Source organism: Alteromonas sp. (assembly GCF_984505615.1).
The window spans coordinates 145,545-376,230 of the sequence record NZ_CFHOXV010000001.1; the positions used below are offsets into that span (position 1 = coordinate 145,545).

Genomic DNA, 230,686 nt, shown 5'->3' on the forward strand with positions numbered 1-230,686 from the left:
GCTGCCTGGGTTTCCAGCTCAGCAAAATCCAGTGTGGGCCGGCCGTCTACGTCAACGGTACCGATATCGACACGCTCCATGCCGTTAATTTTCGGCGCAGCCAGCAACGGCGGATAATTGGGCGTTTGCACCATCACTTTATCACCGGGCTTACAATACGCTTTAATGGCAATGTTAAATGCCGGCACGACGCCCGGCGTCCATACCAGCCAGTCAGGATCAATAACCCAGTCGTGTTTGTCTTCAAGCCAGCGCTGAACAGCCTCAATAGCCGGCTTGTACTGTGCCGGCAATACATAACCCATGATGCCGTGATCAACACTGGAAGAGAGAGCATCCAGAATGGCGGGGGCGCAACGGAATTCCATATCGGCAACCCATGCCGGAATGATGTCCTGACCGGCGTATTTCTGCCATTTAAAAGAATAGGTATCCTGACGGGAAGGCGTATCGTCGAAATTGAAAGGCACGTGAGATTTTCCTGTGTTGCAGTGCTAAAAGAGAGTGCGAGAAGGCCCCTGCGGGCCATATCTTTGTGCCTGTAACACTACAACGATTAACGGTCAGCTTCAATCCACCAGTTGCTTAACTTTCTGCACCAGGTTTTCTGTTGTGAACGGTTTGGCAAGAAACTGGGTGGCTCCGCCTTTTTTCGCTGCGATTACCGTGTCACGTGTGGCATCAGCCGTCAGTAAGATGAAGGGGGTTTTCAATCCTGCTTCACGGCACGCTTTCAGCAACGTTAAACCGTCGTATTGGGGCATGTTCTGATCACTGATGATCAAAGACAAATTATCCTGCGGCTGGTTGACTAAAAAGTCATGCGCCATTTCACTCCGGCTGAAAGCAAACACATTAGCACCCAGCTCTTCTTCCAGTGCATAGGTCACAATGTCTAACGTTATTGTATCATCATCTATCACCGCGATGGTGTATTCAGCCACACTTTACTCCTTAACAGCATGCTACAGCAGCTCTGAACTATTTCTCTTTCCGGACATTCCGGCGTTCAATGTACACATATACATTGCCGGCTCCGGCGCAACATGAAGAATAAGTCTTATTCACCGGGATTGAAACAATACTTCAGGCGAAAAAAAAGCGTCCATCAGGACGCTTTTTCAAAAATACTCAGTACTTATTTCGCACGACCGGCACGTTTACGGTCGTTTTCAGTCAGCAGCTTCTTACGAATACGGATGCTTACCGGCGTAACTTCTACCAGTTCATCGTCATCGATAAATTCCAGCGCCTGTTCAAGAGACATCTTCACAGGTGGAACCAAAGTTTGCGCTTCATCAGTACCTGATGCACGCACGTTTGTCAGTTGCTTACCTTTCAGGGCGTTTACTGTCAGGTCATTGTCACGGCTGTGAATACCGATGATCATACCTTCGTAAACTTCAACACCGTGTCCGATGAACAGACGACCACGTTCCTGCAGGTTAAACAGGGCGTTAGTCAGTGCTTTACCCATTGCATTGGCAATCAGTACACCGTTCTTACGCTTACCGATAGTACCGCCTTTGTGCGGACCGTAATGGTCGAATGTATGGTACAGCAGACCAGAACCAGAAGTCAGGGTCATGAACTCAGTCTGGAAACCAATCAGACCACGGCTTGGAATGATGAAGTCCATACGAATACGGCCTTTACCATCCGGGTTCATGTCGCGCATTTCTGCTTTACGCAGACCCAGCTGCTCCATGATAGAACCCTGGTGCTCGTCTTCACAGTCGATAGTCAGCGTTTCGAACGGTTCCTGCAGCTCGCCGTCAACTTCTTTCAGGATTACTTCCGGGCGTGATACCGCCAGCTCGTAACCTTCACGACGCATGTTTTCAATCAGGATACCTAAGTGCAGTTCACCACGGCCTGATACGCGGAATTTATCCGGGTCAGTCGTTTCTTCAACGCGCAGTGCCACGTTGTGTACCAGCTCGTCCTGCAAACGCTCAAGGATGTTACGTGAAGTCACGTACTTACCTTCTTTACCGGCAAACGGAGATGTGTTCACCTGGAACGTCATAGTTACTGTCGGCTCATCAACACTCAGAGGCGGTAACGCTTCCACTGTATTAACGTCACACACAGTGTCAGAAATTTTCAGTTCGCCCAGACCGGTAATCGCGATGATGTCACCTGCGCTTGCAGAGTCGACTTCATGACGCTCAAGACCTAAGTAACCCAGTACCTGACCCACTTTACCGTTGCGCTTCTTACCATCAGCACCAACAACAGTAACCTGCTGGTTCATCTTCACGCTACCGCGCTTAACCCGACCAACACCGATTACGCCAACATATGAGTTGTAGTCCAGCTGAGAGATCTGCATCTGGAATGCACCGGCAGGGTCTGCATTTGGCGCTTCAACCTGATCCACGATTAACTGGAACAGTGGCGTCATGTCTTCGCCTTTGGTGTCTGCATCCATTGATGCCCAGCCGTTCAGTGCTGATGCATAGATAACCTGGAAGTCTAACTGCTCGTCAGTCGCACCTAAGTTATCGAACAGGTCAAAAACCTGATCCATTACCCAGTCAGGACGTGCGCCCGGCTTGTCAATTTTATTGATTACTACGATTGGCTTCAGACCCTGAGCAAACGCTTTTTGCGTTACGAAACGGGTTTGCGGCATAGGACCTTCCTGCGCATCAACCAGCAGCAGTACACAGTCAGCCATCGACATTACACGCTCTACCTCACCACCGAAGTCGGCGTGTCCCGGGGTATCTACGATGTTGATGCGGTAGTCATTCCAGTTAATGGCGGTGTTTTTCGCCAGAATGGTAATACCACGCTCTTTCTCGATGTCGTTAGAGTCCATTACCCGTTCCTGGGCTTCGCCACGGCTTTCCAGCGTTCCGGATTGCTGTAACAGTTTGTCAACCAGAGTCGTTTTACCATGGTCAACGTGCGCGATAATCGCGATATTGCGTAATTTATTAATATCAGTGGTCATTGGGTCAAAGCCTTGGAAATCAGCGTTGCAGATGTAAGAAAAACATCAGGCAGATTTGATTGCTAAAACGGAATAGTAAAATGTGCGCGGATTGTACAGAAATTCCTTTCGCTTTGCGCATCTTTTTTTATTTTTCTTTGTGACACTTTTCTGGATTGTGTGCGGATCTAATTTATTCCAATGTTTTATCAATGATCCTACTAGTATCCGGGTTTGCTTTGTTCTAGTCTAAGCATCAGTTCTTATCTTCATATACTGCAATTTCTGCATTGTCACAGCCTTTATTCTTCTGCTCCGGTTCGAATCATGCCGGTACGGATAAATCACGGCTTAATAATGTTCAGCAGTCCGATAGAACCCGATGAATCATAAAACATCCTTACGCACCAAAACAGAGCTACATTGCACCATTTCAGTGCATTTGCGTTTAGGGATTTTTGTGCTACTGCCTGCTAAGCCGCGTTTTACCGTCTTCTTGTAAGTGGCATGAAAATAGCTTTAATGATTCTCAATTATTTTGGAGTGAAATTGTTCATTCCACGTTTATTCTAATAAATCCGGAGGACACGATGTCAATAGAAAAGGCATTAGAGCTGATCAAAGAAAGCGAAGCTAAATTTGTAGACTTACGCTTTACCGACACAAAAGGTAAGGAGCAACACGTATCGATCCCTGCAGGTCTGGTCGATGACGAGTTCTTCGAAGAAGGTAAGATGTTTGATGGTTCTTCAATTTCTGGTTGGAAACACATCAACGAATCAGACATGATCCTGATGCCAGACGCAGCATCTTGCGTTGTTGACCCGTTCGCAGAAGAGACTCAGGTAAACATCCGTTGTGATATCGTTGAGCCGTCTACCCTGGAAGGCTACGACCGTGACCCACGCTCTGTTGCACGTCGTGCAGAGGAGTTCCTGAAGTCTACTGGTATCGGTGACACTGCGTTCTTCGGTCCAGAGCCAGAATTCTTCCTGTTTGACGATGTGAAATTCCACACTGACATGGCGGGTTCTTTCTTCAAGATCGATTCTTCTGAAGCAAAATGGAACTCCGGTGCAGAATTCGAAGGCGGTAACCTTGCTCACCGTCCTGGTGTAAAAGGCGGTTACTTCCCGGTTCCACCAGTAGACTCAGCACACGACATCCGTGGCGCAATGTGTCTGGTTATGGAAGAAATGGGTCTGGTAGTTGAAGCTCACCACCACGAAGTAGCAACTGCTGGTCAGAACGAAATCGCTTGTGCTTTCAACACGCTGGTTAAGAAAGCTGACGAAGTTCAAATCTATAAGTATGTCGTACACAACGTTGCAAACGCATACGGTCAGTCTGCGACATTCATGCCTAAGCCTCTGGTTGGTGACAACGGTTCTGGTATGCACGTTCACCAGTCTATCGCTAAAGATGGCAAAAACATCTTCGCAGGCGACAAGTACGCTGGTATGTCTGAAGAAGCGCTGTACTATATCGGCGGTATCATCAAGCACGCCCGTGCAATCAACGCATTCACTAACGCTTCTACTAACTCGTACAAGCGTCTGGTACCAGGCTTTGAAGCACCGGTTATGCTGGCTTACTCTGCACGTAACCGTTCTGCGTCAATCCGTATTCCTTACGTAACAAGCGATAAAGCGCGTCGTATCGAAGTACGTTTCCCTGACCCGACTGGTAACCCTTACCTGGGCTTCACTGCTATGTTAATGGCAGGTATCGACGGTATCATCAACAAGATTCACCCTGGTGACTCTATGGATAAAGATCTGTACGACTTACCACCAGAAGAAGCAGCAGAAATCCCAACTGTTGCCAGCTCACTGGAAATGGCTCTGGAAGCGCTGGACAACGACCGTGACTTCCTGAAAGCTGGTGGCGTTATGACTGACGACATGATCGATGCATACATCGGTCTGAAGTCTGAAGAAGTGACTAAGCTGAACATGTCTACTCACCCTGTTGAGTTCGACATGTACTACAGCGTATAAGCCATTAGCTGATTTGATTTGAAAAAGCCCGCATCTGCGGGCTTTTTTTCGTCCCGGCTTTTGCTAGACTGAGAATTCTTTCGTTGTGAAAATGGTGTCCGATGATACTTCGCATTTTGCTTGTCACCGCTTTATTCGTGCCTTCAGTACAGTCACAAACAATTTATAAAGTCGTGAAAGAAGACGGTACCGTTCTGTATACAGACGTGCCACAGGACGGCGCAGAGACCCTTGAGTTCGAAGCCAATACCAGTAACGTTGCAGACAGCCCCGACATCAAAGCCTCGCAACAGACACAATCCCGCGACAAACAGCCCAACTATAAAGTATCCATTTCCTCTCCGGAACCGGAAGCCACAATCCGTAATAACAACGGTCAGTTTTCTATAACGGCCGCTACCACCCCGGCCTTCCGTGGCCGCTACCGTCTTACATTCGACGGCCAGCCAACCCGCATCAACAGTAGCGGTAAGTTCAACCTCACCGGCATTAACCGCGGCGCCCATACTTATCATATAGACATAATTGATAATAAGGGCAAGACTCTTGCATCATCTCCTCAGCAAACACTTTATTTGCATCAGGCATCAGTGTTTATCAATAACAATTAGCGTTCTTTGGTGGCGCAGCCAGCGCACCATGCGGGTTCATCAGAAAATTTTATTTTGGTGCAATCAACACCGTTTGAACGCGTTAAACTATAATGCACCATAAAAGTGCAAATGAGGAATGCTCGGCATGCAAGCCACCGAGTTTGAAACAAACCATTTATTGAACAACCTGAACACAGCGTTGGTAATGGTCAACGAACGGTTGCAAATCGTTTATGCCAATCACGCAGGGGAAGCGTTGTTCGAGACTGGGGTGAAGCAGCTCTCCGGACACAAGCTATCGGACTTTTTTGCACCGAACGCCATCAATGATGCCCGTTTGCGGGCGGCAATTCGTCGTGGCGAAGACTTTACCGAAAACGATTTGCGTCTGTGCTTCAAAGACGGGCGTTGTGTATTGTCTGATCTCACGGTCACTAACCTGAATACCGATGACGGCCCAAAACTGATGTTTGAGGTGCGCCGTATCGATCAGCAACGCCGCATCTCCAGAGAAAATCAGCAAAATGCCCAGCATGATGCCGCCAGAGAACTAATCCGCGGCCTCGCCCATGAAATTAAAAATCCCTTGGGGGGAATTCGCGGTGCAGCCCAGTTGCTGGAAAAAGAGCTGACAAATCCCGACCATAATGAATTCACGCAGATGATCATCGAGCAATCAGACCGGCTGCGAAACCTGGTTGACCGTTTGCTCGGGCCCAACGCGCTGCCAAGGCTTGAGTGGAGTAATCTCCATCAGGCGCTTGAGAAAGTGCGCAGCCTGATGAGGGTCGACTCAGATAACCCAATCACTATCATCCGCGATTACGACCCGAGTATTCCGGATCTGAAAGTAGACCAGGACATGATTCAGCAATCGGTGCTGAACATCTTAAGAAACAGTGTTCAAGCGCTCACAGAAGCGAAAACACCGTCACCGCAAATACGGCTTGTTACCCGTATAGACAGACAAATGACCATTTTGGGTAAGCGGCACTCTCTGGTGGCCAAAATCCAGATCATTGATAACGGACCGGGTATTCCCGCCGCAATCAGAGATACCCTTTTCTATCCCATGGTTAGCAGCAAGCAAAACGGAAGCGGGCTGGGCCTGTCTATTGCACAAACATTAATAAATCACCACGGCGGAAAAATTGAGGTAGACAGCCATCCGGGCCACACCGAATTTACGCTATATCTCCCTGTCCCCAGAAAGGAGTCGGATAATGAATAATGAATCCGTATGGATTGTAGATGACGACAGCTCAATCCGCTGGGTTCTGCAAAAGGCATTACAGGCAGCCAATATCGGGTGTTTGAGTTTTGAGAATCCTGAAGATCTTTTACTGCAATTACAAAGTGGTCAGCGCCCTGAGGTTATCGTTTCAGATATCCGTATGCCTCAGATGGACGGCATGACACTGCTGGGGGAAGTACATAATACTGACCCGCTCATTCCGGTCATCATCATGACCGCGCATTCTGATTTAGACAGTGCTGTAAATGCCTACCAGAGTGGTGCGTTTGAATACCTGCCAAAACCCTTTGATATCGACGAAGCCGTTACGCTCGTGCAGCGGGCGCTGGCCCATGCAAGGGAACAGAGCCGGCAAAATCAGGTACCTCAGGATGAAGCGGTTACTGAAATTATCGGTGAAGCGCCGGCCATGCAGGAAGTTTTCCGTGCCATCGGCCGGTTGTCCCGCTCCTCCATCAGCGTGCTGATTAATGGTCAGTCCGGTACAGGTAAAGAGCTGGTTGCTCATGCCCTGCACCGTCACAGCCCCCGGGCGGCCAATCCGTTCATTGCACTGAATATGGCAGCCATTCCGGCAGACCTGGTGGAATCAGAACTTTTCGGTCACGAAAAAGGCGCCTTTACCGGCGCACAAACTGCCCGTCAGGGCCGTTTTGAGCAGGCAAACGGCGGTACCCTTTTCCTTGATGAAATTGGTGATATGCCGCTGGACGTTCAGACCCGTTTGTTACGGGTACTGGCTGACGGACAATTTTATCGCGTCGGCGGACATCAGTCGGTGACTGTTGATGTACGGATCATCGCTGCAACCCACCAGAATCTGGAAAAACGAGTGGCAGAAGGTAAGTTTCGTGAGGATTTATTTCACCGCCTGAACGTTATCCGTATCCACATTCCGTCGCTGGCAGAGCGCCGTGAAGATATTCCTCTGCTGGCAAGACACTTCCTGCGCCGTGCTGCGAAGGAACTGGATGTAGAAACCAAGTCGCTGAGTAAAGATGCAGAGAAGCTGATGACCCGCCTGCCCTGGCCGGGTAACGTACGTCAGCTGGAGAACGTGTGCCGCTGGCTTACCGTTATGGCAAGCGGACAGGAAGTTTTACCCGGCGATCTGCCGCCGGAAATCCACTCAGAGGGCACTATCGAGAAAAGCGGCGGTACCGCTACCGGCGACTGGCCTGAATTACTGGCAAGATGGACTGACAGTCAGCTTCGTGAAGGACACTACAATATCCTGAATGACGCCATGCTCACGTTTGAGAAAATCATGCTGGAACGTGCACTCAGTTACACTCATGGCCACAAACAGGATGCCGCCAAGCGTCTTGGCTGGGGTCGGAACACGCTGACCCGCAAGCTTAAAGAGCTGGATGTGAACGGCTGAATAACGCCAGACGCAAGTCTCCGCGGTTTTCTCAAATAAAAAAGCCCGGTGCAGAAGTTCTGCACCGGGCTTTTTACATGAATAAATTCACTGTTCAGGCGACTACGCCGTGAAGGAAATTACGGATTCTTCGTCAGCAGGCTCGTCATGGCCTGATTAAAATGCCGCACCCATTTCATGCTGAACTGCCCTTTGGCAGCCCGGTTCAGTTCAATGACCGCCTGCTTTTTAGACATCCGCGAGTCCTGATTATGTGCCCGTGAGTGGGTCATGGCATCGTAGGTATCGAGAATGGCCAGCAGTTTAGCACCGTCACAAATATCATCTTCTTTCAGGCCCAGCGGATAGCCACTGCCATCTACCCTTTCATGGTGCTGCATCACAATTTTTCGGGCGTGATCCCACTGATCGAGATGCTCCAGTAATCGGGAGCTTTTGTACACGTGAGAACGCATGAGATTAAACTCGGCGTCAGTGTACGGGTCTGTTTTGTTAAGCAGGTGCAACGGCATGAACGCCATACCAAAATCGTGCACGTAACAGGCAACAGACAACTGATCGTCATCGATGGGACTGCCTGCTTCATGATTGATGTATAACGCCAGCTTTGCAATCCGGTCGCCACGCCCGGCCCAGTAATTAGAACGGTGTTCGATGGTTTGCATAAGGTCACGGAAAAACAGCATATCGGCCCGTTTTTCGGCACTCAAACCTTTCAGTATTCCGGTATTCGCTACCGTCTGCGGGGGTTTTGCAGGTGGCTTTTCGCCTTCCGCTACAGCCTTATCCTCTGTACCGGCATATTCACCGGTATCAATGTCCAGATCCGGATTTAGCAGCAATACCGCATCAGCCAGCAGTTTGTCATGATCAGCATGGTTGTCCGGCGTGATCCGCGTGATCGCCAGCACCAGCTGTTCATGAAGATTGCCGTCGTATTCAGCACAACCGGCATTCATCACATCCTGAACAAAGCTTTTCACCCTGTCCATGGTCAGCAACACCAGGTCACTCATGGTACTGGTGTAGTTAATCTGCCCTTTACGCAGAAAATCCAGCAAATCTTCAACGTGCTGAAGCAAAGGGATCATCGGACTGAAATTAACCAGCCCCAGGTCACCTTTGATGGTGTGGATAGAACGGAACAGGCTGCGTTGCAGTTCATTATCTTCCGGACGCAATTCCAGCTCTATGAGGGTTTGTTCGCTGGATTCATAAAGTTCGTTGATTTCCTCCATCAGGTCACTGAGGATATCTTCTTCAAGTTCTTCCGGTGTAAACGTCTGCATTTTATCTGGTTACCGCATTAAGCATGTATTTAAGTTATATCATCTGATCGGCAGTTTCGCTAATCGGCAATAGTGTTCTTTTGGCTAAATTTTCAGACTGATCGGATAACTGAACTGCTCTCAATCCCGTATACTTCGCGGCAAAACATAAAACAGGAACAGTAGTGTTAGCAATTCTTCGCGTAATCGCGCTCTTTTTCGCATTCATTCTGATAAACATCGTTGTTTTAGTGGTTTGCGTGCTTCGCCCTTTTCACAAGAATAATGTTCATTTCGCCGGCAACGCTTATGCGCAGATGTCCCGGATTATGGGGCTTAAAATCATTGTCCGGAAAAGTGATGCGGTGAAGGAAGACACCCCGTACGTGTTAATCGCCAATCACCAGAGCAGTTACGACATCATCACCATTTGTAAGGCGGCTCTGCCCGGCGTGGTGACTATCGGTAAGAAGAGCCTGAAGTGGATCCCCGTATTCGGACAGATTTACTGGTTATCGGGCAACATTATGATTGACCGGAAGAACAGCGGTAAAGCGCGGGATACGTTAAAAATCGCTGGTAAGAAAATCCGCGAAAAAGGGACATCCGTGTGGGTATTTCCGGAAGGCACACGAAGCTACGGCAGAGGTTTACTGCCCTTTAAATCCGGCGCATTCTGGCTGGCTCAGGCTGTTAAAGTACCGGTTGTCATGGTTACTGCCAGCGATTTACACGAAAAAGTAAAGTGGAACCGCTGGAACAACGGTGTGGTGCTTATCGATATTGATGCGCCGGTAGAGCTTACCCGCGAGCATTCCCCGAAAGGCTGGACGGAACATTTCCATAAAGCCATGGAAGAGAAGTTCGCCCGTCTTAACGAAGAAGTGGCACAAATTGAATCTGCAAAGAGATAGCATCCTGCCGTTCAGTTAATTACACTAGGGCAAGTTGACGTTTTTGAGAGATAACATGAATCAGTTTGATGAACGGGAAGAATGGTACGCGTTTAACCAGGAAACCATAGAGGCACTGCTGGAAGACGGCAGTCAGGCGGATGCGGTGTACACCATTGAGCATCACCTTGCTTCCAATGATTTCGATAAACTGGAAAAAGCAGCCGTAGATGCGTTCAAAGCCGGTTTCGAAGTGTCTGATGCAGAGGAGTTGGTATTAGACGACGGCGGTACTATTTTCTGTTTTGACGCGATTGTTGAGCGTGAGCTGGAACAGGAAGCGCTGGACAAAGACACAGATGCGCTGCTGAAAATTGCTGATAAGTGCGATGTGCACTACGACGGCTGGGGCACTTATTTTATGCCCCGCGACGAAGAAGCAGACGAAGACGATGAGGATTACGACGACTGATACGTTGTCTGACTCATCAACAGAAGCCGGTGTATACTGCATGAAGTATCACCGGCTTTTTTGTTCAGCAACGATGTCGCGCTGATCAGTTACCACCTTCTGTCAATGAGATAGTATGGTGCAGCAACGCCCGGGTTCCCGGCAGTCCGTGGCCCGGCAACACGATTTTCGCCTCAGGGTATCTGGCTAATACCTTCTGCACTGACGGCCCCCACTCTTCCGGACTGGCATCACCGGTATAACCTAAACTATCCGTTTCTGCGCTGCGGATAAGACATCCGCCCACCAGAATGTTTGCTCCGGCCAGCCAGACCACACTGTTATCCGGCGCATGTCCAGGGCCCGGGTAGAACACTTCAACACCTTCTGCCAGAGCATAGGTTGTACCGGTAATTTCCTGTTTTGCCAGTGGCTTGCCCTGCTCCTCAAGAATAGCATTAGTCATTTTCGACGCATGTGTATCTATGCCTTTGCTGTTCAGCAAACCAATGCCCGCGGTACGGTCTTCATGGGAGTGACTGGAAAACGACGTTGTTACAGGCATACCACGTGCTGCGGCCCAGTTCAGTAGCTCCGCGGTATCCTGCTCCGTCCACGGCGTATCGATAATAATGCTGCCCTGTTCAGACAGAATAATCACGCCGTTGGACTCCACCAGCCCGAATCCGTCTACCTCCTTGTATGACAGATGCAGCCACACATCATCCGACAAAGGTAACAACTGCATTGCCTTTTGCTCCGGTATTTCTTCCCCGTGCAGGGCGAAAGCAGACAATCCCCACACCAGCAACGCCGTCAGTTTAACGAACCGCACCATGAATAATTCCGTAATCAATGAGTCTGATCATGTTTATATCCCGGCCAGTACATCCCGTCTACGGATAACCCGTTGCGATGCACAGATAAAGGGGCAAACTGTCAGCGGTTAAGACTGCTTTCAGCAACCGTTCAGTTTACGCAGGCGACACTAAGCCCGTAGTCAGCCAAAGACAAGAGGAATGATGATGCTGAAACAAACATTGAAACCGTTATTTGTTCTGATGGGCATTACCGCTCTGCAAGCGCCGGCACTGGCAGAAACAACGGAACGGACCACTGAAGCCAGAGAGTTTCAGTTCGGTGAAGCGTACACCCCGAAAGACGGCGACTTTATCAGAAACGACACACTGGCCAGCGTTACCAAAGCCACAAAAAGCAGTAAAAAGCGGGCAGCTGTGAATGCCGTTGTGAATACCGACTTCTGGATTTACGATGCATGGACTGAGCGCTTCAACGACGCCGATTATGACGGTTATGCCACGACGGTTTCTGTAAGCTTTGATGCTGATACTGTCTATGCCGAAGTACCAGTTTATGCCGTCCTTTACCTGGGTGATGCTGACAGTTTCTACCCGGTACACGAGTCATCCGTGTTTTACATTTACGGAGAAAGTACCAGCGATGAATTTGTGATAGAAACTGACCTTATCACCGGCTACCGTCCATTCGACTATGACATCATGATTGAGCTGTACGACGCGCAGACAAACGAACTGCTGGCTGTTGCCGATCATACAAGTGATGCAGACTTGTCTTATGTGCCCCTTGAAAGTCAGGACTACGACCGCGTCATTGTTGAACAGGAAACCGTGGTGGAAGTAAGGGAGCACGGCGGAGCCCTGTACTGGCCCTTCCTTGCCGGCCTTATGGGCATGGGGATATGGAGAAAGTTATCACACCGCACGCGCCGGTAGTATTTTACTCCCGGGGCTGTTCAAAGAGAACAGCCTCTGTTTTAACGCTTTTTTTGGCATACCTGTCCATTCAGTGCCACAATAAAGTATGACTCAGGACTAAGCGCCACCGGAATGGACAAACAAAAAAACCTGCTGACAAGAAGACGAGTGCTGAAGGGCTCTCTGGCAGGCTGGCTGACCGCCGGCATGGTGCCTTTTGCCATTGGCAAAGAGAAACCTCTGGTAAGAGTGCTTGGTACCCATGTGACCTTGCAGGAACCACTGAGACAGCAGGCGATGGAAGACCTGGGAGTCCGTCTGCAGTTCGCTCCCGGCGGCAGTGCAACGGTACTTCAGAAAGCCACCATGAATCCGCAGGGCTTTGATTTGTATGAGCAATGGTCAAACAGCATCAACGTGCTCTGGCGGGCCAATGCCATTCAACCCATCGATAAACGCCGTATTGGTAATTGGGACGAAATTAACGATCTGACAAAAACCGGCAAGGTCTCTCCCGAAGCGAAAATCGGTGCCGGTGATGCCCCCCACAAGATTATAAACGTTCAGGCCGACGGCTCGCTGGGAGAAAAGCACACGGATGAAATCAGCTTCCTCCCTTACGTGCACAATGTTGATTCCTTTGGCTATCTGGAAAACGCGTTACCGGCTGATATGAACAGTGCAGATGAGAGCTGGGGCTGGTTGCTGGATTCCAGATTCAGCGGAAAAGTGGGTATTGTGAATGATCCGACTATCGGGTTATTTGATTTAGCCCTCGCGGCAAAGGCGAAAGGCTTCATGGAGTTTGAAGACATCGGCGCCATGACGCGGGCAGAATTAGACAGCCTGTTCCTGTTACTGATTGAGCTTAAACAACTGCAGCATTTCAATGGCTTCTGGACCTCCGTACCGGAATCGGTGCAGTACATGCGTACGAAGCGGGTCACCATTGAAAGCATGTTCTCCCCTGCTGTGTCTGATTTGAATGGTCAGGATATTCCCGTCCGCTTTGCGTCTCCCCGTGAAGGTTACCGTGGCTGGCACGGCGTGATGTGCCTCTCTGCTGCCACCCAGGGCCGGGTAAAAGATGCTGCCTATGAATACATGAACTGGTGGTTGTCCGGCTGGCCCGGCGCGTTCATTGCCCGTCAGGGGTATTACATTTCAAACCCGCAACGTTCAAAGCCTTATTTAAGTGAAGCTGAATGGAACTACTGGTACAGAGGTTTACCAGCTTCAGAACCGCTCAGAGGGCCGGATGGAAAAGTGTCTGTCAATCGCGGACAGCAACGCTCCGGCGGCAGTTACGAAGATCGTTTCGGCCATGTCGCCGTTTGGAATACCGTTATGCCGACTTATGAATATAGTCTGCAGAAATGGTATGAATTCATTACTTCTTAGTGGTACGCATTCTTTATGTTTCATTCTATCCGTATTCAACTGCTCACTGTTCTGATCATCATGATCGGGCTGATTCTGGTGCAGGGTTTTCTCGGCCGTGCCAACGAGCAGGTATTAACCGAAGGCATGAACAATACCCGCCAGGCGGTGATCGATGTGGGCATCGTGGGTGAACTGGAAAGAGATGTGGTGGATCTTCAGCGCAACGTACTGATTTTCCGTGAAACCGCCAGCCCGTCTGCGGTAACCCGTTTTGAGCGCCTGATGATTTCCATCACTGACAAGCTGGAAGCCCTTGAGACCTCTTCCATCTCTTCAACCTATGAATACACAGAAGATGACATTCTGGAGCGCATGCGTACTCACCTGGTGTCTTATAAAGAGAACTTCCATGCGGTAGTGGATGACCGCCACCGCCGGGATCAACTCATCGACTCGGGCTCACTGGTTGTCGTCAGACAAATCGAGAGCTTGTTGCAAGAAGTGGCAGAAAAACGTGAGATGCCGGCGGCAAAAATTGACCAGCTAAAAATGCAGGTAACAGAAGCAGAGAATGCCGCATTGCGTTATCTGGTATCACCGGCGCAGCAAAATATAACCGAGTTTAATGCGTCACTGGCTCCGGTTTATTCCCTGCTGGAAAGTGAATCATCCGCTAACGAAGTAGCGATCCGTGAACATATTCAACGACTGGAAGAACGCTTTTTACGGCTGACCCAGATAACCCAAAGCAATATGTTTCTGGTTAATGTGGTCATGGCCGGCTCGGCCAACGAGTTTCTGTATCTCAGCCGTGAGCTTGCCGACCGGGTTAATGCCCGCACCAATCTGATTAACCGCAATGCGCAGAATGCCGCTATCGGGGCACGGCTCAACGGTGAAATATACTCTGTTATCGCTATCATTCTCGCCTTCGCCTTCGCTATTTTTACTGTGCGCCGGGTCCTCAGCCCTATCCGCTCCATTACTTCTGTGTTTAATCAGCTGGCAGACGGTAAGCAGGTAGATGTATTGCCCGATCTCGACCGTAAAGACGAAATCGGCAAACTGGCCAAAGCAGCCAGCGTATTTAAAGACAAAAATGAGCAGACCCGCTCTCTGCTGAAAAATGCCCAGCAACTGAACGTCCAGCAGGAAGCATTAAACAAAGAACTCGCCGAATCCAAGAAGAAAGCAGAACAGGCCACCGCCTCTAAGAGTATTTTCCTGGCTAACATGAGCCATGAGATCCGCACGCCGCTCAACGGCATCATCGGCCTGCTGGAACTGGCTCATCAACAACCCATGTCAGCCATGCTGAAGGACTATCTGGACAAAGCCTCTTACTCCAGCCAAATCCTTGTCAGTGTGATTAACGACATTCTTGATTTCTCGAAAATTGAAGCCGGCAAGCTGGAACTGGAAAACGTCAGCTTCTCACTGCACTCCATTCTGGATAATCTGCTGGCGGTGGTGAGTTTGCGGGCGCAGGAGAAGAATCTCAGCGTTCATCTGGAGGTCGATCCCAAACTGCCACCACGTATAGTGGGCGACCCTCTGCGGTTATCTCAAATTCTCATGAACATCTGTACCAACGCCGTGAAGTTCACCCAGCAGGGAGCGATTAATGTCACCATTAAAGGCATGGTGAACCAGCAGGGTGATAAAGTGGTTCTGCGCATAGAAGTCGAAGATACCGGTATTGGCATGACCCAGTCGCAGGTTGACCGCATCTTCCAGCCGTTTACGCAGGCTGACGGTTCGACCAACCGTAAATTCGGCGGCTCCGGACTGGGACTGACGATTGTGAAACAGCTTACCGAACTGATGGCCGGTAAACTGAAAGTCACATCAATGCCCAATCACGGTTCTACTTTCGTGATCACCTTACCCATGAAAATACAGTCCGGTCAGAAAGGTATTCTTGCTGATTTGCCCCAGTTGCCGCTGGGCAGCTGTTATTATTCCGACAAGCCGTTGCTGCCGGCAGCCTATATTGAATTGTTGAATCTTCGCTCTGCCCGTCAGCCCCTTGCCATGGTGAAAAATGACGTGGGCGTGCCGCCTGCCGTGCTGGTTGAAATTGCTACCTATGCAGAATTCAAATCCCTGCTACCGCAGTTATCGCTGATAGAGCGGCAAAGTATTCCTGTGGGCATTGTCATGGAAACCCAGACCGGGCAATTGCAGGAGAAAATTCTTAGTCAATGGAAAGGTCCGGTTCTGCTTCATCCGTTTACACCGGCACAGTACCGCCGGTTTGTGTTCCGCCTTGCCGGCATAGAAGATTTTGAACAGTCAACTGAGGTGCCGGATGAATCCACCATGCTGGAAGGTCACATTCTGCTGGTAGAAGACAACAATATAAACCAGGTGGTCACCGGAGAGATGTTGTCTTCACTTGGTCTCACCTTCGATATTGCCGAAGACGGTTTGCAGGCTGTAACTAAAATCAATAATGCGCCGGTATACGACCTGGTGCTTATGGACGTTCAGATGCCGGTAATGGACGGTTACGAAGCCACCCGCAAAATTCGCCAGAAAGGCTTAAGTGAACTGCCCATCATTGGCTTGTCGGCCAACGCCATGAAAGAAGATGCCCGGCAGGCGATGCGTCACGGCATGACGGATTATCTCACCAAGCCGCTAAAACGTGCAGCGCTGGCCTCCATGCTGAAACGTTTTTTACAGGCCGAGTCCGGCGGACAATCTGCACGCAATAACAGTCAGCATAAATAGCAATCAGCATTTTAGCAGGATCAAAAAAGGAGCGTTTCCGCTCCTTTTTTACTACTTTGGAAATGCGCTTATAACGCGCTGATTGTGGCGTGCTGTTCTTTCAGTTTTGCCAACGCCGTTTCAGCTTCTTCCAGCTTACTACGTTCTTTGGCAATTACCGCTTCCGGTGCACTGTTTACAAACTTCTCGTTTGCCAGCTTACCCTGAGCACGGGCAACGTCCTGCTCTGCTTTACCCATCGCCTTGGCGATACGGGCAAGCTCAGCGTCTTTATCAATCAGACCTGCCATTGGGATAAGAATTTCCATCTCTCCCACCAGCGCGGTGGCACTGGCCGGCGCCTGTTCACCCGCTTTTAACGTGGTAACAGATTCCAGCTTCGCCAGCTTATCGATGAACGGAGCGGCCAAATCAAGACGGGCCTGATCCTGCTCACTCACATTACGCAGAATAGCGTTTAGCGGCTTGTTAGGAGAAATGTCCATTTCACCACGGATATTACGGATACCGATGATGAAACGCTTCAGCCACTCGATATCGGCCAGTACCTTGTCGTTCTCACGTTCCGCTTTCACTTCAGGGAAAGACTGGATCATGATGCTGGTCTCGCCTTCTTTCACACCGGCGTCACTTAGCGGCGCGACACGCTGCCAGATGGTGTCGGTGATGAACGGCATGAGTGGGTGAAGCAGACGCAATAACTGCTCAAGTACGTTAATCAGCGTATGTCGGGTACCACGCTTCTCAGCATCGGTAGACGCCTCACTGTTCAGTACCGGCTTGGTCAGCTCCAGATACCAGTCACAGAACTGGTTCCAGGTAAACTCGTACACGGTTTGAGCAGCGATATCGAAGCGGTAATCAGCCAGCGCCGATTCAAACTCTTTCAGGGTTTTCTGGAATTGTGCCCAGATCCACTGATCCGCCAGACTCAGTACCAGTTCACCACCGTCACGACCGGTATCTTCGGTCTCGGTGTTCATCAGTACAAAGCGTGACGCGTTCCAGATCTTGTTACAGAAGTTACGGTAACCCTCAACGCGGCCCATATCGAAGTTGATATCACGGCTGGTTGACGCCATTGCGGCGAAGGTGAAGCGCAGCGCATCCGTACCGTAGGCATTGATGCCGTCAGGGAACTGTTTGCGGGTGTTCTTCTCAATCTTCTTCGCCAGCTGCGGCTGCATCATGCCAGAGGTACGCTTGGTTACCAGCGACTCCAGATCGATACCGTCAATCAGATCAATTGGGTCCAGCACGTTACCTTTCGACTTCGACATTTTGTCGCCGTTCTCATCACGGATAAGACCGGTAATGTAGATATCTTTGAACGGGATCTTGCCAGTGAATTTCTTCGTCATCATGATCATTCTGGCCACCCAGAAGAAAATGATGTCAAAACCGGTGACCAGCACTGACGATGGTACAAACGTATCCAGTTCCGGCGTTTCTTCCGGCCAGCCCATGGTCGCAAACGGCCACAGCGCAGAAGAGAACCAGGTATCCAGTACATCATTGTCCTGTTTCAGTTCAACGGCGTCTTCCAGCTTGTAGCGACTCCGCACTTCCGCTTCGTCACGGCCAACGAATACATTACCTTCATTGTCGTACCATGCCGGGATGCGGTGTCCCCACCACAGCTGACGGGAAATACACCAGTCCTGAATGTTGTTCATCCACTGGTAGTAAGTTTTATTCCAGTTCTCAGGGATAAAGCGGATTTCACCGCTTTCCACCGCTTCAACCGCAGGCTTTGCCAGCGATTCAACGGCAACGTACCACTGGTCAGTCAGATAGGGTTCAATAACTGCACCGGTACGGTCGCCGCGGGGCACTTTAAGTTTGTGATCAACCACTTTCACCAGCAGACCTTCGGCGTCCAGATCAGCAACAATTTGCTTACGGGCGTCAAAACGGTCAAGACCGCGATAAGCTTCAGGGGCCTCATCGTTAATCTTTGCGTCGTCGGTGAACAGGTTGATCATCGGCAGGCTATGACGCTTACCCATGTCGTAATCGTTGAAATCGTGTGCCGGGGTGATTTTCACGCAGCCGGTGCCGAATTCCGGATCCACATAATCATCGGCGATAATAGGGATCAGGCGACCGGTAATTGGCAGGCGTATTTCCTTGCCTATCATGGACTGATAACGCTCGTCATCAGGATGAACCGCAACAGCCGTATCGCCCAGCATGGTTTCAGGACGGGTAGTTGCCACGACCAGTTCACCGGAACCGTCAGCTAGCGGATAGCGCATGTGCCACATGTGGCCGGCTTCTTCTTCGTTCAGTACTTCAAGGTCAGAAACCGCTGTGTGCAGTACCGGATCCCAGTTAACCAGACGCTTACCGCGGTAAATCAAACCTTCTTCATGCAAGCGAACAAAAACTTCTGTTACCGCTTTGGACAAATTGTCGTCCATGGTGAACACTTCACGGTCCCAGTCGGTAGACGTGCCCAGACGGCGCATCTGCCTGGTGATAGTGCCACCGGACTCTTCTTTCCATTCCCAGATCTTGTCGATAAAGGCTTCACGGCCTAAATCGTGACGGGTCTTGCCTTCAGCATTCAGACGGCGCTCTACCACCATCTGGGTAGCGATACCCGCGTGGTCCGTACCCACCTGCCATAAAGTGTTGTCGCCCTTCATGCGGTGATAACGGGTTAACGCGTCCATGATAGTTTGCTGGAAGCCGTGGCCCATGTGCAAACTGCCTGTTACGTTTGGTGGCGGCAGTAAAATACAATACGGGTCACCGTGTCCGGATGGCTTGAAATAGCCTGCTGCTTCCCATTTTTCGTAGCATTGCTGCTCAATGGATTGCGGTTCGAAGGTTTTATCCATTACTTACTCTCAACTGTCAGCAGATTTAAACTGCAACTGGCAGCCAGCCTGCTGATATTGTTTATAGCGAACCCGTGCCGCCTGTTTGGCGTCATCCGCCACCGGCACGAAGTCATAAATCGTTTGATAAGAATGCGGGGAGCTTAACATTTCCCCGCTTAAATTGACGATGAGATTGCGGCGGGAAAGTTGATTTTCCTGCCAGCAGATTTCCACCGGCGTACCGGCGCCCGGCCCTTCCCCGCACAAATTGTGCGGCACAAAGCGGCCAGCCGGCAATTGCCAGAGCAGCTCATCCACTGCTTCAGCGGAAGATTTGTCTGCACACAATACAACGCACTTCTGTCGCTGAGAATATGCAGTGGCAATCAGATCGCAGGCGCGGGATTCACCCGCGTCCTTACCATCACTGAGTTGCCAGAAGGTTACCTGAGGCATTGCGCTCAGTCCTCTTGTTTAATGCCTGAGCGGTTCATCAGGAACTGCGACAACATCGGTACCGGACGACCGGTGGCACCTTTGTTCTTGCCGCTTCGCCACGCTGTACCGGCGATGTCCATGTGCGCCCAGTTGTATTTCTTGGTGAAGCGGGACAGGAAACACGCTGCAGTAATAGAACCGGCTGCGCGGCCACCTAAGTTGGTGAAATCGGCAAACGGGCTTTCCAGCTGATCCTGATACTCATCCCACACAGGTAAACGCCATGCACGGTCAGAACTCTGATCGCCGGCATTCATCAGTTCATGGGCCAGCGGATTATGTGTGCTCATCAGTCCGGTTGCATGGTTACCCAGTGCAACAATCACCGCGCCGGTTAAAGTTGCCACGTCGATAACCAGTTCAGGCTCAAAACGCTCAACGTAAGTTAATGCATCACATAACACCAGACGGCCTTCTGCATCGGTATTTAACACTTCAACAGTCTGGCCGGACATGGTGGTGAGAATATCACCCGGGCGATAGGATTTGCCGTCCGGCATGTTTTCACAGCCAGCCAGCACGCCGATAACATTAACCGGCAGGTTCAGTTCAGCAACGGTTTGCATGGTCCCCAGCACACCGGCGGCTCCGCCCATGTCGTACTTCATCTCATCCATGCCTTCGCCTGGCTTGATGGAAATGCCGCCTGAGTCGAAGGTAAGGCCTTTACCCACCAGCACGATAGGCGCCTGATCATCCGGACCGCCTTTGTGAGTAATGATACTCATCATGGATTCATTTTCAGAACCGCGACCTACAGCCAGGTAAGAATTCATGCCCAGCTCAGCCATCATGGCTTCATTTACCACTTCTGCACTGATGCTGTCGTAGTTTTCAGCCAGCGACTGTGCCTGTTCCCACAGGTAGGCAGGGTTACAAATGTTTGGCGGCATGTTCGCCACGTCTTTGGTAAGGCTGGCACCTTTAGAAATCGCCAGTCCATGCTCAATAGCACGCTCGCCCACGGTAAGTTCACGGCGTGTAGGTACGTTCAGAACAATTTTACGTAACGGACGACGGGGTTCGCCCTTTTTGGTTTTCAGTTGCAGGAAGGTGTACAGGGAATCCTGCGTCGCTTCTACCGCCTGGCGCACTTTCCAGTAGGTATCACGGCCTTTCACGTGCAGTTCAGTAAGGAAGCACACCGCCTCCATCGAGCCGGTTTCATTCAGGGTTTTAATGGTTTTCGCGATGATTTGCTTATACTGACGCTCGTCCAGTTCACGCTCTTTACCGCAACCGACCAGTAACACCCGCTCGCTTAATACATTGGGTACATGATGCAGAAGTAACATCTGACCGGCTTTCCCTTCCAGGTCGCCGCGACGTAGCAGATTACTGATGTAACCTTCACTGATTTCATCCAGCTGTTCAGCCACCGCAGTTAAGCGACGAGGCTCGAAGACACCAACCACGATACAGGCGCTGCGTTGTTTCTCCGGACTGCCACTTTTTACACTAAATTCCACGATAACACCTCGCTCTTTTTATCTTGTGATTTGCATGACGATAATTTCGCATAACGTTTTGCGCTGCTTTATGTTTTAATACGCAGCCATATAAGCGATAAGACTGTGTTTGACGCTTTCTGTCGTGTTTGCCGTACTGCTACAATAGTCTGTGACTTGTGTAACGAAAACGGAAAAATTTGCGTCGTTTTCATGCAATCGGGTTATTGATATACAGGCAAAACTTGTAAAAACAGTTAGTTTACTCAACATCGTGCGCTTTTTCACTATAAATCCAAATTTTCCAGAGGTGCCGGAATGCTGATATTCCGTTATCTGATAAAGGAAACGCTTAAGTCACAGATGGCCATCTTTTTTATCCTGATGGCCATTTTTGTCACTTTGCGTTTCGTGCGTGTACTCGGCGACGCATCAGACGGCGATATTCCCGCCGGGCTTGTGCTGGGTTTCCTTGGCCTGTACGCGCCCATACTCTCTTCTCTCGTTCTGCCCATCAGTGCTTATCTTGGCATTATGCTCGCTCATGGCCGGCTTTACGTCGACTCTGAAATGACCGTTATGCGGGCCTGCGGGATAAGCGAGTGGTACATCACCAGAGTGATGCTGTTGCTGTCTGTGTTCATAATGATTATTTGTGGTGTGATTACTCTTTATCTAGCCCCCAGTGCGGCAGAAAGTGAGTACCAGCTTCGCGAAAAAGCCAGAAGTGAAGCGGGCTTTTCAGCTATTATGCCAGGCCGGTTCCAGCAAACCGGTAACGAGAAAGCGGTTATTTTCGTGCACGACATCGACAGTCAGGACGATACCTTGAAACGGGTTTTCCTGTCTCAAACCCAGCAGGACGGTAACACCGACCGCGTGCGGGTGGTACAGGCGAAAACCGGACAAATTCAAAATAACCCGGACGGCACCCGTAACCTGGTATTGCGGGAAGGCGTGCAGTACGAAGGTACGCAAACGGAGAAGAAATACCGTAAGGTTGCCTTCGATGAATATCAAATTCAGATTGCCGATGAAAAGCAGGACGAGCCCCGCCGTAAAGTGAGTGTATTACCGACCATGGAACTGCTGAGCGACGACTCGATTGAAGCGCGGGCAGAGTTGCAATGGCGTATCGCCATTCCCCTTTCCATTCCGTTTCTGGTGTTGATTGCTGTGCCGTTAAGTTCGGTGGATCCCCGTCAGGGCCGGTTTGGCAAAATGTTTCCTGCGATCCTGCTGTATCTCGGTTACTTCCTGTTGCTGCTGGCCAGCCGCCGGGTGCTGGAAGATGGCAAAATCCCTATCCAGTTAGGTTTGTGGTGGGTGCACGGCATCATGCTGATAATCGGTATCACACTGATAGTCAGGGACCGGCGGACCGGCACTGAACTGCGCGCACGTATACTGGGGAGAAAATAGATGTTTCGTATTCTCGACCTGTATATTGCCCGCACCCTGCTTGGCACCATTACCGTAACCTTATCCGTGCTGATTGGTTTGTCTGCCCTCATTAAGTTTGTTGAGCAGTTAAGAAAACTGGGTGAAGGCAATTACGATATCGTGGTTGCCGGGCTGTATGTATTGCTCAGCCTGCCCCGGGATCTCGAACAGTTCTTTCCCATGGCGACCCTCCTTGGCGGTCTCATCGGCATGGGATTACTGGCCAGTAACAGTGAACTGGTGGTTATGCAGGCCTCCGGCCTGAGCCGCTGGAACATCATTAATTCAGCTATGAAATCGGCGCTGGTCATGATCCTGTTTGTCATGGCGGTCGGTGAATGGGTAACGCCATACAGCGAATCGAAAGCGAAGGAAATCCGCACCGAGGCCATTTCCGGGGGCAGCCTGTTCTCCTCAGATGCCCTGACATGGGCTAAAGACGGTGAGCATTTTGTCAGTATCGGCCAGGTGGTTACCCGCGAGTCGTTGCGGGATATCAGCATTTTCGATTTCAACAGCGACCTGACGCTGAACACCCTGACCTGGGCCAAAGAAGGCAATTACGATGGTGAAGTATGGTGGCTCGATGATGTGTCGGTTACCCGCTTTACCGACAAGCACATTGATATTACTGACCATGCCCGTCAGCAATGGAACTCTACACTGACGCCGGATAAGTTAGGCATCGTAGCAATTAAGCCCGAAGCACTGTCTATTCAGGGGCTGTATGATTATGTGCAGTACAGAAAAGGCAACGGACAGGACAGCACCCGCTACGAGCTGGCATTCTGGCGTAAAGTGTTCCAGCCGGTATCCATTGCAGTCATGCTGTTAATGGCCCTGTCGTTTATTTTTGGTCCGCTTCGCAGCGTCACCATGGGTGCCAGAGTGATCATGGGTGTGCTTACCGGTTTTGGCTTCTTCATCACCAATGAAGTGTTCGGCCCGTTAAGTCTGGTGTATTCATTACCCCCCGTTGTCGCCGCCCTGCTGCCCAGCCTGCTGTTTGCCGGCGTGGCCACCTTATTGCTGCGACGCTGATAAAAAAGCTTTCAGACTGCCGTCACGACCACATTACTACCAGCTTTTGTGGTCGTTGGCTTCTTTAGACAAGTGAACCACTTCAGTTTTAGCGACCCGGTCCTGTAGTGACTGCTTGTTTTTAAAATCCACCAGCACCAGCAAGGTACCCAGTCCGCCCAGTGACGTGATCAGGCGTAAAATCAACCTGCCCCAGGTAACCGGCTCATCAACCGTACTGAAAATACGTAAGCGCCATGCCCGCATACCAATAGTCTGACCGCCCTTCTTCCAGAACCACAGAAAGAAGCCCGTGATCCAAAGCCCTACCCATACCTGGATGAGTGTTTTATAAAGCAGAGATTGCTGAATCAAATCAGCGGGCTCTGCAAAGCCCTGCAAACTCAGCACATCGTTTTTCAGTAGCACAACCAGCGTGACTATCATCACCATGGCTGCACACATGCCTACCGCAACAGCTACCAGTGTGTCGTACACCATCGCCAGCAAACGGCGGAAGAATCCGGCACGGTTGGGTACCGTGCTTTCTTGCAATGTACCAGCCGGCTCAGTAACCGGCGCTTTCTTTTTTTGTTTTCCCACAAGCTCTTCACTTCGTTACGCAACGCACAGCTTTAATAGTAAAGCTCCGGCACAGCACTACAGGTTAAATTTGTTTAAAACAGCCACGCCAGAATAACCCGGAGTAAACAGGAGACAAACACTTCGGGTATGGAAATCGACAGATGTACGACCTGAATCAAGTACCTCGACAACGATTGCACATTCTTTAGCCAGACTGCCACACAAACCCTGATTTTCAGGAAAAAGTGCTTGTCTCTGCAACGCGTATCGCTATAATGCATCCCTCATCGACACCATGTCGAATGCCAGTGTGATGGAATTGGTAGACATAGGGGATTCAAAATCCCCCGCCTTCGGGTGTGGCGGTTCGAGTCCGCCCACTGGTACCATTCTCTTCCTTAGCGGAAGAAACAATAAACCGACTTTTTAGTCGGTTTTTTGTTTCTGATATTAAGCAGTTGTCCCCACACCCTTTTGATAAAAGTTCTTTTATTAAAAAACACTATCCGAATGTGGAGTAACTAAATGCAAAGTTTGATGCGAATCAGAGTTTTTCAATCTCTGCAAGCATCTGGCTGAACTCTGCCAGTTCAACTTCAAGATACTCACCACCATCACGCCATTCAACGCCGACCAGGACATTGTCTTCGGCCAGGTCTTCCAGCCAGAACTCCAGCCAGTCAGAAACGGAAATGGATTTAGGAATGTAATCTTCCCACTCATCGGTGCAATGTTCACGAGCCATTTCTGCGTCAGACCAGACAGGCATCACATCAGTGTTTTCGAAGTTAACCGAGTCGACAATCACCCACCCCTCTGTGGTTTTATCCTGTAGCGCCCATAACTCTTGGGTACTTTTAACTTTTGTCATGAAGTCGGCTGAATTTGAAGAAGTATTTGTCATAGAAAACGTTGGTTAGAGGATTAGACTCAATATGATAATTGGTGAACACGTGACTAGCCAGTGAATAACTCATGTTGTTCCGGCAATACGGGCCCCTTTATGTTCTTTTGGGTTGTGTGATAGCGGTTTAGATTTCTGTCTGAATGACGGGGTAAGTACTTTTAATTTCTGCGACGATCTTCCGCTCCTTAAGCTGCGTAGAAATGTCAGGGAAATTCAGGAGTACAGGGGAATGTTTACGATCTACGCTTATTCCTTAGCAGGGTTGCTGGTAATTGCAGCGACTGTTTTCGTGCAAAACATCGTGGCAGCCGTCGCCCACAGGAAGCAATCAAGTTATATTCCGGGCAAAGTGAGCGATGAGTTAAGTCACGATAGCTTTGTGTTCCGAAGCCATCGCACGTTTCACAACTCATTAGAGAATATTCATCAGTTTACTTTGCCGGCACTGATTTGTATTTTTCTCGGCGCGCCCACCACAATACTCGCCGTACTGATTTGGTTGTATGCTGCGGTGCGCATTATTCACATGTCGCTCTACTACGCAATAGCCACTGAGAAAAATCCCAGCCCCAGAAGCTACTTTTATATGACAGGCGTGCTACTCACTGTTGGCGTGTATGGTCTTGGCCTTTATGCGCTGTTCACGCCCTGAGTTTGGCTTACCGGCTTTTCCGAATGATGCAATCAGGCCGGTTTCCCCACCGGCCCGGGAATTGATGCACTTCAGGCCATGAAGTGCATCATTTTTCTCACCTGCTCAGGCTGCTACTGAGAAGGCAAAACATTGAAAGTCACTGAACTCGGGTGCGCCGCATCGTGATAGATGGTGTGCTGAGCACGGACGAAATCTTCTTCTGTCGCATGAAAGATATTATCCACGTAAGTTTGCGGATTCATATCAAGGAACGGGAAGATAGAGCTTTGGATCTGGATTTGTAATCTGTGGCCCCGTTTAAAGTCGTGCAACAAATCGTACAGATCAAAAGAGACCTGAGTCGGTTTGCCCGGTTCAAAGGGTTTGGGCTCAGAGAAGCTGTCACGGAAACGTCCGCGGATAATGCCCCAGCGCACCAATTCATGGCGGTCACCGGTTTCTTTGTCCACTTCATTGGTGTTTTCATCCACGCCCGGGAACACATCAATAATTTTCACCACAAAATCCGCTGCGGTTTTATCAGTGGATACCCACAGATTCACGTTTACTTCGCCGGCAACGGTCATATCACTTGTCATGGGTTCGGTTTCAAATTTAAGCACATCCGGACGGCGGGCGGTGAAACGCTGATCTTCAGCCATATACGGGCGATCCCATCCACGGCTGATTGCTGCAGAATGAGGCACCGGATTACGGGGATCGGATACATAGTCTGAAGCACCGCCATCTTTATCCGGCTTGTTCTCAAACAAACTGTCACCCTTTGTCAGATACAGTGTTTTTTCATTAGTATCAGCAGGTGGCCACTGACCGAAGAAACGCCAGCGGTTCGCACCAGTTTCAAACATGGTCGCAGTCTGCTCGTACTTATCTTCCGACTCTTCCTTCAGGTGCTGGTTAAAGAATGGCAACAGAACATTGTCACGGAACCACACGCTGGTTTCGAAGCCGAACTGCGCCTCGCCCATATTAGAGCCTTTATCACCGATCCACTGACCGTGATACCAGGGGCCCATGACAATTTGCACATTGTCACGTTTGTTCTCGTGCGACATAGTCTGATAAGTCGCCAGCGGACCATACAAGTCTTCGGTATCGTACCAGCCACCCACAACCAGCACGGCCGGCTTTACCTTATCGAGATGCTGCAGAACATTGCGGGCCTGCCAGTAGTCGTCATAGTTCGGGTGTTCAGTCAGTTCATTCCAGAACGGTCGCTCGCCGTGGAAATAGTTTTTGTTAACGTTAGCCAGCGGCCCGAGATCGCGGAAGAACTCATAACCGTCAGGCGTGGTGGCTTTGCGTCCTTCAAGACGGTAAGGATACGGCTCTTTACGGGGAGCATCGAAAGTATCAAAAAACAGGAATGCCATTGGTGTAGAAAACGCACCGTTGCGGTGAAAGTCATCAAAGAACCAGTCGGCAATAGGCGCCTGCGGAGAAATAGCTTTAAGGGCTTTGTGACTGTTAATACCGGAAACCGATGTGTAGTATCCGGGATAGGAAATGCCCCACTGCCCTACACGGCCATTGTTGTTGGGTACATTTTTTACCAGCCATTCGATAGTGTCGTAAGCATCTGTGGCATCATCAACAGCGTCTTTTCCGCGTTTGTATGCGTCCTGCGGGCGCATGTTTACAAACTCACCTTCGGACATTTGCTTGCCGCGAACATCCTGGAATACAAAAATGTAGCCTTCCTGTTCGAACTTCTCACTGGGGCCTAAACGGGTTTTAAAATCTGACGAGCCATAGGGCGCAACGCGATAGGGTGTACGCTGCATCAACATGGGCCAGCTTTTACTCTGATCGTAAGGTATATAGACCGAAGTAAACAGTTTTGTGCCATCCCGCATGGGGATGTTGTATTCATATTTAGCGTAGTGTGAACGGATATATTCCGCACGGGTATCTTTGTCAGGTGCTGCAGAAACAGCGGGAGTCATCACGCAACTGGCAATAACCAGCATGGCGTAGCGAAGGTATCGCATAAGCATCCTCTTTTTATATGTGCCGGTAACCGGCTCTGGGAGACAGACAACGGCATCTGTCGTGATATCACCTTATCACAGCGGGCAGGAGAAATTATTCCGCAGCGCTCTCGTTTAGCCCGGAGGTTCAGGCACTTATCGATTTGATGGAAGATGTGAGTCTTAGCGTACATTAGGCGCACATTTTATCAGCAACGTTGTTGTATCCCCCGGCGAGCTCCGGGAAATTAAGAAGGGTAAATTTCAAACAGAATGGTTGACGAAGCATGTCGTGAACGATAATAATTCTCAATACTATTTAACTAAATGAGTCTGAGTGATGCTCAAACAACTTGTTGCCAGACGATGCCCTTGTTGTTCGCATGAAGTGCTGTTCTCCCACCGGCTGCTCTTTCTGATCAGGGAGCCTGTAACCTGCCGTTATTGCACGAAAACACTCAGACCGGATATCCGGACCATGAGTTTTAATATGTTCTGGCTGAGCATGACAGTAGCGTGGATGGTCCTGAGGTACACTTCACTCACGGACATTTTCGCTTTCATGGTCGCGGTATGCAGTGCGAATCTTTTATTACCCGCATTCGATTTATTATTTCCTCTTGAGGAAAGCATCAACAGTCCGGAGTAGCGATCAGCTCATCCGGACGGTATTGATTCACTAAGCGTTAGCCCGATCCCTCAGGACATTCCCCACAGAATGTATAAGCCGAATAGCAGAAAGCCTGCTGTGACTACGGTATAAAATGTGTGGAAGGCCGCAGAAAAACCGGCCACAGGTACTTTCTGGGTGTAATCAGTGCCGATTTGCCAACCTGCCAGCAGAGAGTTCAGCATCACAACAACAAGAGTGATTGTTGAGTAGAGTTTAAATCCAGTTGACTGATGAAATGCAGTCCAGCTTTCGTAGTCAACATTCTCCATTGTGAAAACGCTCACCAGATAAAATATCGCATAAGCAAAAATCATCACGTTACTGATCCGCTGGAATATCCACTCTTTTACGCCATTTCGCTTCATGTCAGTTAATCCCAAACCCAAAATCCGAACAACACACTCAACAATATGCCTGATGCAATAGCCACCTGCGATATCAGCTTGCCACCTTCAAGTGTTTCAAAATAACCAAACTCCTGAATGAGATGTTTTATTCCACCCATCATGTAGTAGCCCAGCGCGGTGAGAAAACCCCAGGTAAAAAATTGCGCGATGAAGTTGCCGCTGATAAGTAACTGCACATTTTCAAAGCCTTCAGCACCTTGCAGAGAAAGAAACAATAACGGCAGAAACCAGGCCAGAGAGAACCAGATAATCACAGCACATATCCGGTGTAAAATGGAGGCCAGCCCCATTACCGGCAACTTGATGGTAGTTAAGTCCATATTACGTGGACGGGTGTCTTTCATTCAGAAACTCCTGTAATCATACTTCTGGTAAACACGACAATACCTGAACCTTCGTTCAGTAAACACACTCATTCTGCATTTTCATATCAGGGAATCAAATAGTGTGCGGAAATTACTTAGCCCTTCGGAAATAAAAAGTTTCCATGATTTAAGCGCTGGTAATTTACTGCCTCGCACGTGATAATAATAATTCTTATTTGCAATAAGATACTTCATTTTATAAACGCCGACAATGAACACCGGAGCTTTTCTTATGCCAGACGCCGTACTCAGATCTTCTTTCTGCCGCACACTATTCGGGGCGTTTATCACGTTAATCAGCCTGAATAGCTATGGAAACGGTGAACCGGCTGAAGCTGCAAAAGCAGGCAAGTGTGCAGCAACACCTCAATACGTGTTTGGCTGGCAATTCGTAGACGAACCTTGCAACTTCAAGCCACGTGGCGGCACATCAACAGGTAACAGCACGACGAAAGATCTTACCCCTTCCCCGCACTGGCTGAAACTGCAAACGGAAGATATTGATAAATTTGAGCGGGACCGGCAGGCCATACTGGCGATGTCGGGGTATTTTCGTGTGGGCTTCGATTTCATAGAAACCATGGGCTTCACTGAAAATTACACGCCTGCTGCCCCCTATCGTTCCTGGGGCACGGAAATGGTGATTGTTGTCGACAATGAACCTGAATTCATCAGCCTTCAGCACATTATGGTGATGTATTTTGTTGGTGAAGACGGCAAGATCAGTGAGCCAATGGTGATGAAACACTGGCGACAGGACTGGGAATACGAGAAGCCATCAGAGTTTGTATATACCGGCAATAATGTATGGCGAAAGCATAAGCTCAAGGGCCAGGATATTGAAGGCAGCTGGTCTCAGTCGGTTTACCAGGTAGACGACTCGCCACGATATGAGTCTCACGGTAAATGGCAGCACAAAGGAAACCGCTCAGAGTGGATAAGCGAGTTAACCTGGCGGCCACTTCCCCGGCGGGAAAGTAGTGTGAGACAGGATTACCAGATCCTTGAAGGGATAAATAAACACATTATTTTACCTGATGGCTGGGTACAGGAAGAAGAAAACTACAAGCTGGTATTAAATGATGCCGGCAAACCGGCCTCACCGGCTCCGTACCTTGCAAAAGAACTGGGGATTGCCCGTTACGAACGCATCAAAGACCACGACTTTACGCCCGGCGAAGCGTACTGGGAAGCAACATCATCATTCTGGAGAAACGTTCGTGAGGTGTGGTCCTCATTGATTGCTGACAATACGTCCATTGAAATCAACAAGCAGGCAGACGGGAAGTTCATGTTCATGCCATTCTTCGACTACGCCCAAAACGTCAGTGACAGCGCCCCTGTCGACCCTTCCACGGAACAGCAAAAAATAAGAAACATGCTGGCGCCGTTTACAGAGCCAGCACGTTAACGGGGTTATCAGCGAAGGCGACTACAGTTCCGCCTTCGCTTCCTTCACCAGTCTGCGAACATCTTCCAGCAACTGCTGAGCATCGTATACGATGCCGTCCTTGATGGTGTAACGCACCGCTTTTTTGCGTACAGGCTCGTTGTTCTCATCCAGTTGGAAATGGCCGGTGCCGTAAAGTAACTTGAAGTTTTCCAGCGGATTACCATCTACAACAACCATGTCGGCATTTTTACCTACGGCAAGACTGCCAATTTTATCGTCGAGACCTAAGGCTTCTGCGCCATTTAATGTGGCTGCCTGAATGACTTCCAGCGGATGGAAACCGGCTTCCTGTAGTAATTCCAGTTCACGGATGTAAGCAAAACCGTAGATTTTATAGATGTAACCGGCGTCGGAACCGGTAGTCACCCTGCCACCATGGTTTTTATAGTCATTAAGAAATGTCATCCAGCGGCGGTAGTTGTTGCGCCAGTTGATTTCATCCTGCGTGGTCCAGTTGAACCAGTAGCTGCCGTGTGCATACCGGCTGGGTTCAAAGAACTCCCACAGCACGGGTAAGGTGTAATCGTCATGCCATACGGCCTGACGCTCACGCATAAGATCCCGGCTGGCTTCATAAATTGTCAGTGTAGGGTCGATGGTGAAGTCCAGGTCGATAAGCTCGTCTCTTACCTGCTGCCACTTCTCACTGCCGGGAGCTGCCGCCTGAAGCCAGAGTTTTCCGGATTCAGAAAACCGGTGCTGCTCGTCGTTGTAATTATAATGTGAGGGGTAGTCCTGAATAACTTTATCTTCAAACAGCGCTTCCGGCAGTCCGTACCAGTGTTCCATAGAGGTTAAACCTAACCGGGCAGAATCCAGTGCATTGGTTCCCATCACGTTCAGCTGGGCATGATGCATCATGGTGCCTAAACCCTGCTTCTTAGCTTCGTCTAAGGCTGCCGCCATAATTTTGGGGCTGGCACCGAAAAACTTGATGCCCTTCGCACCTTTACGGGCGATGTCTTTCACCCAGATTCTTGCCTGCTTCTCTGTGGAAACCGGCTGATCGCCGCCCATACCAAAACCCACATAAGGCACAATTCGCGGAGCAACAATTTCATTTTTATCACTGCGCGCCTGATGCTCCAGCACCCAGTCTGCGCCGTTGAAGCTGCCGGGTTCGCGGATGGTGGTAATACCGTGAGCCAGCCACAACTTAAACACATACTCAGCGGGAATATTGTCGGCAGAACCGCCAATGTGGCCATGCATATCAATAAAACCCGGCAATACGTACTGGCCCTGAATGTCGATTTCCTTATCACCGCTTTTCAGCTCAGGACGGCTGTATTTAATCGGTACGCCCGGGTGGCCCACCGATACAATTTGTGTAATTTTGCCATTCTCAATCACAATATCCACAGGACCCTGAGGGGGTGCACCTTCGCCTGAGATAATGTTGCCGCCTCTCAGAATAAGACGGGATGCTTCCATACCTTCACCGGCCTTTCTGTCAGGCGCTTTACTGCCCGGTGTGGCGGCAGCCTGAAATGACAATGTGATACAAAGCGCCAGAATAAATTTTTTCATTGCCTTACCTTGAAGCTATTATAATCAAAGGCCTATCATCACTCATTGTCAAATACATGCGCAAGCGCATCTTGCCGGGATTCGAACACTCGCTCTCAACCGTGGGTATTATAAAAAGCACAATGCTTATTAATATATTGCTGATGAGAGGGTAACGATGCTGCGGTTCTTTTAACGGCTCCCTCAACCCATGCATATTTTTAATAAGTATGTCACCGGGAATGCGGTCTACCCGGCTGTCGTAGTGCATCGGAACAATTCCCTGTCCCAGCATGACCGCCAACCAACTGTGTGACGTAAAAAGTGCATCAGGGCGGGTAGCTATATTGCCGTTTCTGGCAAATTGCTCCATTTTTTCTGATAGTGAGTCCGGTACAGACATGTCCCGGACAAATCGCCAAAACGCAGTATCGTCCCTTAGAGTTGCTTTGTAATGCAATATGATGAAATCCCGGATATCCTCATATTCGTCAGTCATCATCTTATTGTATCGGGACCGCAATTCATCGTTGCTTCCACTTGCTGACCATAAACTAATAAGCAGTTGAATACCGGTCTGCACCAGATGAATACTGGTTGACTCCAGCGGCTCTATGAAGCCCCCCGCTAACCCTATCGCTATACAATTATTTTTCCAAAATGTCCTGCGGTGACCAGTACGGAAACGTAAAAAATTGGGCCCTGTAACCGGCTCCCCATGCAAATCACTTAACAGGGAAGTCAAAGCTTCCTGCTGCTCCTGAAACTGGCCAGAATACACGTAACCGTTCCCAAAACGGCTTTGCAACGGAATTTGCCAACGCCAACCTGCCTCTTTGGCATAAGCGCGTGTGTATGGCGGAGCATGTATATTCTCATAAGTTTGAATTGCAATAGCGCGGTCGCACGGGAGGTAGTGTGTCCAGTCATTGAATTCACTCTGCAAATGTTCATTGATGAGTAAACCGCGAAACCCGCTGCAATCGATAAACAAGTCGCCGGCTACGACCAGACCGTTTTCAAGTCTTACAGACGTTATATCACCACTTTTCGGCTCAACAGAAACATCAACAATCTTGCCTTCAATTCGCTGAACATCCCTTTGCTCTGCATACCGGCGCAACAATTTCCCATAGGCGCCGGAGTCGAAGTGCCAGGCATGCCGCATGGTAGACAAAATAGTATTCGCCCCCCCTTGAGCCTGTGAAAATCGTCCTGATTTTGCTGCCACTGTGCACAAATTATATTCGCAGATATTGCCGCAGAGCTCTTCCGGTAGTTCACCATTACGTACTAAGCTATTGAGCTTTAGCCATAATTGATGAAAAGGGAATTCGGGAGTATCTTTACCGAAAAAGCCGAAGGGATGAAAATAGGCATGTCCTTTCCGGTACCAGTCAATAAACTCAATACCCAATTTAAATGTACCTGCACACTCCTTTAGCATGTCATGCTCGTCTATACCGAGAAACGCATTGAACTCTGCCAGCAAAGGAATGGTAGCTTCGCCTACGCCGATGGTGCCTATTTGGTCTGATTCCAGCAAAGTGACTTGCGTTTCAGGTTGTGCTGTTCGCGCTAACGCCGCAGCGCACATCCATCCTGATGTTCCGCCACCGACAATAACAACCCTTTTCACCGTCGTCCTCCGGCCCGGGGGCGAAACCCACCAGAAGCAACCTCGTTGATTAGCTGCCGGTGAGCAGGCACTGCCGTCATTGCATTTCTGCTTTGCTGTTGGATACTATGGAATTCACGTCGGGCATCATCGTAAAACCGGAGCGCATCTGCGCGGGCTGATATATCTGTCTTAAACCCCATACCATACAAAATGTATTGCCAACTGTTTTCGTCGAAAATATCGTGACTTGCGTCAATATCCAGAAATGATGGCGGCCTGTGTCGCCATTGTGCTAACTTACCTTTCAAGTATTCTGAAGCAGAATCCGGTGCCCTGTTGTCCCGCCAGAAAGCTGTATCGTACCGCTCGCTTAAGTAATAATGTACCTTGATAAAATCTTTAACATGCTCAAATCGCTTGCACATGGCTTCGTTAAACTGCCTCGCCGACGCCTCGTAATCGCCGGACCAGGGAAATAAGTTGCACAGCATTAGCGCTGCAACTTCAGCAAAACTGATCCCGGTTGCTTCAAGTGGCTCTATAAAACCCACCGACAATCCAACACCAATACAGTTTTTATGCCACTGAGTTTGCCGGTAACCGGCCTCAAACTTCAACAGCCGGTGCGACAAATCTTTCGCTGCCGGACCTATATGGGCTTTGAGCGTTTTTACAGCGGTCTCTTCATCACAGTACTCAGATGCATATACATAACCAACACCACGACGATGATGTAAACCGATATCCCAGATCCAACCAGCCTCTTTGGCTGTGGTGTAGGTACATGAGGGGATGCCGGCTTGCGGGTTGTCATAAGGCACCTGCAACGCTACTGCGCGGTCGCAAAACAGTTCTTTTTTAAACGAAGTAAATGGCATGCCCAGGGTCTCGCCAATAAGACGTGCCCGAAACCCTGTGCAATCAATATATAAATCGGCAGTAAGTTCTCCATGCTCTCTTGCTGTTACAGAAGCAATGCTGCCATCTTCGGCTAAAGTAACGTTGTCAATAGTATCGACCAGCCTCCTTACGCCGGTGTCCGTAGCTTTGTTTCTCACCAAAGCTGCAAGTTTAGTTGCGTCGAAGTGATAGGCATAGTTTAACGGCGCATCGAACTGAGGATGGGTAATTAATTTTGGGGCCAGCTTCTCATCAATCACCGTACTTTGCACTGAACAAGCTTTGGCCCAGGGTACATCCCCGGCAACCCCAAGCAACCAGTACGGAAGTAAATCCATATCTGTGTGCTGTGAGGCTACCTGGAAAGGATGAAGGTAACTGTCATCAGGTTTGTCTGCAGGGTTGTACTTCCAATTATTAAATCGGATCCCTTGTTTAAACGTGGCATCAGCATGTTTAATCAAGTCGCTCTCGTCAATACCAATACGTTTCATGGTTTTGCGAATAATAGGAAACGTTCCCTCGCCAACGCCGAGGGTGCCAATTTCATCCGACTCGACAAGCGTGATTGACACACCACCGGGTGTATCTGCTGCCAACATACGTGCCATATAGGCCGCAGTAATCCAACCAGCAGTCCCCCCGCCGACGATCAACACACGCTTACTCATAGTGTTACCTCTGATATCAATTGCCTTTGTGCTGTCACTTGTGAAACCGGGTTAAAAATTAAAACCTAAATGCAAACTGATGCGGCGGTCAGCAATGAAAACTGCACGGTCTACAAACACACCGTCCATAATTTCCATCTCGGTTCGCTGCTCCTCATCTGTCAGGTTTTGTACATTCAGTTTCACATTCATCGCATCACTGATCCGGTACGATATGCTTGCATCTAACCGGCCTATAGCCGATGCATATACAGGAAGACCAATCTGAGTATCACTACCGGTAGCAGGATCCGCATAGACAAGAGTGGTACCTGAGTCATTAGTAGTGGTCAGGTATCGATCACGCCAGTTGTAAGCGAGTCTTGCACTGATATCATTTTTATCATACAGCAGGGTCGCTGAATATGACCACTCAGACAGCCCGATAACGGGAACACTAAGCGCGTCACCGTTGATATCAAGAGCAAACGCATCAGGTGCATCATTATCGATAAATGTCAGGTTACCATCGACACCAAATCCACTCATCCATCCCGGCAGATTATCAAAATAAGTCCGTCCGCCCAATTCGAAACCTTTGATAATCGTGTCTTCATCAGCGTTAAAGTTCGTACGACTCGAAACATCCCCATTGAGGAATTCGCCTTGACCATCACTGACAAGCACTGATTGGGGATAATTTGCTTCTGAGAAAAAGTCACTGGCCGGAGCCGCAAAATTATTAAAAGTGATATAATTTTCAATAGTTTTGTAGAACAAAGCCAGATGCATCGAAGTCCCTTTCTCGGGATACCACTCAAGTGAAATATCATGGTTGTATGCTATTTCAGGCTCTAAGAAAGGGTTACCTGACGTATTCGTATAACCTGAAAAAATACCCGGCACGGAGACGTCCTGATCAGGATATAATGCATTAAGCTCTTCATTGACCGGATTTTCAGTGACTTGCACAGTAGCGGTTCCCTGCGCACGGATGTCCGGGTAACGTGGAGGCGTGAGTGTTTTTGTCCATGCGTAACGTGCTACCAACTCTTCAGACAAATCAAATTTAATGTTGAAGGACGGTAGCCAGTAACTTTTTGAGAAATCTCCCATACGGTCTGTTTCATACCCTGCACTTTCGCGGGTTAATGGCGGCTGACTACCTTCGTTTGCTTCCTGCCAGGCCGCTACATTATCAAGCCCTCCCATTGCTTCGATGGAAGCTTCAGCATCTGCAAGACTTGCGTAGTAGCGGGCGCCGCCACTAAATACAAAATTGCCTTTGCTTTCGATATCATAGTTGACCCAGCGGAGACCAACGTTACCGCTAAAGTTCGACCATATACTATCACCAATATTTTCGAAGCCGACCATAGCGTAAAGTGATTGGGTTTTGTGCTTTGTCTCATAAAATGACGGCATCTGGTCAAAATTCGGGTTTGGCGTTTCGCCATACACATATGCACTTTGAGCAGGATCAGCACATTGATAATACAAGTCCGGACCACAAGCAGTATAGGTGTTGTACATCCTTTCAAAAGCGCTGGCATCGTTTAGTTCAGGAGTACCAACCCACACAGCGCCCGGTGCAGCTGTATCACCTTTGAAAAAGTCTGAAAATTCTTCCAGATAAAAATCACCTTCAGGAGCAGTATCAACAAAAGGTCTTGGCACACCATTCCATCCCCGACCGGTTGCAGACCACCAGGTGCCTACAAAGTTATCGCTTTCACTTCTGTCTGCAACACGGCCACCAACAGCGAGTTTCCTGAAAAAGTCATGTTCGAGGAAAAGACTCCCGTCAAGTTGAAATGCATGAGCCTCACCATCATTTGCACTGTTCAACCAGTTGACCCTTGATAAACCGGCATCGGCAGGATTAGTTGATAAGGCCTCACCAAATGTAGCCACAGGTATTGACCCTTTCAAATCCAGATAGGTTTCAGCGATTACCGGAAGCACTGTACTTCCAAGGCTATACTTTCCAGATCTTGATTCCGCATTAACATATTGGTAGCTACCGCTCAAATCCCAGTAGTCCGCCAGGTATTTGAAACCCACTGTGTGGTCAGCGGTTTTACTGTTAGACGGGCTGAAGCTTGAATTTGGCGAGACATTAAGGCCGGATGTCAGATTTGTACTGGATATTGTCCCCTGTTGGAAAACCCCGTTACTATCAAATTCTGCTCCCTCAAATACCCCTACTGAGGTCCCCGGCTCAAGTGAAAGTATTTGGCTATGGCGATCACTATCCCGTTCTGAGATAAAGCTGGTGTGGTAGAACTCAAGTGCATCCGTAGGCTTCCATTGTAAAGCTACATAATATCCGTTTCTCACCCTTTCAAACTGGTCTTGCGTATAACGAATACCTGCAGGTACGTAAACCCGCTGATCATTATATGAGGTTGCCAGATAGGGAGGTAAAATGACGTTACTGTCGTGGGATGCTATTTTAGAATAGGCAAGGTTAACCAGAACGCCGAATTCCCCCAGGTCGGTATCAATTCTGTTCGATACCATACCTGAAACCGCGGGCGTTACTTTTTCAGAGAAATCTCCGTAATCTGCTGTTATCGAAGCATCAGCCTTAAATCCTTCGAAATCAAATGGCATACGTGTTTGCAGATCTACTGTACCGGATACGCCACCTTCAATAAGATCTGCACGGCTGGCTTTATAAACTGTGACAGCTTTGAGGAGTTCAGGGCCCACATCAGCCCAATTTAGTCCGGAGCCACCGTTAGCAGAAAATACTTCACGGCCGTTTATTAACGTTTTAGTTTTATTCAGTCCGCGTACCTGCACACCGGAGCCTTCGAAAGCGTAACCATCCGGTGAGCCTTCGGCCCCGGCACGAATCCGGTTCATAGTTACACCCGGCGTACGTTCGAGAATTTCAAGCAAGGAGGTGCTGGGCACTTTGCCTGCCTCGTCTAACACTATCGAATCACCGATAGTATCGCCGGCGCGCTTCAGGTCAATCGCATCCTGTAAAGACTGACGCTGACCGGTAACAGAAATATATTCGACATCATCATCTGACGTATTATCGTCATTCTGTTTATTAGCCGGTAAATATTGCTGGACGGTTCTTTCAACCGGTTTGGCATCTTCGTCATCATTACTCTGGGCCATTACACTTGTTGTGCATGACATAACGGCTAACGATAGTAGCGACAATTTAAAAGAAGGTAATTTACGTTTCTTGTTTTCCTGTGCAATCACGGGGTGAAATTTTGTTTTTTTAAAGCTAGGCATTTGCAGCCCTCCGATTTGTTTGATGGCAGGCCCCAACCTGTCAACGTGTTCCATACTGAGTTTCAGACAAACATACTTGTATACAACTTAACTGGACACGAGCATTATCAACCCAAAAAGTTAACAAATAATTTATTTTTATTAACAATGAGGTTACTTTTGTTTGAAAATTTATCGGATTTAAAGCTTTTAAATTTGATGCAGCCGGAGTTTAACCTTTTGAAATTAAACTAGTCCGGAGGCAGGCGGTGAAAAAGTGAAAAGTTTATGTACGTAAAGTCCCTTCCCTGAAGGAGTGGACTAGACAAAATATTCAGGATGATCGACAGGCAATCGATCCAGCACATTGTATACCTCACGCAAATGCAAAGTCATAGCAGAGACTGCTTCTTGCCTGTTGCCAGAACGCAGTGCAGTTACAATTGCACGATGCTGTTGGATGACTCTCGCATATTGCCCGCTCATATGCAGACTAAGGTTTCGCAAACGGTCCATATGTGCCTTTTCCTGCTCTATCATATTGCTAACACGGTCAAATCCGGTGTTGCCCGATAGCAACTGATGAAAGTCATCATCAAGTGACTGGAACAGGAGGGCATCATCAATAGCTGCAGCATCCTCCTGCCGGGCGATAATTGATTCAGCCTCATTGAATAAACAGGATTCAGTATGTTCTGCAAGATAGCTAACCACAGATACCTCAAGCGCTTCACGGATAAAACGCGCCTCTAATATAGCTTCGCGGCTGAGGCGGGATACATACGTTCCTCTTTGCGGCCGAACCTCTACAAAGCCTAAATTAGCCAATTTGATCAAGGCTTCTCTAACAGGTGTGCGGCTGACGCCGAACTGATTAGCAAGCGCAGTTTCAGAGATAAGTTGACCCGGTTCCAGTTGCATACTGACTATTGCGTCACGTATGAAGCCGTAAACCTGACTTCCGGCAGGGCGACTATAATCAATTTGTTTAGCATATTCAGCCGCTTGCTCCAAAAAAAGAACAGATTTATTACTCAAAACCGTGTACCTCATACTTTACTGGTTTACCAGTATCAGTGTATCGGATGTAAACCAACCTTCACATTACTATATTTGTAAATGTAGCCTGCATTTATTATTTACCTGATTTACAGCGACAGCAGGTTCAACTGATTCCACACCGGTACCCGGCTCTCATGCTTAATTTCTCATACAGCTACTTAAGAAAAACTACTATTCAGATTTTGATTGTTTGGAAAAACTTACATGGATATTCTCCAATACAACATTATCATCGATTCGATAGATTGTGACTGTATGGCTACCCTTCTTAAGGTTTTCGACATTCCATTTCAAAGTATATTCGTTAGTAACCACAGCTGCGGCCCAGGCTTTTTCTTCTTCTGTGAGATATGCACCACCGCTAGGGTGTAGATCAAAACTCAGGGTTTCAGGCGGACGTTCATCTACGGACACACCGATTCGAATACCTCCCCGACCATAGGTATCAAGCGTCGGACTCAGTTTAATCTTAATAATTGCATTGCCGTCGTATGGCTGGCTCAAGTCATATGACAGGGTGACTTTGTCTTCGAATGTGGTAGCAGCATGCCCCTGAGGAAGTGCTAACACACCAGCTTCTGATTGTCCGAGATGGTCCACAGCCTGCCAACTGAGACTTTTATTACCTGTTGCTCTGACGAAATCTTTAGCTTCAATGATTTGCCCGTCATTCGGGTGGACCCTCTCCCGGAAGCTGACTTTGATGTCATTTTTCCCCTTATCTACTGCAATGACATCAGGCATAGTTTGCTGTGCGGGATCGCTCCAGGTTATATAATTCATATGAACCTGATTTATCATACCGTCCCATTTACCATTGTTTATTGAATGATATTTTTCAGTTAACACTTTATCTTTGGCAAAGTTCTTTTCTACTATATCTTTGAAATAGTTTGCCCGCGAATCATCTGCATCTGCCAGCTTCTTATTCCAGGCCGCTGCAAAATACATTTCATAAAGGTTGCTCAGTGAAGCAACGGGCCATTCAACTAACTGAAAGAATGCCGGATAATGTTCCTCATCAATTTTCTCTTTCACTTCGTCCATATCAGTTTCAAGCTGTTTCCACTTGATGTAGTGCTGATAGAACTCTCCGGGTTGCAAATCAGGTAATGTGGGCTCGCCTACTTCAAAAGTATCCTCGTTGAGCAATTCAGGCTTTCGCATAGCAGCGAGGGTACCGTAGCGTTCCAGCAGACTTGCAATATCTTTTGCCAGATCTGCACTAAAAGACTGTTCAGCAAATTGAATGGCATATTCCCGAAGATCTTGCGGACCCACTTTTTCCGGGTCCCAGGCCATTGTCAGAAAGAAGTCTGTCGGATATTCAATCGGCTTAAGGTCACCTACATTTACCACCCATAAATTTTTTGCTCCACGCTCGTAAGACAAATTCATTTGTTGCCATACTTTGCCAATTTGCACTGTATTCGTCCATTTGTAACTGCGCGGTCCACCAACGTAATCGAAATGGTAATAAACGCCGAACCCACCTTCACGATCAACATCTTTCACTGGCAACCGCCTAACCTGGCCCCAATTGTCATCCGCAAATAATAAAGTAACGTCATCAGGTACCGTCATACCGTTGTCATAATAATCCTGAACCTCTTTATAGAGCGCCCATACCTGTGGTGTTTTTTCAGCAGGTTCGCCTGTTACGTCTTCGATGATTTTTCGCTGATCGTCCACAACGGTTTCAAGTAGCTTAATTGCTGTACCTTCTGACATTGGCTCATCCCCGTCGCCACGCATGCCAACAGTGACAAGAGATTCATAAGGTTTTCCATCTCCCTTTGACATCATCCGCTCTATACCGCCTCGCCAGAATTGCTGTATGGCCTCGCGGTTAGTCTCATAATTCCACGCACCACCACCTAACGGGTTTTCAGACTTGCGATGCCACTCTGCATGTGCCCGTGTCATTGGCTCATGATGCGAGGTGCCCATAACTATTCCCATATCATCTGCCAGCGAGGTATTTTTGGGGTCATCAAGATGGAAAGCTTTTCCCCACATGGCAGGCCAGATGTAATTCCCTTTGAGACGTAAAATCAAATCAAAAACATGTTCGTACATGCCTGAATTCACACCACCAAACGTTTTTTGTGCCCAACCTTTCAATGCCGGATCTTCATCATTAATAAAAATGCCACGATAACGTACTTTTGGATAATCGCTCCTGGTCCCCGGCGTGAGAAAAACGTTTGCATGTTGTTTAACCGGTACATCAGCAAACCAGTGCCAGGGAGAAACGCCCATTCGTTCAGAAATATCAAAGGTACCGAAGATAGCTCCCCGCCTGTCTGATCCGACAACAACTAACGCCCGCCCGACCCCCGGGGCAGGATCGTCAACCACCGTTATCTGATATGCTTCCCATTTATTTCGGATGCCAGAGATATCAAGTTTTCCCTCTTTCACAAGAGAGTCGATTAAAGCATCTTCCCCCGGGACTCCGATGATAATCGCTGCTTTATTTATCGTTTGCGTTTCAGTGAGCTCAGACTTGCCCCCTCCAACCCTTGTTAAATCTTCCGAAAAAGCTTTCGCGACTCTCTTTATGGCAGGATTTGCCGCCGGGGAAATTAAAACTGGGAGGGGTTGATTATTTTTAATGAGCGGGATGCCCCCGTTATCCTTAAAACAAACGGAAGCAGGTTCATCACATGCAAAAATACCTGTTGAAAACAGTGCACACAAAAGTGAAACAGATTTAATTGTCGATCTCATATAAAACATACTCACGTCTGATTTTTGTATACGAAATGTAAACAAACCAAAACTAACTGACAATTACTAGTATACAAGTATGCATTACGTTTTTTTATTTTCTGATTTTCCCTCTCCTCGTCTTGAATAAAGGGCTTGAGAAATTTCGTAAACTGTTTACTTATTTTTTCTTTGGCTTTTAAACACCCAACTTCTCTGTATATCTTATTGAAGAATTCAGTTAGTCACATTTTATTAACAGAGAAGAATATGTTATCGCCTAAGTATTTGAAGTGCCTGGCGTTGTTGACAACAATGTTGTTGGCTTCTGCCACATCAGCTAATCAGCGCGAGAGAATAGACCTTACCAGCGACTGGCGCTTTTATCGCTATGCTGACAGTGAGATTCCTGATTCTCTAATATATGATAATCGTCCATCCACAGGGCAGTACAATGACAGTCAGGCCGCGGACACCAAACCTACTGATGCCGTAGTTACTGAAAGTGGCAACAATGTATTGAAGCCCTGGATTCTTCCTTCTGGAAACAACTTTTTGGGGGCTTCTGAAAAGCGTTATGAAAGGCCAGAGGGAAAACCGGGGAGTGATTTTCCGTTCGTTCAGAAAGGCTTTGACGACAGTAGCTGGCAAAAAGTTGATTTACCTCATGACTGGGCGATCGCTGGTCCGTTTTATAGCGGCGAGAATCCCAAGGTCGGGGGAGGCATGGGCCGCCTCCCTTCTCACGGCGTAGCATGGTACAGAAAGCAATTTTCTACCGGTGCAAATGACGCAGACAATAGAATTTACCTTCACATCGACGGTGCCATGTCTTATTCGATGGTATGGCTAAATGGTAATCTTGTGGGAGGCTGGCCGTATGGCTACAGTTCTTACCGTCTTGACCTGACACCTTACCTTGCGAAAAATGGCAAGAATCAATTAGCTATCAGAGTCGATAACCCACCTAAATCTTCCCGCTGGTATCCGGGTGGAGGAATTTATCGCAATGTCTGGTTAGAAAAAACTGCGCAAATACATGTCAGTCACTGGGGCACACAAATCATTACCCCGTCAGTTTCCGCAGATAGAGCCACCATATCCATTGCAACCACGCTGGTGAATCACTTCTCCGAAAGCAGTGAAGTCACGCTGAAACAAAGTATTCACGAACTTACCGGGCAAGATCTTCCGGGTGACAGCCCGGTAAAGGAGCTTCCTGAACAGAAAGTTAAACTATCTGCAGGACAACAGCATAAAACAACAGCTTCAACAATTCTTGACAAGCCAAAGCTCTGGGGCCCGGCTCCTCAGCAGACACCGAACCGGTACGCACTTGTCACATCCGTGATATACAAGGGAAAAGAAATAGACCAGTACATTACTCCATTCGGGATAAGAAAATTGACGTTTGATCCCGATGTCGGAGTGCTGGTAAACGACCAGCACATACCTCTGAAAGGCGTTAATCAGCATCATGATTTAGGCGCACTGGGAGCAGCATTTAATCTTCGCGCAGCTCGCAGGCAGTTGGAATTACTTCAGGATATGGGAGTAAATGCAATTCGCATGGCACACAACCCGCCAGCTCCGGAACTGCTTACGCTAACGGATAAAATGGGGATACTGGTATTAAATGAGTCTTTTGACAGTTGGTATAAAAAGAAGACGCCGTTAGATTTTCATCTGATTTTTGCTGACTGGCATGAACAGGATCTCAGGGCCCTTGTACGAAGAGACAAAAACCATCCATCGGTGATTATGTGGTACATAGGAAACGAGGTGGGTGAACAATACACCGGTCAATCAGGTGCCGATATTGCACTGACTCTGAAAGCTATCGTTAAAGATGAAGACCCTACCCGCCCGGTAACCTCTTCCATGAATTGGGCAAAAGCAGACTTCCCTTTCAGCGCAGCCATGGATTTGATTAGTCTGAATTACCAGGGGGAAGGCATTCGTCAGGCAGCGGAGTTTGAAGGTACAGAACGCATTCGCACCCCGCCATCTTATCCAGCCTTTCACGAGGCTCATCCTGATAAGGTTATTTTGTCCAGTGAAACTGCTTCGGCGTTCAGTTCCAGAGGAATCTATTTCTTTCCTGTGACAAAAAAGGAAAGTGCTCCTGTTCGGGACGGTCTTGGAGGTAATTCGAAAATTCATCAGGTCAGCAGTTATGAGTTGCACGCCGTCGACTTTGGCTCATCTGCAGATAAAGTATTCAGATATATGGAGACCTATCCCTTTGTCGCCGGACAGTTTGTATGGAATGGTTTTGATTATCTCGGTGAGCCAACACCGTATTACGCTGCCCGCAGTTCTTATTCGGGCATGATAGACCTGGCAGGATTTAAAAAAGATCGTTTCTACCTTTATCAAAGCGAGTGGAGACCGGATTATCCGATGGCTCATATTCTGCCTCACTGGAATTGGCCGGGACGGGAGGGGGAAATAACACCGGTACATATTTTCACTTCCGGAGATGAAGCTGAACTTTTCATAAATGGAAAATCACAGGGACGAAAAAAGAAAGGCGACCTTGAATATCGCCTGCGTTTTGATGATGTCCGCTATACACCCGGCACGGTAGAGGTCATTGCCTATAAGGATGGAAAACCCTGGGCAACAGACAAGGTTACCACTTCAGGTGCTCCTCATGGAATGAAGTTACAAGCAGACAGGAAAACAATTGATGCAGATGGCAAAGATCTCTCTTTTATCACCGTCGACATTGTGGATGAAAATGGCGTCTTTGTACCAGACGCTGTGAACGAAATATCTTTTACCTTAGACGGACCCGGCCGCATCATCGCCACGGATAATGGAGACTCCACTGATTTTACTTCATTCGCTTCACAAAAGAGACACGCTTTCAGCGGAAAACTACTTGTAATAGTGCAGAGTAACAGAGGTGAAGCAGGCGATATCACGCTGTCCGCAACTAGTCCGGAACTTGGCACCTCGACAATATTACTTAAGTCAATTTAATCATATGACAGATGTGCAGGCACCGGCCTGCATGTCCGTATCGAAACATTTCAGGAGTGTTCATGACCCGTTTAATTATCAGTATGTTTGTTCTTCTGTGCTGTCCGGTCCAGGCATTGACTGTGCACCGCCTTATTTCCGATAGTGCGGTACTACAACGTAATCACACTATTCCGGTAAAGGGAACTTCAGAAAGTGAAACGGTTTCAATCTGGCTAAACGACACACTCACCGGAAAAGCCAAGGTGACCAGCGGCCAGTGGGAAATAAACTTACCAGCCAGAGAAGCCGGAGGACCTTTCACACTGAAGATTAGAGGTGACAGCGAACTGACATTCTCCGATATATATTTCGGAGATGTATTTCTGGCTTCAGGGCAATCAAACATGGAGCTTACCATGGCCAGGGTTGAAGAAGCCTACCCTGAAGATGTCAGTCAGGCTGACTTCCCTCTCATCCGTGAATTTACAGTTCCGGATAAATATCGTTTTGATGCTGAAAACAAAAATTATGAAGCTGGCAAATGGCTCACTGCTACCCCGCAAAATATCAGACAACTTTCGGCTGTAGGTTATTACTTTGCCAACAAAATCCATAACTCTGAAAATGTGCCGGTAGGCATAATAAACGCTGCCTTAGGAGGCTCTCCCATCGAAGCCTGGATGGCCAGAGAAACGTTGGCACCTTATCCTGATGCAATAGCGGCAGGTGACTTTTTCGCAAAACAAGAAAATATTATCAGAACACAGGAACAAGAACGGGAAGCAGTTGATAACTGGTATAAGACGCTGAATGATAAGGACAAAGGCATGCAGGAAACGCCCTGGTATACACCTGAATTGGATGATAGTCAGTGGCAGTCAATTGCGATGCCGGAAGATCTAAAAGGTTATGATGAGGGATTTGCCGGGGTTTGGTGGTTAAGAAAACATGTTCATCTTGACAGCGTGCCCGACCAATCTTTTATTCTACGATTAGGTCGCATTGTTGATGCTGATGAAGCATGGGTAAACGGAGTAAAAGTTGGTAACACCACCTATCAGTATCCACCCCGACGCTACACTGTACCAGCATCGGCATTAAAAAAAGGGGACAATGTGATCACCGTCAGAGTAACCTCCAATGGTGGCGCAACAGGTTTTGTAACAGACAAACCATACTTTTTAGGCGCCTCTGAAGGTAGCAGCATTCCTCTGGACGGTGACTGGAAGTATAAAGTGTCATACCGCACAACTGAGACCCCGGCCACCACGTTTATTCGCTGGAAACCCATGGGTTTATTCAATGCGATGATAGCGCCGGCTGCAGGCTATCCGTTATCGGGAGTATTATGGTATCAGGGGGAGTCCAACGCTTCCCGTCCTTCCGGATACAGCGATAAATTAATAGCCATGATGGCTAACTGGCGTAGCCGCTGGGAGGCACCCGATCTGCCTTTCTTCATCATACAGTTGACAAATTTTATGGAACGGAAACCTGAGCCGGGCGAAAGTAGCTGGGCAGAACTTCGCGGTGAACAAGCCAAAGCAGCAGCCGACCCCGCGACCGCCCTTATTGTTACAATCGACATAGGTGAATGGAACGATATTCACCCTGTTAATAAGCGTGAAGTTGGCCACAGAGTGGCACTTGCCGCAGAAAACATGGTTTACCGGAAAAACGTGGATTTTAACGGACCAATAGTTAAATCAGTAAAATCTTCAGGTAAGCAAGTTGAGCTTACTTTCGACTCGCCACTGGACCATGAACGTTTTAACGATACCCCGGCCAGCTTTGCCATAGCCGGCGCAGATGGTAATTACAAATGGGCAAAGTCGACCCTTCAGGGTAATAAGGTAATTCTGTCCCATCCTGCAATCAGTAAACCTGAAAAAGTGCGTTATGCATGGGCCGATAATCCTGCTGTATCTGTTTATGATCTGAGCGGTTTGCCTGCAGCACCTTTCGAAATGAACGTGTCACCATAATACCTCTCAGAGACATTTCTGCGCGGGTACACCGCGCAAAAAAAACACATTGAAGTAAAAAAAAATAATACCTGTTGCATGTTGTAAAGTGAAAAGATTTACACTTCGTTAACATCATGGTCACGTAATTGGCGCTTTTACTACAGCGTGAAATCTCTATATAAACCAGATGCTGACGGGAAAAGGTTGGGCTATGTATTCATAGCCCGGGCACATCTCAACAGGACTAATGTAATGAACAAACAGCACACGTTCAGACAATCAATAGTAAATAAAGCTGTATCAGTAATACTTGGGACGGTAGTCATTTTACCGGCGACAGCACAAACGGAAGATCCGGTCGAAGTTATAGAAGTTACCGGTTTACGCTCCAGCCTGGCTGAAGCGGCTTCGATAAAAAGAAATTCTGTAGGGGTTGTAGACGCAATTTCAGCTGAAGACATTGGGAAATTCCCTGATACAAACCTTGCAGAATCCTTACAACGGATAACCGGTGTTTCCATCAGTCGTACAAACGGCGAAGGTAACGAAATCACCGTGAGGGGCTTTGGCGGTGGCAACAACATGATTACCCTGAATGGTCGTATGATGCCTGCAGCACAAACCTATGGCGGTGGTAGCGGAGCAGACGGTACGACCCGTGGAGGCAGTACCCGCGCTTTTGATTTTGCTAACCTGGCATCTGAAGGCATACGGGGCGTTGAGGTATATAAAACCAGCAAAGCAAATATCGCAACTGGTGGTATTGGCGCAACTGTGAATATCAAAACGGCACGCCCTCTTGATGCCCCCGGCTTTCGCTCCACCATAGGTGCAAAAGCAGTGCATGATACCACTAACCGTGCAGGTGATGATGTTACACCAGAGCTCTCCGGTTTAATCAGCTGGACTGATGATGACGCAAAATTTGGCGTGTCTTTAACGGGAAGTGTACAAGAACGTCATTCAGGATATGTTGGCGCAACAGTTAACGACTGGAACATCGGAACCTGGGGCGACCCTAACGATCCGGACACCCTGTTTAACAACAGCGGGGATATATATGAAAACGCACCTGAAGTGGGTCAGCTTTATGCCCGTCCCAACGATTTGCGCTATGCATTTTCGGATACAGAAAGAACGCGTACCAACGCACAGTTAACTCTGCAATATGCTGCCTCAGATAACCTTGTTGCGACCCTGGATTATCTTTATGCAGAGAATGATATACAGGAGCATCGTGGTGAAATAGGCAACTGGGTGCAAAACGGCTCCAACGTAACTGCTGTGGTATTTGATGACGGTCCCATTGCAACACCTATCTACATTGCAGAGTCTTATCCCGGCACCGTGGACGAAGGTTATGAACAACAATGGCGCGAACAAACTAATACACTCAATTCTGTAGGTATTAATCTTGAATATTTCGCCTCTGACAATCTTCTGCTGTCGCTTGATGCTCATAATTCCAAAATGGAAAGTTTGCCTACTGGTCCCAGTGACAATGCTGCATCAGGTGAGATTGCTGTTGGTATAGGTTCCCCTACTGTTACTTCCCGCGAGTGGTGGTTCGATACGGAACTGCCGACATACCGGAATGTTTACGATGATAGTGCAAGAGGAAACGGGAACGGTGTAGTTGACGCAGGAGATGTTGGTTCATCGATTTTACGCTTCAGACACGCTTCTCAGGAAACAGAAATAAGTCAATTAAAACTTGACGGTAAATGGATGTTTGACAGCGGGGAATTTGATTTTGGTGTTGAAACCAGAGCTATGGAAATGATTGCGCGGCAGACGGCCGGCGACAATATGACACTAGGCAACTGGGGCATAGCGAATCCGGGAGAATTTTCCGAAGGGCTGCTTCAACCTCTCGATGTAGCCGGTCTGTTTGATGACTTTGATACCGGGCAAAGTCAGGGTATGGGTTTTGTCGCTGATCCTGTAGCCTTAGCCCGTGAGGGGCTAGCGCTCTATCCTTCTGATGCTAATTATTTCGGTGTCAGCAATATTTTCTCAACCAACGATGTGGTTAAAGAAGATACTATGGCCGCATATTTTCAGGTTGCACTGAGCGGCGAACTGGGCAATATGCCAGTTAACTTTTTGGCCGGAGTCCGTTACGAAAAAACCGACGTCACTTCAACATCTCTGGTCACGCCACCCAGTTATCTGATTTGGGAAAATAACAACGACTTCAGTCTCTATACCGATCCTGATACAGATACAATTCCGCTGTCTGTGGACGCTGATTATGATCACGTGCTCCCCAGCTTTGACTTCGATGTTATGCTAACAGATGAGGTGAAAGCCAGATTCTCTTATAGCAAAACTATCGCCAGAGCCGGTTATGGTGATTTGCGGGTATCGCCCAGCGGTTTCGGTACATCAGGCTCGACACTTAACGGTACCAGACCCACGGCCAGTTCATCTAACCCTGCACTACTCCCTCTTGAGTCAGATAATTTTGATGTTTCAGCAGAGTGGTATTTTGAGGAAAACAGTTACGCTTCAATAGGCTTCTTCGAAAAACGTGTGGCTAACTTTATCGGGACAGGCCAGGAAGACCGCACATTTTTTGATATCCTCGACCAGACTAACGGACCGCGGGCACTGGCGGCTGCGGAAGCGCTCAGAGACCGCGGTTATGCAGTGGATGATACCTCACTTTTCGCCATGATGGTTCTGCTCGAACATCCCGAAGCATTCCCCAACGGCGCAGATGACTACACCGGTTCATCAGAACAGTTATTACAACTGGGGGAAACACCGGGATGGGATATCGTGCCTGAAGAAGGCGATCCTGAAATGGTGTTCAGAACCAGCCTGCCTCAAAATAACCGTGAAGCCAAACTTTACGGAGCAGAACTCGCTGTCCAACACTTCTTCGGAGAGTCCGGCTTCGGTTTCCAGGCGAACTATACCCTGGTTCGGGGCGACATCGGATTTGATAACAACGGAAGCCCGGATGTGTCACAGTTTGCTCTTGCCGGTCTGAGTGACACTGCTAACTTTGTTTTCATTTACGACAAAGACGGTCTGACAGCGCGGGTGGCTTATAACTGGCGCGATGAATATCTGAACCGCATAAACTATCTCGGCTCAAATAATCCCACTTACGTTGAAAGTTATGCGCAGATAGATGCTAACGTGAGTTACGCCATTAATGAACAACTCACAGTGTTTGTTGAAGGTATTAATATTACCGGAGAAAACCGTCGCGAGCATGGGCGTACTGAAAACCAGTTGTGGTATCTGGAAGATCTGGGAGCCCGCTATCAGCTAGGCGCCCGTTATAACTTCTGACAATAATAGCTAGCCGCGGCCGGAAGAGACGCCGGTTGCGGCTGTATATCTGAATAAATGGAAGTCCTGTGGCAAAACTACAATTACTCAATAACCTTAGCCATAAAGATCTTCGGGTTTTTACCCGTTACGGGGCGCAATATGGCGATAACGTTGGCTCCGTACTTACTTTTCCTGTCGAGTATGACGATCTGCACAAAGAATACCCTGTTTTACTGCGCAGACATCCCACACACGGTCTGCAATCAGTAGCATTACTCGGTTTTTCTGCACAGGAAAATCTTTTTCTGAATGAACTCTACCCTTCACCACCGTCAGCAGGCAGTTGGATGGCCCGCTATGTGCCGGCAATGATTGCAAAAGGCCCGTTTATGATTGGATATCAGCAACAGGATGGTCAATCTGAGCCGGTTATACATGTTGATATGGACCATCCCAGAATCTCACATGATGCTGGCGAAGGCACTGCTGTATTCTTACCCAAGGGTGGCCAGAGTGGTTATTTGCAAAAAATAGCTTCAACACTCCAGCGGCTGGATACAGGTCAAAAAGAAGCGGATTTATTCTACCGGGAAATGGAACACCTGAATCTACTTGTGCCCGTTAACTTTACTCTTACATTGAATTTAGGAGAGAAAATCTCCGTTGAGGGACATGAGACTATTTGCAGTGAAACCTTCGCCTCTTTACCTTCACATACACTGTCAGAACTGCACCGGAAAGGCTGGTTGAATTATATAATTTTTCTTCAGTCCTCGCTGGCAAATATGAATTGGCTCATTGAAATGAAAAATGCAATGGAGATTGTCAGGACGTGAACGAGCGACAGTGGCTTCCTGTCGAGGAGACAGCGCATTTAACCCCGACGTCAATCCCATCAGACCTGATTTTAAGACATAAACCACTGGTTATGCGTGGTTTAGTTCAGTCATGGCCCGCAGTGAAGGATTCCGGCAATGTGCCCCGTCTGATAAACAGAATCAAGCAGGCATATAATGGCAGGCCGGCAATGATATACCAGGCTCCGCCCGGCGTTTCCGGCCGGTTCGCCTACGGCCCTGATTTGACGCACTTAAACTACGAAAGTGTATACGGCAGCGTATCAACTATGCTTGATGAAATTACAGAAACGTTGAACGAGGCTAATCCACCTTCCCGCTATGTTGCTTCGAACCAGCTTCAAACCCACTTTCCCGGACTGTTATGTGAGCATTCACTAAGGTTTCCTCCGGCAATTACCCACCCGGAAGCTGCTCCGCCCTTAGCAAGTATCTGGATGGGGAATCATTCCATCGCCTGCGCCCATTTCGACGCGCTGGAAAATATTGCCTGTTGTGTAGCCGGAGAAAGGCGCTTTAATCTTTTCCCCCCTGAGCAGATTAAGCATCTTTATCCCGGTCCGCTTCATATTACCCCCGGGGGACAGCCTGTGACGCTGGTAGATATACACAACCCCGATTTACAAAAATTTCCTGAGTTTGCCCGCGCGCGGGAACATGGCTATGAAGTTACTCTCAAGCCCGGCGATGCTATCTATATCCCGTCCATGTGGTGGCATCAGGTAGAAGGTCTGCATGCTTTCAACATTATGATCAACCACTGGTGGAGTATGGCACCGGACTACCTTGCAGGAGGCATGAGCGCTCTGCTGCACAGTATACTGGCTATCAGAGATAAACCGGTTCATGAAAAGAAGGCCTGGAAAGCAATATTCGATTATTACATTTTCTCCGCCAGTGAAAGTAATGCGGACCATATTCCCGAAGAGGCAAGAGGTCCTCTCGCTACACTGGATGAGAATACAGCAAGGCAACTCAGAGCCATATTAATACGACAGTTAAATCAATAGGTTTCGCCAATGGATTCAAACACCCAATCAGAGAAAACCCGCGTTGTCATTGCCGGTGGTGGTACTGCAGGCTGGTTGACTGCCGCTGCACTTGCAAAAAAACTGGGGCCGTTAGTGGACATAACACTGGTTGAATCTTCTGATATTTCGACTATTGGGGTTGGTGAGGCGACTATCCCCCCTCTTCGCGTTTTCCACCAGTTGCTGGGAATTAATGAAGCTGAATTTATGCGGGCGACCTCCGCGACCTTTAAACTGGGCATTCAGTTCACTGATTTCGGCGATAAACAAACTGAGTATATTCACTCTTTCGGGCAAACCGGGCAATCAGGCTGGCTGGCTGAATTTTTCCATTTCTGGAGAGAGGCTCACGAAAGAGGCATACCCGGAGAATACGGAGAATACTGTCTGGAGCTGGAAGCGGCCAAAGCTAATAAATTCTTCACCTCAACGCAAAATTCTCCTCTCAACTACGCGTATCATCTTGATGCCGGAGCTTACGCTGCCTATTTAAAAAAATTAGCCGTTAACTCTGGCATCACTCATATTGTTGATAACATTGACGCGGTCAACCGTGCCCCATCTGGTGATATTTATGCGCTTTTACTCCGGCAGCAGGGGTTGTTAACGGGTGATCTCTTTATTGACTGTACAGGGTTTAAAGCGCTGCTGATTGGTGAAGCCCTTAACACCGGATATGAAGACTGGTCTCACTGGCTTTTCTGTAACCGGGCTCTGGCCGTACAAACTGAATTGGCCCCGCCATTAAAGCCCTATACAGTAGCTTCTGCTCATGAAGCAGGGTGGCGCTGGGAAATACCTTTACAACACAGAATGGGCAACGGATTCGTTTACAGCAGTCAATTCCTCACAGATCAACAGGCTGAATTGCAATTTCAGAAGACTCTGAATTCTGCCCCACTGCAAACAATTCGTCGCATAGAATTTAAAACTGGCAGACGTGACCATGCCTGGCAACACAATTGTGTTGCTATCGGGCTTTCTGCGGGGTTCGTTGAGCCCATGGAGTCCACCAGTATTCATTTAATAGTAACGGGTATAACGCGGCTTATGCAGCTGTTTCCTTACAGGGGAGATGCTACCCGCCTGCGTAATGAATATAACAACCAAACGCGGGCCGAAATAGAGAAGATACGTGATTTCATTATATTGCATTATCATGTAACTGAACGGGACGATTCTGAATTCTGGAAAATGTGTAAAAAAATGAACATTCCGGACAGTCTGGCTGAACGTATTGAATTATTTAAAGAACATGGTCATGCTTTTCAGAAAAACGGTGAGTTGTTTCGCGTTGATTCCTGGACTCAGGTAATGCTCGGACAAGGAATTTTGCCGGGCTCCTGGCATCCCGCAGCAAAAATGATGAGTAGCGGGCAACTTAGCGCAGCTATGGAAAAAGGCAAACAGGAAATTAAACAACGGGTAGCTCAGTTACCCGGGCACGAGGCATTTGTCAGTCAGTATTGTGCTTCAGTGAAGCATTAGAGCGCTTACATTCACAGTGACATTCGCAAATACAAAAAAAGCACCTAAGGTGCTTTTTTTACTATTACTTTGTAAGCCAGCTTTGGTTGGCCATTCCGGTCAAATAGTAACGGATAATCGACCCGTCCACGGACAGGCCAGTTATTTCGCCAGGATTCATCATCAGACGTTCCCCAAAGCGTCACCCTGTCAATATGCGCAGCATATTTCACAAACAATGAGAAAAGACCTTCATAGACATCAGCTAATCTCTTCTGCTCTGACTCTGGCAATCCGTTTCTGTAGGGGTCGTACAATGGATCAGCCACATACCGTTGATTTACGTCTGCACCATCAAAAGATTCCTCCGGGACGGGTAACACTGACACGTCCAGTTCTGTCAGAGAAACCTTAGTTCCCGCACTTATAAGAGTCCTGATGCTCTCTTCAACAGCGCTCAGCTCCGGATAAAATAATGAGTAGTGGCCCTGCATCCCCACTGCGGAAATATCGATTCCGGCATCGGTGAGCTGGTGTATCAGCCTGACTGCACCAGCCACTTTTTCGGGCTTATATAAATTAAAATCGTTATAGTACAACTGAGCATCAGGATCTGCTTCCCTGGCAAAACGAAAAGCCTGAATCAGGTAGTCATCGCCAATAATTCTTCTCCAGGGCGTATCACGTAAACTTCCATCGTCGTTTAACGCCTCATTCACCACATCCCATCCCAGTACTCTCCCTTTATAGCGACCTGCAATGGTATAAATGTGTTCTTTCATGCGCTCCAGTAAATGCTTTCTGCTGATCTCAGCGCCTTTTTCATCTTTAAAAACCCACTCTGGTGTTTGCTGATGCCAGATTAACGTATGGCCAATGACTGAAGCACCGCATCTGTCTGCCAGCTCGAACAGCTTATCTGCCAGGCTGAAATCGAATTCCCCGTCACGGGGCTGCAAGGACTGCCACTTCATAGCATTTTCTGCAGTGAAGGCATTGAATTCCTTACAAACCGGTGTATCTGTAGCGGGTAACGCTTTACTCAAAGTATCGTTACTGATGGCTGTGCCTGTGAGAAATTGATCATGGTAGGCTTCAGCCAGTTCTCGTGCACAAACTGACGGACTCGCGGTAATCACTCCGCATAACATTACCAATATGACTTTCGCTTTTTCCAAAATGTTGTCCGCCTTAATTGATGTTGATACTTGCCTGCGCGATGCGTGTTCCATCGACATAGCCCGGCTGACCATCACCGGCGAATATATTTAATTTTCCCTTATAAGCGACCCTGCTACCTTTATCGTTTATGTATGTCAGCTCTGAGGCTGGTACGGTTAATGATACGGATGCTTTGGTCTGATTTTCCAAAAATGTGCGGGTGAATCCTTTTAAGCTTATCCGTGGAGTACCTGCAGGCGCATCCGGCATCTGCACATACAACTGTGTCACCTGCTCTGCATCGTACGGTCCCATATTTTGCAGACTGACTGTAATTTCCAAATCACTTCCGGAATTCAAATTCGCAGGGGTTTTCAAGTCACTGTATCGGATCTCACTATAGCCCAGTCCATGCCCGAACGGGTATAAGACCTCGCCTTCGAAGTAGCGATAGGTCCGGTTAGCCATTGAATAATCATCAAACTCTGCAAATCCATCGAGATTTTTATAGAAAGTCACCGGTAATCTGCCTGACGGATTTACTTCGCCCCACAAAATTTTGGCAAGCGCTGTACCAGTTGCTTCACCCGGATAAAATGCCTGGATAATCGCATCAGCGTGTTCATCTTCCCAGTTTAAGGCCATCGCACTGCCACTAAAATTAACAACCACTACCGGCTTTCCGATTTTATGTATAGCTTTAATTAACGCCTGCTGCTCCGCCGGCAAATCAATCCGAGAGCGATCGCCATAGTTGAAGCCGTCCAGCTTAACCGGCATCTCTTCGCCTTCAATACGGGGAGATATACCTACCGCCATCACAATTACATCTGCCTGTTGAGCAACGCTTTCAGACTCAGCCAACAAATCGGTGGAAACGTTCACCCAGCGCATTTGCCAGTCGCGTAAATGACTATAAGCCGTATTCGCTATAGTGTTCACAGAAAATATATGCCGGATTTCCAGGTCGTAAGACACGCCCGCCTCCAGTTCAACACTTCCGTCTATACGGCGTCTTTCGATGGATATCTCACCGGCGCCGTCAAAGCGATATTCTCCGGATTTCTCCGGGATCAGAACTGCTTTCAACACCATGCCATAGTCTTCAGCTATTTTGTTGGTCACAGGAGAATGGGTTTTGCGAAACGAAAGAGAGTCTAATACTTCACTACTAACGGGCCCGCCGGACATGTCGACAGGGAAATGCGGACGGGAAAAGTCAGACATTTTACCCTGCGTAACTTCGAAATATTCAGCGTGAGCACCGGGTACTAATCGTCCATCTTTGTCGTTATGATATAAAACAGTGTTATCCAGAACCTGCCAGTGCCCGTATACGTCAGCAATTAATGCGCTGCCCGCTGAATAGGCCACATTATCCACGCCGGCATAATTTCTGATCCCCTCCAGAGCAGTCACCGGGTTTACCGGTAATCCGTTATAGTTCCCCACCAATACATCAGGATTGTCTGCATTAGGGCCAATAACTGCGACTTTAAGTCCCTTTTTCAGAGGCAGAATCCCGTTGTTTTTGAGCATTACCAGAGATTTCTCAGCAGCTTGTATGGCTTTTGAAAGATGAGACTCTGAACCAACAGATTCAGAAGATATTGATGCAAAGGGCACATCTTCATCGGGATCAAACATGCCGAGTTTAAAGCGGGTTTTAAATAGCCTGCTTACCGCCTGGTCTATTAACGACTCATCAATAAAACCTTTCTGTACCGCAAAGATGAGGTTAGCAAAACTGCTTAACCGGCCAGTGCCGCAATTCAAATCGGTTCCGCTGGATACTGCCCAGGCAGCTGCAGCTGCAGGAGATGCTGTGACGTTGTGTGCCTTAGGATCGTAAAAATCAGCTATAGCACCGCAGTCTGACATTACATGACCATCGAATCCGTATTTACCTCTCAGAATTTCTTTCAGAAGCATATCGGAACCACAAGCAGGCGCATCATTTACACGATTGTAAGCGCACATAACTGCTTCTACATTTGCTTCTGTAACAGCCTTTTCAAAAGCTGGCAGGTAAGTCTCGTAAAGGTCTTTATCTGAAACAACATAATTGTCAGAATGGCGGGAAATCTCAGGGCCGTTGTGAACAGCAAAGTGTTTAGCTGTTGCTGCAGTTTTTAAATACTTATCATCATTGCCTTGCAGACCGGTGATAAAAGAAACGCCAAGTTCTCCTGTAAGATAGGGATCTTCGCCGTAGGTCTCCTGACCTCTACCCCACCGCGGATCGCGAAAAATATTTATATTCGGGGACCAGTAAGTCAGACCGGTGTAACGGTAACTAAGTCCGTCCTGTTTAAATTCGTGGTGCTTCGCTCTACCTTCGTCAGAAATCACCGTAGCGACCTGATTCAAAAACGCCCTGTCCCACATCGCCGCCAACCCGATTGCCTGTGGAAACACTGTCGCTTCTCCGGCTCTGGCAACACCATGTAACGCTTCATTCCAATAGTCATACGCCGGTACTCCCAGCCGCGTGATGGCGGGGGCATCGTTGTACATCTGTGCAACTTTTTCCTCCAGCGTCATACTTTCTACCAGTGCATTAACCCGGCTATCAAGTGGAAGTGCCGTATTCAGATAATCCGGCTGATTGTGACCCGTTGACTCAGCACGCACAACTTGCTGAGAGTGAACTTTAGTGCAGGATGCCAATGTTAAGGCAAGGGGAATTATTGCCAGTGCAAATCGCTTTTTAAAAGAACTGACAGCAGGTTTGACGTCTTCCATGTAACTCATGATTATCTCACATTTGTAAACAATGAGAACACGATACCCCAACACTATTCGTGAACAAGCGGGCCACTTCAAAACGTAAATAAGATGTAAAAAAACGCCATCAGAACACAAATAAAATTGAGATGAAGTCCCGCTGAAGGATTTCTACCAGTTCCACAACGTGCCATCCTCCAAACGATTCACAGGCAGCATTGCCCGCTTATAGGGATATTTTTTCGCAAGCGATTCATCAATATCCACACCATGACCCGCTGACTCTCCGGGAGTGAAAAAACCCCTTTCAAATTTATAATCGAAAGAGAATACTGACTCCATCTCTCGCGTATATGGCATATGCTCCTGAATACCAAAATTTGGTACCCAGTAATCAAAATGCAGTGCCGCGCCCATACACACAGGCGACAAATCCGTTGCCCCATGAAACCCTGTTTTAACGTGATACAGACTCGCAAAGTCGGCTAATCTTCGCATTTGAGTAATGCCACCCGCATGCACCAGCGTCGAACGGATATAATCGATATATTGCTCTTGTATTAAAGAGCGGCAATCGTGAATGGAATTAAATACCTCTCCTACTGCCAGAGGTGTAGTCGTATGTTCACGAATTAAGCGAAAGCTCTCCTGATTTTCTGCAACAACTGCATCTTCCATCCAGAACAGATGGTACGGTTCCAGTTCCTTACCAAGCCGCGCCGCTTCAATAGGCGTTAAGCGGTGATGTACATCATGTAACAAGTGAATGTCGTCGCCATACTGGCTGCGGACGGCGTCGAAAAGTTTAGGCATAAAGTTCAGATACTTATGCGTACTCCATACACTTTCTGATGGAAGGTCAGCGTCTGCCGGTTCATATTTTCTGCCATCTTTGGCAACACCGTAAGTACTTGCCAGACCCGGGATCCCTGACTGCACCCGTACTGCCTGATACCCTGCGTCAATGGCTTTACCAACGGCATCCAGGGTCGACTCGATACATACGCCGTCAGCATGGGTATAAGTCATGATCCTGTCGCGACTACGCCCGCCCAATAATTGATAGAGAGGCAGGTTGGCTATTTTTGCCTTAATGTCCCATAACGCAATGTCGACGGCAGCAAGGGCAGTCATTCCCACGGGGCCACGCCGCCAGTAAGCGCCGCGATACAAAAACTGCCAGATATCTTCTATACGTTGCGGATCTTTTCCGATAAGAGTAGGAATAATATGATCTTCAAGATAGCTGACTACGGACAATTCTCTACCGTTAAGTGTTGCGTCTCCGACGCCATACACCCCCTCATCAGTCATCACTTTCAACGTTACAAAATTGCGGCCGGGCGAACACACAATGACCTTAGCGTCGATAATTTTCATCGACTGACTCCTTAAAAAAATAATATACAGTGAACATTATTGAGACCATGTCAGCCCTGACCCGGAGCATAGGGAAAAGATCTTGCTTTCAGTTCGGCAAGTGAGTGTTTTGGTGTAAACCACTTTGCCGGTATGGGACGCTCAGAAAATTGTTGAAAATACAGCACACATGCATCACGCCACCAAATTGCTTCTTTCTCCTGAATATCCAGCGCCATCTGTACCTGACGGAATTGCAGAGGGTCAATCTGTCCTTCTAAATCATCCCATTTAGCGGCCATTTCACTAACTTGTTCTGCGCCCTGAAAATAGCGGTAAACCAACTCATCCCACAATGGACGGCCGCTGGATTCAACCTCAAAATCCCAGGGCAAGTGGTGAAACCAGAGCAGATATTTTTCGGGTGTACTTTGGGGATTTGACCACAGCTCCTTTAAAGGAGAAAAATATTGTTCTGTGGCATTCACGCCTTCGGGTGTACGGTCAAACCCGATACCGTCTTTCGCCGCACGATGATAGTAAGTCGAATTCCAGTCATCCCGTCCGAGACTATCAACCCAGGGACCTGGTCCGTAATGGTGGCCAGCTCCCATGATGTGATGTAAGCCTAACGGTGTCATGACATCTACCACGGTTTGATGGCTGGTCATCATCATATTCGTGATAGCTGCCACTGCGCTCTTTTCATTGCTGAGTGTCATACGCACCCAATCTTCTGCGACCTCTGACGCTTTGCTTTCAGGATCCCAGGCCATGCGACCAAACACATACCAGTTCGACTGCAGTATGATATGCCCTGTCCAGTTGCGGTCAGTGCCGATATTCGACACGCCCGCCATGCCGCTAATCCGATGGTCAAACAGTTCACCATCGATAACTTTAGCAACCGTACTCCCTTCACCCTTTGCATATGTATCAGACTGCAGAACCTCCTCATACATTGGGCCCAGATAAACAAAATGTGTACTGAATCCCAAATATTCCATAGTAATTTGGAACTCCATCATCAGTGGTGTTTCTGGCATAGCACCGAATAAAGGACTAAAAGGTTCCCTCGGTTGAAAATCAATCGGGCCGTTTTTTACCTGAACCAGTACGTTTTCATCAAACTTTCCGTCAAGAGGTGTAAACTCTGAATACGCTTGTTTGGAACGCTCTTCGCCTTTCTCATTGGCGTAAACAAAAGCTCGCCACATAACATTTCCACCAAACGGAGCCAGTGCCTTCGCAAGCATATTCGCACCTTGTGCATGAGTACGACCAAAATCCCCCGGCCCGGGTTGTCCCTCAGAATTCGCCTTTACCAGGAATCCGCCGAAATCGGGTATATCTGCATAAATCTCTGCCACTTTATCCTTCCACCACTGCTGAACTTCGGGATCTATTGGATCTGATGTGGACAAATTACCAATGAGTTGCGGCGAACTGAATTTCACAGATAGATAAACCTTAATTCCATAAGGTCTGAACAGATCAGCCAGTACTTTCACCTTCTCAAGATAATGGGGAGTCAATATGAGAGGGTCCGCATTGACATTATTAAGTACTGTGCCGTTGATACCAACTGACGCGTTGGCTCTGGCATAATCAACATACCGCTGATACCGGTATTCAGGTAATTTGTGCCAATCCCAAATAGACTGCCCCGCATATCCACGCTCTACATGGCGATCAAGATCATCCCAATGATTAAGCACTCTTAAGGAAATTTTTGGGGCCGATATGATATTGAGTGCATGCAAAGGCTTGTGTAACTGTACCTCTTTCAGAAGTCTGAATACCCCGTAAAGCGCCCCGGCATCAGTGTTAGCCAGCACCACTATTTTTGTTTCATTGTTATCCGTAACTTGTTTAACAATGTAACCTTCCCCTTCTGCCCGGCCAATATTGACGGAATACCGCTCAGCGAGTTGAGTTGCATTTTCACCACTGGCCACGAGTAAAGTGGCCTCGTCCGCACCCACATGGCGGGAACGATTTATCATATTACCAAGAGCGAATTGTAGTTCTTCTCTGGCGACCTGCATGGTGTCTGAATCACCGTAGACATGGTAATTTCCTAGCAATTCAGTATAACTTTTTAACAGCTCAGATTGCTGTATAGCATCGTATTTGAGCCAGAGACGGTATCCATCTTCTCCGTGGAACAAATTTGAAGCAAATCCGCATTGTGACACTAGCAGGAAAAAAACGATCAGATACTTCATAACGTCCTTAAAATATTTTACGCGTAATATTAATCCGGCAACAATAAGGCATCCTGAGCAGCAGCATAACTAACCTTATTTCATGAAAACCAAGAGTTAACCTCATATAAATTCATTGTTAATAATAAGGTAACTACCTCATACTTTTTTTATGAAAAATGTTTATTGCCTTTGTGTTTTTTTGAGTTATCTCACTCACATTGCTTCAGAAGTCTGAATCTTTATCAAAAAAAAGCCAGCGACATGCGCTGGCAAAATGGGAACTTGCATTCAATGGTTTATCTGAAGAAACAGATTACCCCTCCATATTTTCGAGCTCTCTGCCCTTCGTCTCGTGTATGAAACGAATAACAAATATGACTGAAAGCAATGCGAAAAATGTATACAGCCCGTATGCGCCAGCGAGGCCGGTCCCTGCCAACAATACTGGAAAGGAAATAGTAATCATAAAGTTACACGTCCATTGCACAAGACCGCTGACAGCCAGGCCGGAACCTCGTATCTGATTCGGAAACATTTCACCCAGCATAACCCACATAACCGGTCCCCAGGACATATTAAAGAAGAAGACATACAGGTTCGCAGAAACCAGGGCTAATGTACCCCACTCTCCCAGTATGAGTTTGCCGCCGGCCCCCTGAGAGGCATTCATAAAAGCGACTACCAGCACACCGAGAGTCAGAGTCATGCCTATCGATCCCCACTTCAGCAAGGGTTTACGTCCAATTTTATCAATGACCAGGAGGGTCAACACACAAGCTGAAATACTGATAGCTCCGCTTAGAACGTTGATAAGTAACGCGTCAGACTCAGAAAAGCCAACGGCCTGCCATAGCACTGCTCCGTAGTAAAAAACTACGTTAATACCCACAAGTTGCTGGAATGCAGCCAGACCCAGACCCACCCACACAACCGGGCGCACTCTGCCGGCTGTTTTATCAAACAGATCCTTTAGTTGTGGACGATGGTCGTGAGAAAGTGATTTTTTTATTTCAATGAACTTTTCTTGTGCAGCATCTTCGCCAAGCAGCTTCCTGAGCACTTTTCGGGCGCGTTCTGGCTGATTACCCGAAACAAGAAACCTTGGACTCTCAGGAATAAACCATAGCATTACGAAAAACAAAGTAGCCGGAATCAGCTCTATCCAGAACATCCAACGCCATGCTTCAAAATTTAACCACAATTTATTTGTCGAGCCTGCCGCTTCGCCGGCAAGAATGTAGTTACTTAAAAATGCTGAGAACAAACCACTCAGAATAGCAATTTGCTGAATACTCGTCAGCATTCCCCGGTACCGGGCAGGAGAGACCTCCGAGATATAAGCTGGAGCCATTACCGAAGCAGCCCCGACAGCAAGGCCGCCTGCTACACGATAAATTACAAACTCAAAAGAGGATGTAGCAACACCTGAGCCCCAGGCACTCACAATGAACAATACCGAAGAGACAATCAGTAAAGTTCTGCGGCCATATTTGTCAGCAAAACGACCAGCAAAGAAAGCGCCGGCTGCGCATCCTAGTAACATGCTGGATACATTAAACCCGGTTCCGGCGCTTTGTGAGTTAAATGCCTTTTGCAGCCCGTCAACTGTGCCATTAATGACACCACTGTCAAATCCGAAGAGAAAACCACCGATGGTTGCAACAATACTAATAAACACAACAAAACTAATATTGTCTTCCGTGGCTTTATCCATACTTGCCGTCTGAGCAGTAGATTCCAACATCACTTCTGCCCTAAGTAAGGATCAATGGTTACGATAGAGCCGTCCGGATTATAGGTAAGCTCTGTCATTTTCACACTTCGCAGGTGAGTTTGACCATCTGATAATGAGCTATCGTGATAGAACAGGTACCACTTTCCTTTGAACTCAGCGATTGAATGATGATTGGTCCATCCTATAACTGGCTGCAGAATCACCCCCTGATAAGTAAACGGGCCATACGGATTGTCACCCGTCGCATAAACAATTTTATGCGTATCACCTGTAGAGTAAGAGAGATAATATTTACCCTTATATTTGTGCATCCAGGCTGCTTCAAAGAAACGGCGATCGTTATCTCCTTGCAAAATTGGGTTACCTTCTTTATCCAGCAACTCAATTTCTTTAGGCGTTTCTGCGTAGGACAGCATATCAGCGGCCATTTTCGCTATACGAGGTTTTACCGCTGGTGCATTATCTGCGGGATAGACATCTTCAGCATTATAGGAACCGCCTTCATAGCGTTGTAGTTGTCCTCCCCATATGCCTCCGAAGTACATGTAATAAGCCCCGTCATCGTCCTTAAATACGGCAGGGTCCATGCTGTAGCTTCCCTCAATGGGTTCAGCCTCTGGCACGAAGGGGCCTTCAGGTTTGTCACTTGTGGCAGCACCGATATGAAAAACATCGTTTTTGTCTTTCAGGGGAAAGTAGAGGTAATAAGTCCCGTCCTTATAAGCTGCATCCGGAGCCCACAACTGTCGGCCGGCCCAGGGAATATCCTTCACAGATAAAGCCACACCGTGATCTGTCACTTCACCGCCGACCTCATCCATACTGAGTATATGATAATCACGCATGTCAAAATGATCGCCATTGTCATTTTGGGGAATCCCTGATTCCACATCGTGTGACGGGTAAATGTACAGGCGTCCGTTGAAAACATGTGCAGAAGGATCTGCGGTATAAATATGTTCAACAAGAGGATCGCTTAATCCACTTTTTACTGAGTTTTTATCCCCGGAATGTTTTTGAACCGGAATATCTTTGTCTTCAACATCTTGTTGTTGTGGCTGACACGCTGTCAGAACGAGTGCAGACAGGATCGCTGAAAAGGTTAAAGAGAGTTTAGGTTGAAACGTCATATTACGCTCCCTGTTAGTGATGAAAAACGCATAGCCCGATAATGCAGGGAGAGTAAATTAACGGCAATATCAACGGCTGCGAAAACGATAAAAAGACAACGAGGTAATGAATAACATAAACTTCACAACACTATTTTTCCTATCACAGCCATCACCACTATAAATTATCTATTTGAACCAAATAGTTGCAAGAACAGAATTTTGTAAGAACGCATTCTCCAGAAGGTGATGTTACCTTAATGTTAAATTCACTTAATTTACCTTAGCGGGATTTCAAAATCTGGCGCTACAATGACATAAGCCCCTCAATGCAGATTCTGAAATAATTGCTTTTTCTTTTAGTTGTATTTAAAGAGATAATGACGTTCGCGATGTTCGTCTAAAGTTTAGACGTGTTACACGCCATCATTAAAGGAAAGGAAGAGGTGCAATAATGTCTGATACTGAGTCCCTGTTAGATTCCCTCAATACGCTTGTCTGTAAAGCGAACAAGGACGGATATTATACCTATTTGAATAACTACTGGGTCGTCAGTTTAGGCTGGAGCCTCGATGCACTGAAGAGTCAGCCCTTTTTATCTTACGTTCACCCTGAAGATCGGGATGTTACCAGCGCCACGTTGGCAGCACTTTTCAATAGTAAATGCACGGTTGAGGGTTTTCGGAACCGTTACAAAACTATCTCAGGGGAGTATGTCTGGCTTGAGTGGTTTGCAAAAACCGCCTCAGATACCGAAATAGTTGCATCGGCGACTATTATCACCGGGAAGGTGGCATTAGAAGAAGCAGACAGAAAACAAAAAGCATTGTTGCAACAAGCAGAATTGATTGCTTCCTTAGGACACTGGAGTGTTGACGTTGTAAATGAAAAGGTATTTTGGTCCGATGAGATATACCGCATTCACGGCGTGAGCAAAAGTGATTATGAACCAACGCTGCAATCTGCCATCGATTTTTACCATCCGGACGATATTTCTATTGTTCAGAATTACATTAATGGGGCAATCAAAAAAGGAGAAGGTTGGGAAGTAAAGTTAAGAATTGTCCGTCCGTCCGGTGAAGTACGACATGTGCATAGTAAGGGAATGGTAGAACATGACGCGACAGGAAGTATTAGTACTATTTTCGGTACATTTCAGGATGTAACTGAACGGGTTAAAAAATCTCTGGAGCTGGAAGCAGCAAAAAGTAAGGCCGAAGTTGCGAATATTGCCAAAAGTCGCTTTCTGGCCACAATGAGCCATGAGATTCGTACGCCTATGAATGGTATTCTGGGCACCCTTCAGTTACTTGATGACGAATTGACTAAGTCTTCTGACAGAAAACTCTTAAGCAATGCGCTTACTTCGTCTTACTACCTGCTTAAGATAGTTAATGACATCCTGGATTTCTCAAAAATTGAGGCAGAGATGTTATCCCTTGAAAAAATAGCATTTTCTATCAGACAACTGTTAAACGAGGTCGCCTCCAATTTTGTTCCCCGTGCAAAGGCAAAGAACATTGTATTCCGAAGCTCCCTGCAAAAGAATCTACACGATGTTTGGTTGGGAGACCCGGTAAGAGTAAAGCAAATTATCACGAACCTCATTTCTAACGCAGTAAAGTTCACAGATACCGGTAGCGTCACAGTTGCAATGTACTCTGAGCAAACCACGGCCTCGTCAGCGTTGACGATTCAGGTTATCGACACAGGTATTGGTATGGAACAAAAAGTAATAGACGGATTATTTGAGAGGTTTACACAAGCAGATACATCAACCACCCGCAAATATGGCGGTACCGGCTTGGGAATGGCCATAACAAAAAGCCTTGTAGAACTGATGAATGGCACACTGACGGTGACCAGTCAGAAGGATAAAGGGACTACCTTTTCCGTTACTTTACCTCTGGGAAAAGGCGAAAAGGCAGAGCCAATAAAAATATCAAACGCCAGAGCCCCTGATCTCACCGGTAAAAGAATTCTCGTTGCCGAAGATAATGATATTAATCAGGTCATCATTACATCAATGCTGGAGAAAACCAATGCCGAAGTCAGGGTAGCGGAGAATGGACATGAGGCCGTTGAATTAACTCAAATATTTAAACCTGATTTAATTTTGATGGACATACAGATGCCTGAATTAGACGGCCTTGAAGCCTGTAAACAGATTCGCCGCGATAACAGCACAATTCCCATACTCGCACTTACTGCTAACGTGATGCCAGAGGACATCAAAACATACCTTGACGGAGGTTTTAATGAGCATCTCGCTAAACCCGTTGAGGCCGGTAAGCTATACAGTAGACTGGACTTATATTTACGTAAGAAAAACCGCTGATTACCGGCTACGCTAATTTACTCACCATCACCGTCAACCGGCAAATCGTCAGCTCCGTGAGTCAACCTGATTTGTAAATGCCAAAGCCAGCGCCTCTGCCACGCGGATGCCGTCAATGCCTGCAGACCAGATCCCGCCTGCATAGCCTGCGCCCTCTCCTGCCGGGTACAAACCTTTCACGTTCACGCTCTGGCAATCCTTGCCGCGCTTAATACAAACCGGTGACGAGGTGCGGGTTTCCACACCGGTCAGTGTGCCGTCAGCTTTGGCAAAGCCTTTTATCTGGCGGTCGAATGCAGGAATGGCTTCGCGGATAGCGTCTGTTACATAGTCCGGCACCACTTTGCTTAAATCTGTCAATGTAACGCCCGGGGTATAGGACGGTGTGACGTCTCCCAGCTCTGCACTTGGCTTACCGGCAAGAAAATCGCCGATAAGCTGGCCCGGTGCATGGTAGTTTTCGCCACCGGCTTTAAAGGCCATTTCCTCCAGCCTGCGCTGTAATTCAATACCCGCCAGCGGGTGACCCGGATAATCTTCATCCGGTGTAATCCCTACCACAATAGCACTGTTCGCATTGCGTTCATGGCGGGAATACTGGCTCATGCCATTGGTGACCACACGACCAGGCTCAGAGGCCGCGGCAACCACGGTACCGCCGGGGCACATACAGAAACTGTACACCGTGCGGCCATTTTTACAATGATGCACCAGTTTGTAATCGGCAGCCCCCAGGATGGGGTTACCGGCGTTATCACCGAAACGGCATTTATCAATCATGCTCTGTTCGTGTTCAATGCGAAAACCGATAGAGAAAGGTTTTGCTTCAATGTATACGCCCTGTTCGTACAGGTTCTGAAAGGTGTCGCGGGCACTGTGACCTAACGCCAGAATCACTTGCTTACAGGCCAGATAGCCGCCGTCAGACAAATGCAGGCCTTTCACCGCATATTCACCCTCTTTTTCATCCATATCGAGTTTTTCTACCCGCGTGGAGAAACGGATTTCACCGCCAAGATCGATGATTTGCTGACGCATTTTCTCAACCATGCTCACCAGCTTGAATGTACCGATGTGGGGCTTACTCACATATAGAATTTCTTCCGGCGCACCGGCTTCCACAAATTCATGCAGCACTTTACGTCCGTAATGTTTGCGATCTTTTACCTGACTGTACAGCTTGCCGTCTGAGAATGTGCCGGCACCGCCTTCCCCGAACTGCACATTGGATTCGGGATTTAAGGGCTGTTTGCGCCAGAAACCGAAAGTGTCTTTGGTACGTTCCCGCACCGCCTTACCCCGCTCAAGCACAATGGGTTTAAAGCCCATCTGGGCGAGGATTAACGCGGCGAAAATACCGCATGGGCCGAGACCCACCACCACCGGGCGGTTATTCAGATTTTCCGGTGCCTGCGCAACAAACTTATACGACATATCCGGCGTGACTCTGACCTGCTGATCAGAGGCAAATTTTTCCAGCAGTTTTTCCTCATGGTTTACCGATACATCCACCGTGTAAATCAGCTGAATGTCTTTATTGTTGCGGGCGTCATAACCGCGCTTGAACACACTGGTTTCAAGCAAATCACCGGCAGTAATGCCAAGCTTACTGATGATGGCCTGCGGCAAAGCATCTTCGTTATGATCGAGGGGAAGTTTTATATCGGTTAAACGCAACATGAGGGATTTCCTGGTTCGCCGGACAGCCTGTCTGTCAGAGCCAGCATAGTGTAATGCAGATATTGACGATCCGGTAGACATTCACCGGCATTTGTCTTTTGATCCCTCTGCTTTACACTTATAATCCGCCCACATTTTCAGACATGCGGATAAACCATGACATTTGTAGTAACCGACAACTGCGTGAAGTGCAAATACACCGACTGCGTCGCCGTGTGTCCGGTGGATGCATTTTTTGAAGGTCCGAACTTTCTGGCTATCGATCCGGCTATTTGTATTGATTGTGCTTTATGTGTGCCGGAATGCCCTGCCGAAGCGATTATTCAGGATACCCATTTGACGGAAGAGCAAAAGCCCTGGCAGGAAATCAATGCGGAACTGAGTCAGCAATGGCCGAATATTACAGAGGTAATTGCGCCGCCGGAGGATGCCGACAGCTGGAACGGTGTACCGGACAAACTGCCGCTGCTGGAACGCTGAGCAGCGACAAACAGCCTTAGCATGCAGTATGCGCCGCCGCTGGCGCATACAAGCCGGTTCAGCCCTTGAATCCGGTAGCTACCAGATACACTTCCCGGGAACGCGGGCGGGACGCCGCAGGTTTTCTTACCACCACTTTTGAAAATGACGTTCGTACATCTTTCACGTATTCGTCGTAGCCTACGCCCTGAAACACTTTTGCACAGAAGCTGCCACCCGGTTGCAATACGTTTCTGGCCATATCCAGTGCCAGCTCAACCAGATACATAGACGCATACTGATCGGTGGTATTTACGCCACTCATGTTCGGCGCCATATCAGACACCACCACATCCACCCTGTCATCCCCGAGGGTATTCAGGATCTGGTCATAAACGGCTTCATCAGTGAAATCGCCCTGAATAAAATCCACGCCGATGATGCTGTCCATGGGCAGAATATCTGACGCAATCACCCGCCCGTTGTCACCAACGATGGGCGCCACAATTTGCGACCAGCCACCGGGTGCAGAACCCAGATCCATGACCACACTGCCGGGACGGAACAATTTGTCTTTTTCATTGATTTCGAGAAGCTTATAACTTGCCCGTGAACGGTAACCGTCAGCCTGCGCTTTTTTAACGTAGGGATCGTTAACGTGTTCTTCCATCCATTTTTTGCTGGTTTTTGAGCGGGCCATAGTCAGTTCTGCAGTAGCTAAAGGGAAAACGGCGTTCATTGTAATCACGCACGGCAGTTTTGCAAATGCAGCGCACCAACAAACTTCACAGCCTGCCTGACTTCCCTGCGGTTACAGGCTACAATGCGCAGCTTATTACCGCTTTTTGCAACACTGTTTCCGGAACTTACCTGCACATGAAATTAGACGACGTAAAAAAACTGCACCAGAAGAAATACCGTTCGCAGTTTGGCTTTTATCTTGTTGAAGGTGAGCATTTAATTCAGGAACTGCAACGCTCGCCATTGATAGCACAGACCGTCACGTTGTACGTAACAGAAAGCTGGCTCTCCCGTGGCATTGAGCTGGACACCCGTTTTGATGTGGTTACCGTTACCGACCGGCAAATGGCTTCACTCAGCGATACCAAAACGCCGCAGGGTGTGATTGCCAGAGTGCCGCTGGCAGCCCATGCTGTGGCACCTGAAAATAAAACAGCCTGTGAGCGAAGTATTTATTTACATGAAATTCAGGATCCCGGAAACCTGGGCACCATTTTACGTTCTCTGGCCTGGTTCGGAGGCTTCCGGTTACTGCTGAGCCCCAACAGCGTTGACCCGTTTAATTCTAAAGCAGTGCGTGCGAGTATGGGTGCGATTTTTCATCTGCCGGTAGAAACCGAGGTTACGCTGGATGAATGTCAGCAACGCTTTACCCGCTTTGCCTGCCTTGATCTTAACGGTAAAGCCATCAGCGACCCGCAGTTCAACGATTTTCCCTGCTATCTGTTTGGCAACGAAGCCCGTGGTATACCGGAAGACGCACTGGCCCGGGCCGGCGCTGAGGCCTTTACCATTCCCGGCAACGGTCAGATTGAATCACTGAATCTGGCCAGCGCGGTAGGCATGTGCGTGTATCAGTTGTCACTGAGCAACAGCTGATAACCACAGTGCATGCCTGAGTAATGATTTCTACTTCAGGGCGCCCAGATGCGTGGCCCAGTTCACCTTGTCATTATGTGAATGGGTAAAGCCGATTTTGCGTTCGAATTCCACACAGGCTTTGCTTCTGAAAGCCGTAATGTAGGTGCGCCGCCAGCTGGTTTCAGAGCTGTTCCCACCTGAGCCATGCAGGATGAGCTCATTGTGCACGGTAATGTCGCCCTTGTTCAGCGGCAATTCCACCAGTGTTTCCCCGTCCAGCAGCGCCACACCCAGAATGTGCGAACTTTCCCTGTCTTTACCGTGCACCGGTTTATGCACCCGCAACCCCTGCTGATGTGAACCCGGGATCACATACAAGCAGCCGTTTTCAGAATTTGCATCATCAACGGCCAGCGAGCAGGTCGCTGTAATGGTGTCCGGTGTACCGGTGGGCCAGTAACCGAGATCCTGATGCAGAGTAAATTTAGCATCGGGACGGGCGGGTCGTTTTGCCAGAAACTGATCGTAATCCAGTGTGGCATCATCGCCAATTAACTGCTTTGCAATGGAAGCGCTGAGCTTCTCGTAAATATTTCCCTGCAGAGCCGGTTTGTATTTTGTTGGCAGCATGGCATTCACCAGCGCGAAGTCTTCAAATTTGCGGTCATAGGGGCCGCTCATATCGCAGAAGTCACGTCCCATATCCGGCACGCTTCCGCTAATAAAGTGGTCAAATTCCTGTTCGATGTCATTCAGTTCTTCGCCGGTAAGTACATTGCGCAGCGTGATGTAACCGTGCTCCTGATAAAGCGCCTTTTGTTCCGGTGACACAATATAGTCGTCGCCCTGACGGCCATAGTCCGTTTGATTCATGGTGATTGTCCTGATGATTAACAGAAACACCAATTTACAAACATGCTACAAAATTAAATACAAGGATTTTACCTTTCGCATAGCAGTTTCTTGCAGTCACTTGTTCTTGCACTCAATTAGATTGCAAATGGGCCCGGTAAGCCGCGGGAGTCATGCCTTTGATGTCTTTAAACTGACTGATGAAATGAGATGTGTGCTGATAGCCGCAATTCAGGGCGATGGTCGTAACGGGAAGCGATGATCCCGCCAGCATCTTACAGGCTTCGTTAATTCTGATGAGTTTCACCATGGCAGAGAACGTGCGGCCGGTGGCGGACTTATAAAAGCGACTGAACGCGGTGGGTGTCATACCCGATAAGGCAGCCACTTCGCTTTGTGACAGTGCCGAAGCAAAATGGTTTTTGATGTGCTGATGCACTTTATTGAGAGTGTTTACCGACGCCTGACTCACCGTGTTGTACTGGAAAAAATCAGCTGTCACCAGGGTGCGTGCTTTCAGGCCACTCAGTGATGCCAGTAATGTTAGCAACCGGGTGTATCTGGCCAATCCGGATTCAGCTTCCAATCCGTTGAGTTGCGAAAATATCTCAGCCGGCACGCCGGTAAACTGCAAGCCGTATGCAGACTGACGAAGCATTCCGGCGATATCCTGAAACTCTGCCATATCCTCCATGCCTGCAGGCAGCAAACTGGTATCAAACTGAATGGTGAACCACTCGGCGGCGTCTGTTTGCGCGTTTTCAGCACTCTCACCGTGTTGAGCATGGCTGACTGTATTATTCTGCCAGCAATGGGGTAAATCAGGTCCGCACAACACTAAATCGTTCGGCTGATAATATTCCACGCTGTCACCCACGTAACGCAGACCGGCACTGTTGATGATCCAGGTTAATTCGTACTGGGGATGAAAATGCAGCTGGTGATCATCACGGAAATTGGTTGCACGCCGCCTCATCAGCTGAAATGAGCTGCCGGTGCTATAACTGACCAGTTCGAGTTGCGGCTGTTGCATAGCGTTGCAGTTACTCCGGATAAATCTCAATAACGCCGTTTTTACCAACGCCGATACAGCCTTTTCCGCGCTGGCAGGCAAGGCTCCAGATGTTGTTGCGACTGATGATCTCCCAGTTATCTGTCCCGGGCTTTAGCATAGCCACACCTTCAGGGTTGCTGATCCAGTAACTGTGATCTTCACCAGCGGGTAATAATGCCGAGCCGTACACAGCGCCATGTAAGAGTAACCCGGGCAATGCTGTCCATCGTTCCGCGTTGAGGTCGTAAATCATGGCTGTGGCAGATGACGCGGCGTCCATAAGGCTGCCACCGGCGGCGTAGACGTGTTGCCCGGTCAGTTGCAAAGAAAATATGCCGGATGCTTCCCCGCCTTTGAACGGACTCCCGATACTCCGCCAGTTGCCTTCTTTTAACAGCAAAATGCGGGGCGCTGCACTGTTACCGGTGCCAGCAACGATAAAACTACCTTGCCCGTTTATACATGTGCCGCTTGAGGCAAAGCCGCCCTCCCCTTTCTGTGCAGTAAACGGCATTGGTGTTCGCTGCCACGTCGTGCCACCGTCTGTGGTGTTTAGTATAAACAACCCTTTGTCATCAGAATCGCCGTACAGCCAGCCGTGTTGACTGCCGGCCATATAAAAACAGTCAAAAAATGCTTCAGGGGTAACGCCCTCAGCGACCTGCTGCCAGCGAGGTTCAGAAGTACCGGCAGGAAAAATGGCTGTTTCAGAGAGAAAAACGCCGGAGTCTGCACCTTCACCGGCACTCATCACCAGTAACCGGCCATCCGGTAATGACTGGTTGTCACGGAATTGCCGGTTATCCGTCCCGGCCGGCGGAGTAATTTTCTGCCAGTGAGCGCCGTTATCCTCTGACACGTAAATACCGCCCTGTGTACCCGTTGCCACAACGCGGCTGCCCTGCCAGCTTACGGCCTGAAAAGACACATTTTCGTCAAACTGATGCCTGACGACCTCTGCATCCACCCGCAATGAGCTTAAGCAAAGGAGTAAAGCGGTCAGCAGGGAGGGTTTCATTGTCAGACAATCCTTTTTTAAACGTTTTCTGAGAGTGTCATCTTCACACAAAACCTGTGAAACCAACAACTGCCTGATAACTTATGGCAATGGCTCCGGACTATGAATTAAATACATTGACCTGCGACTACCGGCGGGACGGTTTCACACGTACAATCAATCACTACCAGACAGATTAACCACACCGGTCAGATTAAACACATCAGATAGTCACCGGCATTCAACAGGAGTCCTATGAACCTGTCGCAGATTGAAGCTTTCTGTGCCATCGCCGAAACAGGCTCGGTATCGGAAGCTGCCCGTCAGCTGGAATGTAACCGCAGCAAACTGAGCATGGCCATTAAAGTGCTGGAAAGTGAGCTGGGTGTGGATTTATTTGTGCGTACTGGTAACAAGATTGAGCTGTCGGAAGTGGGTAAAGCCATTTATAAAGATTGCGAAAGTATGCTCATCACCGCCACCCGTATTCGCGGCACCTGCGCGCAGGTAACCGGTGAATTTGCTGCTGAAGTATGGATTGCGCCGGACGATTCATTGCCAGACCCTGTCTGGCAGGGCTTTATCCACTCGCTGAATAAACTGTTTCCGAATACGTCCTTCAACCTCGTGCTGGCGTCCAGCGGTGACCTTGCCAATCTGGTTGCTACCCAGCAGGTGGATTATGCTTTTGGCGTGGATTACGAGCGTTTCGATGATGCCAGAATCAGCTATAAGCCGCTGGGCAAAATTCGTATGATGTCGGTGTGCAGTGCTTCCCACCCTCTGACCCGCCTGAAACGGGTAACCGATGAAGATCTCCGCAATGCTATGCAGGCGGCGATGGTGTATCTGAATGAGCAGAATAACTCCAGTCTTGAACCCTTCTCCCGCCACTACATCGGGTTCTCCAGTTTTGAATTTATGCTGAATACCATTCTGACTGAAAGTGCCTGGGGTGTGCTGCCTGAACCACTCATCCGCCATCATTTACGTGAGCAGCGCCTGTCGGTTATCCGCCATACTTATGGCCTTACTCAGGAAGATTATTGCATGGTCAGCCTCAACGGCAGTGCTGAAAACCCGGCCATGGCCTGGCTTGCCGATAAGCTGAGTGACTACCTTTTTGACTTCTGATGTAAAAGCACGCGGCTGCTGTCAAAATTATTGACAGCAAGTTTAATCTTTATCTCATTGTTTTAAATAGACATTGTTAAGAGCCCCTCTGTCAGCACTCCGTCACACGACCAAATCGTCATTGTAAATTACCGCCACCGGGCGAAAATCAGCGCAGATTTTTCAGAGGTTAACTTTCCCATGTGTGCCCGTACCCGTAATAACGAAAAGCAAACACTGACACTTTCAGCCCTTTTTGCCGGCCTTTTTGCCGTTGCTGGCCTGATGGTCGGACTGTTTGTTGACTCAATGGTCATTGTTTTCGACGGTGTGTATTCACTGGTAAGCCTGCTGTTAACTTTATTGTCGCTGGCAGCTTCCCGTTTCATTATGCGCCCGTCCTGTGACCGCTTCACCTTTGGCCGTGCCATTTTTGAACCTGCCGTTATAGCTGTAAAAGGTGCAGTGATCCTGCTGGTTGTCGGTTATTCCCTTTACTCCGCCATTGTTTCACTGCTGACAGGGGGCCATGAAGTCGATGCGTCAGTCGCCACCGTATTCGGTGTGGTTAACGTGATTGGTTGTGCTTTTGTGTGGTGGTACGTGGCTGCGAAGAACAAACGTGTGTCATCCGGCCTGATTGAAGCTGAAGCCAGTCAGTGGCAGATGGACACATTATTGAGTGTAGCCGTGACAGCAGGATTTGTGATTGCCTGGTTGTTATCACTCAGTCCCCTTGCCTCTTTTGCGGTGTATGCGGACCCGGTGATGATGTTAGCGATATCAGCGTTCTTCATCAAAGTGCCTTTTACGATGCTGATGTCAGCAATGCGTGAGCTGTTCTTAATGGCGCCTGCAGAAGAGCTTCGTCAAACCATTGATGAAAGTGTGGCCGCTGCGGTTGAAGAATCAGACCAGGAAATTGAATTATCCGGTGTGGCCAAAGTCGGTCGCGAACTGTGGGTAGATGTCGATTTTTATCCTGATAACAGTGATGTTATCCGCGTGAAAGATATCGAGCAAACCCGTGAAACCATCCGCGAAAAGCTGTCTGACTTGCCTCTTAAACTGCAAATTACCGTGAATATCGCCGGCTAAGCTGCCGGCGGTTGTCTGACTGAGCCATGCCGGAGATGGCTCAATCCCGCCAGCTTGTTTACCTGCCAGCATTTTAACAAGCTGGCAGCGTTACATTTACAACTCCCGTTAATCTTTTCCTCCTGCGATAAAGTAACCCTCAAAATCCTCAGGTTATCTCACATCTGCTTGTCAGCCAGTACAGCAATGCGTAGGATTTGCGGCGCTTTTTTTAGTGGTAACCTACTCAACATGTTAAATTTTCAGCAATTTCGCGAACAATTTATCCGGCAAAAGCTTCCCGCTTTACTGCTGCTGGTGTTCTGCGCATTTCTGATTGAAAACAAACAGGTTTACCTCACCACCGTCACGACATCCCATGTGGATGCCTCTATGTGTACGCTGGGTTTTGAAGTCGATAATACAGATGAAGAGCAACCGGACCCGTCTGTGCCGGTCACAGAAGTTCTCACTGTTTCTGCCTGCGCTCCGGCGCTTGTCTCCGTCAGGCCCTCTCACTTCACCACCCCGTCCACCTACCGCTACAAGTTACCTCCGCCCCGGGCGCCGCCCTACGCGTAAACATTCCGGAATTGTGCCTGCGCACTGCTCCGGGGACACTTCAACAATATTTTTCTCACAGGCAAGTCCGGACAGATCCCATTTCTGACCGGATGGATTTCTGCGGCCTTTTCTTCGCCACACACTCTGAGTGTGTGTGACGGGGCCGCGTCGTGCCTGCGCATGCCCCTGCGCAGGCGCAATAACCATAAAAATAGTGATCTATGAAAACGAGAACAATCCTGACTTTAAGTGTAGTGACGGCGCTGCTTGGCGGCTGCGGTCACGATGAAACCGCTGGCCATGAACAAACTGTAGAGTTTGATGTCACCCATCCTCTGCGTCAGAACAACACAACAGTGAAGGAGTATGTCAGTCAAATCCGGGCCATTCAGCACATCGAAGTGCGTGCCATGGAAAAAGGCTATCTGCAAAACACCTTTGTGGATGAAGGGCAAACGGTAAAAGCCGGTCAGCCTATGTTCAAAATTATGCCGGCAGTCTATGAAGCAGAGCTTCACAAGGCACAGGCAGAGGCGGAAGCAGCCAGAGTGGAATACGAAAATACCCGTTCGCTGCAATCGCAGGATATTGTGTCTGATACAGAACTGGCAGTCGTCAAAGCCGGGTATGACAAAGCCCTAGCAGAGGTAGCGCTGGCACAAACCCACCTGGATTTTACCGACATCCGCGCGCCGTTCACCGGCAAAATGGACCACCTTGAAGCCCGTACCGGCAGCCTGCTGGATGAAGGTGAATTGCTCACCACCTTATCTGATCTCAGCACCATGTGGGTGTATTTCAATATGCCGGAATCTCAGTATCTGGATTATGTTCAGCGCGGTCAGGATATCACTGAAACCACTGTGCGGCTGAAGCTGGCTAACGGCTCGGTGTACGAACAACCCGGCCATATCGATACCATTGAAGCAGACTTTGACAACACCACAGGTACCATAGAAATGCGGGCTTCGTTCCCGAATCCCGATGGCCTGCTGCGTCACGGACAAACCGGTAACGTACTGATGGACGTTGACTATCCTGACAGTGTGCTGATCCCGCAAAAAGCCACTTTCGACATACTCGATCAAACCTATGTGTACGTCGTAGACGACAATAATACTCTGCACACCAGACACATTCAGATTGCCGCAGAACTTCCCCATGTATTCATTGTGGCAAGCGGACTGGAAGAGAGTGACACCGTGCTTATCGACGGATTACGCCGCGTAAGGGACGGTCAGCAAATCAAAGCAGACATGGTTTCTCCTGAAGAAGTCTTCGACAGCCTTGAGCTGGCAGCAGAGTAAAGGTCGCGATTATGTTTGGAGTTTTTATAAAGCGGCCTGTCATGGCCATTATGCTGTCGCTCATGATTGTGTTTCTGGGCGTATTGTCGATTTTTTCTTTACCTACATCCCAGTATCCGGATATTGCCCCGCCACGGGTACTGATCTCTCTGGCATACCCGGGTTCCAATGCTGATGTGCTGGTAAAGTCCTCTCTGGTTACTATTGAGCGCTCCATTAACGGTGTGCCGGGCATGAAGTACATTGTGTCTGACGCCACCAGCGCCGGTGAAGCCACGATTCAGGTGATTTTCGAGCTGGGTGTGGATCCTAATCAGGCACTGATGAACGTGAAGAACCGGCTTGATCAGATCAAAAACCGTCTGCCGCAACTCGTTCAGCTTGAAGGGGTGGTGGTAAACCGCGTGCAACCCAGCATGCTGATGTATATCAACGTGTTCAGCACGGATAAAGATGCGGATGAAAAGTTTCTGTATAACTATTCCAACATCAATATCATTCCTGAAATTCAGCGTGTGAACGGTATCGCCAGCGCTAAAATTCTTGGTAGCCGTCAGTACGCCATGCGTGTGTGGCTGAAACCTGACCGCATGCGGGCCTACAATATTTCCACTGAGGAAATTATGGAGGCCATGGACGAGCAGAGCCTGATAGGACGGCCGGGCCGTCTGGGACGCAGCTCAGGGTTAAGTGCCCAGTCCAAGGAATATGTACTGGTGTATGAAGGCCGGTATAACAAACCGGAAGAATACAAGAACATCATTATCCGTGCAGATTCCGACGGTAAATTGCTGAAACTGGGCGATGTGGCTGACGTGGAACTGGGCAGTGAATTCTTTGATATTTACTCCAACAAAGACGGCTATCCTTCAGCAGCCATTGTGCTTAAACAAAGTTACGGCAGCAGCGCCAGCGACGTGATTGAGCAGGTGAAAGCCAAGATGGAAGAGCTGCAGGATACCTTCCCGCCGGGCATGGAATACGAAATCAACTACGATGTATCCAAATTCCTTGATGCGTCTGTTGAGCAGGTACTGCATACGCTGGCCGAAGCATTTGTGCTGGTATCTCTGGTGGTGTTTATTTTCCTCGGTGACTGGCGCTCTACCCTCATTCCCATCATCGCCGTACCTGTATCGCTGATTGGTACCTTTTTCTGTATGCAGGCCTTCGACGTCAACATCAACCTTATCACCCTGTTTGCGATGGTTCTGGCTATCGGGATTGTGGTGGATAACGCCATTGTGGTGGTGGAAGCCGTGCATGCCAAGATGGAAGACGATGCAGCCATCACGCCCTACAACGCCACCCGGCAGGTTCTGGGCGAAATGGGCGGCGCAATTATTGCCATTACCTTGGTGATGGTGGCGGTGTTTATTCCGCTTATCTTCATGACCGGTCCGGTGGGCGTTTTCTACCGTCAGTTCTCCATTACCATGGCATCTGCCATTATCATTTCCTGTATTGTGGCGCTGTCACTGACGCCGGTATTGTGCGCCATGTTGCTGAAGAATCATCACGGTCAGCCACAGAAACGCACGCCTGTAAGTATGTTCATCAACAGCTTTAACCGCGTGTTTGATAAAGTTACCGGTCGCTACACGGGTCTGGTACGGGCTGTGGTTACCCGTCGCACGGTAACCGCCGTTTTACTGGTAGCCTTTGTTGCCGGTACCGTGGGAGTAAACGCTAACTTACCGGCAGGTTTTATTCCCGGTGAAGATCAGGGACAAATCTACGCTATTATCCAGACGCCCCCCGGCAGTACACTGGAAGCAACCAATAAAGTTGCCAGAGAATTGCAGGAAATGGCGCTGGAAATTGAAGGCGTGTCTTCGGTATCTTCGCTGGCAGGCTATGAAATCCTGACAGAAGGACGGGGTTCCAACGCCGGTACCTGTCTGATTAACCTCAAAGACTGGGCAGACCGTGAGCAGACTATTCCGGAAATCATTGAGGAACTGGAAGAGAAGGCCCACCACCTCGGTGCAGTCATTGAGTATTTCGAACCCCCTGTTGTGCCGGGTTACGGTGCCTCATCCGGCCTGTCGTTCCGTCTGCTGGATAAGACTAACACCACGGATTACCATGAATTCGATGACATCAACAAAGACTTCATGGCTGAACTGGGTAAGCGCAAAGAGCTCAAAGGACTGTTTACTTTCTATGCCGCGGATTATCCCCAGTACAAAATAGAAATCGACAACCAGGCCGCCATGCAAAAAGGCGTTTCCATTAAAGCGGCAATGGAAAACCTCGATATCCTGATCGGCAGTACTTATGAGCAGGGTTTCACCCGCTTCAATAACTTCTTCAAAGTGTACACTCAGGCAGCTCCTGAATACCGCCGTTATCCCAGCGATCTGCTGGATTACTATGTGCGGAATGAAGAAGGGGAAATGGTGCCCTACTCTGCGTTTATGAAATTAATCAAAACCGAAGGTCCTAACGAGATCACCCGCTACAACCTGTATACCTCATCGGCCATCCGTGCTGAACCGGCTGCCGGTTACACCTCTGCAGATGCCATTAAGGCTGTGGAAGAAGTGGCGGCGGAAACACTACCACGGGGCTACGACATTGGCTGGGAAGGTTTGTCATTTGATGAAGCCAGACGGGGCAATGAAGCGGTGGTGATTTTCGTGGTGGTACTGCTGTTCGTGTACATTGTACTGGCAGCGCAATACGAGAGTCTGTTGTTACCCTTTGCCGTTATTCTCGCCTTGCCAACCGGTATCTTCGGCTCGCTGGCCATGCTGAAAATGATGGGTCTGGCAAACGACGTTTATGCCCAGCTCGGTCTTGTCATGCTGGTAGGTCTGCTGGGTAAAAACGCCGTATTGATTGTGGAATACGCCGTGCAGAAAAAAGAACAGGGCTTATCTATTAAAGAAGCGGCAGTGGAAGCGGCAACCGCACGGTTCCGGCCAATTCTGATGACCTCCTTCGCCTTTGTTGCCGGCCTGATCCCGCTGGTTATCGCTACCGGTGCCGGTGCAGTGGGCAACCGTACAATCGGTTCATCTGCGCTGGGCGGCATGGTAACAGGTACGGTCTTCGGCGTGCTGGTGATCCCCGGCCTTTACTATTTATTCGCCAAACTGGGCGACGGCAAATCCCTCATCAAAAATGAAGACCAGCTGCCCTTCACCGAAACTTACCACTACAACGATAAGGAGAGTGACAATGACTAAATCACGCTGTTTTACCCTTAGTCTGAAACCGCTTGTTGTCGCGGTAAGTGCGGCTTTACTGCTGCAGGGTTGTGCCATACCCGACATCGAAACCCGCGACGCCAGTGTGGCAATGCCGGAACAATTCACACCTGAAACGACAGAGACGCCGGTGAATATAAACTGGGAAGACTGGTTTAATGACCCGGATCTCATTGCGCTGGTAGACACTGCGCTGGCAAATAATCAGGAAGTCGCCATGATGCTGCAGCGCATTAATATGGCGGCCAATGAGGTCTATGCCAGGGAAGGGGAATACCTGCCTCAGGTGTCTGCCGGTGCTGAAGCCGGCGTGGAAAAAGCCGGTGAATATACCCGTGACGGCGCGGTGGAAAAACAGCTGGCTATCCGCGAAGAGAGGGAATTTCCTGATCCGCTGGCAAATCTGCGTCTTGGCCTGAATGCTTCCTGGGAGCTGGATGTCTGGCATAAACTCCGTGACGCCTCTAAGGTGGCGTCACTGGAATATCTGGCCAGTATTGAAAGCCGCAAGTTCTTTGTCACTGAAATGGTGGCGGAAGTGGCCCGCACTTACTACGAGTTGCTGGCGCTGGATAACCATCTTGCGAATCTGGATGCCAATATCGATATTCAGCAACATGTGCTCAACACCCTTGAGCAACTTAAACACTATGGCCGCTCTTCGTCTTTACCACTCACCCGCTTTGCGGCTGAAGTGAATAAGAATAAGAGCGAGCGGTATCAGGTCAGACAGGAAATTGCTGCCACTGAGAACAAGCTTAATTTGCTGTTGGGACGGCCTCCCCAACCCATTGCGCGTAACGCTGAACGTCTGATGACAGCATCACTGACAAAGCCCTCTGCCGGCGTGCCGTCAGAACTGCTTGCCAACCGCAGCGATATTCGTGAGGCTGAGCTGACACTGCAGGCAGCGAAGCTGAATATCGACGTTGCCCGCGCCAACTTCTATCCTTCTTTCGCGCTGAAAGCCGGTGTGGGACTGGAGTCCTTTGATACGCGGTATCTTCTGGACACGCCGGAGTCTGTTGCCTGGTCACTGTCCGGCGATATTTTTGCGCCGCTGATCAACCGCCGTGCGATTGAAGCTGAGTATAAGAATGCCAGTGCTGAGCAAATTCAGGCTGCCTACGAATACGAGTACACCGTTGTCAGGGCAGTCTCTGAGGTTTCCACCCGCTTGTCTGCTCTGGATAACCTGAGCAACAGCTATGCAGCAAAACAAGCCCAGATCGAACAATTGGAAGCGTCGGTGAATATTGCCAACAAACTGTTCGCCTCTGCCCGTGGTGAATACCTGGAAGTGTTGCTGGCACGCCGGGAGTCACTGGAAGCGAAAAGTGAACTGATTGATACCCGCAAAGAGCAGTTCACTGCACTGGTGGAGCTGTATCAGTCGCTGGGCGGCGGCTGGCGCAGCTAAGGCTTAGCCAAACCTTGCCGGAAACAAAAAAGCGGACAATTTGTTATCCGCTTTTTTTCAGGCTGTATTTCCTCAGAATGCATAGTCCGGCAGAGGAATATCAATCATGCCTTTGCGGTACTGTTCTGTTGTTTCTTCACTGAGTTCATCACGGTTCGACTCTGCATAGCGGCGCAGCTTTCTGATTTCGCTGTGCTCTTCTACTTCCCGCAATGCATCGCGGTAGCGCGCCATTCCGCTGCGGCCGATAGCATTGGTCAGCCAGGCAAAAGTATCCGCCTGATTTTTCTGTGCTGTGGCATAGTTTCTCAGTAATATTTCCGCAGCTAAATCACACAGGGCCTCGCTGCGAAGCTCTTTTGATGACATTTCCTGTGCCGCCCGTTTCAGACTGGCAAGGTCGCCGGCCAGCATCATCTCTTTAAGACGACTGACTACATCTGCGTCGGCCTCTTTGCTGTAAAGATCTTCCGGCAACGTGTACATGCCAGCCACAAACTGCTCTCCCTCTGCACCCGGCAACTCGTCGAGAGCGGTGTCAGCATGGCGTTCCAGCTTGTCTATCTGTGTGTTTTCCACCACTTCAGACAACACGCCGTAGTAGCGGCCATTTTCAGATGCACCAATGGCACGTGCCAGCCATGCCAGGGAGTCCACATCACTGCGCACCGCATGGGGATATTTCTTCAGCAGAATAGCCGCAGCAATATCCAGTAATTCAGGATCGGCAATTTTGATACTGAATATACGTTTTGACGCCGTTTTTAACTGAACCATATCGCCGGAAAGCATCATGTCCGCCAGCTTCTGTTCCTCAGGGCCTAATTCCGCCATTGCACTGAAAGACAAGGCGCTGACCGATAATCCGATTGCCATTACGGCTGTTGTTATATATCTCATCATTACTCCATTTCGTTGAGATCACTTCACTTCAAAATCAGTACATACCGCCATTGACGCTGATCACCTGACGGGAAATATAGCGGGCTTCATCTGACATCAGAAAGCCGATGGTATTGGCCACATCATCCACATGACCGAAGGTGCCAAGGGGAATCATTTTCTTCGCTTCGTCTGCCACCGCCCCTTCAATCATACCGGTTTCAATGACGCCCGGTGCAACACAGTTTACTGTGATCTTTCTCTTACCCAGCTCAATAGCCAGCGCTTTAGTGGCACCGATAATGCCGGCTTTAGACGCGCTGTAATTCGTTTGCCCGCGGTTGCCCATCAGGCCGGAAACCGAGGACAGGGTGACAATACGTCCGCCCTGACGCAGTCTGATCATGGGCATGATCACCGGATGCAGCACATTGTAGAAACCATCCAGATTGGTGTGTACCACGCCATCCCACTCTTCGCCGGTCATGGCAGGAAAGGCAGTATCGCGGGTAACACCGGCATTACAGACCACACCGTAATAAGCACCGTTTTGTTCAATATCGGCTTCAATGGCGGTGCGTGTTCCGTCTCTGTCGGCAATATCAAATTGCAGGGCCACGGCACTGCCGCCGCCGGCAATTATATCCTCGACCACTTTGGCAGCAGCGTCTTTACCGCTGCGGTAATGTACCGCTACCGCAAAACCTTGCGCAGCCATTTTGTAGGCAGTGGCCTTTCCGATACCGCTGCTTGCTCCCGTGACGAGGATTCTTTTTTGTTCAGACATGAGATCCTTTTTCCTTCTTGTCAGGCTCACCGTTAAACAGGCTTATTGCCGCAATAAAATTAATCGTATTTCCAATCAGAATAATGCTGCCGAAGGCCTGAACCACCGGCATATCGCTGAATGCCAGCAAGCCGAAAGACAGGAGGCTGGTTACTGCAGACAACAAAATTGCTTGTTGGGTAGTGTCCGGTTTATCCGCCATTTCGCGGGCAAAGATGATGTAATCCATGCCGAGTCCCAGCACCAGAAACAGTGCCATGACATGAAACACATTGAGGGCCTGACCGCACAGAAGCACCAGCGCCACGGCAATCAGGCTTGCAGATGCAGGAATGAGCAGCAGACGGATGACCCCGGCGCTGCGGTACCAGAGCGCCAGCAGCAGTCCGACCAGACCGTAGGCAATGACCAGCAGAATGGCACCGGTTTCCCGCTGGGACTTTAGTGCCAGAGTGGCATTGCCCAGGGTATTCACATAGTCAATTTCAGGAATGGCAGCCGCCGCTTTTTCTATGGCAGCTAAATCGCTGTTTTTTCGGATAAGCGCAAAACTGATTATTTCTTTGTTGTCAGCGGCCCCGCTTCCTGCAGACCAGAGCGGCGGCAGGCCATCAACTCGTTCAGACAAACCGGTAAAATCCAGTACCTTGCCGGCACCCTCAACGTAAGCCGCTTTTACCGGTGCAACAGACTCTGCCGGTAGACCCAGCGCGCGGGCAAAGACATCAAGCACGCCGCCATCACTGTAGAGTTTTGCCTGCAATGCATAATCCGCTTTTTGTGCTTCAGGTGAAGGCAACCAGTCAGCGATGCTGCTCACTGAATCGCGGGGCACACCTTCTGAGCTCAGCAAACGGTCCAGTGCATCAAAAATCTGTTGTGGCTGTTGCCCGCGGATAAGCAGATAACGACCGGGCTCGTATACCTGAGTCAGCGCCGATACAGCCTGCTCCTGCTCAAGTAAGGCAGGAGAAACATGGAAAAAGCGTCTGGGATCGTCATTCACCTGCAGTCCGCCGGCGTACAGGTACAAGGCACTGACCGCCGCCATAGCGAGTCCGGCAATAGCCAGAGCGCGGGGTCGTCGTGCAGTGACACGCTGACAAGCACGAATCACAGCTTTCAGCAACGGCTGTCTGGCTTCGATGGGACGGCGCACCACTAACGGCCCCAGCAGCATGACGCTCAGCCAGGCCATGGCCAGCCCTGCACAGGAAAACAGAGCAATTTTCTTAAGAATGGTAAGTTCAGCCAGGCTCAGGGCACCATAACCCACCAGCGATGTAATCACACTCAGCACCATGGCGCGGTACAACACGGTATCATGACCGCTGGCACGGGCTTTCTCATTTGCTGGCTGCGCCGGTGACTGTGCTGCTGATAAGAAGTGATAGAAATAGTGCAGTGAATAATCCACCACAATACCAATCAGACTGGCACCGAAAACAATGGTCAGCACATGCACAGAACCGTATACCCATACGCTGGCGAGAATACCGGCCCCCACACCGGCGGCAATGGAGCCAAGGGCCAGGCTTAACGGTAATAACGAACGGAAAACCAGCAACATCAGCACCAGTACGCCGGCTATTGAGCCTGCAGCAATAAGCTGAATATCCGCTTTGGCTGACTGCGCTGAATCCACAGCAAAAAAGAACATCCCGGAATGCAGCACGGACACATCAAACTCTTCACTGACGGCCTGCTCTGCGGCTTTGCTTTGTTCGTAAACAGCATACTGCTGTGCCATACCGGCGGGAAAATCAGTGAAACTCACGCTGAATGACGTAACGGCTCCGGTGCGCTTTTCAGCCACCATGGACGGATCAAGACGTGCCGACATCCCGATAAGATAATCTGAAAACCAGCCGAGGGGATCCTGTTCAAAGGGAACCAGTCTGACGCCCTCTCCCAACTGATAAAGTTTTCGCTGCGCCGCTGCGGCCAGTTGTTCAGGGGTTTTGTCGTTGAGGGTTTCCCGTTGAGAATCACTGAGAAAATTAAACCTGAAGGGCGTAATAGCAGGCAAACATGCGGTCTGCATTTCATTATCAAGGGCAACGTGCAGGCCTGGCACGACATCCAAAGCCTTTTGTAGTGAACGGGCAGCTTGTTCGGTGCGCTTATCGTCGTCGCTCTGCACAACCACCATAAAGCGCTGGCTAATGTCAACAGTTAACGCGTCCAGCGCATGTTGCAGGGCGGGGTCACGTACTTTATCCGGATTTAAGTCGTTGAGATTCGTATCAATCTGCACTGCCTGCGGATTGATAACAACAAGCAGCACGCCGGCCAGTAGGGTAGCGATGAAGCACAGCCGGAGAAAAAACGACATCATCGTTGATCAGAATGCGTCGAAGCGGGCGGGTGAAAGCAGAACGCGACACCAGTTTGTTTTACCGGAATACAGTGTTTCGCATTGTTCCCAGGCTTTCCGCTTGCCCTCGAAACTGTATTCCTCAATCTGATCAATAAGCACCTGCGTATTCTGCCCGGTTGCGTCTGTGACTTTAATCGTTACGGCAGGTTGCGGGGCATCTCCGTCTCCGGTCGCGGATTTGGCGATATGGATAGCTTTCAGTCCTTTTCTCATCATTTCGCTTTCAGGGATGAGTAGCAATGTACCGTCCGGTTCCTGAGTGACCGCAAATTCATCAGTAAAATAGCCGGTGTCGCCTTTCAGCAAACGAACGAAAATGTTTGACATAATATATCGGGCGACGCCGCTGAGAGGCGTTAATGTGCCATCGTCTTCAGCGCGGAAATTGTTGGTGCTGTTCACGTACAATATGGCTTCACTGAAGGGCTCGCTGGTATGCCATACCAGTCCTAAATCGCAGGAATAATAAAAATCACCGGCAGATTTAAGCGGTACAGGCAGGCCCTGCATAGATTTTTGCTGGCTGAACTGGCCGGAAAAGTGACAGCCGGAAGGAAACATGGAAGAGAGTAACTGCTCTTCGGTGGCCTTGTCTTCAACTTCCCGGGAAGGATCTGCATCCGCCATAGCCGGCAACACTGTCACCAGTCCTGTCAGCCAGACAGTCAGCAAACTGATGAGCGCGGGGCGGCGGCTCATGGTTTATTTATCCATGCAGTGACGGCGTCAGTAAGAAATGCCGGAGACTCGTACTGGGTAATCTGCTCCGGCATGGCCACCGCAAACTGGGTGGTCTTGCCTTTAGTGAACACCTCACCGGTATCACGATCTTTGATGGCATAGCTGATTTTCAGGCGGTTTTCCCATTCAGTCAGCCAGGATTCCACCACGACTTTTTGCTCAAACAGCAAAGGCTTGATGTATTTAACCTGAATATCAACGATGGGGAAAAAGAACCCCTGCTCTTCCATCACACTGTACGGACAGCCTATTTCAGACAACAACGCACAGCGGGCCATTTCCATGTATTTAGGATAGTTACCGTGCCAAACTACGCGGTACGCATCCACATCGAAAAAAGGAATGTCGATATTCAGGCGATTTTTTTTCATCGGTTTACGCTTTCGCCGGTAACTCAGCAAGTACGTCAACGACGTCCTGTATGGTTCTCACCTGCTTGAACTGAGACGGAGAGATTTCTACGTTAATGGTCTTTTTCAGGTCAACCAGTAAATCTACGGCATCAATGCTGTCGATATCCAGGTCTTCGTAAAGACGGGCTTCAGGCACGATTTCCGCCGGTTCCAGCTCGAAAAGGTCGACTAAGGTGTCTCTGACCTGTGCCAGGATATTTTCTTTTTCCGCATTCATAACGCATTCCCTCTTTGATTTTCCAGCTGTTCCGGCGTGGCCGTTGTCTCTGTAGACAGCTGTTTGTTGTAATAGTTTTCCAAAAACTGAGTCAGATGTCTGTACTGCTTAGGTCGCGGTAACGTAGTGTCTATGCAGTCATCCAGTGCAAGTAATTCACCTGAACGCAGTGTAAATGCCGGGCCGCCTTCCGGGATATCATACCATTTATCGCCCTTTTTCAGCGCCCGGGGGTAGCACTCTATCATCACAGGCATGATGGAGGCATTAACGGCCACCGCCATATTGGCAGCTCCCCTTTTAAAGCGCAAAACGTTATCTTCTTTGGTCCGCGTGCCTTCAGGAAAAATCAGAATATTCTCCCCGGCTTCCAGTTTGGCCGCCGCCATAGGCAATACCTGTTCAGCATTGTTAGGAATAAATCCGGCCTGGCGCACCACCGCACCGGTAAAAAAGTTATCCCAAATGGCGCTTTTCACGAAACAACACATCTGCTTATTCACAGCAAGCAGCAGCACCACATCAATCAGTGACGGATGATTCGCTATAACAATGTGCCCGGGGCGGGCTTTGTGCATAGAATCCACATCGAACGAATACCGGATAAGGCCAAAAAATCGCATGATACGAATAAATGTCAGGCACCCTTTATGAATACACCAACGGATCATGCGTTGCTTTTTCGCCGGCGAAATAATAGTGACAGGACTCATCAGCCGGAAGAAAACACCGACCAGCAAAGCCCCTGCACCAAACAGCGAATAACTCACACCGGCGCTGAGGATTTGCCAGCTTTTGCGCAGTTTAGCTAACAGCATACCAGCGCTCCGGTGCGGCAACAGCCTTGCTGTTTCAGAGACAGATACCGGCTCAGACACAGAAACATTCGATTTCAACCAGCAGGTCTTTACGACAGATATCGGCCAGGGTGTACACCGCTTCAACGTCAGGGTAATGCCTGCTCAGCCAGTCACGGATAAAGGCGACATCCTTTTCGTGACGGACATAGACCTTAAAGGCTGACAACGGGCACTGCTCCGGATTCGCTGTATCAAGCAAATGACGGATATTTCCCATGGTCACAGTGAGCTGCTTTTCAATATCTCCCTCTCCCAGTGTCTGATGGCCAGTAATGCTGGCCGTTCCTGAGATAAATAAAAAGTGAGTGCCATTCAGTGTCAATGCAGTTGCACGGGCAAATGAGGGGCTGGAAATACCATACTGGCGGGGATATTCGTAGGCGTTGACCTGATGGTGGTTATTGTAGTGCCGTGGCTTAACGCGGCTGGCGAACACATAAAATACAGCACCCTCGTTATGATGCCCCAACGCTGATGCAGCGGGGAAAGCCTGAGGAGAAATACCGGCTTCTTCAAATGCTTTCAGACGACCGGTGCAAAACTTTTTATACACCTCATGGTCGCCGTCACCGGCATTTATCGCCGGCAGATAATTCCAGAAGCGGAACGGATGCGCGAACCCTTTCTCATTCAGCACACCCAGAATTGCCCCGTACGCGGTTTGCGTGTGTTGCTCAATATCGCCGCATTCATCTTTTGTCAGCCAGTGTGCAACGCAAATTACATCGTCCGTTTCAGACCAGTAACAACGTCCGGTCTGGCCACGGGTCACTTTGCCCTTCACCGTCCACATTTCATTGATTGCTTCAGAGCCCGCTTCTTCAAGCCCTGTTGCAATCAGGCCATTCCCGAAAGGTTCACACTGGTTGATAAGAGGCATTACCGCAAGAACATCCTCACGGGATTGCAGAGCTTTGGCGGGGGTGGAACAAAAATGCTGTTTTAACATGAGACAACTGGATGTGGTGTAATTTCAAACAGGAATGAGGCAGCCATTCACATGGCACAAATATCAGCAAACCGGCGGTAATACACAAGGCCCGGCCTGTCTGCGCGCCCTGCCGCTAATCACCGCTTCAGGTAATCATTCCGTGACACAAAATTAGTTTTTAATCTGGCGGTAGTTTAAACTAGCGAAAATTGAAAATAAAGCGAATGGACTCACCCTTTACCATGGCTGTTAACATTCGTGAACACCAGTAAATAACTCTTTCATGCCTGATACTTTTCCCCTTTTTACCCGTGAAGCAGAAGACACAATTGCTTATCTGACCCGGCCTGTCGATGCTGCGGCTCTCAATACCGGGCCGGTTACTGCCTCCCGCTTTCTTTCTCATGTGAAGCAGGTCGCAGAAGCTCTGACCTGTCAGGGTCATGCGATTAACCTGTGTGAGAACCGTTACCTGTTTCTGGTGGGACTGTGTGCCGCTGTTCTACGGGGCGCGACGACCTTGTTACCGCCGGATAAAAATATCGCCACCCAGGAGCAGATGAACGGGGACTACGGGGATTGTTTTATTATTCACGACGGGAGTGAAATCAGTGCCGCTATCCCTGCATTTAATATTCTGTCGGTGAAATGCCCGCAGGCAGACAGCAGCGATTTTTCTGTACCCGTCATTGCGGATGATTTTCTGGCCTGCATCAGTTTCACTTCCGGCTCTACCGGAAAATCAAAGCCTAATCTCAAATACTGGCGCACCTTGCACCGCAGCAGCCTGATCAACTACACCTTCATGCTCCCTGATTGTGAAGAGACCTTATATCAACTGGCCACCATGCCCGCCCAACATATGTGGGGTTTTGAAACTTCCGCGTTGCTGCCGTTATTCAGCAAAGTGTGCATGAGTGATGCAAAACCCCTGTTCCCGCAGGACATTCTGGACACCTTTGCAGCTCTGCCGGAACCCAAACAACTGGTTTCCACCCCTGTACATTTGCGGGCGCTGTGTGCCGGTATGACCTCTGAAGTTCGCGCCCACTCTGTGCTGTGCGCCACTTCCCCGCTTACCACAGAACTGGCCACCGAAGTGGAGCAGAAATTCAACGCGCCTTTAAGAGAAGTGTACGGTTGCAGTGAAGTGGGCTCGATGGCGGTACGACGTTCTGCCAAAGAGCAAGCCTGGTTGAAGTTTGAAGGCATTGATTTTGCGCAGAACGACGGTACCACCACGGTGCGCGCTGAACATTTGCCCTCAGATACCGTACTGCAAGATTTCATTGAATTTAAAGATGACAATCACTTTGTGTTGTCTGGCCGGGCAAGCGACTTGATAAAGATTGCCGGTAAACGGGGTTCACTGTTTACCATTAATCAAACGCTGCTGACGTTTAAGGGACTGGAAGATGGCATTGTGATTCATCCTGAATCAGCCGGGCCGGTTACCCGCCTTGTCGCCATTGTGTCGCTGAAGCCGGGGGTAGAAAAAGCCGAATTGGTGCGCTTTTTACAAGCGCGTTTAGACAGTGCGTTTGTGCCGCGACCTGTGTACGTGGTGGATGCCCTGCCCCGCGAACCTAACGGTAAGCTGCTGCGCAAAAACATTGATGCGCTACATGCGTCACTGAAAAAGAAAAGGTAATCAGCTTACCGGCAGTTGAATAAAAAAGGGCGTCCCGAAAAATTCGTGACGCCCTTTTTGTTTGTTATTTCACTGCTCAGCTGGCAATGTTTTGCGTTTAAACCCGCTTTATGATCAACGAGGTATTGATACCGCCAAAGGCGAGGTTATTGCTCATGAAGCAATCGGTTTTGATTTCGCGGCATTCCTGACGGATGTAATCCAGCGGTGCACATTCCGGATCAACATTATCCAGATTCAGTGTGGGTGCAAACCAGTTTTCTTTCATCATATTAACGGTCGCCCACACCTCAAATGAGCCGCACGCGCCTAGCGTATGGCCAGTATAGCTTTTCAGTGAACTAATGGGCTTGGCGCCGACAACCTGATAAGTCGCATTACTTTCGACAATATCACCGTGCTGCGTTGCCGTACCGTGTGCCGATACATAACCAATGTCGTCGGCGGTTACACAGGCAACTTTCATGGCTGAGGCCATGACACGTTGCACCGTTTCAGGGTTAGGTTTAACTAAATAAGCGCCGTCGGTATTGGTGGCGTAACCGGTGACTTCTGCCAGAATGTTGGCGCCACGGGCTTTAGCATGTTCGTAAGATTCAAGAATAAGCGTACACGCCCCCTCACCCAGTACCAGACCATCACGATCGCGATCGTATGGCCTGGGCGTGGCTTCCGGGGTATCATTTTTGGTGCTGGCCGCGAACAAGGTATCAAATACCGCTGCCTGGGAGGGACACAATTCCTCTGCGCCACCGGCAATCATTACGTCCTGCTGACCAAACTTAATGGCTTCATACGCATAGCCAATGGCCTGGCTACCCGCGGTACAGGCACTCGAAGTGGTGTACATGCGGCCCTGAGTACCAAAATACACACTGATATTCACAGCCGCGGTGTGGTTCATCATGCGCAGGTAGGTGCTGCTGTTGATGCGGGAAGTCGAAAAGTTCTCCAGCATAGGGGCAAATTCCAGTGCTGCCTCACTGCTGCCTGTGGCAGAACCGTAAGCCACACCCGTCGCAGAAGAGCGGATCACTGCATCATCAGTCAGGCCGGCATCAGCCAGCGCCCGCTCAGTCGCCAGCACACCCATTTGGGCAACACGGCCCATGCTACGCTTTTTCTTTTTGGTGTAGTGATCGGGCAAAGCAAAGTCGTGAATGGGAGCAGCCAGATAAGTGCCAAGACCGTCATACTTTTTCCAGTCTTCCATATAGCATACTGCTGACTTCATCGACTGAAGCGCAGATTTTACCTGCGACCATTCATCACCCAACGCAGACACTACACCGGCTCCGGTAATCACAACCCGTCTGTCATTATTGTTATTCAAACTACATCCTTTTCTTAAACAGGCCGGCGGAAAACCGACAAACTCGCCGTAGCCAAACACTGCACTTCACTGCCGTCTTGCGGCTCATTTTCAATGAAGCAATCGAACGTTGCAAGCCCGTCACCCACCAGCGCTTTTTCTTCACAGCGCACCGTGTACTTACCCGGCGCGAAGTAATCGCAATGGGTTTTAAATGAGCGCGTTCCGAGCAGAAACCCCAGGTGCGGCGTAACTTTCCCCAGCGCGAGCTGATGACCGGCAATGAGTGCGGCAGTCTGGCCCATGTATTCCAGACCAATCCAGGCAGGTACGCCCTTACCGGCTTCAAAAAACGGACTTTCGTCATCTACGTACGTGCGCGATGCCGATGAGGTTTCGGTGACATCCAGTACTTCGTTAATCAGTAACATGGGCGGACGGTGAGGAATTAACTCAAACAACCGGCTGTCGAAACGGGTTTCCTGCGACATTACTTCCCTTCCTCTGTGGTAACCGCTGTTAATAACGTGGTGTCGCCGGGCTGCCAGAAATCATAAAAATTAAACCATTGATACGGTGCGTTCAAGCAATGCTCTTCCAGTTTAGACGCAAACTGTTGCGCATAATGCTGTAAGTCCTGCTGGCGGGTCTTGCGGTTGATTTGCAATTTGTCACACAAAGGTGCCACATCAAACAACACCTTATTGTCTGACGCTTCACAGCGATAAGCAAACATCAGCTTAACCGGACACGCCAGCGCTTTTGCAAGCATGTAGGGACCGATGGGCAGTGGCGCATTTTCACCCAGAAACTGAACATCAACGGTGCGTTCCAGGCCACTCAGGGGAACACGGTCGCCGGCAATGAACACCCACTCGCCGGCATCAATTTTTTCCTTCAGCATCATGATGGTGGTGACATCAAACTCATCAGCCTGAAAGACATTAAGACGGGATTCGTTATTTTCGTCCTGCATCATTTTAACGAAGTTGCCGGCGTGCTTGTCGTAAACCAATATGTTGATGACCTTGCTGCGGTAACGGTGCATAAAGCCCCGGCAAAACTCCAGGTTACCGAAATGAGAACCGATTATAAGCTGCCCTCTGTCATCGTTGTGCAGGGCTTCGATATTCTCCGGCGAGCTGAGTACAAAGTCTTTTTCTGAGATTTCATCCAGCCAGCCCAGCATCTTATCCAGAATCACTTCAGCAAAGGTTTTGAAATGCAGCAGCACATGACGGTAACCCGTCTTACTTTGCCAGATCTCAGGCTTAAACCGGTAATGAGCGGTCAGGTATTGCAGCGATGCCTCACGCTGCTCCTTACGACACAGCACAAAATACAGCGCCACCGGATACATGATGATTGAAAACACTTTGCGGCCGCACAGCCGGTAAATAAAAAACACCAGTCGCATGGCTGCCATGGTGCCGGCTTCACGGGTTTGCGACCAGTGCGCCTGCTGTTCTGAAGTTTTATCTGACGTAGTCATCGCTTCCTCTTTACTTACCCAACAAGGCACGAACGCGGGTGACTACCAGTTTTGGCAAGCGAATAAGCATGCCAAACATCAACCGTACATGCAGCCGGATCAGCATGAGGTTATCTTTCAGATAATGAAAATGGGATACGGTGTTTTCGTGATAAATCACCTTAGTAGGAATGAAGTGCAAATCGATGCCTGCCCATACCGCTTTCACCAGCAATTCCGGGTCGAAATCCATGCGTGGGCCAAGGTAGTAATTATCGAAAACCCGCTCAATTTGTTTGATGGGATACACCCTGAAGCCGCACAGGCCGTCTTTAATTTGCAAAGACAGTGTTTCCAGCGCTACCCAGAAATCGGTAATTTTACGGCCGTATTTTCTGGCGAATGGCGCGGTTTTATCAAAATAAGGCTGACCGGAAATAAAGGAATCAGGGTGTGAGCGACTGTAATCCAGCAGTTTTTGCGCGTCATCGATGTTGTGCTGGCCATCGGCATCCAGTTGCAACACGTGGCTAAAGCCCAGGGCACTGGCGTGATAGCAGCCGGTGATCACCGAAGCACCTTTACCACGGTTCGTCTGGTGTCTGACAAGATGAAAATCCGGGTAAGGTTTAAGTAGTGCTTCCACCTTCGCCACGCTTTCTTCACCACTGCCATCATCTACCACAATGCAGGGTAAATTCAGTGATGCCAGCGCCGGCAGAAACTTTTCAAACAGCACTTCGTGTTTGTAATGAGGAACAATAATGCAATATTTCATGATGCGGAAAACTTAAAACTGCCCGTGGAGAATGAGTCCGTTTCGTTGGAGAAGTGAAACGACACACTGCCTTTAGCTGCATTGTGATTGAGCGTGAGCTGCATCTTTGCACCCGGCATGACCATGGTTTTGAATTTGATGTTGGTGAGTTGATGAAAACGGCTATCGCTGACAAACAACGCTTTTGCCAGCTTTCCCGCCCAGTCTATCTGCACCACACCGGGCAGCACTTTATGATCAGGAAAGTGACCGTCGAACCAGGCAAGATCTTCGCTTACCTTAAGCGTAATCTCAGCAGACGCTTCACCCATATTTACGGCCGTAATATCCGGCCCTTCCTGCGCGTTAAACAGTGCTTTCAACGCATGTATATCAGTCATCAACAATCTTATGCTTCTTTTTGTAGTGGCGCCGGAAAAGTAATTCAGCAACCACAAATACGGCAAAAATCAGGTAGGACAGTAAACCGTTGTAGAGTGTCCATACTGCTAAACTGCTAAACCAGGCTGTCCAGGCGGCCACCGCTGCATTGAGCAACAACAACAGCCCCCACGCCAGGCTCAGCGCCCTGAGATATCCTTTCGCCTGTGCCGGCGGATTGTGCCCACCAGCCCGGGCGAAGCGCTCTATCAGGGTGTGCTCATCAAGCAACGAAATCAGGAACAGCAGTCCCATTCCGGCGCTCATGATCACAGGGTAACATTTCAGCAGTATTTCACTGTTCAGAAATATAACCCCGGCGCAATATAACGCAATCACGGCAGTCATCAACCAGTCACTGGTTTTACGACTCCTTCCTGCAACCACCAGCCTGAAGATGGACACTAACAGTAACACCGCACCGAACCAGCGGGGGTCTATCGTGTCGATGTTAAGCCACACCACAAAGGGGTAAGCCACAGACACGAGTACAAAGAGCAGCGGAATTAAGTCCTTCGGGCCTCGCTGCCGCGGTGATGCACTCACGCCAGCACGCTTTGCCTGTAATTGCCCAGCACCGCCCGTTCTTCATCATCAATCTGCGTGGTCGCTTCGTCGCTCAGCATATCTTCAAAGTACGGGACAATTTTCTGCATAATGGCAATGTTCTTATCCAGTGCCATTTCCACATCAATATCCGGGTTTTTCAGTACGTCGTTGAGCTCGCCCAGACAAGGCACCAGGAATTGATCCATAAAGCTGCCTTTGGCGGGTAAAACCAAACGCTTCTGTGCTCTTTCAGCCAGCAACATCTGCATTTTCTTATTCAGCTTCTGGGTTTTCAGCAGGTTCGGGGTAATTTTACGCATGGTATCTAAGTCGCCGATGGCGTCGGTGAAAAACAGCAAGGCAAACACACCCCAGTAGTAGGTGTAATCCCAGACCAGCTTAATCGACATCATCTTACGATCGCCAAAACCGCCGTACTGATCTTTGTAAATTGACAGAGTGTTCTCAAAGAACGAGTCGTAAAACTTGTGGAACAAGGCCGCTTCAAAACGAATGTCCTGCCCTTTCCTGTCACGCTCGATAAGATGGGTAACAAAGGTATTATTCAGTGCGATGAAATCGCTGCCCGGTGAATAGAAAGGGTCAGCAAAGGCGCCGGCTTCACCTGTCATGGCCCAGCCAGAGTCTGAGAACATCTGCTTGCAGCCGTAGGAATAGCCTTGCATGACTTTAAAGTCGAGCAGTTCCGCCCCTTCAATGGCCTCTGCGCAGAGTGGATGTTCTTGTTGTAACCATGCCATGGTGTCTTCAAAGGAGCTGATTTTGCTGTCGGCCAGCGCTTTATCGTCCATGACGATACCAAAGCTGGTGGCGCCGGACGCAAGAGGAATAATCCACACCCAGTAACCCGGGCCCATCAGATGATTGGTGCTTAACCAGCGTTTACCCGGTTCGAGGACACGATTTTGCCAGGCTTCATTATCAGACCATTCATCGATAATGACCCGCTTATTGATCCGGAAAAAGACCGCGTTGCCTTGATGGCCAGTTTCAGTCTGCAAGTTCAGCTTATTACGTAGCAACGCCTGACGGCCCGCTGCGTCGACTAACCAGCGTCCCTGAACGGTGATCGTTTCGTCACCGCGACGGCAAACCACAGTGTGATTTTTATCGCCCAGTTCAATGTCTTCAGGTACTGCGCCATCAAGAAATACCACGCCTTTTTCTTTCAGCATGGTGTAGAGGTAGTTTTCCAGCGTGCCACGTTCAATTTGGTAAGCCGGAATGCCGAAAAGCTCGCTGACGCCCAGTTCATCATAATCGCTGTAGTCGTTTTGCACTTTGCCGAAGAACAGCCTGAGGCCGTACTTACGCAGATGCTTTTCCTTGAAATGGTCTTTCAGGCCAAGTACATCTGTAAAGTAGTGCGCACCAATTTCAACCGTAGACTCCCCCACTTTTGCCGTGGTGTCGTGTACCGGAAAGGTGTTTTTCTCAATTATGGTTATGGCGTAAGTGTCGTCGCGGTTAAGCAGTTGCAGCGCCAGGCTCATGCCTGCCAGCCCGCCACCGGCGATGATAATATCCGTATTTATCTGATCCATCATTTACCCTTCACAAGCTAAAGTGAGACTGGTTCCACTGCTTAGCGGAATCGTGATCTGCCCGTCAGGTTGATTCAACAGCTCAGCAACACACAATACCTTTGCCGCCGGGTTCTGCGCATACATTTCTGTGAGATACGTACTGCCGGCGTTGAGCTCCGGCCAGCTTGCATCTTCCTGCTGATTTACCGTTGCCGTAAGCACCTGGCCTTCCACGTTGGCATCGTGCGGATAAATCACCAGTGAAAACGCAAAGGTTTCCTGGTTTGGCAACACGGGCGTCAGAATATCTGCCACCGGCGCGTCATAGAAAGTGAGCAGCATGGGCACGTTTTCAGTTTCGCACTGAATCATGGCCTCAAGAATGGTTAACGACACCGACTCTTCATATCCGGCAACAGAATTGGCCGCGCTCATGGTGCCCGTACTGATGGTCCAGTAGCCGGCCGGCGCGTTGTGTACCGAGTTATGGAACTTAGTAGGCGATAACTCTTTATGTTCAGACGCCAGCGTTTTGCACATGTAGTCGGTCAGGTCGGTATCGCCCAGACCAGACACAAACACGCAAGTAAGGGTATCGGGCTCAACACCGGCATCTTGCGTCGCCTGCCATGAACTCTCAACCGCCAGCTTAACCGGCAACGGGGCCCGGCGTCTTTCATTGGCGGGAATAATACCGGGTTTCGGGCTTTTCAGCTTTGCTTCCGGTAAGTCTGCGCCACCGAGCAGCGCCTGAAGTGCAGACCAGTTTTCAAAGTAGCTGCCCCAGGCACCGGTGCCTGCAATTTTACATTTCAGTGCTCTTGTCTGCATATTACTCTGCCCTGCTAAACAAAAGTGTACAGTTATTACCACCGAAGCCGAATGAATTGGTCATCACGTGCTGACACACTTTCTCTTCGTCTGTGGCTTTAATGGAGAAATCCAGTGCTTCATCCAGCGTTTCCAGGTTCTTTGAACCCGGGATCACGTTGGTATGCAAGGTGTCCATGGCGATAATGGCTTCTGTAATACCGGCTGCCCCCAGGGTATGTCCCATCCAGGCTTTGGTCGATGAACAACGTACAGACGCAGGGAACAATTCGGAAATCAGCTTTCCTTCAATTAAATCGTTAGCCCGGCTGGATGTGCCGTGAAGGTTTATGTAATCCACCGACTCAGGAGACAATGCCGCTCGTTTCAATGCCTGTGTCATCGACAATCTGGCACCCAGTCCGTCTGGATGCGGGTGCGACATATGGTGTGCATCTGAGCTTTCGCCGTAACCGGCCAGTGTAATGCCTTTACCGTTGTCATTTTCACCCGCGCGCTGGAGTACGGCAAAACCGGATGCTTCACCCAGGTTAATCCCGTCCCGGTGCTGATCGAAGGGCTTACACGGGTTTGGCGACAGCAACTGCAGCGAATTAAAACCGTGCAGCACACTCAGACACAACGTATCCACGCCGCCTACCAGCACCGCATCAACAATACCGGTTTCCAGCCAGCGGGCGCCGGTGGCAAATACTTTAGCGGAAGATGAGCAGGCGGTGTTGATAGTGAGTGACGGGCCTTTAATGCCGGAAAGGTGTGCGGCAAACAAAGCAGGTGCATGAGGATTATGCACAAACGGCTGCCTGAAAGCTTCGGTTAACCCATTGTCGCTGTTGAGCTTGGTGTAGGCTTCTTCAGTACGGTCGATACTGGATGTACTCGAGCCCATGACTAAACCAATGCGGGCAGCGCCGTATTTGCTGATTAACGCTGAAACGGTATGGCGAATCGTGCCCTGTTCATATCCCAATGCAGCAAGGGCATTGTTCCGGCTTTGCCATTGACCGAGGTCATCCACCCCGTTAATTTGCTCAACAACGCCAATCCAGGTGTCCAGATCTGAACCTGGCAGGTTGTTCTTAATCAGGCCGCTTTTATGCTGTTTGAGCGAAGTCCGTAAGGCGCTGAGATTAATCCCGGCCGCCGAACAGGATTCGTAATCGATGATATCTATTTTCATGTCGTCAAAGATAACCCTCAAACCGCTTTATTTACCGCAAATCCGAGGGTAACCGCCCGATTTTATTTATTCTTTTCAACAAATGCGGTTAAGCTTCGTAAGGTCTCGAACGCTTCGCGTGTACCTTCGTCTTCAGCTTTAATTTGCACGCCGTATTCTTTTGATATCGCTAATGAAATTTCCAGCGCATCAATAGAATCGAGTCCCAGACCGTCACCGAATAATTGATCTTCCGGATCAATTTCTTCCGCTTCCATGTCTTCAAGGTTGAGTGCTTCAACCAAAAGCTGAGCCATTTTTAATTCGGATTCTGTTTGTGTAGCCATAGTTGATACTGTCCTTACTATGTACGCTTCTCTCTGAAAGGGCGCTAGTTTAAACTAATGTTACAATAAAAACTATTTCTGCAAACCGGCATGTTTTCCGATTTTACCCCTTCAAAACCGGCAAAATTCATCAGTGATCAGGAGGTACACCTCTGGCTCGTTGATGTTGCTGATACATATGAAAAAAATGTCATGTCTCAGTTGCAGTCGTATTTGTCTGAAGATGAAAAGCTGCGCATGGCAGGTTTTCGCAAGCCAGAAAGCCAGCACCGCTTTCTGACAGCACGCGGTGCGCTCAGGCTCATTCTGGCCGGATTACAGATGGCCAGCCTTCCGGCTGACATGCAATTCAGTGTCAACGACCACGGTAAACCATTTCTCACAGCAAACCCGGAAAATCTGCACTTTAACCTCTCCCATTCCGGTGACATGATTTTAATTGCTATGACCCGTGGACGTGAGTGCGGCGTCGACATTGAACGGATGGACAGCGCCCGCAATTTTAATGAGCTGGCGGATTTTTACTTTCACCCGTCTGAACGTGATGTAATCTCAGCGGCAAAGGGCGATGCAGACATCATGCATCGCTTCTATACACTCTGGTCTTTAAAGGAAGCTTTCATCAAAGCGGAGGGTAAAGGTATGGCCATTGCCGGAGACAGCTTTTACTTTTCCGGTATTGATTCTTTGCAGCCTGAGGTAGTGACAACTGCGGGTTCTCAGACCAGCGGCCGGCACTGGCTATTCAGTTGTGAGTTTTACAGGCAGGATTACAGCATGGCCCTTGCCGTTGAAAAAATAAATGAAAGGGATATCACGGTTAAACGGCAACGCCTGGTCTTTGATTAATCCGCCTGCCTGTGATTATCCCGTGCCACGGCGGTAAAATTGCGTTAACGTAGCGCCGGCGTAAAGAAAACACTGTTGATAAAGGAGTTCGCAGTGCAGCATGTTAAACAGGCTCTGAAAGCGGCCTTCAAAAAAGCCGACAAGCCTCTGTTGGACCGGTGTATCACGGAGCAGCGTTCACCCGGGTTGCCAGACATCCGTCGAATTCAGCATTTTCCTGCCCGGCGGGTCATCCGTGCATCCCGGGCCTTTAACCGCCTTCATCACTGGCAATACGATACCCTGCATCCCTGCTTTCCTCTCTTTTTGGGGTTGTCACTGCACATCGACGTACTTACCGCTAACGCGTCGCCTTTTCCGCTGATGGGGCTGGTGCATACAGAAAATACCATAAATCAACTTTTGCCGCTGAATGCAGAAGACATGGAGATTACTTGTCATTTCAGTGATGTACGTCTTCATCCGCGGGGCATTGCCATTGACGTGATGCTGACAGTGACCCAGCAGGATATTGTGCGTCAGCAAATTACCAGTACGTATCTATACAGGGGCGCTTCCGGCGTGCTGAAACAGACCCCGGAAAGTGACGGTGCATATGTCTCAGGGCCTGAAAAAACCTTTACAGCCACCTCTGTAATGAACTTTGACGCCGCTGCAGGACGCCGGTACGCCCGTATCAGCGGCGACTATAACCCTATTCATCTTTACCGCTGGTGTGCCAGGCTGTTTGGCTTTAAACACGCCATTGCCCATGGCACTCATGTGCTTGCACGATGCATCTCAACGCTGAGCGATGCAACAGCGACGGGGCAGCATGCTTTTTCTGTTACCAATGCGTTCAGGTATCCCGTGCTGTTGCCGTCTGAAATGCGGCTTAACAGCAACGGGGAAGAAAGTATCGAAGGCAGTGAAGTGTCTGAAGTGTCTTTCGAACTGCGGGACAAGCAGGCAGTTCGCAGGAAGCAGGTAGTGCTGTGCGGACGCATCGGCGCACCGTTACAACACATACCGGCTAACCCGCGAAATTAACTGGCCTGCGCCAGTTTTTTAAGTAGTAAGGTTTTGAGTTCGTCTGCCGGCAGGGCTTTGCTGTAATAATAGCCCTGATATTCCTGCCCGTTCAGTGAACGGATAAATTCCAGCTGTTCTTCGGTTTCAATACCTTCGGTAGTCACTTTCAGGTTCAGTATTTTTGCCAGCGCAATGACCGATTTCACGATAGCTGCATCCTGATCATTAAATACCGCTTCCGACATAAAGCTCTTATCAATCTTCAGGCGGTCGATAGGGAACCGGCGTAGCTGGGCCAGATTGGAATAACCTGTTCCGAAATCGTCGATGGATAACGACACCCCGGCATCCCGTAAGGCCGACATAACGCCCTGCGCGTATTTGGGATCCTTCACCAGCGTGCTCTCCGTCAGCTCAAGTTCAAGACGGTTCGCTGCCAGACCGGTTTCCTCTAAAATTAATTTTACTGATTCCACAAATCCTCTGTGACTCAGTTGCAGCGCTGAAATATTCACTGCAATAGGCAGCGCCACACCAAACTCCTTTTCCCAGTTTGCTGAAAACTGACACGCTTTTCTGAGTACCCACTCACCCAACGGCAAGATAAGATTCGAATCTTCAGCAAACGGGATCAGTTCATCCGGCGTAACCGTTCCCAGTACGTCATCCTGCCAGCGGACCAGTGCTTCCACACCGGTGACTTTGCCTGTGCTTACCTCCACTTTAGGCTGGTACGCCAGACTCAGGCCGTCGTTTAATAAAGCCAGTCTTAGACGTTCATCCATTTTGCTCCGGCGCTCTGTACCGCTGGTCATATTTTCCTGATAAAACACATAATTGTTTCTGCCAGACTTTTTCGCCGCATACATGGCAGCATCGGCGTAAATCATCAGTTCATGTTTCTGTGCAGCGTGATCAGGATACATGCTCACGCCCACGCTGCTGGATACGTGAACCAGCATGTCTTCAATCTGAAATGGTTGCTGCAGAGACTCAACAATGCGAAACGCCAGACTTTCCGCCACTTTACGGGACGGATTGCCCTGAATGAGCACCATAAACTCATCGCCGCCAACCCTGGCAACCAGATCCGTTTCCCTGACCGCTGCACGTAACCGGTCTGCCGATTGCCTGATCAATAAGTCACCCACATGATGGCCCAGCGAGTCATTCACATTCTTGAAATGGTCCAGGTCGACGAAAAACACGCTGAAGGAGTCACTGCCCTGTTGCAGTAATTCCTCGATTTTTTCTTCGAAGTGCAACCGGTTAGGGAGCGTAGTCAGCGAATCACGGTAGACCATGCTTTTCAGTTCACGGTTTGCATCACTCAGCGACGCCGCCAGTTGGGCGTTTTTCGATGTCAGGTGAGTATCGTAGATAGACAGCACCAGAGCACTCAGCATAATGCTCACCGATACCGAGGCCACTGACACAGCCAGCCTGCCGGGAGACAAGCCATCCACCGGCATCATATGCATGCCTTCAGGATAAATGGTTGCCGCCATACCGGTGTAGTGCATACCGGCAATCCCCACAGCCATCACCATACCGGCAGCTACCCGAAACCAGAAGGAAGGACGTTGATTAGCGACCGGGTTCAGGCTGAACACTAACCAGAGTGCAGCAGCAGACGCGCCTACAGCGATGAGCACCGAGCAGGCAAAAATTAGCGGGTCATAACTCAGTTCACCATGCATTTGCATGGCTTCCATTCCCACATAATGCATGATGCACACGCCGGCTCCCATCAGCAGAGCACCAGCCGCCAGCCGTCCGGCTGTCGGGCTACCATTACGAACCACCGCCAGCGCCAGGCCTGAAGTGAGAATGGCTGCCAGAAAAGATACCAGGGTAAGGGGAATGTCGTACATCACATGCGTGGACATATCCATTGCCAGCATGCCGATAAAATGCATCGACCAGATCCCGACGCCCATGGAAAACGCGCCACCGGTCAGCCATAAATGTGAGGCGATGCCTTTAGTCGCACGCAGGCGTCCCGCCATATCCAGCGCCGTCAGGGAAGCAATGAATGCGACACCAAGTGAGAGCGCAACAAGTCCGGGGTGATATTGTGCATCCATGTTCTTTCCTTTTTTTAACCGGCGGGTCAGTTGTCCGGTGGACACAACACCGGAAATTAGACTTAAGTCTAATAAGCTATGCGGGAAGGAAAAATGCCCGGTGATCAACATGGATATGTGGTTTCATACGTTTCCATCATACAAGCCTGCCCGGCCGGCCTGTGACGAGCGTCAGGCAAGGATCGCTGCAACCTTCTCTCTGAGTAAAGGCAGCACCCTGTTTTCAAACCAGGGATGCCTCGCCAGCCACCGGTTATTCCGGCCTGACGGATGGGGCAGCACCACAGCATCCGAACCTGATGAAGCTGTTTGTTCTACTGCATCAGTTAAGGTTTTGTACTCAGGAAAATAATATTGCTGTGAGTAGCGCCCGATATGGATCATGAGTTCAGGTGACAACTGATCGAGAACCGGTTTGTGCCAGGTGGCAGAACAGATTTTAGGCGGTGGTGCATCTGCACCATTCTTGTAGCCCGGAAAGCAAAATGCCATGGGCAGGTGAGTAAATAAAGACGAATAAAATGCTGACCGGTTCACCCCGAGCCAGAGGCGAAGTTTATCGCCACTGGCGTCATTCCAGGGTTGGTGGCTTTCGTGAGCTTTGATGCCGGGTGCCTGTCCGACAATCACAATTTTCGCTTCAGCATGCAGTTGCACTACCGGTCGGGGAGCATGGGGTAATAACCCTGAACACAGCGTGCAACGGTGTATGTCACTGAATAATTTGGCCGGTTCCGTTTCAGTCATAGATCCACACTGATTGCATAAACTTCAAACTCTGGCACTATGAACCTGCCTGAAAAACCATCAAATAATAAGGACATATCCATGACTTCGCTACTCAAGAAATACTTGTCAGCCGCCATCATAACATTCTCGTTGTTTCCTCTGGCAGCCAATGCAAAAGATTCACATCAGTATGCTGACATTCCGGCTCCGGAGTTTGAGTTTCTTTTTGAAGCCGTTGTAACACTTGATCCGCCCCTTGAAGTCGGTGAGACACGATACGGTAAACGCCGGATTATCGGCATTAATGGCGGTGAATTTCGCGGCCCCGAACTCAACGGAAAGGTGTTGGGAGGCGGCGCCGACTGGCAGACAGTGAGAAAGGACGGAACCGCAGATCTGGTGGCGGATTACAGCCTGCAAACCGACTCCGGCGAGATCATCTATGTGCATAATGAAGGGATCCGCACCGCTTCACCGGAAGTGCTGGCCAGACTGGCTAAAGGAGAAGACATGCCAGCAGCGTCTTACTATATGCGTACTGCCGCAAAGCTGGAAGTCGCTTCGGACAGTCCCTACGCCTGGCTGAATAAGTCAGTTATCGTGTCCACCGGTATGCGAAAAGCCAACAGCGTCGTCCTGCATTTCTACCGCGTTAAGTAACCACCATCCTCAAGCTGAGCGCAGAGAATCCCTCTGCGCCTCCTAATCAACCTTATTATTTTGCTGTGACTTTCCGTTTGCTGATTTTAAGCAGGTGGTCTGCGGTCCGGTCAATGGCCGCCTTCAACGGCTTTTTCTTCAGCTCAGTGAACGATGCCAGCACCCGGCAGGCGACCAATGCGAAGACGACAGCAAGAATGTAGCTGGTCCAGCTGGCTGCATCATGGAAAAACGGCACCAGAGATAACAGTAGAAATAGCGGAGTGTGGTACAGATAAATACTGAAGGAGAAACAAGCCAGCGCTTTCACAGCTTTGGTTGCCAGCTCACCAATCCTGATACGCAGATGGTATGCACTGTAAAAATTCACGACTGCCAGCAGAGCCAGAAAATAATCCCCCAGAAACTGCTTGGCAGGAATAAATTTAGGCGGCGAGCCGAGTACATAATGATTAAATTCATCCAGCACAGAATCAAAAGCAGTTACCTTTGTTGCAATAAATCCGAGTAAAGTTGCAGCAAACAGGAATAACGCCGTGCCCCGGCCCGGCGTGTATTTATCTTTGCACACATACAGCAATGCGCCCATTCCCCACAACGGCAGAAACAGCGCAATATACGGTCCCATGATCAAAACTACTGCGAAAATGAGTAACCAGCGGTAGCGGTTTGCATAAAGCACCACGGCAATAAATACGTAATACCAGACTTCATAACTTAGCGACCAGTACGGGAAGTTTCCGGCGGGGAACAGGAATCCCAGCCACGACTGGGAATAAAAAGTCAGAAAAATAGGATAGTACAACCAGGCTTTGTTGATGGTGTAGTCTACCGGTTCGCCCTGAACAGATGTATGAATAAGGCTGGCAATGATTCCCAGCAGCAGACCGGGCACAGCCACAGAGTAAATCCGCGCCATCCGGTTGGTGGCGAAGGAATACAGGTTTTTATCTTTCTCTTTCCCGCACCAGGTTATAACAAACCCGCTGAGCACGAAAAACAATACCACGCCATCTCTGCCCAGGCGGGCTTCTCCGAGAATATCCTGAAGCCATAATGGCCCGAAGTGACCGGCGTGAGACAGCAGTACCAGAAAGGTGGCAACTACCCTGACCATCTCAAGGTATACAGACAATCCTTTGTTCATTAGTTGTTCCTGAACATTGTTACTATTCTGAACGCAGAGTAAACCGTGACTTTACCATATACAACCTCTTGTCACTCCACCGTGCGCTTGAGCGGATCCCACCAGAATATTTTTAGCCACGCTGTGCACAGGGCTATCACTGACAGGCTGACAACAAAGGGTTCCCAGGCTTTAATGACCATAAAGATTGGTGCTGCGGTTAATGCTGTATGCCAGACAACACCCACCACCACATTAGCGGCATCTTTTTTAAACTGGTTGTTCGCAGTTATTGCGACGCCATCTTCCTGCAGTGCCCGCACGACCGGCTGCCACCAGCCCCAGGGACGGGTTTTCTGATAGAACGCCTTCAGCACTCCTATATCATCCGGTCGGGTGAGCAGGCTGACGCCAATGCACACCAGCAAGCAGAAACCGAATAAAAACGGGAACGCATACAACGGCTGGATATCGGTGAACATAAGAAAGACCGACAGAATAATTCCCGCCGTCATGCCGCAAAAGAAAGCCATGCCATTGAAACGCCACCAGTACCACTTCAGTACATTCGCTGCCGTATAACCACCGTATAACGCAGACACCAGCCACATCACCATGCTGTTCAGTGACGGTACAAACAACCCGAGTAACGAACCGCAGACGATGAAAAGAACAGACACCAGATAGCTGAGTTTCAACGCCTTTCTTTCCGGTATATCAGGATTGATGTAGCGTTTATAAATATCGTTGACCACGTAGGCCGGTGCGGCGTTTGATGTGGCAGCAAAGGTAGACATGAAAGTTGCCAGCAGCCCTGCAATAATGAGCCCCAGCAGACCGGACGGAATAAAATTGGCCAGGGTCAGCGGTAATATTTGCTCGAAATCTGCAGCGCTGTCCATTTGATTTAAAGCCGGCGTGAGATAAACCAGCGCCAGTACGGTGAGCCCGGTGACCATCATGTAGCGGGGAAATAACAGTACAATACTGACAAAACCGCTCATCTTAGCCGCCTCTGACGGTGTGCGCGCAGCAAGAATACGCTGCATATCAAAGTTAGGCGCCGGCCCGGCCAGACTTTGCAAAATGCCTTTGAAAAGCCCCAGCATAATGAAAAGCGAAAACAGTGAATAACCGTCACCGGCAATCCGTTCATTAGCCTCAGGCAACAACGTTTGCCAGTCCAAATCCAGTTGCCAGCCAAACGACAGTGATGTCCATCCCTCAGGCACCACCGCAGCCAGCATATCCGGAGAAACCTGCATCATTGCAATCACACCGATGGCAATGCAGGCCGCTGTCATGACTAAAAACTGTAACACCTCGGTGTAGACCACACTCACCATGCCACCGCGCACAACATAAAGCGCGGTAAACCCGGTGATCAAAGCGCCGTAAAGCACTTCGTTAAGCCTGACATCTGCACTTAACTGCCAGGGCAGGAAGGCCGCAGCGAATTTGCCGATACCGGTGAATCCGTAAGCGAGAAGCCCCAGCACACTGATCAACGCAAATACAACAACAATGATATGGCTCAGCGTGGCACCCCGCCCTTCGCCAAACCGGAACCGTATCCATTCTGCGCCCGTCATCACACCCGATCTGCGCAGCCAGATGGAAAGGAAAATCATAAGAAAAATTTGGTTAAAACTGGGCCAGAGCCATGGAATGAATACGCTTTTCAAACCATAGATAAAAAGCAGGTACACCATCCACATGGTGCCACTGATATCGAACATGCCTGAGGCATTGGACAGCCCGAGGAACGGCCAGGGGATTTTATTCTGGCCGAGAAAATAATCTGTTGTGTTTTTTTTGTTAAATCTGGCTATTCCCATTCCAAGCAGAATGACAACACAGAGATAGCCAGCAATGACGAGAACGTCAAAAGACGACAACTTCATAGCATGTTCCATTAAGGCCGGTGAGGCTCAGTCACCATTTTACCTTTTTGAAACCGGTTGTCGTCAATAAACAATGTATTAACGAATGTAACCCGTCAAACGGTGTGACGCTACTGCCCTGCCGTTACAGATGTAGCGGGCCAGTTGTCCGTTCTGAAAGGTACTGCGGGTAAGCCTTCCCCGTTCACCAGATTCACGACCGGATAATCAGCCCAGGCATAACGCACGGCAACAGGTTTCTTCACATTCGCATTAGTTAATATAATCGTCTCACCGTCCAGTTCCGCGTCAGCAAGAAAGAACCGCTTATCTTCACCGGCGATAATAAAGCCTGCAGGTGCGTTACCTTCTGTTGTTGTCAGGCCCTCAGCATTGCTGAAACGTAACGTCACTTTATCGCCTTCAATATCCATACCTGAAAAGTCCGGCCCTGACGTTACGATATCCTGATGGCCGTAAGCCTGCCGGGCCGCCTGACGCCATAACCTCTCGCCCACAGGCCGCTTGTTTTTAGGATGAATGTCGTCCGGATTACCCACATCAATAGACACAGCCATGCCGGTATCCGGCAGAGATAAGGTTTCCTTTTGTGCATCCCGCAGGTAAGCCCATGCACTGTCAGGCTGTAAAGCCTGTGGTTTCAAAAATGCTGAAAGCTGCACAAACAGGAATGGCAATGTGTCGTCATCCGCCTTTTTACGCCATGTCCTGATCAGTGTTTTAAATAAGTCTGCGTAGTATTCCTGACGATCGACATTGCTTTCGCCCTGATACCAGATAACGCCTTTTACCCGGTAAGGTAGCAAGGGGTTTATCATCGCGTTATACAAAAACCCGGGAGTGAAGGTGTAGTTTTCTACCTCAGGAACAGGTGGCTCAATGGTGTTAGTGCCCCGCCATTGTCCGGATATATCAACTTTCTCAGTGCCAACTTCCCGCCAGATTTGTGCCGGCCGGCCCACATAGGCTTTGTTATCCCAGTCGTTCGTCACCCGGATAGCGAACACGTTTTTCCCCTGCCGCAGCCACTTTTCAGGCAGGTGATGCAGCGAATCACCATTGCGCCAGTCTTCTTTCGCAATCACGTGACCGTTAATAAACACAAAAGCGTTCTGAACAATGTCACCCACATTAATCGTGACAGGCTTCGACAGTTCATCGTCTGTCAGCGTGAAGGTATGCCGCAACCAGGTAAATTCAGTAAACGGTGTACTGTTCGGCAGAGTGACTTCAGGCCATTGACTGTCATCGAAATCAAGCTCAGCCGCACCGGTAGCCAGTGCTAAGGCTTCGCTGTCAATACGACGCCACTTTTCGGTATTTCGCGTGTCGTTGTCGCGCAGCGTTTTTGCCCAGTCAGGGTTGCGTTTTACTGCTTCAGCCTGTTCCCGGTAGCCGGGCACAGTTTCAACCGTCGCCAAATCAATCCAGGCTTCTGCCGGCGTGCCGCCCCAGTTACTCTCAATAATGCCCACCATTACATCTTCTTCTGATGAGACTTTTTCAGCAAAAAACCAGGCCACGGCAGAGGATGCACCGGCGGTGCCGGCATTGGCGACCTGCCACTTGCTCTCAGGCAATGTGGTCTGCACTTCCGGCGACAGGGTATTTGGCACATCATAAAGGCGAATGCGTGCATTACCGGCTTCAGCCAGTGCTTTTTCATTACCTGTAACGTGGTCTTTTAAATCCCATTCCATGTTGGATTGCCCGGCGGCAATCCACACATCGCCGTACCACACATCATCGAATGTCAGGGTGTTATCACCCTTTACAGTAAGGGTATAGGGGCCGCCTTTAGATTGTGCCGGTAACGAAAGGGTCCAGTTCCCTGAAGCTGTTACCGTTGTGGTTTGTTCCACGTTATTTATCACAACACGGACAGTTTCGCCGGGCGCGCCTGTGCCCCACACATTGACCGGTTTGTTTCGCTGTAACACCATGTGATCAGTAAATAACGTCGCTATTTCTGCTGCGGATGCGTGCACTGATATGACAAGGGATAGTGTCATGCACAAAAGGCTTTTTTTCATTTTAATTTCCTGAGGTTAACCGGCGTGCACGCAGCAAGAAGAGTGCTATTTAACAGCCCGCGTGCTTTCCCGGATAATGATTTCAAACGGTAAAATGTATTCAGTAAGTTTCGGCTGTTCACCTTCAATTATGCGGAACAGCAATTCGGCAGCTTCTTCCCCCATCCTCACAGCAGGTTGCCTGATGGTGGTCAACGGAGGATCGCAGTAATTGGCCATATCCAGATCGTCAAATCCGGTGACAGAAATGTCATCCGGCACTTTCAGACCTTTCTCTTTCAAGCCTTTAAGTGCTCCGATTGCCATTTCATCGTTGGCACAGAAAAGCGCCGTAGGCCGCTCGTCCATATTGACGAAATGCTTCACTGCATTAAATCCGGACCAGAACGAAAAGTCGCCTTCAACCACCAGCTCTTCATCAAAGGCAATGCCGGCATTCTCCAGCGCCTGTTTGTAACCATCCTGCCTGGCCATGGAGTGAAGGTTGTCTTTCAGGCCGGAAATCATACCGATGCGGCGGTGGCCCTGACTGACCAGATACGTCACCATTTTGGCAGCGGCTTCTTCATTGTCGATGCGAACAGAATAGTAAGGAGTACCGGCACAGCCGGCCGCATTCACGGCTTTTACATCTTTAATAGGCAAAACAGCTTTGTCATTGTGAGGAGTCAGCTGAATTAATCCGTCCGCCTGACGGGTTTCCACCAGTTGAATAAATTCCTGCTCCCGGCTGGCACTGTCACGGGTATCACCGAGCAACACATTAAAACCATGTTTTGCAGCCGTATCTTCAACGCCACTGATTAACTGGGCGAAGAACAGGTTAGCAATGTTAGGTACCAGCACCACAATGGTGTTCGTGCGCTGTAAGCGAAATTTTTGAGAGGTGAGATTTGGCCGGTACTGCAATTTCTCTATCGCCTGATTCACACGGCGGAGACTTTGCTTTGAGACCATTTCAGGGTTACTGATAGCTCTTGAAACGGTGGCTATTGATAAGCCTGACTCTCTGGAAACATCACGGATAGTGGCCATAGTCGATACTTTCTACGCTGGAATGGTAAGGGAATTCAACAAACTCCCTTCACGCTTTTTTACTAATTCATGCAGTGTAAAACATCGGGGGTACTAATCGTACCCCCGCTTCACGACTTTCTGCTTAAGCTCAGAACTTCGCTCTTACGCCCACGATGTAGCGGGTTTCATAGTAGTTCTGGAAGGCGTACTGATCTTCCCATTGCAGGTAATAATCCTCGTACTCGCCAGTGATGTTCGAGCCCTGCGCATAGACAGAGAAGTTCTCATCAATGTCGTAGCTGGCAGAAATGTCCACATAAGATGTCGGCGCCTGATAAAGGTTCAGTGCTCCCCAACCACCCTGACCGGCTAAGCGTTCGCTACGGTAGTTGTAAGCAATACGTGCTTCAAAACGGTCGCCCTGATACCAGCCGATAACGTTAAACTGACGCTCAGAGTTGTCGTTAAACATATTCTCTTCGCCGTAAATGTCAGTACCGGAACCTTCACTGGGTGAATAAGTGAAGTTAGTATCCATACCGAAGCTGGCTAACAGAGACTCACCTTCGATGAAGTCACTGAACGCGATTTTCGCACCGATTTCAAAACCTTCCAGCGTACCACCGTCACCCTGAACCAGCGTAGTGATTGGTACGCTGCGACGCACGATACCGTCCGCATCCGGCATTTCCATGTCTACCGTCTGGTTCACAGTGAAGCTGTCAATTTCAACACGGAATAGTGCAGCAGATACCATACTGGCCTGACCGGGATACCATTCTAACGACACGTCGTAGTTAGTCGAGCGCCATGGATCAAGCTGCGGATTACCCGCGAGGCTACCGCCGGTCACAATGAACTGGCCTTGTGTCGGGCTGCCCTCTACTGAATCTAACGCATTACTTAACGTTAAACCTTCACCGTACTGATTCAGGTTAAGCGGCGTCATGTTTTCTGAATAGGCAAAACGTGCAATTACGTTGTCCGTGATGCTGTAAGACAGGTTCAGAGTTGGTAACACATCGGTATAGTCACGGCTTGAAACCACATCGCCGGTATCAATAGCAGTACCACTGTAAGGCAGGTTGTCACCGGCAATGTTCTGCTTCACGGTAAGGTCAGTTTCGATAACACGAATACCCACGTTACCAGTCAGTAAACCGTCCATACCTTCGAAGTTTGCCTGCAGGAAGTAGCTTAACTCAGCTACATCAGCGCTGAAGCTGGAACCGGGAACGATTTGTTTTACCGACTCACCGAAAACGCGGTTATGGAAGGCTTCAGGATCATCGTAATCTGCAGGATCAACCGCCCAGATTGCAGGAATACCGGAGACAGGGCCGAAGTCTGTGACCTGTACCACGTTGTTGTACTGATCAAGAGGAATGCTTTCCAGAGCGGCATAGGGCATGAATTCGCCGTTTACCATCTCGCCGTCTGAACACGCTGGCGCATCAGCATTCAGCAGTACGTCTGTCGCTTTCCACTGTGCCATACAGCCGGCCGTCTGTACCGGTGAAAACAGGTGATAGCGCTCGTAGTCTGCGCTGCGTTTACCATAGCGGATACCGCCTTCGATGCTGGTCACGTAACCGCTGTCGAACAGATATTTGCCTTTCATGCTAAAGGCGTTGATGTCGCCTTCTGAGTTTTCATTGTTCTCCGAGCTGAACGCGCCGATGTTGTAGCTGGACAAGTTGCCCATGTAATCAGCAATAGTCGCGCCGTCGCCCAGGCCGCCGGCCAGTGAACGGTCAAAGCCGCTCCACACAGGGTGCTCACCGGTAGTGTCATAAGTCAGATGCGGATTTTCGCTGTAGCCCATAGCATTGATAGCTTGCAGACAGCCGCCGTCATCGCCCACAACCACATCATCAGGTCCGCACTTGTCAGACGGAACCAGGTTAGTTGTACGACCCAGCGTGGTTGACCCGTTGGTCATATCGCCTTCGTTATAACCGTGACGGTGTTCCTGAGAGGCACGTCCGATAATTGCACGGAACTGACCACTGAACGCGCCGCCGTTATCGTAATCTAATTGCAGGTTAATGTTGGTAGAACTGTTGTTGTACACATCATTCTGAGTGAATGACTTCAGACGTGACGGGTACAGTTCAGCCGTTTGCCAGGAATACATTTCTCCGCCGTCAATCATTGCACCGGTGGCACGTTCCTGGGTTGGCGTAAACCAGCCGCGGGGGCCCCACTTGTTGGTTGCACTTAAACCGACTTTACGGTTGTATTCTTCCTGCTCGGTGTAGAACACATCTGCGGTGAAAACAAAACCTTCACCCAAATCAACCTGCATGGATGTGTTCAGGCCCAGACGCTCACGTTCAGTGCCCTGATTCCAGGCAGAAAAACCTTGTGAACCTAAGATAACGCGGCCATCACGGCCGTCCACGCCAACTTCCGCAGCACTGGTGCGGTCGGTCCAGCCGGCATCGCCCGGGTTGCCGGTATTGATACCATTATACGAGTTAGCCAGATTCACATTGGCGTAGGTACCGGAGATCATGAAACCCACATCGCCGTTCTGCCAGTTATACAATGCAGATAAATTAGGATCGTTCTTTTTAGTTTCATCGCCACGTTGCATTTCTGCTGCACCGCTGAAGGTAGAGCCTTCTTCAAAATCAAACGGACGATAAGTTTTTAAGTTAACAGTACCGGTGATACCGGCATTGCCCAGATTGGCTGTGGCATTTTTAAATACATCAGCACCACGGAACAGAGGTGACGGGATATCGCTGAAGTTAGGTTGAGTGGATACAACAGAGTTTGCGCCAAGATACTGTTCACCGTTCAGCTGAGTGACTACCTGAGGTAATCCCCGGATATTGAGTGAACCACCCTCACCCGCAGTACGGCGAATTTGCACACCGGAAATACGCTGCAAAGAGTCTGAAATTGTTACATCCGGCAGTTTACCGATATCGGTTGCAGCAATAGAGTCTACAACAGTGGCTGCCGTTCGTTTGTTGAAAATGGAAGCTTCCTGAGAGCCCCGGATACCGCTGACGTTAATCACTTCGATATCACTGTCGTCAGGTACTTCTGTCTCTTGTGCGTAGGCTGTTACAGGTTGGATGGCCGCTAGTACGCACAATGCCAACACCGAACGTTTTACGCCATGTTTTCCGGCAAATGTCTCTTTCATCTCTGGTCCCTAATTGCGAAAAAATTTTCTTAAAAAGGGTGCAATTTCGTGTCCTCCCGATACCACACCCGTAATGTAACCGTTTTCAGGCAGAGGCAATCTATTACATTAAAACTTACTTTTCAATAACAGCAATTTTACAGCGAAACCTAAATTGCAGGCAGTATATCCAAGGAATTAACATAATTTAAAAAGCTATATATTTCTTAAACTTAACCAGAATAACCCTTTACTAAAAGGCGGGTTCCCATGCTTTCAAAAGATAGATTAGGCCTGAAACACCTCGCGATGAATGGTTTTATTTTTCAGACGAAACCACGGAACACAATTCAATTTAAGAAACCGTTATCAGCAACAAAAACCACGCCGAACACTTATAAAAATCTATTATTCAATAAGTTAAAAGTAAATCTAACAACAATACACAGAAATTATTGAAACCGGTTACATAAATACGCTAAGGTACACCGCAAATTGTTAAATCAATTTACACAGCATCACAAAAATAAAACGTTCCGGACACCAGTTGGATTTTCAAGACCCATGATGAATCGAAGACAACTTCTTAAAACACTTACCGCTTTAGGGGGCATAGGCGCAACATCCCTGTTAAGCGGTAATGCCATCGCTGCCGCTCAACACTTCAGAGGCGATGCCACTGCGGCTTCACCGGCATTATTGAGCGTCAATGCATTAGAAACACTGCGCCGGATTTGCGCGCTGACTATTCCTCAAACCAGCACACCCGGTGCTGCTGAAGTCATGTGTCACCACTTTATCGATCATCAGTTAAGCGTGGTGTACGGCGAAGAGGAACAGCAGTCAGCTATCGCACTGCTTGCCAGCATTGATAAGAACGCCACATCTTTTGGCGCTAAACAGTTTTCCCTCTTGAACGAAGCGTCCCAATTGCGCTTGTTAACTGCCCTGGAGAAAGCAGAAGCCCCCTTTTCTGCCGATCAAAAGGGCACGTTCAAGTTCCTTAAAAGCCTGATCGTGTTTGGTTATTACACATCTCAGCCGGGCGCGACAAAAGAACTGACCTACCTGCCTGTACCCGGGGGTTTTAAAGGCTCAGTGCCTCTCGCCTCTGTGGGCAGCGCTTACAGCTCTAAAGCTTATTACTAGCCGGAAGTACGGAAATGAACAAAGAAATGTATATAGATGAATCTTCAGAAGTTTATGATGCCATCGTAATTGGTTCAGGCGTGACCGGAGGCTGGGCTGCGAAGGAGCTGACCGAAAAAGGCATGAAAACGCTTATGATAGAGCGTGGCCGTGTTGTTGAGCACCGTAAAGACTATATCTCAGAAGCCGTACCGCCCTGGGAATATGCCAACCGTACCAAGGTGGCAAAAGAACTTACTGATGAGCAATACAAAATTCAAAAGCAGTGTTACGCCTTCCATGACGGGACAAAACACTTCTTTGGTAATGATAAAGATTACCCTTACAGTACAGAAGAAGGGACTGATTTCAGCTGGATCAGAGCGAATCAGCTGGGGGGTAAATCGTTACTCTGGCACCGTCAGTCATACCGTATGAGTGCCTTCGACTTTGAAGCGAATAAGAAAGACGGCCACGGCAATGACTGGCCCATCCGCTACAAGGATTTAGCGCCCTGGTATGAGTATGTAGAAAGGTTCGTGGGGATCAGCGGGGCTGCGGCCAACCTGCCACAATTGCCGGACAGCGTATTTTTACCGCCGTTTGAAATGACAAAGCCAGAGCTGGATTTCACCGCAAAAATGGCGGAAGCGGAGCCGGATAAACCGGTCATCATCAGCCGCTGCGCCCATTTAACAAAGCCGCAGAAAATCCATTTGGAAATGGGCCGTGCACAGTGCATGGCAAGAAACGAATGTCAGAAAGGCTGCTCGCTGGGTGCTTACTTTTCAACACAAAGCGCTACCCTGCCCGCTGCAGCCAGAACAGGTAATCTGTACATTGCGCCAAACAGCGTGGTGGAAAGCCTAATCTATGATGAGAAAACCAATCGCGTGAAGGGTGTACGTGTTATCGACAACGATACCCTGAAACAGCGGGAATATTACGCCAAAGTGGTGTTCTTATGTGCTTCCACTCTGGGGACCACTCAGATCATGCTGAACAGCACATCGAAACAATTCCCCAACGGTATTGCTAACAGCTCCGGCGTACTTGGCCATTATCTGATGGACCACAATTACAATGCACTGGTGACCGCCAGCATTGACGGCTATGAGGAAGAATATTATTCCGGCCGAAGACCGGCATCGCTGTATATTCCTAACTTCCATTATGAACCCGGCCGCTACCATAAAGACTTCAAACGGGGTTATGCGTTAGCTGGCAGTGCATCACGGGCTGACTGGCAATCGATGGGCAGTATGGATGGCTTTGGGAAGTCCTTTAAGTCACTGTTACACAATCCCGGCGGCTGGGGAATTGGCCTGCAGGCGCAGGGAGAAATGCTTCCCCGTCACGATAATCAGGTGGCGCTGCACAGTACCAAAAAAGACAAATGGGGTATTCCTCAGTTAAATATCAACTGCAAGTGGTCAGATAACGAAAACGCCATGATGCAAAGTGCACTGGAAGTGGCCTCTTCGATGATGGAAAAAGCAAGCTTCAATAATATTGAACAGCGTATTCTGGGTCAGCCGCCGGGTCTGGCTATTCACGAAGTGGGAACAGCCAGAATGGGCCGGGATCCGAAAGATTCCATTTTAAACGGCTATAACCAGGCTCATGACGTACCGAATTTATTTGTGACAGACGGTGCCAGTTTCTGTTCTACTGGCGTGGGAAATCCCTCGTTAACCTTTATGGCAATTACTGCCAGAGCAGTTGATTACGCAGTAAAAGAATTCAAATCAGGACGACTATGATGACTAAAACAATGAAGCGACTCTCTCCTGTCGCACTGGCTATTGGCCTTGGCGCAACGGCATTGCTGGGTGGTTGCAGTGAACAACCCGCTCAGAACACGCAAACTGCATCTGAACCGGCTGCACAGGTTCCAGCCCCGGAGACAGAACAAACTTTTGTTGCTCCGCAAATCAGCGTGCAACTGTGGTCGGTGAAAGACGCATTGCAAGACGACTTCAAAGGGACGTTAGAAAAGCTTGCAGCTCTCGGCTTTGACGGTGTTGAATTCGCCGGCGACTTCGGTCCCTACGCAGACGATCCTGCCGGTTTGAAAGCGTATCTGTCTTCCATTGGTTTAACGGCCAGTGGCGCACACGTACAAACTCCGCAGTTAAAAGATGACCTGGAAGACACCGTTGAGTTTTATCAGGCGCTGGGTATTGATGCTCTGATCATTCCCTGGGATGACCGCGCATTTAACGGTGATGACGTTAAAGCATTCGCTGCGGAACTTACTGATTTATCTGAAGCGCTGGCACCTTATGGCATGCAGGTTGGTTTTCATAACCATGCTCAGGAATGGGCAGATTACGGCGATACCAGCTATTTTGACTATATTGCCAGTCATACGCCTGAGTCAGTCATTTTGCAGCAGGATGTGGGCTGGACCGTACACGCTGACAAAGATCCTATTGCATTCGTTCGTCGCTATCCCGGCAGAACATTAACCACTCACTTTAAATCTGATGTGCCGGAAGACAGTGACTTGCTGCCCATTATCGGCAAAGACGATATAAGCTGGTCTGCGATTTACCGTGCGACAGTTTTAGATGGTGGTGCTGAATGGATTGTCATTGAGCAGGAAGTCTATCCTGACGGACTTTCACCTATGGACGCTGTAGCCGCCTCTAAAGCCGGCTTCGACGCCATCATTGCAGAGTAATTAAACGCTGATGCTGTATTCTCTGCACCTGTGCATTGCTGTGCAGGTGCAGAGAGCCAGCATGATTTATTACTTAGTATCCATAATCAGGCCGGAACCGACGCGATGGCTTCCCTGACGGGGGTTTCGCCTTCAGTCAGCTCAATAATTTTACGGCTGATCCCCTCGTTTTCGATAATAGCCAGCAGCGTTTCAGCCACATCGTCTCTTGAAATATCACCATATTTAATGGCGAGCCCGGCATTTACCTTTCCGGTTCCCTCCTCAAGCGTAAGCGTGCCCGGACGAAGGATGACCCAGTCCAGTTTACTTTGCGCCAGATAAACATCTGCCAGGCGTTTTACCCGCATGTAGTTTTCAAAGGTTTCTGAAATATGTTTGCCCCGGCCGGCATCCGGGAATGCCGACACAAGAATGAAACGCTTCACACCGGCAGCCTGCGCGGCATCTACCGATTTTTCCAGTCCCTCACCGTCAACGGCATTCGTTAACTCCACACTGGCACCACCGGCACCAGCGGAGAACACCACGGTATCAGCGCCTTCCATTGCTGTGGCTAAGCTGTCGACGCTGGCATCTGTGATACTGAGAAGACAGGGTTTCCCTCCCAGCCCGGTCAGACTGTCGCTTTGTTCCGGCTTCCGGTGCATGGCCGTGACCTGATGGTCGTTGTCACTTAACCGCTTCACTAAACGCGAACCCACTTTACCTGCTGCACCGACAATAAATACGTTTGCCATATTTTACTCCTCTTTCAGATTGTCGCCCGGCGTAATGTCGCTCAGGCTTGCCCGTTTGGAAGAAGGGCAAAAAAATCATAAGTACAAGATTGGTACTCAGCGGAGTGAAGCAAGATCAACCGGTGCGGTGCAACGTAGATTTTCCGCGGCCCGTCGATATTCTGAATCAGGTTGGCGGGGATCAAGTACAAACTGGTACATACGTTATTTTGATCCTTTACCCGGAGCGGTTTATGCGTCGCACGCTGTTGATATGCTTGTTTTTGTGCATCCATTCATTGTCATATGCGGCTGAGTTGCCGTCTTATGACAAACGTCTTTCAACACTCTCCTACCCTTTTCCCGTGAACATTTTTTCTTTTGAGTCACAGGGGCAGAAATTAGAAATGGCTTACATGTATTTGCCACCAGATAAAGAAATGCCAGTGATTACATTGCTTCACGGCAAGAATTTCAACGGCGCATATTGGCAGCGAACCGCTGAATTCCTCCATCAGCAAGGCTACGGTGTGTTGATACCCGACCAGGTCGGGTTCGGCAAATCGTCCAAACCCGTTAACTATCAATACAGCTTTGCGGCACTGGCTGCCAACACCCGGGCGCTGATGAGCGCATTGGAAATAGACCACAGTATTATCACCGGCCATTCCATGGGCGGTATGCTTGCCTCCCGTTTTGCGTTGCTCTATCCGGATGAGACCAGTCAACTGGTGCTGATAAACCCTATCGGACTGGAAAACTATCTGCTGTATGAGCGTTACACAGATACCGGCAAGGTGATGGAAAACGAATTGAATAAAACGCCGGATATGATTGTCAGCTATCAGAAGAAACATTATTACGACGGAAAATGGAATGATGAATTCGCCAGTCACGCTGCATTTCTGCAAGGCTGGATCAACGGCCCGGACTGGCCGCAACTGGCGCAGGTAAGTGCACTCACTTACGATATGATTTTCACCCAGCCGGTGATTGAAGAGTTTGACCATTTCAGTATGCCGATTTCCATAATACTGGGTACACGGGACAGAACCGCGCCCGGCGCAGCCAATATTCGCCCCGGCGTTGAGCGGCAACTTGGCCGGTATGACAAACTTGGTGACGAGGTAAAAGCCCGCAATGGCAACATTAATGTCATCAGGTTGTCCGGGCTGGGTCATCTTCCGCACATTGAGGATTTTGACCGCTTCACCACCGCTTTTTCGGCCGCTCTTCATCAGAAACCGTCACCTTAAACAGGGGCTGAAATCGCCTTACAGCTATGCTTCACAAACCCTTACCAGCAAAGGCCTGAAACCGGTTTTTGTTGGTAAAATTGCCCCGTATACAACTGACGTCTTATTCCGTTCCCGTTAATTCGATGTAAAGTCATTGCTGTATTTTTTAGCAGCGGGCTTTCTTGTTCAATTGCTGCTTCCCCTCTTCTTTTTACCATCGCATTGGAATCTTTTTTGAAAAGCGATTTATCGGAGTGATCATGTTTTCTGAATCCAGAATTTTGTGTCCGCAATTAAAAAATAAAGTGATGAGTGCTGAACAGGCTGCTGCATTCATCAATGACGGTGACACAGTAGGTATGAGCGGTTTTACCGGCGCCGGTTACCCCAAAGCCCTGCCGGGTGCCCTGGCTAAACGTGCAGAAGCACAACGTCAGGCGGGCAATCATTTCCAAATCAATTTGTGGACCGGTGCCTCAACTGCGCCTGAGCTTGATGGTGCGCTGGCAGCCGTGGACGGAATTAACATGCGCCTGCCTTTCCAGTCCGACCCTGTTTGCCGCAAGCAAATCAATAATGGTCAGATGCATTACATCGATATTCACTTATCTGAAGTTTCCCAGTACGCCTGGTCAGGCTTTCTGGGCAAACTGGACATTGCGGTTATTGAAGTGACGGCTATTCATGAGGATGGCCGGTTAGTGCCTTCATCTTCAATTGGCAACAACAAAACCTGGATTGAACAGGCTGACAAGATCATTCTGGAAGTGAACAGCGGACAAAGCCTTAAACTGGAAGGCATGCATGATATTTATTACGGCACCGCCCTACCGCCAAACCGTAAGCCTATCATGTTAACTAAAGCCGATGACCGTATCGGCGATGCGTATTTTACTATTCCCCCGGAGAAGATCCTTGCCATAGTAGAAACCTCTGCCCCTGACAGGAACAGTCCATTTACGCCGCCGGACGCCTGCTCAAGACAGATTGCTGACCATATTCTCGATTTTTTCCGCTTTGAAATTCAGAAAGGCCGCTTGCCCAAAGAACTGCTGCCATTGCAATCAGGCGTGGGCAACATTCCCAATGCCGTGCTGGAAGGCCTGGATACAGGCGGCTATAAAAACCTGACAGCCTACACGGAAGTGATTCAGGACGGTATGCTTAAAATGCTGAAGTCCGGTACGTTATCAGTAGCCTCGGCCACAGCATTTTCACTCAGCCCCACAGCGCTGGACGAGCTGAATAAAAACATGGATTTCTACCGCGAGAAAATCATTCTCCGCCAGCAGGATATCAGTAATCACCCTGAGATCGCCCGCCGTCTGGGCGTCATTGCCATGAACGGCTTACTGGAAGCAGATATCTACGGGAATGTGAATTCCACTCATGTGATGGGCACCAGAATGATGAATGGTATTGGTGGCTCAGGCGACTTCGCCCGTAACGGTTACTTGTCTATTTTTGTCACCCCGTCCACCGCTAAAAACGGCGCAATATCCTCTATCGTGCCTATGGTGTCTCATGTGGATCACACCGAACACGATGTAAAAGTCATTGTTACCGAGCAGGGTCTGGCTGATTTACGGGGCCTGTCACCCCGTCAGCGTGCAAAAGTCATCATCGATAAATGTGCCCATCCGGACTATCGCGACAGACTGCACGACTATTTCGAAAGAGCCTGTGCCAGCGCCCGCGGTATGCATACCCCTCATATTCTCGGCGAAGCCCTGAGCTGGCATGAGAACTACGAACAGTTTGGTAAAATGTAGGTATACCTGAGTATAAAATGATCTACCCGTACGGCGCGTTTTTCAAACTTTAGTCTATTTCCTGAACGGTCTTTACCTGCCATTATTTCTTTAACAAATGTGTTCAGAGTTTAAATAATTTAAAGAATAAAGGGACAGGACATGCGCGCCGGAGGGTTTACACTAATAGAACTGGTTATCGTATTAACACTTATCGGGGTGTTAAGCGCTGTTGCTGCTCCGAGGTTTATCGATTACCAGAGCGATGTGGTGCTGGCGAGTACACGATCACTGGCCGGAACATTACGTTCTGCCAGTGATATGGTTTACGCAAAAGCGCTTATAGAACATAAAGAACATCTCTCCCGCTCCACAGTAACGGTTCAGGGCCAGACGATTGATATTCACTACGGTTATCCCACCGGAACCGAAGCCGGCATTCACCGGGCAGTCTCCATTGATACGGGAGACTGGAATATCCGTGCCAGCGTGTCTACCAATGCCATTATTTACTGGCATGGCACGTTCACGGGCGACGCCTGGGGAACCCAGTGCTTTATCCGGTTCAAAGAATCAGCATCTAAGGGCGCAGCACCTGTGATTGACCTGATCACCGGCGGATGTTGAGCCGGTCACACCGGCTTTTTATTTTTTCTGTGAAAACAACCAGGGTAACAGTTCGGGTTCTGCCAGAGCCGGATCCCAGCTGTTATGATTCACCCCCGGGTAGGTGGTGAATTTGACCGGATTGCCCTGTGCCTTCAGCCCTTCCACCATGCGAATGTTATATTCGGGGATCACCACCTGATCCACATCGCCATGGAATGCCCAGACAGGAAGATCAGAACGGATATTACCGGCAAGTTCAGCATTTGCACCGCCACAAATAATCACTGCGGCAGCGAAGGTGTCAGGCTTTCTGGCTAACAGCTCATAGCTGCCCATGCCTCCCATAGACAATCCCATCAAATACATGCGGGATGTATCCACGAAAGGCTGCTCTGACAACCAGTCAGTTATTGCCATGACGCCTTTAAGCGCGTCGGTGGCCGGCACGTCATTTTCGCCGGTATACGGATAGTCAAAACTGAAGGGTAACTGACTGCGGTCAGCGATGGCCGCGGCCCAGTAATCTTCTGCAGGCGCCTGAGGGAAAATAACGATGGCGGGAAAGTCGCTGCGGTGCTCTGCAAACAATTTACCGCCGTTGTTCAACTGTGCCTGATTGTCGGTGCCACGCTCACCGGCACCATGCAGAAAAAGCACTACCGGATAGGTTTTCTGCGGATCAAATTGTTCCGGCAACATCATCTGATAAGGTGTTTTTGTGCTTTCGCTATTAAACACATTGGGTTCATAATACTGTCGCCAGACTTCCCCGGCGGCGGACTCCTGTGTACTCACATTCTCTGCAGCAGGCGTCTGTGGCGCCTGAACAACAGGCCTATTGTGAGTGGTACACCCCGCCAGCAGAACACTCAATGCCACAGCACTGATTGAAAACTTAGCCAATCTTTCCATCATCTTTTACCCTGTTAGTGTCCAATGGACTGAATGTTCGACTGTACTTTATGGTCGATAGTGAATCCCAGCTTTTTCAGTCCCCGCTGAACATCTTTATCCTTCATAAAGGTGTTCCACAACAGAGCTGTACGGTAGTTCTCTATCATGCCGACAATGGGTCCCTGGTCGATAGCCAGATAGGTGTTTCTTACCTGAGTTTCCGGATTATCAGACACACTTAAATTAATACCGTCGAAAAAGCCCATCCGGCCAAACATGTGGCGGCCATGGTTACGGTAAAGGTTTTTCAGTACTTTCATCGACTCAGCCGGTGTATACGGCATAGAGGATAAGGCGGCCGTTGGCGCAATAGTGCCGTGATCCCGTTCAGCGCCCGGTGCGTGTGCCGTATAACCCACCGGCACCATATCACCGGCTGTCAGTCCCCAGAGATCTTCACCATAGCCCTGCCAGCCAAAGGGATTATCAATACAATACGCACGGTTTATCAGCGTATGTCGTTTGTTTTGCTCCCAGTAATTCGTGTAGCGATCCCGCAAGCCTCTCGGATCCAGCCCGATAAAGCTGTAATGAGCAAAGAACAAAGGACCGCCCATGTTCACTTTATTACCCAGCGGTAAGGTCATGCCATAATAGGTTGAGTAGTTTCTGAATTCTTTGACTTCCCAGCCACCCCAGCCTTCGTGGTAAGGTTCAGCGGAAATAGGGTTGGTCGGGGATGACGCAGCAAGAATGTAGACAATCAGCGCCTCATTGTAGCCTTTGATAGGGTGGTTCATTTTCCAGCCGTAATTTTTCGACCAGTGCCAGTACAGAATATCTTTGCCCTGTGTATACCATTCCCAGTCCATGTCTTCCCACAATGCAGTAATGCGGTTGCGTAAACGCTGCTCTTCTTTATCTTCGCCGTTGAAATACTGACGGGCAGTCAGCAGACCCTGCATCATAAATGCGGATTCAACAATATCGCCGCCATCATCGTATTTACTGAAGTTAAAAGCATTCAAATCATCTGCGGTATACCAGTGTGCCCACATGCCCTTGAAGCGCTCGAACTGTTCCAGATGGTCTGTCATTTTGTTCAGTCTCGCCACAGCTGCCTTGCGGGTTACCCAACCCCGTTCCGCAGCAGTGATGATTGCGGCAATACCAAACCCTGTACCGCCGGTTGTCACGATGTCACCGTCCTGGTCCATGAAGGGAATGCGTTCCCGCGCCATGCCACTGGAAGGTTCAGCATGGTCCCAGAAATAGCGGAAGGTATAACGCTGCACCATATCCAGCAGCTCATCATCGGTAAAATCGCGGGTGTTGGCCTCTCCTGACGCCAGTTCTGTTTCTGTATCGCCGTTTACTTCCATAAGCCGGTATTGCAAGGTCAGATTAGTGCCCAGATCACGGACAAAATCCATGGCAAATGCACTGTTCGTTTCCAGTCGCGTGTGCCAGTTCTTGCCATCCTGCGTTACCTGAACTCGATAGCGGGTACCTTCTTCATGCAATGATTCCCAGTTCAGTTCTACGTGACTGTCGTAACCGGTTATCTGCCATCCGGCAGCGAATACGGGCAGATTAAATAAAGTGATAATGGCGAAGATTGCGCCGGAAAAGCGTTTACTGTTCATGCTGTCTGGCCTCTGATTAAGGTCATGTTTTTTATTGATAAAGCCGGGGCAGTCATGCTGCCCCGTTTTGAATTAAACTATCTGATGTTTGCGTTGTTACATCAGAAGCGCCAGCCTGCTGACAGCTTCAACTGACGTTTTCCGCCGTTAGTTGCCGCAGTCATATTTGGCTGCTGGAAGTTACTTTCATCAGGATTCAGATAGAACGTGTTGTAGTTATTTTCGTTAAACAGGTTCTGTACATCAAAACGAATCCAGGCGACGGAGTTTTCACTGATGTAATCTGTCGGGAAGTCTTTACTCAGTGCCAGATCAAAGCGTGAATAGTCACTGGCCGGTGGCTCTGCCCGGCGGAAAGCACACTGGTCATTTTCATCACACAGGGTGTATTGATAAATAGTTTCAGAAGACCAGGTGTATTTGGCAGTGAGCGCCACATTCCAGGGTAAGTCGTAAGAACCGGTAAGCACAACCCGGTGATCAGGTACGCCAACAGACTTGTTCCAGCCGTAATCGCTGACTGACTCATAGTCAAAAGCATAGACTTCACTGTAAACACGGTTTTCTTCCGCATCAGTAAAGGTGTAAGCGATGTTCACGCCCCAACCGTCTTTATGAGAACGGTTCAGTTTAAAGTAGAGGTTATTCGCGCGGGTTTCGCCGTCGTTAGTTCCGATGATCAAACTGCCCCAGCCCGGAATACCGTATCCCCAAGGTGAGCCCCAGTTAGTGCCTGGTTGAAAAAATTCGCCGTCTGGCAAGCGGTTGCCCAGCAGCCAGTTAAAGCCATTTTTACTCACCGTTCTGGCAATACTGATTTCTGAGTTCCAGTCACCGAACACACTGCGTACACCTAAACTCATTTGATCAGAGTATGGCATCTTCAAGTCGTTAGGCAGCAAATGACGGCTGCCTCTTACTTCCGTGCTGCTGATTAAAGAATCCAGTCCTGCCTGCGTGAGATAAACCGGATCCCATGCCACACAATTTGACGATGAAGCATCACACTGATTAGCACTGTCTCCCTGAAAGAAGTATTCCGCCGTAGCAAACGAACCGGAGCTTTGTTCCAGTTGCATAAAATCGAACTGATTACGATCATAGGAACGGCCATAGCCCCCGAACAGCATATGGTTACGGTCTTCATCCATCACATAACTGAAACCGAGACGGGGCTGCCATGCGCCGGTGAAGTATTCTCTCTCGCTGCCGGTACTGATGTAATTTTCAATATCAAAATTGGCGTTCTGAATGTTCTCCCAACCCCGCAAGGCATCGACTAATTCATCCGGTGTCTGATAGTCTTTGTAGCTCGGGGTTTCTTCGTAATCCCAGCGGATCCCGATATTCAGCGTTAACCTGTCAGTAACCTCCCAGTCATCCTGAATATAAATGCCGAACTGACGGTTTTTCGCTTCTACAGCACCTCCCACGGAATCGTCTGCCGGGATCCCCCACTGCACGCGATAGGGCTGCACGATGTCGAAGTTGCCCTGACCATTGAATTCAACGTTGTAGTAATACTGCGGATTAATTGGCTGTTGCTGTATGGTGCGTAATTCGATGTCTTTGTATTTAAAGCCGGCTTTAATCACGTGATAACCGTGCCAGTCCAGATCAAGCCAGGTGAAATCGTTTTGGATCCCCCACCCTTTCTGACCTTTTTCCTGATAGTCCTGCCCGCCGCCAACATTGATGATCGACTGCTGCGCTGCGGTTACTAAACGCATGCCGGGCTCATCAGTGAAAGCACGGGGATTCCAGGCAGCATCTTCATACGTCAGCCGGAATTCGTTCTGCCAGGCATCGGCTGTGTAGGTGTATTTCATGTGATAACGGTGATCTTTTACCTCGCGGTCCACACCGTATTCATAGGCATTGGCGCCGCCAAATCCGGATACATCACTTTCATCCCGTAATTTCACGGATAATTCCAGCGCCTGGTCAGCATTGATCATCCAGTCAATTTTGCCGAAAAACAGATCTTCCTCAAAATCAGAAGCAAAACGGCCGATCTGAGATGCGTATTCATCAGGCAAAGTGACAAAGTTAACCCCTTCTCCACCAATCACATCCTGAGGCTGGGCAATGGTTTTCTTCTCGTAAGATGCTAAAAAGTGCAGCTGATCTCTGATAATGGGGCCGGCAAAGGTTGCACCGGCGTGACGGATGAGTGAGCGGGTTTTCCCCTGCGTTTCGTTTGGTTCAGCCTCACGGAGTCCTTCATCGGTGTAGTCGACAAAGAAATCACCTTCAAATTCGTTGGTACCCGAACGGGTGACGGCAGTAATGGCTGTACTGCCTACCTGGTCATACTCGGCTTTGTAGTTTTGCGTAATCACCTTGTATTCGCCAATGGCACTTTGCGGGAACGGATTTCCACGGCTGGAGTCCTGACCGGTGACACCGCCTTTAAGGACATAATCTTTCTGGCTCACACCATCAAGAAACACGTTAACACTGCGCTGATGCTGAGCCCCGCCCCGCAGACTCACGCTGCCGTCGGAAGAGGTATTTACCTGCACGCCCGGCGCCAGATCGGCAAAGGCCAGAAAGTTACGGTTGTTCTGTGGCAGGCGCATCATCATTTCAGGGGTGATATTGGTGCCGATTTCTCCTCCGGAGAATGCCTCAATACGGGTACCGGACACCGTAATGACTTCCATATTGTCATCTCCGCTGGCTGCCACATCAAAATTCAGTCGCGCTGTTTGCCCTACGCGAAGAGTGATTTCTTCAACATCACCGTCCACGATAACCTGATAAGTACCGGGTTTCAGACCAACAAATACATAGGAACCATCTTCACGGGTGGTGGTTTCACTGACATATCCCCGTTTGGTATCACGGGCCATGACCTTCTTGCCGGCCAATGATTCTGTGGTGCTCTCTACTTTCCCCCGCAGGGTGGCTCCTTCAATCTGTGCCAGTGCCGGATAACTGCTGATCCCCGCTGAAGCGATGGCAATAGTCAGGGCGCTGTGCTTCAGCCAGTGTGGTGTCTTATTCATTGTGTCTCTCCATAAAATAGTGGCCGGCTTCATATCCACGCTCCATCTGTTGTGACCTGTTGCCGGTAACGCTCACTGAGCGGAGGATCTCTGTCCTTTTTTTGCTCAGCCTGGTCATGTCACTGTCGATACGCTTTCCCTGATTGCACAACTACCACTCTATGGAAACCGATTTCATCAACAAACCAATAAAACGCCGGATAGATCCAATAAATACCAGGTAAAAAGAATACGATCCGGCGTCTGGGATCCAAATCTACATTAGCCTTTAGTCTAAAGTCAAATACAAAAAATTAACAAATAAGGTTCACTAAAATATCCTGAAAACTCGACTTAAACATTAAAATACATAAACTTAGAGAAGTATTACTTTTATAAAAATGTTAATACGGATGATGTATTAGAGAGGTTCAAAAAACCGGCAGGTTGGAAGGAGAAGACAGGCGGGCACTAAACATTGCCGGAGAGTGCGGGAATCTTATTATGGTGGGATAAATCTGAGAATTTAAAACAAACTATTGATTTTTATTAACTTAAAAAATAAAGAGACAAACAATGAAACCGATTTCCATCACTTTTATTGCCTTTACTGTCCGGAACTGCCAAACTCACTGAAAATTATTACGTGCTGAAATACACAAAAGCTCAGTATCAACCGGTTTTTCCTTATCCCGACAACTCGCAGAACAAAGAGGATCAGGCTCATGAATAAACGTTTGCCGGCCCTGTCGAAAAGTGGCCACAAAGAACTGGCAATGAGTGATATCGCCAGCAAGGCCGGCGTCTGTAAAGCAACTGTGTCACGGGCGTTAAACACACCTGAGCGTGTAAGTGAAGCCACCCGTAATAAGGTGCTCGCCGTCGTCTCGGAAATGGGTTACACGCCGAACAAACTGGCTGCCGGATTGCGTCAGGGTAAGTCCCGAAATATCGCTATTATGCTGCCGGATATTACTAATCCCTATTTTTCTCCGGTTATCCGCAGTATCGAGAACGTTGCTCACCGGCGGGGCTATTCAGTGATCCTGAACGATACACAGGACAACCCGGTACTGGAAAAAACCTTTGCGGGTATGGTGAAGACCCGTCAGGTGGACGGCATCATCACGAATTCCAGCCGTATCCCCTTCGACATAGACCCGTCATTGCCCGTTGAAGAACAACTTCCTCCGCTGGTAAACGCATCTGAATTTACTGAAATTGACGGGATCCCCAAGGTAGGCGTAGACAATTACCGTATCGGCGTAGAAGCCACGGAACACTTACTCCGGCTGGGTCACCGTCAGATCGGGATCATAGCCGGCCCTGATTCTATTAACAGTTCCCGTTTGAGAGAAACCGGCTTTCGTGATGCGATGAAGCAGGCCGGCATTCCGGTTGACGGGCGCCTGCTGTACCACGGTGATTTTTCCAGCCAGTCAGGAGTCGAAGGCGTACACCGTTTGATGCAGCAGCGTAACCGGCCTACCGCCATCTTCTGCTTCGGAGATCTCGCTGCCATCGGCGCAATGCATGCTTTAAGGGAACTGGAATATTGCATACCCGACGATGTTTCGATTATCAGTGTGGACGGTATTGCTTTAGGTGAATACTGCGCGCCGCCCCTTACGACCATTGCCCAGCCAATGGAAGCGATTGGCGAAAAGATTGCACATATTCTGCTGGATTTAATTGACGGTAACAGGCCGGCAGAACTGTTGAATATTCTGCCCCATAAGCTGATAGTGAGGAAAAGTACCGGTCCCGTACCGCAACCCTGAATTCATTGCTGTAAGCGCCCGGCCGGTTGTACAAAGCAACTTATACCTGCTGTTCTTTACCTGCCAGCCCAAGGCGGTTTGCAGTGAGAAACAGCATTGCAATTACCGCGGCACCGCCCGCAACAGCGGCACTGAAATAGAAACTGGCTACCGGAGAAATGGCCCAGATTTGTCCGCCGGCAGCAACGCCCGCAGCCTGTCCGCCACCGATACATACAGCACAATATAATGCCTGCGCTTTGCCCTCATGGGCAGAGTGCACGCATTGTTTGAACAGCAACACCGCCACCGTATGAACCGCACTGAAAGACACGCCGTGGAGTAACTGCAATAAAGTGAGCTCTGCAACATTGCCTGCCTGCGTCCCTGTTCCCAACCAGCGAAAGGCTGTCAGAAACAGGCTCACCAGCAAAATGAACCGCAAACTGAAGCGGCGCATAAACCAGGGCATAGCAGCAAACATCAGTAATTCAGACGCAACAGCGACAGTCCACAGATTGCCGGTAACGGCCGCACTGATACCTTCCTGCTTGAGGAACAGACTGTAATAGCCGTAATAGCTGCCATGACTGAAGTTCACCAGAAAGAACACCACCAGCAACAACCACAGCACCGGGTTTTGCCAGATCCCGCCAGGCCGTGCCTGATTGCCGTCCGTTTGTTCCTTTACCGGCTGGTCACGGTTGACCAACGTCATCAACCACAATGTGAACAGCAAGCCGGCGACAATGTAAGGCAACAATGCCACAGAATAAAGATTGATGATCTGTCCGGTCAGCCAGACAGCGCTTAAGAAACCGAAAGACCCCCACAGCCTGATTCTGCCGTAACGGTGAGGATCTTTTCCCAGGTGATTCAGCGTGATAATTTCGAACTGGGCATTCAGCCCCTGCCAGCAGAACGCACTGGCACATACTGCCAGAACCAGCGCCCAGTAATGTTCAAAAAAAGCAAATACACACAGAAAAATCAGCGCTGCCGCTAAATTTCCGGCACGGATAACACGCAGGCGGGAAGATGCGCGGTCACACACCTCGCCCCACACGTAGGGAGCAATGAGGGTTGTCACCATCTGCAGTGCGGTGAGCTGTCCGGTCTGCCAGGCGCTGTAACCCAGCGACTCCATAAACAGCATCCAGTAAGGCAGCATGGTGCCGAGTACCGCACAGACAAAAAAATAAACCCCGGACAGCCGCCAGTAAGGCACGGCCGGTTCGGGGTTTCTGCTGGTAAACATCCTTGTTCAGACTCAGTGCTACGGGGTAGTGTTACTGAGTTTAATAGCGTCTTCGTTGATAACCCGCACTTCACGCTGCGGGAACGGGATCTCAATATCGTGTTCGCGGAGGGTTTCAAATACCATCAGCAGCAAGTCGCCGCCCACACGGTTCTGACCGTCATCCACACCTTCCATCCAGAACTCTACGAACATGTTAACGCCGGAGTCACCAAAGCTGTCGATTTCACAATCCGGCCGGTATTCAATTTCCACGTCATCGCCGCTGATCACCTGAGGATGTTCACTCACGGCATCTTTAATGATTTCAACCATGGAGCGGATATCCGTTCTGTAAGCAACAGAGAAATCAATCCGGTAACGTTGTTTGGAATCTTTGTGTGTCCAGTTTACCAGTAAAGAGTTGATGAACTTCTCGTTAGGCACCAGGATATCTTTACCGTCGTAAGTCTCCAGCACCGCATAACGCATTTTAAATTCACGGACAAACCCTTTGCTGCCGTCGTCCAGTTCAACGTAGTCACCGACAGTTAAAGAACGGTCGAGCAGGATAATAATACCGGAGATAAAGTTGGACGCGATGGACTGCAAACCAAGACCAAGACCCACACCCACAGCACCACCGAATACGGCCAGCGCAGTCAGGTTAATCCCCATGATATTGAGCAGCAACAGGAAGATAACGCAGAACAGCGCCACTTCGAACAGCTTGGCAAACACTTCCTTAGTGGTGACATCCAGCTTCTTATGGTTGCGGATAATATCCTTGCCCATGGAGTTTGAAGCACGGCCAAGCCAGAACAGTAAAATACCGAAAATAAGCACACGGGCGATACCGTAGGCAGAAACATCAACGTTACCCACGCTGAAAGAAACCGTTTGCAGTGCGCCGATAACTTTAGGCAACACGTTAATCAGATGAAGGAAAACAATGGGGATCCCCACCCAGCGTAGAAACGTCGCTATCCCTTTATTGGAAACGAATTCACGTATGCAGGAATGAATGAATATCAGCACAGCGATAACTACTGCGATTTCCAGCAGCCATGCATCCAGCTGATATTGTTTGCCCAGTACCGAAGTCAGTTTCAGTAAGGTGATAGTAATAATAGGGAATAATGTGCCGCCGAGGCGATACACAAACATTTGCAGTGAGTGTGCGCCTTCTTTCGGCTCCTGCCGTGTCAGCACAAACAAACTGCGGATCTTCCTTGATACCAGCCATCCCACCAAATAAATCGCCAGCAACGCAGCAACCTGATACAGGAAACCGGGGCTTACCACCGCTTCCTGTAAGTGCTGAAACTGACTTTGTAACTCTGCAACAAAATTTTCCATCAAGTAACCTGTTTGAGGATTTTTAACGGGCTTGTTGTATCGTCATTTACCGGTGGGGTAAAGCTTTTCCTTATATTATTTCAATGTTCTGCAACCAGTGCACTGAGTTCTGATTTAAGGATATTCTTCCTGACCTTTCCGGCACCAGTACGGGGTAATGCGTCCAGCAACCGGACATGTTTGGGCAATTTATAGCGGGCCAGCCCTTTTTCCATTTCCCGTAATAAGCCTTCCTTATCAAAAGACTCATGACTCACCGAGGGCACCACAAACAAACATCCGGATTCTCCCCACTTTTCATCCGGTACGCCAATCAGCGCACATTCCAGTATTTGCGGGAACCGCAGTGCCACAGCCTCAACTTCAGCGGGATACACATTCTCGCCGCCGGAGATGAACATATCTTTGATGCGATCCACAATGCGGATATAGCCGTCCTCGTCGCTTACGCCAATATCACCGGTCTGAAACCAGCCGTCAGGTGTAAAACTGCGTTCATAAGCACGGTGGTTCTTCCAGACATCCACAAACAGGTTCGCCCCTTTGATCTGTATTTCACCGGCTTCACCAAATGCCACCGGCTGATTACCCGGTCCGGTCAGCCGCACATCAATACGGTGTGTAGGTAACCCGACGTAACCGGCTTTCTGATCGATTATACGCATATCAAAGCTCATCCCTAGCACGGTGCCGGCCTCACTCATGCCATAGCCGTCCACGATGGGAATGCCATCATTTAACCACGCTTTGATCTGTACTTCCGGATGCGGCGCACCGCCCGTCAGCAGCGCTTTCAGTCCTGTCATTTTTGACGCATCAAAATGTGCCAGTTGACGAAGGGCATTGGCCATTTGGGGTACACAGAAATAATGACTGACCGCCAAATCCGGATCACACAAGCGGTCAAAGGTGCGTGCCGGCTCGAATCCGTCAGAAATGATTAACCGCCCACCGAAGTATAGCGCCGGACGCACACAGGAAATCAGGCCGATGACATGGAACATGGGGGTCTCGCACAAAAAGGTACTGTGTTCGTCCACATGTCCCAGCAGCGCCATATTCTGCGTGGTTTCCATGATGGTTTCTTCGGTATGTACAATTCCTTTCGGTAACCCTGTTGTGCCTGACGTGTACAGGATAAGTGAAGGCGCTTCAGCGTTCTCGTTACCGGTAGCAGATGGCGTAAGTTCGCTGACCAAATCAGGCAATGTGGAGAGTGCCACATAGGGCAAACCGGTACGGTCAGCCTCTTTATCGCCACATACCAGCGAAGGCTCGCAATCATCCAGTAATTGCATTAATTCTTCCTGAGACAAACGCCAGTTCAGAGGAACAAATAATACCCCTGCCCGTCCGCAAGCCAGATGCAGCGCCACGGTTTCAGCAGAATTTCTCGCCAGACAAACCAGCCTGTCGCCCTTATACACACCTTGTTGTGACAACCAGGTCACCAGGCGGGAAACGAAACCGTCCCACGCCTCATATGTCCAGCGACGCTGCGAGGTAATGTCGTACACCGCTTCGTCTCCGGGACGCAGACGGGCCTGAAAAGAGAGAAAATCCATGCTGCTCACTCCGCTTACTTCTGCTGACTCTTATCGTATGCACCCAGACCTGGTTTATAGGTCTTATCATCAATAAACTGCTTGATACCTTCTTTGCGGCCATCGTTATCGAAGCTGTTTGCCGCTTCCTGAGCACGTACCAGATAGTCTTCCGCATTGTCGTAAGTCATTTCTTTCACGCGGCGGATGGCATCTTTGGTGGCTTTCAGGGCGACCGGATTCTTGCCTTTCAGCACATCACAAACCGCCTGAACACGGGCTTTCAGCTCACTCAGCGGTACCGCTTCGTTAACCAGTCCCCACTCTGCCGCAGTTTTACCGTCAATGTTCTCACCCATCATGGCGTGGTACATGGCTTTACGCAGTGGCAGCAAATCAGCCACGACCTTACTGGCACCGCCGCCCGGCAAAATACCCCAGTTAATTTCACTTAAACCGAATGTGGCTTCTTCGGCCGCAAAAGCGAGATCACATCCGAATAACGGACCGTACGCGCCGCCAAAACACCAGCCATTGATCATGGCAACCGTTGGCTTGTGGTACCAGCGCAGACGGCGCCACCAGCCGTAAGCTTCTGACTGCGCTCTGCGAGTTGCGCCCAGGCCTTTCGCTTCGTTTTCACGGAAATATTCTTTTAAGTCCATGCCTGCACTCCAGGAAGTGCCTTCCCCGGTCAGTACCAGCACGGCTACATCGTCGCTGTACTCCAGCTCATCCAGTACCCGCATCATTTGGCGGTTCAGCGCCGGATTCATGCAATTGCGTTTTTCCGGACGGTTCAGGGCAACCCACGCCACCCCGTTTTCGATTGTCACCGCTACGGTGTTTGCTTCCTGATTATCTGTACTCACAATCATTCCTTACTCAAAACGATAAAATTCAATGCTTTTAAAAAAATTTAAATGGGATAGTGGCCGGGTTCAGTTTCCACAGTGATCCAGCGCAGTTCTGTAAACTGATCGATACCGGCTTTGCCGCCAAAGCGTCCGTAACCGGAGGCACCCACACCGCCGAAGGGCATTTGCGCTTCGTCATGCACGGTAGGGCCATTCACGTGGCAAATACCGGACTGAATTTTTCCGGCGACTTTCATGCCCCGTGCTGCATCGCGGGTGAATACCGCCGCACTCAGTCCGTACTCAGAATCGTTGGCAACACGTACTGCATCCGCTTCGTCTTTTGCACGGATCATCGCCACTACCGGACCGAAGCTTTCTTCACTGTAAATCGCCATGTCAGCGGTAACTTTATCCAGCACCGTGGCCGGCATCAGTACCGATGTCGCTTTACCGCCGGTAAGGATCACAGCACCTTTGCTGACCGCGTCGTCAATCAGCCCGTTAACCTTTTCAACAGTTTTCTGATCAATTACCGCACCCAACGGAGTGTTGCCTTCACGGGGATCGCCGGTTTTCATGGTGGATACTTTCGCTGCCAGCTTGTCGGCAAAGGCATCAGCCACCGCATCCACCACAACCAGGCGCTCGGTAGACATACAGATCTGACCCTGATTCATGAACGCACCGAAGGAAGCCGCTTTTACCGCTTCGTCAAGATCAGCATCGTCCAGCACCAGCATGGGGGCTTTACCACCCAGCTCCAGCAAGCAGGGCTTCAGATGTTCTGCTGCCCGTTTTGCGATAATGCGGCCCACGGCGGTTGAACCGGTGAAGTTAATGCGTTTTACCTGTTTGGCATCAATCAGCGCGCCCACAACATCAGCGGCATCTTCCGGCGCATTGGTGACGATATTCACTGTATTTTCAGGGAATCCTGCTTCTGCCAGCGCTTCGATGATCAGCGAGTGAGTGCGCGGGCACACTTCCGATGCTTTTAAGATCACCGCATTGCCGCAGGCAAGTGCAGTTGAAATGGCGCGAACGCCCAGAATAATTGGCGCATTCCAGGGAGCAATTCCCAAAATTACACCTACCGGAACACGCTGAGCCATGGCAACACAACCCGGTTTGTCAGAAGGGATAACTTCACCGCTGATTTGTGTAGTCAGTGAGGCGGCTTCTCGCAGCATAGAAGTTGCTAACATCAGGTTAAACATGGCCCAGCCTGCAGTGGCGCCTGTTTCTTCCATCATGGCTTTGACGAAATCGTCTTTCTTACCTTCAAGTGCAATGGCAGCCTGAGACAGGATGGCACGGCGCTGGTTAGGGCCAAAACCAGACCAGATTTCAAAGCCTTGCTGCGCTTGTTCTGCAACAGCCTGCATTTGTGCACCTTTCATTGCCGGTGCCTCACTGGCAACTTCGCCGGTGAGCGGGTTTAAGCGGGTAAAGTTCATCATCACTCCGTTTTCCGGTGGATTAGTTATTTTGTGACGGCAGACAAAGAAGAATGCGTTGCTGTTCCCCGTCCGCCCTGTTTGTTGTTTAAGAAATATATCGCCAGTGTGGCTACCAGCGCGCCGGTGCCCATGGCAATGGCAACACCCTGCAGGCTGACACCATTTGTGAAAAGTAGTCCGGCAACCACCGGGCTCAACGCCGCACCACCGCGTCCGATGCCAATAACCACGCCCGTGCCGCTTGCCCGCACGTTTGCGGGGAAAGCCTGTGCCATCAGTCCGTAAAGCCCGACAACACCGGCATTAGTGAAAAACCCTGTTGCTGCGGAAACCAGCGCCAGCGTGCTTAAGTCGCTGTAGCCAATGCCGAATACCGACACCATCACGAAAGCCAGAATGAGTACCGGTATCATGGTGAGGCGCAAATTCAGCTTGCTGGTAAGCAGTCCCAGTAAGATGGCACCTACCGCACCGCCCAGGTTTGCCCACACCAGAACCTGACCGGCCTGTGCAGCACCAAAGCCCATGTCCACCACAATTTTCGGGATCCACTTGAGAATGAAATAGAACGTCATGATTTGTGCAAAGTACGCCACCATTAACAGCAGCGTGAGCTTGCGCATTTCAGGCGAAAACAGGGTGCTGTAACTGGATTTTTTGGCTGATATAGCCGGCGCGGGCAATGCATCCAGCAGAGGCTTTTTCATGCGCGCGAGCATGTGATTCACTTTGTCCAGCGTGTTTTCTTTCGGATGATTAACCATGTACAGCAGCGATTCCGGCAGCCAGAACGCCACCACCAGCATAAACAGGCCGGTAATGCTGCCGCCGAAAATAAATACGGCACGCCAGGTGTGAGTTTCCAGTAGCATAGAGGCAATACTGCCGCCAAGCACTGCGCCGATGGGATAGCCGGTGGCCATGATAATGACGCAAAGGTTACGGCTTTTCTTATTCGCAAATTCCGATACCATGGCGTTTGTAGAAGCCAGCATACCGCCAATTCCCAAACCGGTAATGAAGCGGATGATCAACAGTGTCATTACGCTATCGACAAATGCCGCACCAAACATGCCAGCGGTCATCAGCACCAGACAAAACTGTATCGTGGGTTTGCGGCCAAACTTATCGGCAATGCCGCCCAGAAAAATAGAACCGAAGGCCATACCCACCAGCTCCATGGCCAGCACCACACCCAGTTCGGCACGGTTAATCCCCCACTCTGCCGCAATTCCCGGCGAAGCAAAGCTGATAGCCAGAACATCAAAGCCATCCAGCGCATTTAGAGAGATACAAATGATAATTGCCACCCACTGCACAGGGCTCAGTTTGGAATCATCAAGAATTGCGGTTAAAGACATAGTGACCATCCTCTAAGTCACTTACGCAAAAAGAAAATAAGGCGTCACGCGTAAATGACTTGTGTAATCGTTAAACATGATATTAACAATTAAACACATTCTGAGAATGGCATAAAGTGACTAATTACTTTGCAAAAAGTGACACTCTATATTTTATGCAAAGAATATTAAGCTTCGCTGTCAGTCAGAAGCTGTTGTCTGAAGTCTCGGGGCGACTGTCCGGTCCAGTTCCGGAAGGCTCTGGTGAAAACGGCAGGGTCGGAATAACCAACTTTTTCTGCCACTTCATTGATACGTAATCCCTGCTGTCCAAGAAAAAATATGGCCTTATCCCTTCTTACCACATCTTTCAATTGCTGAAATGAGGTGCCTTCGTCTTTCAGTTTGCGCATCAGAGTACGGGTTGTCATGTGCAACTTGTCTGCACAATGTTCTATTGTGCCAGTGCCATTCGACATGGCTTTACTCAAAATAAGCTTGAGTTCTGTCGCCAGGCTGTAATCAGCTTTATATTGACGAAATAACTCGAGAGGACAGCGGGACATGAACGCCTTTAACGACGCTGCGTTTTGCTTTACCGGCCGCTCCAGATAGTGGACAGGGAAAACTAAAGCAAGTTCAGTATGGTTAAACCGGTGAACGCCGGGAAATAAATAATGATACTCGCCAATATGGTTAGGCGGCGGATAGGGAAAGCGGGTTTCCGTTAGAGGAAGAATGTCAGAAATCAGCCAGGACGCATAGCGGTGCCAGGCCAGCAAACAAATTTCAGCAAAAAGATGGTCCGGATCAAGGTGGATTTCCGTGGGCCTGATGACCAGCCGGACAACGTCTTTATCTTTGTGAAGGGTGATAAAATCATCATCTGTGAGCAGATTATAAAAGCGTGCCCCCAAGGCCAGCGCCTGCCCCAGCGACGACTTCTGAACCGTCAGCTGCCCCATCATGTAGTAGGAGCCGGACTTCAGCCGGTAGCCGGACAACCCCATACTTTCATCACCGAGGTCGTCCCAGATAAGCTTTTGAAAAAGCGCCAGCTTTTCAGCCGGCACCCGCTGATCCGGTTTATCAACCACAGATTCCGTTAAGCCGGTTAATTCAAGCAGGCGTGCACTGTCTACGCCGCGCTCTGCCGCAGCATGATAGAGCGCTGTGACGTAGTGATTCGATGCACTGCCATACTCAAAATGTCTTTTCACCGGCAAAACCTTCTCTGGTGGCCTTCAGCTTTAGTGACTTTCAGGTGTTTTACACACGTAACTGTCTGCATCACTCACGTCGCCTTCCCCTTTATAGGTGGTTACCGACGGATACGGACAAAGGGGACGGGGTTCCTCTGGCATGCTCTCACCCCAGGCAACAACGGAGTCAGGCTTGTCGCCTTTTTCAACCCAGTCTACCAGTGAAGTAAGCATATCGAACTGATCCAGCGCCTGTTCACCGCCACGACAATGACCCATTCCCGGAACAAAGTAAAACTGTGACCAGTGGCTGACCTGTTCATAGCCACCGTTTTGCGCCACCATGTCGTTGAAATAGCCTAAGGTATCTTTGGCCGAAAACCAGGGATCGCTGACACCATGGAAGAACATCAGTTTGTTTTCTTCAACAACGAAGGTCGACAAGTTGGTCAGCGTGGCATTGCCGGGCTCCAGGGGAAATCCGTCAGCGATGGCCAGTTCCCGGTCAATATCAAACGGCTCATCAATGCGGGCCCGCCCTAATGGACCAGGCTGAGCAGACAGTAACCCCGGAGCAGAACGTGCCGGTTTATCGTCGATGCCGGTATCAAAGAAAAATCCCGGATACACGTTATTACCGTTGCTGTCTACAGGACCGTTAAATGCTGTCACCAGACCTTCGGCTTCCTCTGTTGTTAAACAGGAATCACTGTGCTGTTGCCCGTCGCAAATCATTTTACCGGGGTCAAATCCACACTGCTCCACCGCAAAAATCAATCCATCTTCACGGCCGTCCAAACCATCACATTGCGCCAGCAGTGCCTGCTCAATGGCTTTTTGTTTCTTGTCACTGAAAGGAGGCTGATTGTTTCCACTCAGTGCACGTAATGTTTTCGCCACATACAAATCTGCAATTTCTGAGTAATTCGTTTGTCTGGCCGGTGCACCTGCAATAATACCATCAAATAAATCAGGGAAGCGTTGCGACATGGTCATAGCTTCACGCCCGCCTGTTGAACACCCGACAAAATAATTGGTCTGCGCCGGCTGCGAATACACTCCGGTGATCAACTGTGAAACCAGCTTTGCGGTTTTCGACACAGCACCGGAGTAAAAGTTAAGTAACGCCTGCTGATCTTCAAAAAATAAAGGATCGAACACTGTATCAGACTGGTGCCCGCTGTCTGTACTGGCGACGGCAAAGCCACGGAACAGCGCAGGCGTATCACCGGCAGCCAGCGCCCCTAAGGGTTCGCGGATCAGGCCGTTTAAGCCGCCACCGCCCTGAAACAGAAACCGGCCATTCCAGTCAAAAGGCAAGTTCAAACCAAAACCAATTGCGTAGTCTTTCCCCTTTACGCCCTTGCGTTTTTCAAACTCACCGGTGATCTGACAGTAAGGCACAAAAGCCTTTGCCTGCGCCGGTTGTAATTGTGATTCAAGTGCCGATACCGACGTCACCGCTTTAACTGACGTTAACGATACACCTTCCGGCAACACCAGCGACGCTTTCAAAGCAGCGCATGTTCCGGCGTTTAATTGTCCGGCAACGCCATTGTCCGCTATTGCTGCAGGCAAGTTGCAAAACAATGCGGCACCAGCCGCAAGGCTAACCATAAATTTCATTCGATCCCTCCGCAAAAAGCTGCGGCAGCACGCTATGACTGCCGCACACAGTTAAAATGTATAATTGACGTCGATACCAAAGGTACGGGGTGCACCATAGAATTCAGTATTGTTGCTGAGCTGCTGCCCGGACACATACTCTTCGTCTGTTAAGTTACGTCCCCATGCATTCACACGCCAGTTTCCTGTTTCGTAGGTTACCATGGCGGAAAGCAGTCCCCGGTCGGCCAGTAAATCAGTTTCCGGGTCGTAAATCAGATTCGTCCATTGTTCATCTATCCACGCGTAATTTAATCTGGGTGACAGTAATGCACCATCAGATAATTCAATGGCATATTCAATACCCACGGTAAAGCTCTTTTCCGGCGCATACAGGTTTGGACCTGCGCCGGCAGCCACCAGGAACGGCGTGTAATCAAAGCATGTTCCACTGCTGGCATCCTGTCCTGCGCTGCACTGAGGCAACGACGGAGAACCGGATTCACGGGTGTTAACAATTGGCTGAGTGGGCTCCATTTCTGAGTCAATGAAGGAGCCGGCGAAATCAATGGTGAGGTTATCAAGATAGATATCCAGCGCAAACTCCAGCCCGGCGATACTGGCATCAGCAATGTTGTACACATCTGAACGGCCGGTGGTCACATCAATATTCGTGTTCTGGAAGTTTTTGTAATCATTATTAAATACTGCCACCGAAGCACTCACCGTATCGTCAAACAGGCGTCCTTTCCAGCCACCTTCAATGGATATCACTGTTTCTTTGTCGAACACAGAGGTTTCTGAATTAATACCGCCGGGCTTGTACCCTCTGGCAATATAGCCATAGAAACTGTGATTTCTTGAAGGCGTATAGTTCACCGATACCTTGCCCAGAATATCATCATCTTCGTAGTTTCCGGAGATGGTGGCTACCTTCACCCCATCCGGAGCGATGATACCTCTGCCCACCACCACGCCACTTTGCGGGTCGGCTGAGCCTTCAAACCAGGCTTTACGTAGTCCGAATTCGGTTTGCCAGCGATCCGAGAAGCGGTAACTCACCTGCCCGAATACACCTTTTATAACTTTCTGATTCTGAATGTCGATTTCTACCGGGAACGGGCCGTTATCAATATCCACCAGCACTTCATTCTTCTGATAATAAGCACCGGCAACCCAGGTAAAATCCTTGCCGTCAGGTGAAATCAAGTTCAGCTCATGACTCACCTGATCTTCTTTTACAAACTGGCTGCGCGTACTCACATCCAGCTCTGTGGCATCGTAGTCATAAATATTATCAATCTCTTTTTCCTGCGTGCCGCTTAACCATTTCACAGACAGTCCGTTATCAAACCGGTGGGAGATATCCAGTAACAGGCTGTCAGCCGACTCCTCGTTTTGCGATGGTGTGTTGTAGGCTAAATCCCTGATTGAGCCCGTACGCCCCTCAGAATACGCTGTGCCTTCGATGGGGCGGTATGCAAAACCGCCGGCAGACTTATCTGAGGTTTCGTATTTTACGTATATGTCAGTGCTGTCGAGGGGTGACCAGGCCAGACCGAGTCGCGCGCTAGTTTCATCCAGACTGCCCGCATCGGTGTCGACGCTGCCTGTGCTGTTGTAAAAACTGTCGCGGTTTTTGTAGTTCACCGCAACCCGCGCGGCGAAGGTATCCGATACCGGCAGATTCACCGCTGCGCGGGCATTGCGCGATGCATAATTACCGATCCCCAGCATCACGTTGCCGTCGAAATCACCGCCGATTTCCGGTCTGCGGGAAGTCACCATAATGGCACCGCCCGTTGAATTTGAACCGGCAAACGTACCCTGCGGACCACGCAGCACCTGAATATTCGCCACATCATAGAAATTCAGCGTGCTCACGATAGGCGGTTGGAACAAACCGTCAATGTAGGTACCCACACCGTTAGTCACGTCGGGATCACCACTTGCCAGGCCAATACCGCGGATATTCACCGACTGGGTTAACCCGGCATCAGTGATGGTTAATCCGGGTGATGCAAAGGGCAGATCGTCCAGACGCGACACCGCTTTTTTCTCCAGTTGTTTTGCTGACAGCACGGTCATTGAGGTAGGAATATCCTGTACCCGTTTAATTCTGCGTTCGGATTTTACCGTGATGACTTCCACGTCATCGGCATCTGAAGCGGTATCTGTTTCCTGAGCGAATGAAATACTGGTAAAACCTGCCAGCCCCGCCACAACGGCAAGGTTGAGCAGATTACGGGTCGATTTTATTTTTGTAGTGTTCAGAAGGTACATGCTTTTAGTCCTTTTGCCTTATTTAAGATGGGATCTGTCAACAGGAAACAGACAACCGTCAAAAACCAAATAACAAGCAAATGTTATTTTTTTGTTTCACTCGCGTGAATGGCATATTACGACTAAAAACTTTGCCGATTACGACAAAGGGGGATTTTTGGCAAGTTTTTGAAATTGAATGTTGGAATTGATTTTATGATTCGCCGGATAAATAAAGGAACAGCGGCATCTGCCGCTGTTTTTCAATTTCATTTAATCTCTCGCTCTCGCCCCTTCTTTTGCCGTTGCGGGCGGCGTCATCAATACCGGATTGTCTGCATAGAACGTCATGTCCTCAGCATTCGGCCAGGGCACGGTTTGGGAAATGCTTTTCCCACTGCCCCACATCACCACGTCCGGCGAATCCGGAGTGAAAGGTGTCCATGTGTTGCCATCCGGCAAGGCTGGCGTACCGGTGCGTGCAAATGAAACGATGGCCTGTTGCATGGCATCACTGAGCGCACGGTCGAAGGCCGTATAAGTACGGGTTTCGCGGAAAATATTCAGGGCACTCAGCGTTCCCAGCCAGTAAGGCACATCAGCAGTGTGATACACACCGGCCGTCTTCGGGTCGTGATCGGCAAAGGTGATGCCTGCCGTATACGGATGCACTCGTGCAAACACATAAGGGAATACCGGCGATGTCAGATATTCTGTTTGGGCCTGTGACCAACGCCACATACTCAGCCCCAGCGTGCTGTCTCTGGCCATATCTTTACCGGCCCGGATTGCCTCTGCATCTGTGTTGATTGCAAAGCGGTTAAGCAGTTCATCCGCCTTGCCCGGATAAAGTTGATTCACCAGCGCGGTTAATTCAGCTTTCGATTTTACGCCGCCCAGCGGACTGAAACCTTCATCGCGGGTAAACCCGATCATAACCGGTATATCGCTGCCTGCTTTATCTGCAAATAACGTAGCAGGCTGAGCAGGCAGCACGTACCCGTCGACAACCGGCCCGGCCTTGAAGCTGCCGGAACATCCCAACTGACAATCCCGCTGTGCTTTTAATATCTGATCCGCAGAGGTGTGCCGCAGTGCATTGATATTTTCAGCCTTAAAATGCGACTGAATAGCTACACCTGTTTGCTCAGCATCCTGTCGGGATGTCATGGGAAACATAAACGCCGAACCGCTCATGCCCACCACTTTACTGATTAAACCTTTGCCAAGGGGGCTGACCTGTAAATACGAGACAGACGCTGAACCGGCAGACTGACCGGCAATAGTCACATTATCCGGATCGCCGCCGAACTGACGGATGTTCTGTTTTATCCAGTGTAGTGCAGCAAGCTGATCCATCAAACCGTAGTTGCCCGATGCGCCGTCAGGCGACTGTGCGGTTAACTCAGGATGCGCCATGAAACCTAAGATCCCCAGGCGATAGGCAATACTGATGGTGATCACGCCTTTTTCTGCCAGCGGTTCGCCGCCACATATGGCCATGGAGGGCGAACCGATGGTGAAGCCTCCGCCGTGGATCCATACCACCACAGGCAAACCGTCACCGGCCTTCGCCGCTTCAGGTGCCCAGATATTCATGTACAAACAATCTTCACTGGTGGCTTCGTGGCTGAAGTAGTGATTAATGTTGCTGTTACGCAACGGCTGAATGCACTGGGGGGCCATGCGGTCAGCATGAAACAATCCTTGCCAGTTGACCGGCTGCGGTGCTTTCCAGCGCAGTTCTCTCAGTGGTGCCTGCGCGTATGGCACACCAAACCAGGCCTGTACGCCTGATGGCAGCACTTTACCCTGCAGTTTTCCGCTTTGCGTTGCAACGATATCTGTGGCTTTGTGTACCACGGGTACCTCAGCCTCCACAGTCGTGGTTATCAATGCTGCACCGCTTACCATGACAACGGCCAGCGCCAGCCGCCCCACAAGGGAGAGAGTGCGCCTGGTGATCTTTATTAACGGGAGAATTGAAAACATACCCTACTGCCCCAGATGCTTATCGAAGAAGTCTGCAGCAATGGCATATCCTTCCTGAGATTCAGGAAAGTCAGGATTGGTCATAAAGCCATGGTACAGGCCATCATAAATAAGCAAATCGCTTTCCACACCGGCGGCCAGTAACTTACGGTGACTGTAGGCCGCGCCGCTCATCAGAAAATCCCGGGTACCTGTAAAAAACAGTACCGGCGGGAACTGTGCCAGTTTAGTTGCATCGTTCAGCGGGGCTGCGATGAATTGTGTGGTATCCACACCGTCAAAGTAAGACATGCCGCCTCGCGGCGCTGGCGCAGTAACCGGCTTCATATCCGCTTCGATATTGGTAATGCTCAGCTTACCGGTAAACACCGAATCGCCTGACGGCGTCATACCTAATCCGGCGCAATACACGCCCAATGCACCGGGAACAGCCCGTCCGGCGTCAATTAACATAGCTGTGGTTTGCGACACTAGCATGCCACCGGCAGAACATCCCACCATACCAATATTCTCAGGCGGCACTTCTTTGGACACCACATCCCAGACTTTCAGTAAGTCTTCACTGGCTGCAGGAAAACGGTGTTCCGGACCCTGCCGGTACAGAATAGATATCACCTTCACTTTCATTTGTGCCGCAACAGGAATACTGATCAGTAAACCGTTGGCTCTCACGCCGGTGCGAAAGCCCCCGCCCGGCCCGTTCAGAATAAGCCGGTTTGCATTCTTCTCAGACACGCCACCTTTCGGCGTAATAATAGCGGCAGAAATACCGTTAATCGTGGTTTCCTCAATGTCTACGGGAAACACCGACTTCATATGATCTACATAGGGTTGCAGATTGTTGTTGTACACTTTCCGGATTTCTTTGATATCGGTGATATCAGACGGCAGTGGCATGGGTGCACCCGGCCCTTCGGTTGCGCCGCTGCGTTTCAATACCGCCTGACTACCTTCACTCAAGGCATCAGGTAGCGGGACTGAAGCGTTATGAATAGTGATAGTGCCTGATGTATCTAATTGCGTTGTCATCTCTGCGGCTTTTGCAGGTACTACGGTAAACAGAGCAAGCAACACAGGTAAATGACGAATAACAGAAACTTTCATTTCGTTCTCCTTGTTATGAAAAAACACTACCGGAGAAGACACCGCTTCTGCCGGTAGTGGCACATCTGCGAGAACAACAATCCCAACCTCGCATAAAACAAAACCTGGAAAGCAAAAAGGCAGCGCTGATTAAACGCTGCCTTTTTCAGGGTCAGAAGGACATGGTGGCACCGACAAAGTAAGAACGGCCAACGATGTCGTAGCTTTCGTTATCAGTGATACCGGGTGTTCCGGCCACCACCAGCGGATCTTTATCGAACAGATTGCTGATACCGCCACGCAGATTGATGCTTTCGGTGAGACGATAGCGTCCTACCAAATCAAACTTGTTGTAGCTTGGTACACCCGGTACCGTACTGGCGGTATTCGTCAGCGTGCTGCGGTCATCCATGCTGTCGGTGAAGCGCCAGCGCAGGGTCAGGCTCATAGCATCTTTTTCGTAGCCGAAGCTGGTTTGCGCCCGCAGTTTAGGACGTGGTGTTGTCATAAACCCGATGGTTCCCGCTTCATCCACACCTGCATCGCCCGGCAATGTCACCACTTCATAAGAATTCACATAGGTGATAACCGAGTGCACAGAGAAGTCACCGGCACCGGTAGACAACTTATAGTTCACCTGGAAATCCATACCGTCGGTCGCCAGTTGACCAAGGTTGAAGTAAGGCGTTCTTACCAGTTCCAGATAGCCGTCCTGATCCCGCGACAACAACTGACAATAAGCATTGTCTGTTGAATAAGTGGGGTTGGAACCATCAAGGTTGTAGCATTTATTGATAGCGGTAAGCCCCGGAACTGCAGAAATCACATCTTCAATTTCGATGGAGTAATAGTCCGCCGACAGCACCAGTGTCTGATTTGAACCAAACTCTGTATTCCATACCGCACCCAGCGTGTAGGTATCAGCGGTTTCCGGTTGCAGTTCGATGTTGCCCGAACTCAACGTTGCCGTTGCTGTAGTGGGAAATAAATAGTTGTCTACGGTTTCAACCGGGATCCCCATGGCGACACACAGGCCACGAAGCTCGCCGCTAGTGTCTGCTGCGCGCGCAGCGGTGCGCACATCGCAAGGCTCACCACCAGACGGCGGATTACCAAACGTGACCTGGCTGCCGGTGGCGGCGCTGAACAGTTCGTTGATATTCGGCGCACGGATAGCACGCTGATAACCACCACGTACCATAATTTCATCCGTGGCATGCCACAGACCATCCAGCTTGTAGGCATTCACGGTACCTGAATACTCGTAGTCAGACATACGGTAGGCCGTACCGATTTCAAACGAGTCTGTAACCGGAATAATGAACTCCGCCGCCAGCTCGGTTACATCTGAAGAACCGGCAGATGGCTGTGCCGCAATTACTGCCTGTACATCCTGTTCAGCCAGCGCCTTATCAGGACTGAAATAATACTCATCGTTGCGGTAGTTCGCCGATGCCGAGAACATCACATCACCGGCAGGCAGTTCAAATAAGCTGCCCTGCACCACCACATCAAAGGCGGTACGCTGTAACTCTTCAGTGCTGTGAGTATCACCACTGATATACGACTGACAGGCGTCCGACATACTCAGCACATTTGCCAGACCAAAGGGGTTATACCCGCCGGCACAAATACTGTCTCCACCGTCAGCAGCATTGAACAAGGTTTGTACACGGGAGAGAAACACGGCATTGTTCTGAACCTGGTTGTGTCTGGAATTGTCCCAGGACACCCAGGCATCAAACGTCCAGTCGCGGAATCCGGTATCCCCTTCAAGGCCCACAATGTATTGTTGGGTCACGTAGTTTTCATCCCAGCTTTTTGCAGGTGTCATCACGTAACGGGCATTGTAAGAAAACGGTGCCGTCGGGTCGGCACGGGATGCCAGTAACGTGGATAAATCGTCAGGAATAAACGGGTTGGTGACCGGAATCGTTGGCGTACCGAACTGGGTCAGTGTGCCACCTGAGTTAGTGACTGCCGTATGGTCAGTAAACAACGCCTGTGCATAACCGGTAACGGCAGGAGAAAACTCGTAATCGAAGCGGGCAAACAGGTTTTTACGGTCGGTTTGCGGACGCAACATGCCCTGGATCTGTACCGGCATACGCACGTTGCCATTAACAATGCGGTAGTCGCTCTCATCGCTGCCCATATAATTCACGGCGCCGGTCTGACTGAACAGCGAACCGTCATCATTGAACCCCAGGTTATTGTTATTAGGCACAGAACCATAACCGTATCCGGCAAACATGGCATCCACCACGGCCTGGTCAGGCAGGTTGGTGGCAGAGGGGACAAAGGTACCTGTGCCGATATAAGAGGAAGGGATCCCCAACTGGAAAAAATCAAAGCGGTCTTTGCCGTACAGTGCATCCTGACGGGCAGAACTGACAGAGATAAACAGGCTGCTCTTCTCTGTGACTGCACCGGCAGTTACCGAGGCATTGTAACTGGCATAGTCATTTTCCATGGAGTTGCCGTACTGCACATCCACGTTCACGCCTTCAACACCCCGTTGCGTGACAAAATTCACAACACCTGAAACCGCGTCAGAACCGTATACCGCCGAAGCACCACCGGTAATCACTTCCACATCGCGTACAACAGAGGTAGGTAACACATTGGTATCTACCACACCGGAGGAGCTTGAAATTGGCAGACGGCGTCCATCCAGCAGAATAAGGTTACGGGTTGCGCCCAGACCACGTAAGTCCAGCAGCGCACGGCCGCCGGTACCCTGGCCACCTGACGAATCGCGGGTGAACTGGGGCATTTCGTTCATGGTGGCTTCTACATTCACCTGACCGGTATCTTCAATAAACTGCTCTCCCACCGTCATGATGGGGCTTGGCGCACTTTCATCCCGGCGGGCAATACGGGAGCCGGTTACAACAATTTGTTCTACATCGGCAGATTGTTCTGCCTCATTGTCCTGTGCAGTAGCAACAGCGGGGCACATGGCCAGCAATACGGCTGATGCCAGAAATTTGCGGTTAAACCGGGTGACAGGCTGTTTTGTGTTATTTGTTTTTTTCACGGGTCTTTCTCCTGTTAAGAGATTGAGTGTTAACAGTAATGCGTGTGCAACGACCTGTTGACGACGACGAAGTAATTATTCAGGTGCTGTTACAAATTTAAAATTACCAATACATAACCAAGGCATAACATTTTGTTAACCATGTAAAGAACTTTCAGTTAATTCAAAACGTTGAGATCAGTGAAATAGCTGTTCAAAGACAGTGACAAAGAAAAACAGAAAGGTCAGAATGAGGAAATAAATGCTTATAAATCAGAATCAAACAACACAACATCATTCTCAAACTTAGACTTATGGCTAACAGACCACGGTTCAGCCGCCCCCGGGCAATTAACCCATTGTTATAGTCATCACAACTTTAGATAATTTACAGAAGCCCGCAAAACGTAATTTAATAACAAAATCATAACAAGTTCAGTTTGTAACCAGCGTTACAGGATTGGTGAAACAATGACATCGAAGTTGGCATTAATGGGCGCGCACATCAGCCGCTCAAAAATGGGAAAATTGCAGGCGTATCTGGCGCAGCAAAATGGTCTCAGTATTGATTACGGTTTAATTGATGGCGAAATATTGCCTGATTTTAATCCTGAGGACTGCGTAAAACGTCTGATCGCTGAAGGCTACCACGGCATCAATGTGACCCACCCTTATAAGCAGTCAGTGTATCCGCTAGTGAAAAGCCCGCTGGCAGAGGGTCATGAAAAAATTGGCTCTTACAACACCCTGAGGTTCACAGAAGATGGCATCCTGGGGGCCAACACCGACTACAGCGGATTTAAGCAAGGCTATCTGTACCGCCGTGGCGACAAATCTCCGGGCAAAGTACTGGTTTGCGGTGCAGGCGGGGTGGGCAGAGCCATTATGTTTGCGCTGACAGAACTTGGGGCAGATCATCTTTATATCAGTGATATTAATACCACAGCCGCGCAGACCATGGCTGATTTGCTGGTTAAACACGGACATTCCGCCAGTGCGATAACGCCGGATGAAGTTAAGGTGTTGCAAAACAAGGTAGATGGTCTGGTGAACTGCACGGCGCTGGGCATGTACGGTAAGCCCGGTACACCGTTTGATTTAACCGCCCTGTCCTCTCCGGAATGGGCCTTTGATGCCGTGTATGTGCCATTGAAAACAGACTTCATCAAAGCGTGTGAAACCGCAGGCTTACAGTGTGTATCCGGTTTCGATTTATGGATTTTTCAGGGGATTGATGCGTACAACCTGTTCTTCGATGCCAGCATAGCCGCCACGCCTGCCCTCATTAACGAAGCATTGAGCTGGCTGGATTAGAGTAACACTCCCGGTCGCTGTCATGCCGGCCTCTGCGCCGGCTTTTTTATGAAGCGCTCATCCCCCTCTTCAAGCGTGCATCTTCCGTCTGTCCCGGTAAACCTGCCTTCTGACTGCTTTGTGTTCACAGGATGATTGCATGGCATGGTTGCCGCCTTTACACTCAATGACACTTTGCCTGAAAATTTACAAGGATTAACAATGACGGACTCTACCCGCAGACAATTTATGACCACCGCCGGCGCACTGGCTGCCGCCGCGGCCCTGCCCGCTTCTGCGCAGGCTGCATCATCAGACTGCTCACTGGATGCGCCTGTACTTCACATGGTGTATTTCTGGCTGGCAAATCCTGACTCAGCGGAAGATAAAGCGAAACTGATTAAAGGTCTGAAATCTCTTCAGGCAATTCCTCAGGTTCAGGCGCTGCACGTAGGTGTACCGGCCTCTACTCTGAAGCGGGATGTTATCGACAATAGTTTTCACGTGTCTGAATTGATGATGTTCAACTCTGTGGTAGATCAGGACGCGTATCAAACCCATCCTGTTCATCTGAAGTTCGTAGAAGAATGTGAGCACCTGTGGGAACGTGTTGTGGTGCGTGACTCCCTGTCAGCCTGATTTAAGCCGGTACGCAGCCGGCATAACTCACGCTGACGCTACCGCAGCATCCAGTGCCAGGCGGTAACCCGCAGCCCCGAAACCGGCAATCACTCCGGTAGCCACATCAGATAAATAAGTGTGGTGACGGAAAGGTTCTCTGGCGTGGATATTAGTGAGGTGCACTTCGGTGAAGGGCACTTCGCAGCTCAGCAACGCATCCCGCAGCGCAATACTGGTATGCCCTAACGCCCCGGGGTTTATAATAATACGCTGATATTGTTGTCTGCCAGCGTGAATAGTATCTATCAGCCTACCTTCACAATTCGACTGAAAATGTGACAGTGCCACGCCTTTCTCTTCCGCGTAAACGGTCAGCTCCGACACAATATCCTGTAATGTGGCATTGCCATATTTTTCCGGCTCCCGCATACCTAACATATTCAGGTTCGGGCCGTTAAGCAGCAATATTTTCATAAGTTTCTCCTGTAGAAGACGCCGGAACACGAGTGCTCCGGCAACAGAAAGGTCCGGTTTCGTCAGTTTGCGAAATCGCTGTCTTTGATCAGCAGTGTCAGCAACCCGGCCAGCACAACAGGAATAGTGAACACAATAAAGGTGGTAGAAAGTCCGGCACCGGATTGCAATAAGTAACCACCGGCGAAGGGCCCGATCACCGCACCGGCGCGCCCTGCCCCTACAGCCCAGCCCACACCGGTGGCCCGGATCTCAGTGGGATAGAGTCTGGCCGACGTTGGCCAGAAGCCGTTGAAGCCACCATTCAGTGTAACCCCGAGGATATAAGCAGTGAGCAGAATCATTGATACGCCCATAGAGACATTGCCGAATACCATCAGGGTGACGGCAGCCAGTACGAAGAATGTAAAAATCATTTTCTGTAAGCCGAACCGTACGGAAATCCAGCCAAGCAAAATGCTGCCGGTGAATGATCCCAGATTATAAGCCGCACCGGCAAAGATGCCCTGCTCCAGCGGCAAACCGGCATCCACGGCAATTTTAGGGATCCAGCTGATAATGAAATACAGTGTGAAGAAACCGAAGAATACGCCGCCCCACAGCAATAACGTGGGTCTGGCCCGCCCGTCAGTAAACAGCTTTTTCACCGATGTGCGTGCACTGTCTGCCGGCGCGGCCGGCAAAGTGGCAAGGGGAGCCGCCTTGAGTTTCACCAGAATACGGTTGATGTTATCAAGCGCATTGCCCGGCTGACGCTTGAGCAGGAACTCCGGCGACTCAGGCATGAAGAAATACACCACCGGCACCATCAGCAAAGTGACAACACCCGAAATTTCAAACATTACCCGCCAGCCAAATTCAGGGATCAACCAGGCTGAGGCGAATCCTGTTGCCACCGCACCGATGGGATATCCTGCCTGCAGAAAGGATACACAAAGATTCCGCCGTTCACGGGTGGCAAATTCACTGGTCATGGTAGCCATACTTGCCAGTATTGCGCCTACTCCAAGCCCGGTCACTACTCTGGCAGCCACCAACTGGGGCAAAGACTGTGACCAGCCGGAAAACAACATGCCGGCACCAATGGTGGTCACGGCAAACAGAATCATCTTGCGCCGGCCAATCACATCAGCATAAGGAGCAATGAATAAACTTCCGAGAGTCATACCGATGAGGGCGGCACTGAACACGGCACCAAGTACAGCGGGCTCAATGCTCCACTCCTGTGCCAGCACCGGTGCGGTGTAAGACATCAACACCACGTCCATGCCATCAATCATATTCAGGGTAAAACAAATCATGACAACAAGAATTTGAAGAGGCGCCATTTTGTTATTTTCGAGCACGCCGCGAAGATGCGTCACACTTTGCTCATAATCATTCGTAACTACAGACATAAGGACCGATTCCCAAATGTTTATTTTTGATTAATATTTCGTTAAACCGTGTTGTTATCCTAAGTATTCAGCTCAGAGTTACAATTACTCTGACGTCGGTACACTATAACTTTAAGTTAACAGGCTGGTGTGGATCTCCGCGAGCTTGCTCTGCGCCGTCTCAAAACAATTGCGTAAGTGGTTAGACATAGACACTTCATTATGGCGAACAAAGTATATGGATTGCCTGACATCACCCAAGGGCACAGATACCAGGCCGGGATACCGTCCCGGAATAGCGGTATATTCCAGCGCAACGGTTAATCCCAGACGCTGCTCAGCCATGGCACAGGCATCGTCCGCATAGCGCACCATCACCGCGGTCTGTGGCTCTTTGCCAATTTCTTCAAAGCCATCGCGGATTGCCTGACCTAACAGGGTTTCAGGGAAATAATTGACGATGGGATGGCCGGCGATATCTTCAAATGTAAGCTGTTCGCGGGATGCCAGCGGATGATCTTCCGGCAGCACCACCTGCAGACGCAGATGGGTGGAAGGGTCGGCCTGAACCAGCGGATGGCTGACTTCCCCGAGAGCGATAGCAAAGTCAATGCGCCGCTGACTTACATATTCAGCCATGGCCTCGTTGGGCAGGGTCTCCAGTTTAAGCATGACATCCGGCATGACTTTTTTAATTTCAGCAAACAGCCAGGGGGCGACCACATTGGACAGGCTGGGCGTGCAGCCTATGTGAAATTGCAGATTATCCCCGCGGATAATACGTCCGATGGTATCCTCCAGCCCTTCAATACGCTGGTAGATTGGTTCGACTTCACGAAACAGTTCCAGCCCTTCCGGTGTGGGGATCAATCGCCCTTTACTTCGCTCGAACAGGGCTATGCCCATCTTGTATTCCATGTACTTAAGCAACCGGCTGATACCGGGTTGAGACACATTCAATATTTCCGCAGCACCGCTGATTGTCTTGGCAATCATCACAGCTCTGAATACTTCTAACTGACGAAAATTCAAATTCACTTCGTCACTCCTTACAGGTTACTTAAGCGACACAGATTAACATGAAGTTATACGGTACGGACAAGCAGATCTTTTACAAGCGCGAAAACCATTTTTAACATGAATGCTGAAAAATTGTCTCTGTCTATGAAGTGCCGGATTATTTATGAAACACTCTATCGCCTCAGTATGCCTGTCAGGTAACCTGAAACAGAAAATTGAAGCTGCTGCCGCTGCCGGATTCCGCGGCATCGAAATTTTTGAAAACGATTTGCTGCTGTACGATGCTTCTCCGGCCGTTGTCCGGCGAATAGCAGAAGACAACAATATCGATATTATTGCGCTGCAGCCTTTCAGGGATTTTGAGTGCATGCCCCGCCAGAACATGAAGAAAAACTACGACCGGGCGGAAAGAAAATTCGATACCATGGCAGAGTTAAACACCGACACGTTGCTGATTTGCTCAAACGTGTCGCCGGCCTGTGTGGACAACCCTGCCCTGGCCGCAGAGCAGTTTAACCGCCTGGCTGACAGTGCCGCAGCCCGTGGCATCAGGTTAGGTTACGAAGCGCTGGCCTGGGGCCGTTACACCGCCGATTTCACCGCGGCCTGGGATATTGTGAAACAGGCTGATCACCCTAACCTGGGCATTATTCTCGACAGTTTTCATATTTTTGCGCGGGGTCGCGACCTGTCTGCCATCGCAGAAATCCCCGGCGATAAAATCACGCTTGTGCAAATTGCCGATGCGCCCTGGCTCAAACTGGATGTACTGCAATGGAGCCGGCACTTCCGTTGCTTCCCGGGACAAGGCCAGTTTCCGGTGGTGGAGTTTATGCAGGAAGTGGCGAAGACCGGCTACGACGGCTATGTTTCTCATGAAATTTTTAACGATGAATTCCGCTCTACGCCCACCCAGGACACGGCGCTCGACGGCAAGCGTTCTTTGCTCTGGCTGGAAAATGAAATGGCCGGACGGGCACCGGATATCGTAGCGCCGGAGATAGCCGAAAAGGCCATCGCGCCACCTCAGGCTTCAGTGACTGATGTGGAGTTCATTGAATTTGCCACTGCCGGCAGTGCGCGGGACACCTTTTTAGAGTTGATCAGCGCGCTGGGTTTCCAGCAAACCCACCAGCATAAAAGCAAGGATGTTGCCCTGTTCCGCTGCCAGAATGTGAACTTCATCCTGAATCAGGAGCCGGACAGCTTTGCCCAGAACCACTTTCTGGTTCACGGCACTTCTGTGTGCGCCGTGGGATACCGCACAGACAATGCGCAGAATATGGTGTCACGGGCCAGCTACTTTAAATACCCCCGTTTTGAAACCGAAGCACGGCCGCAGGAAATGCAGATCCCGGGCATCCGGGGCATGAACGGCGAGCTGGTGTACTTTGTGGAATCCCCCGACAAACACCGCCGTTTCTACGACGTTGATTTTATGCCGCTGGAAACCAGCGCCCCGCCCTGCCAGGCCCCTATGCGGGTTGACCATATCACCAGTGGTATTTCTGAGTCAGAATTTTTATCTACATCGCTGTTTTACCGCGTACTGTTTGGCCTGAATGTTGATCAACCACAGGATCTTATCGACCCCTACGGCCTGATTGTCAGCCGCACAGCGACCAGCCAGAATAAGAAGATCCGCCTGCCCTTTAATATGTCGCGCAGCGGTAACTCTTCAACAGAACAATTCCGCCGCAGACACGGCGGCTCCGGCGTGCAGCACATCGCTATTCATTGTGATGACATACTCAGTTACACAGAGCATGTGGATCAGAAGTACATTCTGGATATTCCGGAAAACTACTACGATGATCTTGAGGCACGTTTCGACTTAACGCCGGAACTGTCACAAAAAATGCGTCAGTACAATTTGCTGTATGACGAAAGTCCCACAGGTTATTTCCTGCATTGCTACACCATTGACGTTAACGGATTATTTTTTGAAATTGTCCAGCGTCATCAGTATGGCAACTATGGCGAAGCCAATGCCCATGTGCGTATTGCCGCCCAGACCCGTGCCAGAATGAAACAGGCCGCACCGGAATGAGTAACGCATAACAGCTGTAAAGGGGCTGCCATCAGGCGACCCCTTTTTCATTTAACATAGCCATATTTCCGCACCTGAACTTGCTGACGCAATTTGCTGTAACATAGCGTTTATGACTTTCAAACCGGAAACCAGCTCCCCATGAAAACTGCTTTTCTCTTTTTAATCTTTTGTTTGTTCAGCCGGATGATTTGCGCCGGCGAATTCAGCGCCGCGAATATAGAAACCACCACGCCTTATCGCGCACCGGTAATGATTCAGGGGCCGATGCCCATTGAAGCTGAATATTTTGCCAGTCTTCTCACCGGCGTCACCATTGAGAAATCAGGCACCACCACCTTCTATAAAGGTTTACTGAATAACTACCCTGTTGTGGTCGCACAAACCGGCAAAGGTCTTGAGAATACCGCTGCGGCCACAGCGGTAGGCATCACCCGGTATCATCCTGTAGCCATTATTAATCAGGGCACTTCAGGCGGTCACGATCCGGCTTTGCAGGTCGGGGATATTGTGCTCGGCAAACGTGCACTGAACGCAGGGAATTTTAAAACCCCTTTCAGGGAAAAGGGTGAAGGCTCAGCGCCATTAAGCTGGAAGCCTATGGACCTACTGGCCTCGTCAGGCAGTGCCGGTGAAGGGGAGTCAGCAAAGAAATCAGAGAGGATCCGCTATTATGTGGGTGACAGTAAACTGCTGGCATCCGCCCATGCAGTAAGCGGTCAATACAAACGGGGAAAAGTGACGGAAGGCACTATCGCCAGCGCAAATTTCTGGAATAACGAGTTAGACAGAATTGCCTGGCTCCATGAAAATTTCGGTACCAGTACAGAGGAAATGGAAACCGTCGCAGCGGCACAGATTGCTCACGCGTATGATGTACCGTTTCTGGGAGTGCGGGTGTTATCAAACAACCTGACTAACGGCGGACACTACGATCCGTCAACGGCTAAGGACTGTCAGCAGTTTGTCCGTGACCTCGTTACCCATTACATCGCATCATTAGAGGCGAAATAAGCAGACTGTTTCTGAGCCGCAGGTTGTTGCGGCTCTTTTCAGTAATGCCGGATTATTTAAAAATCGATATCACTGCGCGAGGGCAACGCATCAAACGCACCGTACTTTGATACCGCATGGGCGCCGCAGCGGGTAGCAAAACGCAGAGAAGACATAATGCTTTCAAAGTTGCCTGCCCAGGCCACAAAAGACGCTTTATCCTGCACTTCTTCTGCTAACGTGAATAAGAACCCGCCCACAAAGGCATCACCGGCTGCTGTGGTATCTACTGCACTGACAGGTGGCGTAGGATAAATACCGTTGGTGTCGTGACTGTAAAAAGCCACCGGATTTGCCCCATCCGTAACCAATACCAGCGACACACCGCTGTCCATCCAGCTCTGAATCTGCCCGTCGATATTCGACTCGCCATACAGTTCAATGAGTTCCTCTTTACTGGCTTTTATCACATCCACCTGTTTAGCCGTTTCATCAATAAAATACGGTGCCAGGGAAGGCTCAGCCCAGAATGCAGGACGTAAATTAATATCCAGACACAGAATGCTGCCTGCCGCTTTGAATCCGTCAATGGCAGACAAGGTAACCTGGCGTAAATCCGGCGTGCTCACTGAACCCGAGCAGAAACTGACAATGCGGGGTTTCTCAAATAATGCAGGTACCAGATCCGCTTCTGAGATATCAGTATGGGCTGCATTGTCGATATAAAAATCGAAAGATCTTTCACCGTCGGCATCAAGGCCGACAAAAGCCAGAGCGGTTTTTCCTTTTTCAGAATACGTGGTAAAAGCGGTATTCACCTCCAGGGCTTCCAGTGTACGGTGCAGGTAATGACCAAACTGATCTTTCCCCAGCTTACCGAACAGATAGCTTTCGCCACCCAGTTTGGCAACTGCAACAGCCACATTCGCAGGTGCGCCACCGGCAAATTTTCTGAAGCTTTCCGTTGCGTCTGTAATTCCGGGCTGTCCCTTGTCAGACAGCATGTCGATTAAGGCTTCTCCCATGCATAACACTTGCATTTGCATTCTCCTCACTGATTGTGCAACAGATAAACCGGCTTACTGAAAAAGCAAACCTGCGAGATTGATATCAAAGCGCAGCCCCAGCACCACGGCATCACTTAAGTCTTCCTGTCTGGCTTTGTCGCCAAACTGATCGGGATTAACGATGTAATGGATGTTGGGCTGAATGCGGATGTTGTCGTTCACATGAATGCCGTAACTCAGCTCCATCATCGCCTGCATACTGGCGGGACGGCCTGAACCTTCGTTAAGGTTGCGCAAAATAAACTGGTCTTCAATGGCGTCATGGCTGTAATGTTGCTCTGTATACACAAAGGCGACCGTATCTTTATCGCGGCCCGGGAATGTCCCCCGCTTCACAAAACCGGCCTTAAAATAAAAATCTTCAATCAATTCACCGGAGGTGCCGGTCAGCACAGCACCAAACAAGGTGACGCTGCGCTGCGAGTTCAGATCGGGTCTCAACACGGTTTGTTCAAATCTTGCAAATACACCGGAACGACCATTGCGGGTGGCGTAATCATTTCCGCTCAATGCGGCATAATCACCGTTCTCGTCTTTTGACGGGTCGGTATAATCAGCACCGTCATACCAGCCACCCACTTCATAGCGGCGCGGATAGTCATCATTGTCCCATGTAGTCTGATACCCCAGCGTGACAGGTACCACCACCCCGGTAGAATCTTCAACTCCCCAGTCCAGGCCATGATCGTCTGACGCCTGGTGAGGAGTATTTTCTTCGTAAACACCGGCATGGAAATAGGTTTTGTCGTTCAGCCAGAATTTAGCATGACCGCCCCAGCTGGACACCGGCCACCAGGTAAAGTTACTGGTACGAAACACGAATGTGGGATTGCCGCACGCAGAGTTGGTCTGAAAATACTGACACAGTTCGGAACCCAGAAAACTGATGTTGGCGACAGTGCGGCCGGCTTCAACCTGAAGTTGCCCGTCAAGAAAGTGTTTTTCTACGGTAAAACGGGCCAGACGGCTGTTCTGTCCGCCATAAATTTCCTGCACTGATGTACTGTTACCAATGTATTTTGGTGCTAGGTTTTGTCCGTGACGGTTTGTCACTGCCACATGGATTGTGGTGTCTTTCCAGTCAGATGCCTTCTCCATGTCGAAATCTGCCCCCACAAAAAGCTGTCCTGCATAGGCGCTGCCCCGCTGTTCGCCGCCATTCACATTCGCTGCCGCTTCGCCGGTATAGCTGGCCTGAAAATTAACGTACTCAGGCATTTCCTGTGCATTGACCTGCCCGGAGGCAAGAAGCAGAGCGATGGTTGCACCACAGGTTGAACCGGCCTGAGACACCTTTGTCATCAGCGGTTCACGGGAGGAAATTTCAGATATCAATGAAGGTAAAAAACGCATGCAGCATCCCCTGGCAAAGTGTGATTTCAATCCACAACACGATCACACCGTGTTAACAGTGACTTCAAGGAGACGCAATTTAATGCAGCCGAACTATTAAATCAACTATATTTATTTAATAATTATTGACGAATTGTTAAAGACTGTACTGCGCGAGTAAGGGCAAATTGGCGCTGCCAAAGGACTGCGCATCCGCCCCGACCGAGCCTCCGCGTAAGGTTAACGAAGATAATCCCCGGAAGTCAGCAGACTGTAACAGGTGCCCGCAGCGACTGAGCAATTCTGCTTTGATATTGTCCGGCAGAGCGCCTTCAATAATCACCGCATCAAGGTCAAGGAAGGCATGGGCACTCATGGCACTGTGCACAATGCCGGTAGCCACAGAGTCCAGCCATTCGCTGATCCCGGGCACATCTTCAGGCCATACTTGTTGCCTTCCATGCAGGAATGCCGTGTCCTGCCCCGCCTCTTTCAGGGTTTTCTCCAGCAAGTATATTGATGCCACATCAAGAAGCTGGCCGCCGGCAAGACTGCCCGGATAAGGCAGAGAGCCCACCGCACCGGCATTACCGTGACGACCGGTATGTAACTGCCGGTTCAGTACCATACCGCCACCGATGAAGGTGCCGACAAAGCAATACAGGTAATCATTGAGATCCCGGTGTTCGCCAAACCAGAGTTCGGCAGCACAGGCTGCGGTGTCATCGTTGCACAGATAAACTGGCAAATCGGTGATCTTTTGAATGGCAGCAGGAACATCAAAGTCCTGCCATTCTGACAATGCCTCTTCCGGCGCGCCGGCCTGCTCGCTCCAGCGCCAGATTTCAAATGGCATGGCAACACCCACCCCGCTCACACGCAGTTTTTCCCCGTCACTTAAAGTAGATAACATGGCCCGTATCCCCTTTTCTGCGAAGCGGATCATGGCGTCCACGGCCGGATAGTCCCACTGCTCCCGAAGTGACGAGCGTACTTTGCCGCAAAAATCGATAAGGGTGATCTGAATACTCCGGCGACCAATTTTGATACCGACCCCGAAAGCCCCGTCGGCCTTAAGGGAGAAGGGTACGGTGGGTTGTCCGCGCTTACCTCTTTGGGGTTCCCCCCGCAACAAAAGCCCGTCTTCTTCCAGTTTATTGATTATGACGGTGGCGGCCTGGGCTGACAGGCCTGTTTCATTGGCAATACGGGCTTTGGGCAATTCCTGATGCTGACGGATCAGCGTCAGAATGCGGCGTTCGTTCAGTGCCCGCAGACCTGACTGGCCTTTCAGCGGGGTGCTTTTTTGCCAGAATCCATGGGGTTCAACTTGCTGGCCGGAAGAATTTGCAGGCATATGGGACATCTTATTTTCATTAAATCAACAACGTATAGTAGTCCTTCCATTCCCTGCTGCCTAGTCCCCTGGCAAAATGCCTCCTGAAAGTCATTCCAAAGAAAGAAAAACAATTAAATAAATTATGTTGATTTATTGACACATAAAATTTTTGTTGTTTAAATCGCTTAACTAATTGTTTACATGCTGAGGAATGACCGTGCAAAAACGCGCGCCACTGGTTTCTAAAGAAACGCTTGTCCCATTCATTTTGCTCACCATCTGCTTTGCAGCCTGGGGCGTTGCCGCCAACATGACGGACCCGCTGGTAAAGGTATTCAGTAAAATATTTACCATGTCGTCATTACAGTCTGCACTGGTGCAGTTCGCCTATTACGGCGCTTACTTTTGTCTGGCAATTCCCGCAGCATTCATTAACAAACGATTTTCCTACAAAACAGGTGTGTTAACAGGCCTTGGCTGTGCTGCCACCGGTGCGTTCCTGTTCTACCCCGCCAGCCAGACCATGACTTACGGCTTCTTTCTGGCGGCTCTGTTTGTTCTTGCCGGCGGTCTGTCGATTCTGGAAACCTCTGCCAACCCTTATGTTATGGCCATGGGATGCGAAAAAAGCGCTACCCGCCGCTTAAACCTTGCCCAGGCGTTTAACCCAGTGGGTACAAACTTAGGGGTTTTCCTGGCAGCAACCCTTATTTTACCCAACCTGAATCAGGCTTCAGCGGAAGAGCGGGCGGCTATGTCGGTTGCAGAATTAAAATCGGTGATTGGCGCTGAGCTCGACGCCGTTATGTTGCCTTACGTAGGCATGGCCTGCGTACTGGTGCTGGTATGGATTGCCATTGCATGTATTAAAACGCCGGTGAACGAGTCCACAGAATCCCGCAGTGAAAATGTGCAGCTGGGCGCATCACTGAAACGTTTGCTGGGTAACCGTCACTATCGTTTAGGTGTGCTGGCTCAGTTCTTTAATGTCGGCGCGCAAACCTGTGTATGGACTTTCACAATCCAGTACGCCATGAAAGCCGTGGGCGGTAACGAAGTAGATGGCGGACAAATTCTGCAGTACAGCATGATTGTGTTTCTGATCTCCCGTTTTGTGATGACCTGGCTGATGCAGTTCCTTTATCCTGCCCGCCTGCTGATGATCATGTCACTAGTCGCCGCAGGCCTGTGTATCATCATGACTCAGTCACCGGATTTCATCGGCGTCATTTCACTGGTATCAATCTCTGCCTGTTTGTCTTTAATGTTCCCGACGATTTACGGTATCGCACTGGACGGACTGGGCGAAGACACCAAACTGGGCGCTGCTGGCCTGGTCATGGCTATCCTCGGCGGTGCAATTCTGCCGCTGTTCCAGGCTGCACTTATTGATTCATCCGGTATCGTTGTGTCATATATCGTTCCTGCTATCTGCTTCCTGCTGGTCGCCGGATACGGATTGTTCGATATCAAGTCACACCCTACACGGGTTGCCCACTCCGACGGTTCTGAAAAAGTTGCGTCAGACGATCAGTTAATGGCGAAGTAGCTGGTTCAGGTGATTAATAAAGGTATGTAGAAAGGCGACAGTTGTCGCCTTTTTTTGCGGGCAATTTTCGATAAATAATGCATGTGTGGACTCTTTTTCACATAATGTACTACACTGTAATACAGTATCTTCGGAGTTAACTTATGAGTATTACGAGTGTCCGTCTCAATGACGATATAGAGAAACCACTGGATTCTCTTGCGAAAAAGCTGGATCGAAGTAAGAGCTACCTTATCAATCAGGCGGTGAGAGAGTTCATTGCCAGGCAAGCTGTTGATGACGCCCGATGGGAAGAAACTCTGGAAGCAATAGAGTCAATCAACAGGGGGGAGCTGATTGACGATTCAGAAGTAAATGCATGGCTCAACAGCTGGGGGTCAGACAAACTGAAGAAAACGCCTTCAATATGAAACTTCAGTATACGCCGCAAGCGGTGGATGATTTGAAGCGTTTACACGACTTTGTTGTATTAAAAAGCCCGTTAGCTGCAAGAAAAATTGCAATTGAAATTCAGGACGCAGCGGAACGGCTAAAGCACTTTCCGGAAATAGGCTTACCGGTTCTGGCAAGCCCTACGCCAGAATGTTTCAGAGATCTCTATATTGGCAATTACACGATTCGCTACCAAATAAAATCGTCCGGACTCATCTACATTCTGCGGATCTGGCATAACAAAGAAACCGAAAAAGATGCATAAGTAAGAAAGCGGACTGATGTTCTTCTTGTCCGCATCCCAACTACTTATGGCTTCATGTGCCGGCATTACATCAACCGGTTAACCCCTGACAACAGCGCTTTAATCGCGGCCGTGATGATATTGCTGTCGCTGGCACAGCCGAAGGTGGAATCAGCCCCTTCCAATTTTACTTCGATGTAGCACACGGCTTTTACGCCTGCGCCCTCACCCACTGCGTGCTCGTGGTAGTCTGCCACTTCTACTTTTTTATTCAGGAAAGTGCTGAGGGCATTGGCCGCCGCTTCAACCGGACCGTTACCGGTGCCCTCTATAGTGTAAACTTCGTTATTCAGGGCAAATTGAATACTCACCGATTGCTCCCCGCTTGCCACCGACGTAATGGTGCTGCCGGTATAGGCGAAAGGCGTTGTGGCATCGAAATATTCCTGCTCAAAGACTTCTTTCATCCGTTTTGCCGACATTTCTTTACCGGTGCTGTCGTTTTCACGCTGCACGGTGCGGCTGAATTCGATTTGCAGTTTTCGCGGCAGTTGCAGATTCGCTTCCTGTTCCAGCAAGAAGGCCACGCCTCCTTTACCGGACTGGCTGTTTACGCGGACAACCGCTTCAAATCCGCGCCCCACATCTGCCGGATCGATGGGTAAATAAGGCACACGCCAGCGGCCGTCTTTATTCTGTACCGCCATCCCTTTTTTTATAGCGTCCTGATGTGAACCGGAAAAAGCGGTGTAAACCAGTTCGCCGGCATAAGGATGACGGGGATGCACAGGCAACTGATTACACTCTTCCACCAGCTTGCGAACCTGATCGATATCAGAGAAATCCAGTTCCGGTGACACGCCCTGGGAATACATGTTCATTGCCAGAGTCACAATATCCACATTGCCGGTGCGTTCGCCATTGCCGAACAGGCAGCCTTCGATACGGTCAGCTCCCGCCATTAATGCCAGTTCAGCTGCAGCCACAGCAGTCCCCCGATCGTTATGCGGGTGCACACTTAACACAATACAATCCCGCTGATTCAGGTTGCGGTGCATCCACTCAATCTGGTCGGCATAGGTATTCGGCGTATTCATTTCCACCGTCGCCGGTAAATTAATAATGATTTTGTTCTCAATGGTCGGCTGCCAGATATTCACCACCTCATCCACGACCTCTTTAACAAAGTCGATTTCGGTACTGGAAAACACCTCAGGAGAATACTGATAAGTCCAGTTCACTTCCGGTGCGCCGGCGGTGAGTTCCTTCACCCAGCGGGTACCGGTCAGAGCGATATCTTTCACCCCTGCTTTATCAGTGTTGTACACAATCTCACGAAAATCCGGCGCAAGGGGATTGTACATGTGCAAAATAGCATGGCGGGCGCCCCGTAAGCTTTCAACAGTACGCTCAATCAATTCATAGCGGGCCTGAGTCAGCACTTCTATGGTGACGTCATCTGGAATATGGTTGCCTTCAATCAGTAGCCTGACGAATTGAAAGTCGATATCTGATGCCGATGGAAAACCCACTTCGATTTGTTTAAAACCAATAGACACCAATTTTTTGAAGAAACGCAATTTGGTTTCAATCGACATCGGGTCGATAAGCGCCTGATTCCCATCGCGGAGGTCTGTACTCATCCAGACAGGTGCCTGTGTAATGGCTTTATTTGGCCACTGACGTTCAGGTAAAGATACGCCAATGAATCGCTGATATTTGGTGTGAGGATGAGTAAGCATGAAACGAAGACTCCGGGATGAATAACGGTTCACGTAGTGTACGCGATATCTGTTGGCAGAGGATTGCTATCACTTGCTTACTTCATACCACTAAAGCAATAATATAGCTCAAATTATAATTTCAATAACTTTTAATGCCAGGCAGGAGAGAGAAAGTGGAATTAGACAAGACTGACAGACAAATACTGGAAACGTTGCAAAAACACGGTCGTATCTCAAATCAGGAACTGGCTGAAGCCGTTAACCTTTCTCCTTCCCCCTGCCTGAGGCGGGTAAAGCAACTGGAAGACAGCGGCTTTATTGACGGCTATGTAGCGCTGGTTAATGCACGAAAATTGGGACTGACCCTGGTGTCGTTCATTCAGATCGTCATGGACAAGCACACCCCTGAGCGATTCGAGAAGTTCGATAATGCTATTGCCACCTTTCCTGAAGTACTCGAAAGCCATTTGATCACCGGTCAGTCTGCAGATTATCTGTTAAAAGTCATCGTAAAAGACATGGATGACTTCCAGCAGTTCCTGCTTAATAAACTCACCCGAGTTGAAGGTGTCAGCGGCGTGCATTCCTCTTTTGTGCTGAAATCCCCCAGGAAAAGTACAGCTGTGCCAGTGTAAGGGTGACTTTATCGTTTGAGCTGCCCTGGCGGTCAAAAGGCCGTTACCTATTCACTGATCCCGTAAACAAAAACGGCGCAGATTTCACACCTGCGCCGTTTTCAGTTATCGCCTTTTATCGCTTTAATTAAAAGCGGTAGCTCACGCTGAAGGTGGCGTTACGGGGTAAAATGTAACGGCCGTTAGGTGATGACGGGTTGCGCGGGTCGCCCTCTGTCAGCCCCTCTTCGTCGGTGAGGTTTTGCACGTTCAGTTGCAGCTCCAGATCTTCAGACAGGAACACGTTCCAGCCTAAATCAATTTGCTCATAACCTTCCAGCACAACGGTGTTACCGTTATCACCGAAGCGGTCATCAACAGCAAAGATAGTTGCGTAAACCGTGGATTCAACATCACCCAGCATGAAGTCGTAGCTTGGAGTCAAACGCACCTGCCAGCCCGGCTGACGTTGCGCTTCGTTACCCTGATTTGTCGGGCTCGCTGTGATTTCGGTTTCCTGCATCGTCGCATTAACTGTTACAGAGAAGCCGTTGTCAGCATAGTAAGCAACGTCTAATTCAACACCGTAAGCTTCGTTGGTCAGCACTTCTGCCGGCGCGCCGGGACGTGCAACAAAGGTATCCCCTTCAACTTCGTTGAAGAAACCTGTGGCATACAAGCTGAAGCTCTGGCTGGCCATTTTGTAACCCAGCTCATACTGAGTAACTTGCTGGATCAGATCTTCGCCTGATGTGTACGCGCCATAGTTATCACGAAAATCATCGAAGTAAGGCATTTTGAAGCCTTCACTTGCACGGAAGAATACGCCTTTGTTCTTTTCAAACTGCCAGTTTGCACCCGCAGTCCATGCGATATCACTTTTGCTGTAATCAACCGCTTTGCTGACAACGCCGGTCAGGCCTTCATCAACGGTGTACTGCACTTCGTGTTTTTCACTGCGCACACCCACATCAACGGTTAAGTCTTCTGTCAGTTTGTAATCTACTGCCGCGTAGAATGCATCGGATGAGCCGTCACCTGTTGCATTGATATCATAGTTCCAGCTACAGCTGTCGGCGTTGTCGTTACAATCGATACCGGTGAGCATTTCACCGCCATTACCCACTACGTAGTAAGACTGATTACCGATAGACCACCAGTCGTCAGAAGAGAATGAACTGGTGAAGTAACCGAAAGTAAATTTACCCTGGTCGAAAGCCTTACCAAACGTCAGATCGTTAGACAGACCTTCAATCTCTTTCAATACAACCCAGCTACCGAACATTTGTACATCAGTATCGCCTGCGTACTCTGTGCCGGTTACCACACCGGTTGCCGACTCACCGTTATCAGCAACAGTAGCCAGCTTCACTGCGCCACCTTCAGGCACCAGGCCGTACGTGTTTGCATCGCCTTTGGTGTAGCCGAATTTGTCAGCCAGGGTCCAGCCGTTGCCTAAATCCAGTTGCAGATTACCGCCGGTAACTGAGCCTTTCCAGCCACGACCTTTACCCAGGTCGACATTCATGACTTCGCCATCTGCGCCCACCTGAATTTGAGACTGACGGTTCAGCGTACCTAATTGTACGTAAGAGTTATCCACGCCCTGCGCATTCAAAGCACTTGGCAGATACCAGATACCGTGATCATCGGTCACGCGGGTAAACACTGAAAACTTACCGTTATCCAGTTCTTTTGTGATATTCAGGGTAAATTGCTTGCCGTCTTCAGTGTCGAAACCCGTGTCACGGATCCCCGGCGAGGTATACACATAGCCGCCCGCCATGAAATAAAGATCTTCAGCCAGTTCACCACTTACCAGGCCGTCTACACGCTTCAGGTTGTAATCTGAACCTGTGTATTTGATAAGACCTTCGGTTTCTTCTGAGCCTTCTTTCAGTAAGAAGTTAGATGTCAGGCCGGGCTGACCGTTTGACAACACCGAGTTAGGACCACCACGCAACGCATCCATAAACGAAATGGTTTCATCCATTCTAAAAAGCGAGGAGTTCTCAAGGAAACTCAATGTTGGCGGTGTAAAAACAGGCACACCTTGCAATTGAAGGGTAACGAATGGGGCATCACCACCTCCCGGAAATCCCCGGACGAAAATGTTCGCACCAGACTGACCGCCTGATGATTCCGCCCAAACACCCGGTACGGCTTTGAAAATATCAGCTGTACTCTTAGGGGCAAGTCGTTTGATATCTTCTTCAGACATATTGGTGATTGCAAAACTGGTGTCTACTTTACGGGTAGGGGTGCCGCCGGGGACACCTGTTACAACAATACGTTCTACTTCGCTGTTACCGGTGTTTGTGTTTTCTGTCTCTTGCTGGGCAAACGCGGCTGAGGTAAAGCCGAGTGCGCCAACAACTGCTAAAAACAAAGGAGATAGAGAGGTTTTCATGCTCAGTGTCCTGTTAATTATCGTTATACGTACAGGGCGAATTTCGACACCCTGCCATCTTTCGGGAACAAAATACGAAAAAATGCAATCGATTGCAAAGATAATTTTCAATAGTTGCGCATTTTTTTATCATTGCATTTACAAGAATCACATTTTGAGCGGTCTCCGGGGGTTTGCTGTGAGGTAGGCAATTTGCGTAAAAAAGGCTATAGTCCGGCCCATGTCCACCTGTTGTTAGTCGTGTTTTGAAATCTGAGCGTAACCTTACATTGTCTGATCTGGCCCGTATTGCAGGGGTTTCCACCTCCACCGCGTCGCGGGCACTGAACGATAACCCGGTGATTAAACAATCCACCCGGGAGCGCATTCAGGCGCTGGCAAAAGAGCATAATTTCAGCATCAACGCTGCCGCCAGCCGGTTACGCACCCAACGCACCAATGTGGTTGCCGTTATTCTCAACCTCATAGAACACACAGAACAAAGCATCAATGACCCTTTCCTGCTCAAGGTTGTGGGCGATCTGAATCAGGCTTTGAATGACAAAGGCTACGAGTTACTGTTGTCGAACTCATTCATGGCGACAGACGACTGGTATAACTACTTTATCAACAGCCGCCGGGCTGACGGCCTGATTGTGGTAGGCCAGGGGAAAAGCGAACAGAAAGCCATAGATGCCGCTAAAGCCGGTGCGCCGCTGGTAGTCTGGGGCGACCCCAACAGCCAGTCAGGCTATCCCATCATTGGCAGTAATAACCGCCTGGGCGGTAAGTTAGCCACGCAGCATCTTATTGAAAGTGGTCACAAGCGCCTCGTGTTTTTAGGCGATACCGGTCACGCAGAGATGGGCGAACGCTACGCGGGTTATGTTGAAGCTCACAACGAAGCCGGTCTGGAGCACGATACAGCACTTATCTTTCCCATCGATCTCACCAGTCAGGCTGCCTACAACAAAATCAATGAAACCATCTTACAGCATGGCCTTAATTTTGACGGCATTGTGGCGTGTAGTGACATGGTTGCCCTTGGTGCACTCAAAGCACTGAAAGAGCGCTATATCGCTATCCCGGGCGAAGTAGGCATTGTTGGTTTTGATGATATTGCCATGGCAGAACTGCTTCATCCGGCGCTGACGACCATCCGCCAGAACACCCGTGAAGCCGCCAGTGTGATGGTGACACAACTGCTAAATCAGCTTAACGGTAAGCCGGCTTTTTCAGAAGTTATCGATATTGAACTGATTGTTCGCAAGTCCGCATCATAAATTCTCTTTTAATTTAACCAGTTAGCGCTGTACACCTGCATCCCGGCTGACTGAACTTTGGTTTAATATTGCCCTCAGCGCAAATGCAAACGATTGCAAACAAAAAATTCACAAGCTAGACTATAATCGGTTTTATTAACGAGAATTAAACAAATGCCACGCCTGCTAACGATAACCGCCATTGCAGCAAGTTACTTTGTCTTCGCTATTCTGCTTAACAGCGTGGGTACTGTGATCTTGCAATCTATTAATACCTTCGGGATTTCCAAGCCTGAAGCTGCAACACTGGAAGGGTTTAAAGATTTAACCATCGCATTTGTTTCCTTCCTGGTGGCTTCGTTTATTCCCCGGATTGGTTACAAGCTGGCAATGATGGCCGGATTGCTGCTGGTGTCAGTGGCCTGCCTGCTGACCCCGGTCACCGGTGAGTTTATTGCTGTCAAACTGCTGTTTGCCAGTATCGGCGCAGCGTTTGCACTGGTAAAAGTGTCGGTTTACGCCCTGGTGGGTTTGCTCTCTCACGATACCCGCTCCCACTCTTCTCTGCTGAATACCATCGAAGGCATATTTATGATGGGCGTGCTAAGCGGATACTGGATTTTCAGTGCCTTTGTTGATCCGCTCAATCCCTCATCGGCAAGCTGGATGGAGGTGTACTACTGGCTGACAGGATTACTTGTGATCACATTTTTACTGGTGCTGTTTTCGCCCCTGCCGGCGCCGGATGCCGCTCATAAAGAGCAATCTGCTGCGGCGGCTTTTACCGGTATGATCAAACTTGCCTGGCAGCCCCTGGTGATCATTTTTGTATTTTCGATTTTCCTGTATGTATTGATTGAACAGGGGATCGGCAGCTGGTTACCCACCTTCAACAATGAAGTGCTGCACCTTCCGGTAGATATCAGCGTGCAGATCACCAGCTTATTCGCTTTGTCTATTGCACTGGGCCGCCTGTTAGCAGGCCAGGCACTGCGTTTCATCAACTGGTTTCCCTTTTTACTTGGCTGTGCGGTATTCATGGCAGTTCTGATTTTGATCACATTGCCGCTGGCTCAGGGTCATCAGAATGATGCGGTTTCATCACTGTTCGATGCGCCGGTTGCGGCTTTCATGCTTCCTCTCATCGGCTTACTGATGGCGCCCCTCTACCCCATTTTAAATTCAGTGATGCTGAGCGCGTTGGACACCCATAAACAAGCCGCCATGACCGGTCTTATTGTTGTCTTTTCTGCACTGGGCGGTACAACCGGCTCTCTGATCACCGGCTATCTGTTTGAACATGCCGGCGGTCAGCAGGCGTTCTATATGCTGCTTGTCCCTATAGCCGGCATCATTGCTTCAATTTTTCTGTTTCGTCAGATCTCATCAAGAGATCAGACGGCCATCGCTTCGTGTTAAAGGATACCTATGGAAGTTTCAGCGTATCTTGCAAAAAGCCACCAGCTTTTCTCAAGTCAATTATTTCATCAAGTGCAAATGGCAGGACTGTTTGCTGACAGCAAAACCTTTGCCGATGCAGTGCCCAAACAGCCTGTAGAGGCTGTGCTTGCGGCATTTGAAGCACAGCAACCCGCAGATGATGACGCGCTGCGTGCATTTGTAGATGCACATTTTGATTTACCGGAGCAGGCAAAAGAGCCGGATGTACAGTCGGATGATGTAAATACCTATATTGAAAAACTGTGGCCACAACTTACAAGACCCGGTGGCGGGGTGACGGAAGGCTCTTTGCTGCCCCTTCCCTGCCCGTACCTGGTCCCGGGAGGCCGCTTCCGTGAAATCTATTATTGGGACAGTTACTTTACTGCATTGGGACTGATGGAATCCGGCCATGTGGAACTGGTGCGTAATATGGTGAATAACTTTATCGCCTTGCAGCAAAACGTGGGATTAATCCCCAACGGCAGCCGCACCTATTACAACAGCCGCTCTCAACCGCCAGTGCTGGCTCTGATGGTCAGGCAGCTGGCAGGAGTAGCCGGTGACGATGCCGATTTGAATGCATTTTATTTGCAGGCATTGAAACGGGAACACGCTTTCTGGATGAACGGGTACGAGGACATCAGCGACGCTACCACTGCCATCCAGCGGGTGGTTCGCATGCCTGACGGCGAATTGCTGAACCGTTTCTGGGACGACAGTGCCACGCCCCGGCCGGAATCCTACCGTGAAGATGTTGAAGCGGCAGCCAATATGGACGATGAAGAAGCCTGCGCATTCTATCGTAATATCCGCGCAGCCTGTGAGTCGGGCTGGGATTTCAGTTCCCGCTGGCTGGCCGATCCACAGCACCTGCTCACCATCCAGACCACCGACATTGTGCCGGTAGATTTAAATTCTCTGATGGTCATCCTCGAACAGAGCATTGCCTCACTCAGCCGGCAGGTTAACGGCGGGCAATGTCAGGAAGCGCAGTTATGGGAAGAGGTTGCAGAGGCACGGGCAACGGCGGTCAACAAGTATTGCTGGCAGCCGGACGCCGGTGTATATGTTGATTTCAATCATAAACTCAGTGTGCAATCAACGGTACACGCTTTATCAACCGTTTTACCGTTGTTTGCCGGTATTGCGGACAAACATCAGGCGGCTGCAGTCGCCGGTGTGCTGGAGACGCGGTTTCTTAAAAATGGCGGACTGGTCACCTCTTTATGTGAAACCCGTCAGCAGTGGGATGCACCGAACGGCTGGGCGCCGCTTCAGTGGTTTGCGGTACAGGGATTACAGTCATATGAACATAATAAGTTAGCCGGTGAAGTGATGTCCCGCTGGTTAAATACGGTGGATACCTATTACAAAGCCAACCATACGCTGATGGAGAAATACAATGTGGAAGACATTGCCACCTCTGCCAGCGGCGGCGAATACGAAGTACAACATGGTTTCGGCTGGACCAATGGTGTAACGCAGGTTTTTGCCAAAGCGCTGCGCACCGGCACGCCTGCCAGCTCTGCTTTGTAAAAGCATTTGCATTACCCCGCATTGCCCGTTAAGGTTGCCACAACAATCAACGGGCAATGCTTCAGTGTTAACGTGATCCCTCATTAGTTAGCGTCTCTGAAGCCGGACCATGTGTCTGTCCCCCTGCTCCTGTCATACTTTTCACTATTACACCCTCACAGGGTGACTCCGGAGTTTTTATGAAAGTACAATCTGTTGCCGCTCTGGCTGCACTGGGATTTATGTTATCGGCCCCTGTTCATGCTGCATCATCATTGCAGGATTTAAAGAAGGTGCTTACGAAGCCGGAAACCACAGAATCCGCAACGGCCAGTGCATCTGAGTCAGTAGATTTATCAGGTTTAATCAGCTCAGTCAGCAGCAATTTAGGTGTAACTGAAGCGCAATCGGAAGGCGGACTGGCTTCTCTGTTTAATTATGTGAAAGGGAACCTTTCTGGTACGGATTACAGTGAACTTGCCGGCAACATTCCCGGCCTGGAAGGCTTATTATCCAGCGTACCGGAAACATCCGGTTCTTCATCTTCAAAGTCTGATGCCTTGTCCGGCTTGCTGAATAAGGCGTCTGAATACAGCAGTACGGCGAAATCTATCAACGATCTGAAGCAGCAGTTTGAAGCACTGGGCCTGACGCCGGAAATGATCAGCAGCTTTGTCTCTCAGGCCAGCAGCTATTTCAAGAGTGAAAATAACACCGAAACCCAGTCTATTTTCCAATCAGGACTGGATAATTTGCTCTCCGCCCTTTAGGGTAAAACCTCTCATTCATGCAGAGCAGACCGGCAACATCATGGTTGCGGTTCTGCCTGCCGGCTTCTCATTTAATAGTTAATCATGCATTCAAAGAACCGGATCTCTTCTTTCAGCCGTAAACCCCTGTGGCTTCGTCTCTCCGTTTACTTTCTGTTAATTTATCTCATTTACGCGCTGCTGGCGGGCGTTGTATTACCTGCGGTACTGAAGGCCACCGTGCCGGATAAACTCACTGACATGCTGGGGCGGGAAGTCACCGTTAAAGACATCTCAGTGAACCCGTTTTTATTGCGGGCTGAAGTCAGTGACTTCAGCATAAAAGAAGCTGAGCGCAACGAAAACTTCTTTGCCTTTCAGGCGCTGACCGTCGATCTGGGTTTCTGGCAAACGCTGACCAGCTTTACGCCCACTGTTGAAAATATTGCCTTGCATGCACCCTACGTGCAATTGCATCGCTTAACTGGCGGAGAAAATACACGGCTGAACGTCTCTGACATCATGGACACGCTGGCAAAGAATGCGCAACCGGAAGAGCCTGAAAGAGCCCCGGAGGAACAGGCTGGTATTCCACACATCAGGCTGAATCATTTTACACTGCAAAATGGCCACATTTTACTTAGCGACGCAGTCACCGGTGCCCGGCTGGATTACCCTGAGCTGGATATCACGCTTACCGGACTGGACACGCTGGCAACTATCACTGAACAGTCCGGCAAATCAGCAGACAGCCCCGAAGCAAAAAGCAGCGAAACCGGAAGCAGTGAAACTGACAACGCTTACGCCTTTCAGCTAAACACGGCAGGGGGCGGCAAAGTCAATCTTAAGGGTGACTTTCAGCTTTCACCGCTGGTGTTTAACAGTGATATCCGTTTGTCGGACATTGCACTGGCCCCCCTGTGGCCACTTTCGAACGACATAATAGATGTTGAACTGATAGACGGCCGTGTTGACCTGGCGCTGGCGTTTTCCTTATTTGAGGACAACGCGTCACTGAATGTGACCGTGAAAGACGGCAGCTTCGGATTACACTCTCTTACCCTTGCCCGTCAGGACGAGCCGAAGATTACCGTACCGGAACTTGCCGTTGACGGCATAGAGGCAAGCCTTGCGGATAAATCTATCAGCGTTGATAAGATTGCTGTAGCAGACATGCAGGTAAATGCCCTGTTCGACGATGATGGCCTGGATTTACAGCGCTATCTTTTACCAAATACGGCGCCTTCTACGGGTAGCACACCGCCGGCAACGTCAACGCAGGCATCCGGCTCCGCCGGCAGTAGCTCTGCCCACACGCCGGCCAGCGAGGAAGAATCAGGCTGGCATGTTGTATTAAATGCCTTTGAATTTACCGGCGGTGAAGTCGCACTGAACGAGAAAGCCATTGCTGACAATATGTTCTGGCGGATTTTCAATATAAACCTGACAACAGGTCCGGTTGATAGTCAATTTACCTCACCGGTTCATTACAACTTAGCGTTGTCCACCAGCGGCAACCCAGAGGGTTTTGCTACTGAAGCCACCGGCACGTTACGATCTGAAGGCGACATCGATGTGACGGCACAGCAGGTAAAAGGTGCACTGACGCTGGAAGATTTTCTTCTTTCGCCGCTGCAACAATATATCTCAACTTATGCGAATGTGGTAATGGAAAGCGGACGCCTCAGCACGCAGTCCAGTTTCACTGCTGACGCATCAGGCACAGCAGACGTAAACGCTTCTGTCAGTCTTGCTGACCTTGCCATTCTGGACAACCAAAAGAAAGCACCATTGCTTAAATGGCAGGCCCTTGATGTCGCCAATCTTGCGTTCAATACAACGGCGAATACATTGAGCATTGATAATGTGATGCTGCGTGAGCCGTTTGCAAAGCTGGTTATTGACGAAAACAAACACACCAATATCAGCGATATTATTGTGAGCCGCCCTCCGGCTACAGACGACTCCGGCGCTGCAGGCAATCAGGCTGTGCAGGAAGAATCTGCGCAGGTAGAGGGTACAGAAAACAAGGAAGGCGACACACCAGAGAAAACAGCAGATGAAAAATCACAGCTGGCTATAACGGTTGATCAGATCAGCATTGAGAACGGTAACGCCTACTTTGCCGATAACTCACTGACGCCCCGCTTTGCGTCAGGAATAGAATCGTTAAACGGTACTGTCAGCCAGCTGGATTCAGCATCAGGAAAAGCGGCTGCCGTAGATATAGCGGGCAAAATCGATAACTATGCGCCGGTATCCCTCAAAGGCAGCATAGACCCGTTCAGCGACGCCCTGAACCTTGATTTGATGTTCTCGGTAAGCGGTGCTGAGCTGACTTCAGTGAACCCGTATTCCGGCACCTACATGGGGTATTACATTGATAAAGGGCTGCTGTCGCTGGATGTACAATATAAGCTTCAGGGTGATGCGCTGGAAGGCGATAACCACGTGGTCATCGACCAGCTTACTCTTGGTCAGAAAAGTGATTCTGAGCAAGCCCTCAGCCTTCCTCTCGGGCTTGCTGTCGCGCTGTTACAGGACCGCAACGGTGTGATTGATTTAGGCCTGGAAGTCTCCGGTGATGTGGACAGCCCGGACTTCAGCTTTGGCTCGATTATCCTGAACGCCATTGGCAACCTCATCACCAAAGCCGTAACCGCTCCCTTCTCTTTCCTTGCCAACTTAGTGGGCAGTGACGATACCCTCAATGAGGTAACATTTGCTGCCGGTAGCAGCGACCTCGATGATGAAGCCACAGCCACGTTAACCACTCTGGCAAAAGCGCTGAAAAAGCGTCCCGGCCTGCGATTGAATATTGAAGGAACAGTGAATGCAGTAGCCGACGCTGGCGAACTGGCAGAAAAAGCTCTGCAAGAACGTTTAATGACGTTATCCGGTTCCGACGCACTACCGGCGAACCTGACTGCCAGCAGTTATCCCGTCGAAGGCCCGCTATCTGATGCACTCAAACAGGCGTTTACGGAGACATTGGGGATCACCGTGGAAGAAGAACGGGCTAAAATCATCGCTCAGCTTACGCCGTCAACGAACGAAAAAGGTGACTCTGAGCAAACGGAACAGGCACCTCCGGAAATAGACGAAACACGGGTTCAACGGGCATTGCATATTGCCATGTACAACTCTCTGCGTAGCAATATCGACATTCCCCCGGGCCAGCTGGCAGCACTGGCAGACAGGCGCGCAAAAGCAGTAAAACGTTACCTGATTAACGATGCCGCCATAGATGCCAACCGCCTGTTCCAGTTAAACAGCCGGCACCATCTGCAGGAAGATGTGAGTGGCGCAACGCTTACGCTGGAAGCGGATTAAAGGCGTCGCACTAATGCATGCCCGGGCCTCCCGTCGCTTTGTACACGCTAAGCTGGCTTAAGGTCACATTCAACTGAGATTGAATGTGACCAACCTTCGCATCTAACCATTGTTGTTGCGCCATCAGAACAGGCAATTCACTGCTCAGGCCGGCTTCTGCGTCTGTTTTTGTCAATGTAAGTCTTTGGGTTATGCGGGACAGCGCTTGCTGACTTTGCTCCAGTTGTCTTCCGGCGCTGTTAGCCTGCTCAATGGCACTGTCTACTTCTGTCCATGCCGATAACACTTGCTGTTGGTATTGCACAATGGTTTGCTGTTGCGTAATTGATTTGATCTCAACCTGACGATGAAGTTGGTTCCGGTTGAACAGCGGTAAGTAAAAGCCCGGGCCAATTTGCCAGTTTCGCGACGACCATTCGGATACCGCACTGCTGCTTAGTGCTTCGATGCCCACATTACCTGTTAACTGGAATTGTGGGTACAGCGCCGCTTCTGCAATACCAATTTCTGCGGTCGCCGCTCTTACTTTGGCTTCTGCGGCGCGAATGTCCGGGCGCTGGCTTAACACACTGGAAGGCACGTTGAGCGTAGAGAGCACATACTCATGAAACGCATCGTGTGGCCCTTCCAATAAAGGTGTCAAAGCACCTGGCTGAGCACCCACCAACAACGAAAGCTGATTGGCTAACACATGTACTTCACTGCGCTGACCGTCCAGCGTACCGTTTAATTGGTGAATTTGTGCTTCTAACGCTAAACGTTCTGATTCATCTCCTAACCCTGCAGCAATCCAGGCTTCCTGTATAGATAATTGAGTATGCAGGTTTGCCAGTTTTTGCTGCTGCAATGCCAGTACAGCTTGCTGCGCGCGGTATTGTACATACCGGCGCATTAATTCTGTCGTTAACGACAAACGTAAATCAGCCAGTTCACTTTCTGCTATTGTCTGCTGAGCATCTGCAGCATCAATCTGATTAGCTACTTTTCCCCACAGGTCAGGTTCCCAACTGGCATCAAAGCCCGTTGAGTAAACGGTAAAAGGTGATGCCAAAGCATCTATCAGGGCATCCTGTTGCTCACCAGAGGACGACAACTTTATAAACCGGGTCATACTGCCGTCTTCACTCAACCGCTGCCTTTTCACACTGCCTGAAAAGCCAGCCTCAGGCTCGCCACCGCTTCCGGCTACCTGCCGGTAAACTCGACTGCTGGCAAAATTCAGCGCAGCCACCTGTAAGCTCTGGTTATGCTTTTCTAACATGCTGTGAAGCGTCATCAGCGTCTTATCGTCTTTTAGCCAACGCGACACCGTGTGGTTTTGTGTTTGACCATCAATGCCGTGCAAAGACGGCCAGGTCAACGGTACTGCCACCTCAGGTTTTTCATATTCAGGACCCAATTTTGTGCATCCCGACATGGCCAGTGCAGTGATGAGCGTAAAAGAAATAAGCGAAACTTTCATATGATGGATGTCCTTATGAAGTCCTGTGTCTGAAAAGCCAGCTGGCTACCGGCAGAGTAATGGTGGCGATAATAATCAGCGGGATCATCTCCTGATAAACGTCAGCAAACGTTGCCCCTTCAAGATAAACACGCCTGACAATATTGACCGAAAAACGCAGTGGATTAACGTAGGTAATATCCTGCATTAATTCAGGCATGTTGGTCAGCGGCGTGGCAAAACCCGACAACAGCATGAGCGGCATGAGTAAAACAAAGGTATACAGCATGGCTTGCTGCATATTCAGAGAAACAGCAGAGATAGACAGACCGATCCCCACACTTGCCAGCGTAAATAAAAATAACCCTGTATAGAGCGTCGGTAACGCCCCCTGAAAGGGGATCTCAAACCAGTACCGGCTGATAAGCAGCACCAGCGAAGATTGAATAAGCCCTATACACACCGACGGCAGCGCTTTGCTGATTAAGATTTGCGAAGGCAGGCTGGGTGTCACAAGTAACTGATCAAATGTGCCCTGCTCACGCTCTCTGGCAACGGAAAGTGCTGTAAGCATCATTGTTTGAATCATGCTCAGCGCGGCAATCATTCCCGGTAAAATAAGCCAGCGCGTTTCCATATTCGGGTTAAACCAGGCGCGGGTTTTCACCTGCACAGGAAGCTGCCTCCCAAGATCCTTTTCCGCATTGTAAGACATGGTAATGGCGTTAAAGCTGCCAAGGGCCGCGTTAGCTGTCGCTGAATTCCGGCCGTCGACAATAAGCTGTATCTGGCTACTCTCCCCGCGGGATAATTTGTCTTCAAAGTCAGCGGGAAAATACACCACCATCAGCGCTTTTTGATTACCGACAATGTCAGCAATTTCCGTACTTCCCGACAGCGTGGCCACCTGGTTAAAAAGACCGGCACCCTGCAGTTTCTGCAGGACCTCATGGCTGGCCTGACTGTCACTTTGATCGAGCACGGCATAAGGCACCTCTTTCAAGTCAAATGTGGCGGCATAGCCAAACAGCAGTGTTTGCATAATGATTGGCATGATCAAAATGACACGGCTTGAGGGATCTTTTAAAACAGAAAGAAATTCTTTCTGACACAAATTGAAGATAAGAAAAAAATAGCGACGGACACTTCCCATAGTTTAATCCAGTGTCTTTTTAGTAAGAAAACGGGCAAGACTGAGTAACAACACGGCGTAAACTGTGAGCAGCCCCAAATCTTTAAGAATTACGGGCCAGAAATTACCGGCCAGAAACACCGTTCGCAGCAGTTCGATAAAGTACGTGGCAGGAAGCAAACTACCAATAACATGCACGCCGGCGGGTAAATTACCTAAATCGAAAATAAAGCCGGAAAGCATCATCGCAGGCAGGAAGCTGGCCAGGATAGCAATCTGGCTTGCCAGAAACTGGTTGCGCGTCAGTGCCGAAATAAGTAGCCCGATTGCTAATGCCACCAGCATGTATATCACTGACCCCAATACCAATACCCAAAACGCGCCCTGAATGGGCACATGGAAAAGAAAAGTCGACGCCAGCACACACAACACCAGGCCGATGATGCCGACACCAAAATAGGGAATTATTTTAGCCAGAATGATTTCAGCAGGCCGGACCGGGGTAACAAAAAGTGCTTCCAGTGTGCCCCGCTCCCACTCGCGGGCCATGACGAGCGCGGTGAGAAACGTGCCCACCAATGTCATGATAAGTACGATAAGCCCGGGCACAATAAACCATGTGCTGGTGTTGGCATCGTTAAACCAAAGCCTTGGAACAACAGTCACGCCTCCGGATTGATGCGCGTTTGCTCCGAGGCGGTCTTGCTGCTTTGACGCCCACACACCGGTGAGCGTTGAGAAATAGCTACTTATCGAAGAGGCCCGCGTTGCATCGCTACCCAGCACGATGAGCTGAATGTCTGCATTTCCAGTTTTTAATTTGCTGGCGAAAGTGTCATCGAGAATGGCAATGGCTTCGACGTCCCGCGCGCGCAACGCCTTTTCAGCCTGTTGCAACGAAGTCATCTCACTGGGTACGAAATAAGGCGAAAGCCTTAGCGTTGAAACGAAATCATTAGTCTCTGGCGCAGGCCGGGTAGTCACCACGGCTAAACGAATATCTTTCACATCCAGCGTAACGCCAAAGCCAAAAATAAAAATGAGCGCGATGGGTAAGCCAATACCAATCAGTAGATTACTTTTATCACGTAGTAATTGCCGGGTTTCCTTTTTTACCAATGCCCGCAAGCGAACCGCAAAGGCGCGAACAGGACGGGACTTAGTAGACATCAGCGGCCTCCCCGTCTCGTTTTTGCCGACTTTGCGCAATGATACTGATGAAAGTCTCTTCCATACTCATTGCCGAATCGCCGTCTATGCCAGCGCGTATCTCCTCAGGCGAGCCCATGGCAAGCTTTTTACCTGCATCCTGAATCAAAATCTTGTCGCAGTATTCAGCTTCTTCCATAAAGTGGGTGGTAATGATGATGGCCGTGCCGGTTTTTGACAATGCCGTGATACGTCGCCAAAAAGCCCGCCGGGCTAACGGGTCCGCTCCGCTGGTTGGCTCATCGAGAAACAATATATCGGGCTGGTGCATAAGGCTGGCCGCCATGGCTAACCGCTGTTTGTAGCCTCCGGGTAATGACGCACTTTTTTGCTGTACGTGAGAGGCTAAATCAAATTGAGAAATCACCCGGTCAATGGCTTGTTTTCGCTGCTTTCCCCACAGCCCGTATGCACCCGCGAAGAAGCGCAGGTTTTCATACACGGTTAAATTGCCATACAACGCGAATTTCTGTGACACATAACCAATGCGGGAACGTGCGCCGGCAGCGGCGGTTCGTAAGTTTTTCCCGGCTACGTCCAGCGTGCCTGATGTGGCGGGTAACAATCCGCAGAGCATCCGGAAAGTCGTTGTTTTCCCCGCACCGTTTGGCCCTAATAAGCCAAAGATATCACCGGGATAAACTTCAAAAGACGTTTTGGCAACTGCCGTAAAGTCACCAAACTGTTTAACCAGCTCATTAACAGACACGACAGGCTTATCGTGCGTTTGAGATTGCCCGGTATGTTGGTTTTGCTGCGCCAATGAGGATACATCCACTGCGGCGGGTCTGATATGGGTCTTCAAATGCATCATAAACGCATCTTCCAGGCGGGGAGGCACAGATTCAGACTGCGCGGCCTTTACCTGATGCACGATGGCTTTTATGTCTTTATCTTGATGCAACACGCAGCGTACCCGCCCCCCTTGAGGGACAGCATCGATTACGTCCTCTTCGTTATCAAGCAGTGCACTTTGTAAATCCCGTGGCTTTTGGTTTGATGAGGGGGTCACAACAAAACAGCGATCCTGTGCATCCTGCTTCAACGTATCTGGCGCACCTTTAGCCAGAATAGCCCCTTCGTTGAGCAAGTACACCTGATGACACCGTTCTGCTTCATCTAAGTAAGAGGTACTGACCATCACGGTGAGCGACTCATCTTCCACCAGTTGGCTGATAATTTTCCACAATTCTTGCCGTGACAGGGGGTCAACGCCAACAGTGGGCTCGTCAAGCAGTAGGAGCGCGGGCGAGCGCACCAGCGTGCAGGCCAGACCGAGCTTTTGTTTCATGCCGCCGGATAAGTTTCCCGCCGGTCTTGAGGTAAAAGCAGAGAGATTCGTCATAGTCAGCAGGCGCTCATACCGCGCCTCACGGGTTACTTTATCCACGCCGTGTAAGTCTGCGTACAAATCCAGATTTTCCTGTACGCTTAAATCTTCATACAAACCGAATCGCTGGGGCATGTAGCTAATTAAATTTTGTACCTGCTGTGCGTCTGTCGTGGTGTTATAGCCAAGTACACGTAAGCTGCCATCAGAAGGAACCATCAACCCTGCGACCAGGCGCAGCAGCGTGGTTTTTCCTGCACCATCGGGCCCCACCAGAGCGGTGAGTTCCCCTTTCTTTGCTTCGAAATCTATCTGTTTGAGGGCTACGGTTTGCTGACCGTCTCCGTTGAATTGTTTAACCAGCGCGCTGGCACTCACCACCGGTTCACTCATGATTAGCGTCCGTTGTTAACGAGCATCACAGTGGCAGGCATCCCCAACTTAAGGGTATTGTCAGCATCATCAACCCTGACCCGAACCTCATAAACCAGTGAGGTGCGCAAATCCTCTGTTTGCACATTTTTCGGCGTAAATTCAGCGACAGAAGAAATAAAGCTGATAGTGCCTTTGATGGTTTTATTCAGCCCGTCAACATGAACATCAACGGCTTCACCTACCCTGGTGGTCGCCAGTTGGGTTTCATTAATATAAACCCGTATCCACTTGGGTGACGTTAACGCCAACGTGATAACAGGACGCTGAGGGGTGGCAAGGTCGCCGGGCTCCATCAGTCTTGCCCGCACTTCACCATCACTGGGGGCGAGTAACACAGTGCGGCTTACCTGTTCAGCCAGTAAGGCTTGTTGTGAAGTCAGCACTTGTAATTGTGCTCTGGCCTGATCGATGTCTTCTTTTCTGGGCCCCTCTTCAACCAGCGCTAAACTGGCCTTCCCCTGTGCAAGTGCTGCCTGCAGCGCAACTACCTGATCCCTCGCCTCATCAATATCCTGTTGGCTTACGCCTTTGCCCTGTGTTTTGCTGTCAACTGATTGCAGTCTTTTAAGCCGGGCTGATGCAATATCCACATTTGCTTGTTGCTGCGCCACCACCGCTTTTGCCTGTGCAATCTCCTGGGGTCTTGAGCCCGCCTGCAACTTTGCCACTAACGCTTCCTGGGCGGCAATTTGCGCATTGGCCTGCGCCAGCTCAAGGTTTGCTACGGTATCATCGAGCCGGGCAATAATCTGACCTGCTTTAACCACATCCCCTTCTTCCACATTCACAGCTGTTACCCGCTCGGACTGAGTGAACGATAAAGACACCTGGCGGATATCGACATTCCCGAACAGTTTTGTTTGCTCAGCCCCGCGTTCAGGCCAAAACGTATAGACGGAAACTGCCGCCGCTACCGCGACGACAATGAGTACAGCGAGCTTTTTGTTCATAGAAGAATTCACTTGTGTAAGCATCAACGCATAACACAATATGAAATTCAAATTTGAATTTCAACTAGTACAGCGGTAAAGTGCCTGATAATTTACATAAGCGACCTGGTGATGAAATAAATGCAAAACCGAAAGGGCCGTGCCGATGGTGAAGAAACGAAAAAGCGCATCTTCGCCACTGCCGCCGAATTATTCGCCCAACGGGGTTATCACAACACGTCAGCCAAGGATATTTGCAGTGCAGCAGGCGTGAATGCGGCGGCAATCAATTATCATTTTAATGGTAAAGATGGTCTGTATGAGCAGGTATTTTCTGCGGCGATAGAACATTTTCTGCATTTAGACTTTTTACAGGCACTCGATGAGAGTCACGCAACAGCGCAAGACAAGCTGGACGAACTCATTGAGCATGTGGTGGCCAACATACTGGAAGAGCGAAGCTGGCACGGAAAAGTATGGGCGCGGGAAATTGTCACGCCGTCCCCCATGATTAATACCGTGTTAGTAAACGAAGCTCACACAAGGGCGAGCATCATCAAGAAGATGGTGATGGAGGCCAGCGATTTTAACGCACCCGACGATGACGTTACTCCTGTCTACGCCTTATTCACATTATTAGCACCTTGCATGATGCTGATGATAGTTAACCCGGAGCTGCCCACGCCGATCCAGCCCATTTTTTCACGCCCGCAAAGTGAACTTGTCGCTTACATTAAAAGCCTGGTGAGAAATCAGTATCCTGCTAAATAGCACACAGGCCCGCCGGGGTTGGCCACATCAATCGTGGCCACCACAGCAGCTGTCGTTATGCTCAGCCCAGTTTTTCAGTTTAGTAGTTTTACCGATCCCCGGGTTGAAGCTATTGGTCGGGTCGAGCTTGCGATAGAACGACTTCAGCGCATCTTTGGCAAAATACTCATGTCCCACGTTATGCTCTGCGGGGTACTCAGCATTCCGCGCATCGAAGGTTTGCAGTATTTTGTTTTTCAGCACTTTCGCATCCGCGCCTTTCTTCAACACGTAGTTCTGGTGCATTACGTGGCAGAACAGGTGGCCATAGTAGAGTTTGGTATCAACCTGCTCATCGATTTCTGCCGGCAGCTCTTCAAACCAGTCAGGATCGTTACGGCGTAATGCCACATCGATAGTCATCATCGCCCCCACATTTTTACTGTTCATAATGTGGTAGCGGCCGATAGCACCACCGGCAACAAACCGGTGCAGTATCGCTTTATCTGCTTCATCTTCCGTACATTCGAAGTAGCTGCCTTCATGGGTTTTAAAGAAATTATCCAGATACGCACGGGCTTCATCTACACCGTCGTTACTCATTTCTAAAATCCAGTGATGCTGGTACTTATCACGATACACTTCCATGCGGGCCGGTAAATGGCCGGGGAACAGATAACTTAAGTACTGCATGGTGCGATCTGACATTTTGTTTGGCAAAAAGCCCAGCTTGTCAGTGAAGGCATCAAACTTACGTTTAAAGGCAAACAGCTTAGGGATGAATTTCGCCCCCAGTTTGCTTATGACGATAAACATATCTTTTCCGTACTTCTTCGATACGTCGTAGCAGTCGCGGTGCAGATATTCACCGGAGTCCGGCAGGTTTTTAAAGGTAGAAAGAATATCCCGGCGGATTTGGGTGAACATAGCGGCATCATTGGAGCCTACATAGAACACCTGCTTTTTGTCCGGAATCGGAAAGGTATCAAGGCGTACAGCGAATACCGCCAGTTTCCCCGCACAGCCACTGGCTTCATGTAAGCGGCGGCCGTCATTGTTAAACCGTGAAGGCGTGTCTGAATTAACATCCCGCACACGCTCATCGTATTCGTTATCTGATGCTCTCAGCTCAGGGAAAGCCACATCGTCTGCTACGTAGTTTTGCTGTTGCAGGTTGGTCAGAATTTCTTCCGGTGACTCACCCAGGTGAATGCCCAGATTATTTACCAGCGACAGCTTGCCACTCTCGTCAATTTGGGCAAACAGAGACATTTCTGTGTATGCAGGGCCACGTTTAACCAGCGCACCGCCGGAGTTATTGCAAATCCCGCCGACGATAGATGCACCGATACAGGATGAGCCAATCACAGAATGAGGTTCACGACCGTAAGGGGCGAGCTTCTCTTCCAGACCAAACAGTGTGCTGCCCGCCAGCCCGACAATTTGCTTACCTTCGTCGATCAGCTGTATATCATCAATACGCATGGTGCTGATGATCACCAGCGGACGGTCGTAATCTTTACCATCCGGCGTTGAACCGCCGGTTAAACCGGTATTGGCAGCCTGCATGATAACGGCCACATCCGCTTCCACACATAATGTCAGTACCCGCCAGATTTCCACTAATGTTGCCGGACGGACCACGGCCAGCGCTTCACCGGAACCGAAACGGAACCCTTTACAATAAGGCTGTTTCTTTTCTTTATCGGTAAGTAAGTGGGCTTGTCCAACGACGTCGCCTAACGAGGAAATCAAAGACTGTGTATCGGTTTGTCCGCTCATAGGTCTCTCTGGCAGGTTGTACTGACGAAATTTCAGGCCACGCACTATACACTAAATTAAGAAGCGTGCGAACCCGTTGACGCCCTCGCAGGCTTTCTGCGGGCTGGCCTGCGGCGGGATGGCGAAGCCTTTGTCTGCGGCTTTTTATCTCCTGCATTTGCCTCTTTTTGCTGTTTAGGCTTCTTCGGCTTCTTAGGTTTTTTGGGCGCTGACAGGGTAGTCTCTGCTAACTTAAGATCCGGCTCAAATCCGCTTAATGTTTCCCGTGGCAGCAACTTCTGGATAAGGGTTTCAATATCCTTAAGTTGTTGTAATTCATCAGCACTAACCAGTGACCATGCCTGACCGCTGGCACCGGCACGACCTGTCCGGCCAATACGGTGCACATAATCTGCTGCGGTATTGGGTAAATCCAGGTTCACCACCACCGGTAACTGGGCAATATCGATTCCACGTGCAGCGATATCTGTTGCCACCAGCACATTAACCGTACCGTCTTTAAACTCGCTTAGTGCACGGGTACGGGCGCCCTGGCTTTTGTTACCGTGAATGGCAGCGCTGGGAATACCGGAATTGGTCAGTCGGGTAGCAATCCGGTTAGCACCATGCTTGGTACGGGAAAATACCAGTGTCTGGCGCCATTTCTGCTGCTTAATCAACGCTGTCAGCGCACCAACCTTCTTCGATTTATCCACATTGACCAGGATCTGCTGAACCTCTTCCACGGTAGTGTTAGGTGGCGCTACGGAAATCTTAACCGCTGACTGGGTAATCGATTCTGCCAGGGCTGTTACGGTAGGCGAAAACGTAGCAGAGAAAAGCAGGTTCTGACGTTTAGCCGGCAACAGCTTCAGCACACGTTTGATGTCATGAATAAAACCCATATCCAGCATGCGGTCGGCTTCATCAAGCACAAGTACTTCAAGCTGATCAAACTTCACCGCGTTTTGCTGGTACAAATCTAACAGACGTCCCGGCGTGGCCACCAGAATATCAGTACCGCCACGTAAGCGTTTCATTTGCGGGTTGATACCGACTCCGCCAAATACCACGGTGGTTTTTAAATTCAAAAATTCATTGAAACCACGAATATTGTCTTCTACCTGTGCGGCTAATTCCCGCGTAGGTGTCAGAATCAACGCTCTGACATTGTTACCCCGTGGCTTTTGTCCTGAAGACAGTTTTTCCATTATCGGCAAAGCAAAGCCTGCTGTTTTACCTGTACCGGTTTGCGCGGCAGCCAGTACATCTTTACCGGACAGAATAACCGGAATAGCCTGGCTTTGAATAGGAGACGGAGACGCAAACCCAAGTGCGGAAACCGCTTTTAATAACGGTGCACTTAAGCCCAGTTCAGAAAACTGCATGAAAACCTCAAAGAATGGAAAAAATGACTTACAGAAAAAACGGGCGCTACCAGTGAGCGCCCGTTATAAATAGGATAAGCGTTTGCTTACAGTACTACTACGTCAGCAGCCTGTGGGCCTTTGTTGCCTTGTTCGATAGTGAACTGAACGTTTTGACCTTCGCTTAAAGAACGGAAACCGTCAGATTTGATCGCACGGAAGTGTACGAAAACGTCTTTGCCGCCTTCCTGAGAAATAAAACCGAAACCTTTAGCTTCGTCGAACCATTTTACTGTACCAGTTACCTGAGACATAAATTACTCCAAAAAATAATAAGTTAAATTAAATACGCCTATTTACGTATGAGGTCTTTCAGGTTTGGAACAGGCGTAGATCAGTAGTTTTCCGGAAGTAATTCTGTGAAGACTTACAAAGAATATAAAGAAATAGCATTAACAAGTTTGAATAGGACCTTCAAAAGGCGCGGCGATGTTACCAGTTGTTTATCAGAATAGCCAGCTTATTTTTTAACCGGTTTTCAATGACAGAATTTTAATCTTTACCGGCCCGTTATTTTCTATATTTATGATTATAAAATCGCCATGCAGGAAATTGCACGAGCAACACCAATGCGCTTTATAAATCCGTGACTATACTCTGAATAGACCAAGCATATAAAAGTCACGCCATCCGGGGTTAATGTTTGAAAAGCCTTCGCACAGAAATTGCGGCAATAACGCTTATTTCTATTACCGTCATCAGCGCGCTGGTGATGTGGGTGTCGTTGCGTGTTTACGAAGGTCTTTATGAAGAGTTCGTCTCTCAGGAGCTGCAGGCTTTGTCTGAGAACCTCGCCAACGATCTGCTGCCACACATGGCCGCAGATGATGAGTTCCCGCTCATCAGTGTACTTTTGCGTTTAGATGAATATGACAATGTAGAATTTGCCCGCGTCTATAACACCCAAAACGAGATAGTTAGTGCTTACATCGGCTCTGCACTTGTTAAACACAGGCAGCATTCAGAAAATGAAAGCTCTACCGAAGATGTGAGGCTACACGAACTGGACTACGGACTGCATATTGAAGACAGCCATATCCGCGTAGTTAAAATAATTGGTGACCCGGCCCTGCCTCAGGGCAAACTGGTCATTTCCTATCTTATTGAGCAGTCACTTGCAGACAGCCAGAGAAAGTTCATCGTTGCCATAGTGCCCTTTGTTATTTTCATTCTGCTTACCGCTGTTTTTCTTGTACTGGAGTTACAACGCCGCTCCCTGCAACCATTGTTTAAACTCATTGAGAAAATGCGCCGCGTAGAAGAAACCAAAGATTACGCCATAGAAGTAAGCATTGAAGGTAAGTCGGAAATCAAAGCCCTCACCCACGGCTTTAACAGCATGATGTCAGACATCAACAAACAAACCGAACTTAACCGGCAGAAAAATAAGTTACTTACCCGTCAGCAGGAACAAATGGAAAATCTGGCGAACTTCGACCCCCTTACCGGATTACCCAACCGGCAGTTTTTAATGAAGTGCCTGAACATCGAGCTGGCCAGAGCCAAGCGGGAAGAAAAAGATGTGGCTCTGCTGTTTCTTGATCTCGACGGGTTCAAAATGGTGAACGATTCCTTCGGTCATGACGTGGGTGACAAATTGCTTTGTAAAATTGCTGATGTGATCAGTGACAGCCTGAGGCTGGATGATGTTGTCGGCCGGCTTGGCGGCGACGAATTTGTCATCATTCTTGGGGAATGCAGTTCGGTGGAACAGGTTGAAGAAGTAGCTGCACGGCTGGTTGAGGCTATCGGCAGTGATCAACTGGTGGATCAATGGAAACTGGAAACAGGCGCAAGCATCGGTATTGCGCTGGCAAAGGACTGCGACTTCAGCCTGACCACCTTAATGAGCAATGCGGATATTGCCATGTATCATTCCAAGCGAAACGGTCGGGGTCAGTTCACCCTGTTTACCCGCATGATGCAGGACGACAACCACCGTATGATCCGCATCTCTACCAGTATTCACACGGCGATTGAAAACAATGAATTCTTCCTTGTCTATCAGCCCAAAGTGGACCAGAGCAGTAAGGTGGTGGGTTTTGAAGCATTGATCCGCTGGTATAACCCTCACCTTGGCATGGTGTCACCGGCGGAATTTATCCCCATAGCCGAGCAGAGTAACAAAATATCAGTCATCACACTCTGGGTCATGGCGCAGGTATGCAAGGACGTAAAACACATTCTCAGACAATACGGAGAAGCCACAACGATTTCCCTGAATCTGTCAGCCAATGATTTAAAGGACGAAACGGTCACTGCTTTTGTTCTGGAAAAAATACGAGAGCTTGGCGGACTGGCTGGCGCCATTGAGTTCGAAATTACGGAATCAGCCTACCTCAAAAGTTTTCAGGCGGGGAATGCGTTTTTTGACGATCTTCGCGCACTGGGATGCAAAATAGCACTTGATGACTTCGGTACAGGGTATTCTTCTTTAAGCTACCTCACCGAATTCAGCATTGATACGCTGAAAATCGACCGCCAGTTTGTCAGTCAGATTGGTGTATCACAACGTTCAGAACTTATCACCGTCACTATTCTTGAGATGGCACGCCACCTGAAACTGAAAGTGTGCGCCGAAGGCGTTGAAACCCTGGACCAGGCAACGTTTCTGATAGATCACGGGTGTCACCTTTTACAAGGCTATTATTACGGCCGGCCAGAGCCGATTTGTGAAAATGATGAAGAGGACGGGTTAATTCCCGCCCTCGAAAGCCAGCATAGTATGTAGCAAACCCACTTTTCAGCCCGAGGTGTACAGCACTGTCAGTGTTTCCGGCAGCGTCACATCTGCAGGGAGATAGCCGACACTGCCCTGATTTTCCAGCAAATATTCCATCATGGCATCCACAGACTGCACCTGAACCGGTGCCTTATTTCTGCCGCTGAACCGCATTTGCGCCCAGTAAGACTGAATACGGGACTCTGTCAGGCCCACTATCCGTGCATTGAAGATAAGCCTGGTTTGCGCGCCGGGGACAAGTGTTACCGGTTCAAGCCCGGACGAAGCTCCGCCCATAAACAGATTGCGCACTTCATGCTTTTGCATGGTGCCTGCCGGCTCTGCAAGATTCGCTACCACGATAATCTCGTCACTGGCTTTTGCAGGCTGTGACGACATTAACAGCGCAAGGGTGAGAGTAAGATTCATCAACTTCATCAGAATACCCACTCCAGTCCGAACTGGTACAACACGGCCTGACGGTCAAAGTTTTCGGAGCCCGCTTTTAACTCGAACAAAGAGGTTTTGCCGGGCTCACCGTCTAAAAACGTTACTTCCGCTTTCAGTGCCATGCCCGGGCGGAAGTCCCATCGCCCGGTCAGAGTGACAGAATCCAGCACATCGGTGGGAAATCTGGCCTGCAATTGCTCCACGCCGTAGTAGAGCATATCAAGCTGAGGATCCAGACCAACGGGGATAGTGTTGTTCAGTTCCCCGAGGATCTGATTGGATTTGGCGTAGGTCACAAGTAACTGGTAATCACCGAAATAGCGTCCCAGCGTGACATAATAGTTTTCAATACCGGCCAGAATATTAATGGTGGATTCCACGTCTACATATTCTGCAGACATAAACCAGTCCAGGCTGTCGTAGCTTATTCCCACAAGGTAGGCATCCACCCGTCCTGTTAATGAAAAATAATCAGCTAAATCATCAAATCCGGCGGCTTTCAGTCCGCCGGTCAGCTCACCCAGACCGGCAATGTCCGCTTCCACGTCGGCAGAAATAAACGTGGCACCGCGCAGTTGCCAGCCCCGGTAACTGATTTCGGCGATGCCGCCGTACATCTCCTTAACCTCAAGGTGAAAGCTCTCACCGCTGGCTTCAATGTCATCCGAAAAAGAGCCGTAATATCCTTCCAGTCCAAAATAGACATCGTCAATGTTGAACTGATAGCGGGCGTTCCCTCCTTCGTAGCGGGGAAAGAACAGATAGCTGCCGTACAACTGTCGGGGAGGAGATATCCAGGGATAGGCGTATCCTACGTCAAATACGTCAGAATACTGGAGATAAGGTGTACGCAACCGGCCTGCTTTGAATTGCCAGTTTGCGTTGGGTTCATAGCTTAAGTAGAGCCATTCCAGCCCTGAGCCGCGACTTTCATCACTGTGCAGAAGCACCTGCCCGGAGACCGATACCGTGCCGGTCAGGGCATAATCAGCCTGTAAGCCCAGCAATGACTTCTCTGAGAAGCTGACTTTATTCCCATAGCCTTCAAAGTAAGCCTGATCAGTATCCAGATACCCCGCCACCACGCGGGCGAACCCTGAAAATTCCACGGGGAAGTCGTCACTGGCATTATTGCAGGGTGAGAACAACAATGCGGCAGTGAAGACACCTGTTAAACCTGACTGTTTCAACCTGTGAGATCACTTTATCCAAACTCATACCTGTTTTGAGTATTGTTCAAAGTGTCATTTTTGCCAGCCGGTTTATGCAAATTTTTGCAACTGCTCAGTGTAAACGCTGATGTCCCCGTACATTTTCTCTACCCATTGCAGATTGTGGTAAGTATCAAGATAACGCTCACCACTGTCACACATCAACGTAACGATAGACCCCTGCTCTCCCCGGGATTGCATTCCTGCAGCCACCTGCAATGCGCCCCACAAATTAGTACCGGTAGAGGCGCCGGCGCGGATCCCGGCAATATCTGCCAGCCAGTGAATGGTGGCAATACTGGCTTTGTCTTCCACCTTCAGCATTTTGTCGATGACATCCGGCTGAAAGGACGCTTCTACTTTGGGCCTTCCTATACCTTCAATGGCACTCCCCCGCTGACTGGTTAACGTGCGGTCTCCTGATTGATAGCTGTCGTAAAACACGGAATGCTCAGGATCCACAACAACCAGCTCTGTCGCCAGCCCCTTGTAACGGATATAACGGCCAATCGTCGCTGAGGTACCGCCCGTACCGGCGCTCATGACCACGGTGTGGGGCACACTGTGAGGTTCAGCGGACATCTGACCAAAAATACTTTCAGCAATGTTGTTATTACCCCGCCAGTCAGTGGCCCGCTCAGCGAACATGAACTGATCCATAAAATAGCCGTTACACTCCTGCGCCAGCCGGACGGCTTCATCGTGCATATGGGTGGGACATTCCACAAAATGGCAGCGTCCACCGAAACGGGTGATCAGGTTAATTTTGCTTTGTGCCGTGCTGCGGGGCATCACTGCAATAAACGGAATACCCAGCATACGGGCAAAATACGCTTCAGACACAGCTGTGCTGCCGGAGGATGCTTCAACGATAGTCGTGTTTTCACCAATTTTGCCGTTGCACAGGGCATAGAGAAATAAGGAACGGGCCAGACGATGCTTTAAGCTGCCGGTGGGATGGGTACTCTCATCTTTCAGATAGATATCAATACCCTTCAGATTGAGTCCTTCAAGCTTAATAAGGTGCGTATCAGCGGAGCGCTGAAAATCCGCATTAATTTTTCTGATCGCCTCTGCAACCCAGTTTTTCATAGTGAGGTCCGTTTGTGTTTGTATGAAGTCAGTATAAAAGCATCAGCAGGGAATCTTCCCGCATTTTTTGGCTGCAGGCCCGGTGCAAGAGAAAAATAATTGCAGACCATGAACTTAAAAGAGAATAAAAATGCAAAGAGACACGCTTACCGCTGAGCCAGACATTAAATATCATTAAACCATACCGCAGACTTGTTCTGTACTGTCTGATATCCGCTATGCTACCTGCCCGTAAAAGAGGAGCTTGTATGACACCGGCAGAATTGTCCCGCGTAGTAGAAATGGCCTGGGAAGACAGAACACCGTTTGAAGCAATAGAGAAACTCTACGGACTCAATGAGTCTGCAGTAATAAAGCTCATGCGAAAGGAGATGAAACCGTCATCCTTTCGCATGTGGCGAAAACGTATGCAGGGAAGACAAACTAAACATCTGAAGTTGCGTCATCCTGGCATTGAGCGCGCCTATTGCCCGACACAGTACAAACGCTGATGGCTCTCGAAGCGTTACGGGCTTTAAACAGGCTGCCGCCTGAGCGCAGGAAGCCCTTTTCTCCGCTTCGTTGTAGCCAGCTTACAACTCTTTTATTTTGATATTCCGGAAAGCAACCGGCGAGGTCCATTCCTGCAGCACGATGTGCCCTTTGGTAGCCTTGCCGAAATCAGCAAAGCTTTTAAAATTTGACTGAGATACCCAGTCTTTCCATTCTTGACTACCAAGGTCAACTTTCGCGGTTAAATTGCCATTCAGGTAAAAGGCCACTTCACCGTTATTTTGCCTGATAACCGACTGATTCCACTGCCCCTGCTCATGCACAGAAGTTTGTGTAAGCTGTGCGGAATAACCATACAGACACCCCGGATTTTTAGCCGGCTTTTTATTATCGATATGTTCAGGACCCAGAAGCTGATATTCAGGTCCGGTTTGCCAGGCAAGCTGATTTTCCGGGTTTTCCTGCACATTAATAAATACACCGCTGTTACCATCTACGGTTGTTTTCCATTCGAAAGCCAGTTCATAGTTTTCAAATTCAGCATCTGATGTCAGGTCGCCGTGCTGAACACCGCTGGTACGCAAATCGACAGTAATAGTGCCGTCCTGCACTATCCATGAAGGCTTAGCATCAGGATGTTGAAATAAGTGCCATCCATCCAGTGTCTTGCCGTCAAACAGCAACTTCCAGCCCTCTTTGACTTCAGTTGCGGTCAGCACATTTTGCTGAGATGAAGATGTTGCAGCCATCGAACCGGCACTAAAGGCTGACAATGCACACACTGCCAGCAGCAATTTTTTATGTTGATTGATTTTCACAGACCATCCTTAACAATATTCCCGGGGTTTACAGATAAGTGTGTCCCTAATCTGCTGAATGACACATTACAGTAACATCTTTGTTACTTCCATCGGCTCCCGGCCTTTTTCTTCCGGTGTCATACTCAGTGCGGCAGACTTCCGCACATGCCTGACATAACTGGCTCTCCCCGGTTTGCTTTCCTCTGTCCGTGGGCGTATAAAAGACAGTACATAAAGTGTTCAAACAAAAGGATTATTGTGATGAAGAATGCCTGTTGCCTGTGCTTTGCATTCCTGTTTATCAGCCTGCTGAGTTACGCCGGAGAAGCTGACGTACCTGAGGTGTTCAGGGGCCATGCGCAAGACAACAAGCTTTATCTGCAATATGACGATCTGGACACATTTTTAAAAACATTTGTTTCCGTGACCGGCTGGTCTGAAAGGCAAAAAGCGGAGAACATAGATTCCAAAGTGGGTACGCGCCTGAAAGTACGCATTAATCCGCTGACGGTACTGGAGGGTAATAAATTCTACTTTACCGCCTTTGACAATGAACAGGTGGTTTCCACGTTGGCAGATATGCAGGCCAGTCTGATGTCTCTGCCGGATGAAATTCCTTTGCCTCTTCTCAGTGCAGATGAGCAACTGGCATACTGGCTGAACCTCTATAACGTCACCATGCTCAATGAGATTGCTAAACGCTATCCGGTCTACAGCATGAGTCGCTACCTCAATCCTGACGAAGATAAGTATTTCCTTGATGACAAAGTCATGACAGTGGCAGGGATCCCTCTCAGCCTGAATGACATTAAAGACAAAATCCTGAAGGAAAAATATGACAGCAATCCGCTTATCCTGTATGGCCTGTTTCAGGGCAATATTGGCGGCCCCGGCATCCAAAAAAGGGCATTCCGTAGTCGCGGAATATGGCGGACACTGAAAAAGTCTGCCACTGAATTTATTAATTCAAATCGTGGCACCTACTACGACGGCAAAGTTTCAGTGTTCTATGAGCGCAACCTGAACTGGTTTAATAACGATGAGGCGGCATTGAAAGCGCATATCCTGACGTATCTCGGCGGTGAAATGACTGAGGAGATCGATAAGGCAAAATCGCTGGATTTCGCCATGAAAGACTGGCAACTGGCAAGCGTAATGGGTGATCAGCGTAGTTACGGCGGGTCTGGTGCGACCAACAGTGCGGCTATGTTAGATTCAGTTGTAGTAAGCGGCAGCGCATTAGTTCCCACTCATATGATGGAGGAATGGGTTTCTAAGACACCAACGAGCACCCGTTTATCGCCGTCTCAACTGGCAGTACTTGATGATCTGCGTACCCGGTTCGCTGTGGCCCGGGGCTCGGTATCTGTCACCGATCTCAGCGAAGAAGAGGCGAAGTCAGACAAAGAACAGTAGCCGCTGGTAAAGGTAACTCCGGACCAGACAAAAAAGGGCGATGTTTTCACATCGCCCTTCCGCTTTATGTTTTTTAACGCCTTATGCGTCCAGAATAATCCGCAGCATGCGACGCAGCGGTTCAGCCGCGCCCCACAATAACTGATCACCGACAGTGAAAGCAGAAATGTATTCCGGCCCCATTGTCAGTTTACGGATACGACCTACAGGAATCGATAAAGTACCGGTTACTTTTGCCGGCGTCAGTTCCTGCATGGTGATCTCACGGTCATTCGGGATCACTTTCACCCAGTCATTGTGCTTCGCCAGTAAACCTTCGATTTCTTCAACACTCAGGTCTTTTTTCAGCTTCAGAGTAATAGCCTGGCTGTGACAGCGCATTGCACCAACACGAACACATAATCCGTCTACCGGTACCGGTGAGTCCTGAGTACCCAGGATCTTGTTCGCTTCAGCCTGCGCTTTCCATTCTTCACGGCTTTGACCTGACGGCAGTTGTGTATCGATATACGGGATAAGGCTGCCGGCCAGTGGCACACCGAACTGATCTGTCGGGTTTTCATCAGAGCGGATAAATTCAGCAACCTGACGGTCGATGTCGAGAATAGCTGTCGACGGGTCGTCTACCAACGCTTTCACATCACCGTACACTGCGCCCATCTGACTGAGCAATTCACGCATGTGCTTTGCACCGGAACCGGAGGCTGCCTGATAAGTCATAGGCGATGCCCACTCAACCAGATCTGCTTCAAACAAACCACCCAGCGCCATCAGCATGAGCGATACTGTACAGTTACCACCTACATAGGTTTTTACGCCGCCCTGCAGACCTTTATCAATTTCACCACGGTTTACCGGATCTAAAATGATCACAGCATCATCTTTCATCCGCAGAGCTGAGGCAGCATCGATCCAGTAGCCATTCCAGCCGCTTTCGCGCAGTGCCGGATAGACTTCTTTAGTGTAATCACCACCCTGACAGGTAATAATAATATCCTGCTTTGCCAGTGCTTCGATGTCATTGGCATCTTCCAGTACACCGCAATCTTTACCGGCGAAATCCGGCGCAGGTAACCCTTTTTGAGAGGTCGTGAAAAAGGTTGGCTCAATGAATGAGAAATCGTTTTCTTCCTGCATTCTTTGCATTAATACAGAGCCGACCATACCGCGCCAGCCAACTAAACCAACTTTATTTTGAGACATTCTCTGAACCCTTCTTGTGTCCTTCCCGGCGCCTGTCTGACGGCAAAACCTCTTGCGGGCTCTTTATCTTTTGCCGTTGTTCACCGGAAACCTGTTGTAAAGGCCGCAGTCTATAAAGAAAGTCACGGCTTTGCCAGCAGCATTTGTTATCAGCAATAGCTGTTTTTCATACAAGACGGGTAATTTCCGTTGAACAGTCAGTATTGCGCGATGTTGCGATTGCGCTGTGTCGTTGATTCCGATAGGGTAGAAATTAGCCAGCAGAATAATAAGCTATTGATTTAGATTAACTTACCTGCCCTCTCCGGCCACTAAGATAATAAAAGAGCCCGCTTTTATCAGCAGGAACGGGACATATACAAGGATGCAGAATCATGCAAACAGTCAGACAACCTTCTCTGCTCCAGGTCGGATTACTCGCCGGCGTAATTATTCTGATGATAATTGTTATGACCCAATATACTCCGCTTCCTATTCAGCTGGCGCTTCTGGGCGCCTGGTTTGCCACCCTCGGGCTGGGGAAATGGCTCGGTCGCAGTTATGAATCCATGCAAAACGGACTGCTTACCGGCATCTCTCAGGGTATGGAAGCCATTCTCGTACTCATCGCAGTGGGTGCACTGATTGGCAGCTGGATGGCCGGCGGCATTGTGCCTTCTATTATTTATTACGGCCTGTCTGTGATGACACCTCAGATATTCCTGTTCGCCGCATTTTTTATCTGTGCGGTAACTTCCCTGGCGACCGGTACATCCTTCGGTACTATCGGTACCGCAGGCATCGCCATGATGGGGATTGGTGAAGGCTTTGGTCTGCCCGCCCCTCTTGTCGCCGGTGCTGCCATCTCAGGGGCTTATGTGGGAGATAAATTATCCCCGCTGTCTGACACCACCGTGATGACGGCCTCATTGTGCAGAGTCGATCTCATCGAACATATTAAATCCATGCTTTATATCAGTGTACCCGCCATAGTGATTGCCAGTGCCCTGTTTTTGTTCACCGGCATTCTCACAGGCCATCAGGGAAGTACCGGACGGGCAACAGAAGTTATGGCTGTTATAGATGCCTGGTTTACGGTCAGTCCGTTTATGATCTTGCCCGCACTGGCGGTCATCACCCTGCTCATTCTTCGTCAGCCGGCGGTTCCGGTTATCTTCTTTGGTGCTTTACTTGGGGTTGTCTGGGCCGTCTTATTTCAGCAGCAGGATGTCATACCGGCATTGGAAACGCTGTATGACGGTAGCCACATCGAATCTGATGACAATGTTATCGCCGTGCTGCTGAACCGCGGCGGTATGATGTCTATGCTGCCAAATATTCTGCTTATCATTCTGGCTCTGGGCATCGGCGGCCTGATGGAAGCCACCGGTGTACTGGCTACCATCACCACCTCACTGCAACGCTGGGCTGATAACGTAACAAAACTGGGTTTATCCACACTACTGGCAGGGATCATTGGCAATATATTGGGTGGCGCGGCCTATGTATCACTGATTACCGCCAGCACGATTACCGGTAAAAACTATGATGCGACGGGTACAGACCGGCGGGTGCTGTCCCGTAATGCAGAATCCGGCGGAACGGTGGTGACACCAATGATTCCCTGGTCCGACGGCGGGGTATTCATGGCCACCACCCTGGGTGTGAGCACAGCAGCTTACCTGCCTTATTTATGGTATCACCTGCTGGTACTTGGCATTGCTGTTCTCTACAGCTTTACCGGCTGGTTTCATTTCAACAACGCCATCAGGCCCGGAAAAACCTTTACTAACGAACAAAAAACAACCAGATCGCAATCATAAAAATCGCAGGTTCACGCTCCTTATCTGAATATTTCCACTATTTAACTATTGTTGCGCGATTGTTAAATCCACAAGAAAATCAGGGACTATCGGTAAGGGTAAAAGGGAAAAACTACGACTTTGGTCATGCGTCCATAAGACCTTAGGAGCGATCAGGTCGGATATTGACTCATATTGTCTGAAATTGATATGGATCAACCCCGCCCCAAATGAAAACAAAATGTTAACAGCGATCACAAGGCGTTTTCACTCCTGCCGGAAATCTGTTCTCAGTCTCTTTTACTTCACTTGAGTCCCCGGTGATTTTTCTCTACTCTCTGACGCCCGAAGACTAATTTCCTGTTGAAAAGTCGTTTCGAGACAATTCAGCATGACCGGTACACACGAGGACAGATAGTCAGCATGATTACCTCATTGCTCACCAACAATGCTTATGCGGTTTCCTTAAACCGTATGGCAATTGACAGCACCACGCGTGTTGGGGTGGTGCTTTGGCTGGCGACCCTCGTACTGGTATTCAATGTGTCTTTAATTATCAGCGGTATCATGGCGGACTCATCGGAGTTTGTCGGTGCCCTGCATGACAACCTTGTTGTCGAACCTCATTCCCTGGCAGTGATGCACGAAGCATTATCTGTGTTCTTCTTTTCAGCAGTCCTGCTTATCTGTTTATTGGGTATTCAGCTACAGCCCGCCCCGTTAGCGCGCGCCGGTGTTGCTGCCTCCCCGAAACCAGTTTTAATCGTTAACGACGATTACCGACAGCCGTTTGTACAACAATCCGGCAGTCGCGCACCACCTTCTGACAAGTGATTTTCTGTTGATTACAGACGTGCCTCAGGTACGTCTGTAATCAAGAGCGCGTCGCGGGTCACTCCTCTGCTGGTTCACGCCGTGTTCACTTGTTCGAAAACCTTCGATAGTCACTATCGGAATATTACGCGTGTCGTCTCTGACGGCAATAACGTTGAACCCGGGTTATAGGAAAATGCTTTTGTCTATTCGTAACCTTTCTAAATTAGCTTTTGCGTCAATCGTGCTGTTACTGGCCGGTTGTAGCGGTGGCGTACTTGATCCGAAAGGACAGGTAGGTATTGAAGAAAAGAACCTGATCATTCTGTGTACGATTCTGATGCTTATCGTTGTTATTCCGGTGATTGTACTGACGCTGTATTTCGCCTGGAAATACCGCGCGAGCCGCGACTTTGAAGTCTACACACCGAAATGGGCTCACTCTACCAAGATTGAAGCCACGGTTTGGTCTATTCCAATTCTGATCATCATTGCACTGGGCATCATTACGTGGCAATCAACCCACGCATTAGACCCTTATGCACCGCTTGAAGATAAAGGCGAGCACATGACTGTTGAAGTGGTTTCACTCAACTGGAAATGGCTGTTCATTTATCCTGAGCAAGGCATTGCAACGGTTAACGAACTGGTGATTCCGGCTGACAAGCCAGTTTCATTCAAAATCACTTCTGAAGGCACAATGAACTCGTTCTTCATTCCTCAGTTGGGTAGCCAAATCTACTCAATGGCAGGCATGGAAACTCAGTTACACCTGATTGCTGATGAGCCGGGTACCTACAAAGGTATTTCTGCGAACTACAGCGGTGCGGGTTTCACTGGTATGAAGTTCGACACCATTGCTACGCCAACTGAAGCCGACTTTGATGCCTGGGTTCAGAAAGTAAAATCAGAAGGCGGTTCCCTGACTTCTGAGAACTTTAAGCAATTAGCTGAAGATAGTGAAAACCACCCTGTCACTTATTACAGCACGGTCAGCGACGGTCTGTTCCACGAAATCATCATGAAGTACATGAAAGATCATGGCTCTATGGATTTCTATGGTAAGCCAGCTAATGCTGCTACAGGCGTAAAAGCCGAGGCGATGCAGCACAAAGGCCATCACATGGGGGTTGAAGAGTAAGTATGTCTTTTTTAGGTAAATTATCTATTGAGGCTGTACCGTACCACGAGCCAATCGTAATGGTTACGCTTGGGGTAGTTGCAGTACTCGGTCTGGTGATCGCAGGTCTGATCACCAAATACAAAGCATGGGGCCCGCTGTGGCGTGACTGGATCACGTCCATCGACCACAAACGCCTGGGTATCATGTATATCCTGCTTGCACTTATCATGCTTATGCGTGGCTTTGCCGACGCTATCATGATGCGTACGCAGCTCGCTGCGGCAACAAACGGCGCAGAAGGCTATCTGCCGCCGGAACACTACGACCAAATCTTCACCGCGCACGGTGTTATCATGATCATCTTTATGGCAATGCCATTTATGGTGGGCCTGATGAACATCATCGTTCCGCTGCAGATTGGTGCTCGTGACGTTGCCTTCCCGTTCCTGAACAACCTGAGCTTCTGGCTGACCGCTGGTGGTGCAATTCTTATCAACCTGTCTTTAGGTGTAGGTGAGTTTGCGAAAACCGGTTGGGTTGCTTATCCGCCACTGGCGGGTCTGGAGTATTCTCCGGGTGTCGGGGTTGATTACTACATATGGGCCTTGCAGATATCCGGGCTCGGGACGCTCTTGACCGGGGTTAACTTCCTGGTAACTGTATTCAAGATGCGTGCGCCGGGCATGAAACTGATGCAAATGCCTATCTTCACCTGGACTTGTACCTGGGGTAACATCCTGATTGCTGCGTCATTCCCTATTCTGACTGCAGTACTGGCGATGCTTACGCTTGACCGTTATCTTGATTTCCACTTCTTCACCAATGATTTAGGTGGAAACTCGATGATGTACATCAACCTGTTCTGGGCGTGGGGTCACCCTGAAGTATACATTCTGGTTCTGCCAGCATTCGGTATCTTCTCGGAAATCATTTCTACCTTCACTGCGAAGCGTCTGTTTGGCTATAAGTCAATGGTGTACGCGTCGGGTGCAATTGCAATCCTGGGCTTCATTGTTTGGTTACACCACTTCTTCACAATGGGTTCCAGCGCAAACGTTAACGCCTTCTTCGGTATCATGACGATGATTATCGCCGTACCGACCGGGGTTAAACTGTTTAACTGGCTGTTCACTATGTACCGTGGCCGTCTGACTATCACAACACCTGTGCTGTGGACGTTAGGCTTCATGGTTACTTTCACCATTGGTGGTATGACAGGCGTACTGCTTGCTATCCCGGGTGCTGACTACGTACTGCACAACAGCTTGTTCCTGATTGCTCACTTCCATAACACTATCATCGGTGGTGCGGTATTCGGTTACCTGGCAGGTTTTGCTTACTGGTTCCCGAAAGCGATGGGCTTCAAACTGGATGAGAAAACCGGTAAAGCGGCATTCTGGTGCTGGCAGATTGGTTTCATGGTTGCGTTCATGCCATTGTACGTTCTGGGCTTCTTAGGAATGACCCGTCGTCTGAACCACACTGACAATCCAGACTGGAACATCTGGCTGTACATTGCTGCGGGTGGTGCATTCATCATCGCTGCAGGTATCTTCTTCCAGTTGCTGCAACTGTTCATCAGCTTTAAGAACAAAGAAGCACTTAAAGATACTACGGGTGATCCGTGGAATGGTCACACGCTGGAGTGGTCAACTGCGTCTCCGCCTCAGTACTACAACTTCGCTGTTATTCCTCACATCAAAGACATTGATGCATGGACTGACATGAAAGAACGTGGTGAAGCGTATCAGAAGCCTGAGAAATATGCCCCGATCCACATGCCTAAGAATACCTCTGCTGGTTTCTTCATGAGCATGAGCTTCACGGTAATGTGTTTTGCACTTATCTGGCACATCTGGTGGCTGGCCGCTGTTGGTTTCATCGCCGGTATCGCAGTATTCATCAAGCGCTGTTACACCAGCGACGTAGATTACTACGTACAGGTTGATGAAGTAGAGAAAATCGAAGCAGAGCATTTATCTGCTAATGCTAAAGGAGTGAACGCATGAGCTCAGTAGCTACTGATATGCATCACGATCACGACCACGAGCATCACGAGAGTAATAGCGTTTTCGGCTTCTGGGTTTACCTGATGACCGACTGTCTGTTATTTGCCTCGTTCTTCGCAACCTACGCAGTGTTGTTCATGAACACTGCCGGTGGCGTGTCTGGTAAAGACATCTTTGAACTGGACTTCGTTGCAGTTGAAACCGCGGCACTACTGTTAAGTAGTATCACCTTCGGCTTCGCAATGATTGCAGCGCACAAGCAAAACAAAGGCGGCACACTGTTATGGTTGGCTGTGACCTGGGTTTTTGGTGCCGTGTTCATCGGTATGGAAATCTATGAATTCCATCACCTGATCGTTCACGGTAACGGCCCTGATACCAGTGCCTTCCTCACCGCGTTCTTCTCGCTGGTAGGACTGCACGGTCTGCACGTAACTTCAGGTCTGATTTGGATGACCATCATGATCATCGAAGTGATGCGTCGTGGTCTGAAAGATCAAACTGTTACGCGCCTGAGCTGCTTAAGCCTGTTCTGGCACTTCCTGGACATCGTCTGGATTTGCGTATTCACCGTTGTTTACCTGATGGGAGCACTGTAATGAGTCAGCACGATTCTCACGCTGTTAGCCATGCAAACGACCATGGTGATGTGAAATCCTATGTGATTGGGTTTGTTCTGTCGGTCATCCTGACAGTCATCCCTTTCTGGATGGTTATGGAAGGCGACTTCTCTAAAGGCACCACTATCTGGAGTATCGTTACGTTAGGTCTGGTACAGATTTGGGTTCACCTCAAATACTTCCTGCACCTGAACTTCGTTACCGAAGATGGCCGTGCAAGCACGTTCTCGTTCCTGTTCAGTGCCCTGATTATCTTCATGGTAGTCGGTCTGTCTGTCTGGATCATTTACGAGTCTAACGCGATGATGATGTACTAGCCTCCCGGCTGGTACATTTTCTGAGCGTACGCGAGGTAAACTGGAAATATGAAACCTGTATTTCGTCGATATTTAACCGTGACTAAGCCCGGCATTATTATGGGCAACCTGATCTCTGTCGCCGGTGGTTTTCTGCTGGCATCACGGGGGGACGTTGACTTTATGCTGATGGCGGCAACGCTGATTGGCTTATCACTGGTTGTTGCATCCGGATGTGCAATTAATAACTGCATTGACAGGGATATTGATGCCAAGATGCAACGTACCCGCTCCCGGGTTACCGTGACCGGGGAAATGTCGCTGAAAGCCGCATTCTGGCATGGCATTGTGCTGGGTGTGATGGGTTTTACCCTGCTAGTGGCGTACACCAACGCCACTGCGGTGTTTTTCGCTGCACTGGGTTATGTGGTGTATGTAGGCGTTTATAGCCTGTATATGAAACGTAACTCTGTGTACGGCACACTGGTTGGTAGCTTGTCTGGTGCGGTTCCCCCGGTTGTGGGTTACTGTGCGGTAAGCGGCCAGTTCGATGCTGCCGCTGCCATTCTGCTGGTGATGTTTAGTTTGTGGCAAATGCCCCACTCTTACGCCATCGCTATTTTCCGTTTCAAAGATTATGAAGCGGCGAATATTCCGGTACTGCCGGTTGCAGAAGGTATCGAAAAGGCCAAACTGCATATCGTGCTTTACATTGCGGTATACGCGATTGTGACCATGATGCTGTCGATTGCAGGATACACAGGTATTGGTTTCCTGGCCGTCGCCTGTACCACCAGCTTCTGGTGGCTGCTGATGGCACTGCGCGGCTATCGCCCTGATATCGACATGACACGCTGGGCGCGTCAGGTGTTCGGCTTCTCCATACTGAACATCACGATCCTCAGTATTGCCATGGCGGTAGACTACCACGATGTAGCACCTAAACTGTTCGCCTTAGCGCTATAGACTAGTAAATACGAAAAAGGGCCGCTCAATTGAGCGGCCCTTTTGTTTTGGTAATTCACTAATCGCTATATCTCATCGATAAACATCATAGCGCCGTTACCGTTATCACAGGCTTACTGCCATCTGGCCCTGATACCGTGAAGCAGTAGGTGCCGGCTTCAGCGTTGATCATCAGGTTGTTATTACTGACCCCCAGCACTTTGGGAACATCTACCATCACTTCGTTTGAGGCTTCGCCATCTGGATTACCGAAGTTCACCGTGCTCCAGTCCTCCGAGGCGACCTTAAACTCCGTTGCACCACCGCTAAGCACGATATCCGCCGTATAGGTGCCATCGCCCTGCCACGTCAGTGTGTTGTCTGTACCCCATGAATTCATGCCGCCACGAATAAATACTGGTGTTGCCCCAAAGAATTGCTCTTCGAAAACACCAATGGTAGGTATTTCACCATTTCGCGCTGACAGCACAAACACGTAGCTGTTGCTCGCTTCAATGGTCAGCACCAGGTTTTCGTTAGTCGCGGCAAGGAACTGGGTTGCACCCACGTTAACGGCAGTATCTGACTCGTTATTTGTCATTCCGCCCAGGTTAACCGTAGACCAGTCTTCCGACGCAATCTTGAACTGATAAGTGCCCGGCTCCAACGTAGTAGCAAAGGTGTATACCTTATCGCCCTGGTAGCTAAAGGCATCGTCCGTTCCCCAGCCATTCATATCGCCACGCAGATAAACGGTGGTGGGTGCAAATGGCTCGTCATAGTTAACTGTCAGGATTGGGGCGCTGGTATCTGAAGCATCCACACGGAATTCATACAGTGCCGTTTCTGCTGGCGTAAAGCTCAGATTGGTATTACTGACGCCCAGTACCATGTCGTTACCCAGGGTAACAATACCGTCAGAACCGTCTGCCGCTCCCAGGTTGACGGTAGCCCAGTCTTCCGACGCCATCTTAAACCCATACGTGGTGCCGGCGTTAAGTGTTGCCGTCACGGTGTACACGCCGTCGCCCTGATAGGTAAATGGTGTATCCGTGCCCCAGCCGTTCATGTCACCGCGCAGATAAGCAACGGTATCACCAAACGGCACAACATCCGGCGCACCGGCTGTGGCGTAAGCCGACAAGCCATAGCCTTGCGCGCCCATTTGCGGTTTTACGAATACTGCAGTGGTCAGTGCGGGCACGGTAAAGGTACCGTTGCCTTCGTCATCGCCGGTCCCTTCCGTGAACATGGCCGTACGTACCGTATTGTCTACTGAGTTGATCAGCACGTTGTGTAATTCAAAACCGGTTGCCGTAGCGACAGTAATGGATTTTTCTTCGTAGCCGGTGTTTACCACCACCATAATGGCATCGACGGCGGGATCGATGTCCGCCAGTGGTGTTTCACTCGTTTCGTTATACCCATCATCAATGCTCATAGCCACCAGCCCCACTTGCTGACGGGCACCGATGTTATGGAAACCCACGCGCTGAATGATGTCGTCCATGGTGGTCAGGCGGAATAACTTGCTGCCAGAGCGGATCATCAGGTATTCATCGAACACCGTGGAAGCAAATTCAATTTCGCCCATGCTGGCAGCACGCTCGGCATCATAGATAAATGCACTCATTTCATCCCAGCGCGCGGAATTATCTACTGCCAGAGGCAGGCCAATATTCCAGTTATTGGTATTGAAGGTGAAGTCCACATAGTTGAACCAGTCCCCGGCATCGTAACTGTTGCGATCCATCGACTTAGAACGCAGGAAGTCGCCGCCCATTTGGAGGAACGGAATACCCTGAGACATCAGCGGCAGAGTGATACCGATATTCTGTGCACGAACACGTTCTTCGAGGGTGAGATCCATGGGCAATGAGTAGTTAAACTGATCCCACAGGGTTTCGTTGTCGTGTTTGGATACATAATTGATCACATCGGCAGGATCCTGTGCGTAACCACCCAGACTACTGGTTGTGGTCGCAGAGCCGCCGGAGGTTTCCAGCACATAGTCGGTGAGTGTACCGGCCATGCCCATTTTCAGGCGATCCTGCGCACTCAGCGCTTCATCACTTTCAGGGTTAAACAGATGACCGTAACGAATAGCATCACGAATGCGGTCGTTATAGGTACCGATTTGGGTGCCGCCCATATTGATCTGGTTGGCCTGCTCGTAACCTCTGTCTTCCTTCAGCCACCCTTCACCGTAGAAATAGTTATCTTCGTCAATGGCCTGAACGGCATCGCGCAGACGCACCATGGTATCGACCGTGGCCTGACTCATGATGTCAAAGCGGAAGGAATCAAACTTATACTGCTCAGTCCACAACAGCAGCGAATCCAGCATCAGTTTTTCCATCATCGCCTGACGGGGTTCGGTATCTTCACAGCAGGTTTCCTGCACCATCGCGCCGGTTTCTACGTCGTAACGGTGATAATAGCCCGGTACCACTTTATCCAGCACTGAACGCGGATACACGCCTGAAGCATTGGTGTGGTTGTACACCACATCCAGCACAACCCGCAGACCGATTTCATGCAAGGCCATATTCATTGCGCGCATTTCAACGATACGCTGAACACCCTCGGCATCAGAGGCATAGCTGCCTTCCGGCACATTGAAGTGATACGGATCGTAACCCCAGTTGAAAGAATCATAGCCACGCATTTGATCTACAAGCGCCTGGGCTTTACCGCCTTCAGAGGCCGGATCGTAGCTTTCCAGCAGATCTTTGATAACCGTGCCTTCCGGTTCCTCATCGCAGATTGCGGCATTACGATTCAGACGACACAAATCACCTACGGTATCGTTGATATTCACTACATTTGCAGGATTTTCGTCCACGCTGGCAATGTCGTTAGCAGGTAGCATATGGAAGTGGGTCAGACCGGCATCTGCCAGCTTTTGCAGGTGTGCAACCGGTGCGGTGCCTTCTTCCGTGAACGCCAGATATTTACCCCGGTTTGCCTCTGAGGTGGATTCATCAAGGATACTGAAGTCACGGATATGACCTTCGTAAATCACCGCATCTTCCGGATCGGCAATGGTCGGGATGGTCTGGGTATCCCAGCCGTCTGGCTTAAGATCGTCATCAGACAGATTCACGAAGCGTGAGAAACGGCTGTTGGTCGATAACGATACTGAGTACGGGTCGGTGACTTGCAGGGTTTCCAACTCACCGGTGACGGGGTGATAAACTGTAACCTCAAAGCGGTACAGAGTACGATCCAGTGACATATCGCCGTCGTAGCGCCAGATCCCGGTATTCTCATCCAGTGTCATCGGATAAGTATTCTGCAGCGACTTGCTGTCTGAATAGCTCAGCAGGCTGACCTGCTGTGCAGTAGGCGCCCACACCACGGCAGAAATGCCAGTGTCGGTATAAACCGGTCCCAGCGTCGCTTCGTTGGCATCGTCATCGCCGCTGGTGTAAAGCACATCCAGCACGTTAGCCAGCTGAATGCCGGTTGCAGCAACCAGTTTGCCTTCACCGTTATAGCCGCCAATTGCAGTCTGGGTTTTCAATACCGCTTTCGCCGCGGCTTCATCCCAGTCGCCCTGCCACGCCTGCATGGATTGCAGATGAGGTGCCAGCGCAATTTGCTCATCGGTGAGGGTGGTTTCGGTAAGTGTCAGTACGGTGCCGTTGAGGCCATCTTCCAGAGTGGATTCCAGACCGGCGGTTTCACTGTAGTGCAGTTCCACAACATCCACACCTTCCGGTGCGTTCCACAGAATCGTATTCACATCCAGCCAGTGTGCACTAAGACCTTCAACATCGACGGGTTGTTCACCTAAAGAAATAATCGGAAATTCGAAAATGATTGCTTCACCAGACAGTGTGAAGTTCATCCGTGTATAGGTTTCGTCATCCTGAACCAGCGAGCCGGCAAAGTCGCCGCCGCCCATTTCCTTACCGGCATCGTCAGTACCTTTGTGGATAATGAAGTTATGGCAGGTACCATAGTTTTCTTTCAGCTCCAGCACCCAGTAGGCCCCGAAATTCGGATCGATACCGGTTGGCTGACGACCGTTAGCCCAGTCTGTATCCGCATCGGCGTAAGCATCACAGGTATCATTGTTCCAGGTATGCAGACGCCAGCCTTCGTAGGCAGGATCGTTAGGTACATTATCGGCATCCACTGAACCGCGGTTGTAATAAAGCACCGCCTGATATTCTCCCGGGAAGAACACCGGATCAGGTAATGTCGGATCGGCCCCCACTACGCAAGCATTGTTGGCTTCATTCGGTACGGTTGGCGGATCGCACTCGATGGGAGGCGGCGCGACACACTGTGTGCCCGTTGAATCCGGGATCAGCGGCGAGTCGCAGGTAAGCAGGTTATTGCTACCCGATTCGATATCCGGGCCGCCACAACCGGTTAATACAAAAAGTGTCAGTATGCAGGCCAGCAGCCCGCAAGTCTGTTTGGTAAGTCTGGTCATATCTGATGTCCATTTACGTCCATTCGCTTTGGCGCTATTCAGTTTGTTCATGATTATTGTTCTCACAGTGAATAGGTCAGACCGAGGTAATACTGGGTACCGAAGAATTGCAGTGTGCCTGTTTGCTCCGGTGTCGAGAAATAGCTTCGGGTTGGTTCGTCAGTGAGGTTGTTCACCTGGAACAGCATGCTCAGGTTGTCGTTAATTTCGTATGAGGCCTGATAGTCAATCACCAGCTCATCGTCGAAGTTTACGGTCTGATCATTTACCGCTACCTGCTGGGATACGAAGGCATCACGATAGCGGGCAGACACCCGGGTTTCGAAACCTTCGTACTCCCAGAACAGTGTCGCCGTTACCACATTCTCGGACAGACCCGGTAACTGGCTGGCAAACACGCCTTCACTTAATGTTCGCTGGATTTCACTTTCGGTGAACGAATAGCTGGCGCTCATACCTAAACCAGACCACATGCCTGGCAGCATGCTGTAAATCTCGGTGTAAGCGATTTCGATACCGCGAATGTAACCGCCCTCGGCATTATTAATCGCCGTTTCGTACCGGCCATTTTCGGTAGGCACTGTCACGAACAGCGGATCGCCGGCGGCATCCAGAGCGAATTCAGGCTCCTGGCCGCTGAACTCACTTTCCAGATACACCGGCACCTGAACAGATTCCGGCACGGTGAAACCGTTACCTTCAAAGTCATAAGGCTCTACAGCAATATTCTCGATGAAGGATTCAATGTTCTTGTAGAAGCCCGCTACAACCAGCGCGCCGTCGGTTTCGTCGAAATAATATTCGTAAGACAGGTCGTATTGCGTTGCATAGAAAGGTTCCAGATACGGGCTGTTGCGTGCCGACCCATTTACCCGCGCAGTGGGTTGAGACAGGGTGATTTCGCCGGAGTCTCTGTCCATGGTAGCGGTAATCGTTTCAACATTGGTCGAGGCGTTTGCCGCAAAGCGGTTGATTGGCGCCCGGCCCATGACTTTGGCTGCAGCAACCCTTAGCTGTGAATTATCGGTCAGTTTAAAGTTCAGGTTGATGGACGGCAGCACATCGGTAAATTCGTGAGTCAGTACTGTCGGGCGATAGAAGTTGTTGATCAGGCCCACTTCGTCTGTGATGTTCTGCGCACCGGCGATAGGATCGCTCACTTCCACACTGGCACCGGTCTCGGGATCGGTAATCATCTGCGTGGCGCGCTGCAGCGTGGTGGATGCCTGTTTGGTACGCACATAACGCACGCCCACATTACCGGTCATGGGTATGCCAAACAATTCTGTGTCCAGATTCGCCATCAGATATGCTGCGTTTACTGTTTCAAATACTTCACCACTTTCCTGTATCGTCCAGGCCGACGCGGCGCTTGTACCATCGCCATTGATCACACCCGCGGCACCAGGCCCCCAGGTTTGCACCGGTTGCGGAATGCCGTCGGGAAACCACGCGTTCAGTGCGGTGTTCAGGTCGATAGAAAGATAACTGGGGAAATAGGCAAAATCCCCGGACCAGTCCACCACTTCAGACATCCCTTCAGTGATATTCAGCGGCGGCTGACTGACTGAGAAGCCGCCGTCGTTACCGTATTCGAAGACTGAACGGTCATTACTGTATTCACGGTCAGAATAGCGGTAGCCGAACTCAATGCCAGATACTACCGGCATATCGAGGAAATACTGGAAATCTGCCCGGTAAGCATCGAGGTCATCTTTGTTTTCGTATGGATAAATACCGTATTTGCTGATCATGGCGCGATTCAGATCGGTAAACGCGTCAGTCTGATTAAACGCCAGATCCGGCAAGTCGAGGCCATTCAGCAGATAACTGATTTGCACGTTTTCATCAAAGGTCGGATTTGCAGCACTGGCATCTTCCGCCACCAGCGACCACAGCAATCCGTTGCGGAAATCACTTTCTGCCGTGGATTTTGAAATATCAAACTGTGCAGCCAAATTATCGGTTATCTGCCAGTCGGCTTTGATCCCGAAGCTGGCCACCTGATCGAAATCCTGGTTATCATCATTCACCAGTTCTACACGGGTGAAGCTATTATCAGATCGGGCGAAGGTACCGCCAATGACACTGTTATTTACCACCACCGGATTAATGATATTGGCGTTAATGCCACCCAGCTTGACCCGGAAGCCGCGGGCAAAAGCTTCGGAATCAAACTTAGACAGAAACGCATCGGCTTTCAGTTTGAAGTTATCCGTTGGCGCCCATTCCACCGAGGCCATGTAGCCATTGCGGGTCTCTTCACCGCCCTTGTGCTGCATTTCAAATCCTTCGGAAATGTATTCGCACTCAGGGCAATCAGTTCCGGCAGCATCGTTGTCGCCTTCAATACCATCCACATCTACCGCACCGTTATAGGCCAGGCCAATGAACTGAGTAGACACACTGGGCTGAAACAGGCGCGCATAACCCAAAGACAAACCCACCGTGTCATCCATGAACTTGCCCTGATAGGAGAAGCTAAGGCGATGACCATATTCCTCGGCATCGGGGATTTCGTCAGCTCTGTCATTAAACATGCCGCGAACATTTGCATTGAACGTGTGCGTTTGTTCGTTACTCAATGCGCTGGCGGTTTGTAGTTCAACGGTTCCGGCAACACCCCCCTCAATCAGTGACGCTTTAGGGGATTTATAAACGGCGGCGGAATTAATCAGCTCGGAAGGATACTGATCGAACTCAATAGCGCGGCTACCGCTCGTAGATACCTGTTCCCTGCCATTCAGGGTTGAAAAAACGAAATCACCAGACAGACCACGAATGTTGATTTCCGCCGCCTGACCACCGGTTCGTACCGCCGAAATACCTGGCAACCGGGTCAGCGCATCGGCCATTGACACGTCGGGTAATCCCCCCAAGTCATCGGCAGAAATCTGTTCGGTAACCGTATCACTAAACCGCTTCTGATTGAGCGACTGGATCAGACTTGAACTGAAACCCCGCACTTCAATACGCTCGATGGTTTCATCGTCATCGGTTGTTTCGGGCTCTTCAGCCTGCTGAGCGTGCAACGCAGAACTGGAGAGGATGAGACCGCTGGCCAACAGGCCTAGGGTAATAATGTTAGGTTTAAATATTTTCATGCTGGGCGTTCCAATAGTTATTTTTTACCCGAAAACCAGCGAACATTTTCGGGCACTATTTTTTTATTCCAGCTTAAATCTTATCCTTCTGGTTATTTTTGAAGCAATCTCATGCATACATATTCATTACAAATAAATTACAAATATTTTACCTACACCTCGCTCAGAATAATTTTAATTTGCTCCCGTATCCATTTTCGCAGGCCGTCTTCATGGGTACGGGGATGCCAGACCTGCTCTATGTTCACATCGGGTAACGACACCGGCGGTTCCCGGCTGGAAAGGTGCTGACAGGTAGCGGTTGCATAGTCAGCGATGGGCTTCAGACAGGTGAGAAAGACCTCCCGGCCGGTCACCAGACGCGGTAACACCATGAAACCTGATGCACCGGCTACCACCCGCCGGGTTAACCCCGCTTCCGCTAAGGCAGTGTCCACATCACTGTTGAGGTTGCCGGTCAGCGTTGACACTACATGGGGCTTGCTGGCATAAGTTTGCACATCCAGTGGCTTACCGGCGGGGATAAGGGCTTTGTCATGCACCACCCGGTAAGGTGTGACCATGAGTGACTGACGATAAAAATGTTCGGGAAGATCCCTGAAAAAGCCGGCAATGGCTATGTCACAATCACCCTGCTCCAGCGCCTGCACCGGCAAGCGTCCGGACGTATTGTGCATGACGATGGTTACGCCCGGCGCTTCCGCCTGTACTTTATCCAGTAAGCGGGGAAGGAGTAAGAAATCCACCAGATCGGTACCATAAATGTGGATTGCCTCTTCCCGCTGTCCGATGGCATCACCCTCTGCATTAACATAGAACTCTTCCAGACACTTCACCACACAGCATACCTGTTTAGCCATCTGATGCGCTTTGGGCGTTGGTGTAAAGCCGCGCCCGGTGCGGATAAACAACGGATCATCAAACTCACCACGCAGCTTGTTGAGTTTGTGACTCATTGCGGGCTGGCTCAGGTTCATGCGAAGGGCAGCCTTGTTCAGGCTGCGCTCTTCGTAAAGTACAGTAAACAAATACAACAGGTTAAAGTCTTTTGATGCGATATTCATAAATTGGAATTATATTTTCGAAAACATTCACTTTTTAAAATCATAAACCGCCCCTATTACTGATAGCAAGTCAGGGGAGCATTTTGTTCCCGGCCAACTCATTACAATAAAGGAAACGTTATGCCCGATTTATTCAGCCCTTATTCACTAAAGTCAGTGGAACTCAGAAACCGCATTGCTGTGCCGCCCATGTGTCAGTACAGCGCAGACGATGGTCTTCCTAACGACTGGCATCAGGTTCACTATGCGTCATTGTCACGGGGTGGAGCCGGACTTGTGATCGTAGAGGCAACCGGTGTTGCCCCTGAAGGACGGATAAGCCCGGGATGCCTCGGTTTCTGGAGCGATGAGCATACTCCGGGGCACGCTGCCATTGTTAAGCGCATCAATGAGGGTGGTGCAGTGCCGGGTATTCAGCTTGCTCATGCCGGCAGAAAAGCGTCTGCGAACAAACCCTGGGAAGGTGACGACCACATTGCAGAAGATGATCCCCGCGGATGGCAACCCATCGGCCCGTCAGCGGTACCGTTTGGCGCGAACTTACCCCGTACACCCACGGAAATGACAAAAGATGATATCGAGCGGGTAAAGGCAGACTTTGTTGCTGCCACGAAACGCTCTGTCGAAGCCGGTTATAAGTGGTTAGAACTGCACTTTGCCCATGGCTATCTGGCGCAAAGCTTCTGGTCGCCGGTTGCAAATAAACGTGATGACGAATATGGCGGCAGCCCTGAAAACCGCGCCCGTTTTCTGCTGGAAACCATCGATGCAGTTAAAGCCGTGTGGCCGGAAGATTTACCATTAACCGTGCGTTTAGGCGTTATAGAATATGATGGTAACGATGACAAGCTGGTTCCTGAATCCATTGAGCTGATCAAAAAGATGAAAGACCACGGCGTCGATTTTGTCAGCGTATCGGTTGGCTTCAATACGCCTGAAGCCAATATTCCCTGGGGCCCTGCGTTCCTGGCGCCGGTATCACAACAAATTCGCGAAGAAGCAGACATTCCGGTCGCTACAGCATGGGGTGTTGATGATCCGGTACTGGCCAATAAAACCATTAAAGACGGGCAGCTGGATTTGGTGATGGTAGGCCGTGCTCACCTGGCGAACCCGCACTGGAGCTACGATGTGGCTAAAAAGCTGGGTAAGGACTCACCGTCATGGGTACTGCCGACACAGTATGCACACTGGTTAGCCCGTTACGCACCGGCAGATTATAAATAACGGTCTGCTCTGAAACGTTGCCCGCAGGGCAACCATGGCGCAGGTACTTACCTGCGCCACATCATGCTCAATGATTTGTCGCCTGAGCAGTAATAACCCCGTAGTTTTCCATCCATTCCAGCATATTGCTGAACCAGTCAGTGGGGTGATTCATCCCGAATCCGTGCCCGCCGTCAGGCAGCAGTAACATCTGTACAGGCACCCGCTTTTCCACAAGCGCTGCATGATATTGCAACCCATTCCCTACAGGCACGGCTTTATCATCATTAGCGTGAACTATGAAAGCCTGCGGTGTATTGGTGGTGACATTGTCCTGTGCGGAGAAAGTTGAAATTAATCTGTTGTCCGGCGATTCGCCCAGTAAATTCAGCCGTGATCCCTGATGCGTTACATCTTCTTTCATTGAGATCACCGGATAGATAAGCACCTGGAAATCCGGACGGAGCGTCTTTCTGCTATGCGATTTATTCACCGGTTGTTTAAACTGAGTTGCCAGTGTGGCAGCCAGATGTCCACCGGCAGAGAATCCCATTACACCCACCCGGTCAGAATCGATTCCCCACTCCTTCGCATGCTGACGCACCAGACTGATGGCCTGCTGCGCATCCTGAAGAGGACCGTAAGACGGGTTATCCATAATGTCTTTCAGTGGCATGCGGTATTTCAGCACAAATGCGGTAACACCTGCCCCGGCGAAACGGCGGGCGACATTAAAGCCTTCTTTATCGATGGCCAGCCTTTCATAACCGCCACCGGGTAAAATGATAACAGCGGTACCGTTGCGCTCATCCTCAGGAGGCGCGACCATGGTCAGCTCAGGAGAGTCCACTGCGACAACTGAGCGGTCGTTTATTACCTCCCGTCCCTGAAACTCTGTGGGTGTGTGGGCTATTTCCCCGGGGATCCCTTCAGGATAAAGTGTTAATCCGGTTATCTGAACCTGCTCTGCTGACACCGCAATTCCGCTGTTAATCAAAACAATCAGTATCATACCGGATAAACCGGCCTTGCGGCGCCACAGTGATAATCTTTGCGACAAACATTGAAAGATAAAGGCCCTCATACTTTACCCGCCCGGTGAGTCAGGATCTCTCCGGCATGCTGGCCGGTCATGCCTTCCGGCGTTTTCACAACAACCCCGTTCACCAGGATATATTCTATACCGGTAGGGTACTGATGCGGTGAGGTAAAAGTTGCATTATCAATCACTGTCTGCGGATCAAAAATCACAATATCGGCACGGTACTGCTCTGCCAGCGTACCGCGATCAGTCAGATCCATGCGTTGTGCCGGCAGTCCTGTCATTTTATGAATTGCCTCAGGCAACGTCAGTGTTCCCTGCTCTCTGACGTAACGACCCAGTACCCGGGGATAGGAGCCGTAACTGCGGGGATGAGGATTTCCTTCACCGGGTATTGCACCGGCTGTGTCTGTGGCTACGGAGGTAAACGGATATGCCATGATTTGTGTCACATCCTTCTCGTCAATAGCATGGAAAATACCTTGCGCGCCCCCCTGCTCTTCAATTTCCATCGCCAGTTCCGCTGCATTTGCCAACGTCTGCGCTCTGCCCTGCTGAGCCAGTACCTGACCAAACGTCAACCCGTCCCATTCCGGATTTGCAGCAAAATGGGCTATCTGCAGCCTTTCCGGATCGCCGCCACCGCGGTCTTCGCGAATGTTCTTTTCAATGCCGGCTTTCACTTTTGCCCGTGTTGCCGGGTCACCGAGACGTTTTAACACTTCACCGTGACCACCGGCCAGCGACCAGGGCGGAAACAAAATACTGAAGCGGGTTGATGAAGCGGTATAAGGATACTGGTCCAGTGTCACGTCCATCCCCTTTTCACGGGCGGCGGTAATCATACCCAGCGTTGTTTCGCTGTGGCCCCAGTTTGGCAATCCCACCAGCTTATGATGACTCACATGCACGGGGATGCCGGTATCTTCAGAAATCGCAATAACTTCTTCCAGCGCTTCAGTGATGAGCGCCCCTTCATCCCTCATGTGCGAAGTAAAAATACCACCGTACTGGTGTGCGGTTCCGGCCAGAGCCTTTACTTCAGCGTAATCAGAGTAGACACCCGGCACATACTTTAAGCCGGTCGACAAGCCGAATGCCCCTTCTTCCATCGCTTTGGCAACAAGCGCCTGCATAGCCTTAACTTCATCTTCTGTGGCCGGTCTGCCAGCTTCACCCATTACTTCACGGCGCACATCGTTGTGTCCCACCAGCAACGCCAGATTCGGACCAAGAGGTGTCGTGGCAACCTCACCGAGAAACTCGCCGGTGTGAACCGGTGAAAACCCGCAATTACCGCCCAGAATCGTAGTGATCCCTTGCTGAACCAGATTCTCCAACCCCGGTTGAGTAGCGGCAGAGCGCTCGGCATGAGAATGCAGATCGATAAACCCCGGGCTGACCACCAGTCCGTCTGCTTGTATCACTTGTGCAGCATCACTGGCTGACAGCTTTCCCATAGCGACTATGATGCCGTCTTTAATACCAACATCAGCAGACACTGCCGGTTTGCCGGTACCGTCTATGACCTCTCCCCCGCGGATCAGAATATCGTACTGCGCTGCCGCCAACGGGAAACACAGTGACAATACTCCCGTCCCCAGAACTGCTTTTATTAATCTGCCTGACATCGACGCTCCCTCTTTGTGATCATTTTTTACTGATTGTCATTGTTGTCCGTTATTTATACCCCGGAGAAAGAGCACATGCTTGTGTTGCATGATGAAGTAACCGCAGAACGGGACTGTATTCCTTACAAAGAGTTTTGAACAGGTTTCATGGGCCCCCGTTGAAACGGCCAATATTTCACCGGATTTCACCTCTGCGCCCCTTTTATTGGTCAGTTTACATACAAACGTGTATGGCATGCTCTTTGAAACTGTTTAATCAGCGGGCGGCACTCTCTTCAGGTGTTCTCACCTTACCGGTCTCTTTTACCGGTTTACAGGTGCAGCCCATACGCTAAACAAAGTAAGAGGAATTTTCTGATGAAAAAATCAATCACAGCATTCGCGGGTATTGCAGCGCTCACTTCTTTGACAGCTTTCAGTGCTTCCGCACAATCTCTGGACACGCCCTGGCAGGATCAACCGGGTTTCTACGTAGGTGGTAACTACGGTTATCTGAAAGTAGACGGGCAGGACGATTTTGATGATGATAATGACGTCATTCAGGGTCTGGTCGGTTATCGGTTTAACCGCTATCTGGCCGTAGAGGGATCGGTCATCGACTTCGGTGATTACGGCAATAACCTGTCACGGGCCGATACTGATGGCTGGACAGCGGGTGTAAAAGGTATCTTACCAATTACCAATCAGTTCTCTGTTTATGCCAAAGCCGGACAACTATGGTGGGATACAGATTATTCAGTGAATGGTGTATCTGGCAGCTACGACGACGAAAGTTTATTCATCGGTGCCGGCGTTGCTTACAATATCACTGAGAACTTCCTCGTGAATGCTGAATACACAGTCTACGATGCAGACCTCGATGCCAATGACCTGGCAGACGATCCCGGCGATGTGGACTTTAATACCGATCTGAAACAAGCCAGTGTGGGTGTTGAATACCGCTTCTGATTTGTAAAGGTCTCTCAAAGCCTCCGGTATTCCGGAGGCTTTTTTGATTCTGACAACCGGCCGGTTACCTCTGAGTACTGACTTCAGGAAAATTCTACAAACCGGCGGACAAACTTACCTGAAGGCAGGAAGCAGGTTCACACCCTCACCTTAACACCTGAAAAACTTTCTAAGTTAAAACAGGAAGATAACATTGTCAGACGGACATCAGGTCGTATGGAATAGTTTCTGCATTTCATATTGCATTTGTCACTTAATTTGCTCATTCCGGGTTGGCATGAGGAGGAACGATGTCAGCAGAACAATCTATTTTCAAACAGGGAGAAAATTGCTGGGCGACCAGTCAGGCCAGCTTCGCCACTCCACTTATTGATTGCGGTAATTACTACAAAGCTTTGCATTCGGCGATCCTTAAAGCGAAGCACAGTATATTTATCGTCGGATGGGATATCGACAGCCGGATCAGGCTGTTACGCGGTGAGGACGAGGCGAACTCCGAAGCCCCCTCAGTGGTCAGTGACTTGCTGGCGTGGAAGGCCGAGCAAAATCCTGACATGAAAATTTATCTGCTGCGCTGGGATTCTTCTCTGGCTTTTTTTGCTCAACGGGAAATGTGGGCAAAAGAAGTATGGGATGAGAAAACACCCGACAACGTACTCACGGAACTCGATGACACGATTCCCATGGGGGGCAGTCAGCATCAGAAGATTATTGTTATTGACGATGAACTGGTGTTCTCGGGCGGTATGGATATTTCTACCAACCGCTGGGATACCCGTGACCACCCTATTGAAAGTGAAGAACGCAACGGTCCTGACGGACCTTACACGCCACTACATGACGTCCAGATTGTCTCTGCCGGCCCTGTGGTGGAAAGGTTCGCTGAACTGGTACGCTGGCGCTGGTTGCGCGTAGCCGAGGAAAAGCCCATCGCGATTCGTGAAGAAGCAGAGACAGACCTGGACAGTCCTGTTCCCGCTTCATGGCCGGACGGCTTTGAGCCCTGGTTTGAGAAGGTCGATTGCGCCCTTGCCCGCACTATTCCGTTCATGGACGAAGTGGAGCCAGTTCAGGAAGTCCGTCACATGCTGCTGGACCTCATCAGTGAAGCAGAACGGGTTATTTACATTGAAAATCAATTCACTTCCCGTCAGGAAATCGCAGAAGCGCTGAACCGCCGTCTGAAAGAAAAGCCTGAACTGCATGTCATTATTGTCAGCTCCTATGAACCCAAAGGTAAATTCGAGTGTGAGGCATTCTGGGCAGGTCGTATTGAATTTAAGAAAATTCTTGAAAAAGACATCGAGCCTGAGCGCATCATTATGTCGTATTCGTCCATTACCGACGAGCACGGACAACATGCGACAAAACGTATCCACTCTAAAGTAATGACCATCGATGACCGCTACGCCGTTATCGGTTCGTCGAATATCAGTAACCGTTCAATGAGTCTGGATACTGAAATCGACCTTGTTCTGTTTGGTAATAATGATGCCAACCGCCGTCAGATAGCCCGTATCCGTGACGATTTACTGGCAGAGCACACCGGCCGCACCGTTGAACAGGTTACCGCAATCATGCAGGAACCTAATCCGGCACGGGCACTAATGGAAGGCCAGCTGGCTCATGGCTATGTGCTTACTCAGGTGCGTGACGAAATATTTACCAGTCAGGAATCAGGCAAAAATTTCTTTTCATCCTTATCCGATCCGGAAGAGCCATTGATCCCGCCAATTCCTGGCCTTAACGGCGAAGCAACACCGGTACGCAATCCCCGCCGCCGCACGATCATGGTTGGAATCGGCGTTCTGGTGATTGCAGCGCTGGCGGCCACCTTACTGCTTGCCAGTCATTTTATTCCGTGGTTGTCGACAGACAATATCAATGCCTTCCTGGAGGAAAGCCGGGGTACCTATTTCGCACTTCCGACGGTTTTGCTTGTCTATGTGGTTGGCGGCTTCTTCTTCTTTCCGGTCACCGTAATGTCACTGGCAGTCTCTGCCATCTTCGGGCCGGTTTGGGGGCCATTGTACGGCATTATGGGCGCCCTGCTGAGTTCCGCGAGCATGTTTGGTGTAGGTAAGCTGGCCGGTAACGCGGGGCTACGTAAAATTGGCGGGCCGAAAGTTGCTGCTGTTGATGAGAAGCTGAAAACCAGTGGTATTGTTGGTGTCGCCGCTATCCGGATGTTGCCCATCGCACCATTCAGTCTGGTTAATCTGGTTGCCGGCATTTCATCAATTGGTCTGATGCAATTTTTGATCGGAACATTCTTGGGCATGTTCCCGCCGATGATAGCGAAAGGTCTGGTAGGCGATTCTATTACCCAGATTTTCCGCAATCCGTCACCGGAGACGATTTCCTATCTGATAGGCGGCATCGTGTTGTGGGGCCTGATGATTTGGGGCTCACAGAAAATTGCCAAGCGTTATCAGGAAAGCAAACAGGTAGAAAAAACAAAGGGTGAAGAATGTGTCGCATAGTCAGTTATAATATCCATAGCGGTATTGGTCGCGACAACAAGCATGATTATCGCCGCATTGGCAGTTATCTTGCCGAACTGGGTGCAGATATTGTGTTGTTGCAGGAAATGGATACGCGGCCTGAACACAGAGATATTGAAACGGACATCAGAGATATTTGCGCCAGTCAGGTGTTTCAACTGGTACCTTCACCGGCTATTACAGAAGCCGGCGGGGGCTGGTACGGGAATGCGGTACTGACCCGCTTTCCTGTGCTGAAAAATGAAACCCTTGATGTGAGTCAGGATGGTTTTCAGCCGAGAAACATTCAGGCTGTAGATTTACTCACGCCGTCAGGACCACTGACAGTAATCAATACTCACAAGGGATTGAAGAAAAGTGAACGCCGTTCACAATTCGCAAAGCTTCATGAATACATTGCCGGCAGAATGAAAGAAAACAAAACGCCGATTGTGCTGGGCGGGGACTTCAATGAATGGCAGTTTTTTACCCGTGCATTCCGCGCTCTGGACAACGTGCTGAACCAGCACAAAGCGGGGGCCACGTTCCCCAGTCAGTTTCCGTTATTTTCTCTGGACCGGATCTGGACTTCACCGGACATTAAACTACGCCGGATCCGCCGTCTGAAAAATGCCCGCACGAAAATTCTCTCTGATCATCTGCCCGTTCAGGTAGACATTCGCCTCCCCGAACAGGACGTCAGTGATTTACCGGAACCGTTTCAGGCACAGGCGATGCTTGGCTGACGATACTTTAGATCGCCACGCCAGTGATTTAACTCCTGCTCACAGGCAGTCACCCTGCGGATAACATCCCGCATTTTTATGCTTGCATCCGTGAGTGACCCGCTGCGGTTGGTGGCCATTAATACCTGTCGGCGCATTTCCGGCTGTTCTATTTTCAGCGCTTTTACCAGGCCACTTTCTTCAAGATGGAAAATGGCTGATGAAGGTAAAATCATCGCCCCCTCGCCCTGCAGCAATTGCCTGAGCCCTGTCATCAGCTGGCCCGAATACGCCGTATTGTGCCTCAACGCAACACCGGTCACTTTTTCGTAATGGGCGATGAGCATGCCCAGCGCATCCCGGCTTCCGGGCGTAAGTAACTCAAACTGGCTGAGTTCCCAGAATTTGATTGTGTTGCGATCCTGATATTTCTGATACAGATCTGACTGGTCGTTCACGCCGAGCACCAGATACATGTATTCCTCGATCAGCGGCTCACAGACCATTGAAACAGCATCTACATCCTGCTCATAGGTAATGGCGATATCAATCTGATTGGTCTCCAGCCAGCCCCTGACTGAATACGACGGGCCGGTGCTGATATCCAGTTTCAGCTTGCTGGCCGATTTTTTTACTTCCGATAATAACGACATGGACAGCACGTTACCGATAGACGGCAACATGCCAACCTTCACAGTACCTGACTGTTCTGCAACGAGGTGCTGTAAATCGGCTTTAGCCGCATTGATATCGTCAACCAGCCTTCTTGCATGCTTCGCAAAAACCTCTCCGGCTTCGGTTAAAGAAACCCCTTTGAAACTCCGTTGAAACAGCGGTGTGCCCATTTCTCTTTCAAGATTGGCCAGTTGCTGGCTGATTGCCGGTTGTGCAATGTCTAACTCTCTTGCGGCTGCGGCAATACTTCCTTTTCTCAACGTGGTGAGGAAGTACTGTAACTGTTTTGAATTCATGGCATGTCTCCTGACGCCTCCATCAAAGTTTTTCTGCCGGTGCCCGCACGCGCCTTGTCGTTTTAATTTCTTGTTAATACCTGAACGGTATTCTTTTTTATATTCCAGAACAGCAACTTATATGCCATAGCAGCGAACATTTACAGATATCAATTGTTAACGAAAGGTAAGCATCCTTTGGATGAAAAAAAACATTTCTGGTCTGATATCCCTGCCCGGCCCGCGATTTCCGGTGCTCCCCGATTGCCCTCAATATATTTTTTATACCCTTCCATATTCTTTTTTCTTCCGCGACGCCGCTCTCATTTTATAGTCTTTATGAACACAGTTTACAGCTACGCAGCATCGCTGTTCAAAGCTTGTGCATCTTATTGGTGCCGCTGTGAGCCATAGTTGGGCGCGGTCACCGGATCCTCCATGAGCTGCGCCCGCCAAAAGAGCAATCAGGCAACAAACCGGGAACACACACTCATGAAAATAAAAAAATTAAGTGCGTCTATTTATGCCGGATTAACCGGCATGACCATGGCATTAGCGCTGACTCCTTCTGTATATGCACAGGAAACTGACACTCCTGATGCCGAATCGGATCCATCCCTGGAACGGATTGCTGTTGTTGGTGCGCGGGGTGCGCCGCGTTCAGTGACCAGCTCTCCCGTGCCTGTTGATGTATTGACAGCTGAAGACATGGAAGGTGTAGCATTCTCAGATATGAACGATGTAATGATGACCCTGGTGCCGTCTTACACCCTGTCACGCCAGCCAATTTCTGATGGCGGTACGTTTGTGCGCCCTGCACAGATGCGTGGTCTGCCCACCGACAAAACACTGGTTTTAGTTAACTCCAAACGCCGTCACCGCTCTCCGCTGGTGCAAATTGGTGGCTCAGGTACGCAAGGGCCTGATCTCGCAACCATCCCGACTGCGGCTATCGGTTCTGTTGAAGTACTGCGCGACGGTGCGGCCGCACAGTATGGCTCAGACGCCATCGCAGGGGTCATTAACTTCCAGTTAAAAAATAACAGTGAAGGAGGCTCACTGTCAGCCGAGCTGGGCCAGTATTACGAAGGCGACGGCGATCAGATGGTGATCAGCGGTAACAAAGGTTTTGCGTTAGGTGAAGACGGATTCTTAAGTATTTCTGCTGAAATTACTGATTCAGAAGCGACCTATCGCGGTGAACAGTACTGTGAAAGCTGGTTCTGTGTGACCGACCAGTCTGAAGAATATATCGCTGCTGCTATTGCAAGTGCTAATGCCGTTCACGGTTCGGATGAAGTACAACCCTGGGGCCAGCCAAACTCCAAAGGCACCCGTGTATTTTTTAACTCCGGTTATACGATTTCTGACGAAGTAGAATTATACGCATTCGGTAACTATTCAGAGACTGAGGGCGATGGTTCCTTCTTCTATCGCTATCCGGGCAACGGCACCATTGAAGACATCCGTCTGCAGGATGGTTCAGTCTGGAGCCCGCTGGAGTTCTTCCCCGGTGGCTTTACGCCGCGCTTCGCAGGTGAAGTTACCGACTACTCACTGGCAGCCGGTGTGAAAGGGATGAGTGGTAAGTGGACGTATGACATCAGTGGCCGCTTCGGTTCCAGTGAAATTGATTACACCCTGAGCAACACCATCAACCCGTCGATGGGTAACGAGTCCCCGACTTCATTCAAGCCGGGCTCTCTGACCAACGAAGAGAAACAACTTCAGGCTGATTTCACCTATGATCTGGACGAATATATTTTCGCTTTCGGCCTGAGCTACATGGACGAGTCTTACGACATCTCCGGCGGTGAAGAAGATTCCTATACTGCAGGTCCATATGCCTCAGCGGATCCATGGGGTTTCTGTAACGATGACGGCACAGCGACGGCGGCAGGCTCAGCCATTGCAGACCTGGACTGTGCAGACGACTCCGACCCGGTTTACACTGTAGTTGGCGTAGGTTCCAACGGCTTCCCGGGATACTCTCCCGAATTCTCCGGTGAATATAACCGTGACTCTTACGCTGTTTACACCGATATTTCCGGTGACGTAACAGACAAACTGTTTGCTCAGGCAGCATTACGTTACGAAGACTACTCTGACTTCGGTTCTGAACTCGTTTATAAAGTGGCCGGTATTTACCAGCTTACCGATGAAATCGCACTGCGTTCTTCATACGGTACGGGTTTCCGTGCTCCGACTCCGGGCCAGCAAGGCACAACAAACGTATCCACCCGGCTGCCTAACGGCTTCCCGGTTGCTACCGGTCTGTTCCCTGCCAGCAGCGCAGTTGCTCAGGCGCTTGGAGCCAGTGCACTTGCACCGGAAAAATCCACCAACATTACCTTTGGTATGACGGCGGATTACGGCGACTTCACCCTTACTGTGGATTACTACAATATCGAGCTTGAAGATCGTCTGAATGCCATCTCAACGCTGGATGTCAGTTCCGATCCTGATGCAGAAGACCCGGAAGATTATCAGCGATACCTGAGCCTGGCGAATGCCGGTGTTTCCGGTGCGGAATCAATCGGTGGTGTGTTCTACTTCCAGAATGCTTTCGACACCACAACCGAAGGTGTAGATGTGGTAGCAACGTACAATATGCAGTCAGATATGGGTGACACTACCTTCACTGCATCATTTAACTACAACAAAACCACACTGGACAACGATCCTGAAAACTTCTACAACGAAGAAGATGAGTTTGACCTGGAAAACGGTACGCCGGATTTCCGTGGTACTGCCTCAGTTAAACACAGCATTGAAGACTGGATGATCGTTGCCCGTATGAACTACTACGGCGAATATGAAAATGCCGCGAGCAGTTCTCTGGATGTGATTCAAACCTTTGGTACAGAAATCCTGTTCGACCTTGAGCTGACTTATCACATCAGTGAAAGTCTGTCTCTCAGTGCCGGTGCCCGTAACCTCTTTGATGAGTATCCGGACGCTGGTACTGACGAAATGGGTGAAACCTGCTGTGGTCGTATTTACCGCTCAGACTCTATTGTTGACTGGCAGGGTGGCTATTACTACACCAAGTTAAACTATACCTTCTAAGAGCACACAGCCTCTTTAAACAGCAATCAGGGCCGGCTTTCTTGCCGGCCTTTCTTTTTTCTGCAAGCACACGATTTGTGCCTGCGCTTGTACCTGCGTCTGTGCAGTTACGTTCCCTCTGCCACATCCAACTCTGAAGCCACGCGTGTGTCTTTACTCTCAGAAAATAAGAATAATTTGACGGTATTTCAACCGGCAACTAACTTCATATGTACAGAGCGTGTTCCTGACAGGTAACCGCATAGCCGTATTTGTGCGGACGCAGGGTGTAAATTTTAGCTTTAGTTATCCACCTGCAACCAGCCTTAACAATGCGATAAGAAAAACTAAACAATCAAAATAAGCCTCTACACAACAAACCATTAATAAACAATGACTTAAAATTTCTTTATGGCAATTATTAATTTATTGTGACGGCCACATAAAACTTAAAAAACACTTTATTTTCAATAAATTAAGATAAGGCGTATAAATACCGGCCGGCGATTAGTTGTTAAAAATTCGTTTACAGGACGCTTAAATTAAAAAAAATTTCTGCCTGATTTAGTCATTACTCCATGATTTTTATACTTTTTGTCACCCCCTCCATATTTTTCCTATAGCCCTACATATTCTTTTTTCTTCCGCGATACAGGTCTGTTTTCTTAGTCTCGATTACACACAGCACGTCATCGATACAACGTTGTATCAAATATTCTGACCGCCAGGGGCGGCTGTGAATTATTGTTGGGTGCAGTGTCGAGATTTCCCCCTGGCCTGTACCCAAAGAAAAAAAGCAATCAGGCAAATTTTGGGAACACACATTAATGAAAATAAAAAGACTCAGTGCGTCAATTTATGCCGGATTAACCGGCGTGACTCTGGCTTTCGCTCTTTCTCCTTCTGTTTACGCACAAGAAACTGATACCCCCGATGCTGAATCCGATCCGTCTCTGGAACGTATTGCTGTTGTCGGTGCCCGTGGTGCTCCCCGTTCAGTAACCAGCTCTCCGGTCCCTGTTGATGTCTTCAATGAGGAAGATCTGGAAGCGGTTTCATTTACCGATATGAACGATGTTGTCCGCACCCTTGTGCCTTCCTATACTGTTTCACGTGAACCTATTTCAGATGGTGGTACGTTTATTCGTCCGGCTTCTCTTCGCGGACTGCCAACTGATAAGACGCTGGTACTGGTTAACTCTAAGCGCCGCCATCGTGCTGCTCTGGTGCAAACCAGCGGCTCAGGTACCCAGGGACCAGACCTTGCAACAATTCCTACAGCCGCAATCGGCTCGGTTGAAGTGCTTCGCGACGGTGCTGCTGCACAGTACGGTTCAGATGCGATTGCAGGGGTAATGAACTTCAATCTGAAAAATAACTCCGAAGGCGGCAGTTTTTCTGCAGAATGGGGCCAGTACTATGAAGGTGACGGCGACCAGCTCACGCTGACAGGAAACAAAGGCTTTGCCCTTGGAGATGATGGTTTCCTGAGTATTTCTGCAGAGTACACCGATAACGAAGCCACCAGCCGTGGCGAGCAATATTGTGTATCGTCATTCTGTCTGGATAAATCCAACCCGAACTACGATCCCGACGCATCTTATAACGCTTATCTGACAGATGACTTCCTTGCCGCCGCAGAAGCCATGGGGCAGGAATCGCAGGGCGCGAACGTCGTACAGCCCTGGGGCCAGCCAAATTATGAATCAGCAAAGGTCTTCTTCAATGCCGGCTATGTTTTTTCTGAAGCCGCTGAACTCTATGCGTTCGGTAACTACTCAGAAAGCTCCGGTGACGGTGCGTTCAACTACCGTAACCCAACCAACAGTGTGAATGCCGATATTCGCCTGCCTTCAGGTGAAACATGGAATGCACTTGAGTTCTTCCCGGGCGGCTTTACTCCCCGCTTCGCCGGTGACATTACCGATTATTCACTGGCAGGCGGCGTGAAAGGTGCCTCAGGCGATCTGAGCTATGATTTCTCTGCCCGTTACGGTTCAAACGAAATTTCTTACTCCATCTGGAATACATTCAACCCGTCATTAGGTAACGAATCACAAACTTCATTTGAACCGGGCGATCTGGTGAACGAAGAAATGCAGTTACAAGCTGATTTTGTTTATGACTTTGACGGTTACGCCTTTGCATTCGGTCTGAGCTACCTGGATGAATCTTATGAGATTCAGGAAGGAGAGGAAGCATCATACACTGCCGGCGCTTATTCTCAGGCAGATCCATGGGGATTCTGTAACGATGACGGCACAGCCACTGAAGCCGGTTCTGCTATTGCAGACCTGGACTGTGCAGACAGCTCTGACCCTGTATATACCGTGATGGCTGTTGGCTCAAACGGTTTCCCCGGTTACTCCCCTGAGTTCTCCGGCGAATACAACCGTGATTCCTATGCAGCTTATGTAGATATTTCCGGTGATATCACCGACAGTATTTTTGCTCAGGCAGCGCTGCGTTACGAAGACTACTCAGACTTTGGTTCTGAGTTAGTTTATAAAGTAGCCGGTATTTATCAGGCAACGGATGAAATTGCTCTGCGTGCCTCCTACGGTACAGGCTTCCGGGCTCCGACGCCGGGCCAGCAGGGTACAACAAACGTTGCGACGACGTTTATCAACTCTGAGCCTGTTGCGGTAGGTTTATTCCCCGCCAGCAGTGATGTTGCCCAGGCCCTGGGTGCCAGCACACTCGATCCGGAAACCTCCACTAACATTACGTTTGGTTTAACTGCGGATTACGGTGACTTCACTTTCACTGCTGACTTCTATCACATCGAAATTGAAGACCGCTTCAACGCCATTTCAACGCTGGAAGTGTCTACAGATCCTACTGCCGGAGACGAGTATGACAACTATCTGGCCCTGGTGGCAGCAGGTGTTTCAGGCGCTGAATCCATCGGTGGCGTACGTTATTTCCAGAATGCGTTTGACACCACTACTCAGGGTGTTGACCTGGTAGCAACTTACCGCCTGTCTTCGCAATACGGTGATACCACGTTCTCAGCCTCATACAACTACAACGATGTAGAGTTTGATTCTGACCCCAGCGAGGTGTTTAACCCGGAGAATACTTATGACTTCCTGAACAATACGCCGAATTCCCGCGCGATTTTGTCAGCAAGGCATAACTATGACGCGTGGCAGGTTGTCGCCCGCCTTAATTACTATGGCGAAAACTCAAACTCTGATTACAACACCAACACTGAAATACTGACTATTCAGGACTTCGACAGTGAAATGCTGTTTGACCTGGAAGGTTCTTACCTTGCAACAGAAAGTCTGCGCATCACAGTGGGTGTTCGTAACCTGTTTGATACCTATCCCCAGTATGACGAAATCGAAGCATCGAATGGTCGTCTGTACCGTTCAGATTCTATCGTCGACTGGCAGGGTGGTTATTACTACACCAAGTTGGAATACACATTCTGACCTGTACTGGCGGGTAGCTGTTTTACGGCAAGTCGACCTCGTGTCGGCTTTGCTGTGAAAGGGCCGGGGGAGTTCACTTTCGCTGCTTACAGCTGAGATACCCCCTGAGGACATACCCTCTTTAATTAATGTTTAGCGGAGTTTTGTAGTTATGGAAATCGAGTTGGTCTGGTTTGTTGTTACGTTATGTGCTGCAGGTGCCATTGCAGGCATAACGTCAGGCCTGTTTGGCAACGGTGGCGGCTTTGTTGTCGTGCCTGCCCTGTCTATTGTCTTTCCCTTCTTTGTTCCCGATTCTGATGAAATCGTGAAAGTGGCTATCGGTACGTCTTTAGCCTCTATAGTTGTTTCCAGCCTGCGTTCTGTGATTGCCCACAAAGCGAAAGGAGCTGTGGACTTTGCCGTACTGAAATCCTGGTCAGTATGGATAGTCCTTGGCGTCATCGGCGGATTACTCATTGCAGATAACACCAGTGCAGGCGGACTTAAAATTGTCTTTGCAGCCGGTGTACTGCTTTACTCAATTTACTTCCTGTTCCCCGATTTTGTCGTGCGTCCGGGAATGTATTTCTCTATGCCCAAAGGTATTGGTAAAGCCACACTCGCATTTGTCCTGGGTGGTTTTTCTGCCTTACTGGGTATTGGCGGTGGTACACCCACCGTTATCACCATGGTCATGTGCCGCCGTACAATTCAGCAGGCAGTTGCCACTGCTGCCGGTGTCGGCTTTCTCATTGGCCTGCCCGGTGCGCTGGGCTTTTTGTTCATGCGCCACTCTGAAACTGCCGCCCTGCCAGTGGGTACCGTGGGATATGTCAATATTCCCGCCCTTATTGCCATCAGTATCGGTTCGATTATGACGGCCCCTATCGGTGCCAACATGGCGCATAACTTCAGTGAAAAAATGCTCAAAAGACTGTTTGGTATTTACTTAATCATCGTGTCACTCGGCATGTTTTATAAAGCCCTTTAGTCTTTTTACTTTCAAAGGAACTTATTTATGACTTACAACCCTGCACGACGTTTATTCTTAGGTGGCAGCCTGGCTGCTACAGCAGCCGGCGCAACCGGTATTATTACTCCTGCTGCGCTGGCAGCAGGTTCTTCAGTGGCGGCGCCTCACGTAATGTACGGCCCTCAGGCCGGTATCGCCAAGCTTAATGCAAATGAAAACCCCTATGGCCCGAGCCCTGCTGCTCTTAAAGCCATTGCAGAAGCCTCGTCCACCGGCGGTGCGTATTACGCTTATCAGGCGGGTATGTACTTAACTGACATGATTGCAGAAGAGTATGGCCTGAAAAAAGAAAATGTGGCAATTACCGCCGGTTCCAGTTTGATTCTGGCCTTCGCCGCTTATGCCGCCACCTCAAAGGGAAAAATACTGGGTCCGGATCTTTTCTGGGACACCACATCCAAGGCGCCAGTCAGTCAGGGTGGACCGGATATTGTGCGGGTACCCAACACGGCTGATCTGGATATTGACCTCGATGCACTGTACAACGCTATCGATGACAACATTGCCATGGTCCACATTTGTAACCCGAATAACCCGACCGGCAAAGTGCTCGACACGAAAAAGCTGCAGGACTTCTGTATAAAAGCATCGAAGAAAACGCTGGTGCTGGTTGATGAAGCGTATAACGAACTGATCAGTGACGGCCCTGCGCACTCAATGATCCCGCTGATCAATCAGGGTCACAATATTATCGTGGCGCGTACTTTCTCAAAAATTTACGGCCTGGCCGGCATGCGTGTGGGTTACATGCTTGGCTCTGAAGAAAATATCAGCTTTATCAATCAATATGGTCTCGGCGGCTATTCCATCAACCAGGCCGGCTTAGCAGCAGCGATTGCGAGCTTTAAAGATGAAGCCTTCAAAGACTTCTCACGGGATAAAGTGATGGAAGCCAAAGACATGATTATGTCGGCAGTTAAAGCGAATGGTTTGACGGCACTGCCATCAGCGACTAACTTTGTTTTTGTGAATCTGGGTGATAATGGCGATGCTAATGCCTTCCGTGCTGCCATGGAAAAAGAAAATGTACTGATCCGTGGACAGTACCGGACTTACAAGCCCTGGTCGCGGGTGAGTACCGGTAAAATCGAAGATGTGAAAATGTACGTCGACGCAATGCCAAAAGCGCTGGAAGCCATGTACAAGGCGTAACTGTACCTTAAATACAATGTAATCTGGTCCATGAGTGGTGCCGTAAGGCGCCTCTCATTCTGCTGCTTATCTGATAATCCCCTCCTCTGAATCCGGTTCACAATTGCGACAATCACGACATTCCTGACGATTGAGAATTTTTTTTCTGCATTCCTTTCATTACTGAAATTCTTGTCTATAACTTAAATTAACGTGCGCCTGATAACGCATCAGGCAAATCCTTTTGGTCAGTAAGTTTCTAAAATTTCACACAGTCTGGACCCAAAGAGACAGAAAAAGCCGACAACGTGCAGGCAGTAACAATCCCGGAATGTATTATGATGAGTGACAATCAAATTATGGGCGGAATAAAAAATACACCACCAATTGCAATGATTGGTGCAGGCGTGAGCCTTGTTGTGGGTTTTGGTTTAGTGTCAATGGGTCTTGCTTATCCGGCAATAGTCGTTTCTTCCATCGGCGTTTTTCTGGCAGCAAAAATGCAATCAGAAGATACAGAACCACAGGCCGAAACTCAGGCTGTACACGCAGAGCCAGTATTTGAACATCAGGAGGTCACCGGCGATATGATGTCGGTAACTCAGGATATGGCTAAAATTCTCGGTGACTGTGAGAAAAACCTGTCTGATATTTTCAATACACAAACCGATGCCGTAACCACTCTAAGTGAAGCTTTCCTCAATTTGCAACGCCTTGTAGGCGAGCAAAACACCTGTATTACCCGACTAATTCAGGCAGATTCTGACAGCGGTGAAATGTACTCAAACCGCATGCGTACCTTTGCTGATGAAACAGAGAAATCACTGGATAAATTCCTTGAGTCTACCGAACAGATTTCAGAAGGCACCACCACCATTCTGGAAAAAGTAAACCGTATCTACGACACCATGCCTACAGTGCTTAAAGCCCTTGGCGATATTGATGATATTTCTGCCCAGACTAACCTGCTGGCTCTGAATGCAGCAATTGAAGCGGCACGTGCCGGTGAAGCAGGCCGCGGCTTTGCTGTTGTTGCAGACGAAGTTCGTGCTCTGTCGAACCGCTCCACTCAGTTCAGCGGCGTTATCAAGAAACAGATGGAAAATATCGGCGTGCAAATAGATGAACTCACGCAGGATGTACGCACACTCGCCGCCCAGGATACCAGCTATATCATTACAGCAAAACGGGACATTCAGGGAGAGCTGGACGCGATTATCGTAAAAGCTGAGAGCGACGCGAATACAACTAATGAACTTGAAGGGATCTCCGGTCAGCTGGACAGTGCTATCGGCTCTGCTATCCGCGGCATGCAATTTGGCGACATTAACGGTCAGAATCTCACCTATACCCAGGAAATGCTCACCATCGTTAATGAGCAACTGCCTCTGCTGGGCACGAATGATATTGCTACGGTTAAGAAGAATCTGGAAGAGCTGCAGAGCAGCATGAAAAATCGTTCTAACCTTGATCATAACCCGGTATCTGCCAGCAGCATCGATGCCGGAGAAATTGAATTATTTTAGCAACCACCAGCGCGGCTCGCTTGTTAGCCGGGATGACATGGAATCGCCGGATTAGGCGCAACACGTGAAAAAATTGTCGGGAGTATTATGAGTAAGAATATCCTCATTGTTGATGACTCACCATCAATCCGCCAGATGGTAGAAGTGACTCTAAAGTCAGCCAGTTACCCTGTAACTACCGCCGTAGACGGACAGGATGCGTTAGATCAATGCAAAGTGAAACGCTTCGACTTCGTTTTAACTGACCAGAATATGCCAAGAATGGACGGTTTGACGCTGATTAAAAACCTTCGCGGTATGTCAGCCTATGCCCGTACGCCCATTATCGTGCTCACCACGGAAGCGGGTGACGACATGAAG

Annotated in this window: 171 protein-coding genes and 1 tRNA gene (1 of these 172 running past the window's edge); 74 read left to right on the top strand and 98 right to left on the bottom strand. The window is 49.6% G+C overall.

What is annotated here, in order from left to right:
• From AC4PME_RS00640 to typA, 3 genes are all read right to left on the bottom strand, one after another.
• Positions 1–470, bottom strand: a 470-nt coding sequence (locus AC4PME_RS00640; RefSeq protein WP_491529475.1) for an aminotransferase class I/II-fold pyridoxal phosphate-dependent enzyme, incomplete at its 3' end; no start/stop codon positions are given.
• A 99-nt stretch (positions 471–569) separates the two neighbouring features.
• Positions 570–944, bottom strand: a complete 375-nt coding sequence (locus tag AC4PME_RS00645) for a response regulator (RefSeq protein WP_119502305.1) — start codon at positions 942–944, stop codon at positions 570–572.
• A gap of 194 nt (positions 945–1,138) precedes the next feature.
• The gene (gene typA / locus AC4PME_RS00650; protein WP_491044533.1) at positions 1,139–2,962 is read right to left on the bottom strand and encodes a translational GTPase TypA; all 1,824 of its coding nucleotides are present in this window, start codon (positions 2,960–2,962) and stop codon (positions 1,139–1,141) included.
• 569 nt (positions 2,963–3,531) lie between these two features.
• Here typA and glnA point away from each other — a divergent pair.
• The 4 genes from glnA (at position 3,532) to glnG (ending at position 8,173) form a co-directional block, all read left to right on the top strand.
• Complete coding sequence (glnA, locus tag AC4PME_RS00655; RefSeq protein ID WP_490709632.1) at positions 3,532–4,941, top strand: glutamate--ammonia ligase; 1,410 nt, start codon at positions 3,532–3,534, stop codon at positions 4,939–4,941.
• Positions 4,942–5,042: 101 nt separating this feature from the next.
• Positions 5,043–5,552: a DUF4124 domain-containing protein gene (locus tag AC4PME_RS00660; RefSeq protein WP_491044532.1), complete on the top strand. Its 510-nt coding sequence runs from the start codon at positions 5,043–5,045 to the stop codon at positions 5,550–5,552.
• A gap of 127 nt (positions 5,553–5,679) precedes the next feature.
• Positions 5,680–6,765, top strand: a complete 1,086-nt coding sequence (gene glnL / locus AC4PME_RS00665) for a nitrogen regulation protein NR(II) (RefSeq protein ID WP_119502309.1) — start codon at positions 5,680–5,682, stop codon at positions 6,763–6,765.
• A complete protein-coding gene (gene glnG / locus AC4PME_RS00670; RefSeq protein ID WP_119502310.1) occupies positions 6,758–8,173 on the top strand; it encodes a nitrogen regulation protein NR(I) in 1,416 nt (471 codons plus the stop codon). Before glnL ends, glnG begins: the two co-directional genes overlap by 8 nt.
• A 119-nt stretch (positions 8,174–8,292) precedes the next feature.
• Here the strand turns inward: glnG and AC4PME_RS00675 are convergent, their stop codons facing one another.
• Positions 8,293–9,462 carry an HD domain-containing phosphohydrolase gene (locus tag AC4PME_RS00675; protein ID WP_119502311.1) on the bottom strand — a complete coding sequence of 390 codons (1,170 nt, stop codon included), beginning with the start codon at positions 9,460–9,462 and terminating at the stop codon, positions 8,293–8,295.
• 164 nt (positions 9,463–9,626) lie between these two features.
• Here AC4PME_RS00675 and AC4PME_RS00680 point away from each other — a divergent pair, with 164 nt between their 5' ends.
• Together AC4PME_RS00680 and rraB are read left to right on the top strand one after the other, a co-directional pair.
• Positions 9,627–10,355 carry a 1-acylglycerol-3-phosphate O-acyltransferase gene (locus AC4PME_RS00680; protein ID WP_119502312.1) on the top strand — a complete coding sequence of 243 codons (729 nt, stop codon included), beginning with the start codon at positions 9,627–9,629 and terminating at the stop codon, positions 10,353–10,355.
• A gap of 55 nt (positions 10,356–10,410) precedes the next feature.
• Positions 10,411–10,806, top strand: coding sequence for a ribonuclease E inhibitor RraB (rraB, locus tag AC4PME_RS00685; RefSeq protein ID WP_119502313.1), 396 nt, complete (start codon positions 10,411–10,413; stop codon positions 10,804–10,806).
• An 85-nt stretch (positions 10,807–10,891) separates the two neighbouring features.
• Here rraB and bla read toward each other — a convergent pair whose 3' ends face one another.
• Positions 10,892–11,623 (bottom strand): subclass B1 metallo-beta-lactamase, encoded by a 732-nt coding sequence (bla, locus tag AC4PME_RS00690; protein WP_119502314.1) that lies wholly within the window; start codon positions 11,621–11,623, stop codon positions 10,892–10,894.
• Positions 11,624–11,810: 187 nt separating this feature from the next.
• On the opposite strand from bla, the gene AC4PME_RS00695 reads away from it, so the two are divergent.
• The 3 genes from AC4PME_RS00695 to AC4PME_RS00705 all read left to right on the top strand — a co-directional run bounded on the left by AC4PME_RS00695 (position 11,811) and on the right by AC4PME_RS00705 (position 16,640).
• Complete coding sequence (locus AC4PME_RS00695; RefSeq protein WP_491044531.1) at positions 11,811–12,539, top strand: choice-of-anchor H family protein; 729 nt, start codon at positions 11,811–11,813, stop codon at positions 12,537–12,539.
• Positions 12,540–12,653: 114 nt separating this feature from the next.
• Complete coding sequence (locus AC4PME_RS00700; RefSeq protein WP_491044530.1) at positions 12,654–13,922, top strand: ABC transporter substrate-binding protein; 1,269 nt, start codon at positions 12,654–12,656, stop codon at positions 13,920–13,922.
• A gap of 15 nt (positions 13,923–13,937) precedes the next feature.
• Positions 13,938–16,640 (top strand): ATP-binding protein, encoded by a 2,703-nt coding sequence (locus AC4PME_RS00705; RefSeq protein ID WP_491044529.1) that lies wholly within the window; start codon positions 13,938–13,940, stop codon positions 16,638–16,640.
• Positions 16,641–16,708: 68 nt separating this feature from the next.
• On the opposite strand, the gene AC4PME_RS00710 is transcribed toward AC4PME_RS00705, so the two are convergent.
• From AC4PME_RS00710 to pepA, 3 genes are read right to left on the bottom strand one after another with little or no spacing between them, the layout of a single operon-like run.
• On the bottom strand, positions 16,709–19,486 hold the full coding sequence (locus AC4PME_RS00710; protein WP_119502318.1) for a valine--tRNA ligase: 2,778 nt from the start codon (positions 19,484–19,486) through the stop codon (positions 16,709–16,711).
• A 9-nt stretch (positions 19,487–19,495) separates the two neighbouring features.
• Positions 19,496–19,924, bottom strand: a complete 429-nt coding sequence (locus AC4PME_RS00715; RefSeq protein WP_119502319.1) for a DNA polymerase III subunit chi — start codon at positions 19,922–19,924, stop codon at positions 19,496–19,498.
• Positions 19,925–19,929: 5 nt separating this feature from the next.
• Positions 19,930–21,435, bottom strand: a complete 1,506-nt coding sequence (pepA, locus tag AC4PME_RS00720) for a leucyl aminopeptidase (RefSeq protein ID WP_119502320.1) — start codon at positions 21,433–21,435, stop codon at positions 19,930–19,932.
• A gap of 297 nt (positions 21,436–21,732) precedes the next feature.
• Here pepA and lptF point away from each other — a divergent pair, with 297 nt between their 5' ends.
• Together lptF and lptG are read left to right on the top strand one after the other, a co-directional pair.
• Positions 21,733–22,836 carry an LPS export ABC transporter permease LptF gene (gene lptF / locus AC4PME_RS00725; RefSeq protein WP_119502321.1) on the top strand — a complete coding sequence of 368 codons (1,104 nt, stop codon included), beginning with the start codon at positions 21,733–21,735 and terminating at the stop codon, positions 22,834–22,836.
• Positions 22,837–23,898 carry an LPS export ABC transporter permease LptG gene (gene lptG, locus AC4PME_RS00730; RefSeq protein ID WP_474843187.1) on the top strand — a complete coding sequence of 354 codons (1,062 nt, stop codon included), beginning with the start codon at positions 22,837–22,839 and terminating at the stop codon, positions 23,896–23,898.
• A gap of 36 nt (positions 23,899–23,934) precedes the next feature.
• Here the strand turns inward: lptG and AC4PME_RS00735 are convergent, their stop codons facing one another.
• The gene (locus tag AC4PME_RS00735) at positions 23,935–24,378 is read right to left on the bottom strand and encodes an RDD family protein (RefSeq protein ID WP_232373567.1); all 444 of its coding nucleotides are present in this window, start codon (positions 24,376–24,378) and stop codon (positions 23,935–23,937) included.
• A 388-nt stretch (positions 24,379–24,766) separates the two neighbouring features.
• Between AC4PME_RS00735 and AC4PME_RS00740 the strand changes: the two genes are divergently transcribed.
• A tRNA-Leu gene (locus tag AC4PME_RS00740) sits at positions 24,767–24,851 on the top strand.
• 155 nt (positions 24,852–25,006) lie between these two features.
• Here the strand turns inward: AC4PME_RS00740 and AC4PME_RS00745 are convergent.
• Positions 25,007–25,366 carry a DUF2750 domain-containing protein gene (locus tag AC4PME_RS00745; RefSeq protein ID WP_119502339.1) on the bottom strand — a complete coding sequence of 120 codons (360 nt, stop codon included), beginning with the start codon at positions 25,364–25,366 and terminating at the stop codon, positions 25,007–25,009.
• 232 nt (positions 25,367–25,598) lie between these two features.
• Between AC4PME_RS00745 and AC4PME_RS00750 the strand changes: the two genes are divergently transcribed.
• Complete coding sequence (locus AC4PME_RS00750) at positions 25,599–26,021, top strand: MAPEG family protein (RefSeq protein ID WP_119502340.1); 423 nt, start codon at positions 25,599–25,601, stop codon at positions 26,019–26,021.
• 113 nt (positions 26,022–26,134) lie between these two features.
• Here AC4PME_RS00750 and AC4PME_RS00755 read toward each other — a convergent pair whose 3' ends face one another.
• The 3 genes from AC4PME_RS00755 to sdhC all read right to left on the bottom strand — a co-directional run bounded on the left by AC4PME_RS00755 (position 26,135) and on the right by sdhC (position 29,418).
• Positions 26,135–28,015 (bottom strand): CocE/NonD family hydrolase, encoded by a 1,881-nt coding sequence (locus AC4PME_RS00755; RefSeq protein WP_491044528.1) that lies wholly within the window; start codon positions 28,013–28,015, stop codon positions 26,135–26,137.
• Positions 28,016–28,693: 678 nt separating this feature from the next.
• Positions 28,694–29,047 (bottom strand): succinate dehydrogenase, hydrophobic membrane anchor protein, encoded by a 354-nt coding sequence (sdhD, locus tag AC4PME_RS00760; protein ID WP_119502343.1) that lies wholly within the window; start codon positions 29,045–29,047, stop codon positions 28,694–28,696.
• Complete coding sequence (gene sdhC / locus AC4PME_RS00765; protein ID WP_119502344.1) at positions 29,038–29,418, bottom strand: succinate dehydrogenase, cytochrome b556 subunit; 381 nt, start codon at positions 29,416–29,418, stop codon at positions 29,038–29,040. Before sdhC ends, sdhD begins: the two co-directional genes overlap by 10 nt.
• A 253-nt stretch (positions 29,419–29,671) precedes the next feature.
• Here sdhC and AC4PME_RS00770 point away from each other — a divergent pair, with 253 nt between their 5' ends.
• Entirely contained in the window at positions 29,672–30,850 is a 1,179-nt protein-coding gene (locus AC4PME_RS00770) for a DUF6607 family protein (protein WP_491044526.1), read from the top strand.
• Positions 30,851–30,871: 21 nt separating this feature from the next.
• Here the strand turns inward: AC4PME_RS00770 and AC4PME_RS00775 are convergent, their stop codons facing one another.
• The 6 genes from AC4PME_RS00775 to AC4PME_RS00800 all read right to left on the bottom strand — a co-directional run bounded on the left by AC4PME_RS00775 (position 30,872) and on the right by AC4PME_RS00800 (position 42,607).
• Complete coding sequence (locus AC4PME_RS00775; protein ID WP_119502346.1) at positions 30,872–32,422, bottom strand: amidohydrolase family protein; 1,551 nt, start codon at positions 32,420–32,422, stop codon at positions 30,872–30,874.
• Between the two features lie 4 nt (positions 32,423–32,426).
• Positions 32,427–34,040 carry a tryptophan halogenase family protein gene (locus AC4PME_RS00780; RefSeq protein WP_491044525.1) on the bottom strand — a complete coding sequence of 538 codons (1,614 nt, stop codon included), beginning with the start codon at positions 34,038–34,040 and terminating at the stop codon, positions 32,427–32,429.
• A complete protein-coding gene (locus tag AC4PME_RS00785) occupies positions 34,037–35,593 on the bottom strand; it encodes a tryptophan halogenase family protein (RefSeq protein ID WP_491044524.1) in 1,557 nt (518 codons plus the stop codon). Before AC4PME_RS00785 ends, AC4PME_RS00780 begins: the two co-directional genes overlap by 4 nt.
• A gap of 51 nt (positions 35,594–35,644) precedes the next feature.
• Positions 35,645–38,710: a TonB-dependent receptor gene (locus AC4PME_RS00790; protein WP_491044523.1), complete on the bottom strand. Its 3,066-nt coding sequence runs from the start codon at positions 38,708–38,710 to the stop codon at positions 35,645–35,647.
• Between the two features lie 423 nt (positions 38,711–39,133).
• Positions 39,134–39,850: a GntR family transcriptional regulator gene (locus AC4PME_RS00795; protein WP_490710284.1), complete on the bottom strand. Its 717-nt coding sequence runs from the start codon at positions 39,848–39,850 to the stop codon at positions 39,134–39,136.
• 195 nt (positions 39,851–40,045) lie between these two features.
• Entirely contained in the window at positions 40,046–42,607 is a 2,562-nt protein-coding gene (locus AC4PME_RS00800) for a glycosyl hydrolase 115 family protein (RefSeq protein ID WP_491044522.1), read from the bottom strand.
• A 249-nt stretch (positions 42,608–42,856) separates the two neighbouring features.
• On the opposite strand from AC4PME_RS00800, the gene galB reads away from it, so the two are divergent.
• The 6 genes from galB to AC4PME_RS00830 all read left to right on the top strand — a co-directional run bounded on the left by galB (position 42,857) and on the right by AC4PME_RS00830 (position 54,187).
• Positions 42,857–45,574, top strand: coding sequence for a beta-galactosidase GalB (gene galB / locus AC4PME_RS00805; protein ID WP_491044521.1), 2,718 nt, complete (start codon positions 42,857–42,859; stop codon positions 45,572–45,574).
• Positions 45,575–45,636: 62 nt separating this feature from the next.
• Complete coding sequence (locus AC4PME_RS00810) at positions 45,637–47,541, top strand: sialate O-acetylesterase (protein WP_491044520.1); 1,905 nt, start codon at positions 45,637–45,639, stop codon at positions 47,539–47,541.
• Between the two features lie 234 nt (positions 47,542–47,775).
• Complete coding sequence (locus AC4PME_RS00815) at positions 47,776–50,829, top strand: TonB-dependent receptor (RefSeq protein WP_490710287.1); 3,054 nt, start codon at positions 47,776–47,778, stop codon at positions 50,827–50,829.
• Positions 50,830–50,897: 68 nt separating this feature from the next.
• Positions 50,898–51,647: a SapC family protein gene (locus tag AC4PME_RS00820; protein WP_491044519.1), complete on the top strand. Its 750-nt coding sequence runs from the start codon at positions 50,898–50,900 to the stop codon at positions 51,645–51,647.
• Positions 51,644–52,678, top strand: a complete 1,035-nt coding sequence (locus tag AC4PME_RS00825; RefSeq protein ID WP_491044518.1) for a cupin-like domain-containing protein — start codon at positions 51,644–51,646, stop codon at positions 52,676–52,678. The genes AC4PME_RS00820 and AC4PME_RS00825 overlap by 4 nt, the downstream gene beginning before the upstream one ends.
• Before the next feature lie 9 nt (positions 52,679–52,687).
• The gene (locus AC4PME_RS00830) at positions 52,688–54,187 is read left to right on the top strand and encodes a tryptophan halogenase family protein (RefSeq protein WP_491044517.1); all 1,500 of its coding nucleotides are present in this window, start codon (positions 52,688–52,690) and stop codon (positions 54,185–54,187) included.
• A 44-nt stretch (positions 54,188–54,231) separates the two neighbouring features.
• On the opposite strand, the gene AC4PME_RS00835 is transcribed toward AC4PME_RS00830, so the two are convergent.
• From AC4PME_RS00835 to AC4PME_RS00860, 6 genes are all read right to left on the bottom strand, one after another.
• Entirely contained in the window at positions 54,232–55,344 is a 1,113-nt protein-coding gene (locus AC4PME_RS00835; protein WP_491044516.1) for an endo-1,4-beta-xylanase, read from the bottom strand.
• A gap of 13 nt (positions 55,345–55,357) precedes the next feature.
• Positions 55,358–58,081 carry a glycoside hydrolase family 3 C-terminal domain-containing protein gene (locus AC4PME_RS00840; RefSeq protein ID WP_491044515.1) on the bottom strand — a complete coding sequence of 908 codons (2,724 nt, stop codon included), beginning with the start codon at positions 58,079–58,081 and terminating at the stop codon, positions 55,358–55,360.
• Between the two features lie 144 nt (positions 58,082–58,225).
• Complete coding sequence (manD, locus tag AC4PME_RS00845) at positions 58,226–59,434, bottom strand: D-mannonate dehydratase ManD (protein WP_491044514.1); 1,209 nt, start codon at positions 59,432–59,434, stop codon at positions 58,226–58,228.
• Between the two features lie 50 nt (positions 59,435–59,484).
• Positions 59,485–61,641: an alpha-glucuronidase family glycosyl hydrolase gene (locus tag AC4PME_RS00850; RefSeq protein ID WP_491044513.1), complete on the bottom strand. Its 2,157-nt coding sequence runs from the start codon at positions 61,639–61,641 to the stop codon at positions 59,485–59,487.
• A 295-nt stretch (positions 61,642–61,936) separates the two neighbouring features.
• The gene (locus tag AC4PME_RS00855) at positions 61,937–63,367 is read right to left on the bottom strand and encodes a sugar porter family MFS transporter (protein ID WP_491044512.1); all 1,431 of its coding nucleotides are present in this window, start codon (positions 63,365–63,367) and stop codon (positions 61,937–61,939) included.
• Positions 63,367–64,386 carry a glycoside hydrolase family 43 protein gene (locus tag AC4PME_RS00860; RefSeq protein ID WP_232373569.1) on the bottom strand — a complete coding sequence of 340 codons (1,020 nt, stop codon included), beginning with the start codon at positions 64,384–64,386 and terminating at the stop codon, positions 63,367–63,369. Before AC4PME_RS00860 ends, AC4PME_RS00855 begins: the two co-directional genes overlap by 1 nt.
• Before the next feature lie 535 nt (positions 64,387–64,921).
• Here AC4PME_RS00860 and AC4PME_RS00865 point away from each other — a divergent pair.
• On the top strand, positions 64,922–66,805 hold the full coding sequence (locus AC4PME_RS00865; protein ID WP_491044511.1) for a PAS domain-containing hybrid sensor histidine kinase/response regulator: 1,884 nt from the start codon (positions 64,922–64,924) through the stop codon (positions 66,803–66,805).
• A 48-nt stretch (positions 66,806–66,853) separates the two neighbouring features.
• Here AC4PME_RS00865 and AC4PME_RS00870 read toward each other — a convergent pair whose 3' ends face one another.
• The gene (locus AC4PME_RS00870; RefSeq protein WP_491044510.1) at positions 66,854–68,485 is read right to left on the bottom strand and encodes an NAD(P)/FAD-dependent oxidoreductase; all 1,632 of its coding nucleotides are present in this window, start codon (positions 68,483–68,485) and stop codon (positions 66,854–66,856) included.
• A gap of 156 nt (positions 68,486–68,641) precedes the next feature.
• On the opposite strand from AC4PME_RS00870, the gene fdxA reads away from it, so the two are divergent.
• Entirely contained in the window at positions 68,642–68,965 is a 324-nt protein-coding gene (gene fdxA, locus AC4PME_RS00875; protein WP_119502361.1) for a ferredoxin FdxA, read from the top strand.
• A 58-nt stretch (positions 68,966–69,023) separates the two neighbouring features.
• Here fdxA and rlmE read toward each other — a convergent pair whose 3' ends face one another.
• The gene (rlmE, locus tag AC4PME_RS00880; RefSeq protein ID WP_474843467.1) at positions 69,024–69,644 is read right to left on the bottom strand and encodes a 23S rRNA (uridine(2552)-2'-O)-methyltransferase RlmE; all 621 of its coding nucleotides are present in this window, start codon (positions 69,642–69,644) and stop codon (positions 69,024–69,026) included.
• A gap of 176 nt (positions 69,645–69,820) precedes the next feature.
• On the opposite strand from rlmE, the gene AC4PME_RS00885 reads away from it, so the two are divergent.
• Entirely contained in the window at positions 69,821–70,564 is a 744-nt protein-coding gene (locus tag AC4PME_RS00885) for a TrmH family RNA methyltransferase (RefSeq protein WP_491044509.1), read from the top strand.
• A gap of 30 nt (positions 70,565–70,594) precedes the next feature.
• On the opposite strand, the gene AC4PME_RS00890 is transcribed toward AC4PME_RS00885, so the two are convergent.
• From AC4PME_RS00890 to AC4PME_RS00900, 3 genes are all read right to left on the bottom strand, one after another.
• Positions 70,595–71,419, bottom strand: a complete 825-nt coding sequence (locus AC4PME_RS00890; RefSeq protein ID WP_491044508.1) for a phytanoyl-CoA dioxygenase family protein — start codon at positions 71,417–71,419, stop codon at positions 70,595–70,597.
• Between the two features lie 112 nt (positions 71,420–71,531).
• Positions 71,532–72,431, bottom strand: coding sequence for an AraC family transcriptional regulator (locus AC4PME_RS00895; protein WP_491044507.1), 900 nt, complete (start codon positions 72,429–72,431; stop codon positions 71,532–71,534).
• Between the two features lie 10 nt (positions 72,432–72,441).
• The gene (locus AC4PME_RS00900; protein WP_491044506.1) at positions 72,442–73,470 is read right to left on the bottom strand and encodes a hypothetical protein; all 1,029 of its coding nucleotides are present in this window, start codon (positions 73,468–73,470) and stop codon (positions 72,442–72,444) included.
• A 234-nt stretch (positions 73,471–73,704) separates the two neighbouring features.
• Between AC4PME_RS00900 and AC4PME_RS00905 the strand changes: the two genes are divergently transcribed.
• The 6 genes from AC4PME_RS00905 to AC4PME_RS00930 all read left to right on the top strand — a co-directional run bounded on the left by AC4PME_RS00905 (position 73,705) and on the right by AC4PME_RS00930 (position 82,145).
• Positions 73,705–74,583 carry a LysR family transcriptional regulator gene (locus AC4PME_RS00905; RefSeq protein WP_119502365.1) on the top strand — a complete coding sequence of 293 codons (879 nt, stop codon included), beginning with the start codon at positions 73,705–73,707 and terminating at the stop codon, positions 74,581–74,583.
• A gap of 180 nt (positions 74,584–74,763) precedes the next feature.
• Complete coding sequence (locus tag AC4PME_RS00910) at positions 74,764–75,660, top strand: cation diffusion facilitator family transporter (RefSeq protein WP_491044505.1); 897 nt, start codon at positions 74,764–74,766, stop codon at positions 75,658–75,660.
• A gap of 231 nt (positions 75,661–75,891) precedes the next feature.
• Positions 75,892–76,221: a hypothetical protein gene (locus AC4PME_RS00915; protein WP_491044504.1), complete on the top strand. Its 330-nt coding sequence runs from the start codon at positions 75,892–75,894 to the stop codon at positions 76,219–76,221.
• 203 nt (positions 76,222–76,424) lie between these two features.
• Positions 76,425–77,510: an efflux RND transporter periplasmic adaptor subunit gene (locus AC4PME_RS00920; RefSeq protein WP_491044503.1), complete on the top strand. Its 1,086-nt coding sequence runs from the start codon at positions 76,425–76,427 to the stop codon at positions 77,508–77,510.
• 11 nt (positions 77,511–77,521) lie between these two features.
• Entirely contained in the window at positions 77,522–80,704 is a 3,183-nt protein-coding gene (locus AC4PME_RS00925; RefSeq protein WP_303572741.1) for an efflux RND transporter permease subunit, read from the top strand.
• A complete protein-coding gene (locus tag AC4PME_RS00930) occupies positions 80,697–82,145 on the top strand; it encodes a TolC family protein (RefSeq protein WP_119502370.1) in 1,449 nt (482 codons plus the stop codon). The genes AC4PME_RS00925 and AC4PME_RS00930 overlap by 8 nt, the downstream gene beginning before the upstream one ends.
• Before the next feature lie 72 nt (positions 82,146–82,217).
• Here the strand turns inward: AC4PME_RS00930 and AC4PME_RS00935 are convergent, their stop codons facing one another.
• The 8 genes from AC4PME_RS00935 to AC4PME_RS00970 are packed head-to-tail and all read right to left on the bottom strand — an operon-like array spanning position 82,218 to position 89,374.
• The gene (locus AC4PME_RS00935; RefSeq protein WP_491044502.1) at positions 82,218–83,048 is read right to left on the bottom strand and encodes a hypothetical protein; all 831 of its coding nucleotides are present in this window, start codon (positions 83,046–83,048) and stop codon (positions 82,218–82,220) included.
• 34 nt (positions 83,049–83,082) lie between these two features.
• The gene (fabG, locus tag AC4PME_RS00940; RefSeq protein ID WP_119502372.1) at positions 83,083–83,814 is read right to left on the bottom strand and encodes a 3-oxoacyl-ACP reductase FabG; all 732 of its coding nucleotides are present in this window, start codon (positions 83,812–83,814) and stop codon (positions 83,083–83,085) included.
• The gene (locus AC4PME_RS00945) at positions 83,807–86,152 is read right to left on the bottom strand and encodes an MMPL family transporter (RefSeq protein WP_491044501.1); all 2,346 of its coding nucleotides are present in this window, start codon (positions 86,150–86,152) and stop codon (positions 83,807–83,809) included. Before AC4PME_RS00945 ends, fabG begins: the two co-directional genes overlap by 8 nt.
• A gap of 6 nt (positions 86,153–86,158) precedes the next feature.
• A complete protein-coding gene (locus AC4PME_RS00950) occupies positions 86,159–86,893 on the bottom strand; it encodes an outer membrane lipoprotein carrier protein LolA (protein WP_491044500.1) in 735 nt (244 codons plus the stop codon).
• Complete coding sequence (locus AC4PME_RS00955; RefSeq protein ID WP_303572736.1) at positions 86,890–87,306, bottom strand: acyl-CoA thioesterase; 417 nt, start codon at positions 87,304–87,306, stop codon at positions 86,890–86,892. Before AC4PME_RS00955 ends, AC4PME_RS00950 begins: the two co-directional genes overlap by 4 nt.
• A 4-nt stretch (positions 87,307–87,310) precedes the next feature.
• Positions 87,311–87,565 (bottom strand): acyl carrier protein, encoded by a 255-nt coding sequence (locus AC4PME_RS00960; RefSeq protein ID WP_119502376.1) that lies wholly within the window; start codon positions 87,563–87,565, stop codon positions 87,311–87,313.
• Positions 87,562–88,383 (bottom strand): lysophospholipid acyltransferase family protein, encoded by an 822-nt coding sequence (locus AC4PME_RS00965; RefSeq protein WP_491044499.1) that lies wholly within the window; start codon positions 88,381–88,383, stop codon positions 87,562–87,564. Before AC4PME_RS00965 ends, AC4PME_RS00960 begins: the two co-directional genes overlap by 4 nt.
• 52 nt (positions 88,384–88,435) lie before the next feature.
• The gene (locus AC4PME_RS00970) at positions 88,436–89,374 is read right to left on the bottom strand and encodes a chorismate transformation FkbO/Hyg5 family protein (RefSeq protein ID WP_491044498.1); all 939 of its coding nucleotides are present in this window, start codon (positions 89,372–89,374) and stop codon (positions 88,436–88,438) included.
• A 265-nt stretch (positions 89,375–89,639) separates the two neighbouring features.
• On the opposite strand from AC4PME_RS00970, the gene AC4PME_RS00975 reads away from it, so the two are divergent.
• Positions 89,640–91,007: an AMP-binding protein gene (locus tag AC4PME_RS00975; protein WP_491044497.1), complete on the top strand. Its 1,368-nt coding sequence runs from the start codon at positions 89,640–89,642 to the stop codon at positions 91,005–91,007.
• Positions 91,008–91,104: 97 nt separating this feature from the next.
• Here AC4PME_RS00975 and AC4PME_RS00980 read toward each other — a convergent pair whose 3' ends face one another.
• From AC4PME_RS00980 to AC4PME_RS01025, 10 genes are all read right to left on the bottom strand, one after another.
• A complete protein-coding gene (locus AC4PME_RS00980) occupies positions 91,105–92,340 on the bottom strand; it encodes a beta-ketoacyl-ACP synthase (protein WP_491044496.1) in 1,236 nt (411 codons plus the stop codon).
• Between the two features lie 14 nt (positions 92,341–92,354).
• Positions 92,355–92,810, bottom strand: a complete 456-nt coding sequence (locus tag AC4PME_RS00985) for a hotdog family protein (RefSeq protein WP_119502381.1) — start codon at positions 92,808–92,810, stop codon at positions 92,355–92,357.
• The gene (locus tag AC4PME_RS00990) at positions 92,810–93,811 is read right to left on the bottom strand and encodes a lysophospholipid acyltransferase family protein (protein WP_491044495.1); all 1,002 of its coding nucleotides are present in this window, start codon (positions 93,809–93,811) and stop codon (positions 92,810–92,812) included. Before AC4PME_RS00990 ends, AC4PME_RS00985 begins: the two co-directional genes overlap by 1 nt.
• 10 nt (positions 93,812–93,821) lie before the next feature.
• Positions 93,822–94,568 carry a glycosyltransferase family 2 protein gene (locus AC4PME_RS00995; RefSeq protein ID WP_119502383.1) on the bottom strand — a complete coding sequence of 249 codons (747 nt, stop codon included), beginning with the start codon at positions 94,566–94,568 and terminating at the stop codon, positions 93,822–93,824.
• The gene (locus AC4PME_RS01000) at positions 94,565–94,948 is read right to left on the bottom strand and encodes an ApeI family dehydratase (protein ID WP_119502384.1); all 384 of its coding nucleotides are present in this window, start codon (positions 94,946–94,948) and stop codon (positions 94,565–94,567) included. The genes AC4PME_RS00995 and AC4PME_RS01000 overlap by 4 nt, the downstream gene beginning before the upstream one ends.
• Positions 94,941–95,534, bottom strand: a complete 594-nt coding sequence (locus tag AC4PME_RS01005) for a COG4648 family protein (RefSeq protein WP_119502385.1) — start codon at positions 95,532–95,534, stop codon at positions 94,941–94,943. The genes AC4PME_RS01000 and AC4PME_RS01005 overlap by 8 nt, the downstream gene beginning before the upstream one ends.
• Positions 95,531–97,105, bottom strand: a complete 1,575-nt coding sequence (locus AC4PME_RS01010; RefSeq protein ID WP_491044494.1) for an NAD(P)/FAD-dependent oxidoreductase — start codon at positions 97,103–97,105, stop codon at positions 95,531–95,533. Before AC4PME_RS01010 ends, AC4PME_RS01005 begins: the two co-directional genes overlap by 4 nt.
• Positions 97,106–97,915, bottom strand: coding sequence for a beta-ketoacyl synthase chain length factor (locus tag AC4PME_RS01015; protein ID WP_491044493.1), 810 nt, complete (start codon positions 97,913–97,915; stop codon positions 97,106–97,108).
• 1 nt (position 97,916) lies between these two features.
• Positions 97,917–99,095, bottom strand: a complete 1,179-nt coding sequence (locus tag AC4PME_RS01020) for a beta-ketoacyl-ACP synthase (RefSeq protein ID WP_491044492.1) — start codon at positions 99,093–99,095, stop codon at positions 97,917–97,919.
• Between the two features lie 62 nt (positions 99,096–99,157).
• On the bottom strand, positions 99,158–99,421 hold the full coding sequence (locus tag AC4PME_RS01025) for a phosphopantetheine-binding protein (RefSeq protein WP_119502389.1): 264 nt from the start codon (positions 99,419–99,421) through the stop codon (positions 99,158–99,160).
• Between the two features lie 90 nt (positions 99,422–99,511).
• Here AC4PME_RS01025 and AC4PME_RS01030 point away from each other — a divergent pair, with 90 nt between their 5' ends.
• Together AC4PME_RS01030 and AC4PME_RS01035 are read left to right on the top strand one after the other, a co-directional pair.
• The gene (locus tag AC4PME_RS01030; protein ID WP_491044491.1) at positions 99,512–100,270 is read left to right on the top strand and encodes a 4'-phosphopantetheinyl transferase family protein; all 759 of its coding nucleotides are present in this window, start codon (positions 99,512–99,514) and stop codon (positions 100,268–100,270) included.
• A 93-nt stretch (positions 100,271–100,363) separates the two neighbouring features.
• Positions 100,364–101,299: a MaoC family dehydratase gene (locus AC4PME_RS01035; RefSeq protein WP_119502391.1), complete on the top strand. Its 936-nt coding sequence runs from the start codon at positions 100,364–100,366 to the stop codon at positions 101,297–101,299.
• On the opposite strand, the gene AC4PME_RS01040 is transcribed toward AC4PME_RS01035, so the two are convergent.
• Together AC4PME_RS01040 and AC4PME_RS01045 are read right to left on the bottom strand one after the other, a co-directional pair.
• Complete coding sequence (locus AC4PME_RS01040) at positions 101,296–103,368, bottom strand: putative bifunctional diguanylate cyclase/phosphodiesterase (protein ID WP_119502392.1); 2,073 nt, start codon at positions 103,366–103,368, stop codon at positions 101,296–101,298. The two genes, AC4PME_RS01035 and AC4PME_RS01040, sit on opposite strands and share 4 nt — an antisense overlap.
• Positions 103,369–103,539: 171 nt before the next feature.
• Positions 103,540–104,115, bottom strand: coding sequence for a uracil-DNA glycosylase family protein (locus AC4PME_RS01045; RefSeq protein WP_119502393.1), 576 nt, complete (start codon positions 104,113–104,115; stop codon positions 103,540–103,542).
• A gap of 81 nt (positions 104,116–104,196) precedes the next feature.
• Between AC4PME_RS01045 and AC4PME_RS01050 the strand changes: the two genes are divergently transcribed.
• A complete protein-coding gene (locus tag AC4PME_RS01050; RefSeq protein WP_119502394.1) occupies positions 104,197–104,757 on the top strand; it encodes a DUF3237 domain-containing protein in 561 nt (186 codons plus the stop codon).
• A gap of 55 nt (positions 104,758–104,812) precedes the next feature.
• On the opposite strand, the gene AC4PME_RS01055 is transcribed toward AC4PME_RS01050, so the two are convergent.
• The 5 genes from AC4PME_RS01055 to AC4PME_RS01075 all read right to left on the bottom strand — a co-directional run bounded on the left by AC4PME_RS01055 (position 104,813) and on the right by AC4PME_RS01075 (position 113,997).
• A complete protein-coding gene (locus tag AC4PME_RS01055; RefSeq protein ID WP_119502395.1) occupies positions 104,813–105,904 on the bottom strand; it encodes an acyltransferase family protein in 1,092 nt (363 codons plus the stop codon).
• Between the two features lie 71 nt (positions 105,905–105,975).
• Positions 105,976–107,787 carry a sodium:solute symporter family protein gene (locus tag AC4PME_RS01060; RefSeq protein ID WP_119503464.1) on the bottom strand — a complete coding sequence of 604 codons (1,812 nt, stop codon included), beginning with the start codon at positions 107,785–107,787 and terminating at the stop codon, positions 105,976–105,978.
• A 110-nt stretch (positions 107,788–107,897) separates the two neighbouring features.
• A complete protein-coding gene (locus tag AC4PME_RS01065) occupies positions 107,898–109,820 on the bottom strand; it encodes a sialate O-acetylesterase (protein WP_491044490.1) in 1,923 nt (640 codons plus the stop codon).
• Between the two features lie 45 nt (positions 109,821–109,865).
• Complete coding sequence (locus AC4PME_RS01070) at positions 109,866–110,855, bottom strand: LacI family DNA-binding transcriptional regulator (RefSeq protein ID WP_119502396.1); 990 nt, start codon at positions 110,853–110,855, stop codon at positions 109,866–109,868.
• Between the two features lie 130 nt (positions 110,856–110,985).
• Positions 110,986–113,997, bottom strand: coding sequence for a TonB-dependent receptor (locus AC4PME_RS01075; protein ID WP_491044489.1), 3,012 nt, complete (start codon positions 113,995–113,997; stop codon positions 110,986–110,988).
• A 543-nt stretch (positions 113,998–114,540) separates the two neighbouring features.
• Here AC4PME_RS01075 and AC4PME_RS01080 point away from each other — a divergent pair.
• From AC4PME_RS01080 to AC4PME_RS01090, 3 genes are read left to right on the top strand one after another with little or no spacing between them, the layout of a single operon-like run.
• On the top strand, positions 114,541–115,125 hold the full coding sequence (locus tag AC4PME_RS01080; RefSeq protein WP_491044488.1) for a gluconate 2-dehydrogenase subunit 3 family protein: 585 nt from the start codon (positions 114,541–114,543) through the stop codon (positions 115,123–115,125).
• 14 nt (positions 115,126–115,139) lie between these two features.
• On the top strand, positions 115,140–116,867 hold the full coding sequence (locus AC4PME_RS01085) for a GMC oxidoreductase (protein ID WP_491044487.1): 1,728 nt from the start codon (positions 115,140–115,142) through the stop codon (positions 116,865–116,867).
• Positions 116,864–117,790: a sugar phosphate isomerase/epimerase family protein gene (locus AC4PME_RS01090; protein WP_491044486.1), complete on the top strand. Its 927-nt coding sequence runs from the start codon at positions 116,864–116,866 to the stop codon at positions 117,788–117,790. The genes AC4PME_RS01085 and AC4PME_RS01090 overlap by 4 nt, the downstream gene beginning before the upstream one ends.
• Positions 117,791–117,876: 86 nt before the next feature.
• On the opposite strand, the gene AC4PME_RS01095 is transcribed toward AC4PME_RS01090, so the two are convergent.
• The gene (locus AC4PME_RS01095) at positions 117,877–118,530 is read right to left on the bottom strand and encodes an SDR family oxidoreductase (RefSeq protein WP_303572710.1); all 654 of its coding nucleotides are present in this window, start codon (positions 118,528–118,530) and stop codon (positions 117,877–117,879) included.
• 233 nt (positions 118,531–118,763) lie between these two features.
• Between AC4PME_RS01095 and AC4PME_RS01100 the strand changes: the two genes are divergently transcribed.
• The 3 genes from AC4PME_RS01100 (at position 118,764) to AC4PME_RS01110 (ending at position 122,125) form a co-directional block, all read left to right on the top strand.
• Entirely contained in the window at positions 118,764–119,765 is a 1,002-nt protein-coding gene (locus AC4PME_RS01100) for an alpha/beta fold hydrolase (protein ID WP_491044485.1), read from the top strand.
• Positions 119,766–120,007: 242 nt separating this feature from the next.
• Positions 120,008–121,519: a succinyl-CoA:acetate CoA-transferase ScpC gene (scpC, locus tag AC4PME_RS01105; RefSeq protein WP_491044484.1), complete on the top strand. Its 1,512-nt coding sequence runs from the start codon at positions 120,008–120,010 to the stop codon at positions 121,517–121,519.
• 141 nt (positions 121,520–121,660) lie between these two features.
• Positions 121,661–122,125 (top strand): type II secretion system protein, encoded by a 465-nt coding sequence (locus tag AC4PME_RS01110; RefSeq protein ID WP_491044483.1) that lies wholly within the window; start codon positions 121,661–121,663, stop codon positions 122,123–122,125.
• A gap of 18 nt (positions 122,126–122,143) precedes the next feature.
• Here the strand turns inward: AC4PME_RS01110 and AC4PME_RS01115 are convergent, their stop codons facing one another.
• From AC4PME_RS01115 to AC4PME_RS01125, 3 genes are all read right to left on the bottom strand, one after another.
• Positions 122,144–123,022, bottom strand: coding sequence for a carboxylesterase family protein (locus AC4PME_RS01115; protein WP_491044482.1), 879 nt, complete (start codon positions 123,020–123,022; stop codon positions 122,144–122,146).
• 11 nt (positions 123,023–123,033) lie between these two features.
• The gene (locus AC4PME_RS01120; RefSeq protein WP_491044481.1) at positions 123,034–124,647 is read right to left on the bottom strand and encodes a glucoamylase family protein; all 1,614 of its coding nucleotides are present in this window, start codon (positions 124,645–124,647) and stop codon (positions 123,034–123,036) included.
• A 101-nt stretch (positions 124,648–124,748) separates the two neighbouring features.
• Complete coding sequence (locus tag AC4PME_RS01125) at positions 124,749–127,658, bottom strand: TonB-dependent receptor domain-containing protein (RefSeq protein WP_491044480.1); 2,910 nt, start codon at positions 127,656–127,658, stop codon at positions 124,749–124,751.
• 704 nt (positions 127,659–128,362) lie between these two features.
• Here AC4PME_RS01125 and AC4PME_RS01130 point away from each other — a divergent pair.
• Positions 128,363–129,418, top strand: coding sequence for a LacI family DNA-binding transcriptional regulator (locus AC4PME_RS01130; RefSeq protein ID WP_491044479.1), 1,056 nt, complete (start codon positions 128,363–128,365; stop codon positions 129,416–129,418).
• Between the two features lie 40 nt (positions 129,419–129,458).
• Here AC4PME_RS01130 and AC4PME_RS01135 read toward each other — a convergent pair whose 3' ends face one another.
• The 12 genes from AC4PME_RS01135 to AC4PME_RS01190 all read right to left on the bottom strand — a co-directional run bounded on the left by AC4PME_RS01135 (position 129,459) and on the right by AC4PME_RS01190 (position 148,381).
• The gene (locus tag AC4PME_RS01135; protein ID WP_491044478.1) at positions 129,459–130,655 is read right to left on the bottom strand and encodes an MFS transporter; all 1,197 of its coding nucleotides are present in this window, start codon (positions 130,653–130,655) and stop codon (positions 129,459–129,461) included.
• Between the two features lie 18 nt (positions 130,656–130,673).
• Positions 130,674–131,993, bottom strand: a complete 1,320-nt coding sequence (locus AC4PME_RS01140) for a mechanosensitive ion channel family protein (protein ID WP_491044477.1) — start codon at positions 131,991–131,993, stop codon at positions 130,674–130,676.
• A gap of 80 nt (positions 131,994–132,073) precedes the next feature.
• Positions 132,074–133,558, bottom strand: a complete 1,485-nt coding sequence (locus AC4PME_RS01145) for an AMP-binding protein (RefSeq protein ID WP_491044476.1) — start codon at positions 133,556–133,558, stop codon at positions 132,074–132,076.
• A 14-nt stretch (positions 133,559–133,572) separates the two neighbouring features.
• On the bottom strand, positions 133,573–134,409 hold the full coding sequence (locus AC4PME_RS01150) for a p-hydroxycinnamoyl CoA hydratase/lyase (RefSeq protein WP_491044475.1): 837 nt from the start codon (positions 134,407–134,409) through the stop codon (positions 133,573–133,575).
• 47 nt (positions 134,410–134,456) lie between these two features.
• On the bottom strand, positions 134,457–135,857 hold the full coding sequence (locus tag AC4PME_RS01155) for an aldehyde dehydrogenase (RefSeq protein ID WP_491044591.1): 1,401 nt from the start codon (positions 135,855–135,857) through the stop codon (positions 134,457–134,459).
• Positions 135,858–135,880: 23 nt separating this feature from the next.
• The gene (locus AC4PME_RS01160) at positions 135,881–137,218 is read right to left on the bottom strand and encodes an MFS transporter (protein WP_491044474.1); all 1,338 of its coding nucleotides are present in this window, start codon (positions 137,216–137,218) and stop codon (positions 135,881–135,883) included.
• A 167-nt stretch (positions 137,219–137,385) separates the two neighbouring features.
• The gene (locus AC4PME_RS01165; protein ID WP_491044473.1) at positions 137,386–138,417 is read right to left on the bottom strand and encodes an AraC family transcriptional regulator; all 1,032 of its coding nucleotides are present in this window, start codon (positions 138,415–138,417) and stop codon (positions 137,386–137,388) included.
• Positions 138,418–138,447: 30 nt separating this feature from the next.
• The gene (locus AC4PME_RS01170) at positions 138,448–140,025 is read right to left on the bottom strand and encodes a tannase/feruloyl esterase family alpha/beta hydrolase (protein WP_491044472.1); all 1,578 of its coding nucleotides are present in this window, start codon (positions 140,023–140,025) and stop codon (positions 138,448–138,450) included.
• 51 nt (positions 140,026–140,076) lie between these two features.
• Complete coding sequence (locus AC4PME_RS01175) at positions 140,077–142,287, bottom strand: TonB-dependent receptor (protein WP_491044471.1); 2,211 nt, start codon at positions 142,285–142,287, stop codon at positions 140,077–140,079.
• A gap of 252 nt (positions 142,288–142,539) precedes the next feature.
• Positions 142,540–144,258 (bottom strand): carboxylesterase/lipase family protein, encoded by a 1,719-nt coding sequence (locus AC4PME_RS01180; RefSeq protein WP_491044470.1) that lies wholly within the window; start codon positions 144,256–144,258, stop codon positions 142,540–142,542.
• 3 nt (positions 144,259–144,261) lie between these two features.
• Positions 144,262–145,362 (bottom strand): alpha/beta hydrolase, encoded by a 1,101-nt coding sequence (locus AC4PME_RS01185; protein WP_491044469.1) that lies wholly within the window; start codon positions 145,360–145,362, stop codon positions 144,262–144,264.
• A 151-nt stretch (positions 145,363–145,513) separates the two neighbouring features.
• Positions 145,514–148,381: a TonB-dependent receptor domain-containing protein gene (locus tag AC4PME_RS01190; protein WP_491044468.1), complete on the bottom strand. Its 2,868-nt coding sequence runs from the start codon at positions 148,379–148,381 to the stop codon at positions 145,514–145,516.
• 450 nt (positions 148,382–148,831) lie between these two features.
• Here AC4PME_RS01190 and AC4PME_RS01195 point away from each other — a divergent pair, with 450 nt between their 5' ends.
• Both AC4PME_RS01195 and AC4PME_RS01200 read left to right on the top strand, forming a co-directional pair.
• Positions 148,832–149,674: a shikimate dehydrogenase family protein gene (locus AC4PME_RS01195; protein ID WP_491044467.1), complete on the top strand. Its 843-nt coding sequence runs from the start codon at positions 148,832–148,834 to the stop codon at positions 149,672–149,674.
• A 201-nt stretch (positions 149,675–149,875) separates the two neighbouring features.
• Complete coding sequence (locus AC4PME_RS01200; protein WP_491044466.1) at positions 149,876–150,292, top strand: Dabb family protein; 417 nt, start codon at positions 149,876–149,878, stop codon at positions 150,290–150,292.
• A 27-nt stretch (positions 150,293–150,319) separates the two neighbouring features.
• On the opposite strand, the gene aroQ is transcribed toward AC4PME_RS01200, so the two are convergent.
• From aroQ to AC4PME_RS01215, 3 genes are all read right to left on the bottom strand, one after another.
• The gene (gene aroQ, locus AC4PME_RS01205; protein WP_491044465.1) at positions 150,320–150,748 is read right to left on the bottom strand and encodes a type II 3-dehydroquinate dehydratase; all 429 of its coding nucleotides are present in this window, start codon (positions 150,746–150,748) and stop codon (positions 150,320–150,322) included.
• Between the two features lie 62 nt (positions 150,749–150,810).
• On the bottom strand, positions 150,811–152,145 hold the full coding sequence (locus tag AC4PME_RS01210) for an MFS transporter (RefSeq protein ID WP_491044464.1): 1,335 nt from the start codon (positions 152,143–152,145) through the stop codon (positions 150,811–150,813).
• Between the two features lie 111 nt (positions 152,146–152,256).
• On the bottom strand, positions 152,257–153,162 hold the full coding sequence (locus tag AC4PME_RS01215; RefSeq protein ID WP_070124774.1) for a LysR family transcriptional regulator: 906 nt from the start codon (positions 153,160–153,162) through the stop codon (positions 152,257–152,259).
• A 145-nt stretch (positions 153,163–153,307) separates the two neighbouring features.
• Between AC4PME_RS01215 and AC4PME_RS01220 the strand changes: the two genes are divergently transcribed.
• Together AC4PME_RS01220 and AC4PME_RS01225 are read left to right on the top strand one after the other, a co-directional pair.
• Positions 153,308–155,194 carry a bifunctional sugar phosphate isomerase/epimerase/4-hydroxyphenylpyruvate dioxygenase family protein gene (locus tag AC4PME_RS01220; protein WP_491044463.1) on the top strand — a complete coding sequence of 629 codons (1,887 nt, stop codon included), beginning with the start codon at positions 153,308–153,310 and terminating at the stop codon, positions 155,192–155,194.
• A 141-nt stretch (positions 155,195–155,335) separates the two neighbouring features.
• Entirely contained in the window at positions 155,336–156,208 is an 873-nt protein-coding gene (locus AC4PME_RS01225; RefSeq protein ID WP_119502439.1) for a 5'-methylthioadenosine/S-adenosylhomocysteine nucleosidase, read from the top strand.
• Between the two features lie 56 nt (positions 156,209–156,264).
• Here the strand turns inward: AC4PME_RS01225 and AC4PME_RS01230 are convergent, their stop codons facing one another.
• The 3 genes from AC4PME_RS01230 to AC4PME_RS01240 form a co-directional block, all read right to left on the bottom strand.
• Positions 156,265–157,227: a carbohydrate kinase family protein gene (locus AC4PME_RS01230; RefSeq protein WP_119502440.1), complete on the bottom strand. Its 963-nt coding sequence runs from the start codon at positions 157,225–157,227 to the stop codon at positions 156,265–156,267.
• Between the two features lie 39 nt (positions 157,228–157,266).
• A complete protein-coding gene (locus AC4PME_RS01235) occupies positions 157,267–158,607 on the bottom strand; it encodes a carbohydrate porin (protein WP_491044462.1) in 1,341 nt (446 codons plus the stop codon).
• Positions 158,608–158,743: 136 nt separating this feature from the next.
• Positions 158,744–159,943, bottom strand: a complete 1,200-nt coding sequence (locus tag AC4PME_RS01240; protein ID WP_491044461.1) for an ROK family transcriptional regulator — start codon at positions 159,941–159,943, stop codon at positions 158,744–158,746.
• A 199-nt stretch (positions 159,944–160,142) separates the two neighbouring features.
• On the opposite strand from AC4PME_RS01240, the gene fucP reads away from it, so the two are divergent.
• From fucP to AC4PME_RS01255, 3 genes are all read left to right on the top strand, one after another.
• Entirely contained in the window at positions 160,143–161,474 is a 1,332-nt protein-coding gene (gene fucP / locus AC4PME_RS01245; protein ID WP_490709955.1) for an L-fucose:H+ symporter permease, read from the top strand.
• Positions 161,475–161,617: 143 nt separating this feature from the next.
• On the top strand, positions 161,618–161,884 hold the full coding sequence (locus AC4PME_RS01250) for a CopG family ribbon-helix-helix protein (protein ID WP_490709954.1): 267 nt from the start codon (positions 161,618–161,620) through the stop codon (positions 161,882–161,884).
• On the top strand, positions 161,833–162,171 hold the full coding sequence (locus tag AC4PME_RS01255; RefSeq protein WP_490709953.1) for a type II toxin-antitoxin system RelE/ParE family toxin: 339 nt from the start codon (positions 161,833–161,835) through the stop codon (positions 162,169–162,171). Before AC4PME_RS01250 ends, AC4PME_RS01255 begins: the two co-directional genes overlap by 52 nt.
• A 65-nt stretch (positions 162,172–162,236) precedes the next feature.
• Here the strand turns inward: AC4PME_RS01255 and leuA are convergent, their stop codons facing one another.
• Positions 162,237–163,892, bottom strand: a complete 1,656-nt coding sequence (leuA, locus tag AC4PME_RS01260) for a 2-isopropylmalate synthase (RefSeq protein WP_491044460.1) — start codon at positions 163,890–163,892, stop codon at positions 162,237–162,239.
• Between the two features lie 155 nt (positions 163,893–164,047).
• Here leuA and AC4PME_RS01265 point away from each other — a divergent pair, with 155 nt between their 5' ends.
• On the top strand, positions 164,048–164,509 hold the full coding sequence (locus AC4PME_RS01265; protein WP_119502445.1) for an Lrp/AsnC family transcriptional regulator: 462 nt from the start codon (positions 164,048–164,050) through the stop codon (positions 164,507–164,509).
• A 127-nt stretch (positions 164,510–164,636) separates the two neighbouring features.
• On the opposite strand, the gene AC4PME_RS01270 is transcribed toward AC4PME_RS01265, so the two are convergent.
• Positions 164,637–166,898: a TonB-dependent receptor gene (locus AC4PME_RS01270; RefSeq protein WP_491044459.1), complete on the bottom strand. Its 2,262-nt coding sequence runs from the start codon at positions 166,896–166,898 to the stop codon at positions 164,637–164,639.
• Positions 166,899–167,143: 245 nt separating this feature from the next.
• Here AC4PME_RS01270 and AC4PME_RS01275 point away from each other — a divergent pair, with 245 nt between their 5' ends.
• The 5 genes from AC4PME_RS01275 to AC4PME_RS01295 all read left to right on the top strand — a co-directional run bounded on the left by AC4PME_RS01275 (position 167,144) and on the right by AC4PME_RS01295 (position 175,179).
• A complete protein-coding gene (locus AC4PME_RS01275; protein ID WP_119502447.1) occupies positions 167,144–168,160 on the top strand; it encodes a LacI family DNA-binding transcriptional regulator in 1,017 nt (338 codons plus the stop codon).
• A gap of 153 nt (positions 168,161–168,313) precedes the next feature.
• Positions 168,314–169,558 carry an MFS transporter gene (locus AC4PME_RS01280; RefSeq protein WP_491044458.1) on the top strand — a complete coding sequence of 415 codons (1,245 nt, stop codon included), beginning with the start codon at positions 168,314–168,316 and terminating at the stop codon, positions 169,556–169,558.
• A gap of 9 nt (positions 169,559–169,567) precedes the next feature.
• Complete coding sequence (gene treF, locus AC4PME_RS01285) at positions 169,568–171,118, top strand: alpha,alpha-trehalase TreF (RefSeq protein ID WP_490709949.1); 1,551 nt, start codon at positions 169,568–169,570, stop codon at positions 171,116–171,118.
• A gap of 179 nt (positions 171,119–171,297) precedes the next feature.
• Positions 171,298–171,867: a DUF2780 domain-containing protein gene (locus tag AC4PME_RS01290; RefSeq protein ID WP_349589043.1), complete on the top strand. Its 570-nt coding sequence runs from the start codon at positions 171,298–171,300 to the stop codon at positions 171,865–171,867.
• An 84-nt stretch (positions 171,868–171,951) separates the two neighbouring features.
• The gene (locus AC4PME_RS01295; RefSeq protein ID WP_491044457.1) at positions 171,952–175,179 is read left to right on the top strand and encodes a DUF748 domain-containing protein; all 3,228 of its coding nucleotides are present in this window, start codon (positions 171,952–171,954) and stop codon (positions 175,177–175,179) included.
• A gap of 10 nt (positions 175,180–175,189) precedes the next feature.
• Here AC4PME_RS01295 and AC4PME_RS01300 read toward each other — a convergent pair whose 3' ends face one another.
• From AC4PME_RS01300 to AC4PME_RS01320, 5 genes are read right to left on the bottom strand one after another with little or no spacing between them, the layout of a single operon-like run.
• Positions 175,190–176,641, bottom strand: a complete 1,452-nt coding sequence (locus AC4PME_RS01300) for an efflux transporter outer membrane subunit (protein ID WP_491044456.1) — start codon at positions 176,639–176,641, stop codon at positions 175,190–175,192.
• 13 nt (positions 176,642–176,654) lie between these two features.
• Positions 176,655–177,773 carry an ABC transporter permease gene (locus tag AC4PME_RS01305; protein WP_119502453.1) on the bottom strand — a complete coding sequence of 373 codons (1,119 nt, stop codon included), beginning with the start codon at positions 177,771–177,773 and terminating at the stop codon, positions 176,655–176,657.
• A 3-nt stretch (positions 177,774–177,776) separates the two neighbouring features.
• Positions 177,777–178,922: an ABC transporter permease gene (locus AC4PME_RS01310; RefSeq protein ID WP_491044455.1), complete on the bottom strand. Its 1,146-nt coding sequence runs from the start codon at positions 178,920–178,922 to the stop codon at positions 177,777–177,779.
• The gene (locus AC4PME_RS01315) at positions 178,912–180,684 is read right to left on the bottom strand and encodes an ATP-binding cassette domain-containing protein (protein WP_491044454.1); all 1,773 of its coding nucleotides are present in this window, start codon (positions 180,682–180,684) and stop codon (positions 178,912–178,914) included. Before AC4PME_RS01315 ends, AC4PME_RS01310 begins: the two co-directional genes overlap by 11 nt.
• Before the next feature lie 2 nt (positions 180,685–180,686).
• Complete coding sequence (locus AC4PME_RS01320; protein WP_491044453.1) at positions 180,687–181,676, bottom strand: HlyD family secretion protein; 990 nt, start codon at positions 181,674–181,676, stop codon at positions 180,687–180,689.
• A 120-nt stretch (positions 181,677–181,796) separates the two neighbouring features.
• On the opposite strand from AC4PME_RS01320, the gene AC4PME_RS01325 reads away from it, so the two are divergent.
• A complete protein-coding gene (locus tag AC4PME_RS01325) occupies positions 181,797–182,426 on the top strand; it encodes a CerR family C-terminal domain-containing protein (RefSeq protein WP_491044452.1) in 630 nt (209 codons plus the stop codon).
• Between the two features lie 27 nt (positions 182,427–182,453).
• Here the strand turns inward: AC4PME_RS01325 and dld are convergent, their stop codons facing one another.
• The 3 genes from dld to cspE all read right to left on the bottom strand — a co-directional run bounded on the left by dld (position 182,454) and on the right by cspE (position 185,847).
• Positions 182,454–184,187 (bottom strand): D-lactate dehydrogenase, encoded by a 1,734-nt coding sequence (gene dld / locus AC4PME_RS01330; protein ID WP_490709943.1) that lies wholly within the window; start codon positions 184,185–184,187, stop codon positions 182,454–182,456.
• 56 nt (positions 184,188–184,243) lie between these two features.
• The gene (locus AC4PME_RS01335) at positions 184,244–185,554 is read right to left on the bottom strand and encodes a DEAD/DEAH box helicase (RefSeq protein WP_119502458.1); all 1,311 of its coding nucleotides are present in this window, start codon (positions 185,552–185,554) and stop codon (positions 184,244–184,246) included.
• Between the two features lie 86 nt (positions 185,555–185,640).
• The gene (gene cspE, locus AC4PME_RS01340; protein ID WP_119502459.1) at positions 185,641–185,847 is read right to left on the bottom strand and encodes a transcription antiterminator/RNA stability regulator CspE; all 207 of its coding nucleotides are present in this window, start codon (positions 185,845–185,847) and stop codon (positions 185,641–185,643) included.
• A gap of 389 nt (positions 185,848–186,236) precedes the next feature.
• On the opposite strand from cspE, the gene AC4PME_RS01345 reads away from it, so the two are divergent.
• On the top strand, positions 186,237–188,324 hold the full coding sequence (locus AC4PME_RS01345; RefSeq protein WP_491044451.1) for a putative bifunctional diguanylate cyclase/phosphodiesterase: 2,088 nt from the start codon (positions 186,237–186,239) through the stop codon (positions 188,322–188,324).
• A gap of 12 nt (positions 188,325–188,336) precedes the next feature.
• On the opposite strand, the gene AC4PME_RS01350 is transcribed toward AC4PME_RS01345, so the two are convergent.
• From AC4PME_RS01350 to AC4PME_RS01360, 3 genes are all read right to left on the bottom strand, one after another.
• Entirely contained in the window at positions 188,337–188,753 is a 417-nt protein-coding gene (locus tag AC4PME_RS01350; protein ID WP_181013635.1) for a hypothetical protein, read from the bottom strand.
• Positions 188,753–189,955 carry a hypothetical protein gene (locus AC4PME_RS01355; RefSeq protein ID WP_491044450.1) on the bottom strand — a complete coding sequence of 401 codons (1,203 nt, stop codon included), beginning with the start codon at positions 189,953–189,955 and terminating at the stop codon, positions 188,753–188,755. The genes AC4PME_RS01350 and AC4PME_RS01355 overlap by 1 nt, the downstream gene beginning before the upstream one ends.
• A 72-nt stretch (positions 189,956–190,027) precedes the next feature.
• Positions 190,028–191,068 carry a PLP-dependent cysteine synthase family protein gene (locus AC4PME_RS01360; RefSeq protein WP_491044449.1) on the bottom strand — a complete coding sequence of 347 codons (1,041 nt, stop codon included), beginning with the start codon at positions 191,066–191,068 and terminating at the stop codon, positions 190,028–190,030.
• Between the two features lie 248 nt (positions 191,069–191,316).
• On the opposite strand from AC4PME_RS01360, the gene AC4PME_RS01365 reads away from it, so the two are divergent.
• Positions 191,317–191,559, top strand: a complete 243-nt coding sequence (locus AC4PME_RS01365) for a TIGR03643 family protein (protein WP_474843397.1) — start codon at positions 191,317–191,319, stop codon at positions 191,557–191,559.
• A gap of 81 nt (positions 191,560–191,640) precedes the next feature.
• Here AC4PME_RS01365 and AC4PME_RS01370 read toward each other — a convergent pair whose 3' ends face one another.
• Positions 191,641–192,378 carry a 3-keto-disaccharide hydrolase gene (locus AC4PME_RS01370; RefSeq protein WP_202980669.1) on the bottom strand — a complete coding sequence of 246 codons (738 nt, stop codon included), beginning with the start codon at positions 192,376–192,378 and terminating at the stop codon, positions 191,641–191,643.
• Between the two features lie 243 nt (positions 192,379–192,621).
• On the opposite strand from AC4PME_RS01370, the gene AC4PME_RS01375 reads away from it, so the two are divergent.
• Complete coding sequence (locus AC4PME_RS01375) at positions 192,622–193,776, top strand: DUF547 domain-containing protein (protein WP_491044448.1); 1,155 nt, start codon at positions 192,622–192,624, stop codon at positions 193,774–193,776.
• Positions 193,777–193,857: 81 nt separating this feature from the next.
• On the opposite strand, the gene asd is transcribed toward AC4PME_RS01375, so the two are convergent.
• Positions 193,858–194,979 carry an aspartate-semialdehyde dehydrogenase gene (gene asd, locus AC4PME_RS01380; RefSeq protein WP_119502466.1) on the bottom strand — a complete coding sequence of 374 codons (1,122 nt, stop codon included), beginning with the start codon at positions 194,977–194,979 and terminating at the stop codon, positions 193,858–193,860.
• Between the two features lie 374 nt (positions 194,980–195,353).
• Between asd and nhaC the strand changes: the two genes are divergently transcribed.
• From nhaC to cyoE, 7 genes are all read left to right on the top strand, one after another.
• Positions 195,354–196,781: a Na+/H+ antiporter NhaC gene (gene nhaC / locus AC4PME_RS01385; protein WP_491044447.1), complete on the top strand. Its 1,428-nt coding sequence runs from the start codon at positions 195,354–195,356 to the stop codon at positions 196,779–196,781.
• A 402-nt stretch (positions 196,782–197,183) separates the two neighbouring features.
• The gene (locus AC4PME_RS01390; RefSeq protein WP_119502468.1) at positions 197,184–197,594 is read left to right on the top strand and encodes a hypothetical protein; all 411 of its coding nucleotides are present in this window, start codon (positions 197,184–197,186) and stop codon (positions 197,592–197,594) included.
• Between the two features lie 181 nt (positions 197,595–197,775).
• Positions 197,776–198,714, top strand: coding sequence for a ubiquinol oxidase subunit II (cyoA, locus tag AC4PME_RS01395; RefSeq protein ID WP_119503476.1), 939 nt, complete (start codon positions 197,776–197,778; stop codon positions 198,712–198,714).
• Between the two features lie 2 nt (positions 198,715–198,716).
• Positions 198,717–200,705: a cytochrome o ubiquinol oxidase subunit I gene (cyoB, locus tag AC4PME_RS01400; RefSeq protein ID WP_490709936.1), complete on the top strand. Its 1,989-nt coding sequence runs from the start codon at positions 198,717–198,719 to the stop codon at positions 200,703–200,705.
• On the top strand, positions 200,702–201,304 hold the full coding sequence (cyoC, locus tag AC4PME_RS01405; RefSeq protein ID WP_119502470.1) for a cytochrome o ubiquinol oxidase subunit III: 603 nt from the start codon (positions 200,702–200,704) through the stop codon (positions 201,302–201,304). The genes cyoB and cyoC overlap by 4 nt, the downstream gene beginning before the upstream one ends.
• On the top strand, positions 201,304–201,642 hold the full coding sequence (gene cyoD / locus AC4PME_RS01410; protein ID WP_070126334.1) for a cytochrome o ubiquinol oxidase subunit IV: 339 nt from the start codon (positions 201,304–201,306) through the stop codon (positions 201,640–201,642). The genes cyoC and cyoD overlap by 1 nt, the downstream gene beginning before the upstream one ends.
• Positions 201,643–201,690: 48 nt before the next feature.
• Entirely contained in the window at positions 201,691–202,587 is an 897-nt protein-coding gene (gene cyoE, locus AC4PME_RS01415) for a heme o synthase (RefSeq protein ID WP_119502471.1), read from the top strand.
• An 85-nt stretch (positions 202,588–202,672) separates the two neighbouring features.
• On the opposite strand, the gene AC4PME_RS01420 is transcribed toward cyoE, so the two are convergent.
• The 3 genes from AC4PME_RS01420 to AC4PME_RS01430 form a co-directional block, all read right to left on the bottom strand.
• Positions 202,673–207,013, bottom strand: coding sequence for an alpha-1,6-glucosidase domain-containing protein (locus AC4PME_RS01420; protein WP_491044590.1), 4,341 nt, complete (start codon positions 207,011–207,013; stop codon positions 202,673–202,675).
• Between the two features lie 62 nt (positions 207,014–207,075).
• Positions 207,076–210,117, bottom strand: a complete 3,042-nt coding sequence (locus AC4PME_RS01425) for a TonB-dependent receptor (RefSeq protein WP_491044446.1) — start codon at positions 210,115–210,117, stop codon at positions 207,076–207,078.
• A 152-nt stretch (positions 210,118–210,269) separates the two neighbouring features.
• Positions 210,270–211,181, bottom strand: a complete 912-nt coding sequence (locus AC4PME_RS01430; RefSeq protein WP_119502473.1) for a LysR family transcriptional regulator — start codon at positions 211,179–211,181, stop codon at positions 210,270–210,272.
• Positions 211,182–211,301: 120 nt separating this feature from the next.
• Here AC4PME_RS01430 and AC4PME_RS01435 point away from each other — a divergent pair, with 120 nt between their 5' ends.
• A complete protein-coding gene (locus AC4PME_RS01435) occupies positions 211,302–212,408 on the top strand; it encodes an NADH:flavin oxidoreductase/NADH oxidase (protein WP_491044445.1) in 1,107 nt (368 codons plus the stop codon).
• Between the two features lie 67 nt (positions 212,409–212,475).
• Here the strand turns inward: AC4PME_RS01435 and AC4PME_RS01440 are convergent, their stop codons facing one another.
• Complete coding sequence (locus AC4PME_RS01440) at positions 212,476–213,399, bottom strand: alpha/beta hydrolase (protein ID WP_491044444.1); 924 nt, start codon at positions 213,397–213,399, stop codon at positions 212,476–212,478.
• 68 nt (positions 213,400–213,467) lie between these two features.
• Positions 213,468–215,060, bottom strand: a complete 1,593-nt coding sequence (locus tag AC4PME_RS01445; protein ID WP_491044443.1) for an N-acyl-D-amino-acid deacylase family protein — start codon at positions 215,058–215,060, stop codon at positions 213,468–213,470.
• 357 nt (positions 215,061–215,417) lie between these two features.
• Between AC4PME_RS01445 and AC4PME_RS01450 the strand changes: the two genes are divergently transcribed.
• The 3 genes from AC4PME_RS01450 (at position 215,418) to AC4PME_RS01460 (ending at position 219,237) form a co-directional block, all read left to right on the top strand.
• Positions 215,418–216,008, top strand: a complete 591-nt coding sequence (locus AC4PME_RS01450) for a porin family protein (protein WP_303572619.1) — start codon at positions 215,418–215,420, stop codon at positions 216,006–216,008.
• A 290-nt stretch (positions 216,009–216,298) separates the two neighbouring features.
• Positions 216,299–218,491, top strand: coding sequence for a VTT domain-containing protein (locus tag AC4PME_RS01455; RefSeq protein ID WP_491046642.1), 2,193 nt, complete (start codon positions 216,299–216,301; stop codon positions 218,489–218,491).
• The gene (locus AC4PME_RS01460) at positions 218,479–219,237 is read left to right on the top strand and encodes an endonuclease/exonuclease/phosphatase family protein (protein WP_490709928.1); all 759 of its coding nucleotides are present in this window, start codon (positions 218,479–218,481) and stop codon (positions 219,235–219,237) included. Before AC4PME_RS01455 ends, AC4PME_RS01460 begins: the two co-directional genes overlap by 13 nt.
• Here the strand turns inward: AC4PME_RS01460 and AC4PME_RS01465 are convergent.
• Positions 219,213–220,187 (bottom strand): LysR family transcriptional regulator, encoded by a 975-nt coding sequence (locus tag AC4PME_RS01465; RefSeq protein WP_303572616.1) that lies wholly within the window; start codon positions 220,185–220,187, stop codon positions 219,213–219,215. The two genes, AC4PME_RS01460 and AC4PME_RS01465, sit on opposite strands and share 25 nt — an antisense overlap.
• A 471-nt stretch (positions 220,188–220,658) precedes the next feature.
• Here AC4PME_RS01465 and AC4PME_RS01470 point away from each other — a divergent pair, with 471 nt between their 5' ends.
• The 6 genes from AC4PME_RS01470 to AC4PME_RS01495 all read left to right on the top strand — a co-directional run.
• A complete protein-coding gene (locus AC4PME_RS01470; RefSeq protein WP_491046641.1) occupies positions 220,659–223,235 on the top strand; it encodes a TonB-dependent receptor plug domain-containing protein in 2,577 nt (858 codons plus the stop codon).
• 806 nt (positions 223,236–224,041) lie between these two features.
• The gene (locus tag AC4PME_RS01475) at positions 224,042–226,654 is read left to right on the top strand and encodes a TonB-dependent receptor plug domain-containing protein (RefSeq protein WP_491046640.1); all 2,613 of its coding nucleotides are present in this window, start codon (positions 224,042–224,044) and stop codon (positions 226,652–226,654) included.
• 151 nt (positions 226,655–226,805) lie between these two features.
• Positions 226,806–227,627: a sulfite exporter TauE/SafE family protein gene (locus AC4PME_RS01480; RefSeq protein WP_119502482.1), complete on the top strand. Its 822-nt coding sequence runs from the start codon at positions 226,806–226,808 to the stop codon at positions 227,625–227,627.
• A gap of 27 nt (positions 227,628–227,654) precedes the next feature.
• Positions 227,655–228,821, top strand: a complete 1,167-nt coding sequence (locus AC4PME_RS01485; protein ID WP_490709925.1) for a pyridoxal phosphate-dependent aminotransferase — start codon at positions 227,655–227,657, stop codon at positions 228,819–228,821.
• Positions 228,822–229,138: 317 nt separating this feature from the next.
• Positions 229,139–230,326: a methyl-accepting chemotaxis protein gene (locus tag AC4PME_RS01490; RefSeq protein ID WP_490709924.1), complete on the top strand. Its 1,188-nt coding sequence runs from the start codon at positions 229,139–229,141 to the stop codon at positions 230,324–230,326.
• A gap of 87 nt (positions 230,327–230,413) precedes the next feature.
• Positions 230,414–230,686, top strand: the 5' portion of a protein-coding gene (locus AC4PME_RS01495; RefSeq protein ID WP_119502485.1) for a response regulator. The gene runs 93 nt beyond the window's last position; the window shows 273 of its 366 coding nt (coding positions 1–273); the start codon lies at positions 230,414–230,416; its stop codon lies off the right edge, out of view.

What these genes read in the sequence shown, in the direction of transcription:
- typA (WP_491044533.1), bottom strand. Translation starts at nt 2,962, where the DNA reads ATGACCACTGATATTAATAAATTACGCAATATCGCGATTATCGCGCAC.
- glnA (WP_490709632.1), top strand. Translation starts at nt 3,532, where the DNA reads ATGTCAATAGAAAAGGCATTAGAGCTGATCAAAGAAAGCGAAGCTAAA.
- AC4PME_RS00660 (WP_491044532.1), top strand. Translation starts at nt 5,043, where the DNA reads ATGATACTTCGCATTTTGCTTGTCACCGCTTTATTCGTGCCTTCAGTA.
- glnL (WP_119502309.1), top strand. Translation starts at nt 5,680, where the DNA reads ATGCAAGCCACCGAGTTTGAAACAAACCATTTATTGAACAACCTGAAC.
- glnG (WP_119502310.1), top strand. Translation starts at nt 6,758, where the DNA reads ATGAATAATGAATCCGTATGGATTGTAGATGACGACAGCTCAATCCGC.
- AC4PME_RS00675 (WP_119502311.1), bottom strand. Translation starts at nt 9,462, where the DNA reads ATGCAGACGTTTACACCGGAAGAACTTGAAGAAGATATCCTCAGTGAC.
- rraB (WP_119502313.1), top strand. Translation starts at nt 10,411, where the DNA reads ATGAATCAGTTTGATGAACGGGAAGAATGGTACGCGTTTAACCAGGAA.
- bla (WP_119502314.1), bottom strand. Translation starts at nt 11,623, where the DNA reads ATGGTGCGGTTCGTTAAACTGACGGCGTTGCTGGTGTGGGGATTGTCT.
- AC4PME_RS00695 (WP_491044531.1), top strand. Translation starts at nt 11,811, where the DNA reads ATGCTGAAACAAACATTGAAACCGTTATTTGTTCTGATGGGCATTACC.
- AC4PME_RS00700 (WP_491044530.1), top strand. Translation starts at nt 12,654, where the DNA reads ATGGACAAACAAAAAAACCTGCTGACAAGAAGACGAGTGCTGAAGGGC.
- AC4PME_RS00705 (WP_491044529.1), top strand. Translation starts at nt 13,938, where the DNA reads ATGTTTCATTCTATCCGTATTCAACTGCTCACTGTTCTGATCATCATG.
- AC4PME_RS00710 (WP_119502318.1), bottom strand. Translation starts at nt 19,486, where the DNA reads ATGGATAAAACCTTCGAACCGCAATCCATTGAGCAGCAATGCTACGAA.
- AC4PME_RS00715 (WP_119502319.1), bottom strand. Translation starts at nt 19,924, where the DNA reads ATGCCTCAGGTAACCTTCTGGCAACTCAGTGATGGTAAGGACGCGGGT.
- lptF (WP_119502321.1), top strand. Translation starts at nt 21,733, where the DNA reads ATGCTGATATTCCGTTATCTGATAAAGGAAACGCTTAAGTCACAGATG.
- lptG (WP_474843187.1), top strand. Translation starts at nt 22,837, where the DNA reads ATGTTTCGTATTCTCGACCTGTATATTGCCCGCACCCTGCTTGGCACC.
- AC4PME_RS00735 (WP_232373567.1), bottom strand. Translation starts at nt 24,378, where the DNA reads ATGGTGTACGACACACTGGTAGCTGTTGCGGTAGGCATGTGTGCAGCC.
- AC4PME_RS00745 (WP_119502339.1), bottom strand. Translation starts at nt 25,366, where the DNA reads ATGACAAATACTTCTTCAAATTCAGCCGACTTCATGACAAAAGTTAAA.
- AC4PME_RS00750 (WP_119502340.1), top strand. Translation starts at nt 25,599, where the DNA reads ATGTTTACGATCTACGCTTATTCCTTAGCAGGGTTGCTGGTAATTGCA.
- AC4PME_RS00755 (WP_491044528.1), bottom strand. Translation starts at nt 28,015, where the DNA reads ATGCGATACCTTCGCTACGCCATGCTGGTTATTGCCAGTTGCGTGATG.
- sdhC (WP_119502344.1), bottom strand. Translation starts at nt 29,418, where the DNA reads ATGAAAGACACCCGTCCACGTAATATGGACTTAACTACCATCAAGTTG.
- AC4PME_RS00770 (WP_491044526.1), top strand. Translation starts at nt 29,672, where the DNA reads ATGCCAGACGCCGTACTCAGATCTTCTTTCTGCCGCACACTATTCGGG.
- AC4PME_RS00775 (WP_119502346.1), bottom strand. Translation starts at nt 32,422, where the DNA reads ATGAAAAAATTTATTCTGGCGCTTTGTATCACATTGTCATTTCAGGCT.
- AC4PME_RS00785 (WP_491044524.1), bottom strand. Translation starts at nt 35,593, where the DNA reads ATGAGTAAGCGTGTGTTGATCGTCGGCGGGGGGACTGCTGGTTGGATT.
- AC4PME_RS00790 (WP_491044523.1), bottom strand. Translation starts at nt 38,710, where the DNA reads ATGGCCCAGAGTAATGATGACGAAGATGCCAAACCGGTTGAAAGAACC.
- AC4PME_RS00800 (WP_491044522.1), bottom strand. Translation starts at nt 42,607, where the DNA reads ATGAGATCGACAATTAAATCTGTTTCACTTTTGTGTGCACTGTTTTCA.
- galB (WP_491044521.1), top strand. Translation starts at nt 42,857, where the DNA reads ATGTTATCGCCTAAGTATTTGAAGTGCCTGGCGTTGTTGACAACAATG.
- AC4PME_RS00810 (WP_491044520.1), top strand. Translation starts at nt 45,637, where the DNA reads ATGACCCGTTTAATTATCAGTATGTTTGTTCTTCTGTGCTGTCCGGTC.
- AC4PME_RS00815 (WP_490710287.1), top strand. Translation starts at nt 47,776, where the DNA reads ATGAACAAACAGCACACGTTCAGACAATCAATAGTAAATAAAGCTGTA.
- AC4PME_RS00830 (WP_491044517.1), top strand. Translation starts at nt 52,688, where the DNA reads ATGGATTCAAACACCCAATCAGAGAAAACCCGCGTTGTCATTGCCGGT.
- AC4PME_RS00840 (WP_491044515.1), bottom strand. Translation starts at nt 58,081, where the DNA reads ATGAGTTACATGGAAGACGTCAAACCTGCTGTCAGTTCTTTTAAAAAG.
- manD (WP_491044514.1), bottom strand. Translation starts at nt 59,434, where the DNA reads ATGAAAATTATCGACGCTAAGGTCATTGTGTGTTCGCCCGGCCGCAAT.
- AC4PME_RS00850 (WP_491044513.1), bottom strand. Translation starts at nt 61,641, where the DNA reads ATGAAGTATCTGATCGTTTTTTTCCTGCTAGTGTCACAATGCGGATTT.
- AC4PME_RS00855 (WP_491044512.1), bottom strand. Translation starts at nt 63,367, where the DNA reads ATGTTGGAATCTACTGCTCAGACGGCAAGTATGGATAAAGCCACGGAA.
- AC4PME_RS00865 (WP_491044511.1), top strand. Translation starts at nt 64,922, where the DNA reads ATGTCTGATACTGAGTCCCTGTTAGATTCCCTCAATACGCTTGTCTGT.
- AC4PME_RS00870 (WP_491044510.1), bottom strand. Translation starts at nt 68,485, where the DNA reads ATGTTGCGTTTAACCGATATAAAACTTCCCCTCGATCATAACGAAGAT.
- fdxA (WP_119502361.1), top strand. Translation starts at nt 68,642, where the DNA reads ATGACATTTGTAGTAACCGACAACTGCGTGAAGTGCAAATACACCGAC.
- rlmE (WP_474843467.1), bottom strand. Translation starts at nt 69,644, where the DNA reads ATGGCCCGCTCAAAAACCAGCAAAAAATGGATGGAAGAACACGTTAAC.
- AC4PME_RS00885 (WP_491044509.1), top strand. Translation starts at nt 69,821, where the DNA reads ATGAAATTAGACGACGTAAAAAAACTGCACCAGAAGAAATACCGTTCG.
- AC4PME_RS00890 (WP_491044508.1), bottom strand. Translation starts at nt 71,419, where the DNA reads ATGAATCAAACGGACTATGGCCGTCAGGGCGACGACTATATTGTGTCA.
- AC4PME_RS00895 (WP_491044507.1), bottom strand. Translation starts at nt 72,431, where the DNA reads ATGCAACAGCCGCAACTCGAACTGGTCAGTTATAGCACCGGCAGCTCA.
- AC4PME_RS00900 (WP_491044506.1), bottom strand. Translation starts at nt 73,470, where the DNA reads ATGAAACCCTCCCTGCTGACCGCTTTACTCCTTTGCTTAAGCTCATTG.
- AC4PME_RS00905 (WP_119502365.1), top strand. Translation starts at nt 73,705, where the DNA reads ATGAACCTGTCGCAGATTGAAGCTTTCTGTGCCATCGCCGAAACAGGC.
- AC4PME_RS00910 (WP_491044505.1), top strand. Translation starts at nt 74,764, where the DNA reads ATGTGTGCCCGTACCCGTAATAACGAAAAGCAAACACTGACACTTTCA.
- AC4PME_RS00915 (WP_491044504.1), top strand. Translation starts at nt 75,892, where the DNA reads ATGTTAAATTTTCAGCAATTTCGCGAACAATTTATCCGGCAAAAGCTT.
- AC4PME_RS00920 (WP_491044503.1), top strand. Translation starts at nt 76,425, where the DNA reads ATGAAAACGAGAACAATCCTGACTTTAAGTGTAGTGACGGCGCTGCTT.
- AC4PME_RS00925 (WP_303572741.1), top strand. Translation starts at nt 77,522, where the DNA reads ATGTTTGGAGTTTTTATAAAGCGGCCTGTCATGGCCATTATGCTGTCG.
- AC4PME_RS00930 (WP_119502370.1), top strand. Translation starts at nt 80,697, where the DNA reads ATGACTAAATCACGCTGTTTTACCCTTAGTCTGAAACCGCTTGTTGTC.
- AC4PME_RS00935 (WP_491044502.1), bottom strand. Translation starts at nt 83,048, where the DNA reads ATGATGAGATATATAACAACAGCCGTAATGGCAATCGGATTATCGGTC.
- fabG (WP_119502372.1), bottom strand. Translation starts at nt 83,814, where the DNA reads ATGTCTGAACAAAAAAGAATCCTCGTCACGGGAGCAAGCAGCGGTATC.
- AC4PME_RS00945 (WP_491044501.1), bottom strand. Translation starts at nt 86,152, where the DNA reads ATGATGTCGTTTTTTCTCCGGCTGTGCTTCATCGCTACCCTACTGGCC.
- AC4PME_RS00950 (WP_491044500.1), bottom strand. Translation starts at nt 86,893, where the DNA reads ATGAGCCGCCGCCCCGCGCTCATCAGTTTGCTGACTGTCTGGCTGACA.
- AC4PME_RS00955 (WP_303572736.1), bottom strand. Translation starts at nt 87,306, where the DNA reads ATGAAAAAAAATCGCCTGAATATCGACATTCCTTTTTTCGATGTGGAT.
- AC4PME_RS00960 (WP_119502376.1), bottom strand. Translation starts at nt 87,565, where the DNA reads ATGAATGCGGAAAAAGAAAATATCCTGGCACAGGTCAGAGACACCTTA.
- AC4PME_RS00965 (WP_491044499.1), bottom strand. Translation starts at nt 88,383, where the DNA reads ATGCTGTTAGCTAAACTGCGCAAAAGCTGGCAAATCCTCAGCGCCGGT.
- AC4PME_RS00970 (WP_491044498.1), bottom strand. Translation starts at nt 89,374, where the DNA reads ATGTTAAAACAGCATTTTTGTTCCACCCCCGCCAAAGCTCTGCAATCC.
- AC4PME_RS00975 (WP_491044497.1), top strand. Translation starts at nt 89,640, where the DNA reads ATGCCTGATACTTTTCCCCTTTTTACCCGTGAAGCAGAAGACACAATT.
- AC4PME_RS00985 (WP_119502381.1), bottom strand. Translation starts at nt 92,810, where the DNA reads ATGTCGCAGGAAACCCGTTTCGACAGCCGGTTGTTTGAGTTAATTCCT.
- AC4PME_RS00990 (WP_491044495.1), bottom strand. Translation starts at nt 93,811, where the DNA reads ATGACTACGTCAGATAAAACTTCAGAACAGCAGGCGCACTGGTCGCAA.
- AC4PME_RS00995 (WP_119502383.1), bottom strand. Translation starts at nt 94,568, where the DNA reads ATGAAATATTGCATTATTGTTCCTCATTACAAACACGAAGTGCTGTTT.
- AC4PME_RS01000 (WP_119502384.1), bottom strand. Translation starts at nt 94,948, where the DNA reads ATGACTGATATACATGCGTTGAAAGCACTGTTTAACGCGCAGGAAGGG.
- AC4PME_RS01010 (WP_491044494.1), bottom strand. Translation starts at nt 97,105, where the DNA reads ATGATGGATCAGATAAATACGGATATTATCATCGCCGGTGGCGGGCTG.
- AC4PME_RS01015 (WP_491044493.1), bottom strand. Translation starts at nt 97,915, where the DNA reads ATGCAGACAAGAGCACTGAAATGTAAAATTGCAGGCACCGGTGCCTGG.
- AC4PME_RS01020 (WP_491044492.1), bottom strand. Translation starts at nt 99,095, where the DNA reads ATGAAAATAGATATCATCGATTACGAATCCTGTTCGGCGGCCGGGATT.
- AC4PME_RS01025 (WP_119502389.1), bottom strand. Translation starts at nt 99,421, where the DNA reads ATGGCTACACAAACAGAATCCGAATTAAAAATGGCTCAGCTTTTGGTT.
- AC4PME_RS01030 (WP_491044491.1), top strand. Translation starts at nt 99,512, where the DNA reads ATGTTTTCCGATTTTACCCCTTCAAAACCGGCAAAATTCATCAGTGAT.
- AC4PME_RS01040 (WP_119502392.1), bottom strand. Translation starts at nt 103,368, where the DNA reads ATGGATGCACAATATCACCCCGGACTTGTTGCGCTCTCACTTGGTGTC.
- AC4PME_RS01045 (WP_119502393.1), bottom strand. Translation starts at nt 104,115, where the DNA reads ATGACTGAAACGGAACCGGCCAAATTATTCAGTGACATACACCGTTGC.
- AC4PME_RS01050 (WP_119502394.1), top strand. Translation starts at nt 104,197, where the DNA reads ATGACTTCGCTACTCAAGAAATACTTGTCAGCCGCCATCATAACATTC.
- AC4PME_RS01055 (WP_119502395.1), bottom strand. Translation starts at nt 105,904, where the DNA reads ATGAACAAAGGATTGTCTGTATACCTTGAGATGGTCAGGGTAGTTGCC.
- AC4PME_RS01060 (WP_119503464.1), bottom strand. Translation starts at nt 107,787, where the DNA reads ATGAAGTTGTCGTCTTTTGACGTTCTCGTCATTGCTGGCTATCTCTGT.
- AC4PME_RS01065 (WP_491044490.1), bottom strand. Translation starts at nt 109,820, where the DNA reads ATGAAAAAAAGCCTTTTGTGCATGACACTATCCCTTGTCATATCAGTG.
- AC4PME_RS01070 (WP_119502396.1), bottom strand. Translation starts at nt 110,855, where the DNA reads ATGGCCACTATCCGTGATGTTTCCAGAGAGTCAGGCTTATCAATAGCC.
- AC4PME_RS01075 (WP_491044489.1), bottom strand. Translation starts at nt 113,997, where the DNA reads ATGAAAGAGACATTTGCCGGAAAACATGGCGTAAAACGTTCGGTGTTG.
- AC4PME_RS01080 (WP_491044488.1), top strand. Translation starts at nt 114,541, where the DNA reads ATGATGAATCGAAGACAACTTCTTAAAACACTTACCGCTTTAGGGGGC.
- AC4PME_RS01085 (WP_491044487.1), top strand. Translation starts at nt 115,140, where the DNA reads ATGAACAAAGAAATGTATATAGATGAATCTTCAGAAGTTTATGATGCC.
- AC4PME_RS01090 (WP_491044486.1), top strand. Translation starts at nt 116,864, where the DNA reads ATGATGACTAAAACAATGAAGCGACTCTCTCCTGTCGCACTGGCTATT.
- AC4PME_RS01095 (WP_303572710.1), bottom strand. Translation starts at nt 118,530, where the DNA reads ATGGCAAACGTATTTATTGTCGGTGCAGCAGGTAAAGTGGGTTCGCGT.
- AC4PME_RS01100 (WP_491044485.1), top strand. Translation starts at nt 118,764, where the DNA reads ATGCGTCGCACGCTGTTGATATGCTTGTTTTTGTGCATCCATTCATTG.
- scpC (WP_491044484.1), top strand. Translation starts at nt 120,008, where the DNA reads ATGTTTTCTGAATCCAGAATTTTGTGTCCGCAATTAAAAAATAAAGTG.
- AC4PME_RS01110 (WP_491044483.1), top strand. Translation starts at nt 121,661, where the DNA reads ATGCGCGCCGGAGGGTTTACACTAATAGAACTGGTTATCGTATTAACA.
- AC4PME_RS01115 (WP_491044482.1), bottom strand. Translation starts at nt 123,022, where the DNA reads ATGATGGAAAGATTGGCTAAGTTTTCAATCAGTGCTGTGGCATTGAGT.
- AC4PME_RS01120 (WP_491044481.1), bottom strand. Translation starts at nt 124,647, where the DNA reads ATGAACAGTAAACGCTTTTCCGGCGCAATCTTCGCCATTATCACTTTA.
- AC4PME_RS01125 (WP_491044480.1), bottom strand. Translation starts at nt 127,658, where the DNA reads ATGAATAAGACACCACACTGGCTGAAGCACAGCGCCCTGACTATTGCC.
- AC4PME_RS01130 (WP_491044479.1), top strand. Translation starts at nt 128,363, where the DNA reads ATGAATAAACGTTTGCCGGCCCTGTCGAAAAGTGGCCACAAAGAACTG.
- AC4PME_RS01135 (WP_491044478.1), bottom strand. Translation starts at nt 130,655, where the DNA reads ATGTTTACCAGCAGAAACCCCGAACCGGCCGTGCCTTACTGGCGGCTG.
- AC4PME_RS01140 (WP_491044477.1), bottom strand. Translation starts at nt 131,993, where the DNA reads ATGGAAAATTTTGTTGCAGAGTTACAAAGTCAGTTTCAGCACTTACAG.
- AC4PME_RS01145 (WP_491044476.1), bottom strand. Translation starts at nt 133,558, where the DNA reads ATGGATTTTCTCTCTTTTCAGGCCCGTCTGCGTCCCGGAGACGAAGCG.
- AC4PME_RS01155 (WP_491044591.1), bottom strand. Translation starts at nt 135,857, where the DNA reads ATGATGAACTTTACCCGCTTAAACCCGCTCACCGGCGAAGTTGCCAGT.
- AC4PME_RS01160 (WP_491044474.1), bottom strand. Translation starts at nt 137,218, where the DNA reads ATGTCTTTAACCGCAATTCTTGATGATTCCAAACTGAGCCCTGTGCAG.
- AC4PME_RS01170 (WP_491044472.1), bottom strand. Translation starts at nt 140,025, where the DNA reads ATGAAATTTATGGTTAGCCTTGCGGCTGGTGCCGCATTGTTTTGCAAC.
- AC4PME_RS01175 (WP_491044471.1), bottom strand. Translation starts at nt 142,287, where the DNA reads ATGTACCTTCTGAACACTACAAAAATAAAATCGACCCGTAATCTGCTC.
- AC4PME_RS01180 (WP_491044470.1), bottom strand. Translation starts at nt 144,258, where the DNA reads ATGTTTTCAATTCTCCCGTTAATAAAGATCACCAGGCGCACTCTCTCC.
- AC4PME_RS01185 (WP_491044469.1), bottom strand. Translation starts at nt 145,362, where the DNA reads ATGAAAGTTTCTGTTATTCGTCATTTACCTGTGTTGCTTGCTCTGTTT.
- AC4PME_RS01195 (WP_491044467.1), top strand. Translation starts at nt 148,832, where the DNA reads ATGACATCGAAGTTGGCATTAATGGGCGCGCACATCAGCCGCTCAAAA.
- AC4PME_RS01200 (WP_491044466.1), top strand. Translation starts at nt 149,876, where the DNA reads ATGACGGACTCTACCCGCAGACAATTTATGACCACCGCCGGCGCACTG.
- aroQ (WP_491044465.1), bottom strand. Translation starts at nt 150,748, where the DNA reads ATGAAAATATTGCTGCTTAACGGCCCGAACCTGAATATGTTAGGTATG.
- AC4PME_RS01210 (WP_491044464.1), bottom strand. Translation starts at nt 152,145, where the DNA reads ATGTCTGTAGTTACGAATGATTATGAGCAAAGTGTGACGCATCTTCGC.
- AC4PME_RS01220 (WP_491044463.1), top strand. Translation starts at nt 153,308, where the DNA reads ATGAAACACTCTATCGCCTCAGTATGCCTGTCAGGTAACCTGAAACAG.
- AC4PME_RS01225 (WP_119502439.1), top strand. Translation starts at nt 155,336, where the DNA reads ATGAAAACTGCTTTTCTCTTTTTAATCTTTTGTTTGTTCAGCCGGATG.
- AC4PME_RS01230 (WP_119502440.1), bottom strand. Translation starts at nt 157,227, where the DNA reads ATGCAAGTGTTATGCATGGGAGAAGCCTTAATCGACATGCTGTCTGAC.
- AC4PME_RS01235 (WP_491044462.1), bottom strand. Translation starts at nt 158,607, where the DNA reads ATGCGTTTTTTACCTTCATTGATATCTGAAATTTCCTCCCGTGAACCG.
- AC4PME_RS01240 (WP_491044461.1), bottom strand. Translation starts at nt 159,943, where the DNA reads ATGCCTGCAAATTCTTCCGGCCAGCAAGTTGAACCCCATGGATTCTGG.
- AC4PME_RS01250 (WP_490709954.1), top strand. Translation starts at nt 161,618, where the DNA reads ATGAGTATTACGAGTGTCCGTCTCAATGACGATATAGAGAAACCACTG.
- AC4PME_RS01255 (WP_490709953.1), top strand. Translation starts at nt 161,833, where the DNA reads ATGGCTCAACAGCTGGGGGTCAGACAAACTGAAGAAAACGCCTTCAAT.
- leuA (WP_491044460.1), bottom strand. Translation starts at nt 163,892, where the DNA reads ATGCTTACTCATCCTCACACCAAATATCAGCGATTCATTGGCGTATCT.
- AC4PME_RS01270 (WP_491044459.1), bottom strand. Translation starts at nt 166,898, where the DNA reads ATGAAAACCTCTCTATCTCCTTTGTTTTTAGCAGTTGTTGGCGCACTC.
- AC4PME_RS01280 (WP_491044458.1), top strand. Translation starts at nt 168,314, where the DNA reads ATGCCACGCCTGCTAACGATAACCGCCATTGCAGCAAGTTACTTTGTC.
- treF (WP_490709949.1), top strand. Translation starts at nt 169,568, where the DNA reads ATGGAAGTTTCAGCGTATCTTGCAAAAAGCCACCAGCTTTTCTCAAGT.
- AC4PME_RS01290 (WP_349589043.1), top strand. Translation starts at nt 171,298, where the DNA reads ATGAAAGTACAATCTGTTGCCGCTCTGGCTGCACTGGGATTTATGTTA.
- AC4PME_RS01295 (WP_491044457.1), top strand. Translation starts at nt 171,952, where the DNA reads ATGCATTCAAAGAACCGGATCTCTTCTTTCAGCCGTAAACCCCTGTGG.
- AC4PME_RS01300 (WP_491044456.1), bottom strand. Translation starts at nt 176,641, where the DNA reads ATGAAAGTTTCGCTTATTTCTTTTACGCTCATCACTGCACTGGCCATG.
- AC4PME_RS01305 (WP_119502453.1), bottom strand. Translation starts at nt 177,773, where the DNA reads ATGGGAAGTGTCCGTCGCTATTTTTTTCTTATCTTCAATTTGTGTCAG.
- AC4PME_RS01310 (WP_491044455.1), bottom strand. Translation starts at nt 178,922, where the DNA reads ATGTCTACTAAGTCCCGTCCTGTTCGCGCCTTTGCGGTTCGCTTGCGG.
- AC4PME_RS01315 (WP_491044454.1), bottom strand. Translation starts at nt 180,684, where the DNA reads ATGAGTGAACCGGTGGTGAGTGCCAGCGCGCTGGTTAAACAATTCAAC.
- AC4PME_RS01320 (WP_491044453.1), bottom strand. Translation starts at nt 181,676, where the DNA reads ATGAACAAAAAGCTCGCTGTACTCATTGTCGTCGCGGTAGCGGCGGCA.
- AC4PME_RS01325 (WP_491044452.1), top strand. Translation starts at nt 181,797, where the DNA reads ATGCAAAACCGAAAGGGCCGTGCCGATGGTGAAGAAACGAAAAAGCGC.
- dld (WP_490709943.1), bottom strand. Translation starts at nt 184,187, where the DNA reads ATGAGCGGACAAACCGATACACAGTCTTTGATTTCCTCGTTAGGCGAC.
- AC4PME_RS01335 (WP_119502458.1), bottom strand. Translation starts at nt 185,554, where the DNA reads ATGCAGTTTTCTGAACTGGGCTTAAGTGCACCGTTATTAAAAGCGGTT.
- cspE (WP_119502459.1), bottom strand. Translation starts at nt 185,847, where the DNA reads ATGTCTCAGGTAACTGGTACAGTAAAATGGTTCGACGAAGCTAAAGGT.
- AC4PME_RS01350 (WP_181013635.1), bottom strand. Translation starts at nt 188,753, where the DNA reads ATGAAGTTGATGAATCTTACTCTCACCCTTGCGCTGTTAATGTCGTCA.
- AC4PME_RS01360 (WP_491044449.1), bottom strand. Translation starts at nt 191,068, where the DNA reads ATGAAAAACTGGGTTGCAGAGGCGATCAGAAAAATTAATGCGGATTTT.
- AC4PME_RS01365 (WP_474843397.1), top strand. Translation starts at nt 191,317, where the DNA reads ATGACACCGGCAGAATTGTCCCGCGTAGTAGAAATGGCCTGGGAAGAC.
- AC4PME_RS01375 (WP_491044448.1), top strand. Translation starts at nt 192,622, where the DNA reads ATGAAGAATGCCTGTTGCCTGTGCTTTGCATTCCTGTTTATCAGCCTG.
- asd (WP_119502466.1), bottom strand. Translation starts at nt 194,979, where the DNA reads ATGTCTCAAAATAAAGTTGGTTTAGTTGGCTGGCGCGGTATGGTCGGC.
- nhaC (WP_491044447.1), top strand. Translation starts at nt 195,354, where the DNA reads ATGCAAACAGTCAGACAACCTTCTCTGCTCCAGGTCGGATTACTCGCC.
- AC4PME_RS01390 (WP_119502468.1), top strand. Translation starts at nt 197,184, where the DNA reads ATGATTACCTCATTGCTCACCAACAATGCTTATGCGGTTTCCTTAAAC.
- cyoB (WP_490709936.1), top strand. Translation starts at nt 198,717, where the DNA reads ATGTCTTTTTTAGGTAAATTATCTATTGAGGCTGTACCGTACCACGAG.
- cyoC (WP_119502470.1), top strand. Translation starts at nt 200,702, where the DNA reads ATGAGCTCAGTAGCTACTGATATGCATCACGATCACGACCACGAGCAT.
- cyoD (WP_070126334.1), top strand. Translation starts at nt 201,304, where the DNA reads ATGAGTCAGCACGATTCTCACGCTGTTAGCCATGCAAACGACCATGGT.
- cyoE (WP_119502471.1), top strand. Translation starts at nt 201,691, where the DNA reads ATGAAACCTGTATTTCGTCGATATTTAACCGTGACTAAGCCCGGCATT.
- AC4PME_RS01420 (WP_491044590.1), bottom strand. Translation starts at nt 207,013, where the DNA reads ATGACCAGACTTACCAAACAGACTTGCGGGCTGCTGGCCTGCATACTG.
- AC4PME_RS01425 (WP_491044446.1), bottom strand. Translation starts at nt 210,117, where the DNA reads ATGAAAATATTTAAACCTAACATTATTACCCTAGGCCTGTTGGCCAGC.
- AC4PME_RS01430 (WP_119502473.1), bottom strand. Translation starts at nt 211,181, where the DNA reads ATGAATATCGCATCAAAAGACTTTAACCTGTTGTATTTGTTTACTGTA.
- AC4PME_RS01435 (WP_491044445.1), top strand. Translation starts at nt 211,302, where the DNA reads ATGCCCGATTTATTCAGCCCTTATTCACTAAAGTCAGTGGAACTCAGA.
- AC4PME_RS01440 (WP_491044444.1), bottom strand. Translation starts at nt 213,399, where the DNA reads ATGATACTGATTGTTTTGATTAACAGCGGAATTGCGGTGTCAGCAGAG.
- AC4PME_RS01445 (WP_491044443.1), bottom strand. Translation starts at nt 215,060, where the DNA reads ATGTCAGGCAGATTAATAAAAGCAGTTCTGGGGACGGGAGTATTGTCA.
- AC4PME_RS01450 (WP_303572619.1), top strand. Translation starts at nt 215,418, where the DNA reads ATGAAAAAATCAATCACAGCATTCGCGGGTATTGCAGCGCTCACTTCT.
- AC4PME_RS01455 (WP_491046642.1), top strand. Translation starts at nt 216,299, where the DNA reads ATGTCAGCAGAACAATCTATTTTCAAACAGGGAGAAAATTGCTGGGCG.
- AC4PME_RS01460 (WP_490709928.1), top strand. Translation starts at nt 218,479, where the DNA reads ATGTGTCGCATAGTCAGTTATAATATCCATAGCGGTATTGGTCGCGAC.
- AC4PME_RS01465 (WP_303572616.1), bottom strand. Translation starts at nt 220,187, where the DNA reads ATGAATTCAAAACAGTTACAGTACTTCCTCACCACGTTGAGAAAAGGA.
- AC4PME_RS01470 (WP_491046641.1), top strand. Translation starts at nt 220,659, where the DNA reads ATGAAAATAAAAAAATTAAGTGCGTCTATTTATGCCGGATTAACCGGC.
- AC4PME_RS01475 (WP_491046640.1), top strand. Translation starts at nt 224,042, where the DNA reads ATGAAAATAAAAAGACTCAGTGCGTCAATTTATGCCGGATTAACCGGC.
- AC4PME_RS01480 (WP_119502482.1), top strand. Translation starts at nt 226,806, where the DNA reads ATGGAAATCGAGTTGGTCTGGTTTGTTGTTACGTTATGTGCTGCAGGT.
- AC4PME_RS01485 (WP_490709925.1), top strand. Translation starts at nt 227,655, where the DNA reads ATGACTTACAACCCTGCACGACGTTTATTCTTAGGTGGCAGCCTGGCT.
- AC4PME_RS01490 (WP_490709924.1), top strand. Translation starts at nt 229,139, where the DNA reads ATGATGAGTGACAATCAAATTATGGGCGGAATAAAAAATACACCACCA.